The organism is Ructibacterium sp. SJQ-7 (genome assembly GCF_054696575.1).
This window is the reverse complement of the sequence record NZ_CP195193.1, coordinates 1,441,786-1,672,471: the sequence shown is the minus strand read 5'-3', so window position 1 is coordinate 1,672,471 and position 230,686 is coordinate 1,441,786. Positions and strand designations below refer to the sequence as shown.

Annotated in this window: 196 protein-coding genes, 9 tRNA genes, 3 rRNA genes and 3 pseudogenes (1 of these 211 cut by a window edge); 157 read left to right on the top strand and 54 right to left on the bottom strand. The window is 39.0% G+C overall.

Annotation, left to right across the window (positions count from 1 at the left end; all coding sequences use genetic code 11):
• Window positions 1-37: 37 nt before the first annotated feature.
• The 6 genes and pseudogenes from rlmD to ACSAMO_RS07665 all read left to right on the top strand — a co-directional run bounded on the left by rlmD (window position 38) and on the right by ACSAMO_RS07665 (window position 9,501).
• A complete protein-coding gene (gene rlmD / locus ACSAMO_RS07690; protein ID WP_499209047.1) occupies window positions 38-1,405 on the top strand; it encodes a 23S rRNA (uracil(1939)-C(5))-methyltransferase RlmD in 1,368 nt (455 codons plus the stop codon).
• A 180-nt stretch (window positions 1,406-1,585) separates the two neighbouring features.
• Window positions 1,586-2,545, top strand: a complete 960-nt coding sequence (locus ACSAMO_RS07685) for an RES family NAD+ phosphorylase (RefSeq protein WP_499209046.1) — start codon at window positions 1,586-1,588, stop codon at window positions 2,543-2,545.
• Window positions 2,546-2,918: 373 nt separating this feature from the next.
• Window positions 2,919-3,335, top strand: a pseudogene (locus tag ACSAMO_RS07680) (IS30 family transposase); the annotation flags it as partial.
• Window positions 3,336-4,115: 780 nt separating this feature from the next.
• Window positions 4,116-7,304 carry a type I restriction endonuclease subunit R gene (locus ACSAMO_RS07675; protein ID WP_499209045.1) on the top strand — a complete coding sequence of 1,063 codons (3,189 nt, stop codon included), beginning with the start codon at window positions 4,116-4,118 and terminating at the stop codon, window positions 7,302-7,304.
• Window positions 7,305-7,325: 21 nt separating this feature from the next.
• Window positions 7,326-8,954, top strand: a complete 1,629-nt coding sequence (locus ACSAMO_RS07670; RefSeq protein ID WP_482489381.1) for an HsdM family class I SAM-dependent methyltransferase — start codon at window positions 7,326-7,328, stop codon at window positions 8,952-8,954.
• Complete coding sequence (locus ACSAMO_RS07665; RefSeq protein WP_482489383.1) at window positions 8,947-9,501, top strand: restriction endonuclease subunit S; 555 nt, start codon at window positions 8,947-8,949, stop codon at window positions 9,499-9,501. The genes ACSAMO_RS07670 and ACSAMO_RS07665 overlap by 8 nt, the downstream gene beginning before the upstream one ends.
• Here ACSAMO_RS07665 and ACSAMO_RS07660 read toward each other — a convergent pair.
• The gene (locus ACSAMO_RS07660) at window positions 9,498-10,214 is read right to left on the bottom strand and encodes a restriction endonuclease subunit S (protein ID WP_499209044.1); all 717 of its coding nucleotides are present in this window, start codon (window positions 10,212-10,214) and stop codon (window positions 9,498-9,500) included. The genes ACSAMO_RS07665 and ACSAMO_RS07660 overlap by 4 nt on opposite strands.
• Window positions 10,215-10,300: 86 nt before the next feature.
• Here ACSAMO_RS07660 and xerA point away from each other — a divergent pair, with 86 nt between their 5' ends.
• The 8 genes and pseudogenes from xerA (at window position 10,301) to mutT (ending at window position 18,753) form a co-directional block, all read left to right on the top strand.
• Window positions 10,301-11,281, top strand: coding sequence for a site-specific tyrosine recombinase/integron integrase (gene xerA / locus ACSAMO_RS07655; protein ID WP_482489386.1), 981 nt, complete (start codon window positions 10,301-10,303; stop codon window positions 11,279-11,281).
• A gap of 12 nt (window positions 11,282-11,293) precedes the next feature.
• On the top strand, window positions 11,294-12,328 hold the full coding sequence (locus ACSAMO_RS07650) for a restriction endonuclease subunit S (RefSeq protein WP_482489388.1): 1,035 nt from the start codon (window positions 11,294-11,296) through the stop codon (window positions 12,326-12,328).
• A gap of 49 nt (window positions 12,329-12,377) precedes the next feature.
• Window positions 12,378-14,171: a DUF262 domain-containing protein gene (locus tag ACSAMO_RS07645; RefSeq protein ID WP_499209043.1), complete on the top strand. Its 1,794-nt coding sequence runs from the start codon at window positions 12,378-12,380 to the stop codon at window positions 14,169-14,171.
• A gap of 14 nt (window positions 14,172-14,185) precedes the next feature.
• A pseudogene (locus ACSAMO_RS07640) lies at window positions 14,186-14,665 on the top strand (virulence RhuM family protein); the annotation flags it as partial.
• A gap of 103 nt (window positions 14,666-14,768) precedes the next feature.
• Window positions 14,769-16,229: a hypothetical protein gene (locus ACSAMO_RS07635; RefSeq protein WP_022229660.1), complete on the top strand. Its 1,461-nt coding sequence runs from the start codon at window positions 14,769-14,771 to the stop codon at window positions 16,227-16,229.
• The gene (locus ACSAMO_RS07630) at window positions 16,219-17,337 is read left to right on the top strand and encodes a hypothetical protein (RefSeq protein WP_022229661.1); all 1,119 of its coding nucleotides are present in this window, start codon (window positions 16,219-16,221) and stop codon (window positions 17,335-17,337) included. Before ACSAMO_RS07635 ends, ACSAMO_RS07630 begins: the two co-directional genes overlap by 11 nt.
• A 173-nt stretch (window positions 17,338-17,510) precedes the next feature.
• Complete coding sequence (locus ACSAMO_RS07625; protein WP_022229662.1) at window positions 17,511-18,344, top strand: hypothetical protein; 834 nt, start codon at window positions 17,511-17,513, stop codon at window positions 18,342-18,344.
• Between the two features lie 4 nt (window positions 18,345-18,348).
• Window positions 18,349-18,753 (top strand): 8-oxo-dGTP diphosphatase MutT, encoded by a 405-nt coding sequence (mutT, locus tag ACSAMO_RS07620; RefSeq protein WP_022229663.1) that lies wholly within the window; start codon window positions 18,349-18,351, stop codon window positions 18,751-18,753.
• 43 nt (window positions 18,754-18,796) lie between these two features.
• On the opposite strand, the gene ACSAMO_RS07615 is transcribed toward mutT, so the two are convergent.
• Entirely contained in the window at window positions 18,797-20,170 is a 1,374-nt protein-coding gene (locus ACSAMO_RS07615; protein ID WP_022229664.1) for a citrate/2-methylcitrate synthase, read from the bottom strand.
• Between the two features lie 172 nt (window positions 20,171-20,342).
• Here ACSAMO_RS07615 and ACSAMO_RS07610 point away from each other — a divergent pair, with 172 nt between their 5' ends.
• From ACSAMO_RS07610 to ACSAMO_RS07600, 3 genes are read left to right on the top strand one after another with little or no spacing between them, the layout of a single operon-like run.
• Window positions 20,343-20,876 (top strand): DJ-1 family glyoxalase III, encoded by a 534-nt coding sequence (locus ACSAMO_RS07610; RefSeq protein WP_022229665.1) that lies wholly within the window; start codon window positions 20,343-20,345, stop codon window positions 20,874-20,876.
• On the top strand, window positions 20,873-21,430 hold the full coding sequence (locus tag ACSAMO_RS07605) for a 5-formyltetrahydrofolate cyclo-ligase (protein ID WP_022229666.1): 558 nt from the start codon (window positions 20,873-20,875) through the stop codon (window positions 21,428-21,430). The genes ACSAMO_RS07610 and ACSAMO_RS07605 overlap by 4 nt, the downstream gene beginning before the upstream one ends.
• Window positions 21,431-21,435: 5 nt before the next feature.
• Entirely contained in the window at window positions 21,436-22,203 is a 768-nt protein-coding gene (locus tag ACSAMO_RS07600; protein ID WP_499209042.1) for a TatD family hydrolase, read from the top strand.
• Window positions 22,204-22,242: 39 nt separating this feature from the next.
• On the opposite strand, the gene spoVG is transcribed toward ACSAMO_RS07600, so the two are convergent.
• A complete protein-coding gene (spoVG, locus tag ACSAMO_RS07595; protein ID WP_117968249.1) occupies window positions 22,243-22,524 on the bottom strand; it encodes a septation regulator SpoVG in 282 nt (93 codons plus the stop codon).
• Between the two features lie 210 nt (window positions 22,525-22,734).
• Here spoVG and murC point away from each other — a divergent pair, with 210 nt between their 5' ends.
• Window positions 22,735-24,126 carry a UDP-N-acetylmuramate--L-alanine ligase gene (gene murC / locus ACSAMO_RS07590; RefSeq protein WP_373367863.1) on the top strand — a complete coding sequence of 464 codons (1,392 nt, stop codon included), beginning with the start codon at window positions 22,735-22,737 and terminating at the stop codon, window positions 24,124-24,126.
• An 84-nt stretch (window positions 24,127-24,210) separates the two neighbouring features.
• On the opposite strand, the gene ACSAMO_RS07585 is transcribed toward murC, so the two are convergent.
• Together ACSAMO_RS07585 and ACSAMO_RS07580 are read right to left on the bottom strand one after the other, a co-directional pair.
• Complete coding sequence (locus ACSAMO_RS07585; protein ID WP_499209041.1) at window positions 24,211-25,539, bottom strand: sensor histidine kinase; 1,329 nt, start codon at window positions 25,537-25,539, stop codon at window positions 24,211-24,213.
• A gap of 12 nt (window positions 25,540-25,551) precedes the next feature.
• Complete coding sequence (locus ACSAMO_RS07580; RefSeq protein ID WP_412275486.1) at window positions 25,552-26,226, bottom strand: response regulator transcription factor; 675 nt, start codon at window positions 26,224-26,226, stop codon at window positions 25,552-25,554.
• A 207-nt stretch (window positions 26,227-26,433) separates the two neighbouring features.
• Here ACSAMO_RS07580 and ACSAMO_RS07575 point away from each other — a divergent pair, with 207 nt between their 5' ends.
• The 9 genes from ACSAMO_RS07575 to ACSAMO_RS07535 all read left to right on the top strand — a co-directional run bounded on the left by ACSAMO_RS07575 (window position 26,434) and on the right by ACSAMO_RS07535 (window position 35,864).
• The gene (locus ACSAMO_RS07575; protein ID WP_308455644.1) at window positions 26,434-27,201 is read left to right on the top strand and encodes a polyphosphate polymerase domain-containing protein; all 768 of its coding nucleotides are present in this window, start codon (window positions 26,434-26,436) and stop codon (window positions 27,199-27,201) included.
• Window positions 27,202-27,220: 19 nt separating this feature from the next.
• Complete coding sequence (locus ACSAMO_RS07570; RefSeq protein WP_412275485.1) at window positions 27,221-27,916, top strand: DUF4956 domain-containing protein; 696 nt, start codon at window positions 27,221-27,223, stop codon at window positions 27,914-27,916.
• Window positions 27,917-28,213: 297 nt separating this feature from the next.
• Window positions 28,214-28,645, top strand: coding sequence for a DMT family transporter (locus ACSAMO_RS07565; RefSeq protein WP_022229674.1), 432 nt, complete (start codon window positions 28,214-28,216; stop codon window positions 28,643-28,645).
• A gap of 138 nt (window positions 28,646-28,783) precedes the next feature.
• Window positions 28,784-29,827, top strand: a complete 1,044-nt coding sequence (potA, locus tag ACSAMO_RS07560; protein WP_117968254.1) for a spermidine/putrescine ABC transporter ATP-binding protein — start codon at window positions 28,784-28,786, stop codon at window positions 29,825-29,827.
• 10 nt (window positions 29,828-29,837) lie between these two features.
• Window positions 29,838-30,647 (top strand): ABC transporter permease, encoded by an 810-nt coding sequence (locus ACSAMO_RS07555; protein ID WP_022229676.1) that lies wholly within the window; start codon window positions 29,838-29,840, stop codon window positions 30,645-30,647.
• Window positions 30,648-30,698: 51 nt separating this feature from the next.
• Window positions 30,699-31,469 (top strand): ABC transporter permease, encoded by a 771-nt coding sequence (locus ACSAMO_RS07550; protein ID WP_499210097.1) that lies wholly within the window; start codon window positions 30,699-30,701, stop codon window positions 31,467-31,469.
• Window positions 31,469-32,737 carry an ABC transporter substrate-binding protein gene (locus ACSAMO_RS07545; protein WP_499209040.1) on the top strand — a complete coding sequence of 423 codons (1,269 nt, stop codon included), beginning with the start codon at window positions 31,469-31,471 and terminating at the stop codon, window positions 32,735-32,737. Before ACSAMO_RS07550 ends, ACSAMO_RS07545 begins: the two co-directional genes overlap by 1 nt.
• Before the next feature lie 119 nt (window positions 32,738-32,856).
• The gene (locus tag ACSAMO_RS07540; protein WP_022229679.1) at window positions 32,857-33,618 is read left to right on the top strand and encodes a type III pantothenate kinase; all 762 of its coding nucleotides are present in this window, start codon (window positions 32,857-32,859) and stop codon (window positions 33,616-33,618) included.
• Between the two features lie 131 nt (window positions 33,619-33,749).
• Window positions 33,750-35,864 carry a PTS sugar transporter subunit IIABC gene (locus ACSAMO_RS07535; protein ID WP_412275512.1) on the top strand — a complete coding sequence of 705 codons (2,115 nt, stop codon included), beginning with the start codon at window positions 33,750-33,752 and terminating at the stop codon, window positions 35,862-35,864.
• Between the two features lie 210 nt (window positions 35,865-36,074).
• On the opposite strand, the gene ACSAMO_RS07530 is transcribed toward ACSAMO_RS07535, so the two are convergent.
• The 7 genes and pseudogenes from ACSAMO_RS07530 to lysS form a co-directional block, all read right to left on the bottom strand.
• Complete coding sequence (locus ACSAMO_RS07530; protein ID WP_117968262.1) at window positions 36,075-37,142, bottom strand: branched-chain amino acid aminotransferase; 1,068 nt, start codon at window positions 37,140-37,142, stop codon at window positions 36,075-36,077.
• A 180-nt stretch (window positions 37,143-37,322) separates the two neighbouring features.
• Window positions 37,323-38,375, bottom strand: coding sequence for an S-layer homology domain-containing protein (locus tag ACSAMO_RS07525; RefSeq protein ID WP_412275482.1), 1,053 nt, complete (start codon window positions 38,373-38,375; stop codon window positions 37,323-37,325).
• A 6-nt stretch (window positions 38,376-38,381) separates the two neighbouring features.
• Window positions 38,382-39,044, bottom strand: a complete 663-nt coding sequence (gene pyrE / locus ACSAMO_RS07520) for an orotate phosphoribosyltransferase (protein WP_022229683.1) — start codon at window positions 39,042-39,044, stop codon at window positions 38,382-38,384.
• 17 nt (window positions 39,045-39,061) lie between these two features.
• A complete protein-coding gene (locus ACSAMO_RS07515) occupies window positions 39,062-39,799 on the bottom strand; it encodes a sigma-70 family RNA polymerase sigma factor (protein ID WP_022229684.1) in 738 nt (245 codons plus the stop codon).
• A 22-nt stretch (window positions 39,800-39,821) separates the two neighbouring features.
• Window positions 39,822-40,481, bottom strand: coding sequence for a hypothetical protein (locus ACSAMO_RS07510; protein ID WP_022229685.1), 660 nt, complete (start codon window positions 40,479-40,481; stop codon window positions 39,822-39,824).
• A 229-nt stretch (window positions 40,482-40,710) separates the two neighbouring features.
• Window positions 40,711-41,313 (bottom strand): Type 1 glutamine amidotransferase-like domain-containing protein, encoded by a 603-nt coding sequence (locus ACSAMO_RS07505; protein WP_499209039.1) that lies wholly within the window; start codon window positions 41,311-41,313, stop codon window positions 40,711-40,713.
• Between the two features lie 222 nt (window positions 41,314-41,535).
• Window positions 41,536-43,539 (bottom strand): annotated as a pseudogene (gene lysS / locus ACSAMO_RS07500) (lysine--tRNA ligase).
• A gap of 199 nt (window positions 43,540-43,738) precedes the next feature.
• Between lysS and ACSAMO_RS07495 the strand changes: the two are divergent.
• A complete protein-coding gene (locus tag ACSAMO_RS07495; RefSeq protein ID WP_499209038.1) occupies window positions 43,739-45,148 on the top strand; it encodes an N-acetylglucosaminidase in 1,410 nt (469 codons plus the stop codon).
• Window positions 45,149-45,202: 54 nt separating this feature from the next.
• Here ACSAMO_RS07495 and ACSAMO_RS07490 read toward each other — a convergent pair whose 3' ends face one another.
• From ACSAMO_RS07490 to ACSAMO_RS07480, 3 genes are all read right to left on the bottom strand, one after another.
• Window positions 45,203-46,105: an IS3 family transposase gene (locus ACSAMO_RS07490; RefSeq protein WP_176813171.1), complete on the bottom strand. Its 903-nt coding sequence runs from the start codon at window positions 46,103-46,105 to the stop codon at window positions 45,203-45,205.
• Entirely contained in the window at window positions 46,039-46,407 is a 369-nt protein-coding gene (locus tag ACSAMO_RS07485; protein WP_022229812.1) for a helix-turn-helix domain-containing protein, read from the bottom strand. Before ACSAMO_RS07485 ends, ACSAMO_RS07490 begins: the two co-directional genes overlap by 67 nt.
• A 79-nt stretch (window positions 46,408-46,486) precedes the next feature.
• Window positions 46,487-49,483 carry an S-layer homology domain-containing protein gene (locus ACSAMO_RS07480; protein WP_499209037.1) on the bottom strand — a complete coding sequence of 999 codons (2,997 nt, stop codon included), beginning with the start codon at window positions 49,481-49,483 and terminating at the stop codon, window positions 46,487-46,489.
• A gap of 240 nt (window positions 49,484-49,723) precedes the next feature.
• Here ACSAMO_RS07480 and ftsH point away from each other — a divergent pair, with 240 nt between their 5' ends.
• The 14 genes from ftsH to ACSAMO_RS07410 all read left to right on the top strand — a co-directional run bounded on the left by ftsH (window position 49,724) and on the right by ACSAMO_RS07410 (window position 62,228).
• The gene (gene ftsH, locus ACSAMO_RS07475) at window positions 49,724-51,718 is read left to right on the top strand and encodes an ATP-dependent zinc metalloprotease FtsH (protein ID WP_117968313.1); all 1,995 of its coding nucleotides are present in this window, start codon (window positions 49,724-49,726) and stop codon (window positions 51,716-51,718) included.
• A complete protein-coding gene (locus ACSAMO_RS07470) occupies window positions 51,693-52,058 on the top strand; it encodes a helix-turn-helix domain-containing protein (protein WP_022229695.1) in 366 nt (121 codons plus the stop codon). The genes ftsH and ACSAMO_RS07470 overlap by 26 nt, the downstream gene beginning before the upstream one ends.
• A gap of 120 nt (window positions 52,059-52,178) precedes the next feature.
• Window positions 52,179-52,481 carry a 30S ribosomal protein S6 gene (gene rpsF, locus ACSAMO_RS07465; protein ID WP_022229696.1) on the top strand — a complete coding sequence of 101 codons (303 nt, stop codon included), beginning with the start codon at window positions 52,179-52,181 and terminating at the stop codon, window positions 52,479-52,481.
• A 26-nt stretch (window positions 52,482-52,507) separates the two neighbouring features.
• Entirely contained in the window at window positions 52,508-52,996 is a 489-nt protein-coding gene (locus ACSAMO_RS07460; RefSeq protein WP_022229697.1) for a single-stranded DNA-binding protein, read from the top strand.
• Between the two features lie 36 nt (window positions 52,997-53,032).
• Complete coding sequence (gene rpsR, locus ACSAMO_RS07455; protein ID WP_022229698.1) at window positions 53,033-53,278, top strand: 30S ribosomal protein S18; 246 nt, start codon at window positions 53,033-53,035, stop codon at window positions 53,276-53,278.
• 66 nt (window positions 53,279-53,344) lie between these two features.
• Window positions 53,345-53,836, top strand: coding sequence for a GNAT family N-acetyltransferase (locus ACSAMO_RS07450; RefSeq protein ID WP_499209036.1), 492 nt, complete (start codon window positions 53,345-53,347; stop codon window positions 53,834-53,836).
• A gap of 69 nt (window positions 53,837-53,905) precedes the next feature.
• A complete protein-coding gene (locus ACSAMO_RS07445; protein WP_412578337.1) occupies window positions 53,906-54,397 on the top strand; it encodes a sigma-70 family RNA polymerase sigma factor in 492 nt (163 codons plus the stop codon).
• Window positions 54,390-55,400 carry a hypothetical protein gene (locus ACSAMO_RS07440; RefSeq protein WP_499209035.1) on the top strand — a complete coding sequence of 337 codons (1,011 nt, stop codon included), beginning with the start codon at window positions 54,390-54,392 and terminating at the stop codon, window positions 55,398-55,400. Before ACSAMO_RS07445 ends, ACSAMO_RS07440 begins: the two co-directional genes overlap by 8 nt.
• A gap of 66 nt (window positions 55,401-55,466) precedes the next feature.
• Window positions 55,467-56,387, top strand: coding sequence for a copper amine oxidase N-terminal domain-containing protein (locus ACSAMO_RS07435; RefSeq protein ID WP_499209034.1), 921 nt, complete (start codon window positions 55,467-55,469; stop codon window positions 56,385-56,387).
• A 123-nt stretch (window positions 56,388-56,510) separates the two neighbouring features.
• The gene (locus ACSAMO_RS07430; protein ID WP_022229703.1) at window positions 56,511-57,113 is read left to right on the top strand and encodes a TIGR04100 family radical SAM protein; all 603 of its coding nucleotides are present in this window, start codon (window positions 56,511-56,513) and stop codon (window positions 57,111-57,113) included.
• A 5-nt stretch (window positions 57,114-57,118) separates the two neighbouring features.
• Window positions 57,119-57,613 (top strand): HD domain-containing protein, encoded by a 495-nt coding sequence (locus ACSAMO_RS07425; protein WP_117968307.1) that lies wholly within the window; start codon window positions 57,119-57,121, stop codon window positions 57,611-57,613.
• Window positions 57,613-58,455 (top strand): DMT family transporter, encoded by an 843-nt coding sequence (locus ACSAMO_RS07420; protein WP_117968306.1) that lies wholly within the window; start codon window positions 57,613-57,615, stop codon window positions 58,453-58,455. Before ACSAMO_RS07425 ends, ACSAMO_RS07420 begins: the two co-directional genes overlap by 1 nt.
• A 97-nt stretch (window positions 58,456-58,552) precedes the next feature.
• Window positions 58,553-60,646, top strand: a complete 2,094-nt coding sequence (locus ACSAMO_RS07415; protein WP_499209033.1) for a sensor domain-containing diguanylate cyclase — start codon at window positions 58,553-58,555, stop codon at window positions 60,644-60,646.
• Between the two features lie 127 nt (window positions 60,647-60,773).
• Window positions 60,774-62,228: a leucine-rich repeat domain-containing protein gene (locus tag ACSAMO_RS07410; RefSeq protein WP_412295071.1), complete on the top strand. Its 1,455-nt coding sequence runs from the start codon at window positions 60,774-60,776 to the stop codon at window positions 62,226-62,228.
• A 50-nt stretch (window positions 62,229-62,278) separates the two neighbouring features.
• On the opposite strand, the gene ACSAMO_RS07405 is transcribed toward ACSAMO_RS07410, so the two are convergent.
• On the bottom strand, window positions 62,279-62,833 hold the full coding sequence (locus ACSAMO_RS07405; protein ID WP_117966122.1) for an NADH peroxidase: 555 nt from the start codon (window positions 62,831-62,833) through the stop codon (window positions 62,279-62,281).
• A 20-nt stretch (window positions 62,834-62,853) separates the two neighbouring features.
• Window positions 62,854-63,240, bottom strand: a complete 387-nt coding sequence (locus tag ACSAMO_RS07400; RefSeq protein WP_412332194.1) for a Fur family transcriptional regulator — start codon at window positions 63,238-63,240, stop codon at window positions 62,854-62,856.
• A 480-nt stretch (window positions 63,241-63,720) separates the two neighbouring features.
• Between ACSAMO_RS07400 and purC the strand changes: the two genes are divergently transcribed.
• From purC to ACSAMO_RS07345, 11 genes are all read left to right on the top strand, one after another.
• Complete coding sequence (gene purC, locus ACSAMO_RS07395; protein WP_022229713.1) at window positions 63,721-64,428, top strand: phosphoribosylaminoimidazolesuccinocarboxamide synthase; 708 nt, start codon at window positions 63,721-63,723, stop codon at window positions 64,426-64,428.
• Window positions 64,429-64,566: 138 nt separating this feature from the next.
• Complete coding sequence (gene purB / locus ACSAMO_RS07390; protein WP_022229714.1) at window positions 64,567-66,000, top strand: adenylosuccinate lyase; 1,434 nt, start codon at window positions 64,567-64,569, stop codon at window positions 65,998-66,000.
• 32 nt (window positions 66,001-66,032) lie between these two features.
• The gene (locus tag ACSAMO_RS07385) at window positions 66,033-66,848 is read left to right on the top strand and encodes a copper amine oxidase N-terminal domain-containing protein (RefSeq protein WP_499209032.1); all 816 of its coding nucleotides are present in this window, start codon (window positions 66,033-66,035) and stop codon (window positions 66,846-66,848) included.
• A 53-nt stretch (window positions 66,849-66,901) separates the two neighbouring features.
• Complete coding sequence (locus ACSAMO_RS07380; RefSeq protein WP_022229716.1) at window positions 66,902-68,176, top strand: adenylosuccinate synthase; 1,275 nt, start codon at window positions 66,902-66,904, stop codon at window positions 68,174-68,176.
• 28 nt (window positions 68,177-68,204) lie between these two features.
• Entirely contained in the window at window positions 68,205-70,028 is a 1,824-nt protein-coding gene (locus tag ACSAMO_RS07375; protein ID WP_499209031.1) for a hypothetical protein, read from the top strand.
• A 72-nt stretch (window positions 70,029-70,100) separates the two neighbouring features.
• Window positions 70,101-71,150: a CapA family protein gene (locus ACSAMO_RS07370; protein WP_147513948.1), complete on the top strand. Its 1,050-nt coding sequence runs from the start codon at window positions 70,101-70,103 to the stop codon at window positions 71,148-71,150.
• A 168-nt stretch (window positions 71,151-71,318) separates the two neighbouring features.
• Window positions 71,319-72,341, top strand: a complete 1,023-nt coding sequence (locus tag ACSAMO_RS07365; protein WP_499209030.1) for an ABC transporter substrate-binding protein — start codon at window positions 71,319-71,321, stop codon at window positions 72,339-72,341.
• Window positions 72,338-73,240, top strand: coding sequence for an ABC transporter permease (locus ACSAMO_RS07360; protein ID WP_412294973.1), 903 nt, complete (start codon window positions 72,338-72,340; stop codon window positions 73,238-73,240). Before ACSAMO_RS07365 ends, ACSAMO_RS07360 begins: the two co-directional genes overlap by 4 nt.
• Complete coding sequence (locus ACSAMO_RS07355) at window positions 73,233-74,006, top strand: ABC transporter ATP-binding protein (protein WP_147513946.1); 774 nt, start codon at window positions 73,233-73,235, stop codon at window positions 74,004-74,006. The genes ACSAMO_RS07360 and ACSAMO_RS07355 overlap by 8 nt, the downstream gene beginning before the upstream one ends.
• Window positions 74,007-74,166: 160 nt before the next feature.
• Window positions 74,167-74,946: a rhamnogalacturonan lyase family protein gene (locus tag ACSAMO_RS07350; protein WP_499209029.1), complete on the top strand. Its 780-nt coding sequence runs from the start codon at window positions 74,167-74,169 to the stop codon at window positions 74,944-74,946.
• 41 nt (window positions 74,947-74,987) lie between these two features.
• The gene (locus ACSAMO_RS07345; protein WP_482490169.1) at window positions 74,988-77,390 is read left to right on the top strand and encodes a rhamnogalacturonan lyase family protein; all 2,403 of its coding nucleotides are present in this window, start codon (window positions 74,988-74,990) and stop codon (window positions 77,388-77,390) included.
• 54 nt (window positions 77,391-77,444) lie between these two features.
• On the opposite strand, the gene ACSAMO_RS07340 is transcribed toward ACSAMO_RS07345, so the two are convergent.
• The 5 genes from ACSAMO_RS07340 to ACSAMO_RS07320 all read right to left on the bottom strand — a co-directional run bounded on the left by ACSAMO_RS07340 (window position 77,445) and on the right by ACSAMO_RS07320 (window position 83,803).
• Complete coding sequence (locus tag ACSAMO_RS07340) at window positions 77,445-79,202, bottom strand: 1-deoxy-D-xylulose-5-phosphate synthase (protein WP_147513945.1); 1,758 nt, start codon at window positions 79,200-79,202, stop codon at window positions 77,445-77,447.
• 71 nt (window positions 79,203-79,273) lie between these two features.
• Window positions 79,274-79,648: a MerR family transcriptional regulator gene (locus tag ACSAMO_RS07335; protein ID WP_147513944.1), complete on the bottom strand. Its 375-nt coding sequence runs from the start codon at window positions 79,646-79,648 to the stop codon at window positions 79,274-79,276.
• A gap of 179 nt (window positions 79,649-79,827) precedes the next feature.
• The gene (gene ppdK / locus ACSAMO_RS07330; RefSeq protein WP_412275395.1) at window positions 79,828-82,458 is read right to left on the bottom strand and encodes a pyruvate, phosphate dikinase; all 2,631 of its coding nucleotides are present in this window, start codon (window positions 82,456-82,458) and stop codon (window positions 79,828-79,830) included.
• Window positions 82,459-82,656: 198 nt separating this feature from the next.
• Window positions 82,657-83,253, bottom strand: coding sequence for an LOG family protein (locus ACSAMO_RS07325; RefSeq protein ID WP_117966155.1), 597 nt, complete (start codon window positions 83,251-83,253; stop codon window positions 82,657-82,659).
• Window positions 83,254-83,275: 22 nt separating this feature from the next.
• Window positions 83,276-83,803, bottom strand: a complete 528-nt coding sequence (locus ACSAMO_RS07320) for a nitroreductase family protein (RefSeq protein ID WP_499209028.1) — start codon at window positions 83,801-83,803, stop codon at window positions 83,276-83,278.
• Between the two features lie 149 nt (window positions 83,804-83,952).
• Between ACSAMO_RS07320 and ACSAMO_RS07315 the strand changes: the two genes are divergently transcribed.
• The 9 genes from ACSAMO_RS07315 (at window position 83,953) to ACSAMO_RS07275 (ending at window position 88,166) form a co-directional block, all read left to right on the top strand.
• Window positions 83,953-84,594, top strand: a complete 642-nt coding sequence (locus ACSAMO_RS07315) for a PHP domain-containing protein (protein ID WP_337599300.1) — start codon at window positions 83,953-83,955, stop codon at window positions 84,592-84,594.
• A 135-nt stretch (window positions 84,595-84,729) separates the two neighbouring features.
• On the top strand, window positions 84,730-85,860 hold the full coding sequence (gene rodA / locus ACSAMO_RS07310) for a rod shape-determining protein RodA (RefSeq protein WP_412615338.1): 1,131 nt from the start codon (window positions 84,730-84,732) through the stop codon (window positions 85,858-85,860).
• A gap of 351 nt (window positions 85,861-86,211) precedes the next feature.
• On the top strand, window positions 86,212-86,466 hold the full coding sequence (locus ACSAMO_RS07305; RefSeq protein WP_022229730.1) for a putative Se/S carrier-like protein: 255 nt from the start codon (window positions 86,212-86,214) through the stop codon (window positions 86,464-86,466).
• A complete protein-coding gene (locus ACSAMO_RS07300; protein ID WP_499209027.1) occupies window positions 86,450-87,574 on the top strand; it encodes an aminotransferase class V-fold PLP-dependent enzyme in 1,125 nt (374 codons plus the stop codon). The genes ACSAMO_RS07305 and ACSAMO_RS07300 overlap by 17 nt, the downstream gene beginning before the upstream one ends.
• Window positions 87,575-87,704: 130 nt before the next feature.
• A tRNA-Gly gene (locus tag ACSAMO_RS07295) sits at window positions 87,705-87,778 on the top strand.
• A 6-nt stretch (window positions 87,779-87,784) separates the two neighbouring features.
• Window positions 87,785-87,861, top strand: a tRNA-Arg gene (locus tag ACSAMO_RS07290).
• Window positions 87,862-87,920: 59 nt separating this feature from the next.
• A tRNA-His gene (locus tag ACSAMO_RS07285) sits at window positions 87,921-87,997 on the top strand.
• A 17-nt stretch (window positions 87,998-88,014) separates the two neighbouring features.
• Window positions 88,015-88,090 (top strand) — tRNA-Gln (locus tag ACSAMO_RS07280).
• Window positions 88,091-88,166: transfer RNA gene (locus tag ACSAMO_RS07275), tRNA-Lys, on the top strand. It abuts the tRNA gene before it with no gap.
• Window positions 88,167-88,459: 293 nt separating this feature from the next.
• Here the strand turns inward: ACSAMO_RS07275 and ACSAMO_RS07270 are convergent.
• Window positions 88,460-88,535, bottom strand: a tRNA-Trp gene (locus ACSAMO_RS07270).
• Between the two features lie 116 nt (window positions 88,536-88,651).
• Window positions 88,652-89,065, bottom strand: coding sequence for a peptide deformylase (locus tag ACSAMO_RS07265; protein WP_499209026.1), 414 nt, complete (start codon window positions 89,063-89,065; stop codon window positions 88,652-88,654).
• A 160-nt stretch (window positions 89,066-89,225) separates the two neighbouring features.
• On the opposite strand from ACSAMO_RS07265, the gene ACSAMO_RS07260 reads away from it, so the two are divergent.
• From ACSAMO_RS07260 to gdhA, 13 genes are all read left to right on the top strand, one after another.
• Window positions 89,226-89,945 (top strand): LytR/AlgR family response regulator transcription factor, encoded by a 720-nt coding sequence (locus tag ACSAMO_RS07260; protein WP_337869734.1) that lies wholly within the window; start codon window positions 89,226-89,228, stop codon window positions 89,943-89,945.
• A 275-nt stretch (window positions 89,946-90,220) separates the two neighbouring features.
• Entirely contained in the window at window positions 90,221-91,222 is a 1,002-nt protein-coding gene (locus ACSAMO_RS07255) for a sensor histidine kinase (RefSeq protein ID WP_499209025.1), read from the top strand.
• Window positions 91,223-91,309: 87 nt separating this feature from the next.
• Complete coding sequence (locus ACSAMO_RS07250; protein ID WP_337869738.1) at window positions 91,310-91,465, top strand: AgrD family cyclic lactone autoinducer peptide; 156 nt, start codon at window positions 91,310-91,312, stop codon at window positions 91,463-91,465.
• Window positions 91,466-91,467: 2 nt separating this feature from the next.
• Window positions 91,468-92,064, top strand: coding sequence for an accessory gene regulator B family protein (locus tag ACSAMO_RS07245; protein WP_499209024.1), 597 nt, complete (start codon window positions 91,468-91,470; stop codon window positions 92,062-92,064).
• A 312-nt stretch (window positions 92,065-92,376) separates the two neighbouring features.
• Window positions 92,377-92,931, top strand: coding sequence for a GNAT family N-acetyltransferase (locus tag ACSAMO_RS07240; RefSeq protein ID WP_499209023.1), 555 nt, complete (start codon window positions 92,377-92,379; stop codon window positions 92,929-92,931).
• A gap of 70 nt (window positions 92,932-93,001) precedes the next feature.
• Window positions 93,002-93,928 carry a serine O-acetyltransferase EpsC gene (gene epsC / locus ACSAMO_RS07235; RefSeq protein ID WP_147514984.1) on the top strand — a complete coding sequence of 309 codons (927 nt, stop codon included), beginning with the start codon at window positions 93,002-93,004 and terminating at the stop codon, window positions 93,926-93,928.
• A gap of 281 nt (window positions 93,929-94,209) precedes the next feature.
• On the top strand, window positions 94,210-95,499 hold the full coding sequence (locus ACSAMO_RS07230; RefSeq protein ID WP_022229739.1) for an O-acetylhomoserine aminocarboxypropyltransferase/cysteine synthase family protein: 1,290 nt from the start codon (window positions 94,210-94,212) through the stop codon (window positions 95,497-95,499).
• A 42-nt stretch (window positions 95,500-95,541) separates the two neighbouring features.
• The gene (cysK, locus tag ACSAMO_RS07225; RefSeq protein WP_022229740.1) at window positions 95,542-96,474 is read left to right on the top strand and encodes a cysteine synthase A; all 933 of its coding nucleotides are present in this window, start codon (window positions 95,542-95,544) and stop codon (window positions 96,472-96,474) included.
• Window positions 96,475-96,792: 318 nt separating this feature from the next.
• Entirely contained in the window at window positions 96,793-97,551 is a 759-nt protein-coding gene (locus tag ACSAMO_RS07220) for a threonine/serine exporter family protein (RefSeq protein WP_499209022.1), read from the top strand.
• Window positions 97,548-97,976: a threonine/serine exporter family protein gene (locus ACSAMO_RS07215; RefSeq protein ID WP_337869748.1), complete on the top strand. Its 429-nt coding sequence runs from the start codon at window positions 97,548-97,550 to the stop codon at window positions 97,974-97,976. The genes ACSAMO_RS07220 and ACSAMO_RS07215 overlap by 4 nt, the downstream gene beginning before the upstream one ends.
• Window positions 97,977-98,091: 115 nt before the next feature.
• Window positions 98,092-98,871 (top strand): polysaccharide deacetylase family protein, encoded by a 780-nt coding sequence (locus tag ACSAMO_RS07210; RefSeq protein ID WP_499209021.1) that lies wholly within the window; start codon window positions 98,092-98,094, stop codon window positions 98,869-98,871.
• Between the two features lie 56 nt (window positions 98,872-98,927).
• Window positions 98,928-100,730 carry an ASKHA domain-containing protein gene (locus ACSAMO_RS07205; RefSeq protein ID WP_499209020.1) on the top strand — a complete coding sequence of 601 codons (1,803 nt, stop codon included), beginning with the start codon at window positions 98,928-98,930 and terminating at the stop codon, window positions 100,728-100,730.
• Window positions 100,731-100,940: 210 nt separating this feature from the next.
• Window positions 100,941-102,287 carry an NADP-specific glutamate dehydrogenase gene (gene gdhA, locus ACSAMO_RS07200; protein ID WP_022229745.1) on the top strand — a complete coding sequence of 449 codons (1,347 nt, stop codon included), beginning with the start codon at window positions 100,941-100,943 and terminating at the stop codon, window positions 102,285-102,287.
• A gap of 405 nt (window positions 102,288-102,692) precedes the next feature.
• Here gdhA and ACSAMO_RS07195 read toward each other — a convergent pair whose 3' ends face one another.
• The 4 genes from ACSAMO_RS07195 to ACSAMO_RS07180 form a co-directional block, all read right to left on the bottom strand.
• Window positions 102,693-103,400 carry a DUF421 domain-containing protein gene (locus ACSAMO_RS07195; RefSeq protein ID WP_499209019.1) on the bottom strand — a complete coding sequence of 236 codons (708 nt, stop codon included), beginning with the start codon at window positions 103,398-103,400 and terminating at the stop codon, window positions 102,693-102,695.
• A gap of 60 nt (window positions 103,401-103,460) precedes the next feature.
• Window positions 103,461-104,297, bottom strand: a complete 837-nt coding sequence (locus ACSAMO_RS07190; protein ID WP_499209018.1) for a DUF6734 family protein — start codon at window positions 104,295-104,297, stop codon at window positions 103,461-103,463.
• A gap of 8 nt (window positions 104,298-104,305) precedes the next feature.
• Entirely contained in the window at window positions 104,306-104,713 is a 408-nt protein-coding gene (locus ACSAMO_RS07185) for a hypothetical protein (protein WP_499209017.1), read from the bottom strand.
• Window positions 104,714-104,776: 63 nt separating this feature from the next.
• A complete protein-coding gene (locus ACSAMO_RS07180) occupies window positions 104,777-105,610 on the bottom strand; it encodes a YihY/virulence factor BrkB family protein (RefSeq protein ID WP_117967841.1) in 834 nt (277 codons plus the stop codon).
• A 269-nt stretch (window positions 105,611-105,879) separates the two neighbouring features.
• Here ACSAMO_RS07180 and thiC point away from each other — a divergent pair, with 269 nt between their 5' ends.
• The 29 genes from thiC to ACSAMO_RS07035 all read left to right on the top strand — a co-directional run bounded on the left by thiC (window position 105,880) and on the right by ACSAMO_RS07035 (window position 138,666).
• A complete protein-coding gene (gene thiC / locus ACSAMO_RS07175) occupies window positions 105,880-107,184 on the top strand; it encodes a phosphomethylpyrimidine synthase ThiC (protein WP_308455699.1) in 1,305 nt (434 codons plus the stop codon).
• Between the two features lie 903 nt (window positions 107,185-108,087).
• On the top strand, window positions 108,088-109,416 hold the full coding sequence (locus ACSAMO_RS07170) for an NlpC/P60 family protein (protein WP_499209016.1): 1,329 nt from the start codon (window positions 108,088-108,090) through the stop codon (window positions 109,414-109,416).
• Window positions 109,417-109,588: 172 nt separating this feature from the next.
• Window positions 109,589-110,428, top strand: coding sequence for an amino acid ABC transporter substrate-binding protein (locus ACSAMO_RS07165; protein WP_484110714.1), 840 nt, complete (start codon window positions 109,589-109,591; stop codon window positions 110,426-110,428).
• A gap of 64 nt (window positions 110,429-110,492) precedes the next feature.
• On the top strand, window positions 110,493-111,218 hold the full coding sequence (locus tag ACSAMO_RS07160) for an amino acid ABC transporter permease (RefSeq protein WP_308455701.1): 726 nt from the start codon (window positions 110,493-110,495) through the stop codon (window positions 111,216-111,218).
• 165 nt (window positions 111,219-111,383) lie between these two features.
• Window positions 111,384-112,181 (top strand): hypothetical protein, encoded by a 798-nt coding sequence (locus ACSAMO_RS07155; RefSeq protein WP_412276297.1) that lies wholly within the window; start codon window positions 111,384-111,386, stop codon window positions 112,179-112,181.
• Between the two features lie 627 nt (window positions 112,182-112,808).
• Window positions 112,809-114,344: ribosomal RNA gene (locus ACSAMO_RS07150) — 16S ribosomal RNA — on the top strand.
• Between the two features lie 182 nt (window positions 114,345-114,526).
• Window positions 114,527-114,603, top strand: a tRNA-Ile gene (locus ACSAMO_RS07145).
• Between the two features lie 101 nt (window positions 114,604-114,704).
• Window positions 114,705-114,780: transfer RNA gene (locus ACSAMO_RS07140), tRNA-Ala, on the top strand.
• 326 nt (window positions 114,781-115,106) lie between these two features.
• Window positions 115,107-117,954 (top strand): 23S ribosomal RNA (locus ACSAMO_RS07135).
• Between the two features lie 271 nt (window positions 117,955-118,225).
• Window positions 118,226-118,342 (top strand): 5S ribosomal RNA (rrf, locus tag ACSAMO_RS07130).
• The 16S, 23S and 5S rRNA genes sit together here with 3 tRNA genes alongside, the layout of an rRNA operon.
• Window positions 118,343-118,421: 79 nt before the next feature.
• A tRNA-Asn gene (locus ACSAMO_RS07125) sits at window positions 118,422-118,497 on the top strand.
• A gap of 561 nt (window positions 118,498-119,058) precedes the next feature.
• The gene (locus ACSAMO_RS07120; protein WP_499209015.1) at window positions 119,059-120,741 is read left to right on the top strand and encodes a hypothetical protein; all 1,683 of its coding nucleotides are present in this window, start codon (window positions 119,059-119,061) and stop codon (window positions 120,739-120,741) included.
• Between the two features lie 62 nt (window positions 120,742-120,803).
• A complete protein-coding gene (locus ACSAMO_RS07115) occupies window positions 120,804-122,594 on the top strand; it encodes a leucine-rich repeat protein (RefSeq protein WP_499209014.1) in 1,791 nt (596 codons plus the stop codon).
• A gap of 19 nt (window positions 122,595-122,613) precedes the next feature.
• The gene (locus ACSAMO_RS07110) at window positions 122,614-124,383 is read left to right on the top strand and encodes a leucine-rich repeat protein (RefSeq protein WP_412615738.1); all 1,770 of its coding nucleotides are present in this window, start codon (window positions 122,614-122,616) and stop codon (window positions 124,381-124,383) included.
• Window positions 124,384-124,644: 261 nt separating this feature from the next.
• Window positions 124,645-125,877, top strand: a complete 1,233-nt coding sequence (locus tag ACSAMO_RS07105) for a helix-turn-helix transcriptional regulator (RefSeq protein WP_499209013.1) — start codon at window positions 124,645-124,647, stop codon at window positions 125,875-125,877.
• 163 nt (window positions 125,878-126,040) lie between these two features.
• A complete protein-coding gene (locus tag ACSAMO_RS07100; RefSeq protein ID WP_499209012.1) occupies window positions 126,041-129,100 on the top strand; it encodes an S-layer homology domain-containing protein in 3,060 nt (1,019 codons plus the stop codon).
• Window positions 129,101-129,482: 382 nt separating this feature from the next.
• Complete coding sequence (locus ACSAMO_RS07095) at window positions 129,483-130,364, top strand: class II aldolase/adducin family protein (RefSeq protein WP_117968452.1); 882 nt, start codon at window positions 129,483-129,485, stop codon at window positions 130,362-130,364.
• A gap of 16 nt (window positions 130,365-130,380) precedes the next feature.
• Entirely contained in the window at window positions 130,381-130,953 is a 573-nt protein-coding gene (locus tag ACSAMO_RS07090; RefSeq protein ID WP_117968451.1) for a heme-binding protein, read from the top strand.
• Window positions 130,954-130,970: 17 nt separating this feature from the next.
• Entirely contained in the window at window positions 130,971-132,398 is a 1,428-nt protein-coding gene (locus ACSAMO_RS07085; protein ID WP_022229858.1) for an aldehyde dehydrogenase family protein, read from the top strand.
• A gap of 69 nt (window positions 132,399-132,467) precedes the next feature.
• Window positions 132,468-133,637 carry a zinc-dependent alcohol dehydrogenase gene (locus tag ACSAMO_RS07080; protein WP_499210096.1) on the top strand — a complete coding sequence of 390 codons (1,170 nt, stop codon included), beginning with the start codon at window positions 132,468-132,470 and terminating at the stop codon, window positions 133,635-133,637.
• Between the two features lie 25 nt (window positions 133,638-133,662).
• Window positions 133,663-134,004 (top strand): BMC domain-containing protein, encoded by a 342-nt coding sequence (locus ACSAMO_RS07075; RefSeq protein ID WP_022229856.1) that lies wholly within the window; start codon window positions 133,663-133,665, stop codon window positions 134,002-134,004.
• A gap of 30 nt (window positions 134,005-134,034) precedes the next feature.
• A complete protein-coding gene (locus ACSAMO_RS07070; protein WP_022229855.1) occupies window positions 134,035-134,304 on the top strand; it encodes a BMC domain-containing protein in 270 nt (89 codons plus the stop codon).
• A 15-nt stretch (window positions 134,305-134,319) separates the two neighbouring features.
• Window positions 134,320-134,778, top strand: coding sequence for a BMC domain-containing protein (locus ACSAMO_RS07065; protein ID WP_117968448.1), 459 nt, complete (start codon window positions 134,320-134,322; stop codon window positions 134,776-134,778).
• Window positions 134,779-134,868: 90 nt separating this feature from the next.
• Window positions 134,869-135,144: an ethanolamine utilization microcompartment protein EutM gene (eutM, locus tag ACSAMO_RS07060; RefSeq protein ID WP_117968447.1), complete on the top strand. Its 276-nt coding sequence runs from the start codon at window positions 134,869-134,871 to the stop codon at window positions 135,142-135,144.
• Between the two features lie 143 nt (window positions 135,145-135,287).
• Window positions 135,288-135,926, top strand: a complete 639-nt coding sequence (gene pduL, locus ACSAMO_RS07055) for a phosphate propanoyltransferase (RefSeq protein WP_022229852.1) — start codon at window positions 135,288-135,290, stop codon at window positions 135,924-135,926.
• Between the two features lie 39 nt (window positions 135,927-135,965).
• Window positions 135,966-136,226, top strand: coding sequence for a EutN/CcmL family microcompartment protein (locus ACSAMO_RS07050; RefSeq protein ID WP_022229851.1), 261 nt, complete (start codon window positions 135,966-135,968; stop codon window positions 136,224-136,226).
• A gap of 53 nt (window positions 136,227-136,279) precedes the next feature.
• Window positions 136,280-137,614 (top strand): 4Fe-4S dicluster domain-containing protein, encoded by a 1,335-nt coding sequence (locus ACSAMO_RS07045; protein WP_022229850.1) that lies wholly within the window; start codon window positions 136,280-136,282, stop codon window positions 137,612-137,614.
• Window positions 137,615-137,624: 10 nt separating this feature from the next.
• On the top strand, window positions 137,625-138,173 hold the full coding sequence (locus ACSAMO_RS07040; protein WP_499209011.1) for a BMC domain-containing protein: 549 nt from the start codon (window positions 137,625-137,627) through the stop codon (window positions 138,171-138,173).
• A 271-nt stretch (window positions 138,174-138,444) separates the two neighbouring features.
• Window positions 138,445-138,666, top strand: coding sequence for a helix-turn-helix domain-containing protein (locus ACSAMO_RS07035; RefSeq protein ID WP_499209010.1), 222 nt, complete (start codon window positions 138,445-138,447; stop codon window positions 138,664-138,666).
• 52 nt (window positions 138,667-138,718) lie between these two features.
• Here ACSAMO_RS07035 and ACSAMO_RS07030 read toward each other — a convergent pair whose 3' ends face one another.
• From ACSAMO_RS07030 to ACSAMO_RS07010, 5 genes are all read right to left on the bottom strand, one after another.
• Window positions 138,719-138,862, bottom strand: a complete 144-nt coding sequence (locus tag ACSAMO_RS07030) for a hypothetical protein (protein ID WP_499209009.1) — start codon at window positions 138,860-138,862, stop codon at window positions 138,719-138,721.
• Between the two features lie 151 nt (window positions 138,863-139,013).
• On the bottom strand, window positions 139,014-139,319 hold the full coding sequence (locus ACSAMO_RS07025) for a hypothetical protein (protein WP_499209008.1): 306 nt from the start codon (window positions 139,317-139,319) through the stop codon (window positions 139,014-139,016).
• A 146-nt stretch (window positions 139,320-139,465) separates the two neighbouring features.
• Window positions 139,466-140,323 (bottom strand): AraC family transcriptional regulator, encoded by an 858-nt coding sequence (locus tag ACSAMO_RS07020; protein WP_412613550.1) that lies wholly within the window; start codon window positions 140,321-140,323, stop codon window positions 139,466-139,468.
• 114 nt (window positions 140,324-140,437) lie between these two features.
• Window positions 140,438-141,856: an arabinose isomerase gene (locus ACSAMO_RS07015; RefSeq protein ID WP_117968442.1), complete on the bottom strand. Its 1,419-nt coding sequence runs from the start codon at window positions 141,854-141,856 to the stop codon at window positions 140,438-140,440.
• A 179-nt stretch (window positions 141,857-142,035) separates the two neighbouring features.
• The gene (locus ACSAMO_RS07010; RefSeq protein WP_117968441.1) at window positions 142,036-143,310 is read right to left on the bottom strand and encodes a glycosyltransferase family 2 protein; all 1,275 of its coding nucleotides are present in this window, start codon (window positions 143,308-143,310) and stop codon (window positions 142,036-142,038) included.
• A gap of 505 nt (window positions 143,311-143,815) precedes the next feature.
• Between ACSAMO_RS07010 and ACSAMO_RS07005 the strand changes: the two genes are divergently transcribed.
• From ACSAMO_RS07005 to mnmL, 3 genes are all read left to right on the top strand, one after another.
• Window positions 143,816-146,152, top strand: a complete 2,337-nt coding sequence (locus ACSAMO_RS07005) for an ATP-dependent Clp protease ATP-binding subunit (protein ID WP_337601000.1) — start codon at window positions 143,816-143,818, stop codon at window positions 146,150-146,152.
• A 94-nt stretch (window positions 146,153-146,246) separates the two neighbouring features.
• Complete coding sequence (locus tag ACSAMO_RS07000) at window positions 146,247-146,423, top strand: DUF1540 domain-containing protein (RefSeq protein ID WP_022229840.1); 177 nt, start codon at window positions 146,247-146,249, stop codon at window positions 146,421-146,423.
• A 78-nt stretch (window positions 146,424-146,501) separates the two neighbouring features.
• A complete protein-coding gene (gene mnmL / locus ACSAMO_RS06995; RefSeq protein WP_117968439.1) occupies window positions 146,502-147,443 on the top strand; it encodes a tRNA modification radical SAM protein MnmL/YtqA in 942 nt (313 codons plus the stop codon).
• Between the two features lie 42 nt (window positions 147,444-147,485).
• On the opposite strand, the gene ACSAMO_RS06990 is transcribed toward mnmL, so the two are convergent.
• Window positions 147,486-148,253 carry a hypothetical protein gene (locus ACSAMO_RS06990; protein WP_147513808.1) on the bottom strand — a complete coding sequence of 256 codons (768 nt, stop codon included), beginning with the start codon at window positions 148,251-148,253 and terminating at the stop codon, window positions 147,486-147,488.
• Between the two features lie 120 nt (window positions 148,254-148,373).
• Between ACSAMO_RS06990 and ACSAMO_RS06985 the strand changes: the two genes are divergently transcribed.
• The 10 genes from ACSAMO_RS06985 to ACSAMO_RS06940 all read left to right on the top strand — a co-directional run bounded on the left by ACSAMO_RS06985 (window position 148,374) and on the right by ACSAMO_RS06940 (window position 161,214).
• On the top strand, window positions 148,374-148,601 hold the full coding sequence (locus ACSAMO_RS06985) for a helix-turn-helix domain-containing protein (RefSeq protein WP_147513809.1): 228 nt from the start codon (window positions 148,374-148,376) through the stop codon (window positions 148,599-148,601).
• Window positions 148,602-148,986: 385 nt separating this feature from the next.
• Window positions 148,987-149,757, top strand: a complete 771-nt coding sequence (locus ACSAMO_RS06980; RefSeq protein ID WP_022228749.1) for a DeoR/GlpR family DNA-binding transcription regulator — start codon at window positions 148,987-148,989, stop codon at window positions 149,755-149,757.
• A gap of 382 nt (window positions 149,758-150,139) precedes the next feature.
• Window positions 150,140-150,622 carry an Lrp/AsnC family transcriptional regulator gene (locus ACSAMO_RS06975; protein WP_022228748.1) on the top strand — a complete coding sequence of 161 codons (483 nt, stop codon included), beginning with the start codon at window positions 150,140-150,142 and terminating at the stop codon, window positions 150,620-150,622.
• Window positions 150,622-151,794, top strand: coding sequence for an aminotransferase class I/II-fold pyridoxal phosphate-dependent enzyme (locus ACSAMO_RS06970; RefSeq protein ID WP_483229894.1), 1,173 nt, complete (start codon window positions 150,622-150,624; stop codon window positions 151,792-151,794). The genes ACSAMO_RS06975 and ACSAMO_RS06970 overlap by 1 nt, the downstream gene beginning before the upstream one ends.
• Window positions 151,795-151,803: 9 nt before the next feature.
• Window positions 151,804-153,432 carry a CTP synthase gene (pyrG, locus tag ACSAMO_RS06965; protein ID WP_117968703.1) on the top strand — a complete coding sequence of 543 codons (1,629 nt, stop codon included), beginning with the start codon at window positions 151,804-151,806 and terminating at the stop codon, window positions 153,430-153,432.
• Window positions 153,433-153,467: 35 nt separating this feature from the next.
• The gene (locus tag ACSAMO_RS06960; RefSeq protein WP_499209007.1) at window positions 153,468-155,216 is read left to right on the top strand and encodes an ABC transporter ATP-binding protein; all 1,749 of its coding nucleotides are present in this window, start codon (window positions 153,468-153,470) and stop codon (window positions 155,214-155,216) included.
• Window positions 155,217-155,294: 78 nt separating this feature from the next.
• The gene (locus ACSAMO_RS06955; protein WP_499209006.1) at window positions 155,295-157,112 is read left to right on the top strand and encodes an ABC transporter ATP-binding protein; all 1,818 of its coding nucleotides are present in this window, start codon (window positions 155,295-155,297) and stop codon (window positions 157,110-157,112) included.
• 38 nt (window positions 157,113-157,150) lie between these two features.
• A complete protein-coding gene (locus ACSAMO_RS06950) occupies window positions 157,151-159,292 on the top strand; it encodes a GAP1-N2 domain-containing protein (protein WP_499209005.1) in 2,142 nt (713 codons plus the stop codon).
• Between the two features lie 8 nt (window positions 159,293-159,300).
• Entirely contained in the window at window positions 159,301-160,143 is an 843-nt protein-coding gene (locus ACSAMO_RS06945; RefSeq protein ID WP_499209004.1) for a hypothetical protein, read from the top strand.
• 81 nt (window positions 160,144-160,224) lie between these two features.
• A complete protein-coding gene (locus ACSAMO_RS06940) occupies window positions 160,225-161,214 on the top strand; it encodes a polysaccharide biosynthesis protein (RefSeq protein ID WP_499209003.1) in 990 nt (329 codons plus the stop codon).
• A 147-nt stretch (window positions 161,215-161,361) separates the two neighbouring features.
• Here the strand turns inward: ACSAMO_RS06940 and ACSAMO_RS06935 are convergent, their stop codons facing one another.
• Window positions 161,362-162,588 (bottom strand): IS110 family RNA-guided transposase, encoded by a 1,227-nt coding sequence (locus ACSAMO_RS06935; RefSeq protein ID WP_412275465.1) that lies wholly within the window; start codon window positions 162,586-162,588, stop codon window positions 161,362-161,364.
• Between the two features lie 350 nt (window positions 162,589-162,938).
• On the opposite strand from ACSAMO_RS06935, the gene ACSAMO_RS06930 reads away from it, so the two are divergent.
• The 5 genes from ACSAMO_RS06930 (at window position 162,939) to asnB (ending at window position 167,432) form a co-directional block, all read left to right on the top strand.
• The gene (locus ACSAMO_RS06930; RefSeq protein WP_499209002.1) at window positions 162,939-164,051 is read left to right on the top strand and encodes an S-layer homology domain-containing protein; all 1,113 of its coding nucleotides are present in this window, start codon (window positions 162,939-162,941) and stop codon (window positions 164,049-164,051) included.
• A 72-nt stretch (window positions 164,052-164,123) separates the two neighbouring features.
• Window positions 164,124-164,579: a DUF1294 domain-containing protein gene (locus ACSAMO_RS06925; protein ID WP_022230913.1), complete on the top strand. Its 456-nt coding sequence runs from the start codon at window positions 164,124-164,126 to the stop codon at window positions 164,577-164,579.
• A gap of 69 nt (window positions 164,580-164,648) precedes the next feature.
• Window positions 164,649-165,026: a BMC domain-containing protein gene (locus tag ACSAMO_RS06920; RefSeq protein WP_022230914.1), complete on the top strand. Its 378-nt coding sequence runs from the start codon at window positions 164,649-164,651 to the stop codon at window positions 165,024-165,026.
• Window positions 165,023-165,493: a EutP/PduV family microcompartment system protein gene (locus ACSAMO_RS06915; protein WP_117968603.1), complete on the top strand. Its 471-nt coding sequence runs from the start codon at window positions 165,023-165,025 to the stop codon at window positions 165,491-165,493. Before ACSAMO_RS06920 ends, ACSAMO_RS06915 begins: the two co-directional genes overlap by 4 nt.
• Before the next feature lie 85 nt (window positions 165,494-165,578).
• The gene (gene asnB, locus ACSAMO_RS06910; RefSeq protein WP_499209001.1) at window positions 165,579-167,432 is read left to right on the top strand and encodes an asparagine synthase (glutamine-hydrolyzing); all 1,854 of its coding nucleotides are present in this window, start codon (window positions 165,579-165,581) and stop codon (window positions 167,430-167,432) included.
• Window positions 167,433-167,468: 36 nt separating this feature from the next.
• Here the strand turns inward: asnB and ACSAMO_RS06905 are convergent, their stop codons facing one another.
• Complete coding sequence (locus ACSAMO_RS06905; RefSeq protein WP_022230917.1) at window positions 167,469-168,107, bottom strand: single-stranded DNA-binding protein; 639 nt, start codon at window positions 168,105-168,107, stop codon at window positions 167,469-167,471.
• Between the two features lie 211 nt (window positions 168,108-168,318).
• Here ACSAMO_RS06905 and ACSAMO_RS06900 point away from each other — a divergent pair, with 211 nt between their 5' ends.
• The 3 genes from ACSAMO_RS06900 (at window position 168,319) to ACSAMO_RS06890 (ending at window position 172,739) form a co-directional block, all read left to right on the top strand.
• A complete protein-coding gene (locus ACSAMO_RS06900) occupies window positions 168,319-168,504 on the top strand; it encodes a hypothetical protein (protein WP_117968601.1) in 186 nt (61 codons plus the stop codon).
• A 21-nt stretch (window positions 168,505-168,525) separates the two neighbouring features.
• Window positions 168,526-171,168, top strand: coding sequence for a valine--tRNA ligase (locus tag ACSAMO_RS06895; RefSeq protein ID WP_499209000.1), 2,643 nt, complete (start codon window positions 168,526-168,528; stop codon window positions 171,166-171,168).
• A 150-nt stretch (window positions 171,169-171,318) separates the two neighbouring features.
• Window positions 171,319-172,739, top strand: a protein-coding gene (locus tag ACSAMO_RS06890) for an IS3 family transposase (RefSeq protein ID WP_303693311.1) whose coding sequence is annotated in 2 segments (ribosomal slippage) — window positions 171,319-171,841 and window positions 171,841-172,739 — 1,422 coding nt in all. Because the reading frame shifts where the segments join, the coding sequence is not laid out codon by codon here.
• A gap of 118 nt (window positions 172,740-172,857) precedes the next feature.
• Here the strand turns inward: ACSAMO_RS06890 and ACSAMO_RS06885 are convergent.
• On the bottom strand, window positions 172,858-174,081 hold the full coding sequence (locus tag ACSAMO_RS06885) for a 6-phosphofructokinase (RefSeq protein WP_337599154.1): 1,224 nt from the start codon (window positions 174,079-174,081) through the stop codon (window positions 172,858-172,860).
• 236 nt (window positions 174,082-174,317) lie between these two features.
• Here ACSAMO_RS06885 and ACSAMO_RS06880 point away from each other — a divergent pair, with 236 nt between their 5' ends.
• Together ACSAMO_RS06880 and ACSAMO_RS06875 are read left to right on the top strand one after the other, a co-directional pair.
• A complete protein-coding gene (locus ACSAMO_RS06880; RefSeq protein WP_022230920.1) occupies window positions 174,318-175,010 on the top strand; it encodes an iron-sulfur cluster assembly scaffold protein in 693 nt (230 codons plus the stop codon).
• A 24-nt stretch (window positions 175,011-175,034) separates the two neighbouring features.
• Complete coding sequence (locus ACSAMO_RS06875) at window positions 175,035-176,045, top strand: GGGtGRT protein (protein ID WP_022230921.1); 1,011 nt, start codon at window positions 175,035-175,037, stop codon at window positions 176,043-176,045.
• A gap of 61 nt (window positions 176,046-176,106) precedes the next feature.
• Here the strand turns inward: ACSAMO_RS06875 and ACSAMO_RS06870 are convergent, their stop codons facing one another.
• Together ACSAMO_RS06870 and ACSAMO_RS06865 are read right to left on the bottom strand one after the other, a co-directional pair.
• Entirely contained in the window at window positions 176,107-177,777 is a 1,671-nt protein-coding gene (locus ACSAMO_RS06870) for a rhamnogalacturonan lyase B N-terminal domain-containing protein (RefSeq protein WP_499208999.1), read from the bottom strand.
• A 281-nt stretch (window positions 177,778-178,058) separates the two neighbouring features.
• Complete coding sequence (locus tag ACSAMO_RS06865; protein ID WP_412332166.1) at window positions 178,059-178,880, bottom strand: ion transporter; 822 nt, start codon at window positions 178,878-178,880, stop codon at window positions 178,059-178,061.
• Between the two features lie 198 nt (window positions 178,881-179,078).
• On the opposite strand from ACSAMO_RS06865, the gene purE reads away from it, so the two are divergent.
• The 23 genes from purE to metG all read left to right on the top strand — a co-directional run bounded on the left by purE (window position 179,079) and on the right by metG (window position 202,876).
• The gene (purE, locus tag ACSAMO_RS06860) at window positions 179,079-179,576 is read left to right on the top strand and encodes a 5-(carboxyamino)imidazole ribonucleotide mutase (protein ID WP_022230924.1); all 498 of its coding nucleotides are present in this window, start codon (window positions 179,079-179,081) and stop codon (window positions 179,574-179,576) included.
• A gap of 41 nt (window positions 179,577-179,617) precedes the next feature.
• Complete coding sequence (gene purM / locus ACSAMO_RS06855; RefSeq protein ID WP_337871009.1) at window positions 179,618-180,676, top strand: phosphoribosylformylglycinamidine cyclo-ligase; 1,059 nt, start codon at window positions 179,618-179,620, stop codon at window positions 180,674-180,676.
• A gap of 110 nt (window positions 180,677-180,786) precedes the next feature.
• Window positions 180,787-181,383, top strand: a complete 597-nt coding sequence (purN, locus tag ACSAMO_RS06850; RefSeq protein ID WP_022230926.1) for a phosphoribosylglycinamide formyltransferase — start codon at window positions 180,787-180,789, stop codon at window positions 181,381-181,383.
• A 132-nt stretch (window positions 181,384-181,515) separates the two neighbouring features.
• Complete coding sequence (locus tag ACSAMO_RS06845) at window positions 181,516-182,229, top strand: IMP cyclohydrolase (protein ID WP_499208998.1); 714 nt, start codon at window positions 181,516-181,518, stop codon at window positions 182,227-182,229.
• Window positions 182,230-182,266: 37 nt separating this feature from the next.
• On the top strand, window positions 182,267-183,439 hold the full coding sequence (locus tag ACSAMO_RS06840) for a phosphoribosylaminoimidazolecarboxamide formyltransferase (protein WP_022230929.1): 1,173 nt from the start codon (window positions 182,267-182,269) through the stop codon (window positions 183,437-183,439).
• A 240-nt stretch (window positions 183,440-183,679) separates the two neighbouring features.
• Entirely contained in the window at window positions 183,680-184,939 is a 1,260-nt protein-coding gene (gene purD / locus ACSAMO_RS06835) for a phosphoribosylamine--glycine ligase (RefSeq protein WP_499208997.1), read from the top strand.
• 108 nt (window positions 184,940-185,047) lie between these two features.
• Window positions 185,048-185,530 (top strand): deoxycytidylate deaminase, encoded by a 483-nt coding sequence (locus ACSAMO_RS06830; protein ID WP_022230931.1) that lies wholly within the window; start codon window positions 185,048-185,050, stop codon window positions 185,528-185,530.
• Window positions 185,531-185,667: 137 nt separating this feature from the next.
• Entirely contained in the window at window positions 185,668-186,159 is a 492-nt protein-coding gene (locus ACSAMO_RS06825; protein ID WP_147513888.1) for a cell division protein ZapA, read from the top strand.
• A gap of 2 nt (window positions 186,160-186,161) precedes the next feature.
• A complete protein-coding gene (locus ACSAMO_RS06820) occupies window positions 186,162-188,219 on the top strand; it encodes a U32 family peptidase (RefSeq protein WP_499208996.1) in 2,058 nt (685 codons plus the stop codon).
• Between the two features lie 19 nt (window positions 188,220-188,238).
• Window positions 188,239-188,826: a Maf family protein gene (locus tag ACSAMO_RS06815; protein WP_484111151.1), complete on the top strand. Its 588-nt coding sequence runs from the start codon at window positions 188,239-188,241 to the stop codon at window positions 188,824-188,826.
• 16 nt (window positions 188,827-188,842) lie between these two features.
• Window positions 188,843-189,844, top strand: coding sequence for a rod shape-determining protein (locus ACSAMO_RS06810; protein WP_118446562.1), 1,002 nt, complete (start codon window positions 188,843-188,845; stop codon window positions 189,842-189,844).
• A 31-nt stretch (window positions 189,845-189,875) separates the two neighbouring features.
• The gene (gene mreC / locus ACSAMO_RS06805) at window positions 189,876-190,700 is read left to right on the top strand and encodes a rod shape-determining protein MreC (RefSeq protein WP_022230936.1); all 825 of its coding nucleotides are present in this window, start codon (window positions 189,876-189,878) and stop codon (window positions 190,698-190,700) included.
• Between the two features lie 13 nt (window positions 190,701-190,713).
• Window positions 190,714-191,214 carry a hypothetical protein gene (locus tag ACSAMO_RS06800; protein WP_022230937.1) on the top strand — a complete coding sequence of 167 codons (501 nt, stop codon included), beginning with the start codon at window positions 190,714-190,716 and terminating at the stop codon, window positions 191,212-191,214.
• Window positions 191,215-191,229: 15 nt separating this feature from the next.
• On the top strand, window positions 191,230-193,335 hold the full coding sequence (locus tag ACSAMO_RS06795; RefSeq protein WP_022230938.1) for a penicillin-binding transpeptidase domain-containing protein: 2,106 nt from the start codon (window positions 191,230-191,232) through the stop codon (window positions 193,333-193,335).
• 18 nt (window positions 193,336-193,353) lie between these two features.
• Window positions 193,354-194,118 (top strand): septum site-determining protein MinC, encoded by a 765-nt coding sequence (locus ACSAMO_RS06790; RefSeq protein WP_412294001.1) that lies wholly within the window; start codon window positions 193,354-193,356, stop codon window positions 194,116-194,118.
• Window positions 194,119-194,207: 89 nt separating this feature from the next.
• Complete coding sequence (minD, locus tag ACSAMO_RS06785) at window positions 194,208-194,999, top strand: septum site-determining protein MinD (RefSeq protein ID WP_308455870.1); 792 nt, start codon at window positions 194,208-194,210, stop codon at window positions 194,997-194,999.
• A gap of 21 nt (window positions 195,000-195,020) precedes the next feature.
• Entirely contained in the window at window positions 195,021-195,425 is a 405-nt protein-coding gene (locus ACSAMO_RS06780; protein WP_022230941.1) for a methylglyoxal synthase, read from the top strand.
• 352 nt (window positions 195,426-195,777) lie between these two features.
• A complete protein-coding gene (locus ACSAMO_RS06775) occupies window positions 195,778-196,929 on the top strand; it encodes a DUF362 domain-containing protein (RefSeq protein ID WP_308455871.1) in 1,152 nt (383 codons plus the stop codon).
• Between the two features lie 13 nt (window positions 196,930-196,942).
• Window positions 196,943-197,434: a tRNA (cytidine(34)-2'-O)-methyltransferase gene (locus tag ACSAMO_RS06770; RefSeq protein ID WP_022230943.1), complete on the top strand. Its 492-nt coding sequence runs from the start codon at window positions 196,943-196,945 to the stop codon at window positions 197,432-197,434.
• 177 nt (window positions 197,435-197,611) lie between these two features.
• Window positions 197,612-198,478 (top strand): DegV family protein, encoded by an 867-nt coding sequence (locus tag ACSAMO_RS06765; protein WP_308455872.1) that lies wholly within the window; start codon window positions 197,612-197,614, stop codon window positions 198,476-198,478.
• A gap of 38 nt (window positions 198,479-198,516) precedes the next feature.
• On the top strand, window positions 198,517-199,731 hold the full coding sequence (locus ACSAMO_RS06760) for a cofactor-independent phosphoglycerate mutase (protein ID WP_412613527.1): 1,215 nt from the start codon (window positions 198,517-198,519) through the stop codon (window positions 199,729-199,731).
• A gap of 36 nt (window positions 199,732-199,767) precedes the next feature.
• Window positions 199,768-200,955, top strand: coding sequence for a sporulation integral membrane protein YtvI (ytvI, locus tag ACSAMO_RS06755; protein WP_499208995.1), 1,188 nt, complete (start codon window positions 199,768-199,770; stop codon window positions 200,953-200,955).
• A complete protein-coding gene (gene metG, locus ACSAMO_RS06750; protein ID WP_022230947.1) occupies window positions 200,948-202,876 on the top strand; it encodes a methionine--tRNA ligase in 1,929 nt (642 codons plus the stop codon). The genes ytvI and metG overlap by 8 nt, the downstream gene beginning before the upstream one ends.
• A gap of 383 nt (window positions 202,877-203,259) precedes the next feature.
• On the opposite strand, the gene ilvC is transcribed toward metG, so the two are convergent.
• The 4 genes from ilvC to ACSAMO_RS06730 form a co-directional block, all read right to left on the bottom strand.
• Window positions 203,260-204,300, bottom strand: a complete 1,041-nt coding sequence (gene ilvC / locus ACSAMO_RS06745; protein WP_022230948.1) for a ketol-acid reductoisomerase — start codon at window positions 204,298-204,300, stop codon at window positions 203,260-203,262.
• 40 nt (window positions 204,301-204,340) lie between these two features.
• Entirely contained in the window at window positions 204,341-204,841 is a 501-nt protein-coding gene (ilvN, locus tag ACSAMO_RS06740) for an acetolactate synthase small subunit (protein ID WP_499208994.1), read from the bottom strand.
• A 1-nt stretch (window position 204,842) separates the two neighbouring features.
• Window positions 204,843-206,513, bottom strand: coding sequence for a biosynthetic-type acetolactate synthase large subunit (gene ilvB / locus ACSAMO_RS06735; protein ID WP_337870561.1), 1,671 nt, complete (start codon window positions 206,511-206,513; stop codon window positions 204,843-204,845).
• 385 nt (window positions 206,514-206,898) lie between these two features.
• Complete coding sequence (locus ACSAMO_RS06730) at window positions 206,899-209,037, bottom strand: glycoside hydrolase family 3 N-terminal domain-containing protein (protein WP_499208993.1); 2,139 nt, start codon at window positions 209,035-209,037, stop codon at window positions 206,899-206,901.
• 122 nt (window positions 209,038-209,159) lie between these two features.
• On the opposite strand from ACSAMO_RS06730, the gene ACSAMO_RS06725 reads away from it, so the two are divergent.
• On the top strand, window positions 209,160-210,170 hold the full coding sequence (locus tag ACSAMO_RS06725; protein WP_499208992.1) for a nucleoid-associated protein: 1,011 nt from the start codon (window positions 209,160-209,162) through the stop codon (window positions 210,168-210,170).
• A gap of 304 nt (window positions 210,171-210,474) precedes the next feature.
• Here the strand turns inward: ACSAMO_RS06725 and ACSAMO_RS06720 are convergent, their stop codons facing one another.
• The 8 genes from ACSAMO_RS06720 to metF all read right to left on the bottom strand — a co-directional run bounded on the left by ACSAMO_RS06720 (window position 210,475) and on the right by metF (window position 219,464).
• The gene (locus ACSAMO_RS06720; protein ID WP_484110812.1) at window positions 210,475-210,912 is read right to left on the bottom strand and encodes an RrF2 family transcriptional regulator; all 438 of its coding nucleotides are present in this window, start codon (window positions 210,910-210,912) and stop codon (window positions 210,475-210,477) included.
• 2 nt (window positions 210,913-210,914) lie between these two features.
• Window positions 210,915-211,616 carry a tRNA threonylcarbamoyladenosine dehydratase gene (locus tag ACSAMO_RS06715; protein WP_484110813.1) on the bottom strand — a complete coding sequence of 234 codons (702 nt, stop codon included), beginning with the start codon at window positions 211,614-211,616 and terminating at the stop codon, window positions 210,915-210,917.
• A gap of 169 nt (window positions 211,617-211,785) precedes the next feature.
• A complete protein-coding gene (locus ACSAMO_RS06710; RefSeq protein WP_499210077.1) occupies window positions 211,786-214,194 on the bottom strand; it encodes a homocysteine S-methyltransferase family protein in 2,409 nt (802 codons plus the stop codon).
• Window positions 214,195-214,288: 94 nt separating this feature from the next.
• On the bottom strand, window positions 214,289-217,012 hold the full coding sequence (gene secA, locus ACSAMO_RS06705) for a preprotein translocase subunit SecA (RefSeq protein WP_022230956.1): 2,724 nt from the start codon (window positions 217,010-217,012) through the stop codon (window positions 214,289-214,291).
• 183 nt (window positions 217,013-217,195) lie between these two features.
• Window positions 217,196-217,378 (bottom strand): hypothetical protein, encoded by a 183-nt coding sequence (locus tag ACSAMO_RS06700; RefSeq protein WP_499210076.1) that lies wholly within the window; start codon window positions 217,376-217,378, stop codon window positions 217,196-217,198.
• Between the two features lie 58 nt (window positions 217,379-217,436).
• Window positions 217,437-217,727, bottom strand: coding sequence for a hypothetical protein (locus ACSAMO_RS06695; RefSeq protein WP_022230958.1), 291 nt, complete (start codon window positions 217,725-217,727; stop codon window positions 217,437-217,439).
• 1 nt (window position 217,728) lies between these two features.
• The gene (gene rsmI, locus ACSAMO_RS06690; RefSeq protein WP_022230959.1) at window positions 217,729-218,571 is read right to left on the bottom strand and encodes a 16S rRNA (cytidine(1402)-2'-O)-methyltransferase; all 843 of its coding nucleotides are present in this window, start codon (window positions 218,569-218,571) and stop codon (window positions 217,729-217,731) included.
• Window positions 218,572-218,594: 23 nt separating this feature from the next.
• Window positions 218,595-219,464 (bottom strand): methylenetetrahydrofolate reductase [NAD(P)H], encoded by an 870-nt coding sequence (gene metF / locus ACSAMO_RS06685; RefSeq protein ID WP_022230960.1) that lies wholly within the window; start codon window positions 219,462-219,464, stop codon window positions 218,595-218,597.
• A gap of 173 nt (window positions 219,465-219,637) precedes the next feature.
• Here metF and galU point away from each other — a divergent pair, with 173 nt between their 5' ends.
• Window positions 219,638-220,507 (top strand): UTP--glucose-1-phosphate uridylyltransferase GalU, encoded by an 870-nt coding sequence (galU, locus tag ACSAMO_RS06680; RefSeq protein ID WP_117965355.1) that lies wholly within the window; start codon window positions 219,638-219,640, stop codon window positions 220,505-220,507.
• A 575-nt stretch (window positions 220,508-221,082) separates the two neighbouring features.
• Here the strand turns inward: galU and ACSAMO_RS06675 are convergent.
• A complete protein-coding gene (locus ACSAMO_RS06675; protein WP_117965353.1) occupies window positions 221,083-221,553 on the bottom strand; it encodes a metallophosphoesterase in 471 nt (156 codons plus the stop codon).
• A gap of 169 nt (window positions 221,554-221,722) precedes the next feature.
• Here ACSAMO_RS06675 and ACSAMO_RS06670 point away from each other — a divergent pair, with 169 nt between their 5' ends.
• Both ACSAMO_RS06670 and ACSAMO_RS06665 read left to right on the top strand, forming a co-directional pair.
• Window positions 221,723-224,023, top strand: coding sequence for a SpoIIE family protein phosphatase (locus tag ACSAMO_RS06670; RefSeq protein ID WP_499210075.1), 2,301 nt, complete (start codon window positions 221,723-221,725; stop codon window positions 224,021-224,023).
• A 91-nt stretch (window positions 224,024-224,114) separates the two neighbouring features.
• Complete coding sequence (locus ACSAMO_RS06665; RefSeq protein ID WP_499210074.1) at window positions 224,115-226,124, top strand: leucine-rich repeat domain-containing protein; 2,010 nt, start codon at window positions 224,115-224,117, stop codon at window positions 226,122-226,124.
• A 32-nt stretch (window positions 226,125-226,156) separates the two neighbouring features.
• Here the strand turns inward: ACSAMO_RS06665 and ACSAMO_RS06660 are convergent, their stop codons facing one another.
• Window positions 226,157-227,494 (bottom strand): MATE family efflux transporter, encoded by a 1,338-nt coding sequence (locus tag ACSAMO_RS06660; RefSeq protein ID WP_499210073.1) that lies wholly within the window; start codon window positions 227,492-227,494, stop codon window positions 226,157-226,159.
• Window positions 227,495-227,631: 137 nt separating this feature from the next.
• On the opposite strand from ACSAMO_RS06660, the gene ACSAMO_RS06655 reads away from it, so the two are divergent.
• Complete coding sequence (locus tag ACSAMO_RS06655; RefSeq protein WP_499210095.1) at window positions 227,632-228,750, top strand: MGDG synthase family glycosyltransferase; 1,119 nt, start codon at window positions 227,632-227,634, stop codon at window positions 228,748-228,750.
• Here the strand turns inward: ACSAMO_RS06655 and ACSAMO_RS06650 are convergent.
• Entirely contained in the window at window positions 228,702-229,628 is a 927-nt protein-coding gene (locus tag ACSAMO_RS06650) for an RluA family pseudouridine synthase (RefSeq protein WP_308455884.1), read from the bottom strand. The genes ACSAMO_RS06655 and ACSAMO_RS06650 overlap by 49 nt on opposite strands.
• Window positions 229,629-229,766: 138 nt before the next feature.
• On the opposite strand from ACSAMO_RS06650, the gene ACSAMO_RS06645 reads away from it, so the two are divergent.
• Together ACSAMO_RS06645 and mnmG are read left to right on the top strand one after the other, a co-directional pair.
• Window positions 229,767-230,672 (top strand): DUF624 domain-containing protein, encoded by a 906-nt coding sequence (locus tag ACSAMO_RS06645; protein WP_412599305.1) that lies wholly within the window; start codon window positions 229,767-229,769, stop codon window positions 230,670-230,672.
• A protein-coding gene (gene mnmG / locus ACSAMO_RS06640; RefSeq protein ID WP_499210072.1) for a tRNA uridine-5-carboxymethylaminomethyl(34) synthesis enzyme MnmG crosses the window boundary here: on the top strand, window positions 230,672-230,686 show its 5' end (the start). Its footprint extends 1,851 nt past the window's final position; only the first 15 of its 1,866 coding nucleotides appear in the window; it begins with the start codon at window positions 230,672-230,674; its stop codon lies off the right edge, out of view. Before ACSAMO_RS06645 ends, mnmG begins: the two co-directional genes overlap by 1 nt.

Below are 230,686 nucleotides of genomic sequence, written 5' to 3'. Positions count from 1 at the left end.
TAATAAAACTATTATATAAAACAATAAGAGGTAAATTATGATTCCTGTTGAAAAAAATAAAGAGTACGTTGCTTGTATAGATTCTGTTTCTTCGGACGGTAACGGAGTTGCGCATATAGACGGATTTGCGGTTTTTGTACCGCAAACGGTGGACGGCGATAAAATTAAAATGCTTGTTGTCAAAGTGCAGAAAAATTTTGCATACGGTAAGGCGTTGGAAATTATAGAACCGTCGGATAAACGTTGTGAGCCTATGTGCCAACATTATAAAAGGTGCGGCGGTTGCCAAATTCGTCATATAAAGTATGATGCACAGCTCGATATAAAACGTGATATTGTTGAGAATGCGATGCAGAGAATAGGCAAGTTTGAGAATTTTAAGATTGACGGAATTGTCGGTATGGATGTGCCGGAACGGTATAGAAATAAAATGGTTTTTCCTGTCGGAAACGTGTATGGTAAAAATGTTTGCGGTTTCTACGCAATGCGAAGTCATGACATTATTCCGCTTGATGATTGCAGCCTTGGTGATGAAATTAATAAGGAAATAAATGATGCGGTAATTGATTATATGAATGAAAATAATGTCAGTGCATATGATGAAAGGTCGCATAAAGGCATTGTCAGGCGTGTTTTTACACGTAAATCATTTTCTGCAAATGAGATTATGGTTGTCGTTTCCGTTAATGCAAAAAGTTTGCCGAAACGTGAAAAATTGATTTCAAAATTGAGAAAGGTTTCGGATAGAATTGTAAGCATCGTGCTTAATATTAACACTAAGAGAAATAATCTTGTGCTTACGGAGGAAAATGTAATTCTTTGGGGTAAGGATAGGATTTCAGATACACTTTGTGGAGTGAAATTTGATATTTCGCCTCAAAGCTTTTTTCAAATCAATCCGGTACAGACCGAAAAACTGTATAGTAAAGCTTTGGAGTATGCGGATATTGATGAAAATACAAGCGTGATGGATATTTATTGCGGTATCGGTACAATTTCGCTGTGTGCCGCTAAAAACGCAAAAAGCGTTGTAGGTGTAGAAATTGTTGAACGTGCAATCGAAGACGCAAAAGAAAATGCAGTGAAAAACGGTATTGAGAACGCAATTTTTTACGCAGACAGCGCAGAAAATATCGTGCCGAAATTGATAGAAAAAGGCGAACGGCCGGACGTGGTTATTCTCGATCCGCCGCGTAAGGGCAGTGATGAATCAACACTCACAGCAATAATTAAAGCACAACCCAAACGTGTAGTGTACGTTTCCTGTAACCCCGCCACCCTCGCCAGAGATGCACGTTTTCTTAACGATAACGGCTATACCATAACCGCCACCACCGCCTTCGACCTGTTCCCGCATACAAGTCATGTGGAAACGGTAGTTTTGATGTCAAGAAAAGATAAATAAAGACTGAAAAGTGGCGTATTTCCGGGCTTTTTTCGGGGAGTAGCAATTTCCCATGAAAGTTCGATTTATTATTATGGAAATATATCTACTGCAAAAATAGTCATAGGGTTTAGGCTGTGAATTAGATGTCATAGGTTGTGGCACTGGGATAGATGTTATTAGGGTGCAAACTCAATTTGAGTGAGTGATTTAGATGTTGTCCAATCCGACAACTCGACTGTTGGCTGTATGGTAGGCAGTGGATTAGATGTTATGGAAGGAGTAGTTAGCGTGGGTCAAATATTTGATTTTAGTGGAATTGAGAAAAGCGAAAAGACAATAAGAAAAACCTGGTCAGAATTTCGAGACGCTTTAGCAAAAGGTATATTTACTTATAATGAAGTTGAAAAAGCAAAACGTTGTACTTTTTTGAAGGTCTATGATGATTTGTTCCATCAACATTCAGGGATTGAGCATAAAACGATAAAAATAAAAGACTTGGAAGGACTGTTAGTTGGTAGGGGTACTATCCTAGATGAAAAAGAAGAACCAGATTATGAGCGTTTTATCCCTAAAAAGGAGTTCATCAAAAAAGATAATAGATTCAGTCCTCCGAAAGTTGAATGGCTTTATTTAGCTCTTGGAAATGAATCTGATATCCACAAATGTTCTCAGGCTGAATGTAGAGCAGAAAAAGGAAATAGATTTGGATTTTGTCATTTTTCTTTTAATGACAGTTCTTTAGAATTAAATCTGGTGGATTTGACAATAGCAGATGATATTTCATGCGAAGAACTGAATTCTAAATTAGAGGAATATGGTCAAAAGCAACTAAAAAATGGAATAAAAGCTGCTATGGCTCTTGGCTATATTCCCAAATATAACGTTAACGTAGATGAGTTCAAAAAGCTTTTTACAAAATGGGGAGTTTATACACATACCAAGTTGCTTTCAGAGCAGATATTTGAACCTTTAAATGATACAGATGATAAAACTCTAATGTATGCTCCTTTTCAGTCAATGGCTCAGTATTATATTTCGCTTGGTTACTCCGGAATCATATATGGAAGTACTGTATCGAGTGTAGGAAGAAATATTGTGTTGTTTGATAAAAATGTGGCACATCCGATTGGTACGATAGAAGATTATACAGTATTATAATTGCAAGAATTAGAACAGACTCCGTATCACCGGATTGAGTTCCAGTGGGGAGGAGACTTTGTTATTTATGCTTATCTTTCAATATCGATCTTAAGTCCGGATTTCAACTCAATGGTGCAATGGTCGTCCCAGATGGTGATTTGTTTTAGTGCCAAATTGTCAAAGTGAAGTTGGGGTTTTGATGGTAACGAGAAATACCCTAAGCTCACTTTGACAAAAAGAGTGTGATATATAGATATTTCTGAATTTTTGTTGCCTTTGGTGAAAAATAGAGCATTTTCATCAGTGATTGGTCAAGTTTGGGGACAGATATGATACAATATGAACGGTTACTGTCTGCGGAAAGCAGGAAAATAAGAATCGTTTAACATTAGCTGAAAGGATAGTTATTGAATGTGGAATTTACCAAAAGTTAAAACTAAGCCAAATCGCAAAGAAAATCGGAAAAACGCCGGGGAGTGTTTCGAGAGAAATACGTCTCAACAGGACGGTTGCTTTGGGAGAACATCCGTGCGGAAAAGACTGCTGCTTTGCGGGAGAATGCAAAATAAAAAGTTTGTGTGGGATAAAGGAATGTTCCAAACGTTGTGTAGCTTGTTGTGAATACGATTGCAGAGAGCTTTGTTCAAGATACAACAATACCCAATGCTCAATTCTCTCAAAAACTCCATATGTTTGTAATACCTGTGTTCGCCGAAGAAAGTGCAAAGCAGATCGAGCATACTATATCGCACAGCAAGCCAATGCAATGGCAAAACGCAGATATTCAGATTCCAGAAGCAAAATATAAACAAGAGGTAAAAAACTCGAAAAACTTGATAAATTGGTTTCACCACTGATTTTGAAAGGACAACCGCTGACACATATATGCTCAGAGCATGGTGAAGAACTTGGTATTTCACAGAGACCTCTTTATCATTACATTGCTCAAGGTGTTTTAAATGTGAAAAACATTGACCTCAGGCGAAGGGTTGCCTACAAGCCGAGACGAAAGAAAAAAAGAAGTATCCGAAGGCTTTTTGAATCATGAATTTATTCGCTATGTGCTACCGAAAGGCAAGACATTAAATCTATATACGCAAGAGGATATTACCGTATTGATGAATAACATAAACAGTATTCGCCAGGAATCGTTATGCAATAAATCGCCCTATGAAGTAACTGCCGACAAAAGCATACTTCGGTTAATGGAATTGATGAGGCTGCACCTTATACCGGCAGATGAGATCCGCTTAACATCGGATCTACTAAAAAGATAACGTAAAACAATAGCAGATGGTGACCGTAACAAATTCTTTACCAAGGCAGGTTGCGTTCACTTTGACAAAATGAGATTTCAATCTGTCTGTTTTGCTATGCAAGAACAGCAGTGAAATATATTAAAATCCGGTTTTCGGAGAGATATATACTCTGTAAAGCCGTTATTTTACTCTTATTTGGTTTTGTGAAGAATACAGTATATATTTACCCTTATTTCACTTTGTCATTTAAGCAAGTAGGGTTAGTGTAAATAGCCCGTGTCAATGAATGTGATATTTTACATCGAGTCAAAGAACGGAGGCGATTGGTTATGACTGCCAGTAGCAGAAGAAAAAATATGTTTAATGAGGCTACTCGTGTGCAAATGCCAGCCCTCGTACATCTAACTAAGCTAGGATACACATACTTTGGAAAGATTTCAGAGGAAATGGCTGAAACGGTGTATGAGCCTGATACAAACATCTTAATCGAGGTGTTTAAAAAGCAATTTGAAAAACTCAATCCTGAGCGTGCTGGGGAGGCACTGCAGGTATTAAGAGAAATTAGACAAGAACTGGATAACGATGACCTTGGAAGAAGTTTTTATTCACGTCTTACAAGTGTTTCTCCTGTACGACTGATAGACTATGATAATCCATCTAACAATGTTTATCACTGTACAGCCGAATTCACATGTAAAAATGGGCAAGACGAATTTAGACCAGACATTACACTTTTTGTGAATGGATTACCGCTTGTTTTTGTTGAAGTGAAAAAGCCGAATAATCATGGTGGAATGGTTGCTGAAAGTAGACGAATGAACAAGCAGCGTTTTCCAAACAAGAAATTTAGAAGATTTATTAATATTACACAGTTAATGTTGTTTTCTAATAATATGGAATACGATGCAATGGGAGGCATTGTACCTATTCAAGGTGCATTCTATTGTACTGCAGCCAAGACAGATGCTCCATTTAACTGTTTTAGAGAAGAAAACCCATCAGGAGCTTCAATTGCTCCATATAATAAGGATTATCCATATAAAGAAGTTTCACCAGACGAAGAAAGACAGATATTATCTGACTTTAACTGTCAGGTTATTCATCATGCGCCGGAGTATCAAACAAACCTAAATGTAAATTCTCCGACTAACCGCGTATTAACATCGATGTGCAGCCCCGAAAGGCTTTTGTTTATTCTTAAGTATGGAATTGCATATGTAAAGATTGAAAAAGAAGTTGATGGGAAAATCGAGTTTACTGACCAGAAGCACATTATGCGATATCAGCAGATGTTTGCTGCTATAGCAGTAAGAAAGAAGCTTGACGAAGGTAAGAAATCCGGTGTGATTTGGCATACACAAGGAAGTGGAAAAACAGCACTTTCTTATTATATGACATATGTATTGACGGATTATTTTGCAAAAAAGAACAAGGTTGCAAAATTTTATTTTATTGTTGACCGCTTGGACTTATTAGAACAAGCTTCACAGGAATTTGAAGCTCGTGGATTAGAAGTTAAAACTGCTAACTCAAGAAGCGAGCTTATGGAACAGTTCCGCAATAATCAGGCGATGGAAGGAAACAGCGGCAAGCCAGAGATTACAGTGGTAAATATTCAGAGATTTGAAGAAGATAAACAGAAGGTTCGTTTAGAGGCATATGCAACAAACCTTCAAAGAATATTTATTATTGATGAGGCACACCGCGGTTACAATCCGACTGGTAGCTTCTTGGCAAATCTATTCGACGCAGATGAAAATTCAATAAAGATTGCATTGACTGGTACGCCATTATTGAAGGAAGAGAGAGCTTCGTGGAAAATTTTCGGTGAATATTTTCATACGTACTATTATGATAAGTCTATTCAGGATGGCTATACTTTGAAAATTATCCGTGAAGACATCGAGACTTCATATAAAGAGAAGTTATCCCAGATTTATGAAAAGCTTGAAACACTTGTTGAGAAAAAAGATATAAAAAAGAGTCAGATTATTGAACATGATAGTTATGTAAAAGAGCTCTTGAGATACATAATTACTGACCTAAAACAGTTCAGAATTGTTAAAGGAGATAATACACTTGGTGGCATGGTCATCTGTGAAACGAGTGAACAAGCAAGAAAACTATATGCTTATTTTGATGAAATCCAGAATGAGTTAAATAAGAATTCTTCCAATACATATTATCTCAAGGCAGGTCTTATTCTTCATGATAGTGACGACAAAGAAACTAGAAAACAGATAATAAAAGACTTCAAGAAAAACATGACTGTAGATATCTTGATTGTGTTTAATATGTTGCTTACAGGTTTTGACGCTCCAAGATTAAAGAGATTATATTTTGGAAGAAAGCTAAGAGACCATAATTTGTTGCAGGCTATTACAAGAGTTAATAGACCATATAAAGAAAACAGATATGGATATATTATAGATTTTGCGGATATTAAATCTAATTTTGAACAGACAAATGAAGCCTATATGCGAGAGTTGAATCGATTTAATGACCCAGATGAAACCGGTGTAGGAAATGAAACAGATACTTTCCAACAAGTAATCGAAGACCCCGAAGTACTTGTTCAACAGATGAGAGAGGTTCGCCAAGTTCTGTTCAATTATACAACTGACAACTTAGAGGAATTTAGTTCTGAAATATCAACGATTGAAGATAAGTCAGAGTTGCTGAAACTGAGAAAGATTTTAATTGAAGCAAGAGACTGTTGTAATGTTGTACGAACCTTTGGTGATGATGAATTAAAGGATACATTTGCTCATCTTGAAATCAGTAAACTTCCAGAGATGATTTCGGAAATCCAGCATCACATTGATAACATCAATCAAAAAGAAGCATTCGCTGAGGATGATGCAACAAAGCAGCTGGTTAATGAAGCGATGGAGGATATTACTTTCAATTTCAGTAAAATCGGTGAAGAAGAAATGAAGTTAATTGCCGGTGGTGTCGAGTTACAGGAAAAATGGCAGAAAACAATTCACGCATTTACAAGGAACATCGACCAAGATGACCCTGAATTCATTACGCTTAGAGAAGCATTTATGCAGCGATTCAAAGAACATGGTTTTGTAATTAGCAGTATTGATGAATTTACGGAGCATTCAAAAGCGCTCGATGAAGTATTGAAAAAGTTGGAAGAACTTCAAAAGAAAAATACTGTTCTTATGAAGAAATATCGTGGTGATGCTAAGTTCGCACGTGTACATAAACGTATTCGTGAGGAGAACCAGCAGAGAGTCGATAGTGGAAAGAAGCCACTTGTATCAACCTATGACGAAACAATTATGAGTGTGTTAATGTCGATAAAGAATGATATTGACCAAAAAGTTTACGACAGAAACGACATCTTGAAAAAAGATGCTTATTTTGAACAGACTGTAATGTCACAGATAAAACTTGGTATGGATAAAGTTGGAGTATCTGGTGCAAGAGAGGACAGGGTTTTTATTCAGAGCAGAATTGCTCGTCAATACCTTGACCAATACAATGCAACATATCCAGCAGCATAAATAAAAAATGGAGAAAGACCAATGAATATAAAAATAAAAGAAAAAACGGTGGCATTGATTGATGCCTTAAAAGCGACATGCCAAACTTATGGTATGGGCAATGATGGAAATGAGTACAAAATTATCACTCAAGTTTTCTTGTACAAGTTTCTGAATGACAAATTTGGATATGAAGTTAAGAAGATTGATCCAAAGCTTGCAGCGGCAAAAAAATGGGATGTTGAGTATATGAATTTGTCTGAAGATGACAGACTTGATATGTTTGATGAAATGTCCCCGGATATACCTCGTTTAAAACCAGAACATTTAATCTCGTTTCTTTGGAATCAACAGGCAAAAGGCGATTTTGATATTATCTTTGATAATACAATGATTGATATTGCTGACTTGAACAGTGCAATTTTCTCTACACAGACTACACAGAATACAAAGATTCCTCTTTTCGAGAAACTGACTCAGTATGTTACTGATGAGGCTCAGAGAGCTCCATTTGCAAGGGCACTTGTAGACAAGTTAGTTAACTTCTCTTTCGAAGAAGCTTTTTGCGAGCACTATGATTTTTTTGCAGCTATATTTGAGTATCTGATTAAGGACTACAATACTGCGGGTGGTGGTAAATATGCTGAGTATTACACACCACATGCAATTGCGACTATTATGGCAAGATTACTTGTTGGCGACAACGCAGACCTTCACAGCATTGAGTGTTACGACCCATCAGCTGGTACTGGTACTTTGCTAATGGCTCTCGGTCATCAGATTGGAGAAGATAGATGCACAATATTTTCTCAGGATATTTCACAGCGAAGCAATAAAATGCTTAAGCTAAATCTTATCTTGAACGGCTTGGTATCATCTCTTGACCATGCAGTTCAGGGAGATACATTGACGTCTCCTTATCATAAATCAGACGATGGGCAGCAGCTTAGACAGTTTGATTTTGTAGTATCAAATCCACCATTCAAAATGGATTTTTCTGATACAAGAGAAAAAATTGCAGCCATGCCAGCACGCTTCTGGGCTGGAGTTCCTTCAATTCCTAAGAAAAAGAAAGAGAAGATGGCTATCTATACTTGCTTCATTCAGCACGTTGTGAATTCATTGAAAAAGAATGGTAAGGGTGCAATTGTTGTTCCTACAGGATTTTTGACAGCTAAGAGTAGTGTTGAAGGAAAGGTTTTGAAAAAATTAGTAGATGACCATATCGTTTATGGAGCAATTAGTATGCCATCAAACGTATTCGCTAACACCGGCACGAACGTATCTGTCCTTTTCTTTGATAACTCTAGAACTGCAGAAAAGGTTGTACTTATAGACGCTTCCAAAATGGGTGAAGAGTACAAGGACGGAAATAACCAGAAATGGCGTCTTCGTGATTTTGAGATTGACCAGATTGTTGAAACTTTCTTAAACAAGGAATCAATAGAAGATTTTTCTGTTGCGGTAACTTATGATGAAATTATTGCAAAGAAGTATTCTCTTTCTGCCGGACAGTATTTCGATGTGAAAATAGAATATGTTGAGCTTTCACAGGAAGAATTTATAGAAAAAATGCAGGGTTATCAGACAAAGCTTCAGGAGTATTTTGATGAGGGTAGCAAACTTCAGGAAGAAATTATGGAACAGTTAAAGAAGGTGAAGTATGAATAAGATCAAACTTGGGGATGTACTTGAAGTAAAACGTGGAATGTCTCTTCCAGGAGAATACTATGCTACAGAGGGTGATTATATAAGATTAACCCTTGGAAATTTTAATTATCCGTCTTGTGGATGGAAAAAGAATGTATTAAAGGATAATTTATTTTTTACTGGCAATGTTAGAGATGAATATATTCTAAAAAAAGGAGATATTATTACTCCTTTAACAGAACAGGTCAGAGGGTTACTAGGAAATACAGCAACTATACCTGAAGATGCTTTGTATATTCAAAGTGGAGATATAGGATTAATTATACCTGATGAAACTAAATTAGATAAGAGATTTTCTTATTATTTAGTTTCATCCAGTGTTGTAAAAAAACAGCTTGATGCAAGGTCCCAGCAAACAAAAATACGTCACACATCTCCAGAAGCAATTAAAGATTGTGTAGCATTTATACCAATAATTAAAGAGCAAAAGAAAATTTCTTATTTATTGGATTGCATAAATAAGAAAATCGAAAATAACAATGCGATAAATGATAATTTAACGGCTTAGTCTTGTATTACTGCTTGCCCATTCATAAGCATAGGTAAAAGCCAATTGCGTAAATTCTCTAGCTGAAGATTCTCGTCATTTGTTAACAAAATCGATTCTCTAATTTTCCTTATTTGTAGTTGGAAAGCGGATAAAGTATCTTCATCTGGAATTACTACGTTAAGCATGCTTAAGTTACTTTCATTCAATGAGGCACGGGTTGAAGCCATACACGAATTATGCAAATAGGAGTATACTCCGTCACTTTCTAAGAATGAGCGAATGTATTCTTGAAAATTAGGACGGTTTACATTAATTTTTCCTAAAGCAACATTGAATGCTCCCTCAATACCGTAACGCACAGCGCCAGCATCACCGTATTTATCCATTAAAATATCAAATCTATCTACGGTGCTTAGATTCTTGGTATATGGAATATAGGTCTGATGGTTATCTGAATCATAATCTCTATTTTGAATAAAGCGAATATAGCCATCTTTAGGTTCATAAATAAATTCACTTTTAGGAGGTTGACTATTGCTTTCCCAAGATACAATGTCCAGCAATTTAGTCACTTTCCAATACACAGGAATGTCTCGATGTATAATCGGACTCCAAACCATTGTCCCTCCTGATGACTTATAGGGATTGCTATTTTTATCAGGGAAGTCAAATTGAGTAAACCAATAATTATAGAGCAATCTAATTTGTTGCTGTAAATTATCATTTAGCATATAGCTCTTAGCAGTGGCAAGAGCTTAAAACAAAAGAACTGCCGCTGGTAGTCGTTCTCTTGAAATAAATCAAAGGAGAAAAGACTATGAAACAAAGATTAATCAGTGATATTGAATCACAAATGCAGAAAGTGTTGGATAACAGCCAACTAGAAGAATTACATCGTGTGCTTATGTATTGTATGCACGATGTTACTATTGCAAATGAAGTTTCGATTGACGAAATTGAAATTGACTATGTAGAGATGTTTCTGGCAGCTAAGAAGATTGAGGGCCGTTCAGAAAAGTCTCTGAAGTATTATCAATCTACCATTGAAAAGATGATAGAAAAAATCGGAAAGACAGTAAAGCACATCACAACGGATGATTTGCGTGGGTATCTATCAGAGTACCAGAGAGAGAATGATTCTAGTAAAGTGACGATAGATAATATTAGACGTATCTTGTCAAGTTTTTATGGTTGGCTTGAAGATGAGGATTATATACTTAAAAGCCCAGTTAGACGAATTCATAAGGTCAAAACCGGAAAGTCAATCAAAGAAACGTATACTGACGAACAGCTGGAATTAATGAGAGATAGCTGTGAAGAATCAAGAGATTTAGCGATGATTGATTTATTAGCATCTACAGGAATGCGTGTTGGAGAAATGGTACTATTAAACAGAGAGGATATCAATTTTGAGGAAAGAGAATGTGTTGTTTTTGGTAAGGGCGATAAAGAACGTATAGTGTACTTTGATGCAAGAACAAAAATGCATTTGCAGAATTATCTCAAAACACGAACTGATGATAATAAAGCACTCTTTGTATCCCTATCTGTTCCACATAAGCGGCTTAAAATTGGTGGTGTCGAGGTTCGATTGCGAAAAATAGGTAAAGCTTTAGGCATAGAGAAAGTGCATCCACATAAGTTTCGACGTACTTTGGCAACAATGGCTATAGATAAAGGGATGCCTATAGAGCAGCTGCAGCAATTATTGGGGCATCAAAGAATAGATACGACCTTGCAATATGCAATGGTTAAGCAGAGCAATGTTAAGATTGCTCATAGGAGATATATAGGATAGTGAGGTGCTAAGATGTATTCAAAAACAAAACTTGAAAGAGTTCTTGAATTGCATAGAGGGTATGATCTGCCAGAGCGTGAACGAAAAGAAGGAAATGTTCCTATCATCAGTTCATCTGGTTATTCAGGGCTACATAACGATTGCAAATGCGATGGAGAGAATGTTATTACTGGTCGATACGGAACTATAGGCGAAGTTTTTTATCATGAGGGAAAATGCTGGCCGTTGAACACGGCTTTGTATGTAAGTGATTTCAAAGAAAATAATCCAAAATATGTTTATTATCTATTGAAATACATTTTGAAGATGTCAATTGACGGAAAGGATAAAAGTACTGTTCCCGGAGTAGATAGAAACGTTCTTCATCAGATGGAAATTCCTTTCTGTCAAGACATAAAGGAACAAAAAGAACTAATAAGAATACTTGAAAAACTTGATGAAAGGATAGACTTAAACAGAAAGATAAATGATAATTTACAGCAACAGTTATGCCTTATTTATGAGAATATGATGTGCAAGGCTCAATACGGGAATATTGAGGGCACTTTCACAGTAGCATCAAAACTTACTGATGTTGTTACAGGTAAAGAAGATGCAAACTTCGCATCACCAAACGGAAAATACAAATTCTTTACTTGCTCCAATGACACATTGAACTGTGATGAATATGTCTTTGATAGTTCTGCAATATTGATAGCTGGTAACGGAGATTTTAATGTCAAGCATTATTCCGGTAAATTTAATGCATATCAAAGAACTTATGTGTTAATCCCTGACCATCAATATTATGGACTACTGTATTTTGCAAGCTTGTATCAAATTAACTCGTTTAAGTCTGCATCCTCTGGTTCTATTGTAAAATTCATCACCAAAGGAGATATAGAAAATATTCCTGTTTTTATTCCTAATGATGAACATATTTTAAATGAACTAAATCGATTGCTTGCACTGCAAGAAAAAAACCAGGCCGAAAATGAGGAACTATCATCTTTAAGAGATTGGTTGTTGCCAATGCTAATGAACGGACAGGCTTCAATCTCTGACTAAGCTACTAAATTATCATTTAGCATTGTAAAAAAAGGAGGCAATGAACTATATGCCAACAACAATAGAAGTTAACAAACAAAGCGTAGAGGCGCTTTTAGGAAGTGGTAAATCGAAGCCGTTTGTTATTCCAGAATACCAGCGCCCTTATGCGTGGACAGATGAACAGGTGGAAACACTCTTTGAAGATTTATGGGAATTTACAGCTACGAGTGGCGGGACAGAGCGAGAAGGTTCATATTTTCTTGGAAGTATTGTTTCTTATGAGAACGAAGATGGTGAACAGGAAATAATTGATGGTCAGCAACGTATTACATCATTGTTTTTGCTATTGCGTGCTATTTATACAAAGTTGGTTGCAACATCAGCATCAGAGAGAACGGCAGAGGCTAATAACTTTATCGGAAAAATTGAGCCAGCCATTTGGAGAACGAATAAACTAACAGGTACTGTGGATTACAAAAATATTCTCTTGACATCATGTGTTGTAAATAATGATGGGAACGAAATACTTCGCTCAATTCTTGAAACAGGATGTGCTGATGAGAAAGCAAAAGACAACTACTCAAAGAACTATCGTTACTTCCAAGAGTTGTTCGATAAGCATTCTACAGAGAACCCTTTGATGGTATATCAGTTTATTTATGCATTACTGAATCAGGCTATTTTGCTTCCGATTACAGCAGATACACAAGATACGGCTTTAACAATCTTCTCAACATTGAATGATAGAGGTCTGCCTTTGTCGGATGCAGATATTTTTAAAGCAAAGATTTATAACCAGCTTGAGCAGGAAGATAAAAAAGCTTTTATCGAGAGATGGAAGGATTTAGACGAGCAGGCTACAGACGCAAACGAAAGTATTCAGCAGCTGTTCTACTACAATATGTTTTATTATCGTGCTTTGGAGCAGGATACTAAGACGACTACTCCCGGCGTAAGAAAGTATTATGCTGCCAATAAATTTGAGCGGTTATATAAGCCGGAACTGATAGATACACTATTTGTGATTTTGAACTTATGGAAAGTTGTTAATAAGGGTGAGGAAATAGAGAATGAGGCTTGGTCGAAGAATGCGAAAATCAAGCAAACACTCGATATTTTGAGTTCATATCCAAATGAGTTCTGGAAATATCCGGTAGTAATTTATTATATATGTTATCGAAATAAAGAAAATTTCGAAGTGCGATTTGCGTTATTCTTGAATAAGCTTCTTGTTGAATTGATGACAAAGTATCTTATGATTCCAACCATCAATGCTGTAAAGCCAGATATCTTGAAATTGAATTCAGCAATCGTTGCTTCAGATGTACCAACATTTGAATTTAAGAATATTGATTTAGCTCAGTTGGAAGCTTATATTCAGAATCCTAACCGTAATGCGGTGCGTATGCTTTTGAAGACATTGGCGTATGAACAGCAAGATGAGCTCCTGCCTGGAAAATGGGAAATTGAGCATATTTTCCCTCAGAAGTGGCAGACAAACTATTTTCCAGATGAGTCAGACGCAACTGTAAAGGAAAAGATTGAGCATATAGGCAATAAGCTACCGTTTGAAAAGAAGCTTAATATCGTGGCTGGCAACGGGTATTTCGGTAAGAAGAAAAAGGAATATGAAGCATCAAAAATTACAATTACCAAAGCAATGGGTACTTCTGATGTTGCCGATTGGAATATGGATTCTATAATGAAACGCGATATCCGTATTTCTGATGAAATCATAAAAACATTGAATAGATGGAACAATGAGTATTTGAACATACCAGTTAAAGAAAGCGAAGCTGAGGCACCTTCTGAGGAAGATTTAGCTCGAATTGAAGAATTCAAGAAAAAAGGCTGGATATAAGGAGGAAATCCTATTTGAAAAAGAAAAAAGACGAAATAAACATCCGTTCCAGCGCAGCAGAATACTTAACCTATGTTGCCTCTATGGGGAATCAGCGGGACAGCATTGAGATGCGCTATGAGGATGAGAATATACGGTTGACATAGAAGATGATGGCCACATTATATGACGTAGATGTTCGTACAATCAATGAGCATATTAAGAAGATTTATTCTGACTCAGAGCTTGAGGAAGATTCAACTATCCGGAATTTCCGGATAGTTCAAACCGAAGGTTTACATCAGGTGACTCGTGAAATAAAGCATTATAATCTTCAAATGATTATTGCGGTTGGATTCAAAGTAAATAATGAGCGAGCAGTGCAGTTTCGTAAGTGGGCCAATGGTATTGTTAAGGACTACACCATCAAAGGCTGGGTCATGGATGATGAACGCTTGAAGAATGGCGGGTCTGTGATTACAGTAGAATATTTCGACCGTTTGCTTGAACAGATAGAATAAACGTTGATGTTAAGGGGTTATTCAGGTGCTGTCGTTGAACGGTAGATATAACCTGAAATAAGCTTATTTATTATAAAATAAATTGGAGGAAAGCAAATTGAATACTGAAAATGAAAAGTTAATGATATTGGAACTTGGCATTACAGAAGATGGATATGAATTTGCTTCTGATATAAAAACAGCATTGAATATTGCTGAAGCTGATTTGGATGATATTACAATACGGCTTGAAGAGAGTGTTGAGTCCTTAAAAAAGCTTACTCCGGAATGTGATAAGACAGATTATGTATTAGCAGCCTGTAGCGGAGCGATATGCGGATTGTTTGACATTTTTCTGGTTGGTAAACCCGGAGAGTCACCGGTAGGTAATATTACAGATAAGTGGTTTGAAAACAGAACAATGGATTTTGCAAAGATGTGTGGCTGGAATGATAAAAAGAATAACACTCTTGCATCTGCGATAAAGCATTTAGAAAAAAAGAAGTTTAAGATTCCTTATGACCAAAGGGGTGCAGGTGATGCAGCCGGTTGTATATTTGACCTTAATCCTAAGAATCATCATTTTAAATCGCTTGGGCATAATCCTACCTTATTAGGTCTATTTTTCTCAGTGTTAGATCAATTTTGTAATACTTCTCATTTTGTTTCAAACGGTGAGTTAATTTCTTTGCAAGAAGCAGACGGAACATTTGAATTGAAGGGAAATGATATACCGAGTAAGTTGTTTTGCGGATTTACTAATTGGTTTGGCCATCTTATTTCAGATGTATCAGGGGCTTCGGGAAGTAAAGGGAGAGGCATGGGTATACCGTCTCCGATATGGAGCTGGACAAATGACATAATTGCCATTAAGAGAAAATTGAATATCCCTGTTGGAGAATTAGATAAATCAATTAATGAGTTGGCTCTTGAGATATATAAACAAGGGTATGATGCAAGATTTCAAACTGCTCAAGCAATTCCGGTATTTATAAACGAACTTTTGGTTAGAATTATTTATTCTGTAAGACGTTTGTTAAAATACTTTACTTCAACAAAAAGTGAGGATAGATCCTTTTCAACTTTATGGAAGGTATGCGAGCCATTTTCAAACGCAACAGTAAAAAGAATGCTTACTGTAGCCCATGGAACTTTCTGCCTGATTGATACCGGAGATGCAGTAGTACGTGGATTTATTTCCGGCGGAAGTTCGTTTAATGTTGCTGAATTTGCAATGAGATTTAATATTGTCGGAGTTGGAAGATTCGCAATTTCATTATATGGCGAAGCGAACAGAGGAATAAAACGTCACTCTCTTGAAACAAATATAGTAGTAATACGTCGGCAAAAGGTGATAGTTGAGGATTATATTGATGGCTTGAATTATCTGGCGGAAATATATGATGATAAAGAACTATTATTATTTACACAAGAATTTAAAGAGAGCGATATGTATGTACAAGCTTTTGAAAAGTCTGTTTTATTAGCTCAAAAGAGAAATGTTTCAAGTGATGTCTTATTAAAGGACAAATCAGATATTGATTCTTATTTTATGGGGGAACGAATAAATGAAAGGTAAAAAGAAATCCAAATTAGAGTTGGTTCAAGAAAAAGCGCAAGCTGCAATAAACAAAACAAATGATTCTATAGAAGAACTTGGTAAACACACAAGCTGCTTGTATGATTCATTAACTTCTATTCAAGATTTATTTGATAAAATCAGAAATGTACCAACTGATAAAAAATCGCAGTATGAAGAATTAAAGAAGATAAGGTTGAATTGGAAACAGCAGGCTGAGAAAATTGAAAAAGATTATCAAGCCGCTGCAGTGAAAAATGCGGGAGCAGGAGCAGCAGGAGCGGGTCTGGGAGTTGCTGTGGTTACTATGGGACCGACTGTTGCAATGGGTGTAGCCACAACTTTTGGAGTGGCGTCTACAGGAACTGCAATCTCAGCATTAAGCGGAGCGGCTGCTACAAATGCAGCATTAGCCTGGCTTGGCGGAGGAGCTCTTGCTGTTGGCGGAGGCGGAATGGCTGCGGGAGAAGCTTTTCTTGCACTTGCCGGTCCGGTCGGTTGGGCTATTGCAGGAGTATCTCTTGTTGTTAGCGGATTATTTTTCTGGAAAAGCTCCAGTGACAAAAAGCGTCTTGAAAGCATTTTTACAGCTATAAGTGAGCGAGATATAAAATCCTATGAATTAGCTATTGTTGAATTGAAGGAACGTATATCTCGTATTATTGACGAAAATGCTAAGTTAAGTGCGGCAATAACAAATATAGCTACATTCGGTTTGGATTACAGAAAAATGACAGAAGCACAACAATATGAGCTTGGGGCTTATGTCAATTTGATGAATGCTTCAACACAGCTGTTAATAAATCCGATAATAGGTCTTACACCAAAATTCTCTACGGAGGATTTTAAGGGATTTGTTGCATGGAAGGATAGAAAAACAAATGACAGTATCTGCAGAGAGAACAAGGACTTTATAATTTCACTGGCCAATCTTTTATACAAGATTGAACTGAATGATAGAGATAAAAAACTCTTGTGGAAATCTCTGCGAAAGAACAAGAAGATGCTAAAATCTATGGATATATCCAAGAAAGAGTTTGATATGGATTTGATGAACGGCATTCTTGACGCACTGAGATATAGATATACAAAAACACTACGAGTTTGAGTGTTATACATAGTTAGACGGGTAAAATGTATGATTTCCTTATCGTTAAAAGGTTAGTGGACAAGTTTCACCGTACATACAGGAGTATATGACGTACTTTATATCGTGTTGTGCCATGTGGAAACGGTTTGTTTAATGAAAAATAAATATTAAACCAAAGGAGAAAAAAACAAATGAAAAGCACGGAATTGTTAAATACAAAAGTAATTCATAAGATGTTAGGCGAGGGGATTATAACAGAAGCAGGAGATAATTATGTGACTGTAAAATTTGCCTCCAAAGTATCAAGATTTATTTTTCCTATAGCTTTTGAAAAGTTTATTACGGCAGAAAACTCAGATATACAAGAGATGATTATTGAAGAAATTAACAGAGCCAGAAATGAAGAACATAAAAAACAGGCAGAAAAGGAAATGGTTCGTCAGCAAGAAAGAACGCGCATTAATGCCGAAAAGAAAGCAAGTGCTAATAAAAAATCAGTTGCCAGACCAAAACGTATAAGCGGAAAACGTATGATTTTCTTTGTTTTTCAAGGAAATACATTTGATAAGGAGTTCAATGGTGGGTACATATGGGCACCAATTTCAAATAAAGCGGGAAATAAATTTCATCACTGGAAAAAACTACTTGATGTAAGAGCGGGTGACATCATTTTGCACGGATGTGACGGATATATAAAAGCAATAAGTGTTGCAAAAACATCGTGCTTCGATTGTGTCCAGCCAGAAGAACTGGTAGTTGAAGATTTATGGGATAGAGAAGGGCGTAAGGTAGAATGTGATTATGTAAAAATTGAAAATCCTATAAAAACATCAGACTTTAAAGATGATATTATTAGGTTTTGTCAGGTTAAATATTCACCGTTTGATAAAGACGGGAATGGAAATATGGGATATTTGTTTGATATAAACCGAGAACTTGCAAAAATATTTATCAGAGCAACTGTCAATAAAAATAATTATCTTAACTCAATAGATTATATAAATGATTTTCTGAATGAGGAATAGTATTATGAAAACAATAGAAGTAGCAGCGGCAGTTATTGTTGATTCTTTTGAAAATACAACTGAGGTGTTTGCAACAGAAAGAGGATATGGTGAGTTCAAAGGACAATGGGAATTCCCCGGGGGAAAAATTGAAGTCGGTGAAACGCCACAGCAGGCATTAATAAGAGAAATTCAAGAAGAACTTACAGTAAAAATTAAAGTGGGTAAGTTGATTGATACCATTGAGTATGATTATCCTAAATTTCATTTGAATATGAAATGCTTTTTATGCGTAATAGTAGATGGAGATATTATTTTGAAAGAGGCGGAAGACTCTAAATGGTTGAATAAAGATGAATTATATGGTGTAAATTGGCTACCGGCTGACATAACATTGATTGATAAAATTGCAGATTTTATGAATAATTGATATTAATACAAAACTCCCAATGCAATGCATTGGGAGTTTATTTTTAATCTCTGTTGTCAAGAGGGACATATTCTTTATGAGCTGCGATACTTTTATATGCGGGACGAATGATTTTACCCGGATTGACAAGTTCTTCAATTCTGTGAGCCGACCAACCGGCGATTCTTGCGATTGCGAACATAGGTGTATACAATTCCATCGGCAAGTCAAGCATACTGTAAACGAAGCCCGAATAAAAGTCCACGTTTGCACTGACGCCTTTATACATTTTGCGTTCGCTTGCGATAACCTGCGGAGCAAGTCGTTCAACCCTTGAATACAAATTAAATTCGTCTTCTCTGCCTTTTTCTTTTGAAAGGCTCTCAACGAATGATTTAAAAACATTCGCTCTCGGATCGGAAAGTGAATAAACCGCGTGACCCATACCGTAAATAAGTCCGGATTTATCGAACGCTTTTTTATTAAGCAAATCAGAAAGATATTGCTCAATCTCTTTATCGTCATTCCAGTTTTTAATATTCTTTTTCATATCCTCAAACATTTGCGTAACCTTAATATTAGCACCGCCGTGCTTAGGACCTTTCAGCGCACCCAAAGACGCGGCAACAGTTGAATAGGTATCCGTACCGCTTGAAGTGACTACGTGAGTAGTGAATGTTGAGTTGTTACCGCCACCGTGTTCGGCGTGAAGTATCAACGCAATATCAAGAATTCTCGCCTCAAGCTCCGTATATTGACTGTCGTTACGCAACATATGAAGTATATTTTCCGCAGTCGAAAGCTCCGGTTTAGGTGCATGAACGATAAAACTGTCGTTTTCATGATAATACTTAAATGCCTGATAGCCGTAAACCGACAACAACGGAAATTGTGCGATTAACTGCAAACACTGTCTTAAAACGTTCGGAAGTGACACATCGTCGGCTTTATCATCATAAGCATACAACGTAAGCACACCTCTTGAAAGTGCGTTCATCATATCCTTACTCGGTGCTTGCATGATAATATCACGCACAAATGAAGGGGGAATAGTTCGCATATGTGAAAGTGTCTTTGTGAAAATATCAAGCTCATTTTTATTTGGAAGTTCGCCGAAAAGAAGTAAATATGTAACTTCTTCAAAGCCAAACCTTTTGTCGCGGATAAAACCTTTAATAAGGTCCTCGACATCATAGCCGTGATAATAAAGTTTACCGTCACAAGGTTTTGATGATCCGTCAGAGAGTGTATCATAGGCATGAATTTCGCCTATTTCGGTAAGTCCGGCAAGAACACCTTTACCGTTAATGTCTCTCAACCCCCTTTTAACGTCATATTTGGTATATAACTCAGGATTAATGCTTTTATTCTTTTTACAAATTTCAAGCATTTTCATCATTTCGGGAGTAACTTCGATAGGTACAATTTTCTCTCGCATATATATTCCTCCGTTTATTTTAAATTTAGTATATGAAAAAAATTCGCTCCATATAACTTTATTAATATTATACCAGATATTTGAATATAAAACAACAAAAATTATGTAAACTTATTGTGAATTGTTGATAGGCGTGATATAATAGTAAAAAAAGATGAAAGGATAGATTTTTATGGTATATGTAATGCTTGCGGACGGTTTCGAGGAAGTTGAGGCAATCGAACCTATAGATATTTTGAAAAGAGGCGGTGTTGATGTTACAACAGTAGGTGTAAAGAGCAAGACGGTAACCGGCGCACACGGTATTGAGGTGACAGCCGATATTGAGATTAACGGGGTTGAGCCTGAAAAGATGGAACTTTTAATGTTGCCGGGCGGTATCGGTCACGAAATTCTTGACGCGTCAAACGACGTACACGGACTTTTGAATTATGCGGTTGCAAACCGTATTTATGTATCGGCAATTTGTGCCGCACCGTCAATTTTGGGTAAGAAAATGTTACTTGAGGATAAAAAAGCGACTTGTTTCCCGGGTTACGAAAAGTATCTTTACGGTGCAGACGTAAAGTCGGATAAAGTTGTTGTTGACGGTAAGTTTATAACCGGCAAGGGCGCAGGCGCGGCGGCTGATTTCGGGTTTGCCATGCTGGCTATTCTAAAGGACAAGGAAACTGCCGACAGAGTAAAGGAGACAATGCAGTATTGATTAAGGACGAGATAAGGGAAGATATGCGTGCCAAACGTCGTGCATTATCTAAGGACGAGGTTAAAATTAGAAGTGATGAAATTCGTCAAAGGCTGTTTGGGGTTGAGCGTGTGAAACAAGCCAAAACAATATGTACGTTCATATCTGCGTTTAAAGAACCTGATACCGTTGAAATAATCAAAGAACTTTGGGAACAGGGCAAAAAAGTTGTTGTGCCGATAACCGATATTGAGAGCGGTACGTTGTCACTTTCGTATATAAACAGTATGGATGATATGGAAAAGGGTGCATATGGCATTTTAGAGCCGAAAACGGTACGAACGGCTGACGAAAATAATATTGACGTTATTCTTGTACCGGGACTTGCATTTGACCGTAACGGCGGAAGAATGGGATTTGGAAAAGGGTATTACGACAGACTGCTTGAAAGCAGCAATGCAGTGAAAATAGGGCTTTGCTATGATTTTCAGATACTTGAAAAAATACCTACGGAAAGTCACGATGTACCGATGAATTTTGTGATAACGGAAAAAGAAATTTTAGAAATCAGGTGAAAGTTATGTTGTTTGATTCTCACGCACATTATAATGATGAGAGGTTTAAAGATGATGTCGATGAAGTGCTGTCGGCGATGAATGAAAATAATGTCGGACTTATTTTAAATTCGTGTTCGTCACTTGACGAAGTGTCGGATATATTTGCGATATGTGAAAAATATCCGTTCGTCTATGCGTCGATCGGAATACATCCGCACGAGGTTTCCGAACTTACCGAGGCGGATATGGATAAGCTGAAGGAATATGCAAAAAATCCGAAAGTTAAAGCGATAGGTGAAATAGGACTTGACTATTTTTATGATTTTTCACCGCGTGATATTCAGCAAAAGTGGTTTGCAAGACAAGTGGACGTTGCACGAGAGCTTAAAATGCCGGTTGTTATACACGACAGAGAAGCGCATAAGGATTGTATGGATATTTTGCGTGAACATAAGGTGAGCGAAGTCGGAGGAGTATTCCATTGCTATGCGGGAAGTGTTGAAATGGCAAAGGAAATACTTGATTGGGGAATGTATATCGCGTTCGGCGGTTCACTTACGTTTAAAAAGTCGGTAAGACCTGTTGAAGTGGCGAAGTATGTACCGCTTGACAGAATTGTTATTGAAACCGATTCGCCGTACCTTACACCGGAACCGCACAGAGGAAAGCGAAACAGTTCGCTTTATATCCACTATGTTGCCGAAAAACTTGCGGCGGTAAAGGGTATTTCTGTTGAAGAAATCGAAAACGCAACATATGAAAATGCAAAAAAATGCTTTGGAATAAAATAATATAAAAGACAGATTACAAAAAGTAATCTGTCTTTTATATTATTCAGCTGTTTCCGGAGCAGGCTCGTCTTCAATCGCATCATATGCGGCAAGAACCTTGCTTTCGAGCATATTTCTCATATCACTGTTTATCGGATGAGCAATATCTCTGTACTCACCGTCAGGAGTTCTTCTGCTTGGCATAGCAACAAACAGCTTTTCCGGACCTTCAATAACCTTTACGTCATGGACAGCAAACGCATTGTCAAATGTAACAGATGCGACAGCTTTCATTTTTCCTTCGCTGGCTACTTTTTTAATTCTGATGTCTGTAATTTCCATGTTTTTCATCACCTTCCGACAAATTTTACTAATTTAATAATATAGCAATTCGCTCAATTTGTCAAGTGCTTTGCACAGATTTTATGGTGAAAATGGCGAAAAAATTACAAGATACGATTTTTAATTGGGCAAATTTATAAAAAAGGGTTTTCAATTTGTTGATAAAGGTATATAATTAATATATTAATATGAGATACGAGGGGATATATGATGAATAGATTTCAAATGTCTGATATAGATAAGACGGCAAATATACATTTTATCGGTATAGGCGGAATAAGTATGAGCGGTTTGGCACAAATTGTGCTTAAAGACGGCTACGGCGTTTCCGGCTCGGACTGGAATAAGAGTGCTATAACCGAAAAGCTTGAAAATATGGGTGCGGATATTGTGTACGGTCACGGTGCCGTTAACGAGGACGGCATAAATAAGGCATCGCTTGTTGTATATACGGCGGCGGCAAAAGCCGATAATCCCGAAATTGTGCTTGCAAAGGAAAAGGGCATTCGCCTTATAGACAGAGCCGAGTTTTTGGGTGCGATAATGAAAAATTACAAGCACGCTGTCGGCGTAAGCGGAACGCACGGTAAAACCACGACAACATCAATGCTTGCACACGCGCTTATCGGTGCAAATCTTGACCCTACAATCAGCGTAGGCGGTGAGCTTGATTTAATCGGCGGAAATATCAGAACGGGTAAATCGGATTATTTTGTTACAGAGGCTTGTGAATACACAAACAGCTTTTTGAAATTTTATCCTACAATCGCCCTTATAACAAATGTTGAGGAAGATCATCTTGACTTCTTTTCGGGAATTGACGAGATAATCGCAAGTTTCAGACAGTTTGCGTACTTGACAAAGGATATAGGTTATGTCGTTGCAATGGGCGGAGATAAGAATGTTCAAAAAGTGCTTGAAAACGCAGATGACCTTAACATAATCACTTACGGAATGGAAAGCAAGTTTGATTATTACCCTGAAAACATTGTGTATCACGCAGGTTTTCCGAGCTTTGACGTTATGAAAAACGGTGAAAAGGTTTGTCATATAAAACTTAATGTCCCGGGCGAACACAATATTTTAAATTCGCTTGCCACGGTTGCGGTATGTAATCTTATGGGCGTTGACGCGGAAACTGCCGCAAAGGGGATTGAAACATTTAAAGGTACGCACAGACGTTTTGAGAAAAAAGGATTTTTAAACGGTGCGGTTGTGATTGACGACTATGCACACCACCCAACAGAAATAAAAGCGACACTTCACGCGGCACAAAAATTCCCGCACAATAAAGTTTGGTGCGTGTTCCAGCCACACACTTTCTCACGAACAAGAACATTGTGGGACGAATTTGTCGGTGCATTTGATGATGCGGACGAATTGATTTTGACACATATATATGCTGCACGTGAAAAGTTTGACGGTGTTACAAAACCTGAAAATCTTGCGGAGGATATTAAGAAACGCGGAGTAAATGCACAGTATATCGATAAATTCGAGGATATTGCCGAGTTTTTGAAAAAGAACGTCAAAGAGGGCGATATTGTATTTACAATGGGTGCAGGTGACGTTGTTAATATAAATAAGTTAATCGTTGAGTAACAAAAAAAGACGACTGAGAAGTCGTCTTTTTTGTTGCCTCCCCTTGAGGGGAAGTGTCACGAGGTACGAGTGACGGAGGGGACTTTACTTCGCCACAGGTATTTTAACGGTAAATTCCGTATATTCATTCTTTTTTGAGTAAACCTTAATACTGCCTTTGCAAGCGGTTGTGATAGCTTTTGCTATTGCAAGACCAAGCCCGTAACCGCCGCTTTCTCTTGCTCTTGACTTGTCCTCACGATAGAAACGTTCAAATATTTGTTTTTGTGCGTCTTCAGAAATTCCGACACCTGTATTTCTGACTGTCAATACCGCATCAGCTGATTCGTGAGTAAGAGTTATATTAATGTCACCGGATTTCGGTGTGTATTTGACTGCGTTGTCAAGAAGTATCATAACAAGCTGTTTAAGCTGTTCGGTCGAGCCGTTTACGAATAAATCTGGAGTGATGTCGTAAGTAAGGTTTACGTTGTTTTCAAAAATGACTGCCTCCATAAGAAGTATAACGCTTTCGGCTGCCTCCGAAAATGAAACCTTGCTGAAAATCACGTTTCCGTCGTCGTGGTCAATTCTTGCGAGATAAAGTAGGTCATTTGTGAGTTTTGTCATTCTTTCAGTCTCTGTTTTAATGTAATCAAGCCATTTTTTTTCTTCGCCTATAGTGTTTTCTTGATGTGACAGAAGTACGTCAACATTTGTGTTAATTGTTGTAAGCGGTGTTTTCAGTTCATGTGACGCGTCTGCGACAAACTGTTTTTGCTTGTTGTACGATTCTTCAACCGGCTTGATTGAACGGTTTGCGGACGACAGACTGATTAAAAATGCTACCGTAAGTGCAACTACGCCGACTAAAAGAAGTATCAAAAATAAATTTCTAAGCATTGCGTGTTCGGCTTGACATTCCGTAAATGCAATTATAAAACCTGTATCAAGCGGTACAACTTTGTATGACCAGTAACCGTTTGACGAACGGATTTGTCCTTTGTCCTCCGAACCGTAAATAATGTCGTTTATTTTGTCTGTATAGAAATCTTCGGTTAAATCAAACGGTGCGTTGACTTTTTCAACATTGCCGTCCGTATCGGTTGTGACAGTGAATGTAAGCGAAAATTCCTGCTTTTGTTTGTCGCTTTTGTTTATATTGTCCGCATTTGGGTCGACTGTATTTGGATTGGGCGGTACATTGCCGTTTTGGTCGGGCGGTACATCGTCAATCGGCTTTTGCATATTGTCTTTCTGCCGCGGATTGTGGTCGGGACGAATAAATTCAATCGCTCTGTCAAGTTTTTGCGATATGCTTTTGTTTACGTTTTGAGCCGTCATAATATAAATAACGGAAAAACTCGATAAAACAAGTGCCGCAATTATGAGCGTGTTTATTATAAGAAGTTTATTTCTAAGTTTTTTAAACATACCCAAGTCCCCCTATTCGCTTAAAGTGTAGCCGACACCTCTTACGGTGTTAATGGACACCTTTGAATGTACGAACGCAAGTTTTTTGCGGAGAAATGATATATATACTTCAACGTGATTGGATTCAGCCTCAGAATCAAAACCCCATAATTTTTCTATAATCTGTTCCTTTGAACAAACCATTTCTTTGTGTAACATTAAATGTTCAAGCAGTTCGCTTTCTTTTAATGTAAGAGTTATTTCCGACGCACCTGCCGTCAGCTTTAATGAAGAAGTGTTAAGAGTTATATCGCCGTATGAGATAGTATTTGTGTTTGAAACTATTTCACCGCGTCTGCGGCCTAATGCCCTTATTCTTGCAAGCAGTTCTTCGGTGTTAAACGGCTTTGCGAGGTAATCGTCTGCACCGCTGTCAAGTCCGAGAACTTTGTCGGAAATTTCATTTTTTGCGGTAAGAAGTATAACAGGTGTGTCAAACCCCTCCGAACGCAAGGTTTTTAAAACGGTTATACCGTCCGTTTTAGGTAACATTATATCAAGGACAATGACGTCATATATACCGCTTAATGCGTCGTCAAGTCCTGTTTCACCGTCGTTTGCAACGTCAACGGTGTAATTGTTTTTCTTTAATATATGTGATAAAGCTTCTGATAAATGAAGCTCGTCCTCCACAACAAGTATTCGCATTCGCTCACCCTCTTTTATTATTTTATGTCTATATTATAGCATAGTTTTCTTAAATGTACCTTAATTTTAAAAGTTTTTTTACGTATTATATAGTAGAAATTTCACCGGAGAAAAGTTTCCTGAAATTAATTTTACATTTTAAGGTTTATTTAAGGATTATACCGTACAATGAAATCAAAGAAAGGATAAAAGAGGAGATGAGGACTTATGGCAATAGAGATTTTTAATCGTTACGAGCATAAATATAAGCTCGACACGAAAACTTTTAATAAGGTTTTGGAGATTATGGATGAGCATATGGAACTTGATTCGCATTGCGGCGAACATTCGCTTTATACCATAGCAAATATTTATTACGACACGAAAGACAATTCTCTTATAAGAGAGTCGCTTTCAAAACCGGCATATAAGGAAAAGTTAAGACTTCGTTCTTACGGTGTACCGGATATGGATTCAAAGGTGTTTCTTGAAATAAAGAAGAAATACAGAGGGCTTGTGAATAAACGCCGTACAACATTGGAACTTGGAGAGGCATATGATTTTATTGAAACAGGAGTGAAACCGGAATTACAGGATTATATGAATGGTCAGGTTTTGAATGAACTTGAATATTGCCTTAATTTGTACGACCTTGAGCCGAAAGTCTATATCGCATATGACAGGTTGGCTTACTTTGAAAAAGGCAATGACGATTTGAGAATATCGTTTGATACAAACATTCGTACAAGAAGAAGTGATTTATTGCTGGAGTCGGGTGACCACGGAAAAAGACTTTTAGACAGTGACGTGTGGCTTATGGAAATAAAAACAAGCTTGGCAAAACCGCTGTGGCTTTGCGAAATGCTTTCGGAATTTGAAATTCGTTCATCAAGTTTTTCAAAATACGGTACGGAGTACAAAAATATGATGGCAAGACAAAAGGAAATGCCGAAACAAAAAATATTTGTATTCGGAAATCAAAAACAAGCGGTATAATATAGGAGGATAAAAGAGAATGGATAATTTAATAAATTCAATAACATCAACATCGTATTCAGGCATAACGCTAACCTTGTCTATGGCAATAGTCGCAATGGCGGCGGCACTTATATTCGGACTTGTTATAAGTCTTACATATATGGGTACACATAAAAATAAATATCAGCAGAGTTTTGCGATTACGCTTACAATGTTGCCGATAATTTTGACGGTTATAATTTTGTTTGTGGGAAGTAACGTGGCGAGAGCATTTTCTCTTGCGGGAACATTGTCAATTATTCGTTTCCGTTCGGCACCCGGCGATCCGGAGGATATAGGATATATTTTTTTTGATATTGCGGCAGGTCTTGCGTGCGGTGTAGGTCTTTACGGATACGGAGCATTATTTGTTTTGTTGCTTTGCCTGTTTATGATTGTGATTTCAAAAATCAAATTCGGTAAGCCTAATACAACGGCTAAAAATTTGAAAATTACCATTCCCGAAAATCTTGATTACGAGGGTATATTTGATGAAATAATCAAGAAATACTCAAAAGATTATACATTACAAAAGGTCAGAACAACAGATTTGGGCTCACTTTATGAGCTTACATATTCGGTTAATATGAATAAGGATGCCGATGAAAAGAAGTTTATTGACGAATTAAGATGCAGAAACGGTAATTTGAACATTGTATTGTCACTTGCCGCAACAGCGCTTTACGGAAAATAAAGGTTTAATAATATCCGACTGTTTTAACAAGAAAATTAATCTCCCCCCTATACAGTTAAGACAGGGGATATATTAAAACGGATAATAGGGTTGGAAAAAAGTTTAAATTTTTCTAAAAAAGACTTGCAAAGTGTTTTGCGGTATGCTATAATATATTTGTAGAAAGAAATTACATTCTACCCTTTTATCCTATACATAGCAAAATGAAAAGAGCACTTATTTAGGTGCTTTTTTCATTTTTTTTTTGATAAATTTTTCTTTATAGGGTAAGCTAAAATAAAGGAGAGTGGCTTAACTATGGCAGGAATAATTTTCAGTATAATAGCGGGTGCGTCAATGAGTATACAGGGTGTTATGAATACGCGTCTTTCGGATAAAATAGGAATATACGAATCAAACGCATTCGTTCAGGGGACGGCATTTTTATTGTCGCTTATTGCGGTGTGGATAATGGGCAAAGGCAGTTTTAAAGGTATAGCGGACGTGAATAAATTCTATCTTTTGGGCGGTGTACTGGGGATAATTATAACTGTAACGGTTATGCTCGGTATAGGCAAATTAAGTCCTACGGTGGCAATTTCAATTATATTGATTTCACAGCTTTTCGTTGCGGCGTTGATTGACGCGTTCGGTCTTATGGGCAGCGAAAAGGTTGCGTTTACTTGGAATAAATACATCGGAATGGCACTTATGATAGGCGGTGTGCTGTTGTTTAAATGGAAATCATAAAATATCACAACTAATTCTACGTTAATATTATGTAAAAAAAAACTGTTTTTTATTGCAAACGTAATACAAAATATGATATAATTTTTTTTGCATTTATGCGAAATAAAATTTATTTAAAATTTATCGGGAGGTAGAGAATTGAACAAAAATATTATTAGTCTTGAAAACATTGCCGTTTCCTTTGACGGTGAGAAGATTTTAAACGACATCAATCTTGACATTAAGGACAAAGAGTTTGTAACGTTTCTCGGCCCATCGGGCTGCGGAAAGACAACCACACTTAGAATTATAGGTGGGTTTTTAAAGCCTGACAGCGGTATTGTCAGGTTCGACGGTAAGGAGATTAATAATATACCTCCTTATAAACGTAATGTTAATACGGTGTTTCAGAGATACGCGCTTTTTCCTCATTTGAATGTGTATGATAATATTGCATTCGGATTGAAGATAAAGAAATTTTCTGATAAGGAAATTCAAAAGCGTGTCGGAGCAATGCTGGAGCTTGTAAACCTTAAAGGTTTTGAAAAACGCTCAATCGACAGACTTTCCGGCGGTCAGCAGCAGAGAGTTGCCATTGCAAGGGCACTTGTCAATGAGCCGAAGGTGCTTCTTCTTGACGAGCCTTTGGGCGCGCTTGATTTGAAGCTTAGAAAAGATATGCAGATTGAATTAAAGCGTATTCAGCAAAGCCTTGAAATTACGTTTATATATGTAACACACGACCAGGAGGAGGCTCTTACAATGAGTGATACGGTCGTGGTAATGAATAACGGTGATATTCAGCAAATCGGTTCTCCGGTTGATATATATAATGAGCCTAAAAACGCATTCGTTGCCGACTTTATCGGTGAAAGCAATATCCTAAACGGTATGATGGTTAAGGATTTGCTTGTTGAGATAAACGGTCACAGATTTGAATGTGTTGATACGGGATTCGGTGAAAATAAACCTGTTGACGTTGTTATACGTCCTGAGGATATTCAGCTTGTTAAGCCTGACGATTCACATATTTCGGGTGTTGTGCAGTCTGTCACGTTTAAGGGTGTGCATTATGAAATGCTTATCGAGGCATATGACCACGATTGGCTTGTACATTCGACAAAGGCGGCAGAAGTGGGAAGTACGGTCGGTATAAAGTTCGATCCGTATGACATACATATTATGCACAAGATGAACGATTAAGGAGGTAGATATGATGAAAAAACTTGTTTCCGCTCCTTATCTTTTGTGGATGGCGATATTTATTATTGTTCCGCTTATAATGGTGGCATACTTTGCTTTAACCGATACAAACGGAGCATTTACGCTTGACAATCTTGCGGCGGTGTCGCAGTATTCAAATATATTTATTCGTTCAATATGGCTTGCGGCGGTCGCGACGGTGATATGTCTTATCATAGCGTATCCGCTTGCACTGATACTTGCCAATACGGATAAAAGCTATCAAAGTACGGTGCTTATGATAGTAATGCTCCCAATGTGGATGAACTTTCTTTTGAGAACGTACGCATGGATGACACTTTTGGGCAATAACGGACTTATTAACAGCTTTTTTGGGCTTTTCGGACTTGGCCCGTTTAAAATGCTGAATACATCGGGTGCGGTTGTGCTTGGTATGGTTTATAACTATTTGCCGTATATGATACTTCCGCTTTATACTGTAATGGAAAAGATAGATAAAAGCGTTATCGAGGCGGCTCACGATTTGGGCTGTAACAATGTAAAGACTATGTTCAAGGTTATTGTACCGCTGAGTATGCCCGGAATAATGTCGGGTATCACAATGGTGTTTGTGCCGGCAATCAGTACATTTATCATTTCAAGAATGCTCGGCGGCGGTTCTAACCTGCTTATCGGTGACCTTATAGAAATGCAGTTTCTCGGAAATTCGTATAATCCGAACTTAGGTGCGGCAATTTCGCTTGTGCTTATGGTTATCATTCTGCTGATTATGACAATACTTAATCAGTTTGATGATGATGAAGATAAGGTGCTTATGTAAGTTTATAAGAAAGGACGTGGGATTTAATTGAAAAAATTATCAAAGGTCTATATGGCTCTTGTTTTATTGTTCCTGTATATACCGATTTTTGTGCTTATTGTGTTTTCGTTTAACGTAACAAAAAGCCGTTCGGTGTTTTCGGGATTTACATTTGATTGGTACATAAAGCTGTTTCATAACGGACTTATAATGAAATCGCTTTTAAATACAGTAATAGTTGCGACAGTTGCGTCAATCGCCGCGACAATTCTCGGTACTGCGGCGGCAATCGGTATAAACAATATGAAAAAACTGCCGCGAACGATTGTTATGCAGGGTACGAACATTCCTATTATCAACCCCGAAATCGTTACGGGTGTTTCGCTTATGCTTTTGTTCGTGTTCTTTGCGGCAAGAATGAATTTTGAATTTGGCTTTGTGACGCTTATCATAGCACATATCACGTTTGACGTGCCGTATGTAATTCTGAACATAATGCCGAAATTCAGACAGATGAATCCGCATCTTTACGAAGCGGCACAGGATTTGGGGTGCAGTCCCATTTCGGCATTTTTCAAGGTTGTTTTGCCTGAAATATTGCCGGGTGTAATTTCGGGATTTTTGATGTCGTTCACATTTTCGCTTGATGATTTTGTTATCAGTTACTTTACAAGCGGTGCAACGTCACAAACATTGCCGATTACGATTTATTCAATGACAAGACGTAAGGTAAGCCCTGAAATAAACGCACTTTCAACAATAATTTTTGTAATCGTGGTTATAGTGCTTGTTGTTAAGAATGTAATTGAGCGTAGAAATGCGGTAAAGCGAGGTGTTAAATGATGAAAAAATTTATACTTGCTTTAATTTCAATGTCGCTTTTGCTTGCAAGCGGTTGTGCGCATATTGAGGAATACGATACGGAGGAAACGGCAGATACGGAAGAAACAACGGAAGTACAGACTGTAACGGTTGACAATCCCGAATACTATACGCGGTTTAAGAATGACGGCATATCAATAAACGTGTATAACTGGGGTGAATATATTCCTGACGGAAGTGAGGAAGGCGTACTTAACTTAAATGCCGAATTTACAAAGCTTACGGGCATAACGGTAAATTACAGTACATATGCCACGAACGAAGAGCTTTACGCAAAGTTGAAGGGCGGCGGCTCGACTTATGATATTATCATTCCTTCGGATTATATGATTTCAAGAATGATAAAAGAAAATATGCTTGAACCGCTTGATAAGTCGAATATTCCGAATTTTGCGAATATAATGGATAAGTTTAAGAGCTCGGAATATGATCCCGGCTCAAAGTATTCCGTGCCGTATACATGGGGAACGGTCGGAATTATCTATGATACGACTGTTGTAGATGAGGAGGATATTGGCTGGGATATTCTTTGGGACGAAGATTATTCGGGCAGAATATTGATGTTCGATAATCCGCGTGACGCATTTGCGATTGCGGAAAATATGCTTGGATATTCGCTTAATACTGAAAACAGCGAAGAACTTGAAAAAGCGGCGGAAAAGCTGAAAGAACAGAAAAAAGTTGTTCAGGCGTATGTAATGGACGAAATATTTGATAAGATGGGTGCAGGTGAGGCAATAATAGCACCGTATTACGCAGGTGACGCTGTAACGCTTATGGACGAATATGAGGATCTTGGTTTTGTAATTCCCGACAGCGGTACAAACTTGTTTATAGATGCGGTTTGTATTCCTAAGGGCTGCAGAAATAAAGAGGCGGCGGAAATGTATATTAATTTCTTGAATGAGCCTGACGTTGCATATGCGATTGCAGATTTTATCGGATATTCAACTCCAAACCAAAAAGCATATGAAATGCTTGATGATGAAGTGAAAAATGACGGTATATCTTATCTTGATGATGATTATATCGAGGAAAAAACGACTGTTTTCTGTAATCTTTCAGATGAGGCAAATCAGAAAATGCAGACGCTTTGGACTGATATGAAGTCGTCAGAAGAACAAACACCGAATAAAGTGATAGTTCCGGCATTTATGTCAGTGTGCGTCATTGCGTCATTGATTATATTAATAAGAAGATATATTAAAAAGAAGAAAGATATGTTTTAATAAACGGCGACCGTTGGTCGCCGCTACGAGGTAGTAGTGGCGGTCATCGGCCGCCCTTTTGACTTATATATATTAATATGCTATAATTATATATAAGTTTAAATTAAGGGGATAAAAAAATGATACTTGCAATAGACATTGGAAATACAAACATAGTGGTAGGATGTTGTAAGGACAACAAAGTTTCGTTTGTGGAACGAATTTCTACAAATCACACTGCAACGGAGCTTGAATATGCTGTTTCGATAAAAACGATTTTGGAGCTTTACAACATTGATTTTTCTGAAATTGACGGTGCGATAATATCATCGGTTGTTCCTACTGTCACAATCACTATGAAAAGAGCGATAAAGAAAATTACAGGCTGTGAGGCAATGATTATCGGACCGGGTATAAAGACGGGTTTAAGCATTGTTATAGACAATCCCGCACAACTCGGCAGTGACTTGGTTGTTGACGCAGTTGCGGGAATACATGAATACGGTGCACCGATTATAATATTTGACCTCGGCACCGCAACGACTATTTCGGTAGTCGATAAGAATAACAACTACATCGGCGGTGTTATAATGCCGGGAATGGGTATTTCGCTTAACGCAATGGTAAGCGGTACGTCGCAACTTCCGAGAATCAGCCTTGAAGAACCGAAAAAGATTATCGGCTCAAATACCGTTGACTGTATGAAAAGCGGTATATTGTACGGTACTGCGTCAAGTATGGACGGAATGATTGAGCGTATCAAGGAAGAAATCGGTGAGGCGAAAGTTGTCGCAACAGGCGGACTTGCAAGTACGGTTGTTCCGCATTGTAAAAATGACATAATTCTTGATGACGAACTTTTGCTTAAAGGACTTATGATAATATATAATAAAAACATTTAATTTCAATAAATTCCCACTTGTAGAATAGCAGAATATGCACAAAATATTAACATAATTTAATGGAAAGCGGGGAAGAGAATTTGAAGAATAATAAAGTTTTTGAAGTTCTGCAACGCGTCGGCAGGTCGTTTATGCTGCCGATTGCAATTTTGCCTGTTGCAGGACTTTTTCTGGGTATAGGAAGTTCTTTCACAAATGAAACAATGCTTAAAGCATACGGTCTTTACGGCATAATGGGACCGGGAACGATAATTCACGGCATTTTAACGGTTATGAGTGCCGCCGGAAGTATCGTTTTTGATAATTTGCCGTTGCTTTTTGCAATCGGTGTTGCAATCGGTATGGCGAAACGTGAAAAAGAAGTCGCCGCACTTGCGAGTGTTATTGCGTTTTTTATTATGCACACTGCCATAAGTGCGTTGATTTCCGTAAATTATGCCGGCGGCGATATGAGTATGGACGCAATGGAACAGGCTGTTGTGAATTTGGAGCAAAATCTCGGTCTGAGCGGTGCAACGTCAATGGTACTTGGTATATATACGCTTAATATGGGCGTGTTTGGCGGTATTATAGTCGGACTTGGTACGGCGGCACTGCACAACAGATTTTACAAAATACAACTTCCGCAAGTGCTGTCATTTTTCGGCGGTACAAGATTTGTGCCGATAATATCGGCGGTGGTGTTTTTGCTTGTCGGAATACTTATGTATTTTATTTGGCCGTATATTCAAAAAGTTATTTCAATGCTTGGAAATCTCGTACAGAATACGGGCTATATCGGTACACTGATTTACGGAATAATCGAACGTGCGTTAATACCGTTCGGACTTCATCATGTATTCTATATGCCGTTTTGGCAGACGAATGTCGGAGGCTCAATGGAGATTGCGGGTCAGACAATAAACGGTGCACAAAATATATTCTTTGCACAGCTTGCCGACCCTAACACAACGAAATTTTCCGTTGACGCAACGCGTTTTATGGCAGGTAAATTCCCGTTTATGATGTTCGGTTTGCCGGGTGCGGCACTTGCAATGTACAGATGTGCCAGAAACGAAAAGAAAAAAGTTGTCGGAGGACTTTTGCTTTCGGCGGCATTGACGGCATTTTTGACAGGTATAACAGAGCCGCTTGAATTTACATTCTTGTTCGTTGCACCGATTTTGTATGTTGTGCATTGTGTGCTTGCAGGTATCTCGTTTATGCTTATGCATATATTCGGTGTCGGAGTCGGTATGACGTTCTCGGGCGGACTTATAGATATGACTCTTTTCGGTATAATGCAAGGTAATGCAAAAACTCATTGGCTTTATATCGTGCTTGTCGGTATTGTGTATTTCTTCGTTTATTGGGGTGTATTCACGTTCCTTATAAAGAAATTTAACTTTAAAACTCCGGGTCGTGAGGCGGATAATGAGGAAACAAAGCTTTATACGCGTTCAGATGTGAATGCGAAAAAAAGCGGAAAGACAGATATGACGTCTGTTTTGATTTTAAAAGGACTTGGAGGTAAAGAAAATATCGCCGATATTGACTGTTGTGCAACAAGACTTCGTATTACGGTGCATAACAGTGACGCGGTCAGCGAGGATATTTTAAAACAAAGCGGTGCGGCAGGTGTAATTAAAAAGGGTAACGGTATACAGGTTATTTACGGCCCGCGAGTAACGGTTATAAAGTCGCATTTGGAGGACTTTATGGAAAGTAAGGAAAGCGTCGATTTAAGCGGTTATGGTGTGGCGGATAATGAAATACAAACTGAAAAAGAAACTGCACCGAAAGCAGACGGAACGGAAATATTCCTTTCATCTCCGATAAGAGGAAAAGCAGTACCGCTTGAAAAGGTTGATGATGAGGTATTCTCTGCCGGAATACTCGGACAAGGTATTGCGATTGAGCCGAGCGAGGGTAAGGTTTTTGCACCGGTTGACGGTGTGGTTGAAAACATTCCGAAAAGTAAGCACGCTATCGCAATAACTGCGGATAATGATGCAAATATTTTAATTCATGTCGGTCTTGATACAGTTGAACTTGACGGTAACGGATTTGACGTAAAAGTCGCAAACGGTGCAAAAATCAAAAAAGGCGACTTGCTTATGACGTTTAATTTAAACGGAATAAAAAAACAGGGCTATAAAATGATAACGCCTATTGTAGTTTGTAACGCAGATGAATTTGCGGAATTTAAAACCGTTGCCGACGGTGATGTTAATGTCGGTGATGATGTGATAAGAATAGTCAGATAACAAAAAGGACGGTTTTAAAACCGTCCTTTTTTATGTTGTCAGAGTTCGAGAAATTAGTTCGGATTTTGCGAAAATGAACTCGTCGGCGTACGTTGGTACGTTAGAGTTTATTTTCGCAAAAAGTGCAAAGGCAAGCCATAGGCTTGCCTTTAATTATCAAATGTTAAATAATATTTTGCACGTTCCGGACAATTTATCAAACTCTGAGGATTAGTCTATCTTAACTGTCCAACCGAACTCATCTTTAATTTTACCCCATTGAATACCTGTAAGAGTATCATAAAGCATATGAGTAACTTCGCCGATTTCGCCGTTGTTTACAGGCATTACAAGGTCGCCGTACTTAAGTTCGCCGATAGGTGAAATAACAGCGGCAGTACCTGTACCCCAAGCTTCTTCAAGCTTACCTGCTTTGAATGCCTCAACAAGTTCATCGATTGAAAGACGACGTTCTGAAACTTTGTAACCCTTTGACTGAAGAAGTTCAATAATTGACATTCTTGTAATACCGCCAAGAATTGAGCCTACAAGAGCAGGAGTAACAACTTCGCCGTCAATCTTGAAGAATACGTTCATTGAACCAACTTCTTCAACGTACTTTCTTTCAACACCGTCAAGCCATAGAGTTTGAACATAACCTTGTTCAGCAGCCTCTTCCTGACCTTTTAGAGAAATGGCATAGTTAGCGCCGGCTTTTGTGAAACCTGTACCGCCGATTACGGCACGAACATACTTCTGTTCAACGAAGATTTTAACAGGTGCGATACCTTGAGGATAATATGCTCCGACCGGTGAAAGAATAATTGCAAATGTAAGGTGCTTTGCAGGGTGAACACCAACGTGTGCGTCAGTAGCGAATATGTAAGGTCTGATGTAAAGTGAAGTACCGTCAAGTGAAGGTACCCAGTCCTTATCTACTTCTACAAGTGTTTTGATTGCCTTTATAGCAAATTCTTCATCTATCTTAGGAATGCAAAGACGATCACACGAAACGTTCATTCTTGCCATATTCTTATCAGGACGGAAAAGTTGAATTGAACCGTCAGCTGTACGATAAGCCTTCATACCTTCAAAGATTTCCTGTGCATAGTGAAGTACCATAGCGGCAGGATCAAGTTCAAACGGGCCGTAAGGGACGATTCTTGGGTTGTGCCAACCCTCTCCCTCGTCATAGTTCATAATGAACATATGGTCGGTATAATATTGACCAAAACCAAGCTTTGATTCATCAGCAGGCTTTTGTTTTGGAGTAGTTGTTTTTGTGATTGAGATTTCCATTGTAAACGCTCCTTTTATTTTTCATACATAAACAAAATTTGTTTATCACATTATATTATACCGCTTTTTTTTAGCGTTGTAAAGTAGTATAGTGTATTTTTGCGACATTTTTTATAAATAAAATTACAATATTGTACCAATATAAAAGGACAAAGTTAAAACAGCTTTGTCCTTAGAATCTTATGATAACAAATTATAAAGTCTGACGATTGTTGCAACGGCTTGTTCAACAGTATACTGACCTTGCGGATTAAATTCTTCCTCCGTAATACCTGTCATTATACCGTATTCGTTCGCCCAAGTTACAAAGAATTTTGCCCAAGGGGAGATTAAATCTGTGTCGCTGTATGTAAGGCTTGTTTCTGTTCCGATCCACATATACATTTCCGCAACTTTACATAGCAGTGTTGCCGCCTCTTCACGTGTTATTGTGCCGTCAGGGTCGAAATGTGATTCGTCTTTACCGTTTACAATGCCGAGTGCGTAAAGTATGTTGACGGAATCGTCAGCGTTGTTACAATCGACAAAGTAATTTTTTAGATACGGCTTGTTTTGGTCTTGCATATACTTGTCAAGTGACGAGTAATTTTCTTTCACGCAAATTAGATTTGCAAGCAATATACAAAATTGTTCACGTGTAATATTTTCAGAATAGTTGCCTGTAAATTCATACGGCAAAATATTTTTGCTTGCCGCCTCTCTTGCAAAAGGCTGTGCCCAAGGTGATGACGGAAGTTTCAAAAAGTCGTTTGACGTAACGCGGTGTATTTCCTCACCGTTCACCTTTTCTTCCGCATCGCGGTACATACTGTCAAGATAAAGCAATTTTTCTGTATTTGCCTTATTTAATTTGTAGCAAACGTAATTGTTGCTTCCGTACATACCAATCTGCAAACCCGAATTAAGCATATAGCTCTTTACGCCGTCATTTGTGTAGATGTTTACGGAAATACCGCGGAATGGGGTAGGGTTTATCTTTCTGTAAACAGTCATATCTTGAATTGTTGAGTAAAATTCGTTTATTTCGTCTTTTGTGAGGTCGGTATATTTGCCCTCGGCAATATCCGAAACCGTTATACGCGTTATTTCATCGGCGTTAAAAACTCCGAGTGCGTCAGAAAAAGTCATATTTTCCGGCAAATCAACCACATTATATGCGTGTGCGGTAAGTGCAAGCATAAGAAGCAGTACAGTCGGAACAATAATTTTAAATAATCGTTTAATTTTAATCACCTCCGTTTAGAAAACGCAGTAAGTGTCCATATATTCCTTCATTTTTGTAAGAATATCGCCGTATGAACCGTCTTGCTTCAGATATTCGTAAATATCCTGAACAGTAATAATAGCGTGTACGTTAATTCCGAAATCCTCCATAACTTCCATAATGGTTGTCTTTTCAGGGTTTTGACCTACTTCACATCGGTTTACGGAAATGAACATATCTTTAACTTCTACATTTGCGGCATTTTTTAGTATCGGCATAGTTTCTCTTACGGCTGTACCGGCTGTTATGACGTCCTCAATAATGATAACTTTGTCGCCGTCCTGTGGCTTGTAGCCTACAAGTGAACCGCCTTCACCGTGGTCTTTTTCTTCTTTTCTGTTGAAGAAATAAGGCTTGTCGATTTTGTATTCGTTGTAAAGTGCACCTGCGGCGGCAGTTGCAAGAGGGATACCCTTGTAAGCCGGACCGAACATACAGTCAAAATTATCACCGCAGTTTTCCTTTATAAGTGCGGCATAGAACTTGCCGAGTGTGGCAATTTGCTTGCCTGTACGGAAGTTACCTGTGTTTACGAAATAAGGTGTGTTTCTTCCGCTCTTTGTTACGAAATCGCCGAAACGAAGAACATCAGATTCCATCATAAATTCAATAAATTCTTTTTTCTTTTCTGTAAGCATAATTTTTCCTCCTAAAATTAATCTCTAAAATAAAGATTTCTCAATTTTTTCAAAGTGCGTTTTTCCATTCGCGACACCTGCATTTGAGAAATACCCATTATTTCTGAAATTTCCTTTTGACTTTTTTCGTCATAGTAACGATATTCAATAAATTTGCGTTCATCGGCGGAAAGCCGACTCATACAATATTTAATAAAATCCTTGTCTTCTATCATAAGAAAATTGCTGTCCTCAATGCCGATAAGGTTTGAGAAATTCAATTCACCGTCTGCATATGCCTCGTATTCAAGTGACTTTATAAATGATGTATCACCTACTTCGTAGACATTCTCAAGCAGTTTTTCGGGAATGTTGAGTATTCTTGCAATTTCCTCTTGCGAAATTTCGCTTGAAACACGCTTGATTTTTTCCGCTTTGTAGAATATTTCATAAAGACGTCTTGGAATACGGATAAAGTTGCCTTTATCTCTGAAATACTTGCGTATTTCGCCCATCACCGTAGGGGTTGCATATGTGGCGAATTTAACGCCTTTGTCAGGGTCAAAACGCTCAACCGCATATAAAATTCCCATACATGCGACTTGAAATATATCGTCATATTCAACACCGCGATTGATAAATTTGCGTGAAAGAATTTCGGCTATATATATGTAAGAAGAAACGATTTCGTCACGAAGGGCGATGTCGCCTGTTTCTCTGTATCGAGAAAACATTTCATATTCTGTTGTTTTAATTTCGGGTTTGACGACTGCCAATAAAAACCCTCCTTCGTGTGATTTATTTTACAAGTGCCTCGGCAACGGCGATTGAGTCATCGTGTGCCTGAGTATTTTTTTCGTCATCTTTGTAGTTGCGGCGAATAAGAATGTATAGGTCGTCACAGTAAATGCCGTTGTCTTTTAAAAGTCGACTGTCTTTTAGATTTACCGCATAACCTTTGCCGTCAGCGGCTTTAACAACTTTGTCGGAAGACGAGTCTATAAAACTGTCAGTGCAGTCATAAATTTGGTCTACAACTTCTTTTTGCATTTGAGCGTCTACATTGGCCTTGTCCATAAGATAAATAAATGAACAGTCGTCCGTAAACGTTAAGTCAAGCTTTGTTTGAATAGCATAGTCGTATTCTTCGCTGCCTGCATTGTCCGCAAAAACGAGTGTGCTTAGAAGTACTGAATTTTCGCCGTTTCCGTCAATGTCGCTTATACGTTCGGAAATTATTTCTTTAAGCTTGTTAATTTCTTCTTCGGAATAATTCATATGTCCCGCGTAAACAACATTCATATCGTATTTCGGACGTGTCGCACATTGTACAATGGTTACGGACGCAATAAGAACAGCTACAACCGTAATTATAACGTGCCATTTGTAGTAATCCCAAAAATATTCCCACCATTTTTTTGTGAACTTCGGTGGTACTTCACCGTATTTTTCTGCCATTCGGATTCCTCCTTTATGGTTGGTTTATAATTTGTGTGCTTTGACGCATACAATAACTGCGTCTAAAAAGCTATTAGTCCTATTATATCATAACTGCACTATTAAATTCAAGGCTTTTTCTTGGAAATAGAGTTTACTTTACAAAATTGAGGAAAATAATCAAAAAAGCCCTTTGAGAAAAGGGTTTCTCCTCTCTCAAAGGGCAAGTTGGCAAACTTGAATTTTCAAATTAGTCTTTGCAAATAACCTTTGAACCTTCACCATCAATTACAATTCCCTGACGGTTGTTAATTGGGCATAGATTCAAATCCGAAAACTCAGTCATTATTTTCTCGGTAACTTTCTTAAATGGTGCTGTAAGATAATGCGGAAGAACATAGAAATCAATCAAATCAAGACCTGCATCATCTTCTTGTGAGTAGTCCTCTAGCTTTTCATCCATTTGCTCGATATATTGGATGCTTGGAGCGCATATAATTGCGCCTGCCGACTCGCCGATCATCAATTTTCCATTTGCCAATTCCTTTTTCAGTAGCCCATCAGCTCCCGTTTTACGGAGCTGGTCCATAAGAAAGAAAGAATTTCCGCCGGTAAAATATATCACATCTGCTTCTTCAAAAACAGACTGTATCGTTGAATAAGCCTTCGTTGAAATATCAATTTCAGTTACGATTGCTCCCAACTTTTTGAATAATTTTCGAGCCGAGCCGACATAACCGGTGTAGCCTTCACGCAGTGAAGCTGTTGGAATAAATGCGACTTTCTTATTTTCAATTTCTTCCTTTATCAGACTTCCCACACTTGAAAAGTGCGAACATAAAAATAGTTTCATCAATATTCTCCTTTATAAATTTATATTTCTGTTTGTTTTAAAAATGGGCAACTCCGATTGGAATTGCCCACTCATTGCACTAATTATGCGATTTTTTCTTGCTTGCACCGATTTCTGCATCAATTATTGATGTAAGTTTGATGTAAATCGCTGTTTTTTTAGTTTTTTATCAAATGAAGTACGTCCCGTCTATTCGGTAAAACGGTACATCTTTACATCATCTTAATAGAGCTTTGCACCTGCCGGAATATGGTCATCTACCATAAGGAGATGAAGCTTTTCTTCGCCTTCTTCTTCGTGTACTGCACTGAGAAGCATACCACAAGAGTCAATGCCCATCATTGCTCTTGGAGGAAGATTTGTGATAGCAATAAGAGTCTTTCCAACCAGTTCTTCCGGCTCATAAAAGCTATGAATACCGCTTAAAATGGTTCTGTCTGTGCCTGTTCCATCATCAAGAGTGAACTGTAACAGTTTCTTTGACTTCGGTACTGCAACACACTCTTTAACTTTTACTGCACGGAAATCTGACTTGCTGAATGTATCAAAGTCTACCATTTTCTCAAACAAAGGCTCAATCTTTACCTTAGAAAAATCAATTTTTTCAGACTCAGTTTTTACATTTTTTTCAGGTGCTTCAGAAGCTGTATTTTTTACATCATTTTACTTGTTTACATCATTCAACGGTTTCATCGTTGGGAACAGAAGAACGTCGCGGATGGCTGGGGAATCGGTAAGGAGCATACACATACGGTCGATACCGAAACCGATACCGCCTGTCGGTGGCATACCGATTTCAAGTGCACGCATAAAGTCTTCATCTGTTGTATTAGCCTCTTCATCGCCCTGTGCAAGAAGTTCTTCCTGTGCTTTAAAACGTTCTCTTTGGTCGATTGGGTCATTAAGTTCAGAATAAGCGTTTGCCATTTCCCAACCGTTCATAAAGAACTCAAAACGTTCAACGTAATCAGGGTTTTCAGGCTTTTTCTTTGTAAGCGGTGAAATTTCAACCGGGTGATCCATAACGAAAGTCGGTTGAATAAGGTGTTCCTCTGCATATTCTTCAAAGAACAAGTTAAGAATATCGCCCTTCTTATGCCTGTCCTCATATTCAACGTGATGTTCATCGGCAACCTTACGAGCCTCTTCAAGTGTATTAATTTCGTTAAAGTCAACGCCTGCGTACTTTTTAACCGCGTCAACCATTGTTATACGTTCAAACGGCTTACCCAAATCCATTTCTATACCGTTATACACGATTGTAGTTGTACCAAGCACTTCCTTGGCAACGTGGCGGTAAAGATTTTCTGTAAGATCCATCATACCGTGATAATCTGTGTATGCCTGATACAATTCCATAAGAGTAAATTCAGGGTTATGGCGAGTGTCAAGACCTTCGTTTCTGAAAACTCGTCCTATTTCATAAACCTTATCAAAACCACCCACGATAAGACGCTTTAAGTAAAGCTCAAGTGAGATACGAAGCTTGAAATCTTCGTCCAATGCGTTAAAGTGCGTTTCAAAAGGTCTTGCGGCAGCACCGCCTGCGTTTGCGACAAGCATAGGTGTTTCAACTTCAAGGAAGTTTTGACCGTTTAGGTAGCTGCGAATTGACGCAATAATCTTTGAACGGTTGATAAATGTCTTTTTAACATCGGCGTTCATAATAAGGTCGATATATCTTTGACGATACCTAAGGTCTGTATCTGTCATACCGTGGAACTTTTCCGGAAGCGGAAGAAGTGATTTTGAAAGCAGAGTGATTTTTTCGGCTCTTACCGAAATTTCACCTGTCTGAGTTGTGAAAACTTCACCCTCTGCACCGATAATATCGCCTATATCAAGCTTTTTGAAACGAGCGTATTCGTCCTCGCCCAAAATATCCTTTTTAACAAAAAGCTGAATTTGTCCGTCTATATCAGAAACGTGAACAAAACCGACTTTACCCATACCTCTCTTTGACATAATACGTCCTGCGATTGAAACAGTCTGACCGTCAAATTGAGATACTTGTGCCTTTATGATTTGCACTTCGTCACTGACGCGTTTCTTTAATTCGCGGTCTTCCTCTGTATAGTTTTCTTTAAGTTGAGCAGATGTGTGTGTTCTCTCAAATTTTGTGATTTTAAATGGGTCACGTCCGTCATTTTGAAGTTCTGTAAGCTTATCTCTGCGGACTTGCAAAAGTGCCGATAATTGCTCTTGTGTTTGCTCTGTGTTTTCCATCTATTGAAAATCCTCCTTAAATCTAATTCTGAATATACTATATAATTATATACTATTTTTATTGAATTTACAATGACTTTTTGAGAAAAAAGTCATATTTTAAGCAGAAAACTGCGTATAAAATTATATTTTCCATTGACATAAGGGTGAGAATTATATAAAATACAGTTTAGAATATTACGGAACGGAGATTTTTAAAGTGAAAAATCCTACAGTAAAAAAGATATTTGCGTGCGTGGCTGTGCTTACCGTGTTGACAGGTTCGGCACAAGGTGCGTACAAAGTTGAAATAGATGACGATACATATGTATCGGACGAAGTATATTTTGCGCCTGTGTCAACTTGGGACGAAGTCAAGGCACAACGCATAAATTTAAAGCAAGGCAAGGTTTTGTTTTACGCGGGCAAAGAAAATGAGCCGTATAAAATTGCGGCGGAGGTTATGCCGCTGAATACGACAAACAAGAAAATTATATATAAATCCGAAGATATAACGATTGCGACAGTTGACGAAAACGGTGTTGTTACACCGACTGACAAAATAGGTGATACATTCATTGATATAAGGTGCGGAAATGCATTGTCAAAGTTGAAAGTAAGCGTTGTTAAGGGAGTAGAAGGCGTTGCAATGTCGCAAAGTGAAATGACATTGTATGCAGATAAGCCTATTACCGCAAAACTTACGGCTATGGTTTCGCCGACAGACGCGACTATACAAAAGGTCAGATGGTACAGTGACGACGAGTCGATTGCAACTGTGGACAGTGAGGGACTTGTATCGCCTTGCGGTGTCGGAACAACCGACATTTACGCAAAAACGGAGGACGGCGACTATACGGCAAAATGCACGGTTACCGTTACAACATGGGAAAAACGTAAAGAGGATATACCTGTTGTGTACACCGACTATGATATGACGGTTGATGAAATGGTTGAAGAACAAATGACCGCAGAACCGACTGTATTTACAAACGGTGTGTTCCCGGCGAGTGAGGAAAATGTTGAACAGTATGTAAATCCGGAAAATCTTGTATCTGGATATGAAAAATATCAGTTTATGGATTTGAGTGTGTCAAACAATGTCGATTCCGCTACACTTGACACTTATTTAAAGGGTAAAGGAGTTTTGGACGGTCACGGCAGTGAATTTAAGAAAGCGGCTGATGATAACAACGTAAGTGAAGTATATCTTGTAATTCATTCGTGCCTTGAAACAGGTAACGGTTCATCGGAACTTGCAAACGGTGTTGAATATAACGGCACAACGGTGTATAACTTGTTCGGTATCGGTGCGGTGGACGAATCACCGATTGACGCCGGTGCGGAATATGCGTATAAGCAAGGCTGGACGAGTGTAGAAAAGGCAATCGAGGGCGGTGCAAAGTGGATAAGTGAGAATTATATCAATAATTCCAAATACGGGCAGAACACTTTGTATAAAATGAGATGGAACCCCGAAAAACCAGCCGAACACCAATACGCAACCGATATTGCGTGGGCGTCAAAACAGGCAAAGAGTATGAGCAGTATGTTCGAGGCATTCCCAACGGCAAAGTATAAATTTGAAATTCCGAGATACAGCGGACAGGAAAAATTAGAAGTTAAATAAATAAAAAAACAAGTCACTTTGAAGCGAACCCCAAAATTTAGACAAAATTAAATATTAACTTGCTTGTGAATGAGTTCGGTATTGTACCGGACTCATTCCTTTTAGCTTTAAAGAAATTCTTTCATTGTTGTAATAATCAATATATCTTTTTAATTCATCTATGAAAGCTTTGACACTTTCAAATTTTTCACCATAAAACATTTCAACTTTCAATCTTCCGAAGAAGTTTTCCATCGCACCGTTGTCCATACAATTTCCTTTTCTAGACATACTTTGTACAATATTGTGTTCTGACAGTAAACGTTGATATTCCGAATGTTGGTATTGCCAACCTTGGTCAGAATGGAATAATGGTTTCGCATTAGCGGGCAGCTTTTTGAATAAACCATCAAGCATTTCTCTAATTTGCTGCAAATTTGGACTTAATGAAATTGAGTATGACACAATTTCTCGATTATACAAATCCATTACAGGTGACAAATATACTTTATCATTACACACTTTAAATTCAGTTACATCAGTTGCTAGTTTTTCAAAAGGTTTTGTAGCTGTAAATTCTCTTTTAAGTAAGTTGTCGGCTATTTTGCCGATTTCTCCTTTGTATGAACGATATTTACTGTTTTTGCGTTGTTTTCCTTTGAGATTAAGTTCTTTCATCAGTTTCAACACAGTTTTATGGTTAATTGTATATCCTTTTTGTCTTAATACAATTAAGATTCTGCGGTAGCCGTATCTGCCTTTATTAGCTAAAAATATATATAGTATTTCTTGTTTCTCTTTCTTGTATTTATCTTTGATTGGATGTTGTATATAGTAATAAAAGGTACTACGGGCTAAACCTGATAATTGCAGCAAGTCTTTTAACGGATATTTTTGCCTTAATTCATTGACTATTGCTGCTTTTTCTCTTCTTTTAACATTCTTTTCCGAACTAAGGCACTGAGTTTTTTTAAGTATTCATTCTCCATTCTTAATCGCTGATTTTCGGCAATTAAATCTTCTTCAATTTTCTTATCAAGTTTGGGTGGACGACCTTTTGCTATTCCATCTACTTTACTGGCTCTACCTCGTCTTTCTTTCATCAGACCTTCGGCTCCTTCTTCCAAGAATATGCGTTCCCATTTCGATATTACATTATGTTTAACATCGTATTTTCTCTCTGTTTCCATTATACCCAAATGGTTTTCTCGCATATCCATTATAACAGATAGTTTGAATTCTGGCGAGTGTTTTCTATATTTTTGTCCTTTCTTTGCCATAAAAATATGCACCTCCAAAAGTGTCTAACTTTTGGGGTGCATATCACTTTTGAAGTGACTTGTTTTTTGTTGTTTATGATTAATTGTAGATTACGATAAGTTTTGCAGTACCCTTTGATGAGCATACAAGAACTTTTGAACAATCTTCGCCGTAGTTTTTAGCGTCTTTCAAATCGTTGATTGAAAGGTCTGTTGTTGTGTTATCGACATATCTGCTGATTTCATCTCTGTCTTCGTCCATACGAACAATCTTTGTTGACGCGTTGACTGTGATTTCTTCGTAATCGCTGTCATCAAGAGTATATGTACCGTCAACGTTTTCAAAACCTGTCTTTGTTACATAAATCTTCTTTTCGTCAGTAAGGACTTGGCTGATGTTGTACATACAAGCTCTTGAGTAAGGAACTGTACCTGTTGATGTGCTGTTGTAAACTTCGTCTTCGTCAGTACCGTTCTTTTTAAATCTGTAATCGAATTTGTATTTTTGATAATTATTATCTTCTGTAGGGTCTTGTTCTTCTTCCCAGTTGAACTTTTTACCGTCATATGTCTTGCCGTCAAGAACTTCTGCGATGTCTGCGAACTTAATGTTGTTTATACGTCCTTGTGCAAGCTGATCGCTGTCATAAGCGAATTGGATAACGTCACCGATTTGCGCGTCTGCAAATTCTGTACGGTCATAAGTTGTCCAGGCTTTTTCTGTGTTTGAACCTGCGAATACGTTGAATTGAAGAACTGAATCGTCTTTTACTTCATTATATACGCTTTCAGGTAAAGTAGAAACGATTGAGAAGTTTGTATCTTTCTTAACTGATGTAAGTGTACCGTCATTTCCGTAAAGTACCAAAAGCCCGGCAACCTTTGATGAACTGATGTCATATGCTTCTACATAGTATGTATCACCTGTTGTAAATGCTGATGACGCGGTTTTTTTAGCATATTTTTCTCTCTGTGTTCTGTCTGCCGGAACATAAAGAACAACTGTTGAAGAGTTTATTGAAAATGCTGTTTTGCCGTTAAGCGAGAAACTGTTTGATGAATAAGTATACTTATCGGCAGCTTTGCACTTTGCGATTTGTTCTTTGTCGTCATTTTGAGTTTGAAGTTCATCAGATGTAAGAGCAACGATTTGTGTAACTTCACCGTTTGTTATTGTAACTCTTGCCGGTTGTGAGAAACCTGTAAGTGTAGGAGTTTTTCCTGCACCGTAAATATGATCTGCCAATTCTGTATCATCGTTTGTATAATCGGCCGATGCTTTTAGTTTGTCAATTATAAGTTCACTCTTGATTGATGCACCGTTGAACTTAACTTTATCCTTTACAGGATATGACGACGCACTGCTTGCCGAAACAGTCGGTGCATATGCAGTAATGTAAATCTTACCGCCTTCGTCACGGTCGATAAATGCGTTTGTGATGTAAGCGTAAGGAATTACGGCAGTCTGTTCAAGTGTTCCGAAAACGGCTGTGTTAAATGCGTCAAGATAGAATGTACCCGAAACGCCTGTTTTAAGAGTTTTGCCGTCTTTGTCATTTATGTATGCCTCACACTTGCTGCCGATTTTATATGATTTACCGCCGATTGTCATTTTATCGCCGTTTGAACCGATTGAAGTGATTGAACCCTTAACAGGATTATTTGTAACAAGAAGTGTGTAGTACGAACCGTCAAGGCTCTTTGTATAAAGAATTACATCGTTTGCGGAAATTGATGTAACAGGAATTTCCGAACCGTTCTTTGTGATTGTGTATGTATAATCAGACGCTTGAGGGTCAAGGATTAAGTAGTTACCTGTTACGAGCTTGTCTGTTATACGGTAATCTGTTGTTGTAGGAGTGGCATAAGCAACTATTGTGTCATAGTTGTTTATTTGAATCATATCTATTGTGCCGTCGTCACCGTTGTCTGTAAGTTTAACGTCACCGTAGATTGTGTAGTCTGTGTCAGGAGTAAGCCATTGTTCAAGTGCCTCTTCGCGTGAGAATGTTTCTTCCTGCTTTGTTGTCGGATTTGTAAGAGTTACGGTTTCGTTCTTTGCAACAAGTTTGCCGTTGTATCTTACTGTAAGTTCATCTTCTTTTAGTTTTACAGTCTTTAGCTTTGATGATGAATCATAGTATTTAAGTGAGTTGCCGGAAAAACTGTTTAAATCTTCATAATCTAATTTGATTTCAGAATTTTTTGTTGTTTCGTCGTCAATGATGATAAGCTTTCTGTCGTCCTTGTCTGTCAACTGTTCATAGTAAACGGTGATAGTATTGCCAAGATATTTGCTTATATCTGTAACGTTTGAAGTGAATTCCGAGAAGTCGATTTTTACAAGATCACTGCTGTCGTTCGGCAAGATAGCCATTTCACTTTCGTTAAGATCTTGCTTGCAGTCCTCTGTCAGGTAATCTTCAACACCTACAAGAGTACCTTTTAGCTTTTTAACTTTTAGGTAGTCCTGCATAAGAGTTTTCTCTGTTGCAACCCAGTTGTAACCGTTGTTTTCGTATATAGGTATTTCAAGTGCGTTGTAAAGTACCTGTGCAATCATACCTCTTGTTGCACCTTCACTGTAACCTGTTGAATTAACTTTCTTTGTAAGGTCAAGAGTGTTTGCCTGCTTAATGAAACCTTCCGGCCATTCGCCGAGATTTTCGGCAAACTGAACATAACCTAATGTACAAACTACCATTTTAAGAGCTTGTTCATAAGTTACAGGAGCGTCCGGAGCAAAAGTACCGTCGCCCATACCTGCGATTATGCCAAGATTGTAGGCAGTTTGAATATAGTTCTTTGCCCAGTGTGAAGCGTCAACATCAGTAAAGTCTGATGAGTCGTATGCAAGGTCTTTGTAACCAAGTATAAATACGATAAGCTTTGTGAATTCGGCTCTTGTGATTTGACCGTCAGGCTTGAAAGTACCGCCTTCGTATCCGTCAATAACTTTAAGCTTTGTTAAAGTTGTAATAGCGTCTTTGTAAGTATTATCGTCACCTACGTCGCTGAATGCAGCAAAAACCGATGTTTGACATATGACGGAAAGTGTCATAATAAGTGATGTCAGAATTGCTGTTATTTTTTTCATGAGTTATTCATCCTTTCGTTTTGAATTTAGTGTAGTAATATTCAGATACTGATATTTTATCATTCTTTTATATATAAGTCAATTAAAATAATATATTTCACAATTGTGAATTTTAATAAAATTGTGTAAAAAAATTTATTTAACATTGCAATAATAAGAGGAAAGTGCTACAATATCTATTGACTGACATTTTTAATATTAGTTATATATAAATATGAAGAAAAACGTGGAGGAACATTTATGGATAATAAAAAGAAAAACCGTTCGCCGCTGAAAAATCCGTTGTTGATATTTTTGGTGATTTCGGTTATTGCGACAGTTATTTTAAATATGGTAATGCTGTCGTTGCAGACACCGAAGAAACAGGAAATATCGTACAGTGAATTTTTGACTATGCTTGATGAAAATAAAGTTGACGAGGTTATTTTGCAGTCGGAGCAGATAGTCATATATGAAAAGTATGACGAATCACAGCCGATAACAACGCCTAAAACAACCGAGTTTATGAAGATGATGGGCATAGATACAGACGCGGTTATAGAACAGGCAAAGGAAAACAGCAGAAATGTGTATTATACGGGATATATCCCTGACGACAGACTTCTTGCGGATTTGGACAGTCACGGTGTGAAGTATTCCACACCGATACAGCATAACAGTCCTGTGCTTGATTTCTTCCTTACATGGATATTGCCGTTGGTAGTTATTTATTTACTGTTCTTTATTTTGACACGTTCAATGTCGAAGAAAATCGGCGGTGGCGGCGGAATTATGGGAATAGGTCAGTCCAACGCAAAGATGTATAACGTAGAAAATGCGACAGGCGTAACGTTTGCGGACGTTGCCGGTCAGGAAGAGGCTAAAGAATCGCTTGACGAAATAGTCGATTATCTTCATAATCCGTCAAAATATCTTGCAATCGGTGCAAAACAGCCTAAGGGTGCACTTTTGGTCGGACCGCCGGGAACAGGTAAAACACTTCTTGCAAAGGCGGTTGCCGGTGAGGCGAAAGTGCCGTTTTTCTCGCTTTCCGGTTCGGAATTTGTGGAAATGTTTGTCGGCGTCGGTGCGTCAAGAGTTCGTGACTTGTTTAAGCAAGCATCGGCAAAAGCACCTTGTATTATATTTATAGACGAAATTGACGCAATCGGTAAATCGAGAGATAATCAGATTAGTTCAAATGATGAACGTGAACAAACTTTAAATCAGCTGTTAAGCGAGATGGACGGATTTGATTCGTCAAAGGGACTTGTAATTTTAGCGGCAACCAACCGTCCGGAAGTGCTTGATAAGGCACTTTTAAGACCGGGTAGATTTGACAGAAGAATTATTGTTGAAAAGCCTGATTTAAAAGGCAGAGAAGATATTTTGCGTGTGCATATAAAGCACGTTAAAACAGAGCCTGATATTAATCTTCACGAAATGGCACTTGCAACAAGCGGTGCGGCAGGTGCAGACCTTGCGAATATGGTAAATGAGGCGGCTTTAAGAGCGGTAAGATGTAACAGAAAGACCGTAAGCCAAGAGGATCTTATGGAGGCTGTTGAAGTCATAATCGCGGGTAAAGAAAAGAAAGACAGAATTTTGTCCGAAAAGGAAAAGAGAATTGTTTCGTTCCACGAAGTCGGTCACGCACTTGCAACAGCGGTACAGAAACATACTCAGCCTGTTCACAAAATCACAATCGTTCCGAGAACTATGGGTTCGCTTGGTTATACAATGCAAATGCCCGAAGAGGAAGAACGTTATTTGATGTCGAAAGACGAAATAGTTGACCAGATTACAGTGTTCCTTGCAGGCCGTGCGGCGGAAGAACTTGTATTCAACGTGCAGACAACAGGTGCGTCAAATGATATTGAACGTGCAACGTCACTTGCGAGAAATATGATTACGCAATATGGTATGTCGGAAAAATTCGGTATGGCCGGACTTGAAAGCATACAGAATAAATATCTTGACGGCAGAAATGTTTCAAACTGTTCGGAGGAAACAAAGACAGATATTGATAAGGAAGTTGTACGCGTATTGAAAGAGTGTCACGAAAAGGCATTTAATATATTGAAAGAAAATCGTGACGCACTTGATGAAATCGCAGAATTTCTTATCAATAAGGAAACTATTACGGGCGATCAGTTTATGGAGATATTCAACCGTGTAAAAAGCGGCAGAGAAAATTCTGACAGTGATGCAGAAGAAAGTGCCGCAGTTAATGAAGAAAATGATAAAGAAGAATAACGGTACGTTCAAAAAGTGCTTTGCTCAAAGGCTTAGGGAACTGAGAAAAGAAAACGGCATAACGCAGGCGGGACTTGCGGAGAGAATGAATGTTTCAAGAACGTGTATCGCGAATTGGGAAAGCGGCAAGCGTATCCCCGAAGTGGCGGCGATAACGTATCTTGCCAAGCTTTTTAAAGTTCCTGTTGACTACCTTTGCGGCAGGACGGACGAACGGTACAGAGTGAAATTGCTTGATAATATCGACTTCGACTTAACAAAACTAAACGGCAAAGGCATCGAAATGCTTTGCGAATATTACGATTATCTTGTCAGCAGTAAAAAATATAGAGCAAAATAGTAAAAAATGCTTGACATTTGCTGAAAAAAGATATATAATTACAAAGCTTGCGGTAAACGTAAGCAATCCTTGCCCACACGGGATATGTGTGGGACAAAAGTCCATAAGGAGGTGCAGAAAATGGCTGAAAAAATACTAAACAGCTATGAAACAATTTTTATCATTGACGCAACACTTGATGAGGAAACGGTTACTGCTCTAAAGGATAAGTTTACAACACTTATCGAACAGAACGGTGAACTTGAATCTGTTGACGAATGGGGCAAGAGAAGACTTGCTTACGAAATTAATGATAGAACAGAAGGTTTCTACTATCTCGTAAACTTCAAGGCTGACAGCGAGTTCCCTAAAGAACTTGAAAGACAGTACAAGATTACAGAAGGTATCCTAAGAACTATTGTTATCAGAAAAGACGAAGAATAGTCTTTTGTGAAGAAAGCGGTGTAAGTATGAACAAAGTTATATTAATGGGACGTCTTACACGCGACGTCGAAATGCGTCAGACTCCGAACGGTGTTTCACTTGCGAGATTTTCAATCGCGGTAAACAGACGTTTCGCCGGTAAAGATGCTCAGCAGCAGGCTGATTTCATCAACTGCGTTGCATGGCGTCAGACAGGTGAATTTATCGCAAGATATTTCCAAAAGGGCAGTATGATTGCGGTAGTCGGAAGTATTCAATCGAGAAGTTGGGACGGTAATGACGGTAAAAAGCAGTATGCGACGGAAGTTGTTGTAGACGAGGCTTACTTTACCGGTTCAAGAGCCGAATCAGGTACTCAAGGCGGAGGAAATTATCAGAACCAAGGCTTTAATCAGGGCGGATTTAACGCTCCTCAATCGCAGCCTGCACAAGGCAGTGAACCAAACTTTGGTGATGATTTTGATATGGGCGATTTTTCGGACCTTGACGGTTCGGAAGACGATTTGCCATTCTAACATCCGCGTGATAAAAATTGATAGGAGGAAAATAACATGGCTGAAAGAAATGACAGACCACAGAGAGCAAGAAGACCTAAGAAAAAGGTTTGTATGTTCTGCGTAGATAAGGTTGAGCATATCGATTATAAGGATACAGCAAAGCTTAGAAGATACGTTACTGAAAGAGGCAAGATCGTGCCAAGACGTATCAGCGGTAACTGTGCAAAGCACCAAAGACAGCTTACAACAGCTATCAAGCGTGCAAGAATTATAGCACTATTGCCATTCGTTGCTGAATAATTGATTTTTTAAACGGAATGCACTGCATTCCGTTTTTTTATATATAATTTAACGGAAGGTGTTATAATGAACATAAAAGTAAGAGAATTTAATGAAAGCGATATACAAGCCGCAAATGAAATTTGGAACGAAGTCGTAGAGGACGGAGTGGCTTTTCCACAGGAAGAATGTCTTACGGAAAAGAGCGGATTGGAATTTTTTAAGAGTCAGTCATATACAGGTATTGCGTATGATGAAGAAACGGGTGATATTGTCGGACTTTACATACTTCATCCGAACAATGTCGGCAGATGCGGTCATATCTGCAATGCAAGCTATGCGGTGAAATCAACACAAAGAGGTAAGCATATAGGTGAAATTCTTGTGACGGATTGCTTGAAAAAAGCAAAGGAAATCGGTTACGGTGTACTTCAATTTAATGCTGTTGTCGCAACTAATCAATATGCACTTAAATTATATAAAAAACTCGGCTTTGTACAACTCGGTGTAATACCTAACGGTTTCCGTATGAAAGACGGAACATACGAAGATATAATTCCGCATTATCACACTTTATAAAAATTTTTTTGAAAAAAGTGCAACCTTTTGGTGTGCTGAATTGTATTATAAGTGAAGGGAGGGGGATTAATGACAGACGAAAGGTCAAAAACAGACGTTTCATCTGACGAAGTTATACGCAAGTATTTTGATACGGTGTATAAACTTGCTTTGTCACAAACGAAAAATCAAACTTTTGCCGAAGATGTGACGCAAGACGTGTTTGTTCGATTTATACAGAATAAAGATAAATTTGAGTCGGAGGAACATATAAAGGCTTGGCTCATTCGTGTGACGATAAATTGCTCAAAGAGTGTTTTTATGTCATCGTGGTTCAAGAAAATCGTTCCGCTTGAAGAAGATTTAACCTTTGACAATCCCGAAAAAAGTGACGTGTATTTCGCTGTACAAGACCTTCCCTTAAAATATCGTACGGTGATACATCTTTTCTATTATGAGGATATGAGCGTGAGGGAAATCGCCGAAAGCATTGACATAAAAGAATCGACTGTTAAATCGCATTTACACAGAGGCAGAATGTTGCTTAAAAATAAACTGAAAGGAGATTATGACTTTGTTTAGGAAAATTTATAAACAAGCCAATGACGATATAAAACCGAGTGAAGATATGATAAACAGAGTTATCTTGAATGCGCATAAAGGTGCAGAGAAAAGACAATCTCCCCTGCCGTATAGGCGATACGCAAAATATGCGGTATCGGCTGCGGCGGCAGTTGTTGTTGTGTCTGCGGCGGTTATATCTATGCCGTATTGGCAGAAAACAAGAGATGACGGCGTGATTATTGAGGAGCAAGTTTCAACACCGACACCGTCCGATATGTCGGAAAGTGTAGTTTCAAATACTGCGGATACTTCATATCCGTATCCTACCGATAGTCCACAAACTATTCAAAATCCCTATACTCCCCCTCCCAATAACTATTCGGATAGTCAAACTAAAACGGAGAAAAAGAACTGTGACTATAAGAGTAGTGACAATGAAAAAGTTGCGGTAAATAATCGGATAGCAAACGAGAACAAATCGCTTAAAATCGAGGATAAAACCAAAATCCCCAATATCGAGAGTGAACAAAACAGTGAAAATCAAGAAATAACGGAAGATGTCACTGTCGAAGAAAGTGCAATCGAGGAAAACACAATCGAATTGTCAACAATATTTTCTGCTTTTATGTCAAGTGACAGAACAGCAGAAATCAGTACAAAAAAAGAAGTGCCGACCGAAATTACAAGCGATGAAGGCAATGCCGATACGGTTATCGGCACCGGAATGGCAATGAGTTCGGCTATGGCTACATCAGTGCCGACACCTCAAATAGAAATAAACGCTCCGAGCGGTTTTGAAACGACCGATACATATAACGGCGGTGCGGCTTTTGAATCAGAAAACGGCGGAAGAATAGACGTAAATTATTATTACAGCGGAAATGACGATACAGAGCCGGTGTATAACGAATATGAAAATGATGTATCGGCATATTTTACCGAAGATAAAATCGATTATAATATTTACGGAACCGATACGGGCAGAGAGCCTGTGGAAGAAGTAGTCAATTCAATCAAATAAAGTATTGAATTGATTTGCAATTTGTGATATAATATAAACAATATAATGATTTTGGAGGTAATGATTGTGAATAAGAAGATAATAGCATCTGTATTGGCTGTCGCATCTGTTTTGACTGTATCGGCAGGCGCTTTGGCTGATGATAACATTACGGTTACGGTAAACGGAAATAATGTTTCTTTTGTGGAAATAACACCTTTTATTGAAAATGACCATACACTTGTTCCTATGCGTGAAATATTCGAGGCACTTGGCGCAGACGTACAGTGGGACAACGAAACAAGAACTGTTATATCATATGATTCGGTAAGTGACGTAAGTATTACAATGCAGATTGATTCTGATGTAATGTATGTAAACGGCAACGCGGTTACACTTGAAACACCCGCAAAAATCGTGGGTTCATCAACGGTTGTGCCTGTAAGAGCAATCGCTGAGGGTATGCACAGCGTTGTCGGTTGGGACGAGGCAACAAAGACAGTTACTGTTGAAAAGGAAATCAAAACAGAGCCGTCTTCACAAATTCCAAACCCATGGACAGATTATAACAGTCTTGACGAGCTTAATGCGGCATTGAATAATGCAAAGAGCGTAAAATATCAAGTGGCAGATTTGAACGCAAGCAGTTTTGATGAAGGTAGCAAGTGCGAGGCACAAAGCTACAGATACCTTGCCGACAGTAATTTGGCAGAAATCAAATACACTTACAATACAAATGTATTAGACATTACAGTTCGTACACAACCGGGTGACGCAGACATTTCGGGTATATCGGGCGGTACTAAGGTTGAGGACTACAAAGTAGCCGATTCGGCAGTTGAAATTTACACATACAATAAAACAACATACGCAATATGGTCATGCGAGGACGCGGGTACAGTAATGAGTCACAGCGTTGCCGTAACGGAAAATGAAACTGTTACAGACGTGAATGCTCTTGTAAAAACACTTGTAGACGACGTTGAAACAAATCACCCAAGAGGTTAATTTGACTGAAATAAAATATAAAAAACCGCTTTAATGAGCGGTTTTTTTGGTGTGAAAATACAGTTGAGAAAAATGCAGTGATATGGTATAATTTAAGATATGAAAAATGAAAGAGGTATTAAAATGGTTATTTTATATGAAGTACACGATAATTTATACGTAAATATGACGAACAAATGTCCGTGCGCGTGCACATTCTGTCTAAGACAGACGAGGGACGAAATGAATCATTCGGGCAGTCTTTGGCTTGAAAGAGAACCGAGTGTTGAAGAAGTTAAAAACGAATTTTCAAAATTTGATATGAATAAGTATAAAGAGGTTGTTTTCTGCGGTTTCGGTGAGCCGACCGAAAGACTTGACGATGTGCTTGAAGTCTGTCGGTTTATAAAGGATAAGTATAACAAGACTATCCGTATAAACACAAACGGTCTTGCCGACCTTATTCACAAAAAGAACACTGCGCCTATGTTTGACGGACTTATCGATATTGTTTCGATCAGCCTTAATACACCGAACAAGGAACGTTATCTTGAACTTACACGCAGTAAATTCGGCATCGAATCGTTTGACGCAATGATTAAGTTTGCCGAAAATGTAAAGCACTATGTAAAGGAAGTGGTGCTTTCGACTGTTTCGACAACGCTTACAGAGGAAGAAGAAAAGGAATGTGCCGATATTTGTAAAAAAATCGGCGTGACATACAGAATAAGACCGTTCGAGGATTGATAATTATGAATACTGTTGCAACAGAAATGATAAAGTATTATGCAGGTGACAAGAAACGCATAAACCATTTTATAAAAGTACACGGTTATGCCAAAGCGATAGGCGAAGCGGAGGAGCTTGATGAAAGGACTATGCTTATTCTTGAAACTGCCGCATATGTGCATGATATAGGAATAAAGATAAGCGAAGAAAAATATAATTCTTCTGCGGGCAAATATCAGGAAATCGAGGGTCCGCCGATTGCGGAGGAAATGCTCACGAAATTGGGATATGACAAAAACGTTATCGAACGTGTGTCATACCTTGTCGGTCATCATCACACATATTCAAATATCGACGGTATCGACTATCAAATACTTGTTGAGGCGGACTTCCTTGTCAATATAGATGAGGACGAAATGACAAAAGAAACGGCTGAAAACGTTCGTGAGAAGATATTTAAGACAAAATCCGGTACACAAATGCTGGATAATTTATTTTTAACGGAGCTGATAAAATAATGTGGATAGGACTCGTATGCCTTTACGGAGTTTTAAAGGGTGTAAGAGATATAATAAAGAAAAAGGCAATGGAGAAAAACAGTGCTATGGAGGTGCTGTTTTTCTACACGTTTATAAGCTTTTTATTCGTGACGCCGAGCGTGAAAAACGCATTGTCGATAGATTTTCATTATATCGGATTTGTAATGATAAAATCGGCTATAATTTTTATAGCTTGGATATGCAGTTTTAAGGCGATAAAGAAACTGCCGATTGGATTTTACGGAATTATGGATATGTCGCGCGTAATATTTGCGACAGTGCTGGGAGTAACGGTGCTGGGAGAAGTTATGACGGGACATAAGATTGCCGGTATGGCACTTGTGCTTGTCGGATTGCTTTTCGTAAATGCCAAAGGCAAGGGATTGGGCGAAGAAAAAGCAAAGCCGATATACATTGTACTTGTGCTTATATCGTGTCTTTGCAACGCTGTTTCGGAACTGCTTGATAAAATGCTTATGCAGAGTATGAACAGCGGTCAACTTCAATTTTGGTATATGTTCTTTATGGTAATATTGTATTTGGGCTATATGATTGTAACCAAAACAAAAATAGATTTCAGAACGATATACAAAAATTATTGGATACTTATTTTGAGCGTGCTGTTTGTAATCGGCGATAAGGCACTGTTTATCGCGTGCAGCAAGCAGGAAAGCACGGTTGTCGCAATGACTCTTATAAAACAATGTTCGGTTATGATTACGATTATAGGCGGACGAATTGTGTTCAAAGAAAAACGCACGCTTTATAAAATGGTGTGTGCGGCGGTTATAATCGCCGGAATAGTTTTTGCCGTTATGTAAAAAATTAAATTTATTATTGCAAAAAAATGGTTGATATGATAGAATGATTTATATATAATCTATAATGGCATTAAGGGTATATGAAGGGAGTCGGATTATGCTGGATATATATAATGTATTAGATGCAATATCGGAAATTGTATATGTATCTGACGCAGAAACTCATGAGATTTTGTACATAAATGAGACGGGAAAGAAAATTCTCGGCGATTGTTTGGGTGAAACGTGTTATAAACTTTTTCACGGCAAAAGTGCGGAATGTGCAAATTGTCCTTGCTTGAACGGTGAGGGACTTTCTGAGTATATTCATGAAAATGTAATGACGGAAAAAGCATATATTATTAAGCATAAGGATACTGTGTGGGACGGTAAAAAGGCATATTTGGATATTGCATTTAACATTACCAACACTGAAGAAATTCAGAAAAGACTTGAACAGCGTCTTGATATGGAGCATATTTTGGTAAGCTGTATGGTTGAAATGCACAAGAATAAACCGTTTGAAGAAAGCTTTACAAATTTGCTTGGAATAATAGGCAAATATTTTGAGGCGGATAAAGTTTTTGTGTTCAGTTATGATGAAAATAAACTGAGCAATGTATTTGAATGGAATAACAATGGCGTCAATCCGAGAGCGGAAGAACTTAAAAGCTTGGATTCAAACGTTGTTGATAAATGGCTGCCGACCTATGACAGCAATGAAAATGTTATTTTAAATAATGTCGAAGATTTGAAAGAAATTTCTGTTGAGGCATATCATCAAGCGGTAAAAAGCGGTGTGCAAAGGCTTGTTGCGTCACCGATTGCCGATAACGGTAAGATAATCGGTTTTATCGGCGCAAGTAATTTGCCGGAAGAAAAATTTTCTCAAATTGTGACATTCTTTGACGCACTTGATTATTTTGTTGCGTCAATGATTATTCGCGAAAAGAGTTCGCGAAAACTCAGAGAGCTGAGTTACGTTGATTCGCTTACGGGCTTATATAACAGAAATAAGTTTACAGAAGATACCGAAAGAATTATGAGAGGTCGTAATTGCGGCTTGGGCGTGCTTTATATGGACCTTAACGGTTTGAAAGAGATTAACGATAAAAGCGGTCATTGCGGCGGTGATTGTGCACTGAAAGATATAGCGAGCGTGATTGTTGAGTCGTTTGGCAAGGAGTGTTCATACAGAGTCGGCGGAGATGAATTTGTCGTGCTTTGCTATGATACGAATGATAAGGAGTTTACAGCTAAGGTTACTGCGTTCAGAAATTTAATTTCTGAAATGAAGTATAAAGTGTCGATTGGTTTTCATTATTCTAAAGATTCGTCAGATATTGATGAAGTAATAAAGATTGCCGATGAAAAAATGTATCAGGATAAGAAATATTATTACAGAAATAACGGTCAGTCGGCAAGATACAGATTTTATAATGATACATTTGTGTCATTCTCAACACAGGAAAAGTTGAAAAAGCTTATACAAGAAGAAAGATTTGTTATATGGTTCCAACCGAGATTTTCCGCAATCGACGGAGAATTTTGTGGCAGTGAGGCGCTTATCAGATATTTTGATGAGGACGATACGATTGTTTCGCCTATGGATTTCATTCCTGCAATGGAATATAACGAAACGGTGCATATGATAGACCTTTATGTGTTCAGACACGTCTGTGAATATATTTCCGGCTGGATTGAGGCGGGTAAAAATATTAAGCCTGTGTCGGTTAATATATCGCATTGCACGATTGTCAGACCTAATTTTATGGAAAATCTTATGAATATTTGGTTTGATTATAATATCCCGAAAGATTCGATTGTGATTGAAGTGTCGGAAGATAAGGTTAAGGGCGGTCTTAGCGATGTGCTTGACAAAATTGTGGAACTTAAAAATAACGGTTTCCATATTGCAATTGATAATTACGGTGCGAAATATGCGGACTTGTTCTTGTTCTCGGAAGTTAAATTTGATACATTGAAACTTGACCGTGAACTTGTTCATAAGCTTGAAACAGATGAAAAGACTTGTATGATTTCAAAGTCGGTTATAGATATTTGTAAAAATTATAATATTTCCGTTGTCGCCGAGGGCGTCGAAAATGAAAAGGAATATGATATTTTGAAAGAAATGGGCTGCGATGAGGCACAGGGATATTTGTTCGATAAACCGATGTCGTGGAATAGATTTGAAGAAAAATATTTGTAATTTAAAAGGCGGTACATATGTACCGCCTTTTTACGTGGTTGGAAAATGTTGACTTTATAATTTTTTCGTACTATAATATTATTTAGAAAATTTTATGTTTTAATAAAACAAAAAGGGGAACAAGCAAATGAAAAAGAAAATTTTAAGTTTTGTACTCGTATTGTCAATGCTGTGCGCATTTATGCCGGTTATTGCCGTAGCAGAAACAAGCGGTACTTGCGGTGACAATGTGACTTGGACGCTTGACCAAAATGGTACGCTAACAATTAGCGGTGCAGGTGATATGGAGAATTCTGCATTTTATAATAATAACAATATAAAATCAGTTATAATAGAAAATGGTGTAACGAGTTTAGGTGATTCTGACTTTATGGGTTGTCAGGAGTTGACAAGTATAATAATGCCTGATAGCATAATAAGAATACCAGATAATATATTTTATGGATGCGTTAAACTGGTGAATGTGATAATTCCTAATAGTGTATCAGAGATTGGTGATTGCGCATTTTACTATTGTAGTAGTTTAACAAATATAATTATTCCTAACAATGTAACAAGTATTGGCTATTGCGCATTTTGCTATTGCGGCAAACTAACAGATATAACAATAGGAAGTAAAGTGAAACAGGTGGGAAATTCTGCATTTGGTAATTGCAAGAAGTTATCAAGCGTATATATAACAGACCTTTCGGCATATTTAAATATAAATTTTGATAATAATTATTCGAATCCGATATATTATGCTAATAAATTGTATTTGAATAAGAAAAGAGTTGTTGGCGAGGTAACAATACCAGTTGGTGTAAAACAAATACCTATATATGCTTTTGCCGGTTTGGACAGTATAACAAGCATTATAATACCAGATTGCGTAACAAGTATAGGCTATGCTGCATTTAATGGCTGTGATAGACTAGCAAACGTAACAATAGGGAGCGGAATAACAAGAATAGAAGATAATGTTTTTAAAGACTGTAATAACTTAGAAATTATAAATTATAATGCCAGTAAAGTGTTTCCTGATTTATTTAGTGGCTGTACTGTATCGTCAGTATTTTTGGGAAACTATGTAGCAAGTATAGAAGAAAATGCGTTTAATAATTGTAGCAATTTAAACAAGATATATATACCGAAAAATGTAACAGAAATAGAAAAAGGTGCATTTGCTGGTTGTGCAAATTTAACTACTGTTGAATATAGCGGTAATCAATCTGATTGGAACGAAATATATATTGGTACGGATAATGAAAATTTAACAAACGCAACTATAAATTATAATAATGCACTGACCCCGAAACCAACCCCGATACCTATTACAAAAGCAACGATTACAAAAACAGAAACAGATATTACATATGATTTTGATGTTGCGACGGAAAATACATATGAAGATTGTTATGTTTATGTGGCGGTGTATGATGAAAACGGAATATTGTGTGCGATAAATCGTGTACCACTTGAAACAACGGGTAATACAAGTGTTTCGGTTGATAAAAATGATAATGCAAAAAAAGCAAAAGTCTTTGTTTTTTCGAGTACATTGCAACCGATTATCACATCTGAGGAATTTCCTTTGATATGACGAAAAAAGAGCTTGCATATGCAAGCTCTTTTAAAATTCTCTGTTTTTGATTAACCAAAATATCTCTTTAACATACCTTCAAAGCCTTTGCCGTGTCTTGCCTCGTCTTTTGCCATTTCGTGAACTGTGTCGTGAATAGCGTCATAGCCAAGTTCTTTTGCTCTCTTTGCAAGTTCAAGTTTACCTGCTGTTGCACCACATTCAGCCTCTGCTCTAAGTTCAAGATTCTTCTTTGTTGACGGAGTTACAACTTCGCCAAGAAGTTCGGCAAATTTTGCTGCGTGTTCAGCTTCTTCCAAAGCGGCTCTCATATAAAATTCGCCGATTTCAGGGTAACCCTCACGGATTGCCTGTCTGCTCATTGCGATATACATACCAACTTCTGTACATTCACCTTCAAAATTAGCCTTTAGACCTTCGTAAACATCAGCTTCAACCTGATCTTTTGCACCTACTCCGATAACGTGTTCACATACAAAGTTTAGTGCAGTACCCTCTTCCATAACAGTGAACTTTGAACCAGGAACACCGCACTGTGGACATTTTTCAGGTGGTTCGTTACCCTCGTGAACATAACCGCATACCGGACATACATACTTTTTCATAATAAATTTCCTCCTTAGAATTAATTATTTTTTTTACTACTACAATTTTCGCAGATACCGTAAAATATAAGCGAATAGTCTTCTATATCTGCATTTAATTTTTCCGCCGCTTGATTTTTTATCTCGTCCATACCGTCTAAATCAATATCGTATATTTTGTCACACTTATTACATACGAAATGAAAATGTCGGTGGACAAAACCGTCGAAATGTTCTTTGTTTGCGGAAGTGCTGATTTTTAAAATATCTCCGTTTTCCGCAAGCTGTGCAAGGTTTCTGTATACAGTTCCAAGACTGATGTTTGGAAATTCCTTACGCAGATTTTCGTACAGCCAATCAGCCGACGGGTGGGAGCGTGTACTTCTAAGCAGCGTTAGAAGTGCCTCACGCTGTTTTGAATACTTCATACATTTCACTCCTTCAAAATCAATAATGATAATCATTACTGATTTATGAGTTCATTATAACAGACATTTTTCGGTTTGTCAATAGTTTTTTGAAATAAATTTAGATTAATTTTGTGTAAATTTGATTTTGGGTATTGCCACCACTCCTCAGGGAGAAAAAAAAGGCTCCCATAGAGGGGAGCTGTCGGCACAGCTGACTGAGGGGTGGTTGCGTGTGGCAAACGATGATTGCCCCTACGGAGTGTGGTTGATGAATAGCCACCACTCCGTCACTGCGTGCCACCTCTCCTCAAGGAGAGGCAAGAAAGGCTCCCATAGAGGGGAGCTGTCGGCACAGCCGACTGAGGGGTGGTTTCGCACATTGCAAAATACTTTTTTATTCTAAAATTTACGATATTTTTTGATTAGTCTTGATTTTATCGGCGGTTTATAATATAATATAGAAGTAAAATTATGTTTACAGGAAAGGAACTGATAAATATGAAGAAAATGGAACAGCTTTACGAAGGAAAAGCAAAGAAGGTTTTTAAAACTGATGACGAAAATCTTTACATCGTTGATTACAAAGATGACGCAACTGCATTTAACGGTCTTAAAAAAGGTCAAATTGCAGGTAAGGGTGTTGTGAACAACAAAATGTCAAACTTCCTTATGCAAATTATGGAGAAGAACGGTATCCCTACTCACTTTGTTGAAGAAATTTCAGACAGAGAAACTGTTGTTAAGAGAGTAGAAATCGTACCTTTGGAAGTAATCATCAGAAATATTGCGGCAGGTAGTTTTTCAAAGCGTTTTGGCGTTGAAGAAGGCAAGAAATTAAACTGCACAACTTTGGAATACTGTCTAAAGAACGACGACCTTGGCGATCCTATGATTAACGATTATCAGATTATCGCTATCGGTGCTGCTACTAAAGAGGATCTTGATACTATTGCTGACCTTACTTTTAAAGTAAATGATGTTCTAAAAGCATATTTTGAAAGTATTAATATAGAACTTGTTGATTTCAAGATTGAGTTCGGTAAAACCCCTGACGGTCAGATTATTCTTGCTGATGAAATCTCACCTGATACTTGCCGTCTATGGGACGCTACAACTCACGAAAAACTTGATAAAGACCGTTTCAGACGTGATATGGGCAATGTTGAAGAGGCATATGCAGAGGTATTTAAACGTCTTGGACTATAATTAAGTGTAGACCGAATTAAATTGCCCGGCTCACCGCTTTTTGCCGAGGACAGTGCATATGTACGGCACCGTCGACTGCAAAGTGGCAATCAAAGCGATTTTCTTCGGTCTTATAAAAAATTTAGAGGAGTAAATGAAATGGCAACAAATACTTACGAAAGTCCGTTAAACTCACGTTACGCGTCAAAGGAAATGCAGTACATTTTTTCTCCGGACAAGAAATTCTCGACTTGGAGAAAACTTTGGATTGCGCTTGCAGAAAGTGAAAAAGAACTTGGACTTGATATAACAGACAAACAGATTGCTCAAATGAAAGAGCATATTTACGATATTAATTATGATGTTGCAAAGGCTCGCGAAAAGGAAGTTCGTCACGATGTAATGTCGCACGTTTACGCATACGGCGTACAGTGCCCGGACGCAAAACCTATTATTCACTTGGGTGCAACAAGTTGTTACGTAGGTGACAACACTGATATTATCATAATGACAGAGGCTATGCAGCTTGTTAAGAAAAAGCTTGTATGTCTTATCGGAGAGCTGGCAAAGTTCGCAAAGGAATATAAGGATTTGCCGACATTGGCATTTACTCATTTTCAGCCGGCACAGCCTACAACAGTAGGTAAGCGTGCGTCATTGTGGCTTGAAGATTTGCTTATGGATCTTGAGGATGTTGATTATCAGCTTTCAAAGGCAAAGCTTTTGGGTTGTAAGGGTACAACGGGTACACAGGCAAGTTTCCTTGAACTTTTTGAGGGTGACCATGAAAAATGTAAAATGCTTGACAAGAAGATTGCCGAAAAAATGGGTTATGAAGAATCATTCCCTGTAAGCGGTCAGACATATCCGAGAAAACTTGACTCTCAAATGCTTAATACATTGAGCCTTATCGCACAGAGTGCGTACAAGTTCTCAAACGACATCAGACTTCTTCAACATTTAAAGCAGATTGAAGAACCGTTTGAAAAGTCGCAAATCGGTTCATCGGCAATGGCTTATAAGAGAAACCCTATGAGAAGTGAAAGAATCGGCTCTCTTGCAAGATATGTAATAGTAGACGCACTTAATCCGGCAATCACTGCATCAACACAATGGTTTGAAAGAACACTTGATGACAGTGCAAATAAGCGAATTTCAGTTCCTGAGGCTTTTCTTGCAGTAGACGCTATTCTCAGCTTGTACATCAACGTTGTTGACGGACTTGTGGTATATGATAAAGTAATTAATCAGCAGTTCATGCGTGAAATTCCGTTTATGGCTACTGAAAATATTATGATGGACGCCGTTAAAAAAGGCGGTGACAGACAGGATTTACACGAAAAAATCAGAGTATATTCTATGGAGGCGGGAAAGACTGTTAAAATGGAGGGTAAGGAAAACAACCTTGCCGAACTTATCGCCGGTGATCCTGCATTCGGTTTGACTTTGGAAGAAATTAATGCCGTTATGAAACCTGAAAATTTTGTCGGACGTGCTCCGCAGCAAGTTGAAGATTTCTTAAAGGATTACGTTGAGCCTGTTCTTGAAAAGAACAAGGATTTACTTGGTATTGAAGTTGAAATTAACGTCTGATTTATTTGAAATATAAATTTAGAGGTAATTATATGAAGAAAATTATATTTTGCCTTGTTGCGGTTTGTATGGTTGCGATGTCGTTTGTGACCGTACACTGCGAGGATAATATTAAAGTGATACTTGACGGCAAAACACTTGAATTTGACGTTCAGCCACAAATTATAGACGAACGTACACTTGTGCCTATGCGTGTGATATTCGAGGCATTGGGTGCAGATGTTGAGTGGAAAGAGGAAACTCAGACTATCAACGCAAGACGTTCGGATACTGATTTGTTTTATATCAGTATGCGTGTGGGTGACAAGATAATTCATAAGGAGACGGTTAAGGAGAACTTGCCGACATCAAACGATATTGAACTTGATGTACCGCCGATGATTATAGACGAGCGTACGCTTGTTCCTGTTCGTGCGGTTTCGGAGTGCTTTGGCTGTAAGGTAGAGTGGAACGGCGAAAGTCGAACTGTTATTATTGAAAGCAATTCTGACAATAATACAGATACTGACGTGCCGACACCGTCACCGACAGAAACGCCTGTCAATTCAGTTAATACAATCGAATATAACGCCGATAATGAGCAGTATGCAAGTTATATGAAAGAATTTAAAATTCTTGACGCGGTAAAAAATTCGGACGGCAACTATGATATAACATACACACTTCAAACATATCTTGAAGGTCGTGGTTTGGTTGTGGTTGAATTTAGGTGCCTTGATGAAAACGGCAGTGAAGTTGACAGATTTGGCGGAACATTCCAAGGCACAGATTATACATGGAGCGCTCAAGAGGCGAAAACAACAATTTCCGGTAAAACAACACGCATTGAGCTTGTAATTGAAAAATAAGTTATGAAATTTAAAATCAGGCAAACGCTTGGTTAGCATAGGAGGACAAATACATGGTAAAAGCAATAGTTGGTGCAAACTGGGGCGATGAAGGTAAGGGCAAGATTACAGATATGCTTGCTGCTGACAGTGACATCGTAATCAGATTTCAGGGCGGTGCAAACGCAGGTCACACTATTATAAACGAATACGGAAAATTTGCATTGCATCTTCTTCCGTCAGGTTCATTCAATCAGAATGTAACAAATATGATCGGAAACGGTGTTGCACTTGATATTCCTGAACTTATAAAGGAAATTGACGAGGTCGTAAAACGTGGTGTTCCGAAGCCGAACATTGTTGTGTCAGAAAGAACACAGGTTCTTATGCCTTATCACAAGTTGTTTGATCAATACGAAGAAGAAAGACTTTCAGACCGTCAGTTCGGTTCTACAAAGTCAGGTATAGCACCGTTCTTCTCAGATAAATTTTCAAAAATCGGTTTTCAGGTTTGGGAACTTTTCGAGCCTGAAAGACTAAAGGAAAAGATTAAGAACGTAATCGAAGTAAAAAATCTTATGCTTGAACATATCTATCATAAACCGCTATTGGACGCAGACGAGCTTTTCAATACACTTATGGAATATGCCGATATGATTAAGCCGTATGTGATTGATTCGGTTGCATTTATGCACAACGCAATCAAAGAGGGTAAGAAAATTCTTTTGGAAGGTCAGCTTGGCTCACTGAAAGACCCTGATTTCGGTATTTATCCGATGACAACTTCTTCATCTACTCTTGCCGGTTACGGTGCGGTTGGTGCAGGTATTCCTCCGTATGAAATTACAGACATAATTACAGTTGTAAAAGCATATTCATCAGCAGTTGGTGCAGGTGCATTTGTTTCGGAAATATTTGGCGAAGAGGCAGATGAACTTAGAAGACGCGGCGGTGACGGCGGTGAATTCGGTGCTACAACAGGCAGACCGAGACGTATGGGTTGGTTCGACTGTGTTGCGTCACGTTACGGCTGTCGTGTACAGGGTACAACTCAAGTTGCATTTACTGTACTTGACGTACTTGGTTATCTTGATGAAATTCCTGTATGTGTGGGATATGAAGTTGACGGTGAAGTTATCAGAGATTTCCCTACAACAAACAAGCTTGAAAGAGCAAAGCCTGTTTTGAAAGTTCTTCCTGGTTGGAAAACTGACATCAGAGGTATCAAGAAATATGAGGACTTACCGGAAAATTGCCGTAAGTACATCGAATTTGTTGAAAAAGAACTTGAAGTGCCTATTAAGATTGTTTCTAACGGTCCTTCAAGAGAAGATATTATATTGAAATAATTAAAATGAACCCAAGGGGGAATTTGTTATGGACGCATCTAAAATCAAATTGATTATATGGGACCTTGACGAAACCTTTTGGAACGGTACTATTTCAGAACAAAAGGTCGCACCTGTTAAGCAGGCTTGCGACCTTGTTTTGTTATCCTCAAAAAAGGGAATTGTCAATTCGATTTGTTCCAAAAATGATGAAAAGCCGTGTATCGATAAGCTGAAAGAATGGGATTTGGATAAGTATTTTGTGTTCAATTCGATTAACTGGGAGCCGAAAGGTCAGAGGATTAAAGATACTGTCGAAAGTATGAATTTAAGACCTTGCAATGTACTTTTTATTGATGATAATAAGCTGAATTTGGAGGAGGCAAAGTTTTTCTGCCCCGATATTATGACAATGATGCCCGATAAAATCGGTGAACTTTATGCGGCGGTTTCAATGCTTGATAAGAATGACGAAAAATTATCACGTCTTGAAAGTTACAAGGTGCTTGAAAAGAAAAATAAGATTAAAAAGAGTATCGGTTCAAATGAAGAATTTTTGCGACAGAGCAATATCCACGTTGATTTTCATTCGGATTGTGCGGAACACATTGACAGATTGCATGAGCTTATATTCCGTGCAAATCAGCTTAATTTTACGAAAGTGCGTTCAACGAAAGACGAACTTAAAGCGTTGTTTGAAGATAAAAATGCGAAATGTGAATATATAACGGCGTATGACAAGTACGGTGAATACGGAATTGTCGGCTTTTATGCCGTAAAGGATAATACGCTTGTGCATTTTCTGTTTTCGTGCCGTACGCTCGGTATGGGGATTGAGCAATATACATATGAAAAAATCGGTTGTCCGAAACTTGATATTGTAGGTGACGTGTCGGTTAAAATCGGTAAAAACGAGCCGACTGTAACGTGGATAAATCAAGATAACGTAAAGACGGATAATGAATTTGAGGACATAAAAAATACCGGTTTTAAGGTGCTTATAAAAGGGCCTTGCGACTTAAATCAAATATTTTCGTTCATAAAAAATGAGGATATATTCGATTGTGAGTTCACGTATGTGAGCCGCGAAAAACAGTCGCTCGGTGTTGCGATTGAGGGTATGAACCATACTTCGCAAATTGTAAATGCCTATTCGATTACAGACGAAGAAAAAGCCGAAATTTGTAAACTTCCGATATGCGACAGTCAAATGTATTCGGACAGCATTTATAAAAATAAGTATGGAATGATTTTTATAAGTATTTTGACTGACGCTAATCTCGGCGTGTATCGAAATAAAAACAACGGTGCTGTTTTTGCGTTCGGTGAGTATATTTATCCGCTTACCGACAAGGCTATGTGGAAAAAGTATATTAATAAAGAAGTTTATACCGCAAATTGTGATTTTAAAGAAAAGGATTTGCAGAAGATTGCGGAAGAATATGAATTTTTGGGCAGACTTACACCAAAGCAGACGGCGGAAAATCTGCGGTTTATCTATGAGCATATCAAACCCGATACGGAACTTGTTATTTTGCTTGGCTGCGAACGTGAGTACAAGGATAATAAGCTGGAGGCTTGGGTGAACAGGCACAATGACCACAAGGAATATAATGCGGCGGTACGGAAAGAATTTGACGGCTGCAAAAATGTGACGTTGTTTGACGTGAATGAATATATAACGTCGGACGATGATTTCAACGACAGTGTAAACCATTATAAAAAACGTGTGTATTACTTGATGGCACAAAAATTTACCGAAATGATAAATGCTCATGCAAACGCAGATGTAGCAAAGCAAACGTCAAAAGCAAAACTTGCGTATTTAACATTAAAACAAAAAATTAAAAAGATTGTTAAACCAAACGGTTAAATTTTATATTGACAAAACAGTTGCATTAGAATAAAATTAAACTATTGATTAAAATAATTTGGGAGATTATAAATGAGTATACGAAAGGTAACTATATGCTTGGCGGTGATTCTTTTCATATCTGCCACCGTACTTGCATTTACATCTAATAAACGTGCAGAAAAAAAGGCTGAAAAAGAATATACGCCTACCGTACAGACGGTCACAATGACGGCTGTCGGCGACTGTACGTTGGCAACTGACATAAACGCAGACCCAAACGGCAGCTTTAAATCGGTTGCCGAGTCTTTAAACGGCGATTATTCATATTTCTTTAAAAATGTTTCACCGATATTTTCGGAGGACGATTTAACTATCGTAAATTTTGAGGGTACTTTGTCAAATCAAGGAACAAGACAGGATAAGCAGTTTGCTTTCAGAGGTAAGCCTGAATATGTGCAGATACTTACATCGTCAAGCGTTGAGGCGGCAAACCTTGCCAATAACCACAGTGCCGATTACGGTGACGTAAGTCTTTCGGACACGATAAAATATTTGAATGAGGCCGGTATCTCCAATTTTATAGGTACGAATACCGCGATAAGAGATGTAAACGGAATATCGGTCGGACTTGTCGGAATTGACGCACTTGACGAAACAGAGGCGGCAAAACTTGAAAATGTTATCGGTTCGGTTAAAAGTCTTGGTGCACAGCTTGTTATAGTAAGTATTCATTGGGGTGAAGAAAAGGCTACCGCTCCGAACGATACACAAATCGAGCTTGCACACAAGGCGATTGACGCAGGTGCGGACCTTGTTTTGGGAACACATCCTCACGTTTTACAGGGTATTGAAAAATACAACGGTAAATATATAGCGTACAGTTTGGGCAACTTCTGTTTCGGCGGTAACAATAATCCGGCGGATAAAGATACCGTTATATACAGACAGACATTTACGTTTGTTGACGGAGTTATGCAAGAGGACGATAATATGACGCTTATTCCGGCAACAATTTCGGGTCATGATGAGTATAACGACTATCAGCCGGCAATAGCTGAGGGTGACAGAAAGACTCAAATAGAGAATAAGTTGATTGAATATTCGACACCGCTCGGACTTTCTGCGCTTAATTTCAGATAATTTGTTTTTACTATTGACAAATGGCAGTAAAGTTTAGTATAATATAACACAGATTAGATGAGATTAGAACAGACAGAGCATATTTTAATATGATTTTTATGCCTCTCGGACTTATCTGTCTGAGAGGTTTTTCTGTTTTTTCTTGCAAAAAAGAAAGGAAGATGTAAAATGAAAAATTTAAAGAAGATTATTGCAATGGGACTAACAGCCGCACTATGTGCCGTTTCTTTGGTAGGTTGCGGAGGCACGCAAAACGGTGGAACTGACGGAGCAACAGACACAAATGCTAAAGATACATACAAAATCGGCGTACTTCAATACGCAGACCACCCGTCGCTTGATAACTGCCGTGAGGGCTTTAAGCAGGGACTTGATTCAGAGGGTATCAAGTATGATATTACAGAATCATCTGCAAAAGGAGACGACTCAACAAATACACAAATCGCACAGCAATTTGTTTCACAAGGTATGGACCTTGTATGCGGTATCGCAACACCGTCTGCACAGGCTTGCTACAATGCGGCTTATGAGGCAAAAATTCCTGTAATTTTTAACGCAGTTTCAGACCCTGTTGCCGCAAAGCTTGCAGAAAGCGATACACAGGCAATGGACGGAATTACAGGTGTAAGCGATATGTTGCCTGTTGACGAACAGTTAAAGCTTATCCGTGAAATGTTGCCTGACGCAAAGAAAATCGGTATACTTTATACAACAAGTGAAGCAAATTCTGTTTCTACAATAGAAACATATAAGGAAAAAGTAGGCGAATACGGTTTTGAACTTGTTGAAAAGGGTATTACAAATGCCGCAGAAATTCCACAGGCAGTAGACCTTTTGGTAAGCGAAGTTGACTGTATCTCAAATATGACAGACAACACAGTTGTTGAAAACTTGCCTATACTTCTTGAAAAGGCAACTGCTAAAAACATTCCTGTATTCGGCAGTGAAGAAGAACAAGTAGGAAACGGCTGTATCGCGTCAGCCGGTATCGACTACATTGAACTTGGTAAAAAAGCAGGCGTTATGGCTGCAAGAGTGCTAAAGGGTGAGGAAATTAAGAATATCCCTTACGAAACTCTTACAGAAAGTAAAATTACTATCAACACTGACGCCGCAGAAAAAATCGGAGTAACAATACCGCAGTCAATCACAGACAGAGCTGCGGTCAAAAACGCTCCGTCTGAATCATGATTGAAGGACTGATAGTCGGAATACTTGAGCAGGGACTGATATATGGAATAATGGCTATGGGTGTGTATATCACCTATACCATTCTTGATTTCCCCGATTTGTCTGTAGACGGTACGTTCCCTCTCGGAATAGCTATATGCTTTGTGATGATTAATAACGGTCTTAATCCGTGGCTTGCATTGCTTGCGGCATTTGCCGCAGGGGGCATAGCCGGTATGTTTACGGGAATTTTCAACGTAAAACTCAGAATACGCAATCTTCTTTGCGGTATTCTTACTATGACGGCTCTTTATTCGATAAATTACGGAATAGTCGGAAAAGCGTCGGATTTCCTAAGTATGGATACAACGACTATTTTCTCACAGACAGCTTTTCTTTTCGGAAACGGTCACTTTGCATTGTACTCTAAACTTGTTGTTATTCTTGTGATTACGCTTATCGCAAAGTTTGCACTTGATTGGTATATGCGTACCAAGTCGGGATTTCTTTTAAGAAGTGTCGGAGATAATGAGGGGCTTGTAATCACGCTTGCACAAAATCCGGGAACGATTAAAATTATCGGTCTTGCGATTGCAAACGGACTTGTTTCGCTTGCCGGTGCGGTGTACTGCCAATACGGCAAAGCGTTTAACGTTGCGTCTGGTACGGGTACTGTTGTTATGGGTCTTGCCGCCGTTATTATCGGCTCGACTATATTTAAGAAAATTAAATTCCTTAGAATTACAACAGGCGTGCTTTTCGGTATGATTATTTATAAGGCTTGTATTTCAATCGCACTTGCCGCAGGCTTGCGTTCACAGGATACAAACCTTATGATTACGATTTTGTTTATCGCAACACTTTGCGTAGACGAATTTTTGCTTAAAAAGAAGAAAGTTGGGGTGAAGAAAAATGCTTGAACTTTCTCACATTTATAAAACTTTTAATCAAGGAACTATTGATGAAAAGGTGCTTTTTTCGGATTTTAACATAACAGTAAACGACGGTGATTTTGTCGGAGTTATCGGTTCAAACGGTTCGGGAAAAACGACTATGTTAAATGTCATTTCGGGCGATATGCCGATTGACAGCGGAAGTGTTTTGCTTGACGGTAAGGAGCTTAATAAGCTGAAAAACTTTAAACGTGCACAGAGAATAGGCAGAGTTTTTCAAAATCCCGCAATGGGAACCTGTCCGTCAATGACTATATGGGAAAACCTGTCTATCGCAGATAATAAGGGTAAGAATTTCGGTCTTTCGTTTGGACTTAACCGTCAGAGAAAAGACTTTTACCGTTCACAGCTTGAACTTTTGGGTATGGGACTTGAAAACAGACTTTCAACTCTTGCAGGCTCACTTTCGGGCGGTCAAAGACAGGCACTTGCACTTATTATGGCGACTATGATCAGACCTGATTTGTTGCTTTTGGACGAACATACAGCCGCGCTTGACCCTAAATCTTCTGATACGGTTATGATGCTTACGGATAAGATTGTTCATGAAAAGAACATAACAACCATTATGGTAACGCATAATCTTCGTCACGCGGTTGAGCATGGCACAAGAACTGTTATGATGCATAACGGCGAGGCTATTATGGATGTTTCAGGTGCGGAAAAAGATAATAAGACAATAAATGACTATTTGACAGTGTTTAACGAAATAAGTATTGAATGCGGAAATTAGCATAAAAGCTGAATTTGGATATATTCAAATTCAGCTTTTTTCTTTATAAAAATCGGCAAATATTTCATTCTCTTCTTGAATTTTTATTCATTAAAGTTTATAATAAAAAAAGAGGCTCAAGAGAGATATTGGAGCCATTTGGAGTAAGGGAGAAAAAACTATGTTAAAAAAATTAACCGCATTTTTGACGGCAGCTGTAATGGTTACATCAGTTGCGTCAATACCGGTGTTGACGTCATATGCCGACACAAATTCAACTACTGAAAAACGAGTAATGGAAAAACTTGATCGAGGCACTGTTGCCGTTAAAACAAATGGCGGTGTGTATTTGTCGTGGCGACTTTTGGGCACGGAAAGTCTTACAAATCAAGCATTTGATATATACCGTGACAGTGAAAAAATATACACAACAGGCGAACACGATGCAACTTGCTATACCGATTCAAAAGGCACGGCGGATAACAAGTATACAGTTGTGCCGAAAGGTGAGGCAATAGACAAAACAGAGGCGGTTGATGTTTGGACAACAAACACAACATATAAAGGTCGTTCTGTGGCATATAAAGACATTGCGTTTAAAGTTCCTGACGGAGGAAAGACGCCGACAGATGAAGAATATACATATACCGCAAACGATATGAGTGTGGGCGACCTTGACGGTGACGGAGAATATGAATACATCGTAAAATGGGACCCGTCTAATTCAAAGGATAATTCCGTTAAGGGTTATACGGGCAATGTGTACTTGGACGCATATGAGCTTGACGGCACTCTTCTTTGGAGAATAGATTTGGGAGTTAATATCCGCGCGGGTGCGCACTATACTCAATATATGGTGTATGATTTTGATGGTGACGGTAAGTCGGAAGTCATATTAAAAACAGCACCGGCTCAAAAGACGGTGAGGGTAATTATGTCTCAAAAGCAGGAAAGAATATAACCAAGGGTGACGATAAAAAAGATTACAGAAATTCATCTGGTTTGCTTATGGGCGAGGACGGCGGACCGGAGTATTTAACTGTATTTAACGGTGAAACAGGCGCGGCAATGCAGACTGTTGATTTTGACCCGCCGAGAAGTATTTTGACATCTTCCGAATGGGGCGACAGCTATGCAAACAGAAGTGAAAGATACCTTGCCGCGGTGGCATATCTTGACGGTGTACATCCAAGCGTTGTTATGACGAGGGGATATTATACATATGTGTATGCGGCGGCATATACTTGGGACGGCACAGACCTTAAAGAACAATGGCTTTCAACTAATACACCGACAGAAGCAAATGGCGGTACAGGTTGTACCGTAAAATATGCAGACGGTACAAGTAAAAATAATACAAACAAAACGCTTTATGCACAAGGTGCACACAGTGTATCGGTAGCTGACGTGGATAATGACGGATATGACGAGATTATTTTCGGCAGTGCGGTTCTTGACCATGACGGAACTGTTTTGACGTATGACGGCCGAGGACACGGTGACGCAGAACACGTTTCGGACTTTGATAACGACGGAAAACAAGAAATATTTATGGCACACGAGGCAGGTAAGCACAATGATAAAATAATTCCATATGCGGTAGATATAAAGAGATATAATGGTGATATTATGCTACAAGCCGCACAGGGAGATATAGGCAGAGGTATTATGGATAATGTCGATGATGAATATGCACTGTCAAGCGGTAATCTTTCGTTGTTCTGGTCGGTAGCGGCTGACGGTATATATAATCAAGCAGGTGAAAAAGTAGGGAATATACCTAATACCAATGGAAGCAATATGGAGAATTTTGCAGTTTATTGGGACGGTGATTTGGGACGAGAATTGCTTGACGGAAATAAACTTGTAAAATACAGCATAAAAAGCGGTACGGAAAGAATTTATTATAACAGTAAAAATTCAACATTGCCGGGTTCAATAAATAACAGTACAAAGTCAAATGCGTGTCTTACAGCCGACCTTTTCGGTGATTGGCGTGAAGAAATCGTGCTTAGATACGGTGACGGTGTGAGAATTTATTTTTCGACTATTCCGACTAATTACAGACTTACAACGCTTATGCACGACAGTCAATATCGTTGCGCAATAGCATGGCAGAATGTCGGATACAACCAGTCGCCTCATACAAGCTATTATATAGGTTCGGCGGCTTTGGCGAAAGATTCGGGTGGCAACACGTTAAACTACCTTGCACCGAATACGTCATTTACGGAGGTGACTTATCCTGACACATCGTCAATTACACCGCGTCCGACAATTAAGACAACGCCTGAACCTGTTTCGGTTTCTGTCACTCCGGACGCAGACACATATCTTGTTGACGGTACAACAGCACATGGATCTGATGAAGAATTAAAAATTAATCAGGCGACAGATTATTACTCGTCAACATCTCCGGGATTAAAGGATATTAAAGGTTTGGGGTTGATACGTTTTGACCTTTCTAAATATGCCGGTAAAAAATTGACTTCGGCAACATTGAAATTGTACGATAAATTTACTAATACAGATAAGAGAAATTCGGTTTTGCACCTCGATTATTGTTCAAAAAATGATTGGGATGAGGCAACCGTTACTATAAATGATATAAAGACAAGAGGCGAGGGTACACCGTTGTCGTCATTGGGTTTACAAGTGACACCTGCATACAATGTCGATTATAAGGAAATATCGTTTGATGTGACGGACGTGATAAAAGAGAAGTGTACAGATAATTTGATTACGTTTACGTTGTGGACAGGTACAGGACGTGAACAGGTTATCGCGTCAAAGGAATACAGCGGTACAGATGCGCAAGGACCGACACTTATGTTGGAATTTGAGGGAGAAGAACCGACAGCAACACCAACGGTAGTACCAACGGCAACACCGACATTACAGCCGACAGCGACACCAACGGTAGTACCAACGGCAACACCAACATTAAAGTCGACAGCGACACCAACGGTAGTACCAACGGCAACACCGACATTAAAGCCGACAGCAATACCAACGGTAGTACCAACGGCAACACCGACATTAAAACCGACAGCAACACCGACGGTTACTTCAACATTAAAGCCGACAGCAATTCCGACAGCAATCCCAACGGTGATCCCGACAGCGACACCGAATTTGGCAAACAACAAAATCACAGCTATGATAAATAGCAACAACAAACTTGATGTCACACTTGATTTTGAAAATGTGGATATGAATGATGTTAATGTGTATGTTGCCTTTAAGAATAACGGTAAGCTTGTGGGTATGAAAATGCCACAGACAAGCGAATTAAAGGGAATAGATTTGATTGATAAAGAGTATACTGATATAGAGGTTTATGCTTGGGATAATAAGCAGGAACCGTATGCGAATATAGTACGTATTGTTAATAATGTACAATAAACAAAAAACTGATGTGGAAACACATAAGTTTTTTTTATAATATTTCATCTCTTATTAACCGATTATACCGCAAACGTCCTCTGCAATTTGCTCCGGAGTAAGACGGTTTGCTTTGACGATTTCTTCAGGGTTATATCTGTCAAGAAATTCTTTCTTTAAACCGTAATTCAATACCTTGACGTCAGAATTACCGTAAAATCTTGCAATCTTTTCGCCGAAACCGCCGTCTAAAACACCGTCCTCGACTGTTATAACAATGTCATGGTTTTCTTTAAGCTGTTCCAAAAGCTTATCGTCAGTGCCTGTGATATAAATAGGGTTTATAAGTGTAGGTTTTACACCTGTTTTGTTTTCGATAATTTCAGCCGTTTTTGCACCTACCGAATAGAATGAGCCAAGTGCAACGATTGCAATTTTACTGCCGTTTTGAGTAACTTCGTATTCATTTAGCTTGCTGAAGTCCTTTGTAACCTTTTTGCCGTCTGATACAACACTGATAGGTACACGGATTGCAACAGGGTGGTCGTTTTGCTCAATACTCCAATCAAGCATTGCAAGGTATTCTTCCTTTGTTGTCGGTGCAAGGTAGACAAGATTAGGAATGTTAGACATCATCGGAATATCATATATACCAAGGTGAGTAACGTCATTCATACCGTAAACAGACGCCCAATATACAAGGATTGTTGCGGGACTGTTGTTGATACATAAATCCTGTGAAAGCTGGTCGTAGGTACGTTGAATAAATGTGCTGTAAACACCGTAAACAGGCTTGCCGCCGTTCTTTGCGATACCTGACGCAAGTGCAACGGCTGTTTCTTCGGCGATACCAACGTCAACAAACTGTGAGCCAGCCTCTTTTCTCTTGTCCTCTGTGAAACCGAAAACAGTAGGTGTGGCAGATGTAATTCCGACAACGGTCTTGTCCTCTTTCATTTTCTTTAAAAGAATATCGGCTGTCATTGACGAATAATCTTCTCCGCCGTCTTGCGACATATCGGATTTACCTGTTTCAAGGTTGAATGGACCGCAGTAGTGCCAATTTTCCTTGTTTTCTTCTGCTATTTTGTAGCCCTTACCTTTTTGGGTACAAATGTGAACAACTACCGGATAAGTGCTGTCTTTAACCTGTTCGAATGCGGTGATAAGCGAATCAATGTCGTTTCCGTCTTTTACAAATACATAGTCAAGTCCCATTGATTTGAAAAGATTACATTCCGATTTGCCGTCTGTATCGCGAAGTTGTTTTAGGTTTTTATACAAACCGCCGTGATTTTCTGCGATAGACATATCGTTATCGTTTACAACGATTATAAGATTGCTGTTAAGCTCACTTGCAAAGTCAAGTCCTTCAAGAGCCTCACCGCCCGAAAGTGAACCGTCACCGATTACGGCAATTATATTTTCACTGTCACCCTTTAAATCACGACCTTTTGCAAGACCGCAGGCAAGTGAAACGGAAGTTGAAGTGTGACCGATTGTAAAGAAATCGTGGTCGCTTTCGTCGGGATTGCTGTAACCCGATACGTCATCATACTTGTCCTCGTACAAAAATGCGTCTTTTCTGCCTGTAAGCATTTTATGCGGATAGCTTTGGTGAGAAACGTCATACACAATTTTGTCTGTCGGTGAGTTAAAGACATAGTGAAGTGCGATTGTCGCCTCTACCATACCGAGATTAGGACCGAAGTGTCCGCCGTGTTTGCTTAGTTTTTGCAAAAGTGCTTGACGCATTTCGTCTGCAAGAACGTGAAGCTGTTCACTGTTTAAATTTTTTACGTCTGTCGGTTGATTGATTTTTTCAATATACATTTAAAATTCCTCCATAAGTTTATTTAATGTTATTTACCTATTTTGTTTTGGATACAATGACTTTAGCAACGTCAATCCCATGATAATTCGCCTGTTTTCACAGCTGTTTCGTAACGGTCGATTTTGTAGTTCAGTCGCTTTAATGTGACATTCATTTGTTCCATTTGGTCGAGTAGATTTTTTCTTTGCTCAACCAAAAGCTGAAGTCTTGACGGAATGGTTTCGTCACCCTCTTGAAAAAGTTTAACGTATTCGATAATTGATTCAACAGGCAGACCGGCACTTCGCATACAAATAACGTGCTCAACCCAACCTAAGTCGCTTTCCTGATAATCACGAATACCGCTTGATGTTCGTGTAACAGGCGGTATCATTCCGATACGTTCATAATATCGCAAAGTGTCCTGCGAAATATCGTATTTTTCGCTTACTTCTTTTATAGTCATTAAAATCACCTCGCATATATTTTTTATTTACAAGTATATTATAATACTTGGAGTTTACTCTAAGTCAATAGTTTTTTGAAAATTTTTTGAAATAAATTAAGTGGAGGAGAAAATTTTAAACAAAAAAACAGGCAAAACCGAAAGGTTTTGCCTGTCTGATTATCATATTTGATAATGAATTAGTTTTCTTCGTTAATCTTAGCTTGAGCAGCTGCAAGTCTTGCGATTGGCACACGGAATGGTGAGCATGAAACATAGTCAAGACCAATCTTGTGGCAGAACTCAACTGATGATGGGTCGCCGCCGTGTTCACCGCAGATACCGATGTGAAGTTTTGGATTAACCGGTTTACCAAGCTTAATAGCTGTTTCCATAAGCTTACCGACACCCTTTTGGTCAATCTTAGCGAACGGATCGTTTTCAAAGATTTTAGCATCATAGTAAGCGTCAAGGAACTTACCTGCGTCGTCACGAGAGAAACCGAATGTAAGTTGAGTAAGGTCGTTTGTACCGAAACAGAAGAAGTCAGCTTCGTTAGCGATTTCGTCAGCTGTTAGAGCCGCACGAGGGATTTCGATCATTGTACCAACTTCGTACTTAAGTTCGATACCTGCTGCAGCGATTTCAGCGTCAGCTGTTTCTACAACGACTTTCTTAACGTACTTCAATTCCTTGATGTCGCCGATAAGCGGAATCATAATTTCAGGAACGATTGTCCAATCAGCGTGAGCCTTTTGAACGTTGATAGCTGCACGAATAACAGCCTTTGTCTGCATTTTTGCAATTTCAGGATATGTTACTGCAAGACGGCAACCTCTGTGACCCATCATAGGGTTAGCTTCGTGTAAACCGTTGATAATATCCTTAATAGCCTCAACGCTCTTGCCTTGAGCCTTTGCAAGCAATTCAATATCTTCTTCTTCTGTAGGAACGAACTCGTGTAGAGGTGGGTCCAAGAATCTGATTGTTACAGGGTTACCTTCAAGAGCCTCGTAAAGTTGCTCGAAGTCACCTTGTTGCATAGGAAGAATCTTATTAAGAGCTGCTTCTCTTTCTTCAACTGTATCGGCACAAATCATTTCTCTGAATGCGTCAATTCTGTTGCCTTCAAAGAACATATGCTCTGTACGGCAAAGACCGATACCTTCTGCACCAAGCTCCTTAGCTTTCTTAGCGTCAGCAGGAGTATCTGCGTTTGTACGAACTTTTAGTGTTCTGTACTTATCAGCCCATGACATAATTCTGCCGAATTCACCTGCGATTGATGCGTCAACTGTTGGGATAATACCGTCATAGATATTACCTGTTGAACCGTCAAGTGAAATTGTATCACCTTCGTGATATTCTTTACCGTTAAGTGTAAACTTCTTGTTTTCTTCGTCCATTGCGATGTCGCCGCAACCTGATACACAGCATGTACCCATACCACGGGCAACAACGGCTGCGTGAGATGTCATACCGCCGCGAACTGTAAGGATACCTTGAGCGGCTTTCATACCTTCGATATCTTCAGGAGAAGTTTCAAGTCTTACAAGAACAACCTTTTCGCCTCTTGCAGCCCATTCCTTAGCGTCGTCAGCTGAGAATACAATCTTACCTGCTGCGGCACCCGGAGATGCACCAAGAGCTTTACCCATCGGTGTAGCAGCCTTTAGAGCGGCAACGTCGAATTGTGGGTGAAGTAGTGTGTCAAGGTTTCTTGGGTCGATCATTGCAACAGCTTCTTTTTCTGTTCTCATACCTTCGTCAACAAGGTCACAAGCAATCTTCAAAGCAGCTTGAGCAGTTCTCTTACCGTTTCTTGTTTGTAGCATATAAAGCTTTTTATTTTCAACAGTGAATTCCATATCCTGCATATCTCTGTAGTGATCTTCAAGAAGTTTGCAAACATCCTTGAACTGAGCAAATGCCTCAGGGAATTCTTCTTCCATCTTTGCGATTGGCATTGGTGTACGAACGCCGGCAACAACGTCTTCACCTTGAGCATTTATAAGGAATTCACCCATAAGCTTCTTTTCACCTGTAGCAGGGTCACGAGTAAATGCAACACCTGTACCGCAGTCATCACCCATGTTACCGAATGCCATTGACTGTACGTTTACGGCTGTACCCCATGAATAAGGAATGTCGTTATCACGACGGTATACGTTAGCTCTTGGGTTATCCCATGAACGGAATACGGCTTTAACAGCACCCATAAGCTGTTCTTTAGGATCTGATGGGAAGTCTTCGCCAATCTTTTCCTTATATTCAGCCTTAAATTGTGATGCAAGTTCCTTTAGGTCGTCAGCTGTAAGCTCAACGTCAAAAGTAACTCCCTTTTCTTCTTTCATCTTGTCGATAAGTTCTTCAAAATACTTTTTACCGACTTCCATAACTACGTCTGAATACATCTGAATAAATCTTCTGTAACAGTCCCAAGCCCATCTTGCGTTACCTGACTTCTTAGCGATAACTTCAACAACGTCTTCGTTAAGACCAAGGTTCAAGATTGTATCCATCATACCCGGCATTGATGCTCTTGCACCACTACGAACAGAAACAAGAAGTGGATTTTCCTTATCGCCGAACTTCTTACCTGTGATTTCTTCCATCTTGCCGATGTACTCGTTGATTTCAGCCATAATATCAGGATTGATTGTACGACCGTCTTCGTAATATTGAGTACAAGCCTCAGTTGTAATTGTGAAACCCTGCGGTACCGGAAGACCGATATTTGTCATTTCAGCAAGGTTAGCACCTTTACCGCCAAGCAACTCTCTCATAGTTGCATTACCTTCTGTAAAAAGGTAACAATACTTTTTTGCCATTGGATTCTCCTCCTAAAGTTATAAAAATAGTAGCGACGGCGTCTGCCGCCATATGTCTGTATATTAATTATACCATAAATAAAAGAAATGTCTATATTATTTATTCAATTTTTTTATAATTTGTGAAAAATATATCATTGTTGAGATGTTTTTTTTATAAATCGACAAAAAAACACCGATGTGTCGGTGTTTTTTGGATTATTTTTTTACGTCTTTCATTTCAAATACGTTAATTTTCGGTGCTTTGTATGACTCAATGTAGTCAAGTGTTTCGTCCACGTCATCGAAAACCTTGTAAAGAAGTTTACAGCCGGCTCTCAAAAACTTTTCCTTGACCGCAACTTCAAGCATATCAATCATTGCGTTGTAATATCCGTTTACGTTAAGTATGGCGATAGCTTTGTTATGTCTTTCAAGCTGTTTTAGAGTAAACACTTCAAAAAATTCCTCAAAAGTGCCTATTCCGCCGGGAACAATAACAAAAGCGTCCGCTCTTTCTTCCATTATACGCTTTCTTTCACGCATTGTGTCCGTTCTGATAAGTTCCGTACAGTCTTGGAAAATACGGCCGTCAACACCCATATCTTCATCATCAAAGAAATTCGGTACAACACCGACAATTTCGCCTTTCTTTTCATAAACACCGCGTGCAACCGCACCCATAAGCCCGGATGCACCTGCGCCGTAAACAAGTCCGTGACCTCTGTCAGCAATTTTACGTCCGAGTTCTTCGACTTGGCTGACATAAGATTTATCTATTGTGCTGCTTGACGCTCCAAATACACAAATTTTCATAATACATACCCCTTTCTGCCTATTATTTTTGAGAAAAACTGTTGTAGAAAACAGTTTCGTTTAAATCTTTTCTGCTTGAATGAGCCGCCGCAGGCTCTGCGTCGTCTGACGGATAACCTGTCGGTAAAAATGCAACGGGAACATAATTTTCAGGCAAATTGAATTGCTCTTTTACGTCCTTCGGATTAAATGAGCCTACCCAAGTCGTTCCGAGCCCTACGCTTTTTGCTGCCAACATCATATGCGTTGCAACGATAGCCGCGTCGATTTCACCCTCATCGTGTCCGTCATTTCCACGCGTCCAAGATGTTTCTTTGTCATAACATACAAGGAAATTAAGCGGCGGATTAAATGCAAATTTCGTGCATTTGCTCACCTTTTCAAGTTCTTTTTCGTCGGTAAGTACAAGTATTCTCTGTGGCTGAAAATTTACGGCGGTAGGCGCTGCCTGCATTGCCGCAAGAATATAATCTATCTTTTCTTTCTCTACTTTTTTATCAGAAAATTTTCTGAGCGAAAATCTGTTTTTTACCAATTCTAAAAAATCCATTTTTAATCACTCCTCGTCGTATTCTTTCCTTATTATTGTTATTTTATCATAAATATTATTGTTTGTAAATAAATTAAATTTTAATAATAATTGAATTTTTTATAAGTGTGTGTTATAATATATGCAAATGAGAAAAAGGAGGTTTTCCGATGTATACCGTTGATTTACACAATCACACAAAATTCAGCTATGACGGCTCGAACACACCCGAAGAAATAATCGAAAATGCAATCAGACACGGTGTTGACGTTATCGGTATAACCGACCATCAATTCTCAATCGGTGAAAATCTTCCTATATATTATGAATATATTCAGCATTGTAAAATAAAATATGCCGATCAAATAAAAGTTCTTTGCGGTCTTGAAATCGGTACACGTCCGACACCGCCGGAATCGCTTCCGCGTGCAACGGAAATTTTTGATTATGTACTTTTTGAATGCCTTGACGATACAAGGGCAATAGATTTTTATGAATTTTTGGAATGGCGAAAGCTGTTTAAATGCAAAGCAGGTCTTGCACATACCGATATTTTCAAACTCGGTGAAAGATACGGACTTGATATAATAAAAATTTTACGTGACAACGATATTTTTTGGGAACTGAATACTTCGGGAAATTACATATATTATTATGATTTTCTTACCAACGAAAAGAAACAGCAGATAATCAAAGAAAGCGGAATTCCCGTAAGCGTCGGTTCTGATACGCATTACATTGCGGAATATCGTAAAAAACAAATTCGCCGTGCGAATGAATTATTGCAAAAATTAAATATTCCTTTACCGTGAAAATGACGATTAAATAACGATTTTTAATCGCCGTTTTTTATTGTTAAAAATAAAATCGAAAAAGTTTTAAAAATATTGCTTAAAATCGAATATTGTTATATAATATAAATAATTGGGATAATAGGAGTGATATTTTTGAAAATAAAAAGTGTTTCAAAAAAATCCGTCATACTTATGGAGTTTGACTGGGTTTTGTTTATAGCGACAATCTGTTTGTCGGTGTTTGGAATAGTGATGATTTATTCGGCTACGCGAACATTGCAGTCGAATACGAATGTAATAGTGCAGTCGGGTGCAATGGTTATAGGTTGTGCGGCAATGCTTGTAACGTGTTTTTTCGATTACGAACAGCTTAAAAATCTCGTCAAACCGATTTATATATTCGCCGTCGCGATACTGCTTTTGGTATTGGTGTTTGGTGTCAGCGGCGATTGGGGTGCGAGGAGCTGGATTAGATTCGGTGCAATCGGTATTCAGCCTTCGGAAATCGCAAAGATTTGCTTTATAGTAACTTTTTCGTGTCACTTATCAAAAGTGCATGACGATATAAATAAACCGCTTACGATTTTGGGATTGTTACTTCATATCGGCGTGCTTGTAGGTTTGATTTTGTTACAGCCTGATATGGGTAGTGTGTTGGTATTTTTGTTTATGTTTATATGTCTTATGTTTGTTGCAAAACTTTCATATAAATATATATTGCCGATTGGTGTGGCAGGTGTTGCGTCATTGCCTTTTATATATAAGTATGTACTTTCGGAATATCAGCAGAAACGTATTCAGGTGTTTTTAAATCCAAACCTTGACCCAAGGGGCAGAGGCTATAACGTAATTCAATCTAAAATTGCGGTCGGTTCGGGTCAGCTTTGGGGTAAAGGATATTTGCAGGGAACGCAAAACCAAATGGGTTATTTGCCTACTAAATATACTGACTTTATATTCAGTGTAATAAGTGAGGAATTTGGTTTTATCGGTGCATTGCTTGTTACGGCGGTGCTGTTCTTCATAATTTATAAATGCTTTAAAACCGCTCAAAAAGCCGATAATGCTTTCGGAAGATATATTTGTGTCGGTGTCGGTGCAATGATGTTGTTCCACGCATTTGAAAATATCGGTATGTGTATCGGACTTATGCCTGTTACGGGTATTCCGTTGCCGTTTGTAAGCTACGGCGGTACGTCGCTTGTTGTGAATATGATTGCAATAGGACTGGTGCTTAGTGTGTCGTATCACAATAAGCCGCGAAGTGTGTTTGACGTATACTAATAAAGTGAGCCTGGTGACAAAATGTCACCAGCTCCAAAAATCACATCTGCGATGTAATTTTTGAGTATTTTTTTGAAAAAATCATAAAGTTCCTCCAAAGTCGAAACTTTAGATTTTAAGCCATTTCTGCCGCACAGGTCGTCAGAAATGATTTTTAATGAGGTTGCACCTCAAACTCCCAAAAATAAAGTAGACAAAACCATTATGGTTTTGTCTAAAGTCCGAGGCTGTCGACAAATTGTCGGCAGTCTTTTTTGTTTACTCACAAACTATCGTCGATTGAATATTATATAGTAAGGAGGCAAGAATTTCTCGCTTGCCTTTTTAAAATATTTGAGGGGAGTGAAATTTATGTATATATTGATTGGATCGGTCACTACTGCGACAAGACTTAAAAAAGCTGCAGAAAAAATTATCGGTTTTCCGGCATATGTTGTGCATACGCCGTCCGCTTTAAATCAAGGTGGCTGTTCCTATTCCGTGCGTGTTGATGACCGTGCACTTAATGAAATCAGAAAGATAGCCGGCGATAATGAAATTCCGATTAGACGGATTTATATAGAAAGAACAGTAAACGGGGAGCGTGTTTATGATGTTGTATCTTGATAACGCGGCAACGACTTTGAAAAAGCCTTTGTCGGTGTATGCGACGCTTTTTAAGAGTACCTTGTTTTCGGGCGGAAACGCAGGACGGGGAGGACATAAGATGAGTATGGACGCAGTGCGTGCTATTGTGGATACACAAGATTTGATTGCACAGCTTTTTAATATAAAAAAAGCCGAAAATATTGTTTTTACGCAAAATGCGACGTATGCTCTGAACACTGCCATTCTCGGCACAATGTCAAACGGAGGACATATTGTCGTAACGGAGATGGATCATAACAGCGTTTTAAGACCTGCTTGTTTGCCCGGTAATTACACCGTTGTAAAAGCGGATAAGAGCGGATATGTACACGCGGAAGATGTTGAAAAGGCTGTGAGGAAAGATACAAAACTGATTGTCTGTACCCACGCGTCAAACGTGTGCGGAACAATTCAGCCGGTGTATGCGATAGGAAGAATAGCGAAAAAGCATAAAATACTGTTTTTGCTGGACATTGCACAAACGGCAGGGAGTATAAATATTGATGCGGAAAAAATGAATGCGGATATGATAGCTTTTCCGGGACATAAAGGTCTTATGGGACCGCTTGGAACAGGCGGATTGTATGTGAAAAGTCCGGAAGAACTTGCACCGCTTGTGACGGGCGGAACGGGAAGTAATTCGGAGAGCGTTTCCCAGCCGGAATTTATGCCCGATAAGTTCCATAGCGGTACGATGAATACACCTGCAATTAAGGCTTTGGGGGCAGGGGTTAAGTATGTTATGAAATACGGCGTTGATGTAATAGGTAAGTATGAAAAAATGCTTTCCGAAAAATTTAAAGAAAATTTGATGAATATGGATAATGTTACGGTATACGGGAATGATAACAGTGTTGCGACTGTCGCGTTTAACGTGGCAAAGCTCGGCAGTGAAGAAGTTTTTGAAATGCTTAAGGGCAAAGCGGCGGTAAGAGCGGGTTATCATTGTGCACCGCTCGCACACAGAGCGATAGGTACATCGGATAGGGGAGCGGTCAGAGCGTCGTTCGGAGTTTTTAATTCAAAAAATGATGTGGCGAAAATGACTGATTATGTGTATAAAATCAGTAAAAATGTGTCGGGATAGAGAAATCTGTCCCGGTACATAAAAATGACAAATTTTTTTGAAAAAAGTATTGACAAATGCTTTTTGGTCTGTTATAATTAATCAAGTCAGTTGGTGAGTAGAGAACTCACTGAAAGACAGATTGAATTATGCGGGTGTAGTTCAATGGTAGAATTCCAGCCTTCCAAGCTGGTCGCGTGGGTTCGATTCCCATCACCCGCTCCAATATATGTGTCTGTAGCTCAGTTGGATAGAGCAATTGCCTTCTAAGCAATGGGCCGGGGGTTCGAATCCCTCCAGACACGCCAATTTCTTTTTGGAATTCAAAAAGAGTTTAGTGTGCGTAGATAACTACCGCCATCATATGGTGGGTATAGTTCAGCTGGTTAGAGCGTCAGTTTGTGGCACTGAATGTCGTGGGTTCGAATCCCACTACCCACCCCATTTTAATTTTAATATACAGGGATATAGCCAAGTCGGTAAGGCACCAGATTTTGATTCTGGCATGCGTAGGTTCGAGTCCTGCTATCCCTGCCAGGGCCATTAGCTCAGTCGGCAGAGCACTTGACTTTTAATCAAGTTGTCCGGGGTTCGAATCTCCGATGGCTCACCAAGTGAAACCGCTTAAACGTATGTTTAAGCGGTTTTTTACTGCTTATTATATTTTGAGGCTGTATATTACATGTATATTACCGCTATATTTTGTTTATGGCTCGAATGGATTCGCTTGTGAAAATGTTGTAATTTGTGTTGGAGTGATGATGTTGATGCGATATGATTGAAATAGTTTGTGTAACAGTGAATCACTCTTATCAAACCTTGAATGTTTTTCGGAAAAAGTGTTGGAAAACAAAAAATATAAATAAAAAAGTGTTGAAAACCTTAGGTTTTCAACACTTTTTTATTTGGCAGGGGTACAAGGACTCGAACCTTGGGCACGCGGTTTTGGAGACCGCTGCTCTACCAACTGAGCTACACCCCTATCAGTAAACTGCCTTATTATTCTACTACACAATCGACTATATGTCAATAGTTTTTTATGAATTTACTTTAAATATTTCAAAAATAATCACATTATGTCGATTTGCAATTCTGAAATTATATCAAAACACCGTTACAGTGGTCGATTTCGTGTTGGACGATTTGAGCTGTCCAGCATTCAAAAGTTTTTGTTCTTATTTTAAAATCAAGTGTCTGATACTGCACGCGTATTTTCTTATACCTTTTTATTTTACGAGGGCCGCCGAGCAGGGAAAGACAACTTTCTTCCGTTTCGTATGGGTCAGACCTTTTAATTATTTCGGGATTTAGCATTATCATATATTTTCCGTCATTATCAAAGCATATAATACTTTTATTTACGCCTATCATATTTGCCGCCATACCTACGCATACTTCTTTATGTGCGGTTAAGGTTTCAAGCAAGTCTTGGGCGGTTTGTAAATCGGCGGCTGTTGCCGGTTCTGATTTTAATGCCAAAAATATTGGGTCATGTACAAGTTCTTTAATCATTTTAAAACCTCACAATAATATTGATTACATTTGAATTATAACACAATAGTAACATAAGTCAAGTGTAGGGTAATTTTATTTTTACAGTGAAATATATTGACAAAATAATACAATATAGGATAAAATATTTATGAAATAAATAAAATTGGTGATGAAGAAAATGATGAAATTAAATATAGCGATTTGTGATGACAATAAATTAGTATTGGACAATGAGAAAACACTGATTGAAGAAACGTTGAAAGAGATGAGAATACCATACAAAATGGACAAATACCAAAATCCCGAAAATCTTATTAAAAATGCTTGGCAATACGATTTAGTATTTTTAGATGTGGAAATGGATGAAGTCAACGGAATTGTGGCGGCGGAAAGCATTCACAATGTCAACAAAGAATGTCTGTTATTTTTCGTAACCAATCACGAGGTTTATATGGACTATGCTATGAACGAGTATGCGTTCAGATTTTGGGTAAAGCCTATGTCGAAAGAAAAACTGAAATTTGGGTTAGAATCGGCATTGAAACGGTTGGAGAGCAATAACAAATGTATAGAATTCAACACCGACAGAAATGTTGTGAATATACCGATAAATAAAATTATTTTTATATGTGCCGAGAACAAAAAGACTACTATTGTTACGGTAGACGAAGAATTTGTAATAGACCGACCGTATAAAGCGGTCAAAGATATGATAAATTCATATTTCTTCTACGAGTCGCACGCAAGTTACTATGTGAACTTAAATTATGTGAAAGCATATTCGCCGTCGCACGTAAAATGCGGAATAGGAAATCATGAATATGAAATTCATATGTCGCGAAGAAAATATACGGAATTTAATAAATATTTTATAGATTGGATGGGTGAACAAAAATGAGAATAGATGCAGGATTGATAATTGGAATAGCACTTGAATTTGTAATAATGTTATATTTTGCAAATTCGACGTTACAACCGAAAAAGAATTATTATATAAGCTCTGCGATGTGCTTTGTGGGGTATTTAATTATATTTGCTTTTTCACTGCTTAATCGATTATTTGTTAATGTGGGCGTTTTTATAGTAATCAATTTTTTGATTTTTAATTTGGGTTATAGAATAAATTTTAAAACCTCGATATTTCAAACGATGATGTTGTTGGTGTTTATGTTTTTGGGCGAAATTATAGTAACGTTTACTATGAAAATGGGATTAGACAAGAAAAGCTTTTTAGAAGTCACGCCTCAACAGTCAATGATTATAACGGTGGCGGGAAAATTGATATACTTTTTATTGGTATTTTTTATGAAAATAGTAGACAGGAAAAAGGTAATTTCATCAGAAAAATCTTCTCTGTTGTTAGCTGCAGTTCCTATAATGACTTTTGTGTGTTTAATTATGGTTTATCCGCTGAATATTGACAAGCGTATATTTACTTCGGTTTGTATTATCGCAATAACCTTAAATGTTGTTACTTTTTCGGTAAACGAATTTATGCTTGCGAAAAACAGAAGAATAAGAATACTTGAAGATGAAAATTATAAAAACTGTATTGAATTAGAAGAATACAAGACATTAAACGAAAAATATGAACACAGCAGAATAATGAATCATGATTTCAGAGAACATCTAAATGTTTTGAAAACTTTAATTTCGGAAGATATCCAAAAAGCACAAGAATATGTAGGGAAGATTGAAAAAGAGTGTGAGGATTCAAAAATAGAAAAATACAGTGACAATAATATTCTTAATATATTACTTATTCGCAAGAAAAAAGAATGTGAAGAAAACGGGATTAAGCTAAACATAACTTCAACCAATCCGAAACTTGATTTTATCGACGGAATGGACACTGTTGCTATATTTTCTAATTTGATTAACAATGCAATAGAGGCTTGCTCAAGCTCGGCAAGAAAAGATATATTTATTGATTTATACACAGTTAATAACGCATTTAGTGTTATTAAAGTTGAAAATTATGCCGATAAAGAGCCGATAGTTGTAGAAGGTATGCTTAGAAGCGGAAAAGATGACGGTAATTCTCACGGAATCGGTATTAAGAGTATAAATAATTCATTAAGCAAATATGATGGGAAAATGAGTTGGTCGTATGACAAAGCTAAAGGGATGTTTAGAACCGTTATTTCTATAAATAATTCACAAATTAACATTTGAAAATTATATTGACATTGTTGACATTTAATGTTATAATGTGATTGTAGGAATATAGGTAAACGTAAAGATAAGAAAGGATGTTTTATTATGAAAAAGTTCCTAAACAAAGTAGTTCCAACATTAATCAAGTTTGTACCTGTTTGTGCAGCGTTGATGCTTGTGATTAACAGTAATTCAACATCAACCATTGTAAACGGTCAACCTGAAGCACCAAAAGGACTTAAGAAGTATCGTAAGTTCTGATTATGTTTCGTAAATTTTCGGAATGGGCTGTGGTATATGCCATAAGATTAGGTTACATAAAAGAAGAGGAGCAGGAAGAATATACTTACGGACTTGACCTTGTAATGAGCGTTATTGCAAGTGATTTGACAATGCTTATAATAGGTATAATAATGAAAATGATACCGCAGGTGATTGTTTTTGTATTTATGTACAAGTTCATTCGAAAGTATACGGGCGGATTTCATTGCGAAACAGCCTTGACGTGCTATCTGTCGTCAAGCACGATGTGTATATGCGTTCTGCTTGCGATTAAATATCTTCCGTATAATCTTGGCATATACACAGTCGCAACCGTTTTATCTATTGGGGTACTCTTTGCAATTTCGCCAATCGAGGCTATAAACAAACCTTTGGAAGAAATTGAAGTTAAAGTTTTCGGAAAAAGGGCGAGAATTGTACTTTGTATTACACTTGTAATATTTGGTGTAATTTGTGCGTTTGGTTTGACGGAAATGGTAAAAACAATGGCAATAAGCGTCGTTGATATTTTGCTTTTTGCGGTTATGGGTAAGATAAAATTGTTGAACTACAAAAGGAAAAAAATTGAACAGAATTAACTCGAAAAATGTGACATTTTTACAAATGTCACATTTTTTGCTACCAAGTTTCCGGATTAAGCTACCACTTAGTCGTAAACTGTTTACTTTTTTTTATTTTTGAGATAATATTACTACATCAGATTCATTAAAATTTTATATATTTCAATCGAAAAAACATCGGTTTTTGCATTTCTCCAAAGCAAACGATGTTTTTTTATTTTTACAGGGATATGTTGGAATAACTCGATTAATTTATTTTAGAATGGATTGACGGTAAAATGACTGTGTGATATAATTTTAGTAGTTTATGAGATTAGAGGAGAAATGAAAATGAGTTATATAAGAAATGTTGAATTATCCGACGCGGAAGTGTTGGTTGAAATATACCGTCCGTATGTCGAAAATACAACAATATCGTTTGAATATGAAACTCCGTCTGTAGACGAGTTTAGAAGTCGTATTGAAAATATTTCAAAAAAGTATCCTTACATTGTTATGGTTGAGGACGATGAAATTGTCGGTTATGCATATGCGGGAACGTTCAAAGGACGTAAGGCGTATGATTGGTGCGTTGAAACGACTATATATGTAAGAGAGGACAAAAAAGGTGGCGGATACGGCAAGAAGTTGTATCTTGAACTTGAAGAAAGATTGAAAAAACAAAACATTCTTAATATGTATGCTTGTATTGCGTATACGGACAATGAAGATGGGCATTTGACAAACAACAGTATGCAGTTCCACGAGCATATGGGTTTCAGACTTATCGGCACATTCAAAAAGTGCGGTTACAAGTTCGACAAGTGGTACGATATGATTTGGATGGAGAAATTTATCGGCGAACATAAGGTTAATCCCGACGCGGTGACAAAACCTGAAATTTAGTTTACAATTTTCGATATGTGTGATAGACTATAGGAACAGTGCATAAAATAGTACATAAGGAGGTTTACATATGGCGAATAAAGTAGAAGATTTAGTCAATGTGATTTTAGACAGCTACAATGAATGTGACATTACAGCGAGAATTGACGAAGAGAATATGCTTAACAAGGATATTCTTATAGAAATTATAGATGAAATAAGAAAAGTGCTTTTTCCGGGCTTTTTTGACAACAACAAGGTCAGAAGTGAATACTTAAAGTTTCTTGTCGGTGAAAGACTGGAATTTATACAGTATCATTTGAAGAAACAGGTATCAAACGCGTTTGCAAATCAAGATGTATGCAGAGAGTGCAGTAAGGCACAGGCAGAGGAAAAAGCGGAAGAAGTTGTTTTTGAATTTTTAAAGAAAATACCGAAAATAAGAGAATACTTAAATACAGACATTCAAGCTGCGTATGACGGTGACCCTGCGGCATACAGCACAGATGAAATAATTTTCTGTTATCCGGGAGTGTTTGCAATCACTGTTTACAGAATTGCTCACGAATTGTGGCTTTTGGGCGTGCCTATGATTCCGAGAATAATGACGGAATATGCTCACAGCACAACAGGCATAGATATTCACCCGGGTGCGACTGTCGGCAAATATTTCTTTATAGACCACGGTACAGGTATTGTTATAGGTGAAACTACCGAAATCGGCGATAATGTAAAAATATATCAAGGCGTTACTTTAGGCGCACTTTCGACAAGAAAAGGTCAGCAGTTAAAGGGCGTTAAACGTCATCCGACTATCAGTGACAACGTTACGATATATTCGGGTACGACTATTCTCGGCGGTGAAACGGTTGTCGGTAAGGGTACGACTATCGGCGGTAATGCGTTTATCGTTAATTCCGTTTCGGAGGGTATGAAAGTCAGCGTGAAAAATCCCGAACTTGAGTACAGTGTCGGAAATGCGTCTATGAAGGACGGTTATTGGGATTGGTGTATATAATATTTCAGAGGTAAATATCCGCATAAAATCGAAGAATTTTAGCGGATATTTATTTTTTATAAAAAATTTTTCAAAAAGGTATTGACAAATCGGAAAAATGTGCTATAATACAAATCATAGTAATTCCATAGGAAAAGAGAAGAAAGGAAAATGCGATATGATAACACAAAATCTAAAGTATGTACAGAACGGACGAATGTGTTGCTGTTGCTGTAACTGATTTAATAAGAAAGAACAATACACATAAATATAAAAATTGAGAAAGAAAGAGGTACAAAATTATGTCAAATAAGAATTGGAGATTTGAAACAAAGCAATTACACGTTGGTCAGGAACAAGCAGATCCTGTTACAGATTCAAGAGCTGTTCCGATTTATGCATCAACATCATTCGTATTCCACAACTCACAGCACGCAGCTGACCGTTTCGGTTTGAGAGATGCAGGTAACATCTACGGCAGACTTACAAACCCTACAGAAGATATTTTTGAACAGAGAATAGCAGCCCTTGAAGGCGGTGTTGCTGCATTGGCAGTTGCATCGGGTGCGGCAGCTCTTGCTTATACATTCCAAACACTTGCCAAGCAAGGCGATCACATCGTAGCCGCAAAGACAATTTACGGCGGAACATACAACTATCTTGAACATACATTCCCTGAATTCGGTGTTACAACAACATTCGTTGACCCTGAAGTTGACGGTGCATTTGAAGCAGCTATTCAGGATAATACAAAGGCAATCTTCATTGAAACACTTGGTAACCCAAATTCAAACCTAATTGATATTGAAGAAATTGCAAAGATTGCTCACGCACATAACATTCCGCTTGTAGTTGACTCAACATTCGCTACACCTTATCTTGTAAGACCAATCGAATACGGTGCAGACATCGTTGTTCACAGTGCAACTAAGTTTATCGGCGGTCACGGTACTGCAATCGGTGGTGTAATCGTTGACAGCGGTAACTTTGACTGGGCTAAGTCGGGTAAGTTCCCTCACCTTGTAGAGCCTAACGCATCATATCACGGTATCAGCTTTGCAAATGATGTAGGAGCTGCCGCATTCGTAACATATATCAGAGCTATCCTACTTCGTGACACAGGTGCTACACTTTCACCGTTCCACGCATTCATCTTCTTACAGGGTCTTGAAACTCTATCACTAAGAGTTGAACGTCACGTTGAAAACGCTCTAAAGATTGTTGATTACCTAAACAAGCATCCAAAGGTAGAGGCTGTTCATCATCCGTCACTACCTACAGAGCCAAGCCACGAACTATACAAGAAGTATCTTCCAAACGGCGGCGGAAGTATCTTTACATTTGAAATCAAGGGCGGAGTTGAAGAGGCTCACAAGTTTATCGATAACCTTGAAATCTTCTCGCTTCTTGCAAATGTTGCGGACTCTAAGTCACTTGTAATTCACCCGGCTACAACTACTCATTCACAGTGCAATGAACAGGAACTTGCAGAACAGGGTATTAAGCCAAATACAATAAGACTATCAATCGGTACAGAAAATATTGATGACCTTATTGCAGCTCTTGACGACGCATTCAACGCCGTTGACTAATTTTAAGTAAATTGTGTTAAAAGTCAGAAAGAAGGAATTAAAATGTCAAAGATATATCAGAAAATTACAGATCTTATCGGTGGTACACCGCTATTGGAACTTGCAAACTATGAAAAGAAGAATAACCTTGAAGCAACCGTTCTCGGTAAGCTTGAATATTTTAACCCTGCCGGTTCGGTAAAAGACAGAATCGCAAAGGCAATGGTTGATGAGGCTGAACAAGAGGGTAAGTTAAAGGAAGGTTCTGTTATCATCGAGCCAACATCAGGTAATACAGGTATCGGTCTTGCGTCGGTTGCAGCCGCAAGAGGTTATAAAATTATAATCACAATGCCTGAAACAATGAGTATTGAAAGACGTAATCTATTAAAAGCATACGGCGCCGAACTTGTTTTGACAGACGGTGCAAAGGGTATGAAAGGCGCTATCGAAAAGGCTAAGGAACTTGCTGAAACAACAGAAAACAGCTTTATCCCAAGCCAGTTCACAAACCCTGCAAACCCTGCTTATCACAGAGCAACAACAGGTCCTGAAATCTGGGCAGATACAGACGGTAAAGTTGATATATTTGTTGCCGGCGTAGGTACAGGCGGTACAGTTACCGGTGTAGGTCAGTATCTAAAGTCACAAAACCCTGACGTTAAGGTTGTTGCAGTTGAGCCTGCAGGCTCACCGGTATTGTCACAAGGCAAAGCAGGTGCGCACAAAATTCAAGGTATCGGTGCAGGTTTCGTTCCTGAAACTCTTGATACAAAGGTTTATGACGAAATCATAACTGTTGAAAACGAGGACGCATTCAAGACAGGCAGAGATATTGCCCGCAGTGAAGGTGTACTTGTAGGTATTTCATCAGGTGCAGCTGTTTGGGCGGCTACAGAGCTTGCCAAACGCCCTGAAAACAAGGGTAAAACAATCGTAGCTCTTTTGCCTGATACAGGTGAAAGATATTTGTCAACTCCTATGTTTGCTGAATAATTCAGTATTTAAAATTTGTTCACTATACCAAAGATGGCATTTATATGCCATCTTTTTGTGTACGGTTTTTCGGACATTGTAGTTGTTATAATATAATCATAATAAAGCTAAATTGTCAAAGTGAAGTTGGGGTTTTGAGGGTAAAAAACGAGAAATTTTCTAAGATCACCTTGACAAAAACGGAGGTAAATATTATGGTTATAGTGGGAACAATACTTATAAGTGTAGGAGCGTCAATACTTTTTGTATTAAAGGTTAATTCGGTAAAGGATATATAAGTTTTGGCGTTGTCTGCATATTGTGTGAGGAGATGAGAATATGCAGATAAATGAACTTGTGACATTTGCGGCGGATGTCGGCAGAGGTCTGCTTGAAAGCGGTGCGGAAACGAGTCGTGTCGAAGATACGGTTGAGAGGATAATACGGCATTTTTATGACGGTAAAAGTGAGGGTTTGGTCGTAATGACAGGACTGTTTGTCACTGTCGGCGATGTTACAAAAACGGTCAGAGTTCGCAGACGGACTATAAACCTTGATAAAGTATCAAAAATTAATATGATGTCACGAGATATTGCTGATGATAAAATCGACTTTGAAGAAGCTTTAAAACGCTTTGAATATATAATGGAACAGAAACCTTATTCGTTATGGGTGAAAACTGTTGCGGTAGCGTTTTGCTGTGGATTTTTTACGTTGTTGTTTGGCGGTAATGCGTTTGACGGACTTAATTCGTTTGTGGTCGGTGCGGTTATCAATGTTTTTATATGGTTTTTGAGAAAACATCACACGGCGGAGTTTATTATAACATTTTCGGGCGGAGTTGTTATTGCGTTGCTGATATTACTCTTTTATGCAATAGGTTTGGGAAAAAATATTAATCCTATGATAACGGGAGCTATTATGCCGCTTGTACCCGGTTTGGCAATAACTAATGCAATTCGTGATATTATTGCCGGAGATTACCTTTCGGGCGGTGCGAGATTGTTTGATGCGGTAGTTGTGGCGATTGCACTTGCCACAGGTGCGGGCAGTGTTATGTACATTTTCGGTCATATGACGGGAGGTATTATGGGATGATTTTTCTTGAAATGTTTGTCGCTTTTGCGGCGACAATGGCTTTTGCAGTGATATTTAACGTGAGCCGAAGTGAATTGATATTTTGCGGAATTGCAGGTTTAGTCGCAGAGGGGGTGTATTTGTTTACACTTAGAATAAGCGACGAAACGGCACTTGCTATATTTGTTGCGTCGATTGCCGTGACGGTGTTGTCGCGGATTTTGGCGAACATAAGACGTATGCCCGTTACGGTTTATTTGATTTCGGGAATAATATCGCTTGTACCCGGTGCGGGTATGTATAACACTGTTTATAACATCATAGCGTCGGACTATATGAAAGCAATGTACACAGGCATTGATACAATAAAAGTTGCTGTAGCGATTGCGGTGGGGATTGTACTTGTGTTTGCATTGCCGAATAAAATGTTTTTCAAGAGAAAATAGTTCCAATGGGCTTTGGCTTGACATAACTGATATTGTATAGTACAATAGGCAAGATAGAAGTAAAAATTATACACCGAATTTTTACGGTGCAGGCGGAAAGGATTTTACGATAGTAATGAAAAAGATAATTGCCGTTATGGCGGTACTTATAACGCTTTTTTCAATGGGAAATGTGTCGGCAAGTGCGGCGGCAAAGGTTGCGGCACTGATGTATCACAGTGTGACAACTGATTCGTCACGTTGGAATGACTATACAATATCACCCGAACAGCTTGACGCGGATATACAATACTTTAAAAGCTGCGGATATATACCGATGACCGCGACAGAACTCGCAACGGCGAATATGGCTGATATTGACAACAGAAAAATATTGCTTTTGACATTTGATGACGGATACTCAAACTTCTATACGGAGGTATTTCCGATATTAAAGAAAAATGACGCAAAGGCTACAATGTTTTTGATTGGTTCATACATAGACCGTTACGGTTATTTGACTGCTGACGAAACATATGAAATGGCGAACAGCGGACTTGTCGAAATAGGCAATCACACAAACGGTATTCACAGTATGCCTAAGGAACAGTTAAAGGCGATTTACAACAATACAAACGCTTACGGCGATATACTCGATGATATTCAGAGTAACGGAGAAATTTTGAAAGAAGTTACCGGAAAAGATGTGACAAGTATTTCGTGGCCGTACGGATATTATACGACAACACTCGATAATGCGGTTAAAAGTCAGCTTGGTTATAAGATTTCATTCAGTACGGTGTACGGTGTGAATTTCTTTACTGGCAATACATACAGTCCGTTAAAACGTATGAACAGAGAATACTCTGCCGGAACTCAACAGGTGTTTGACAGGGCAAACGGTAAATTTTATTAATCATCAGCGGTACGGTGAAAAGTACCGCTGTTTTTATAAATGAGGGGTAGTATGATATGAATAGAATAGAGATTAAAGATTTTTCGATAAAAATAGATAAAGATAAAGTATTAAAAACTTTGGGGTGTTTTGAGGGGAGCAGTGTGTATGAAACTGTTTCTTCTTATTTTGACGAGCTTGAAGAAACGGTGATGAATTTACTGTCCCCACGTGCAGTTGCCGTAACGGAGGATATGAAAGCATATTGCATACTTACGGTCGGTGAAAAAATTAGCGGAATATCAAAAAGCTTTTTTGATAACGGTGAGGGTATGAAAGGTATACTTGTTGACGCAATGGCGGACGAGTATCTTTTTATGATGGATGATGTGCTTGCCGAAAATATAAAGCTTTTGTGTGCAAAAAAGTCTTGGGGCGTTAAAAAACGTCTTGATGCACCGAAAGATTTTCCGCTTTCTCAACAATCCGTTATTGTCGTGAAAACAGGCGTTGACGGAATAAAAATGACAAGCGGTTTTATGTTTGAACCCGTAAAAACTTTTGGCTACATACTTGAATTTACGACTGATGAAAAGGTATTTAATGCACAGCATGACTGTTCAAAGTGTTCTAATTTTGACTGCCCGAGAAGAAGTAATATAAAAAACGGCAGATTTGAAGTGCTGTCGAGTTATGAGTATAAACCGAATTTTAAAGAGGGTGACAGTGCGGTCTGTATTGATATAGGTACAACTACTGTTGCTTTTGAACTTGTGACGGATAAGGGGACACTAAAAACATACAGAACAATTAATCCTCAAAGACGTTTCGGACTGGATGTTCTTTCAAGAATAGAGTCGGCAAACAGAGGAAGGTTGGACGAGCTTTCGGCTGTTATGCGTTATACGATTATAAGCGGATATAAAAAAGTGACCGAAGAATTTGGGGACACTAAAAAAGTTGTTATCGCGGGCAATACAACAATGGTACATCTGCTTATGGGATATTCTTGCGGTACACTCGGTGAATATCCTTTTAAATCAAAACACTTGGGGACACTAAAAACTACGCTTGATAAAGTTACAAAAAGTAAGGTTTCGCCGATTGAAACCGTTATATACGGCGGTATATCTGCGTTTGTGGGCGGCGATATAGTGAGCGGACTTTATATGAGTGATTTTGATAAATCGGATAAGGTTAATATGTTTATTGACTTGGGTACAAACGGTGAAATGGCGTTGGGCAATAAGGATAAAATGATTGTTACGTCTACTGCCGCAGGACCTGCTTTTGAGGGCGGAAGAATTTCGTGCGGAATAGGTTCGGTTGACGGTGCGGTATGCGGTGTTGATTTAAAAATGGGGACACTAAAAACTATTGCGGATAAACCGCCTGTCGGTCTTTGCGGAACGGGTATAATTGAGTTGGTTTCGGAATTGCTTGACGAAAAAATAATTGATAAAACGGGTCTTTTAAATGACGACTATTTTATAAACGGTTATAAGGTCGCGGAGGACGTTGTGTTTACGCAAAATGATATTCGTCAGGTGCAAATGGCAAAATCGGCGGTGAGAGCCGGTATTGATGTGCTTGCGAAGTCGTGGGGAACAGAGCTTTCACAAATTGATACGGTGTATCTTGCCGGCGGTTTCGGTTACGGTCTTTCGATTGAAAAGGCTTGCAATATCGGAATATTGCCGCGTGAGTTTTTGGGTAAGACGAAAGTTATCGGCAACAGCTCGCTCGGCGGTTGCGTCAAGTATGCCGAAAGGCAGGACGGCGATGAAAGAATCGGTCGTATAAAGGAAATCAGTTCCGAAATTTCACTCGGAAACAGTGAAGATTTTGAAAAATTGTATATCGAATATATGAATTTTTGAAAGAAATAAAAAGTTACGCAAAACTAACAACGGCATAGTTAAGCCATATTCGAAAAACATCAATATTTTTTTGAAAAAAATTCAAATTTTTTGTTGCATAATCATAAAAATAATGCTAAAATATATGTTAGATTGGCACAACAGAGTGAACCATAGCAAACATTGTACACTCTGATGAGAAAAAAATTAATTTTTAGAGGAGGTTTAACTATGTCATACGCACAAGACGTACTAGCAAAGTTAAAAGAGAAAAACGCAAGCGAGCCTGAATTTATACAGGCGGCAACAGAGGTTCTAACATCACTTGAACCTGTATTTGAGAAGCATCCTGAATTCGAGAAGGCTTCATTGCTTGAGAGAATAGTAGAGCCTGAGAGACAGATTATGTTCCGTGTTCCTTGGGTTGACGACAACGGTAAGGTACAGGTAAACAGAGGTTTCAGAGTACAGTTCAACAGTGCTATTGGTCCATACAAGGGCGGTCTAAGACTTCACCCATCAGTAAACCTTGGTATTATCAAGTTCCTTGGTTTTGAACAGATTTTCAAGAACTCACTTACAACACTTCCAATCGGCGGTGGTAAAGGCGGTAGTGACTTCGATCCTAAGGGTAAGTCAGACAGAGAAGTTATGGCATTCTGCCAGAGCTTTATGACAGAGCTTTTCAGACATATTGGTGCTGATACAGACGTTCCTGCCGGTGATATCGGTACAGGTGCAAGAGAAATCGGATTTATGTTCGGTCAATATAAGAGATTAAAGGACGTATATGAAGGCGTTCTTACAGGTAAAGGTTTAACTTGGGGCGGTTCACTTGCAAGAACTCAGGCTACAGGCTACGGTCTTGTATACTACGCTCAGGAAATGCTTAAGGATTTGGGTACTGACTTTAACGGTAAGACAGTTGCTATTTCAGGTGCAGGTAACGTTGCTATTTACGCTTGTGAAAAGGCACAGCAGCTTGGTGCAAAGGTTATCACTGTTTCTGACTCAAACGGTTACGTTGTTGATGAAGAAGGTATCGACCTTGCAGCAGTTAAGGAAATCAAGGAAGTTAAGAGAGGCAGAATTAAGGATTATCTTAACTACAGACCAAATGCTAAGTATGTTGAAGGTGCAGGTCTATGGCAAGCAGTTAAGGTTGATGTTGCTCTTCCATGTGCTACACAAAACGAATTGCTTATTGACGACGCTAAGGCTCTTGTTGCAAACGGTACAATGATCGTTGCAGAAGGTGCTAATATGCCTACAACTCTTGAGGCTACACAATATCTACAAGAAAACGGTGTTTACTTTGCTCCTGGTAAAGCATCAAATGCCGGTGGTGTTGCTACTTCAGCTCTTGAAATGAGCCAGAACTCACAAAGACTTTCATGGACATTTGAAGAAGTTGATGAAAAACTACATAACATTATGATTACAATTTACAAGAATTCTGTTGCTGCAGCTAAGGAATATAACTGCGAAATCGGCGGAAAGACTAACCTTGTTGCCGGTGCTAATATTGCCGGATTTATGAAGGTTGCTGACGCTATGATGGCTCAGGGCGTTTGCTAATTATAATATTTTGAATTTTAAAAGGTGTTTCCAATCGGAAACACCTTTTTTGTATTGGTTGATGTATTTTATTGTATTATGCCACCCCTCAGTCAACTGCGTTGACAGCTCCCCTCAAGTGGAGCCTTTATGAAGTTTATCGGCAATTTTATTCGTAGGATACGGTATCTCGACGTTCCGTATCCCTTACCACCACTCCACCGCAAGCGGTCCCCCTCTCCTCAAGGAGAGGCTTTTGAATAACAGCTAATCCAAAGGCTCCCATTGAGGGGAGCTGTCGGCTATGCCGACTGAGGGGTGGTTTTCTTGTTTATTCTCTATTTTAAAATGGGCGACCGATGATCGCCTCTACGTTGTTAATGTGCGACCAATGATCGCCCCTACATCGTTCGTAACAACTCCTCATTACTGGAACGGGTCATTATTTGGTGAATCGTCTGTTTTTTTATAAACCGACAATGTGTTATTACCGTCGCAAAGTGCGATGAACACATCTTTCACATTGCCGATTTTTTGCTTTTGCAATTCGTTTTCAAGCCACTTTTTATTATTGCCGCTGAGTTTTAAATTTTCCTCCATAATATGTCCGTCAAGAACAACTGTAAAGGACAGCTTTTCTTGTTTTGCTGCGATGTTCATATCCTGCACATTAACAGGGCGTGCCTGCACTTTGGGCAAAAACGATATTTTACCGTTTTGTTCAAGTATTGCGGTATCGACATCATCTAATGTGAAAAAACCGTTTATTCTGCATTGTACAAGAAAATCGTTTATATCTATTTTTGAAGTCTTAAAATTTTTCTGATATATTTTACCGCTTTGCATTAAAACTATTGACCGTCCCGTAAAGAAACGTCTTAGTTTAATATTTTTTTCGGTAAGATATGATATAAACCACATAATGACGGTATAAATTACTATCGCAGTAAGGGGATAGTAAAACTTGCCGTCAAGCGAAGTCGCCATTTCGGCGGCGATAGAGCCGATAGTTATACCGTTTATATAGTCAAACATACTCAATTCCGACATTTGCTTGTTGCCGATTATTTTTGCTGAGAAAAACAATGCGATGATTGAGCCGACTGATGTAAGTATAATTTTTATAAATTCCATAATAATCTCCGTTCTTTTGGATGGTAAATATATTAATAGTATGCACAAAAAAACAGTATTTTAAAAATACTGTTTCAGATTTTCTATATTCATAATAATATTTTTCATTTCGGGATAATCTTTAATAATTCGTTTAATACATCGTCTGCAAAAATCGGCTCTTAAAAAAGCATTGTCGCGCATTTGCTGTTTCATACCCCATGTATGCGTAAACATATTGTCGCCGCTTTTAAAAAGCCTGTTCAAGTCCGAAAATGACATAATGCTCATATTGAGCTTTTTTGCACACATAGGCAACATACGCTGTTCCGCAAACACCATATATGCAAGTCTGTCGTTTTGTTCGCTTGTATGACGCATAAATTCGATTGATTTATCCGTATAATAACGGAGCAGTTTTTCGTTTTTTATTACACAAAATGCGGTGTTACACGCTTTTATGTTCCAATCAAAATCATTGTCAAATTCATAGTTATCCATATGAAAGAAGTCTTTTGGGGGATAAACGTCCGGATAGAGATTTTCAAAGTGGATAACCGACACATCGGCGAGTTTTTCTTCGTCGATTTTCTCCCACACGATAAAATCCGTGTCAATCATTGCAACAGGTGCGTTTTGCTCCTTTAGGGCAAATATTTTGCCTGCCGCCCAAAAAACATTGCTGTTGACATCGACATTGTCAAGAATATTTTCAACGCTGTTCCAAATAACGTCAAGACCTGTTTTTTTATAATATTGTGCACCTATGGAATCGGTAACCATTTTTATATTACCGTTTTTTTCACGCCATTTCAATGCGGAAAGAATTGTTGTGAGTATTTCAAAATCTTCGACTTCATAAGGTGCGTTAAATCTGTTTCTGAAAGGCTTTGTCCAATTTATATGTATTGCGTCCATATTGCCACCTATATGAGATTAATTCCGTAACCGTTTATATATACACACCCACTGCCTGTTACAAAGCTTGTGGCAAATGATGATTGTGCCGAGGTGGTGTATGATGATGAATAGCTTGTTATGTATTCGTACTCATATTCATATTGATATGATGTTATATAGGAAGAAACCGAAGTAAAATGTTCGCATATCTGTGGTGCAAATTGCGGTACAAATCCGATACAATTTATGTTGTGCTTTTTCATATCGTCTTTTTTGAATTTTGCTTTTGCGGATATTTCGCCTATTGATATGTATGTTACACCGGCTATTTGCGGTAATATAAAGTCATTATCGCAAAGCCCGATTGACGTACAGCATAAGTTTAACGCATTGTCAAGCTCGTCCTGCGTAAATGCGATTGTGTCAAATGTCATACGTTAACCCCCCTATATAAAGTATATTATAATTATATCATAAAGATGATAAAACGGATAGAGTTATTTTTGAAAAAAACCGTCCTCAATCATTTTATTTATCTGTGCACCGAACAGGAATATGTTCATACAAAAATAAAGCCAAAGCATTAAAAATACGATTGCGGCAAGTGAACCGTAAACGAATGAATAATTTGAAAAGTGTTCTATATATATTGAATAGAAGAATGAGAACACCATCCAGCCGACCGCCGAAAATGCCGCACCGGGAAGCTGTGCCTTAAAGCGATTGTCCTTTTTAGGCAGAAACTTGTAGAACAGTGCGAATACAAAGGTAAGATAAATCATAAATATAAGTATCTTGCCCCTTAAAAAGAAGTCGAGCAATGTCGAGAAAAACGGCGAATGTGAATTGATAAAGTATTCGAGCTTGCTTCCGAAACCGAAAAACACAATCGTCAAGATAAGTGCCGCAATAAATGCAAGCGTATATAATATAGAAATAAGTCTGCCGATAAAGTAATTTTTGCTGCGTGAACGGTAGACTTTGTTAAGTCCCGTATACAGTGCCATAACGCCCCTTGACGCAAGCCAGAGTGTTGATACGGCGGTTACGGAAATGACTTGCACCGAGCCGCTTTTGGTAAATAAATCGGTTATTGTTTCCGTAAGAAACGTGCTGATTGCCGCAGGGGCAAATGAATTTATTGTGTGCAATATTGAGTTTATGTCTATATTAATGAACAGTTTGATTATTGAAAGTACAAGCATACTGAATGGTATAACCGAAATTATAATAAAAAAAGATGCCTGGGCGGCGTATATGCTCAAATCATCACCGGTAATTTTCAATATAAATTTTATGATTTTTGAAAATATGTCTTTTATCGTTTTCATAAAACTTTCTCCTATCAGTTACTATATTATAATATAACACATATTGAATTTTTAGTCTACTAAATTTAATTAACATTTGCGTTATATTACCTTGACAGTGAGTGAGTATTAGTATATAATATCCACATAAAAGGGGAGCTTTTCGGCTGAGAGGAAGTTTGACTTCGACCCATTGACCGTATGCGGGTAATGCCGTAACGGGATTTTGGAAACGGCTCTCTTTTTGAGAGCATTTTTTTATGCTCAATAAAAAGAAAGAGGAGATATATATGAATTATACAACACAAATGGATGCCGCTAAAAAGGGTATTATAACACCTGAGATGGAAATAGTGGCTAAAAAAGAAAATATAACCGCAGAGGAACTTCGTGAAAGAGTTGCAAGAGGCAGTGTTGCAATTCCTGCAAACAAAATGCACAAGGCTATAAGTCCGGAAGGTGTCGGCGAAGGTCTTAAAACAAAGATAAACGTAAATCTCGGAATTTCAAAGGACTGTACGGATTACAGTATTGAATGGGAAAAGGTTAAGATGGCTGTTGATATGAAAGCTGAGGCTATTATGGACCTTAGCTGTTACGGCAAAACTCATGAATTCCGTCAGAAACTTATTGACGAATGCCCTGCTATGATCGGTACAGTGCCGATGTATGATGCGGTTGGTTATCTTGATAAAGAGCTTGCGGATATTACGGCTGACGAATTTTTGGAGGTTATAGAGGCTCACGCTAAAGAGGGTGTTGACTTTATGACAATTCATGCAGGCATAAATCGCAGAACTGCTCAAATATTTAAAGAATCGGGCGGTCGTCTTACAAATATCGTTTCAAGAGGCGGTTCGTTGATTTTTGCTTGGATGGAAATGACAGGCAATGAAAATCCGTTTTATGAGTATTATGACAAGGTGCTTGACATACTTGCAAAATATGATGTAACAATCAGTCTTGGTGACGCTTGCCGTCCGGGTTCTACACATGATTCGACAGACGCGTCACAGATTACAGAGCTTATCGAGCTTGGTATTTTGACAAAACGTGCTTGGGAAAAGAATGTGCAAGTTATGGTTGAAGGTCCGGGACATATGACGATAGATGAGATTGCGGCAAATATGAAACTTGAAAAACGTCTTTGCCATAATGCACCGTTCTACGTATTAGGTCCTCTTGTAACCGATATTGCACCGGGATACGACCACATCACTTCTGCAATAGGCGGTGCTATTGCAGCGGCAAACGGTGCTGATTTCCTATGCTATGTAACACCTGCGGAACATTTAAGACTTCCTAATGCCGATGACGTTAAAGAGGGTATTGTGGCTGCTAAAATCGCCGCTCATGCCGCTGATATGGCTAAGGGTGTGCCGGGTGCAAGAGATATTGACAACAAGATGAGTGACGCAAGAAGACGTGTGTGCTGGGACGAAATGTTCCAATATGCTATTGAACCTGAAAAACCACAGAGATATTATAACGAATTGCCGCCGGAAGAAAAACATACTTGCTCAATGTGCGGTAAGATGTGCGCCGCAAGAACTATGAATAAAATTCTTGCCGGTGAAAAGGTTGATGTTAAATAATTGAATGTGTACATATTTAAAGCGGATAACTAAGGTTGTCCGCTTTTTACGTGGGAAAATAGGCATTGCGGAGATGTTGTGAGCAATGTAGGGGCGATCATTGGTCGCCCCATACGGAGGGATGGGAGATAAAAGATATGAGAGAGCCACCCCTCAGTCAACTGCGTTGACAGCTCCCCTCAATGGGAGCCTTTGGGTTAGCGGCTATTCAAAAGCCTCTCCTTGAGGAGAGGGGGACCGCTTGCGGTGGAGTGGTGGCATGGAGTTATGTAACAAATTCGACGCTGTATTTATTAAAAACGGTGTTTTTGAGGATGTTTTTATGAATGAAAATTTATTCAATAAAAAATGCATTATAATAAGAAGAAACTCGAACGAAAATGAGTAAAATATGGTGTGATTTAAAAAATATTTTAAAGAATTTCTCAGAAATTTTAACAGGAAAAACCGCATAGTGGTGCGGATTGTAGCAATTTCTTCACAACTTCTTAAAATTTTGTAACAAAGTTGTAATATTATGTGCAAGTTTTAACATAAATCGTTCAATATCTTGCGTGGGATAAAAAAATATGTCAATATATTGTAGTTGTAAAGTTTTTTATGTTAATCATAAATGTAATATACTGTAAAAACAATGAACAAATTTTTGTAATATTTCAGCTTAATTACGTGAATATTTCAGCTGTTTTACTGTAATTTTACAAGAACAATACAAAAATTTTAAGAAATTTAACATTTTTACTTGCCAAAGGCTTGACACAGCTATTTTTTAGTGTTACAATACAGTCAACGTTCAAAAAGCAAAGACTATGAACGTAAGACAAAATATTAACGCGGATAATACAAACATAGAAAAAACTCATAGGGTAAAGGTCTTTAAAGTAAAAAAGGAGAGATTATATCTTGAATAAGTTAGCAAAGAAGATTATCTTATCTGTTATATCGATGTCAGCGGTTTTAGGAACTTCTGCTTTGGCGGCAGACCTAAGCGGCTGGGCTGTATCCGACTACCAACAGGCTAATGAAGCCGGCCTTGTTTCGTACTCGGTGGTTTCAAACAACCTAAAGGATAACATAACTCGTGAAGAGTTCTGTGAGCTTGCGGTAAACTTATACGAAAAGCTTACAGGTGAAGATATGATAGAACCGGAAGTGTCACCTTTTGAAGATACAGATAGCATGGCGGTAGCCCAAGCTTACTGTTATGGAATGGTTTCCGGTACAGGTGATAATACATTTACACCTGACAGACTTGTGACACGTGAAGAAATGGCAAAAATGCTTGTAAGTACACTTACTGCAAGTGAAGTCAATTTTAACCTTTCAGACGGTTATGACGACGCTGATGTTGTCAATGTATTTGAAGATTCCGACGAAGTTAGCTCTTGGGCTAAATCATCGGTAATTACAATGCTTAACTACTCATTAATGAGCGGTGTTGACGATGAAAACTTCTCACCGTTGGGTTCAACAACAAGAGAACAAGCCATTTCAAGTATCAATCGTTCATACAACACATTTAAGAGCGATGATTATTCAATCGAACTTCCTGAAATTACACTTCCGGAAGACGGTGCAGAAATTGAAGAAGGCAACTTTACAGTGTCTTGGACACCTGTAAGTAATGCACAAGCATATCACGTTATTATAAAGGACGCAAACGCAAGTTCGGTTCTTTTGTCAGACGTATATGACGGCGAAAGCATTGAAGTCAGCGAAGGTTCGCTTAGAGCCGGTAATGATTACTCAATAACAATCGGTGCTGTTATTGCAGACGGTTCAGAAGTTTACAGCCTGCCTGTTGACTTTAAATATGTGGCAAAGCCGATAATACCAAACAGTGAATATATTCAGGAAAATCCTGCCGCACAAGGCTTGCTTACAGAAGCGGCTAAATATCTTGGCGTACCGTATCTATGGGGCGGTACAACACCGTCAGGTTTTGACTGTTCGGGATTTGTACAGTATGTATGCCGTGCAAACGGTATTTCAATACCTCGTATAGCTGATGACCAACTTCACGGTCCGGGTACATATGAAACAAGAGGTGAACTTCAACCGGGTGACCTTGTATTCTTCGGAAGTGACGGTTATGCATCTCACGTTGGTATGTATGTAGGCGACGGAATGATGATTCATGCTCCGTCAACAGGTAAGGTGATTCAATATACTTCTATTGACTCAAGTTACTATTCATCAAGATTTTTAGGCGGTAAAAGGGTAATTGATTAATATGTATAGTAAAACGGACTGTAATGTTATTTGCAGTTCGTTTTTTTGTGGCTAATTATTTGAACAAATATGATTATATATTTTGTGCAATATTTTTTTAAAAAACACTTTACTAAATTAAATTGATACAGTATAATAATATAGTAATTATAATTTAAAGGGGGAATTTAATATGAATATCAAAAAAGTATTTACATTTGCACTTGCAGGTGCGTTGAGCATATCAATGCTTGCAGGCTGTGGCAGTTCATCAAACGAAAGCACAACAAGCGAGTCTAAGGAAGATACATCATTGACAGATGTACAGGCGGCAGGTCACTTTACTTTGGGACTTGACGCAGACTTTGCGCCTATGGGCTTTACAGATGATAACGGCGAAATCGTTGGATTTGATATAGACCTTGCAAAAGCAGTCGGTGAAAAGATGGGTGTGGACGTAGAAGTTAAACCGATAGATTGGGATTCAAAGGATATGGAACTTTCATCAGGTAAGATTGACGTTATCTGGAACGGTTTCTCAATCACAGATGAAAGACGTCAAGAAGTTCTTTTCTCTAATCCTTATCTTTCAACAAAGCAATCAATCATTGTTAAAAAAGGTTCTGATATAACAAAGAAAGCCGACCTTGCAGGCAAGAAGATTGCACTTCAAGACGGTTCAACATCAGAAGACGCTTTGAAAGCTGATACAGCTACATACGAATCAGTCGGCGATGACAACATTTCTCGTTTCAAGGAAAATTCACAGGTTCTTATGGAAGTTGATTCCGGTAGAGCAGATGCGGCTGTAATTGATGAAGTATTCGTAAGATACTATTTGCAAAAAGAAAACTTGCTTGATAAGTACACAGTTCTTGAAGAAGGTTTTGATGAAGAAGATTACGGTGTCGGCGGAAGAAAAGGCGACTATGCACTTATGGAGGCTATAAACAAGGCACTTGACGAGTGTAAAGCAGACGGCACAACTTCAGAAATTTCACAAAAATGGTTTGGAGAAGACCTAATTAAATAATTAAAAATAAGCAAACCGTTGGAATAACGTATTTCAGCGGTTTGTGCATTTATGGAGAATACATATGCAAGATTCTATTAAGTATATTTTACAAATACTGCCTCAAATGCTTGAGGGTTTAAAGATTACAATTAAATTATTCGTGGTGACACTCGTGCTGTCACTGCCTCTCGGACTTTTAATATCACTTTTCAAAGAGGCGGTAAGCAAAAGACCGACTGATAATTTTGTTATCCGATGGATTGTGAAAATGCCGATCCGATTTATTATAAATGTGTATCTGTGGGTATTCAGAGGAACACCGCTTTTGCTGCAGTTGTTTTTCTTCTACTTCGGACTTACATATGTAACATTGCCAAACGGTGAGTCGATAACGCTTTCGATGTTTACGGCGGCAGTGATTTCATTCGTGCTTAATTACGCGGCGTATTTTGCGGAAATATTCCGCGGCGGTATAATAGGCGTGAGCAAAGGACAGTATGAGGCGTCAAAGGCACTGGGGCTTACAGGAATACAGACTATGCGATATGTAATAGTTCCGCAAATGATAAGAACAGTCATTCCGCCGATTGCGAACGAAACAATCGTGCTTGTAAAAGATACGGCATTGGCATCGTCAATCGCACTTATCGACTTGTTAAAGGCGGCTCAACGTGCCGTAAACAGAGATATGCGTGTGTCTCCGTATCTTGTAGCGGCGCTTTTTTACCTTGTTATAACGCTTATTCTGACATTTGGATTTAACTATGTGGAAAAACGATTGTCTATATCGGAACAGGGTGTAAAATAGAATATAATTGAGGGATATTGCATAAATTGCGGTATCCCTTTTGTGTTGATTGAAGTATTACTTTTTTTTGAACAATTATATCTGCTTTTTGTATTTATTTTTTGTATAAAAGAAGGTAAAATACAATTAAAATGATAGCGTAAAGTAAGAAAGGGAGAGAATTAAATGAAAAAGAAACTATTATCTATAGCTGCTGCATGTGTACTTGGTGTGCAGGCTATAGCAATGCCTATGATTGCAAATGCCGAACAAGGTACACAATATGTAACAAATTCTGATTTTAATGACGTTTCTATCGGAGGAGCTAAGGGTACAGGCTATTATGGTCTTGGAATCATTATGGACGGTTCTCCATGGCTTTCAAAGGGTAGTGCGAGCGTTCATTATCAGACATTCTATCATGATGATCAAAGAAACGTAAATTATTGTAACTTCTGGTCAAACAGTGATAAGACTGGTTCGGGCGACGGTGCAGGTTCAATGTATTTCTACAACAGAAACCTTGCTAAAACAATGGGACCTTACGGTATTGCCGAATATGACGTTCGTCTAAAAGCTGATACACAGGATTTCAACTTTATGATGGGTTGGTTTGAAGACCCTACAAGCAGTGGATTTAATGCGGCAACTCAAGTTGCTTTGAATCTAAGATTCAGCCTTAACGGTGTAACAGCCAATAACGGTGTAAGAACAGAAAACTTGGCAACACTTCAAGCTGATAAGTGGTACAAAGTAAGAGTTACTCTTGATAACAACTTTGAAGAATACAGTGCTGTTGTTACTGATGTAGAAACGGGTAAGGTAGTCGGCTCACTTCTTGATGCAGCTTACCAAGCATCAATTCCATCAGGTGTCACAGGTATTAAGACAACATGTTGGGGTTATATAAGAGGTAACACTTATGACTTCGATTTGACTAATGTAACAATCGGTAAGTCAGATACAAAGTATTCAGCTCAATAATGTAAATTAAAATTACCGCTCTTGGAGCGGTAATTTTTTTGTGATTTTATAGGATTAGTGGTTGCAGAAAGTGAAAACTACAATATATAGTGTAGCAAAAAGAAAAATAAAAAAAGATGAAAAAAGTTGAAAAAAAGTGTTGACAAAAGGGGTAATAGAGTGTATAATAATCAAGTCGTCAGTTGAGAGGGCTAAAGAACACGGGGAAGAGAAGTGTTCGGGTTGAGAAGAAGTTAAAAACTTTTTCAAAAAACTTTTAAAAAAGTCTTGACAAACTGAAAACGATGTGATAGAATAAACAAGCTGTCGCAAGAGAGCATGTACATTGAAAGATAAATAGTGCAGGTTTTATGTCAAGCGTTTGTGAAACAAACGCGAATCATATACCGGAGTTAGTATGCAGAAGCAACTTGTAAAAGTTGCGAGGAGCATACGGTTGTGCGTAAGCGCAAAACGCAGGTATATCAGGCGGTAGCCTGAGGATATTCGTGGTTCACAAATGCCAAATAACTATTGAGTTTTTTATGACAGAAATTCGGATAAAAAATTACGAAGAGAAGTCAGTTAGTAATTAAGAGCTAACAAACAATCGAGTATATAAGAGCAGAAATGCTTTGATATAACCATTTAAACGAGAGTTTGATCCTGGCTCAGGACGAACGCTGGCGGCGTGCCTAACACATGCAAGTCGAACGAGAATCTTTGGAATGATTCTTTCGGGATGAATTCCAAAGAGGAAAGTGGCGGACGGGCGAGTAACGCGTGAGTAACCTGCCCATAAGAGGGGGATAATCCATGGAAACGTGGACTAATACCGCATATTGTAATAAAATCGCATGATTTAATTATGAAAGATTTATCGCTTATGGATGGACTCGCGTCAGATTAGATAGTTGGTGAGGTAACGGCTCACCAAGTCAACGATCTGTAGCCGAACTGAGAGGTTGATCGGCCGCATTGGGACTGAGACACGGCCCAGACTCCTACGGGAGGCAGCAGTGGGGAATATTGCGCAATGGGGGCAACCCTGACGCAGCAACGCCGCGTGCAGGAAGAAGGTCTTCGGATTGTAAACTGTTGTCGCAAGGGAAGAAGACAGTGACGGTACCTTGTGAGAAAGTCACGGCTAACTACGTGCCAGCAGCCGCGGTAATACGTAGGTGACAAGCGTTGTCCGGATTTACTGGGTGTAAAGGGCGCGTAGGCGGACTGTCAAGTCAGTCGTGAAATACCGGGGCTTAACCCCGGGGCTGCGATTGAAACTGACAGCCTTGAGTATCGGAGAGGAAAGCGGAATTCCTAGTGTAGCGGTGAAATGCGTAGATATTAGGAGGAACACCAGTGGCGAAGGCGGCTTTCTGGACGACAACTGACGCTGAGGCGCGAAAGTGTGGGGAGCAAACAGGATTAGATACCCTGGTAGTCCACACCGTAAACGATGGATACTAGGTGTAGGAGGTATCGACCCCTTCTGTGCCGCAGTTAACACAATAAGTATCCCACCTGGGGAGTACGACCGCAAGGTTGAAACTCAAAGGAATTGACGGGGGCCCGCACAAGCAGTGGAGTATGTGGTTTAATTCGAAGCAACGCGAAGAACCTTACCTGGGCTTGACATCCCTGGAATCGAGTAGAGATACTTGAGTGCCTTCGGGAATCAGGTGACAGGTGGTGCATGGTTGTCGTCAGCTCGTGTCGTGAGATGTTGGGTTAAGTCCCGCAACGAGCGCAACCCCTATTGTCAGTTGCCATCATTAAGTTGGGCACTCTGGCGAGACTGCCGGTGACAAATCGGAGGAAGGTGGGGACGACGTCAAATCATCATGCCCCTTATGCCCAGGGCTACACACGTACTACAATGGCCGATAACAAAGTGCAGCGAAACCGTGAGGTGGAGCGAATCACAAAACTCGGTCTCAGTTCAGATTGCAGGCTGCAACTCGCCTGCATGAAGTTGGAATTGCTAGTAATCGCGGATCAGAATGCCGCGGTGAATACGTTCCCGGGCCTTGTACACACCGCCCGTCACACCATGAGAGTCGATAACACCCGAAGCCTGTGAGCTAACCTATTAGGAGGCAGCAGTCGAAGGTGGGGTTGATGATTGGGGTGAAGTCGTAACAAGGTAGCCGTATCGGAAGGTGCGGCTGGATCACCTCCTTTCTAAGGAGAACCGATTAAGCGAATAGCTTAGTCAAAATTCCTAAGGTCGAACGATAGAAATATCGTCAGAGACAGAAACTGTGCTATTTATCTTTGAGTGTATATGCATTCAGCATGAACATTCATAACGAAATATTGATATAAGTGGGAAAAGGAAACTGAACCCAATAGAAACCCTGCATGGGCCTATAGCTCAGCCGGTTAGAGCGCACGCCTGATAAGCGTGAGGTCGGTGGTTCGAGTCCACTTAGGCCCACCAATTTTGCGAATTTCGAATTTTTTCTCGGTCTTGCGTACAATGAGTACGCGACGACGTCGAAGAAAATCCGAACTTCATCAAAATTAACCAAAGTAAAATTTGGGGGTGTAGCTCAGCTGGGAGAGCACCTGCCTTGCAAGCAGGGGGTCAGGAGTTCGATTCTCCTCATCTCCACCAATTCAAACAATTTCACGCACATTTCGCATTTTTTCTCAGTCTTGCGTACCGATGTACGCGACGACGTCGAAGAAAAAGCGAACTGCACGCAAACTTGTTTGAATTTAAAATCAATATAAAAGATTGTACCTTGAAAACTAAACAATGTAACAAACGATGATAGAGAGAAACGAGGAAATGACATAGTAATGTCAAACCCCGATAACTAAATTAGTTATCAAACTAATGTGGAAAGGTTTTTTCGATATACGAGAGTATATGGGTAAAAACTTCAATTTCAAAAACAAATCTCTAATTCTTATGTAATTCAAGAACCAAACCAAGTTGGTCAAGCTATAAAGAGCGTAGGGAGAATGACTTGGCATCAGGAGCCGAAGAAGGACGTGACAAGCTGCGAAAAGCTGCGGTTAGGAGCAAATATCCATAGACCCGCAGATATCCGAATGGGGAAACCCGGTACGGCAATACCGTATCACTGCATGGTAAATACATAGCCATGTGGAGGAAACCCTCTGAACTGAAACATCTAAGTAGGAGGAGGAAGAGAAAGAAACATCGATTTCCTAAGTAGCGGCGAGCGAAAGGGAAAGAGGCCAAACCAGAGATAGCAATATCTTTGGGGTTGCGGACTGCATAATTGATTTAACATCTTTAGCAGAAGTGTATGGGAAGACACACCATAGTAGGTAATAGTCCTGTAAGCGAAAGGGATGTTAACATGGCAGTATCCAGAGTACCACCGGACACGAGGAACCCGGTGGGAAGCCGGGGGGACCACCCCCCAAGCCTAAATACTACCTGATGACCGATAGTGAAAAGTACAGTGATGGAAAGTTGAAAAGAACCCCGGAAGGGGAGTGAAAAAGAATCTGAAACCCTATGTTTACAAGCTGCTAAAGCACTATATATGTGCGATAGCGTACTTTTTGTAGAACGGTCCGGCGAGTGTATGTTGCAAGCGAGGTTAAGGTGTTAAGCACTGAAGCCGAAGGGAGACCGAGTGTGAATAGCGCGTACAGTTTGCAGTATACGACCCGAAACCGGGTGACCTAACCATGGACAGGTTGAAGTGGAAGTAAAATTCCATGGAGGACCGAACCCACGTCTGTTGAAAAAGGCGGGGATGAGCTGTGGTTAGCGGTGAAATTCCAATCGAACTCGGATATAGCTGGTTCTCATCGAAATAGCTTTAGGGCTAGCCTCAGGATAGTTTAGCGGAGGTAAAGCACTGAATGGGCTAGGGGGCTTCACGGCTTACCGAACCCTATCAAACTCTGAATGCCGCATAAATGTTTCCTGGGAGTCAGACTGCGTGAGATAAGTTTCGTAGTCAAAAGGGAAAGAGCCCAGACCTACAGCTAAGGTCCCTAAATGAATTTAAGTGGAAAAGGATGTGCAGTTGCGTAGACAACTAGGACGTTGGCTTAGAAGCAGCCACTCATTTAAAGAGTGCGTAATAGCTCACTAGTCGAGTGATTGTGCGCCGAAAATGTAACGGGGCTAAAATTCATACCGAAGCTTAGGAATGATAGTAATATTGTTGGTAGATGAGCGTTGTGTAAGCCTGAGAAGCTACACCGAAAGGAGTAGTGGAGGTATCACAAGTGAGAATGCCGGAATGAGTAGCGAGAATTATGTGAGAATCATAATGGTCGAAAATCTAAGGTTTCTTGAGGAAGGTTCGTCCGCTCAAGGTAAGCCGGGAGCTAAGGCGAGGCCGAGAGGCGTAGTCGATGCACATACGGTAAAGATTCCGTAGCCACCGAAGTCGTTAAATACAGGGACACAGGAACATAGCCTAACCCCACCGTTGGTTGAGTGGGGCGTAAGGGAGCGAAAATTAGTAGCGAAGTGGGTGATTGTACACTGGCGAGAAAAGCTGTATGAATTGACAAGGTGCCCGTACCGCAAACCGACACAGGTAGATGAGGAGAGAATCCTAAGACCAGCGGGAGAAGTGTTGTTAAGGAACTCGGCAAAATGACCCCGTAACTTCGGGATAAGGGGAGCCTACGCGAGTAGGCCGCAGAGAATAGTCTCAAGCGACTGTTTAGCAAAAACACAGGTCTATGCTAAATCGAAAGATGATGTATATGGGCTGACGCCTGCCCGGTGCTGGAAGGTTAAGGGGAAGTGTTAGAGCAATCGAAGCACTGAACTTAAGCCCCAGTAAACGGCGGCCGTAACTATAACGGTCCTAAGGTAGCGAAATTCCTTGTCAGGTAAGTTCTGACCCGCACGAATGGCGTAACGACTTGAGAGCTGTCTCAACAACATACCCGGCGAAATTGAAGTACTGGTAAAGATGCCAGTTACCCGTGATAAGACGGAAAGACCCCATGGAGCTTTACTGTAACTTGATATTGAATTTTTGTATTACATGTACAGGATAGGTGGGAGACAGAGAACTAATGCCGCCAGGTGTTAGGGAGTCGATGTTGGGATACCACTCTTGTAATATGAAGGTTCTAACCTGCACCCGTGAATCCGGGTGGGGGACACTGTCAGGTGGACAGTTTGACTGGGGCGGTCGCCTCCTAAAAGGTAACGGAGGCGTTCAAAGGTTGGTTCAGCACGGACGGAAATCGTGCAACGAGTGCAAACGCATAAACCAGCCTAACTGCGAGACCGACAAGTCGAGCAGTAACGAAAGTTGGAGTTAGTGATCCGGCGGTATGAGAGTGGAATTGCCGTCGCTCAACGGATAAAAGCTACCCTGGGGATAACAGGCTGATCTCCCCCAAGAGTCCACATCGACGGGGAGGTTTGGCACCTCGATGTCGGCTCATCGCATCCTGGAGCTGTAGTCGGTTCCAAGGGTTGGGCTGTTCGCCCATTAAAGCGGTACGCGAGCTGGGTTCAGAACGTCGCGAGACAGTTCGGTCCCTATCTATCACGGGCGTAGGAAATTTGAGGAGAGCTGACCTTAGTACGAGAGGACCGGGTTGGACGTACCGCTGGTGCACCTGTTGTTCTGCCAAGGGCATAGCAGGGTAGCTAAGTACGGACGGGATAAACGCTGAAGGCATCTAAGCGTGAAGCCCCCTTCGAGATAAGATTTCCCATAGCGTAGGCTAGTAAGGACCCATGAAGACTACATGGTTGATAGGCCGGAGGTGGAAGTGCAGTAATGTATGCAGCTGACCGGTACTAATAGTCCGAGGGCTTGACCAAGCATTTTAATCTGCGAAGCAGATAAAAATGCGAATATGTACGTAAGCAAAGGAGCAGAAGCAACTTGAAAAGTTGCGAGGAGCGACTGGTTGCCGTAAGGCAATGCGGAGTACATACAAGCGTTAGCTTGAGCATAAAGAAAGCAAAAGCAGATTAAAATACAGATGTATCGCTACATCAAAGGTTAGGAACGAGAAAGATAAGAAATTAGAGAAAACGCATTGTGAAGTTATGTTGTTTAGTTTTGAGGGTATGACCTCAAAAGAGAAGATCCGGTGACGATAGCAAGGAGGAACCACCTGTTCCCATGCCGAACACAGAAGTTAAGCTCCTTAACGTCGATGATACTTGGTGGGTGACTGCCTGGGAAAGTAGAAAGTTGCCGGAACGAAGAATGCTGAAGATAACGACAAAAGTCGTTATCTTTGGTGTTTAAAGAAAAAGTTAGCGAAAGCTAAAGAAGATATTCCTCTATAGCTCAGTTGGCAGAGCGCATGACTGTTAATCATGATGTCGCTGGTTCGAGCCCAGCTGGAGGAGCCATAATCGGAACAAGTTATCTTGTTCCGATTTTTTTGTGTTCTCAAATATTTTGTAATTCGATATTTTAATTAATTCAATTCACTTTTTGTTGAAATACTTACATTATTTGCTACCAAGTTTCCGGAATAAGCTACCACTTAGTCGGAAAATGTTGACAAACATAATATTACTGGGTAGAATTTAATTGTAATCATTTGTTACTGGGGGGTTACAAATTAAGAAAATGTTGTTGATGTTTAAATATATTATAACTATTTATATCATCAGTTCAATGAGCTTATCATTAATAAATATTATAAATTTTATATGATATGAAAATAGCTTGAAATATAAAAGAACATTGCCAACACAAAAAACAAAATATAATACTGACTTTATTTTAAAATAAAATAAAGAGATACCAATGCTCTTAATCTTTGCGGGTCAGCATACATTAAGTTATATTGTGTACCTCTTATGTGTGTTATTATATAACAAATCGTCATAGTTTGTCAAACACATTATAAGAACTTTGTTTTGTTGAAATGAATACAGTATTATAAAAAGAAAGGCGGTTTTGTTATGAAACTAAAAAAATTTATCACGTTAGGATTGGCTGCGGTTATGGCAACTTCAGCAATCGGAATCAATGCTTTTGCTGCTGATAGTGATAACGAAATTGTTTATTCTTATGCTGATGAGAATAACAATATTATCAATATCACTCAAAGTGATTTAGATGCAGAACATTGGAATAAGGAGGCATTAGGCGACACTGCACCGGCAATATACGAGAATTTTCCTATGAAAATGACTGGTTATACAAATGATTTTTCGGAATTATCACTTGATATTGTATATATGAAGAAACTTGAGGATATGGATAAAGTTTCTTTAACCATAACCGATTTAAACGACGGAAATATAGTGTATAATAGTTTATTAACTGAAGAAAGTTTTTATTCTCCTGTTCTTGATGAAAAAGGTCAATATGATGTTGAATTAACAGAAGTTATTGATGGTCAAACCACTAATTATAAACGAATCGTTTGTGTAAAAAAAGAAGATGCTGAAATGCCTTCATATGTAACAAATCCTAGCGAAAACAATAACGATATTGTACTTATTGCCAATACAAATGATTTACGATGTGGTGAAACTACCGATGATGATGGGAAAATCATTGTAAATCCACAAATAGCTAAATACACCCCAATACATGCAAATGAATTTAAGGATTATTGTAATTCTCTACCTGACGGAAATATCTATAGAGTATTTACAATTAGCGATAACCGACAATATGCCGGATTCTTTTCTAAAGATTATGGCGATAACATCTATAATTTAACAATAGAAACATATACAGAAAGTGATTTCTACGCTCCATCTGAAATGTCATTACCTTCTGTTAGCATATCGGATATTCAAAACAAAGCCTCTGAACTAAGAATATCAGATAGTAGCTTTAGATTAAAAGAGTCATCTTCTTCTGGGAAATATGCTGTTTATGAAGTTTATTTACCAGATTCCTATGTAGGATCAACAGATAAGAATGGTCAATTTAGAATAACTGTTACGGGCACATCTAAAATTGCTATGAAATTATGGAGTCATACCAAGAAAAATACTACTCCAACTGCACTAAGAACATATACATCTTCTAACAACGAAAATAGCACCTACGTCGATATCCGAACAAGTGATTATCAAAAAACAGCTGATTTTATTTCTTTTTATGTAATGGTCTATTTTACATCTGCTGTAGATGGATATGGTATGATTAATGTTGAACCTATTAATGGATACGAAGATGATGTTAATGGTTCAATAAACGATGCGTATAACGGGATACAAGGAGACCAATACACGCAAGGCAATAATTATCGTGAATTAAATAATACAGAATTTTATTTAACCGATGCATGGGATGTAGATGCTTTTTGTATGGATTATTGGGGTACTGATTCAAAAATATATAAAATAGAAATTAGAAATCGCAGTTTATCTGACCAAGCAAAGCTTGAAAGAGGCGAAAAAGCAAATGGCGGAAAAGCAAAATATTTAACATTATGGTCTGCTGATGTTAAAGATACAGTTGTGAATTGGAACTCTACAACAGTATACACAATACCAAAAAATACAGATATGGTAATATATTGCGACCCTACATATCAAGGCGAAAAAATCATATCGGTTAATAGTGTTTCGACAGGAAGCACTTCTGCTGATTATTATCAGTTATCGTATAAAATTATGCAATAATATAATAGTACAATAAAGAATATTCAATGTAAAATTAAATGCAGTTTTAAAGAGGTAGAATTATGAAAAAAATTGTTTCAATAATAAGTATATTTGCAATAATATTATCAGCAACACAGTTTGTGCTTGCTGATTATTCAGATGATACAACAATTACAGACGGTCAATTTGCTTACAAAAAAGGCACAAATAATATTCTTGCATATGTAGGAACAACAGGCATATGTGAGATACCCGAGAATACAACTCTAAAAGGTTTAACTCCGTCATGGGCAAAAGATGCGGCACCTATAACTAAACTAATCATTAATGATAATGTAGATATCAATATGATTATCTCCGGAGAACTTGTAAATTTAAATAAGCTAAAAGAAGTTGAAATAAAAGAAGGAGTAACCGAAATTCCTTATCAATTTTTAAAAGGCTGCAATAATCTTGAAAAAATTACATTACCGTCAACGATAGAAATTATAGATGATGAGGCTTTTAGTGAATGTAGCAAATTATCAACATTAGATTTAAATGATGGTCTTCAATCAATCGGCAGATATGCTTTTTCTGAAACAACTCTTTCGGGTAATTTAAATATTCCTGACACTGTAACGCATATGGACGTTACGGCTTTCACTGATTGTGGCAATCTTGACAAGGTTCATATGTCAAACAACATCGAATGCGAAAAAGACAAAAAATATTGTTATTGGTTTCCGCAGACAGATATAAAAGAAATAAACATTCCCGATACTATGCTTAATTGTACTAACTGTTATTTTCACGGAGATGAAATAACATTCAATTCAGATATGACGGTTAATATATACAATAAAGTTCAAGATTCTAATTGGTGTGATTTAAAATATTTAAAAGGCAAAACAGATAAAAGTATGGGTAACTATAAAGGATTTGCAACAGCCGAAAATACCATACTTAGATATATCGGAACAGACAAAAATCCAATAGTTCCCGATGGAATAACCGCAATAGGTAAACGTGCATTTACATATTGTGATATTGATACGGTCGAATTACCAAATTCCTTAACCCAAATAGGAGAGGCAGCATTTTATTTGTCGACATTAAAAGATATTACAATTCCTAAAAACGTCAAAAAAATAGAAGATGATGCTTTTGATTGGTGTCCGTTTTTAGAAAAAGTAACAATCAACGGAAATACGCAAATAGGTTCAAACGCAATTTTAGTTTCTGATAGACTTAGTGAAAATAAGATTGAAGTCAATAATTCAGATATTAAAAATCGTATTCTTTCTTTCGGAATTTCAGAATATGAATTGCCTGCATTTTATGAATTGATAAATTCAAACAGAGAGTTAATCGGTTGGAACAAAGTTGAAGAAGTTGAGCCAACCGAAACAACGGAAAGTACAACAAAACCTACTGTTACCGTTCCAACTGCAACAGCACTACCAACAACAGTGCCAACCAAAGAGCCGACTGCTACGGTTGAGCCGAACGAAACAACAGCACCAACTGCAAAACCGAAAAAGCTTACGGTTGAAACAGGCAATGCAGTTACGGTAAAAGTAGACAGCACAGACGTAGTATTCCCAGACGCACAGCCGTTTGTTGATGAAAATGGACGAACACAAGTGCCGATTCGTGCAGTATCTGAAATGCTTGACTGCAAGGTTGATTGGGACGATACATCAAAAACGGCAACCATTACAAAAGAAAATGGCGATGTTGTAAAAGTGACACTCGGAAGTGATGTTTTGACAGTAAACAACAAATCATCACAAATGGATACAACCGCAATAATAAAAGACGACCGAACATTTATCCCTGTGCGTTTCGTCGCAGAGGCACTGGGCTTGGAAGTTGAATGGTTGGAATGATTAGGAAAGAGGTAGAATTATGAAAAAGATTGTTTCAATAATAAGCATATTTGCAATAATGATGTCATTATGTGTAACATCATTTGCAAATGATTTAGCTGAAGACGAGGAAATACGAGGAGATTTCATTTACGAAAAGGGTACAAATAATATTCTTGCGTATGTGGGTACATCAGATATTTGTGAAATACCTGAAAATTCAAATTTGCTTGGTTTAAATCATATCAAGCAAACACATACGGCAATAAAAAAACTAATTATAAATAAAAATGTAAACTTTTCGATTCTTAATTCATCAAGCAGTTTGGAAGAAATTGATTTTAAAGATGGAATCACAGAAATACCTGACGGTATAATGCAGGAATGCGATTCTCTCAATAAAATAGTATTTCCGTCAACACTAAAGAAAATAGGAAATAATTCTTTTTCTAAATGCCCTAAAATAGAGAATATTGACTTACCGAACAATCTTGAGTATATAGGCGAATATGTATTCAGCGGTTTAAATTCATTGACGGGTGATATTTTAATTCCTAATACTGTTACACATATGGGATATAAAGCATTTTCAGATTGCGGTGATTTAGATAAAGTTCATTTATCAAATAATTTAACTTATACACATGAAAATAAAAATCAAGAAACAGCTTGTTGGTTTGACGGTACAAATATAAAAGAAATAAATATACCTGATAAAATGCTTGATAAAGTAAGTTGTTATTTTGATGGGGATAATATCACGTTTAATTCGGATATGACAGTCAATATATACAATATGGTTCGTGGTTCAGCTTGGTGTGAAGATAAGTATCTAAAAGGCAAAACAAATAAAACAATCGGTAATGATAAAGATTTTGTAATTGTCGAAAATACCTTGTTGAGATATACCGGAAATGACAAAAATCCAAAAGTGCCAGAAGGTGTTAAAAGTATTACTCAAGATGGTTTTTCGTTTTGCGATATAGACACGGTTACTTTACCGCAAAGCCTTGAAAAAATAGAAAAACGTGCTTTTACCTGTACAACATTAAAAGAAATTACTATTCCTAAAAATGTTGATACAATCGAAAGTTGGGCATTTTATATGTGTCCGTATATGGAAAAAGTGACTTTTGAGGGAGCACCGAAAAATATTGAAGAATATCCGTTAGATGGTTATTATATAAATTATGACCACAAAGAAAATGTAATATTTAAAGACCCAAATATAAAGCTGCCGGAGAATTTTTACAGTAATTCTGATGAATATGTTTTAGATGGATTTTATGTGTTATTTAAGGAACATACAGGTATAGATTTACCTAAAGTCAATAAAAAAGATGAATCTGTATCCACCGCAAAAGAAACATTAAAACCAACATCATCTGTAACTCCGACACAAGAGCCGACTGCTACGGTTAAACCGAGCGAAACAACAGCACCGGCTGCAAAACCGAAAAAGCTTACGGTTGAAACAGGCAATGCCGTTACGGTAAAAGTAGACAGCACAGACGTAGTATTCCCAGACGCACAGCCGTTTGTTGATGAAAACGGACGGACACAAGTGCCGATTCGTGCAGTATCTGAAATGCTTGACTGCAAGGTTGATTGGGACGATACATCAAAAACGGCAACCATTACAAAAGAAAATGGCGATGTTGTAAAAGTGACACTCGGAAGTGATGTTTTGACAGTAAACAACAAATCATCACAAATGGATACAACCGCAATAATAAAAGACGACCGAACATTTATCCCTGTGCGTTTCGTCGCAGAGGCACTTGGTTTGGAAGTTGAATGGTTGGAATGATTACTTATTAAAAAACGGAAATATATTGAACCGACACCCAAAAGTCAGACCAAAATCTAACAGTTGGGATGTCGGTTTTTTTATAAAAATTTTTTCAAACAAAGACAAGATATAGTGCTTGAAATTGGTAAAAATACAAAATAATCTATTATGAACAATCAAAGAACTTTCTGTTAAAATTTTTTACTTGAAATTATAAGAAAAACAGTATATAATATAAAATGTATAGTGCGAGAGAGTGCCTATAAGGGAGAGGTGTCTATGTATAAGTTGAATGATATACATAATTATGATGTCGGAAACAAAGGCAATTTTGAAAAAATGGTTATTTCCGAGGCGGACAGAGTTAAGCCTATTATCAAAGAACAATTTCTTAGAGAATACATTCTTGGTACGGGCGATACATATGAAATATTCAATATATATTGTAAGACGTTTGGCGTAGACCGTATGCTTGAAACAAGAATGATAATCATTAAACCGGCACAGCAAAGTGAAGATGAAGATATATTCTTCTTAAAAAACACTTCTGAGCAGTACATCGGTGAAGATAGATTATTATTAAGCACAACAATAAAAAATCATTTGTTTCTTATAACAACATTATTGGAACAGCAAGAGATTACATCGGTACTTGAGAAAATTCATAATACTATGAAAACGTGCTATGGATATGATGTTATGGCGGTATACAGCAAGATTGCGTCAATAGCTGATGCACCTGCATCATACGAACGTCTGAAAAGATGTATGGGATATTCGTTTTATTCTGACAGCTGCGAGATTTTGTATGAAAACGATATTAAAATCAACGAAAATGCTGTTAGTGTACAAGCTGAATACGGCGCTATTGAACACGCCGTAAAAACCGGTGATATGGAAAAGCTGAAAATGCTTTTGAGCGGATTTTTTAAAACACTTGAAAAGGCAATGCCGACTCCGGCGGTTGCAAAAACGTATTGTTTAGAGCTTTATGTCTGCATAATTCGTTGTTGCAGTGTTGAAAAAATCGAAAAGTATATGAAAGGAATTGTTTCTGTTCAAGCGGCTAAAAAGCTTAGTGAGATTAAATCTTTCATTGAACAGAACGGTTTTGAAATCGCAAAAGCCAATGCACCGGAATCTAACAAAATATACAGTTCGCTAATTCGTGATACGATTAACATAATTGATGAGAATATCGAAAATGAAAATCTTTCGCTGCGATGGCTTGCCGGAACGATATTATATACGAATGTCGATTATCTTGGAAAGCTGTTTAAGAAAGAAACAGGCAAGAATTTTTCTCATTATGTTATGGAAAAACGTATGGAAATGGCGAAAGACCTCATAATTGAGGGTAAAAAGGACAGAATTTACGAAGTTGCCGAAAAAGTCGGTTACGGCTCAAATTCACAATATTTCAGTCAGGTATTTAAAAAATATACCGGAGTTTCTCCGCTGGAGTACAGGGAATTTGCAAGGTTGGCAAGAGAAAAAAATGAAGCAGGTTGAATTTATAAAAACAACCGAAAATAGTCTTTAAATTAGACAATTATAACTGATTTTTAACTGTTAATTGTATTGACAATGCTATATAATTGTCTGTGAGTTTCGTTAATAGAAATTGGAAAAATCCAATTTGTATTATATTTTTAAATTTTATGGAGGTATTCAAATGGGTAACAAGATGAAAAAACTAATCTGTGCGCTTTTGGCATCAGCAATGCTTGTAGGCTCAGTCGGCGTTGTCGGCTTTGCAGATGAAGATACAAACGCTGAAACAGTTGTAACAACTTCTGCAGAAGCAACAGAAAAACCTGCCGATGCAGAGGCAACAGAGGCTCCTGCCGGTGCAGAGGCAACAGAGGCTCCTGCTGTAACAGAGGCTCCTGTAGCTACAGTTGCTCCTACTACATCTGGTAGCAGCTATGATAACGACAGTTATTATGACAAGGCACTTTCACTATGTAGTGCACTTGGTATTATCACAGGTTATGAAGATGGTAGTGTAAAGCCTGATTCAAAGGTAACAAGAGCGGAAATGGCATCAATCGTTCTAAGAATGCTTGATTTAACATCAACATCTACATATCAGAACGGTTTTACAGATGTAACATCATCACACTGGGCTGCTGATCAAATTCAAACAGCTTTAGAGGCTAATATCATCAGCGGTATGGGCGACGGAACATTTGTTCCTGACGGCGAAGTTACATATGCTCAAGTATGTGTAATGCTTGTAAATGCTATGAATTATCAGGATGACGCTGAATATTACGGCGGATATCCTAACGGTTATATCAAGGTTGCAGGTATGTCAGACCTTGAAATCACAAAGAACGCACCGGGTGCGGCAGACGTTGCCTCAGACCGTGGCGTAGTTATCAAGATGGTGTATAATGCACTTCTTGGTCAATACAAGGAAATCAACGGCTATGAGAACGGTGCTCCTACTTACAAAGCTAACGGCACATTGGCAAAGGCTAAGTTTGACGTTATCGATAAGAAGGGTGTTCTTACAGCTACATCAAAGACAAGCGTATCTTCAACAGACGTTCAAGACGGTCAAATCGAAATCGTTTCAGATGAAGACGATGAAGCTAAGCTATTTGACTGTGACCTAACAGGTCTTGAAGATTACCTTGCTCAAAAGATTACATATTACTACAAGGAAAACAGCGGTCTTACACCAAAAGTTCTTGCAGTAACATATGACGCATCAAAGACAACAACATTCAAGGCTGATGCTGATGATATTCAAACAGTTGAAGGCTTTGATACAGATGAAGGTAAATTCAAAATCGAAGGCGTAAGCAAGAAAAAGAACTGTGCCGGTGCATCAATCGTATATAACGGTAAGATTATATCAAAGAGCCAACTTGCAGAGTTAGGTGAATCAATCAGTGACCTACTTCTTCCTGAAAAAGGTAACATCAGACTTGTAGACAGTGACAAGGACGATGTATTTGATGTTGTATTTGTAGATTCATATGAAACAATGGTAGTTTCAAGTGCAACAGACGAAAGAATCGTAGGTAAAGTAGCAGATGACGATAACTTCGGCGATACAAAGGCGCTAACAATCAAACTTGACGATTCAGAAGACAGAACAATCTCTGTTACAAAAGCAGGTAACGAGATCAGACTTAGAAACTTAAAGAAGAACGATGTAGCAACAATCAGAAGAAGTCTTGACGATACAGTTGTTGACGTTGTTGTAACAGGCGAAAGCTTTACAGGTTCGGCGTCAGGTATTTCAAAGAAGGTTGACAAGAGCTATGCTACAATCAACGGTACAAAGTACGATGTTGCAAACGTTGCAGTTGGCGATCTTGTAAGCGGTACACAATCAACATTCTATACAGATATGTTCGGTCGTATAGCTTATATTGAATCAGCAGGCGGAAGTGTTCTTCAGTCAGGCGAAAAGTATGGTTGGATTATGAACGGCTATGATTTAGAAGACGGTAGCGGTTACATTATTGAAATGATGACTCAAGACGGTAAGTCAGCTGAATATAAGCTTGGCTCAAGTATTGATTACTGGGCTCCTACAGCAACAACTGCTACAACACTTTCTTCAAAAGAAGAGGCTAAGTCAACAATTTCAGCTCTTGTAAGTGCAAATTCATTTATGAAACTTTCATCTGATGCAAATGTTGCAATTAGACTTGTAAAGTATAAAGTTAATTCAAGTGGCAATATTACAAGATTATATTGTGCAGTTAATGCTAAAACAGTTTCTGATGACAAGGCTCTTAGAATTAATCCAACAAACTTAAAGAGTACTGCGGTTGTATCTGGTCTTGTTGGCGGATATAAGATTGGTGACGGTATTGTTGAAATGTCAGTTCCAAAGACTGCAGCAGATATGAAAAATGCAGACAACTATAAGGTTGGTACAGTAAATTCAGGTTCTTATGTGGTAAGAGAAAACGGTTCAAGTCGTGATTTCGTTGTTGGTCAATTTGAAAATACAAATGTTCCTACAATTCTTATCAACTTTACTTCAAGTGCGGATGCTCTTGCAGCAGTAAAGGATATTGATACGGCTGCTAACAATCCGACAATGGTCGTTAATGAAATTGAAACTGGTGTTGATGATGATGACAACACAGTTTACACAATCAATGGTTACTTTAATGGTGCAGAAGTATCTCTTACAACAACAAAGAATGCTGTTTTAGGTAAGTTGAATAACAAGGGTAAGAATAACGGCATTATTGCAGACCAGGGTGGTAGCAAGTTCTATTCAACAACAGATATTTGGAATGCACAATCTGGTGCTAAATTGACTGATTACTTATCAGAGGGCGATTATATTCTTTATGATGGTGGAGATAGAATTGTCTTGGTACTTGACGCAGATGATGTGTATAAACAAGTATATGAAGGTAAGACTGTAGCCGATGCTCTACCGTTTGGTGCATATAACCAATTTATTGCTCGTAATATGATGGTATATGGTGCAGTGCTTTCATCAGATCTTGATGATGAGGCTAAGGTTGAAATTGATGCAAGTGCATTGAATACTCTTCAATTCGACTCATCAAAGCTTATGGATACTATTGAAATCAATATAAAGACCGGTAAGGCTTCTATTGATACAGACGGTAGTGAGATTTCAGATCTTGAGCCATATGATTCTGAAACAAAAACAGGTGATTATGCAATAGCAAGATTCTGTGATAAGGGTGCTCTACAAGAAATCGTTATTTACAGATTTGTAAACTAATTTCTGAACATAATAATACAATAACGGACGCGAATGCGTCCGTTATTTTTATGGCGAAATAAAATACAAGATTGCAATTATAATACAACAATATTACATTTTGGTTACATTTCACAAAATTCACTTATTACGATTGTATATTATTGATAAAGCGGAAAAAATAATAAGTTTTATTGTGCAAAATGTTACGCAAAAGACTTGCAAAGTATAGGTGTTTTGTGATAAAATAATAATGTACAGTTAAAGATATTAATTTACAATTTGTCTGTGCGGTAAACAGCACAAAAACACAGAAAAAAGTCTTTACAACAAGACTTATATGGTGTATAATAAAGACAAAACAAAATAAAACCAAAAAAAACAAAGAAAAGAGGGAAAACAAATGTATAAGTCTGACTTTGAAATTAAGAAAGAATTATGCGAAATCGGAAGGAGAATTTATAATGACGGTTTTGTTGCCGCAAATGACGGTAACTTCTCAGTCAAAATTGATGACAACACTTACTATGTTACACCGACAGGCGTAAGTAAGGGTTTCATGACTCCTGAAATGATTTGTAAAGTTGATGGACAAGGTAATCTAAAAGAGGCTAACGGCCCTTGGAAACCTTCATCAGAATTCAAAATGCACTTGAAGGTTTATCAGCAAAGACCGGACGTAAATGCCGTTGTTCATGCTCATCCTCCGATTGCAACTTCATTTGCTATCGCAGGTATTCCGCTTGACAAGCTAATTATGCCGGAAGCTATCATCTTCCTTGGTGCAGTGCCAATCGCACAATACGGTACACCGTCAACAATGGAAATTCCTGAATCACTTGAACCATATCTTCAAGATTATGATGCAATTCTACTTGCAAACCACGGTGCACTTTCATTCGGTTGTGACCTAAACACAGCATTCTTCAGAATGGAATCAACAGAATTTTACGCAAAGCTACTTTTCTATGCAAGAATGCTTGGCGGTGAAAAGGAAATCCCTTGCGGTGAAGTTAAGAAACTTGTTGAACTTAGAAAACAATTCGGCGTTCCGGGTAAGCACCCTATGGAAAAGCTTTGTCCGGGTTGTTATGAAGGTGACGATACTTGCTCAATGTCACCGACAGAGGCTAATAAAAAGTACGGCGTAGAATCATCAGCCGCTTATCATGGTTTCCAACCGCTTCCTTCACAGGTTTGCCCGACTCCTTCATCATCAAATAAGGATATGGAAAGCCTTGTTGCAGAAGTAACAAAGAAAGTTATGGAACAACTTAATAAATAAGTAACGGAGAAACATCATGAAAACTATTGATGAACTTGTCGATGAGTTGGCAGTACGCCTTAACTCTGGACAAACCGTTAAACAAAAAAAAGTCGCAAAACCTGTTTCTGCTCCTAAACCGGAAGTGAAAAAAGAGTGTAAAAAACAATGTAAGTGCGGCGGAAATTGCAAACATGAAAGTCCCGAAAAGATGACTATTGCTATGGCGAAAGAACTTGCCGAGGCAGTTGAAAAAGCGGCGACGATTTTAGGTGTTAAAGTGGTTGTTGCAATTCGTGACGAGGGTGCAAATCTTGTACTTCTTCACGCAATGGATGATAGTTACATAGCAAGCGTTCAGGCGTCACAGGATAAGGCTTATACAGCCGTAGCACTGAAAATGCCTACACATATCGCACTTGATGAATCAAGAGGCGGCTCGCTTGACGGACTTACAAACGGAAACGGAATATTACTGTTGGGCGGAGGTTATCCGCTTAGAACAGACAAAAAAATATACGGCGGAATCGGAGTTTCGGGTGGCACAAAAGAGCAAGATACAACTCTTGCAATGGTTGCCGACGCGTATTTTAAAACACGATTCGCTTGAGGAGGTTGGAAAAGTTAATGGTAGATGAAAAGCAAGTAAGCGAAATCGTTAAAAACGTTATTGCCGGAATGGATATTTCATCATTCGATAACAAGCCTGCAAGAAAGCAGCTTGGTGTATTCGATACAATGGAAGAGGCCATTGCAGCTTGTAACAAAGCTTACACGACCTTTAGACATTATAATAAAGAACAAAGGGAAAATATTATAAAGGAAATCAGACGTCTTACTCATGAAGAGGCTGAACCAATGGCTAAGTTGGCTGTTGAGGATACTAAAATGGGTAATGTTTATCACAAGATTTTAAAGCATCACCTTGTTGCCGATAAAACTCTTGGTACATCTGACCTTGAAACCCGTGCACTATCCGGTGACAGAGGTCTTACACTTGTTGAGATGGCTCCGTTCGGAATTATCGGTGCAATCACACCGTCAACAAATCCAAGCTGTACAGTTATTTGTAACAGTATCTGTATGCTTGCAGGCGGTAACGGTGTTATATTCAATCCGCACCCGCACGCAAAGAGAATTTCAGCATATGCTGTTGACCTTGTCAACAGAGCTATTCTTGCGGCAGGCGGTCCGGAAAATATCGTATGTACAGTAAAAGAACCGACAAGAGAAACTTCTGCTAAGATGGTTAATGACCCATCAGTAAGAATGCTTGTTGCAACAGGCGGTCCGGGCGTTGTTAAAATGCTGCTTTCAAGCGGAAAGAAAGCTATCGGCGCAGGCGCAGGTAACCCTCCTGTTGTTGTTGATGATACTGCCGACATTCCAAAGGCGGCTAAAGATATTATCGACGGATGTACATTTGATAACAATCTTCCTTGTATCGCTGAAAAAGAATGCTTCGTAATGAAAAATGTTGCGGACGAGCTTATTCAGAATATGTTGAAGAACGGTGCTTACCTAATCAATGCGGCACAAGTTAAACAACTTGAGGATGTTGTCCTTGTTTGGTCAAAGCCTAAAAAAGAGGGCGAACAGCCAAAACGTGTTATCAATAAGGATTGGGTCGGACGTGACGCAAAGAAGATTCTTGCTCAAATCGGTATCAATGTCGGTGACGATATTAGATGTATCATTTGTGAAACAGAGTTTTCACAGGCATTTGTTCAGACAGAACTTATGATGCCGATACTTCCTATCGTCAGAGTAGATACATTCGACGAGGCTGTTGAAATGGCTGTTAAGGCTGAACACGGCAATCGTCACAGCGCTCATCTTCATTCAAAGAATGTTGACCATATGACACAATATGCAAAAGCAATCTGTACAACAATATTTGTTAAGAATGCTCCGTCATATGCAGGTATCGGCTTTAACGCTGAAGGTTGGACAACCTTTACTATTGCCGGTCCGACAGGTGAGGGTATCACTTCTCCGAGAAGTTTTACACGTCAGAGAAGATGCGTACTTTCAGACGCACTTAATATCATATAAAAAGGAGTGAAAACCTTGAATATAAACGAAAATGATGTAGCAAAGCTTGTACAACAGGTTTTGCAAGAAATGACAAGTGGTGCTCCTGCATCAGCTCCAAAAGCACAAGCAGCTCCGAGCGGTGACATTCCAAAGACTGCAAAAGTTGCTATGATGACAGAATTAAAGCACTTTGAAATTCAGGAATACCCAATCCCTGAGTTGGGTGATGACGATATTCTTGTAAGAGTTGAAGGCTGCGGTGTTTGCGGTACAGATGCTCACGAATATAAGAATGACCCATTCTCACTTATCCCTGTTGTTCTTGGACACGAGGGTACGGGTGAAATTGTAAAGATGGGTAAAAACGTTAAGAAAGACAGCGCAGGTAAACCTTTAAATATCGGTGATAAGGTTGTTACTTGTATGATTTTCAAAGACGATCCTGATATTACAATGTTTGACCTTAATAAGCAAAATGTAGGCGGTGCAGACGTTTACGGACTTCTTCCTGATGATAACGTTCACCTAAACGGCTGGTACAGTGACTACATTCTTATCAGAGGTGGTTCAACAGTATTTAACGTAAGCGACCTTGATCTTGATTCAAGAATTCTTATCGAGCCATGTGCGGTTTTGGTACACGCTGTTGAAAGAGCAAAGACAACTAACATTTTGAGATTTAACTCAAGAGTTGTTGTTCAGGGCTGCGGACCTATCGGTCTTATCTGTATAGCAGTTCTACGCACAATGGGTATTGAAAATATCGTTGCAGTTGACGGTAATGAACAAAGACTTGCATTCGCTAAGAGAATGGGTGCCGGTGAAACAGTTAACTTTATGAACTACAAGGGTATCGATAACCTTGCAAATGCTGTAAAGGACGCTTTCGGCGGACATCTTGCAGATTTTGCATTCCAGTGTACAGGTTCGCCTGTTGCTCACAGCAATATCTATAAGTTCATCAGAAACGGCGGCGGACTTTGTGAACTTGGTTTCTTTATCAACGGCGGTGACGCTACAATCAATCCTCACTTTGACCTTTGCTCAAAGGAAATTACGCTTGTAGGCTCATGGGTATATACTCTTAGAGATTATGCTACAACATTTGATTTCTTAAAGAGAGCAATCGCAATCGGATTGCCTATTAAGGAACTTATTACACACAGATTCCCACTTGAAGAAATGAACGAGGCACTTGAAACAAACCTTGCTCAGAAGGGATTGAAAATAGCTTACGTCAGAAAAGACTTAATCTAAACCTCGGAAGAAAGGCTGAATAAGTATGAATGACGCAATAGGAATTATAGAAATGTTCGGATTTGTTACTGCGATAACAGCGGCAGACGCGGCTGCAAAAGCTGCAGACGTTAAAGTTATTGCAATCGACTCAAATAAGCCGGCAAACGCCGATTCGGTAGAAGTACCGCTTATTATGGCTGTCAAAGTTCAAGGCAGTGTCAGTGCCGTTACTGCGGCGGTTGACGCGGCTGCAAGAACAGCGGAGAGCATATCCGGACTTATAAATAAGCACATAATTGCAAGACCAACCGACGATTCGCAAAAAATGGCGAACCGAACAAGTGTCGGCAGAGATAAGGTAGGTCATATACCAAATAACGCGTAGCGTAAATTTAAGGAAAGGAATGATATAGGAGTGCAGGCATTAGGATTTATCGAAACAAGAAGTCTTACCGCTTCTATTGAAGCTTCCGACGTTATGACCAAAACCGCTGACGTATGGGTAGTCGGAACTGAGAAAATCGGCTCAGGTCTTGTGAATGTAGTGATTCAAGGCGATGTTGACGCTGTTACGGCGGCTGTTAAAGCCGGTGAGGCAGTGGCAAAAGAAATAGGTGAGGTTTATGCAGTTAATGTAATTCCTCGTCCGCATGATGACATTGCCAAAATCCTGCCTTCGATTTAAGTAGGAGGTTAGCAGATGGAATATTCATTAGGTTTGGTTGAGGTTTCAGCGTTGGGAAATGCTATTATAATGCTTGACGATATGCTGAAAGCGGCTGATGTTGAGTTTGTTGCGACAGAGCGTAAGCTTGGAGGCAGACTTGTAACAATAGTCGTAAGAGGCAAACTTACTTCCGTAAAAGCGTCAGTTGACGCCGGTGTGGCAAGAGCTACAAAGGACGGATGTTTGAAAGCGTCACAGGTTATAGCAAGACCTCATCATGAGATATTTAAGTTCTTGCATCTTGACGAGGAGGAGAAAAAGCCTAACTCGGAAATTGCGGGAACACACGTCGGAGCGATAAAAGAAACTCCGGTTAAGGCTGAAAAACCAAAAACAGTTGAGAAATCAACAGAAACGGAAAAGACTGCGAAAACAACTGCCGAAAAGAAACCGGCAACAAGAAGACGCGGTCGTCCGAAGAAAACACAATAATTAAGTTCTAATTTGCACATTGGTGCTTTTAGATAAATAAATTAAGTAAAAAAGGGCATTCGCCCAAGAAAAAATAGGAGGAAATTTAAAATGGCAGTAGAAGCATTAGGTATGGTAGAAACAAGAGGTCTTGTAGCAGCAATCGAGGCAGCAGATGCTATGGTTAAGGCTGCAAACGTTACACTAATCGGTACAGAAAGAATCGGTTCAGGTCTTGTAACAGTTATGGTAAGAGGCGACGTTGGTGCAGTTCAGGCTGCAACAGACGCAGGTGCTGCAGCAGGTTCAAGACTTGGTGAACTTGTATCTGTTCACGTAATTCCTCGTCCACACAGTGACGTTGAAAAGATTTTACCTGCTGTTTGATTTAGTAAGTAAAAATTCTTATGTAGAAATACATAAGGCGAAGTATGGACGTTAAGTCCGATTCCGACATGGCTGACGGGGAATTTTAATTTTCCCGTCACAGCTATGGGGAATGAAACCTCAATTTTTAGGAGGAAAAAGGAATGGACAACAATTTGCAAGATATGATTGCTAAGGCAGTTGTAGATATTATTAAGCAAAAAGAAGATAATAAAGGAATAAAAGTCGGCGTGTCGGCAAGACATGTTCATTTATCACAGGAACATTTGGAAATTCTTTTCGGTAAGGGACACGAACTTACTGTAAAGAAAATGCTTATGGGTGATCAGTTTGCGGCAGAAGAATGTGTAACATTGGTAAGTCCGTCACTTCGTACAATCGAGGGTGTTCGTGTACTTGGTCCTGTCAGAAAACAATCACAAGTTGAAATTTCAAGAACAGATACCTTTAAATTAAAGGTTAGTCCGCCTGTACGTCCTTCAGGCGAGTTAAAGGGCAGTGCGCCGATGGCGTTGGTTGGTCCAAAGGGCAGTATATTTTTAAATGAAGGCTGTATCATAGCCAACAGACACATACATATGACTCCTGCAGAGGCAGAAAAGTATGGAATTAAGGATAATGACATCGTTGATGTTGAAATCCAAAACTCAAAACCGACACGTTTCTATAACGTTCAGGTCAGAGTTAGAGAAGACTTTAATACGGAAATGCACATCGATACTGATGACGCAAATGCCTGTGCAATAAAGACAGGCGACAGAGTTGTGATTTTAGAAAAATAACCATATTAGGCTTTTTGTCTAATAAGAGGATTGATAATAATGATTATTGGCAGAGTATATGGAAGCGTTGTATCAACTCATAAACTTGAAGGTTTGGTGGGATATAAGTTTATGCTTGTACAATGTATTGAAAATAAAAATCTTGTCGATAAGTTCCTTGTAGCAGTTGACGGAGTCGGCGCCGGTATCGGTGAGGACGTTATAATTACTACGGGTAGCAGTGCGAGAGTTGCAATCGGTGATGCAAATTCACCTGTTGACGCAACGATTGTCGGTATACTTGACGAGAAACAATGCTGATTAAATTCAGTAAATAAACCCACATAATAACTCTTTGGGGAGGAAGAAGCAAAATGACATTTGAAGAGCTTCAGAAAATTGTATATGATGCAGGTATAGTCGGTGCCGGTGGTGCCGGATTCCCTACTCACAGAAAATTTTCAGACAAAGTAAAACAGATTATAGTGAATGCGGCAGAATGTGAACCATTGATGATGGTTGATCATCACATTTTGGAACATCACCTTCAGGCACTTGTTGATACACTTAATGTACTTATTGATACAATGGGTGCAGATGAGGCAATTATCGGTATCAAGGGTAAGAATATGCACCTTTTGGATACAAAAATTGTTGCATCACTTGAGGGTACAAAGGTAAGAATTAAGGAAATTCCCGACATTTATCCTGCCGGTGACGAAGTTGTACTTACATATGAAACAACAGGCAAGATTATTCCGGAGGGAGCAATCCCTGTAATGGTCGGCGTAATGGTTATTAACGTTGAAACTGTTTATAACATTCACTGTGCAATTACAAACGGTCAGCCTGTTACTCAAAAGTATGTAACAATCGGCGGTGACGTTGATGAGGATATTACAGTTAAAGTTCCTGTCGGAATGAAGATTAAGGCGTTGCTTGAGGCAACAGGACACGGTGACCTTGACGGTAAGGCCGTTATTAACGGCGGTCCTATGATGGGTAGACTTGTTGATTTGGAAAACGATTCTGTTACTAAGACAACTAAGGGACTTCTTATATTCCCTGAAACTCATTCTATCATTCAACGTAAGAGAATGCCAATTTCAATGACATTAAAGCGTGCGTCTGCAGCTTGTTGTAACTGTACAATGTGTAGTGATATGTGTCCGAGAAACTTGCTTGGATATAATATTAATGTGCATAAGACAGTTCGTGCGGCATCGCACAGCGAAGTTACAGATTCAGAAAGCTTTTTGCAGTCGGCTCTATGCTGCGGTTGCGGTGTCTGTACCGTTATCGGTTGTCAGCAAATGCTTGACCCGCAGAAGATTTCAATGGACGTAAAAGGTGCTCTTGGAAGAAAGGGTCTAAGACGTCAGAATAATCAAGCGCCACAACAGGTAAGACCTGAAAGAGCGTCAAGACTTGTATCTTCGTCTGTTCTGATTGACAGACTGGGAATAAGAAAGTATGTTAAAGCACACGTTGAAAGAAAGTATATAGACTTTGCTCCAAACGAAGTTTATATCGAACTTAAACAACACGTTGGTAAGCCGGCAAGTGCTACTGTAAAGGTCGGCGATACAGTTAAAGTTGGTGACGTTGTTGCTCAAACAGCATACGAGGATCTTGGTACAACAATGCACGCAAGCATTGACGGCAAGGTTAAGGCAGTCACAGACAGATTTGTTATTATTGAAAGATAGTGGGTGAGAGATGATGAATTCAATAGGATTAGTTGAAGTAAAAAACGTATCTAAGGGTATTGTTGTAACTGATGAAATGCTAAAGAGTGCGGGTATCGTGCTTATAAGTTCAGGTTCGGTTTGTCCGGGTAAATTTGTCACAATCGTAGGCGGAGAACTTTCTGCTATTCATGCGGCTGTTGACAGAGCGGAACTTATCGCGGAAGATGCACTTATTGATAAATTTGTAATAGGTAATCTTGGTGATAACGTATTTGAGGCAATTTGCGGAACAGCCGATGTTGAGGAAAAGAAGGCATTCGGTATTGTTGAAACATTTACTGCCGCAAGTGCAATTCAAGCAGCCGATGCTGCTGTTAAAGCCGGTGACATCGAACTTATCGAAGTTCGTGTGGCTCGTGGTTTGGGCGGTAAGTGCTTTGTTTCAATGACAGGTGATGTTGCAGACGTTAAAGCAGGCGTTGAGGCAGGAGCAAGAATTGCGACTGAACAAGGCGTGCTTATCAATACAGAAGTTATTGCTAATCCACATCCTGAATTGTGGGAAGCTGTACTTTAATTTGATTTTACGGCTTAAAAAGGTACTGCGTATGCAGTACCTTTTTTACGTCTAAATCGGACAAATTCGATTGTGTAGCGTAATATTTATATAATCATATTTATATGCAAATGTATAGTAATATTAAATTACTAAGTAGATTTGCCGAAAATGTGATACCATCACACTTCCCGCGGAGCGTGTGAGTTGAAATTTTAGATTTTTGTTGATATTTTAAATTATTAAGTGTATAATGTTAATATGAGATGATACAATAGAAAGGATGATTTATATGCTTACAACAGCAGAAAAAATAAAAGTAATTATGAAACGCAATAATTTTACAATGACCGAATTAGCCAATCAATTAAATTGCTCAAGACAGAATTTGTCAAATAAAATGTCGCGTAATAATTTTGACGAAAGGGAATTGACCGCCATTGCCAATGCTCTTGGCTATGAACTTGAAATCAATTTTATAAATCGTGAAACAGGTGAAAAGATTGAATTATAACAAAAATTCTGATTTTACTTGCATACAAAAAAGCACGTCTAAAAACGTGCTTTTAATCTTCGTCAAGGTATGCGTATTTATCTGACATTGCTTCCGCTATTTCTTCTTCTGTTAAGCTATCAATTATTCTTTGAATTGCTCGTTTATTTTCTTCAAGTGTTCCGTCTAATTGGGGTGATGGTTTAAGTTCTTTCATTCTAAATCACTCCTAACTGTCTGTATTCTCTTTTATTATACCATATTTTTTGACATTTGCAACAGATTTTAATGCATTTTTAACTCGTATGTCATATTTAGAATCGCACTTAAACATATGACATTATAACTACTTTGGGTGAAATCATATTTTAATATGATTTTAATATATGATTTACAAATTCGTTAGGCAACTTTGCATTGTATTTTTCTACGTAATATATTAGTTCATCACTCCATACGTATTCGTTATCGCCTAAAACATGATTTTCATATGATATGGTATCGCCCGTAAATATATCACGCAAAATATCTAAACGTACAAAGATAAATGTTCCTTTTTTTAGATAATTCAATATTTGTTCCTTGTTTTCATATTCGACATCAGATAGATTACTATACAAACTTTCTAAACAACTATTACAACCGTTTAATTCTTTAAATCCTATAAGTTTCATATTTTAATCATTCCTTATATCATAATTTTAATGTTTTTTGATTTTAACATAATACACTTCACTACCTATTTCATTAAATTATATTTACTGTACGTCAGACTGTTTTCGTTCCGCAGGAGTGTATGAGTAAAAGTGGGGAAGAAAAACTAAGTAAAATCGCGTCTATAATCGGTTGGTTTTTGATTGGTATTCTTTTTAAACTGTGATATAAAGTTACTTGTATCAAGGAACCCGCATTCTTCGGATATTTCGGCGATTGATTTATTTGTTGTACGCAAAAGCAATTTTGACTTATTTATTCTATAATTCGTCAAATAATTATACGGAGTTGTACCCATAATCCTACGAAAAAGGCGGATAAAATGATATTTTGAAATATGGATATTCTGTATCATATCATCAATGGATATTGAATCGGAGTAATTATTTTGAATAAAATCAATTACCACATTAATATCATCCGAATGTTGACGTTTTTGACTTTTTTGTTCATTTTCGATTGTGTAAATAACAAGTGTATTCAGAACATCATGTATTTGCGAAGAAGTGGAAATGCTGCTGAGAACATCATTTTTTGTCACGTTACATATAAGCTCCGACAGCTGTTGTTCAAAACTCAAAAAGTCTTTTACGGAAATAATATTTACCGCGTTAGGGTAGAGAACATCAAACATTGCCGACACTGCACTGCCTTTTAAATGAATCCATATAAATTCCCATTCTTCGTTATTTGAAAAGTATTTATGATAATTATGACAATTTATCATAACGGCATTGTGAGGAAGAGCAGTCAAAGAAACTTTGTCACTCACAACCGTACCGCTGCCTTTTATTGTGTACAACAAAAGATAACTGTCGTGTTCGTCACGTTCCACTTTATAATCAGCCTCTGCACGAAAATGACCTGCCTCGGTTATGTAAAAAGGCAATGTCAGTGTAAGCGGAGTTGGTGTGGCGGTGTACCAAAGTGAATTATCTGTTATTTTTTCTTCGTATTTTGACATATGGCTCTACCTCCTTTTTTTATTCTAACACATATTAAACTTTAAAGCAATAATTTCATATTAAATGTACAAAAAAAGCAAGCCACGTGAATAGCTTGCTTTTATATGTTTTATTTATCTTGTTACGATGTCAACAGGAACATTAAAGATTTTAGCAACCTTTAAGATTGTATCGATATGTCTGCCTGTAGCGGCTGCAAAGTGGTGAGTAGGACCGCATTCGCTCCAACGGTTTACAAATTCTCTTGCTCCGCAAGTGAAACGTGTTCTCATATTTGTATCACCGAATGAAAGAATCTTACCTTCTTCATTTACGCCCTCTGCAACGATAAACTTAAAGTGACCGTCACCGTCTTGTGTAATTGCAAGATAAGTAACAGGACCTGTGTACGGATAGAATTGAGTAAGGTAACCGCCGCCTGTTTTACCGTGGAATACCTTAACAATCTTCATTGTAGGTTTTTTATCTGAAATATCAGCATCACCCGAACCGCTGTGACCGATGATTGCAATATCGTCGTTAAAGTCGATTGAATACATTTCAGCAAGCTGACCTGTACCTGAGATAGTCTTTAGGATACTCATAGCCATAGCAACCTTCATATCACCCTCAACGGCACAAGCTGTACCTTGCTTAATAAGCATTGAGAATGCAGGGATAAGCATACTGTCAAGTACGCCGGCTTTACCTTGAGCGTAACCGTCATAGTGAGATGCGATTAAGCCAAGATGTTCGTCCTTAACCCATTGCTCAAAAGCAACAACGTATTTAGCCATATCCCAAACTTCTTCGATACTTCCGCCGCCTTCGATGTCGAATGTATCAAGAATATCTTGAGCCTTTGCACGAATTGCATCTTCGTCTGTGATGTTGTCAGCGATTGCCCACATCTTTTCCCAGTCGAACTGCTTTGTATATAGGTGCATTCTTCTGTATAGGTTTGATTCGTCAATGTAAAGGTCCATCATACCCGGATAAGGTCTGCCGATTTGAGCGATATTTGTATCTCTGAATCTTCTTCTAACCTGAGCTGCACGGCACCAATCGTCGATTTCAGCCTGTACACCAGGGTCACCGCCTTCAACAACACCTGTGATTACAGCGTGTCTTTTGCCGTATCTTTCAAGGTCTGCAACCATTTCGCCGACTGCACCGCAGGCATAACCTTCGCCAAGCCATGACGCTATATCAGTGTGGTCATAATCCAAAGCCTTTAGCTTTTGGATATTTACAAGAACAACCGGTACATCAAGGTCTTTTACTGCCGGTAGCATATTGTATGATGTTGCATATGTAAGTAACTGAAGAAATACCAAGTCAACGTCTGCGGCACGGAATAAATCTCCTGCTGCTTGTGACTGCTCCTTTGTTGTTACCATTCCGCCGTCGATTATTTCGACAGTGTCAGGAAGTGTTTTCTTGAACGCATCGTATTGAGCTTCAAATTCAGGTACCAATGATGGGAACTGAGGTAGATAAGCTCCTAATGCAATAGAAAATACGCCTACTTTAGCCTTTGTTTCAACTAACATTACTCTCTTCCTCCATTAATTAAATATTTAATTATTTTTCCGAAAAACAATAGCAAATCATACAATTTGACTGCCACGCACTGCTTTTCTCTCTATAAGATTTATTATACAATAAATGAAATAATACGTCAAGCGTTTGGGGCAATAAAAAAACCGCATAAAGCGGTTTTTAAAATATACTATTTACTGTTTAAACGATTTAACTCTTCCATAGAAATTGTGCGAGTATGTTTTGTATGTGACCATTCGGTTTTGTTTTTACCGATCATACCTTGAATTGCGATAGGCACCCAAGTGAAGTTATACAAAATATATGTGAAGTAGTAAAATACCATTTTTGGCTTAAATTCGCGGCGTTCATACCATATAACGAACGGTGTATAGCAGAACTGCAAAATAACGATTACGTTCCACAGCCACGAATTACCGAATATGTATGAAAGCTGAATGAATCCTAAGTCACCGTCGGGGTGAAATGTTTGTGCATATGCGAAGAATGTAATGATACCTGTTGCGATAATTCTTATCGGCTGAACAAGATATACAGCACAGTCAATACACGAAAGTTTTCTCTCTTTAATGCCTTTTTTGATAAGTTTGAAGAAATATCTTGATGCAACGTCACAATGTCCTTGCATCCAACGAACTCTCTGACGCCACGACTGTTTTAAGGTCAAAGGTTTTTCGTCGTAAACAACGGCGTCGTAAGCGAATGCCACACGTGTGTCGTTAAGAGAAAGTTTCATTGTAAATTCCATATCTTCCGTAAGACAGGTTGCACCCCAACCGAGTTTCTTTAAAGTGTCAAGTGCGATTATAAAGCCGGTACCCGAAAGTTCACAGCAAAGACCGAGTTTGTATCTTGAAAGCTGAAATATACGGTTTACACTCCAAAAACAGAATGAATAAGCTGCCGTAATCCAAGAATCGTATGGGTTTTTGCTGTCAAGAAAACCTTGAACAACCTTAAAGCCTTGATTTGCACGTTCATTCATAGCTTTTAGATAATTTTTATCAACAAGGTTGTCCGCGTCAAATACCGATATATAGTCGTATTGTTCGTCCATTTTATAAAGCTTGTCGAACATCCATTCAAGCGCGTGTCCCTTACCTCTAAGCTCCGGAACGTTTCTTACATATACAAGTGCACCGGCATCTTCAGCCGCTTTTGCGGTATTGTCGTCGCAATTATCGGCAATTACAAAAATATCATATGCGTCATCGGGATAATCAAGCTGTTTCAAAGATTCAACCATATTACCGATAACGACTTCCTCATTATGTGCAGATATTATAAGTGCAAATTTATGTGTTTTGTCGGAAATTTTCTTATTCTTGTCTTTTATCGGCAAAAAACCCGTAATCCCGACTATAAGATAGTAAATACCGATTGACAAAGAAAATACCTGTAAAATTATGCTAAACACAGTCAAAAACATACTGCCGTCTGACATTAAATTACCCCCTATAAAATATTCATAGTCTATTTTACTATCTTTGGCTGAAAAAAGCAATATATTTATGATATTTTTTGCAAATTCTATAATTATTTCTAAATAAATAAATTATATATGGGTAATTTTTTAGTATGGCAGAGATGAAATTATAATATAAAGGCAGGTGCATATAATAGATAATACTGAAAAGAATGCTATAAGCTCGCCTTTCAGACGTGAAGATTTTTGACGGCGGGTATAGTTTGAAACCGCTATACATTTACTGTTTTTTAACTGTTGTGTATTCATAATAAAACTTGTCCTTTTTGTGAAATTTATTCTATATATAAAGTATATGAAATAAATTTACAATATATTCCAATTATTTTTGCGAAAAGTGAAATATTTGTAAACATACTTAAAAAGGGGTTTAAAATTTTAGATTGATATGGTATAATAACTTCAAAAATTGTGTATTTTCGGCGGTAAAACCGTTTTAAGATATATAGAAAGGAAAAAAGTGATGACATTATGTGCAAAATGTAAGAAAAACCCTGCGGTTTTCTTCATTACAAAAATGGAAAACGGAAAGACCACAAGCGAAGGACTTTGTCTGTCATGTGCAAAAGAGTTGGGGATTGCTCCGATTAATCAAATGATAGATAATTTCGGTGTGTCTGACGAAGAACTTGAAAATATAAATAATCAGATGTCCGAATTTATGGAGAGTATGGAAGGTATGCCTGGTATGGACGGCGATTTGTCGGAAATGCTCGGACAGATTTCGGGCGGTGAGGACGACGAAGGCGGTGCGGCTACCGCTCCTCTTGATGCGTTTAAAGATTTCTTTAATAATCTTGGCTCTAACTCAAACAGTGACGAAAGTACCGAGGAGAATAAAAAGTCGAAAGACAAAAAGCAGTCGAAGAAAAAACAGAAAAAGACCATGCTTGATACTTACGGCACAAATCTTACCGAAAAAGCCGCAAGAGGCGAGGTTGACAGAGTTGTAAACAGAGATGCGGAGATTGAACGTGTAATTCAGATTTTGAACAGACGTTCAAAGAATAATCCAGTTCTTTTGGGTGAGCCGGGTGTAGGTAAAACTGCCGTTGCAGAGGGTTTGGCTTGCAGAATATATGAAAAGAATGTTCCGCCTAAACTTTTTGACTATCAGCTTTATTTGCTTGACTTTACGGCACTTGTGGCAGGTACACAGTTCAGAGGACAGTTTGAGGCAAGACTGAAAAGTCTTTTAAACGAGGCTGCCGAAAGAGGTAACGTTGTACTTGTAATTGATGAGATTCATAATATCGTTGCGGCAGGTGACGCAGAAGGGGCAATGAGTGCGGCGAATATTCTGAAGCCGGCACTTGCAAGAGGTGAAATTCAGATAATCGGTGCGACAACTCTTACAGAGTACAGAAAACATATAGAAAAGGATTCCGCACTTGAAAGACGTTTCCAACCTGTCCTTATCGACGAGCCTTCTATTGACGAAAGTATCGAGATTTTGAAAGGTATTAAGGATTATTACGAAAATTACCATTCTGTAAAAATTTCTGACGATATAATCGAACAGGCGGTAAGGTTGTCGGAAAGATATATAACAGACAGATTTTTGCCTGACAAGGCTATTGACGTAATAGACGAGGCAGGTTCAAGAGTAAATCTTAAAAATAAGGCACTTTATGACGTTAAATTGTTGGAGGACAGACTTGATGTCATAGAGGAAGATATTGAAACGGCTACCGATGATGGCGATTTTGAAAAAATAGCCAACTTAAAAACAGAAAAACTTAAAGTTGAAAAAGACATTGAAACGGCTGAAAACGAGGCTAAAAAAGCAGAGATTACGTTTGACGATATTGCGGCTGTTATCGAGGGGTGGACTAAAATTCCCGTACATCGCTTGACGGAGGACGAATCTACAAAACTTCTTAATCTTGAATCGCGTATTCATGAGCGGGTTATCGGTCAGAATGAGGCTGTTGAGGCTGTTTCGCGTGCGATAAGACGCGGCAGAGCCGATATTACTACAAGAAAACGTCCTGTATCGTTTATATTTGCAGGCCCAACAGGTGTCGGAAAAACAGAACTTGTTAAGACGATTGCGGAAGTTATGTTTGATAACGAAGAATCACTTATCAGAATTGATATGTCGGAATATATGGAGAAACATTCGGTTTCAAAATTAATCGGCTCACCTCCGGGATATGTCGGATATGATGATGCCGGTCAGCTTACGGAAAAGGTTAGAAGAAAGCCGTATTCCGTAATATTGCTTGACGAAATCGAAAAAGCACACCCTGAAGTGTTTAATTTGTTCTTGCAAATTCTTGATGACGGACGTGTTGCGGACAGTCACGGTAAAATAGTTAATTTTGAAAATACCATTATTATAATGACAACAAATGCAGGTTCTGAATTTAAGTCGGCGGCGGCAGGTTTTAACTCGAATGATGAAGTTAAACTTGACGATAACGTGGATAAGAGTTTAAAACAGTTCTTTAAGCCTGAATTCCTTAACAGAATTGACGAAATCGTAACATTCAAACCGCTTACAAAGGAAAATCTAAGACAGATTATTGACCTATTACTAAAGGATATTCACGCAAAACTTGCGGAAAAAGACGCAAAACTTGTTGTTACCGATGAAGCGAAAGAGCTTATCTTGGAAAAAGGTTACGATAAGCGATACGGTGCAAGACCGCTTAAGAGAGCAATCCAAAAGCTTTTGGAGGATAAACTTTCAATCTTGTCGCTTACAGGTCAGATTACATCGGGCTGCGTAATTACCGCCGACAGAAAAGACAACGAAATCACACTTACGGCAGTTTCAAACTTGCTTGAAAATTAGTATGATTTTCCTGTGATATTTTAAACCTAACTGCAAATAATATTTATGTGCCGCAGGAGCGGTATTGAATATTATTTTATGGAGGTAAAATATCATGGCATGTTGTAACGGTGAAAAGAACGAAAGTATTAAATGTACTGTAACACAGTGTGCAAACCACTGTGATTCAGCAGATTATTGTTCACTTTCAAGTATTCAAGTGGGTACGCACGAGGCTAATCCTACAATGGTTGAATGTACAGACTGTAACTCATTTGAATTGAAGAAGTAATAAAAAATTTCAGAACCCTAAAAGGAACTGTAGAAAAATTATGTTTTTTCTACAGTCCCTTTGTTTATGGAGAAAATTATGGAGAATAAATTTAAGTATTCAAACGACAATAAAAGATACCATACATGGAACTATCATCTTCAGCAGAAATTCGGCGGTAAGGTGTTTAAGGTGGCGTTAAACGGCGGTTTTACGTGCCCGAATATCGACGGTAAAAAGGGCGTCGGAGGGTGTATATATTGTTCGTCAAGCGGCAGCGGTGATTTTGCGGGTGATCCGTCACATAATATTCTTACGCAGTTTGAGGAAGTCAAGGAGCGTATGCATAAGAAGTGGCACGAGGCTAAGTATATTCCGTATTTTCAGGCACATACAAATACATATGCACCTGCAAGCGTGTTGCGTGAAAGGTTTGAGCCTGTGCTGAAACAGGATAACGTGGTTGGGATAAGTATTGCGACGCGTGCAGATTGCCTTGAAGATGATGTGCTTGATTATTTGTCGGAATTGAATGAAAGAACATATCTTGTGACCGAACTCGGCTTGCAGACTGTTTTTGACGAAACGGGTGAAAAGATTAATCGCTGCCATACATATGCGGAGTTTTTGGACGGTTATAAAAAATTGCAGGATAGAAATATAAATGTGTGCGTACATCTTATTGACGGCTTGCCCGGTGAAACGACAGATATGATGCTTGAAAGTGCAAAGGCGGTGGCGAAACTAAATCCGCATTGCGTGAAATTGCATTTGCTGCACGTTTTGAAAAATACTCGCCTTGCAGATATGTACGCAAGAGGTGAGTTTGAACTTATGACTCTTGAAGATTACGTTGAAACGATAGTAAATCAGCTTGAAGTTTTTTCGGAAGAAACGGTAATACAAAGACTTACCGGTGACGGCGGTCGTGATTCACTTGTAGGTCCGCTGTGGAGTTTGAAGAAATTTGTAGTGCTTAATGAAATTGATAAACTTATGGTTAAACGCGATACATATCAAGGGGTTAAGTATGGTGAATAGTAAAAAAGAGAAGTCAATGGCTTCTCTTTTTTGATAAAAGTTTTATTGTTGTAATTCTATTCTATCAAGATACAATGCAGGAACTGTGATTTTTCCGCCCATAGTCGATTGATAAGAATAAAGTCCTAAAGAAGTTCCGTAAACCGTTACATAATCATCATCAAGAATTCTTGATGTTACTATATTTTTCGGATAAGCAACATATATAACGTTGTCATAATCTCCGTTCACAGCAATTCTGTGTTGAGTTTCAGTATCACCTTCTATAACTTGAATGACTTTACCGCTATATGTAAGGCTTTTTCCTTTATATGGGTCAGGATTCCTTGCAAGTTCTTTGTAGTCAACATAGCCATAATTTTCTCTTATAAATTCCTTTGCAACGGGAGCAGGTGTCGGTGTTGGCAGAGGTTCCGGAGTGGGAGTAGCAATAGGTACGGGTGTTGCCGACTGTTGTTCGGTGACAGGTGCTGTTGTGACAACAGTTGAATCTTTTTGGGTTGGTTCGTCAGATGAAGAACATTTTGTAAATAAAAGAATAATAATGATAATAGCCGCAATTATAATTGTGATAATGTATTTTTTATTTGGATTATTATTCCCTTGAGGAACTTGTTGTATAGGTGATGTGTCTGTTGTTTGTGTGTTTTGTTGCGGTGTTTGAGTCGATTGAGTATAGGCGGTTTCTGATTGAGTGTTTTTTGTGTCGGTATTTGTTGTTTGCTCAACTTTCTCTAACGGTGTATTGCAAGCAGTGCAGTAAACAATATCATCAGTAAATTCTTTTGAGCATTTAGGACATTTTTTCATAAGTGTTCCCTCCATATATGTATATTTTGCACCTATATAGGTGCAAAATTATTATAACACAATGCTACAATGAAGTCAATAGTTTTGTACTTATATTAGTGCATTTTGACGGGGTGAAATATGGACGCATTATATGAGAAAAAAATAGGAAATAAAATCCGAAGTATTCGTGAAAAAAGAAAGATTACACAAGAGGAATTATCTGCAAAACTGCAAGTTAGAGGGTGTGACATAACACGTAGTGCACTTGCAAAAATAGAAGTTGGTCAGCGTCATATATATCCTGATGAGATTAGGCATTTTAAAGAGATACTAAATGTTGAATATGATGATTTATTTAATGTGTGAGATAATTATTAGGATAGATTAAAAAGAGAAGTCAATGGCTTCTCTTTTTGTGTGAGTAGGGGCGAACATTGGTCGCCTGTGTAGCAAGGTAATTTGCGGTGGCGATAAAAAGGGGACGTCGAGGGCGCCGTTCCGCACGAAACCACCACTCCGCCCTACGGGCACCTCTCCTCAAGGAGAGGCATATAAGGCTCCCATATAGGGGAGCAGTCGACAAAGTCGACTGAGGGGTGGAGAGGGGAAACGGAGAGTAGTGGCGGAATACAGTCGTAGGGGCGACCATTGGTCGCCCATGTGGATAGTATTCTTTTTATTTTTGCACCGTATTGAAAAGATAGGGAAAATATGATAAAATACATACAACAAATAAGAATGGAGATTAGATATGCTTGCAGTTGAACGCAGAAACAGAATAGAGCAGATAATAAATAAAAACAAGAGTGTACTTGTGGTGGAACTTGCAAAACAGTTTGAGGTTACAACCGAAACAATTCGCGGTGACCTTGAAAAACTTGAAAAACAAGGTGTGCTTGTTCGTACATACGGCGGTGCAACGCTTGTCGATAACAGCGAAATCGAACTTGCAATAACGGAACGTGATACGGTGAATTATGAGGGCAAACAACGTATAGGAAAATATGCGGCTGACCTTATAAAAGACGGTGAAACTATATTTCTTGACGCAAGTACATCGGCATGGCACTTGGCGAGATACATAAAAGGTAAACGCGGTATAACTGTTATTACAAATGCTGAAAAAATCGTGAATGAACTTTCAATGTGTGACCATATTCACGTTGTGTGCGTCGGCGGTGAACTGACGCCGAGAAATATGTCGTATATCGGACGTGTTGCGGAAAAAACAATAAAAGAAAATTATTATGCGAATAAGTGCTTTTTCTCATGCAGAGGTGTAACGCTTGGTCGTGGGCTTGTTGATTCGAGCGAGGGCGAGGCTGAAATAAAAAAAGCAATGCTTTCGTGTAGTGAATCGGCAATTTTCCTTTGCGATAAAAATAAAATCGGTAAAATAGGTGTTCCGAGAATTTCGGGCCTTGACGGTATAGATTGCTTTATTACAGACGCACAACTGACAGATGAATGGCAAGTGGCACTTGCCGAACAGGACGTTAAACTTGTGGAAGTGGAAAAGTAAAAAGTGTGTAGCAATTCGTAGGGGTGATCATCGGTCGCCCGAGTGGACAAAAATACGTTAGTAGGGGGCGGCACCTTCGGCGTCCCAAGTATAGCGAAAAGCCACCCCTCAGTCAACCGGCATTGACAGCTCCCCTCAATGGGAGCCGATTAAAAGTCTCTCCTTGAGGAGAGGTGTCACGAAGTGACGGAGTGGTGGCAAAAATACAACCAAAATCGGTGTAAAAACACCGATTTTTTAATTTTTTTTAAATTTGTGAAACTTTTTTGAAAAAAGGTATAGCATTTTTAGCGTAAATACGATATAATTATAAGATAAAATGACTATTCATATGTAAAAATGTGAAAACGGTTACAGAACAAAGTATTGAAGGCTGACTTTTATGGAAGAAATTTTAAACATTCTTGACAAGGAAAAAGGTAATGTATCACGAGCGAAAATCGCGCAGATGCTTGGTATGGAGGAAAAGGAAGTCGCCGACAAGATTGAAAAAATGGAAAAGGAAAACGTTATTGTCGGTTACAAAACCATTGTAAACTGGGATAAGACCGACAAAGACGTTGTTGTTGCACTTATCGAACTTCGCATAACTCCGCAAAGAGGTGAAGGATTTGATAAGGTGGCAGAGAGAATTTACAAATACCCACAGGTAAAATCACTTTACCTAATGTCCGGAGCATATGACTTGGCCGTTACAATCGAGGGCAAGAGTATGAAAGAAGTGGCATTGTTCGTTGCGCAGAAGCTTGCACCGATGGATTCGATAATTTCAACGGCAACTCATTTTGTGCTAAAAAAATACAAAGAGGAAGGAATTGTATTCGAGGACGATGAAAAGGATACAAGACAGGTAATTACGCTATGATAGATTACGAAAAAATTATTTCACCGGTAGTTTCGGCTTTACCGCCGTCAGGCATAAGAAAGTTTTTTGATATAGTTGCAGAAATGGACGATGCTATTTCGCTTGGCGTCGGTGAGCCTGATTTTACAACACCTTGGGCAATTCGTGAAGCCGGCATATATTCGCTTGAAAAAGGACAGACGCACTACACCGCAAATGCCGGACTTATGGAATTGCGTGAAGAAATCTGCAATTACTATGACAGAAAATTCGATATAAAATATAATCCGAAAAAAGAAGTTCTTGTAACGGTAGGAGGCAGTGAGGCGATTGACCTTATGGTAAGAACGCTTATTAATCCCGGTGACGAGGTACTTATTCCGGAGCCGTGTTTCGTTTGTTATCGCCCTTGTACGGTTATGGCAGGCGGTGTTCCTGTTCCGATTGAAACAAAAGAAGAGGACAATTTCAGACTTTTGCCGGAACAGCTGAAAGAAAAGATTACCGACAAGACAAAACTTTTAATTCTGCCGTATCCGAATAATCCGACAGGCGGAATTATGTCAAAGGAAGATTTGGAGGCTATTGCAGAGGTGCTTCGCGGTACAAATATAATGGTACTGTCAGACGAGATTTATGCTGAACTTCGTTATGACGGCGAAAAGCATATTCCGTTTTCAAATTTTGAGGGTATGAAAGAAAGAACTGTTGTTGTAAGCGGTTTTTCAAAGACATTTGCTATGACCGGTTGGCGTCTTGGTTATGCGTTAGGTCCTGAAAGAATTATAAAGCTTATGACAAAAATTCATCAGTACGGCATAATGTCAGCACCGACAACCGCACAATTCGCTGCGATTGAGGCACTAAAGAGCTGCGACGATGATATTGAAGAAATGCGTCGTGAGTATAATTACAGAAGACGCTACATAGTGGACGGTTTCAGAGCAATGGGACTTAGTTGTTTTGAACCGCTCGGAGCATTTTATGTATTCCCTTGCATAAAATCTACGGGTATGACAAGTGAAGAATTTTGTCAAAATCTGCTTATGGAAGAAAAGGTCGCTGTCGTACCGGGCAATGCGTTCGGCGAGAGCGGAGAGGGATTTATACGCTGTTCATATGCGTATTCGATTGAGAACATTCAAGAAGCACTTAAAAGAATAGAGAAGTTTGTTAAAAGACACAGTAAATAGGAGGAAAAAATGGATACAAAGTATATATTCGTAACAGGCGGAGTTGTTTCAGGACTGGGTAAGGGCATTACAGCCGCATCATTGGGAAGATTGTTAAAGGCAAGAGGATATAAGGTTACAATGCAGAAGTTTGACCCTTATATCAATATGGACCCGGGTACAATGAGTCCGTATCAGCACGGTGAAGTTTTCGTTACAGATGACGGTGCGGAAACAGACCTTGACCTTGGACACTATGAAAGATTTATCGACGAAAACCTAAGCGTAAATTCAAACGTAACAACAGGTAAAATTTATTGGTCGGTTATTTCAAAGGAAAGACGCGGTGACTATGAGGGAAGAACTGTACAGGTAATTCCGCATATCACAAACGAAATCAAGTCAAGAGTTTACCGTGTTGCAAATACGCAGGACACAGATATTGTTATTACGGAAATCGGTGGAACAGTCGGTGATATTGAATCTACACCGTTCCTTGAATCAATCAGACAGGTTGTAAAGGAAGTCGGTAAGGAAAATTGTATGTATATCCACCTTACACTTGTACCGTATCTTTCAACATCGGGTGAACAAAAGACAAAGCCGACACAGCACAGTGTTAAGGAACTTCTAAGCCTTGGTATTCAGCCTGACGTACTTGTTTTAAGAACTGAAAAGCCTCTTGAAGAAGGACTTGCAGAAAAGATTGCGCTATTCTGTAATGTATCACCTGAATGTGTTATCGAAAACCTTGACCTTGATACACTTTACGAAGTTCCTCTTGCACTTGAAGAAGAAGGACTTGCAAAGGTTGTATGTAACCGTCTTGGACTTGAGGACAGAAAACCACAGCTTGATGATTGGACAAAGATGGTTGACGTCGTTAAAGACCTTATGAACGGCGGCAAGGAAGAAGTTACAATTTCACTTGTAGGTAAATATGTATCATTGCACGACGCATATATCAGTATCGTTGAATCGCTAAAGCACGGCGGAATACAGAATTACTCAAATGTTAATATCAAGTGGATAAACAGTGAAGAAGTTACTGCAAAGACTGCGGATAAACTTCTTAAAGATTCTGACGGTATTCTTGTACCTGGCGGTTTTGGTGACAGAGGTATTGAGGGTAAGATTATTGCCGCTCAATATGCAAGAGAACACAAAATTCCGTATCTTGGAATTTGTCTTGGTATGCAGATTGCGGTTATAGAATACGCAAGAAACGTACTTGGCTACAAGGACGCAAATTCATCGGAACTTAACCCTGACACAACTCACCCTGTAATCGACCTTATGCCTGAACAACGTGACGTTGAAGATTTGGGCGGTACAATGCGTCTTGGATTGTATCCGTGTAAGGTTACACCGAACACACTTGCACAAAAGGTTTATAACAGTGACCTTATTTATGAAAGACATCGTCACAGATATGAATTTAATAACTTCTACAGAAATGAAATAACAGACAAGGGAATGGTTATTTCAGGTCAGTCACCTGACGATAAACTTGTTGAAATGGTAGAAATTCCTGATCACCCATGGTATATCGGTGTTCAGTTCCACCCTGAATTCAAGTCAAGACCTAACCGTCCGCACCCATTGTTTGCCTCATTTATCAAGGCGGCATTGGACAAGAAGAATAAGGCGGCTGAATAATTGGATTGCCTGCTTGACAGAAAGGTAAGATTAACTTGAAATATTATTGGAAGTATATAAAACCGTATATGTTGTTTTTCATATTAGGTCCTTTGCTTATGCTTACGGAAGTTGCAGGGGAAATCGTGTTGCCTAAAATTATGGCATCAATGATTGACAGCGGTATCGGTGCGGAAGTCGCAGGACTTGGAACGGGATATATTTTGTCGCGGGCGTTGCTTATGATTGCGTGTATCTGTATTATGATAATCGGCGGTATCGGCGGTCATTTCTTTGCGATTAGGGCGTCGGTTTATTTCAGTGCGGATTTAAGACAGGGAGTGTTTGAAAAGGTACAGAACTTCTCATTTAAGAATATAGACAACTTTTCGACAGGCTCACTTGTTACGCGTCTGACAAACGACATTACGCAAGTGCAGAATATGGTTAGAATGCTTCTGATTATGGCAATGCGTTCACCGGGTATGCTGATAGGCGGTATTATAATGGCTTGTTCAATTAATAAAGAACTTGCGCTTATATTGGCATTCGTTATTCCGATACTGGCGGTATTGATAGGATTGCTGTTAAAAACCGCGTTTCCGCGATTTGGTGCAATGCAGAAAAAACTTGATAATCTTAATTCGGGTATACAAGAGAATATAACGAATGTTCGAGTTATAAAATCTTTTGTACGACAGGATTTTGAAACAGAAAAATTTGAAAATGCCAACTCAGACCTTATGAATACTACAATGAGAGCCTTGAAAATCGTTATAACGACAATGCCGATTATGACGTTGGCAATGAATATAACAACATTGCTTGTGGTATGGTTCGGCGGTAATTTTGTTGTAGGCGGAAGTATGGGTGTTGGTGACCTTACTGCGTTTACAACATATATTACGCAAATTCTTATGTCACTTATGATGGTTTCAATGCTTTTCTTACAGCTTTCGCGTGCGCTTGCGTCATCGACAAGAATTACGGAAGTGCTTAAAACAGATGTAGACCTTACAGATGAAAATGCAGGTCAAAAGGATAAGAAAGTTGAAAACGGCAGAGTTGAATTTAAAAATGTTTCTTTCAAGTATTACGAAAAACGTAAAGAAAACGTACTTGAAAATATTTCATTTACCGCAGAGCCGGGAGAAATTGTCGGTATAATCGGCACAACAGGCTCGGGTAAATCGTCGCTTGTACAGCTTATACCGCGTCTTTATGATGTTACAGACGGTGAAGTGCTTGTTGACGGCGTGAATGTTAAGGATTACGGTCTTAAAAATTTGCGTGACGGCGTCGGCATGGTACTTCAGAAAAATGTATTGTTCAGCGGAAGTATCGAAGAAAATCTTCGTTGGGGTGACGAAAATGCCACAATGGAAGAAATTCGTGCCGCTGCGGACGCCGCACAGGCTGACGGATTTGTAAACGCATTTACGGACGGCTATAATATGGAGCTCGGACAGGGCGGTGTCAATGTTTCAGGCGGACAAAAGCAGAGATTGTGTATCGCAAGAGCACTTTTGAAAAAGCCGAAAATTCTTATACTTGACGACAGTACAAGTGCCGTTGACACAGCCACAGAGGCTAAAATCAGACAAGCGTTTACAACGAGTTTGAAACACTCGACTAAAATAATAATAGCACAGAGAATTACATCCGTAATAGACGCGGATAAAATAATTGTGCTTGAGGACGGAAAGATTATCGGTATGGGAAATCACAATGAGCTTATGAAGAATTGTGAAGAATATCGCGATATTTACTATTCTCAAACAGATAAAGAAAAAGAAGTTTCTTAATTTGTACATCTTATCAGCCCACGATAAGAAATGTATTGACTATGTGGGCAGAAAGGCTATGGAAGTAAAATGCCTCCAATGGGACCACCGAACAGGAACAGAAATCAGAAAAAACAGAAACCTAAAAATACAAAGGCGACTGCAAAAAGACTGTTTTCGTATTTGGAACAGGAAAAGCATAAAATTGCGGCGGCATTTGTGTGTGTTTTGGTAAGTTCTGCGTCAACATTGTGCGGCTCGTATCTTTTAAGACCGATTATTAACGGACTTATAGATTCGACCAAAACATCTCAGCAGAAAATCACTTCGCTTATGGCAGGACTTGCACTTATGGCAGTGGTTTATGTACTCGGTGTCGGTGCAACATATTTGCAGGGACGTATTATGATCAGCGTTTCACAGGGTACTCTGAAACGTATCAGAGAGCATTTGTTCCGTAAGGTGCAGAAACTTCCTGTCAGATATTTTGACACAAACCCTACGGGTGACATAATGAGCCGTTTTACTAATGACGTTGATATTATCGGCGAAATGCTTAATTCGACTCTTGTACAGATTTTCTCGGGTACGATAACTTTAATCGGTACACTTGCACTTATGCTTTACACAAACTGGGTGCTTGCGGTTGTGACGATTGTAGTATCACCGATTATTGCAAAAATCGGAACTGCCATAGCCGGTAAATCGCGAAAATATTTTATGAAACAACAAACCGACTTGGGTAAAGTAAACGGTTATATCGAAGAAACCGTTACAGGTCAAAAGGTTGTTAAGGTATTTAATTATGAAAAAAATGTCGTAAATGAATTTTCCGAGCTTAATCAAAGTCTTAGAAATTCACAGGTTAAGGCACAGTTTATAAGCGGAATTATGGGGCCTTGTATGAACGCAATGAGCCAGGTCAACTACACATTGACGGCTTGTGTCGGCTCGATAATCGCTTTCGCGTCACGTTGGGGCGGAGGTGTTCCGTTTTCCGCACTTGACATAGGCGGTCTTACTGTTTTCGTAAACTATTCAAGACAGTTTTCAAGACCTATAAACGAACTTGCACAGCAGGTTACAAATATTATGTCGGCACTTGCCGGTGCGGAACGTGTATTTAACGTAATGGACGAGACGGAAGAAATAGATGACGGTAAAAAACTTGTACTTGATAAAGTACACGGTGACGTCTTGGTTGAAGGTGTGACATTCGGATATAATCCCGATAAAACAATTTTGAAAGATGTTTCTGTTTTCGCCCACCCGGGACAGAAAATAGCACTTGTCGGATCAACAGGTGCGGGTAAAACGACAATAACCAACTTGATTACACGTTTTTATAATATCAATAAAGGAAAAATCACTATTGACGGTGTTGACATTAAGGATATAAGCCTTGAATGTTTAAGAGAAAACATCGCGATGGTTTTACAAGATACACATTTGTTTACAGGCACAATTATGGAAAATATCCGTTACGGCAGACTTTCGGCTACCGATGAAGAAGTTCGACAGGCGGCGAAAACTTCTTGTGCGGATATGTTCATAAAAAATATGCCTGAAGGCTATGATACAATGCTAAAGGGGGACGGTTCAAACCTTTCACAAGGTCAGCGTCAGCTTTTGAATATTGCGCGAGCCGCTTTGTCAAAAGCACCGATACTTGTGCTTGACGAGGCGACAAGCTCCGTCGATACAAGAACGGAAAAACATATCAATGAGGGTATGGACGCTCTTATGGAGGACAGAACCACGTTTGTTATAGCACACAGACTGTCTACAATTCGTAATGCGGACGCGATTATGGTACTTGAAAACGGTGAGATTATCGAAAGAGGTACTCACGAAGAACTGCTTGAAAAGAAAGGCAGATATTTTGAATTGTATACGGGACTCAAAGAACTTGATTAATTTATGCTATATGGCATAGAAAGGAATGGTCAGATAAAATGAAGGTATATCAGTTAATCTATACCTCTGTACAGCATAGCCTGTCCGATCCCGAACTTGGACTTGTCAATCAGTCGGGGCTGAGAGTGTTTTCATGCACACAGGGACTTACAAAGCAAAATATTGATGAAACAATAAGATTTGCTACTTACAGACTTCCGAAAAACAATGAAATTAAATATACACAGACACCTTGCGATCCGACAGTGCCTGAACTGTTTCCGAAAATTTTCAGAACGTTCAGACTTTCGGACGGAAGATATGTTGCAATGCAGATTTCTTATGCCGGTTATGATTTTGACGGTCAACCGGGCAATGTGTTTGCTCATGCATTTATATTTGATGATGTTGACGAAAACTTTTTGCCGGAAAGATATATCGGACATAAGCGTTACAGAACGCATCTTACCGAAAAGGATTTGAACGGTCAGATTGTTCATTATTTGAAACCGCTTGATAATATCGCACCGTCTGAAGGTGTCGAAAATAAGGTTATCAACTTTATCGGCGAACATAAGTATGAATTGACTTATATTTTAGACAGAGCGACAAGACTTCTGACTTCAGATGATATTAAAAATATATGTATCGCGGCAAATGACGCGGAAACAGTGCAAATGTATTTGCTTGCATTAAAGTGGATTTTACCAATCAGTCTTTCCGAAAACACAGGTATTTCAACGTATAATGTGTACTTACCGTCGGATAAACAAAAACAGATTGTGTTCCACGGAACTATAAAACAGCATAATAACATAACAGGTCAAGCCATTGAGGCGAGAAAAAATTGTATCTATATTGATATAGAAAATACAAAATTTCCGCATAGTGCAAAGTCAATGCTGTTGGGATTTGACATTGATAAACTTCGTGAAATATACAGAAAGTATCATTTCACGTCAATGACACAACTGCTTGACTGGCAGGCAACTTGGGAAAATACAACCAAAACAGGTATAGGCGGAAAACTTATTAAGCTAAAAAAATCGGCAGGCGACAATGCTTTCAAAACACGTGTGCTTGAACTTTATCCGGCTATAAACGACCTTAATATGAAAAACGTAAAATTTGAACTTTCAAAGATTATGTTTGACAATATTGAATTGTTCCCAAACGAAAAAGAACGCGTGACGGAAATTTATATGGGTCAATGTATCGAAAAACTTTGCAAAGGCGAGAATGTTGAATTTGTAAATCCTTTGGGCAATGGCGAAAACGCAAAAGAACAGGCAAATGCGATAAGAGCAAAGCTTTCGATTTATATGAATTTTGTTCGTGAAAATATAGACGATATTTCAGATAAGAATAAAACCGAACTGCTTGGACTGTTCGGAAGTATAAAGCATATGGCAGAGGTTGATACCTGGAAATCGTTGTTTACAAATAAAGAAGATTTAAAATTATTCGTGCTTTTGGCATCGCAGATTGTCATAACAGGTACGGGACTTAACGCCTTTACGCAGGTAAATGGTTGGGAAAAGTCCGATTTGGCAGAATTGGTTGCATATTTTGAATCTTCGACAAAAGATCCGTTCTTGAAGAAAAGCTGTATAAAGTATATCTACAACAGTAACTTGGATTGGTCTAAGTACGGTATTTCAAAAACACTTCATGCGAAAACAAAAGGCGAAAGAGAACAGGATTTGCAGAAAATCAGACGTATGCTTTCAAAGGTCGGATATATACCGTATCAGCGTGCGACATATACGAGCTTGAAACCTGAAGTTACGGACGATATAAGAAATAATAATTCACCGCTTTTGATTTCAAGACTGCTTTATGCGGTTTATCGTTGGCAGGGAACTTACGGCAATCAGATGAAAGCCGAAAAGTGTGCAAACAGAGTCAGAAAACTGCTTTTGGAAATGAGAAAAACGCAGACTTCGTGCTTTAATTTTATGATTCCTAAATTGGCACTTGAAATAATCGAGTCACCGGGACATTATCACGAAGTTATGATTAATACGGAAACAATGCCTCCGAGCTTTTGGAATTGGTTCTTAATCGGCTATAACAAGAGCAAGGAAGATGAGGATAAAATGCTTGCGTATACGAGAGTATACAGTGCAAGTAAAGCGAAAATGTCGAGAATTCCGGCAAAGAAAAAAATGCGTGAAACTTTTAAAGACGTAGTTGAATAGGAGAGATTATGATGAATATAAAAAAGAAAATTATGGTAATATTTGCAACCGGTATTATGGCATTTTCAGCATCACCATTCGTATTGGCGGCAACTCCGGCACCTGCAAACAACACTCAACAGGCAGAACAAGTTGACACAACCCAGCAAGATACGGCTAATCAAAATAACACAGCCAATCAAAATACACAGGCACAAATTCCGGCAGCCGGAAATGCACAGACTCAAACGGACACTTCAACACAAGTTTCAAATAAGAAATACTTGTCAAAGGGATGGGCTGTATTTTGGTTTATATTCACTATTATAATCAATGCAATTATCAGCTTTTGGATTGGAAACAGATTTTACAAAATTTCAAAGAAAGATAATCACCTTTCATTTGAAATCAGAGCATTGAGAAAAGATATTGAAGAAAAATTTGTAAACAACGTAGGCGGTTTTTCAGAACAAGAAGTTGATATTAAGAATTTAAACGAAAGTCTTGCGCTTGATGATGAAGGATTAAAGCCGACTGCAAAACAGCCTGTACTTAATGAAGTCAGTGCGGAAGAAGAAGCACGTTTCAGAAGATGGGAAGAGGCACAGTCTAAACCGAGAAATGAAAGAGTAAAGCCTAAATCAGTATTAAAAGAAGAATTTGACGAAGAACTTGATGACGTTAAGAAAATAAAGAGAAAGAATTATCAGCCTAAACGTAATCCGAGCGAAGATTTCGAGGACGAGAAAGAAAACGAAAAGTCTGAAAAAGTCGATATGGACGCTACAAGGGAAATCAAGCTAAAGGGCGAGGGTGTAAAATCAAAAGCCAAAGAACTTTTAGGTGATATATTCCCGTTTAAAGAGGACTAAAATAAAGTAGGCAAGCCGTGGCTTGTTTATTGTCAAAAAGACTGTCGTAGGACAGTCTTTTTTGAAAAGAAAGGTACTGTTATGGATTTAAAAGATGTTCAGCCATATATCGAGGACAAAGTCTGTATGGTTACTGGCGGCGGAGGTTCAATCGGCAGTGAAATAGTGCGTTCACTGTCAAAACTCAATGCGGAAAAAATCGTAATTGTCGATATATACGAAAACGGTGCGTACAGTGTAAAATGTGAAGTCGGCGACAAGGTGGCGGTTGAAATTGCGTCTGTTCGCGATTATGAGAAAATGGACTGCATTATGAATAAATATCGTCCCGATATTGTATTTCACGCGGCGGCACATAAGCACGTTCCTTTTATGGAGCTTAGTCCCGAGGAGGCTGTTAAAAACAATGTAAAGGGTACAGAAACGGTTGCCAATTTAGCCGAAAAATATAACGCGGACAATTTTGTACTCATTTCGACTGATAAAGCGGTTGAGCCGATAAGCGTGATGGGTGCAAGTAAGCGTTGTTGTGAAATGTATGTGTATGAAAAGTCGCTGAAATCAAAACACACTAAGTTTTCGGCGGTGCGTTTCGGAAATGTTTTAAATTCCAACGGTTCTGTTATTCCGTTGTTTAAAAAACAAATCGAAAATGGAGTTGTGACGGTGACGGATAAAGACGTTACGCGATTTTTTATGACTATACCGCAGGCGGTTGAGCTTGTTCTTATGTCAATGACGATTGCGAATGGCGGCGAAATTTTTGTACTTGATATGGGCGGAGCGGTGAGAATACTTGACGTTGCGGAAAAAGTTATAAAAGACGGTGGAAAAGTGCCGTACAAAGATGTAAAAATTGAGTTTACAGATCTGAGAAAAGGGGATAAACTTCACGAAAAACTGTTTTTTGACTTTGAACAACCGCAAAAAACACGCTATAAAAAAATATTGCGTGTAAACGGCAGCAGTATAGAAAATTTTGCGGAAATGCTTGATAAGCTGTACGAAAAAGCCTATAAAAACGACAGTGACGGAGTTCATGAAATTATAATGAAAATGACAAACAGTTAAGTCCAGCGGTGAAATGTCAAGAGGAAAATAAGTGAAAAAGCAAATATTTTTCACCAAATTCCGAAAGGTACAAAACACCTGCCTAAGCCCTGTCTATCAAATTTTTAAAAATGAGCAGGGCGACCTGATTTCAGCAGAAAAGCTTTGCTATTCTGCCGAGGTATATAAACGATTGTCTTTCAGCAGTCGAAAGACTAACCGCACAAATTTACGAGCAGTTAATGCGAGTGCACGTTTGTGTTGATATCTGTTTACCTCTTTGTATTTGAGATGATAGAAGTCGCTGTATTCCTTGTCGCATCTTACAAGAGAAAATGCGGCTTCACACAGATAATACTTTAAAAATCGATTACCGGAGTTAATAAGCCTTGTTGTTTGAGCTTCGAAATCTCCGGATTGATGTTGTTTCCATGCAAGACCTGCGTATTTTGCAAGCTGAGCTTGATTGTGGAAACGGTTGATATCTCCGATTTCTGCCATGATTCCGGCAGAAAAAACCGGTCCGATACCCGGAATAGATATCAATACATTAGGAAGGAGTTCCATTTGAGTAGCGATAGCTTTATCAAACTCCTTAATTTGAGCTTCCAATGCCTTTATGGAGGTTATGGATATAGAAAGCACCTGATTAACAGAATCATTTACCGTCTTTGGTAAACGGTAAGAACTTCGGGCTGCTTTCTGAATGGCTTTGGCTACTGCATTGGGATTTGGAAAACGGTTTTTCCCCTTTTCCATAATAAAAGCAGTAAGCTCATGTAAGTCCATATCTGCCAATGCTTCTGCGGATTCAAACTCATCGTAGACTGCAAGAGCGGTAGTGCTGAAGGTATCGCTAAATACCTTCTCCTGTGTCATAGTAGAATACTTCTTAAAGAGTATGTTCATAAAACGTTGCTTTTCTTTGATGAGGTTGGAAACAGCGAAATAACGTGCTCGTGTAAGGTTCTGAAGTGCTTTGTAACGATAGTCACCGATGTATACCTCTTTGTTGATTCTACCGAAACGCAGGCAATCAGCAATAACAAAAGAATCAATGAGATCATTCTTAGGCAAGTCATTGTAAGCCTCTTTGAATTTACTGACTTGCTTAGGATTGAGGACATGAATCTTTGAATTAAAACGAGCTAATGCAGCATCTTCCCTTAGAAAATAAACAAGGTTATCACCATACACAGAGGTTGCTTCAAGACCTATTAAAACAGTATCTAAGGAGCAAGATGTCATAGCAGAAAGAATTCTTTTTACCAACTGTGAAGAACCGGTATGTGAGTTGGCAACAGAAAAGTTACAATGTTTACTTCCGTCAGGAAGCATGAAATAAACGACATTGGATTTGCTGCTTACATCAATACCGACGTAAAGTGGGTTCATAAAAATCACCTTCTTTCGTTAAAATTTTAAGTGTTCAATCGGTTTGGTAAAACCCATGATTATGGAGCATCAACACCCTCGCATATAAGAATCTAACTTAAGAAGGACAGATGCGAAACCACACTGCTAAATGGTTGTCCCGAAGCTTAAGAAAACAGCCAGCCGGTTTGAAGTTAACTTCCATATCAGGGGAACAGACTTATTATGAAGCAACCGCAATGGTTCAACAGGGGGACAAAGAACTATTACCTGATTGACACCAAGTCAATTATATCATAGGTTTACCAAACCGATTGATATTTTGAATATAAAAATATATCTATAAAGATATTATACGAGGGGGAAGAGTTATGAAAAAATTGCTTTGTATTATAGGTATCATATTTGCGACAATGATGTCAACAACGGCATTTGCCGAAATGTTTTCTTTTCAGAGCGTTTTGGGAGTGAATGATATATCCGATATTCAAAGCGCGGTTATAGTGGGAGATAACGGAAAATGTGCGGATATTGAACAGGAAGATTTACAACAGTGGCTTAATGTGTATTGGAATTTTCAGGGCTATGAGCCTGTGATTTTACCGCAGTCGAATAACGGCTATTATTATATTAAGCTATGGAACAAGGATAAAACAAAATCTTATGTTGTGAATGCAAATTCGGGTATATTAGTAGGAAGATACGGTGAACCGAGCAAATCTCACGGAGAGGTTAAGGAAAATTATTTGTGGTATTTTCCGTATATAGGAAATGCAAGAAATGCGTTATATACGGAAAATTCAATATTGCAAACCAAATATTTATATGAAGGATATAACTTGCGTGATGTTACATCTGATGATGTGGCGGTTGTGCCTGAAGACAATATATTTTCATCAGACGGTGCGAGCGATTGGGCGAAAGAAGAAATGCAAAAGGCAGCGGCTTGTAATTTACTGCCGATAGATTTTACAAATGAATATACAAGAAGTATAACAAGAAAAGAATTTTGTGATTTGATTTATCGTCTTACCGCAACGGAATTTAATCCGATTGCCGACTCAAGAAAAGGTCAACAGGACGCAATAAAGCAGGTTATTGCAGAAAGACAGCTTGAAGATAAAATCAGCGAAGTTTCATATTCCGATTGTGATGATGAAAAAATTAAATTTTTGTCGGGTGCAGGGATAATTTACGGTATGGACGACGGAACTTTTGCACCCGATGATAATATTACCCGTGAACAGGCGGCGGCTATTCTTTACAGAACGGCTGGATTTTTGGGAAACAAGACGATTGTCGAGCCGAATGGTACGACATTTGATGATGTAAAATTAATTTCTGATTGGGCGAGAGAATCTGTTTCGACTATGAATTCAATGAAGATTATGGAAGGAGTTTCTGATACTGAATTTGCTCCGAAAGGCAACTACACCGTTGAACAGGCTATTGCAACAATGGTAAGACTTTATAATTGTTATTAAAAACGGTGTTGCAAAAATGAAAGAATTGTTGTAAAATACATTAATAACTATGTAATTTGGGAGAGGGTTTAATTGGATATACATGAGGCATTGCAAACCGCCGGACAGTATATTTATATAGGTTTTCGTGCATTGCTTGAGGGGCTGCAAAAGCTGTTCGGAATGTTGGCAGATTGGTTTCAAAGTCTGCCATGGCCGAATGCGATAAAGCTTTTCAGCAATGATACGGCTAATAAATATTTGTTTTTTGGTATTGCAATATACTTGCTTTTGATGAATATATGGGCATTCGCACTGTTCGGTGCGGATAAATCAAATGCAAAGAGAAAACAGAGAAGAATAAAAGAAAGTAAATTGATGAAAGTATGCTTTTTCGGCGGTGCGACAGGCGGTATTATCGGTATGAATGTGTTCCGTCACAAGACGCTGAAAAAGAAATTTTCGGTCGGTATACCGATTTTGTTCGTATTACAGCTTATTTTAAACAGTTTCATACTCGGATTTTTGGGATTTTGGACGTTTTTCTAAAAGGACTGGAATTTTCAAAGAAAGTGTGATATAATAAAATAAGAATTTGTCGGAAAGGAAGATACGGCAGTGGAATTGAAAGATATTTTATCGACAGACGATAAATTGAGAATTATACAGGAACTTGTACCGGGTAAACAAATTACCCTTGCACACGTTATTGCAAGTCCTGACCCTATTTTATATACGAAGCTTGGACTTAATCCCGAAATTGACTTCGGAAGAAGTGCAATCGGAATACTTACAATGAGTCCTGCGGAGACAGCGATTATAGCGGCGGACTTGGCGACAAAAACATCAAATGTTGATTTAAGCTTTGTTGACCGTTTCAGCGGTACGCTTATAATTACGGGTATGGTTGCGGACGTTGAAACGTCACTTCGTGCAATTATGGACTATGCCGAAAGAACTCTTAAATTTACTGTTTGCGAGATAACAAAAACATGAAGAAGATAATACTTATCGGTAGAAGTGAGTGCGGTAAAACCACGCTTACACAGGCACTTAAAGGTGAAAAAATACATTATCATAAGACGCAGTATGTCAACAGATTTGATGTTATAATCGATACGCCTGGTGAGTACATACAAACCAAAAACTTGGGAAATGCGATTGCAATGTATACTTTTGAAGCGGACGTTGTGGGACTTTTGATGAGTTCAAGAGAGCCGTACTCATTGTATCCGCCATGCGTAACACCGCTTTGTAACAGACCTGTTATCGGAATAGTTACACAGATAAACAGTGACGGTGCTGATCCCGACAGAGCGGAAAGCTGGTTAAGACTTGCCGGTTGTGAAACGATTTTCAGAGTTGATTCAAAAACGGGCGAGGGCGTTTGGAAAATAATTGATTATTTGCGTGAGGACGGCGATGTATTGCCGTGGGACGAAGAAGAAAAAACAAGCAGATAGACGAAAATGTCTATCTGTTTTTTCTTGCACAAAATTTTGCAATTTGCATATGATATAGCATAATATCGAATGGGAGGCAGAGGATATGTGCGGAATATGCGGATTTATAAATTTTAAGACAAACCTTGTCAAGAACGAACGAGAAAATCTTGCTGTTGCTCACCGTATGGCAGAAAAACTGCGTCACAGAGGTCCGGACTCTTGGGGAGAATGGGTTGGCGAACACGCAGTGTTTGCTCATAGCCGTTTGGCGGTTATAGACGTTGAAAACGGACTTCAGCCGATGAAACGTACAGTCGAGGGACACGAATTTGTGATTACATATAACGGTGAACTTTATAACACGAACGACATAAGAAACGATTTGAAATCTCACGGATACGAATTTACCACTGCATCGGATACGGAGGTGCTATTGTATGCCTACATACATTACGGCGAAAAATGTGCCGAAATGCTGAACGGCATATATGCGTTTGTTATCTGGGATTCTATGCGACAAAGAATTTTTGCTTGTCGTGACAGATTCGGCGTAAAACCGTTTTTCTATACACAGAAAAATGATGTGACGGTGTTTGCGTCCGAACTGAAATCACTGTTTGAATATCCGGACGTATCGGCAGTGCTTGATAAAACGGGACTTTGTGAACTGTTTGCGCTAAGTCCCGCAAGAACACAGGGTGTCGGTGTGTTCAAAGATGTAAGAGAACTTCGACCGGCAAGATATATGATAATCAACCGTCACGGAATGACAATAAAGAAATATTGGTCGCTTGTGAGCGGTGAGCATAAAGACAGTTACGAGGAAACGATAGAAAAGGTGCGTTCGCTTGTGTATGATTCGGTGAAAAGACAGCTTATTTCAGATGTGCCTATTGCAACATTTCTGTCGGGCGGACTTGATTCGAGTATTATAACCGCAATCGGTGCTATGGAAATGAAGAAAAAAGGCGAAAGACTTTCAACGTATTCGTTTGATTACGAGGATAATAATAAGTATTTCAAAGCGTCGCATTTTCAGCCGGACAGTGATACGAAGTGGGTGCTGAGAATGGTGGAGGCATTTAATACAAACCATACATATCTTGTTTGCCCGAATAACGTGCTTACGGAGCTTTTGGAGGAGGCACTTTTGGCGAAGGATTTGCCGGGTATGGCAGACGTAGACGCGTCACTGCTGTATTTCTGTCGTGAGGTGAAGAAAAATCATACAGTTGTGCTTTCCGGCGAATGTTCGGACGAAATATTCGGCGGTTATCCATGGTTTAGGGAGAAGAAAGCGTTTGAAACACACGGTTTCCCATGGTGCTATGATTTGTCGATAAGAAATAATATTTTGCTTGACAGTGTTCGTAAAACTTTGGATATAGACAATTATTCGCGTATGCGATATGAAGAAAGTATTGCGGAAGTGCCGACTTTTGACGGAGATAATGATGAGGAAAAACGCAGACGTGAAATTTCGTATCTGAATATAAATTGGTTTATGACGAATTTGCTTGACAGAAAGGACAGAATGAGTATGGCAAGCGGACTGGAAGTGCGTGTGCCGTTCTGCGACCACAGACTTGTCGAGTACGTTTGGAATATACCTTGGGAAATGAAAAATCGTGACAATGTTTCTAAAAATGTATTGCGTGAAGCGGCAAAGGGAATCTTGCCTGAAGATGTACGTCTAAGACGTAAAAGTCCGTATCCGAAAACGCATAATCCGCATTATGAGGAGGCGGTTAAGACGTTGCTTGACGGTATTATATCCGATCCGAACGCACCTATTTTGGCGCTTTGCGATAAAACAAAATTAACGTCACTTTTGGACGGCGGTTCGTCGGATTACGGTAAGCCGTTTTTCGGTCAGCTTATGGCAGGACCGCAGTTTATAGGATATATTGTGCAGATGAATTATTTGCTTAGAGATTATAAAGTGAGAATACTGTAAAAACAAAGAGCAGACTGTTTTGTCTGCTCTTTGTTTTTATTCCTCTTTTTCTTCTTTTTCAACAAGCTCCATACGATTGATAGATACCTCGTATGCGGTTTTGGTGATTGTTTCTTCTTCGCTGATACGTTTTTGATATGTTCGTGACTGAATACGTCCCCATATTTTTACATTATCGCCGACGTGAAGATTTTTTGCAAAGCGAGCATTGCGTCCCCATGCAATAATCGGTATGTAGTCGGATTTGTTGTAACTTCTGTTTACCGCAAGCAGAATATCCGTAATTTCACGACCGAACGGAGTTGTGCGGTAAACGGGTTCTTTACAGATAAATCCGTTTAGGAAAAGTGTGTTTGGATTTTTGCTTTCTTCTTCGTCAAAGTGGCAGATGTCTTTTGCAAACACCGTAAGAACAAGACGATTGTCACCGTTTTCGTAACTGTTATAGGAACGGAATTGACCTGTCACCTCAATCATATCGCCGATACAGTATTCACCGTCCATTATAAGTCTTTCAGATACCATAACTCTGACATTATCAGATGCACCGCTTAAACGAGGTACTTTAACGGTAAATGTATAGAATTTTTCGGCGTAAATTTCGTGGTTGAATACAAATTCGTCCTCAATAGTTCCTATGATTATTGCCTGATTGTTTGATAAGTTGTTATCCATGTGTAGAAAACCTCCTCTGCTGTAATTAAATGCTCTTTATCATCAAGTTATATTTATTCGGATATGTCCGCTTTTATGCTTATTAATTTATTATGCTACATATTTTCTTATATTATACAAGTTTGACCTTGACAAAAATACATTAAAATGCGATAATAATTAAATGGAGTATTTTTTCTTCTGAGTATAAATTGAAAGGGTGTGAGTATTTTTGATTATTAAAATAACGGCTTTTATTATCGGTCTTATAGCGATAGTTCTTACTTTCAAAGCTGAACTGATACTTGAAAAAGTTTTCAAAAAAGAGCCGACCCAAGGGTTGGTCCTGCGAGTCAAATACATTGCACTTGCTTTAGCGGTAATTGCCTTTATGGCGGTATTTATATTAGGAAGATAAAATTAAAAGGAGTTAGTATAAATGGAAGATGCAAAGAATATAGCAAAAAATTATAATCCGGCTGAATTTGAGGATAAGCTGTATAATGAGTGGGTAGAAAAGGGATATTTCCACGCAGAAGTGGATAAAAACAAGAAACCTTTTACAATCGTTATCCCACCTCCAAATGTAACAGGTCAACTTCATATGGGACACGCACTTGACGAAACACTTCAGGATATTCTTATCAGATACAAGAGAATGCAAGGTTACAGTGCGTTATGGATTCCGGGTACAGACCACGCCGGTATAGCAACACAAATTAAGGTTGAAGAAAATCTTCGCGTAAACGAAGGACTTACCCGTTACGATTTGGGACGTGAAAAGTTCCTTGAAAGAGTATGGGATTGGAAAAAGCAGTACGGCGGAAGAATTATAAATCAGTTGAAGAAAATCGGTTCTTCATGTGACTGGGACAGAGAACGTTTTACTATGGACGAGGGCTGCAGTAAGGCGGTTAAAGAAGTATTCGTAAATCTATATAATAAGGGACTTATTTATCAAGGTTCAAGAATTATAAACTGGTGTCCGCATTGTATAACGGCTCTTTCTGATGCGGAAGTTGAACACGCCGAGCAGGCAGGTCACTTCTGGCACATCAAGTATCCAATAAAGGATAGTGACGATTACGTTATAATCGCAACAACACGTCCGGAAACATTGTTTGGCGATACAGCCGTTGCAGTTAATCCTGAGGATGAAAGATATAAGGATTTAGTAGGTAAAATGCTTGTTCTTCCGCTTGTCGGACGTGAAATTCCTGTTATTGCGGACGAATATGTTGATAAAGAATTTGGTACAGGTTGTGTTAAAATCACTCCTGCACACGACCCTAACGACTTTGAAGTCGGTCAACGTCACAACCTTGCACAAATTAAGGTTATGAATGATGACGCAACGATGAATTCATATGCCGGCAAGTATGAGGGTATGGACAGATATGAGTGTCGTAAGGCAATGATTAAGGACCTTGAGGACGAAGGACTTCTTGTAAAGGTTGAGGATCACAGCCATAACGTAGGTCAGTGTTACCGTTGCGGTACAACTGTTGAGCCTATCGTTTCAAAGCAGTGGTTTGTAAAAATGAAGCCTCTTGCACAGCCTGCTATTGACGCAGTTAAGAACGGCGATACACAGTTTGTTCCCGAACATTTTGAAAAGGTGTATTTCCACTGGCTTGAAAATATTCGTGATTGGTGTATTTCACGTCAGCTTTGGTGGGGACACAGAATACCTGCTTTCTATTGTGACGATTGCGGCGAAATTGTTGTTACAAAAGAGGACAGTGCAGTTTGCCCTAAGTGCGGCCAGAAAATGCGTCAAGACCCCGATACTCTTGATACTTGGTTCTCATCGGCATTGTGGCCGTTCTCGACACTTGGCTGGCCTGATAAGACAGAAGAACTTGATTACTTCTATCCGACAAGCGTGCTTGTAACGGGTTACGATATAATTCCGTTCTGGGTAATGAGAATGATGTTCTCGGCACTTGAACACACAGGTGAAGTACCGTTTAAGCATGTGTTCATTCACGGTCTTGTTCGTGACAGCCAGGGCAGAAAAATGAGTAAGTCGCTTGGTAACGGTATCGATCCGCTTGAAATTGTTGACCAATACGGTGCGGACGCATTGCGTTTCACTCTTGCAACAGGTAATGCACCGGGTAACGATATGCGTTTCTATATTGAACGTGTCGAGGCGAGCCGTAACTTTGCAAATAAGATTTGGAATGCGTCAAGATTTACTCTTATGAACCTTGATGTAACTGAAAATAAATTACCTGATTTGAACGATTTACAGCTTGAGGATAAATGGATACTTTCAAAGTATAATGACGTTGTTAAGTCGGTTACTGAAAATCTTGATAAGTTTGAACTTGGTATCGCACTTTCAAACTTGTACGATTTCATTTGGGAGAACTTCTGTGACTGGTATATCGAGCTTGTAAAGCCGAGATTGTTCGATAAGGAAAATCCGACAGGTAAGACGGCGCAGTATGTATTGACATACGTACTTTCAAATACAATGAAGTTACTTCACCCGTTTATGCCGTTTATTACTGAAGAAATTTGGCAGCATCTACCTCATGAGGGCGAAAGCATTATGATAAGTGAGTGGCCTGAATATGACGAAAAACTTAACTTCCCTAAGGACGTTGAGAGCATGGAACTTATTATGCAGTCAATCAGTGCTATCAGAAACAGAAGAGCTGAAATGAATGTTCCGCCGTCAAAGAAAGCAAAGGTTATTATCGTAACTGATAAAACTGACGTGTTCAAACAGGGTACAGCATTCTTTGAAAAACTTGCGTCTGCAAGCGAGGCTGTTGTTCAGACGGATAAGAGCGGTATCAGCGATAACGCCGTAAACGTGGTTGTTCCGTCAGCGGAAGTATTTTTGCCGCTTGATGAACTTGTTGATAAGACAAAGGAACTTGAAAGACTTAATGCGGAAAAGAAAAAGCTTGAGGGCGAAATTAAACGTGTAGAAGGTAAACTTAATAATGCCGGTTTCGTTTCAAAAGCACCTCAAAAGGTCGTTGACGAAGAAAAAGCTAAGGGCGAAAAGTATAAAGAAATGCTTGAAAAAGTCCTTGAAAATATTAAGTCAATGGAAAATATGTAATTCTAAAAGCAAGCCGATTTTTCGGCTTGCTTTTTGTATGTTTGTGAAATAGCGGGTAAATTGGAGAAAGTGTGAAAAAAGAGCTTATTCATTTGAACCGACCCCCAAAAGTTAGACCAAAAATCTAACTATTGGGAGGTCGGTTTTTTCATGGCAAAATATAGTTTTGAATTTAAAATGGAGGTTGTGCAGGCATATCTAAATGCTGAAGGTGGGTATAGATATTTAGCAAGTAAATATAACATTCCTGCAAAGAGGAGAATTGAAGAATGGGTACACGCATACAGAGAATTTGGTGAAGAAGGGTTAATGCGTTCGAGACAAAATAAGAAATATACTTTTCAATTTAAGCTTTCTATGGTAGAATTGTATCTATCAAGTGAGGTCTCATATCAGGAATTAGCACTATCACAAGGAATTAGTAATCCATCATTGATTGTAAAATGGGTCAATGATTTCAGAATTGCCGGACCTGATGCTTTGAGACCTAAAAAGAAAGGTCGTAAGAAAACATTGGATATAAGAGAATGTAAAAAGCCTTCTAAATATGACGGAGAAAAACCCGTGGATACAAGTGCCGAGCATGTCAAAGAACTTGAAGACGAACTACTTAAACTTAGAATAGAAAATGCATATTTAAAAGAATTGAGGAGACTGCGTTTAGAGGAGGAAACTCTTCTGAAAAAACAGCGAGAATTGTCCACAGTCTCCGAGGACAGTTCAAATTAAAAGACATTCTCGCAGTAGTCGGTTTTCCAAAGGCAACATATATGTATTGGCAAAAACGATTTGACAGAGAAAATCCTGATAAACAGTTGGAGGATGAAATCACTAAAATCCATATAGAAAACAAGGATTACGGTTACAGACGGGTATATAGAGAATTACGAAACAGAAAGATTTTTGTGAATAAAAAGAAAGTTCAAAGAATCATGCAAAAATTATGTTTCCAGGTCACATCATTTACTCGAAAAAGTCGCAGATATAATTCGTACAAAGGCAATGTTGGTAAAATAGCACCAAACAGAATTAACAGGCGATTTAATACATCTGTACCGCATCAAAAGATAACTACTGACACGACCGAATTTAAGTATTATGAGATTGACAACAAAGGCCGAATGGTAATTAAGAAATTGTATTTAGACCCATTTCTTGATATGTTTAATGGTGAAGTGTTAAGCTATGGTATAAGCAAAACTCCATCAGCGGCAAGTGTTTTATCGGCACAGAAACAAGCAATAGAAATAACATCTGATTGCCCATACAGAAGAACATTCCATTCAGACAGAGGTTGGGCATATCAAATGGGTGCATATTCCTCTGTTCTTAAAGAAAACAAAATATTTCAAAGTATGTCTCGGAAAGGAAATTGTTATGATAACTCTGTGATGGAAAATTTCTTTGGAATATTAAAGCAGGAAATGTATTATGGAACTACATATTACAGCTTTGAAGAGCTTAAAGATGCTATTGAAAGATATATAAAATATTACAACGAGAAAAGAATAAAAGAAAAACTTGGGTGGATGAGTCCGGTTGAGTATCGGCTCAACACCTTGGCTGCATAAAAATAGCGTAGCAGTCGTTAAAACTACTACGCTATAAAAAGTCTAACTTTTGGGGGTCACATCAATTTTTGAATAAGCTCTTTAAAATTACATTGTATTTGGCAGTCAACAAGACTTTTTAGTCTATTGTCAAATGACGTGGCAGACCGTCAACCATAAACGGTGTAAGTTCACCGATAATAAGCGGACGTGCGTAGTCTATAAATTCTTGTGAAACATAGGTGCCGTTTTGGGTAATCCATTCCTTAGGCACAGTCTTTTCTACATTTGCAATATCGCCGATGTCGTGAGTTTCGGTAAACACTTTATACGGCTCGTTTGATATACGTTTAAATATAACCATTTTACCTGTTTCGCCTGCAAGCGCTGCCGCAACGGCTGTTGCACCTGCGTCGTATGCCTCTGTTATATCGCGTCTTGAAACGATATGTGACGCACATCTTTGAAGTGTTGAGAACACGATACCTCTTGACTTCATACCGGTATCTTTACCAACCATATCAGAAAGGAAAAGTGCGGTTTCGCCAAGCATTTTGTGACCGAATACGTCAAGTTTCATATCGTCCTTTTGTGTTTCGCATATATATTGACCGTCGGCGTTTCGTATACCTTCCGACAATGCGATAATAGCAGACGACTTATGCTTTTTAACCTCTAAAATATCGCTTACAAATTTATCGTAGCTGAAAGGTGTTTCGGGAAGATAAATAAGGTCGGGACCTGTACAGTCCTCCGTTCTTGCAAGTGCAGACGAGGCTGTAAGCCAACCGGCGTTTCTGCCCATGATTTCAACTATTGTGATTGAGTCGGTCGTGTAAGTGTCGGTGTCAAGGATGATTTCTTTCATTGCGGACGCAACGTATTTTGCCGCACTTCCGTAACCCGGTGTATGGTCGGTTTTGTCAAGGTCGTTGTCGATTGTTTTCGGCACGCCCATAAATGTAATATCGCTGTTTATCTTGTTTGCGTATTCGGCAAGCTTTTTTATCGTATCCATAGAATCGTTGCCGCCGATATAGAAGAAGTGCTTAATATCAAGCTTTTTAAGTATCGCAAAAAGTTTTTCGTATACGGCACTGTCTTTTTCATAATGTGGCAACTTGTAACGGCAAGTGCCGAGAAATGATGAAGGAGTGCGTTTTAAAATTTCAATATCAAGGTCGTTTTTGATACAGTCGTTAAGCTCGACATATCTCTCCTGCAAAAGTCCCTCAAGACCGTTTCGCATACCGTAAATCTTACCGCAGCCGGCACGCTTAGCGCCTTGAAAAACTCCGACAAGACTTGAATTGATTACAGATGTCGGTCCGCCCGATTGTCCTACAATTACATTACCGTTCATAATTATTTAGCCTTTCTGTGAGAAAATATATTTTAAAAATTACGCTAACATTATAACATTTTATCCGAATTTGGGCAATAGTAAAACGATAATATTTGAGATATGATGTTTTTATGTAAAAAGAAAGTTACAATAAACGATAATTTTGTATATTTTTTTATTGATACAATGAAATTAATATGTTATAATGAAGATAATGAGCGGATTTTGCCGCATAAATCGAAAGGAGTAATAGTATGAAATATTCAGCAGAAGTAGAACATATGTGTCCTTTGACAAAAGGAGCATATCACGGTCCTGCTCCAATCCCTCAAGAGGGTAAATGGACACAGGCAAAGGAAATTAAAGATATTTCCGGTCTTACACACGGTGTTGGTTGGTGTGCACCTCAACAGGGTACTTGTAAACTTACACTAAACGTAAAAGAAGGTATTATCCAAGAGGCATTGGTAGAAACAGTCGGATGTTCGGGTATGACACACTCAGCTGCTATGGCATCAGAAATTCTTGTAGGCAAGACAATTCTTGAGGCTCTTAATACAGACCTTGTCTGTGATGCTATCAATACAGCTATGAGAGAGCTTTTCTTGCAGATTGTTTACGGTCGTACACAAACAGCTTTTTCAGAGGACGGTCTTCCAATCGGTGCAGGCCTTGAGGACCTTGGTAAGGGACTTAGATCACAGGTTGGTACAACTTATGCAACACTTGAAAAGGGCCCAAGATACCTTGAACTTGCAGAAGGTTACATAACAAAGATTGCAGTTGATGATAACAACGAAATTATCGGTTATAAGTTTGTTCATCTTGGTAAGATGATGGAAATGATAGCTAAGGGTATGGACGCTAACGAAGCTTTGGAAAAGGCAAGCGGACAATACGGAAGAGTTGACGATGCTGCAAAACTTCTTGACCCAAGACACGAATAATCTGAAAAGGGAGGTAAATATATAATGGCTTTATTTGAGAGTTATGAAAGAAGAATAGATCAAATCAATGCTGAGCTTAAAAAGCATGGCATTTCATCAATAGAAGAAGCAAAGAAAGTCTGTGATGACGCTGGTGTTGACGCATACAACATCACAAAGAGTATTCAGCCAATCTGCTTTGAAAACGCTTGTTGGGCTTACACAGTAGGTGCGGCTATCGCAATTAAAGACGGTGTTAAGACAGCTGCAGAGGCTGCCGAGAAAATCGGTCTTGGCTTGCAGTCATTCTGTATTCCTGGTTCTGTTGCCGACGACAGAAAGGTTGGTATCGGACACGGTAATCTTGGCGCAATGCTACTAAGAGAAGAAACAAAATGTTTCGCATTCCTTGCAGGTCACGAATCATTCGCAGCTGCTGAGGGTGCTATCGGTCTTGCAAGAAGTGCAAACAAGGCTCGTAAGGAAGACCTAAGAGTTATCCTTAACGGTCTTGGTAAGGACGCCGCTCAAATCATCTCAAGAATTAACGGCTTTACTTATGTACAGACTAAGTTTGATTACTATACGGGTAAGCTTGAAATCGTTAAGGAAACAGCTTACTCAAAGGGCGAAAGAGCAAACGTTCGTTGCTACGGCGCAGACGATGTTCGTGAAGGTGTTGCTATAATGCACCACGAGGGCGTTGACGTTTCTATCACAGGTAACTCAACTAACCCAACAAGATTCCAACACCCTGTTGCAGGTACATATAAGAAAGAATGTATCGAACAAGGTAAGAAGTATTTCTCAGTTGCATCAGGCGGCGGTACAGGTCGTACACTTCACCCTGATAATATGGCTGCAGGTCCTGCTTCATACGGTATGACAGATACAATGGGTCGTATGCACTCAGACGCTCAATTCGCAGGTTCATCTTCAGTTCCTGCTCACGTTGAAATGATGGGTCTTATCGGTATGGGTAACAACCCTATGGTTGGCGCAACAGTTGCTGTTGCCGTTGCCGTAGAGGAAGCTGCAAAGGCCGGTAAGTTCTAATTTAAAGAGCGGTATTATAAAAGACACCATTTAGCAAATGCTAAATGGTGTCTTTTTTGTACTATTCAAGTTCGATACAGTCGATTGATACAGCCGGACTAAGATAATCCGAGCCACTGCTACCGCTTATAACGTTAAGTTTAAGCCGGTTCCAATCTCTTGTGTTTTTATTAAATGCCGATGCAGGTACTGTAAATGAATAAGTATAATTGTTACCTCTGTAAGTACCGATTGTCATTAAACGAGTACCCGGTTGATTCGATGCTGACGGTAATTTAGACGCCCACGAATTTACCGATGGCTGAATACGTCCGCCGATATAACTTCCTGTAATACCGATTTTCAAAGTGTGGTCTTTGGCGGCTTGTTCGGAATTGAGTCTGAAATATACTATAAGTCCGTTATTGACATCTTTAAAGATGTAACAAGGGAATGATGATGCGTCTGATGTGCCGACAATGTAGTTGCCTTTCCAAGATTCAACGCGACTGTCTGCCGGGTGCATTTTAGTCATAAGTGAACCGTTCTTAAATTCAAGCGGTGTACCGTCCCAATCGCCGATTCTCCATGTTACGTCATTGTCTGACGGGTCATCGGTAATTGTTATTGAATTTAAAATTTTTGTACCGCCTGCAGTTACCGTTACATCAGTTGTGTAAACAGCAAGCTCATTTTTGTAAATTGTCATTGTATATGTTCCCGGCAGCATATTTGTGCAGGAGAAGTATCCGTTTGAATCAGATGCTTTTGTCCAATATTGAGCCTCGTCATTTGAGAAACCTACAACGTACTCATAATCTGATTTCATATTTTTGATACCTACTCCGGCAACTCTGCCTCTGCCGCTTGAACCGACCCAACCGTGAATGCCAAGCGAATCAATCCAATCTGTCTTTAAATTGCCGGCATATAATTTTGATGAAGGTTCGCCGCCGTCAGTGAATGCAAGTACATAAGGACCTTGTAAGCCGTAACGCTTAACATCGGTCTGTGCCATACCGTAGTAAAGTATTTCGTAAAGATTTACGGCAACATTTGTATTATCTCTGATAAGAGAACGATAGAACGGACCGCCGGATGCTTTTTCGTGATTACTGCGTACAATGTATGCACCGACGTTGCCGTTTGATATACCTGTGTAATTATAATCCATTACTCTTGTATCTGAATAATGTTTTGAATATGTGTAACCGGTTGAGGTATCGGTGAATATATCCTTTGCCTCAAGGGTTGAATACGAACTATACCAACTGTTAGAAGTATTCAAAACAGGGAATAGTGACGGTTTAAGTCTGACAATGTAGCGTGTTACGGTTACACTGTCATCGGCGATATATGTAAACATATAGATGTTGTTTTCACCTTTGCGTGCAACGTAGTATTGCTCTAATGTTCCGTAAACTACTTTGACCATTATTACTGAACTGCTTGGCTGTGAAATTGTTACGTCCGACTGACCAAGACCGATTTCAACGTGTGAATTTTTGTTTGTGTAGCCGTTGTAGTCAGTTCCGTTGTAAATAAGCGATGAAATATCACCGTTTGAACGTTTTACTTTAAACACAAGGTTTGCACCCGTGTCTATGGTGTAATTTGTACTGTCCTCGGTGTAACCGAAATCAGCCAAAGCCGAACTTGGTATGATGAATGCGGAAATCATCAAAGCCATAAATATGGCAAGTCTTAACAGTACGCCCCTCTTTGAACTCTTTAGTTGTGATTCGTTTTTCATAAAACTCTCCTTTCGTTTCATGCTCTCCCATTTCCTTAAACTCCACATGAGCTAAGAATAACACGGCTTTGTGCAATGCGTCAATATATTTTTTGCAAGCGAAGAAAAATTGTAGAAGTAGCACAAAAACGAAAAAAGGATTGGTATAAAATAGACAAGAATATTTTGTGATTTGGTGTAATATTAGTATAATGTTACAGAGTAAATTTGGTAATTGCAAATACTTTTTAAAAGCTCAAAAGGTTGCATTAATTTCAAAAATGCAAAATCTATAATTTGCTTTAGAGGTTTTTACTGTCGTATTTTTCGAGGATTTCTCTGATTTTTGCTATATTGTCTTCGGTTAATTGCTTATTGTTGTCCTCTATATTTTCCATAAACCCTGCCGATATAATTCCTGTAGGAACAGCCACAAGCCCTATTCCCAATAAAGCAATTATTGCACTGAATATTTTTCCTGCTACGGTAAGAGGATAAATATCCCCATATCCCACAGTGGTAAACGTAGATATTGCCCACCATAAACCCGAAAAAGCATTTGAAAAAACATCGGGTTGAACAGGGTTTTCAAAGTAATACATAATAACCGAAGAAATAATCATCAATAAAAATACAACAAATATTGACGAAACTAATTGATCGGATTTTTTCTTTAGTACATTACCTATTGAAGATAATCCCGATGTATATCGGTTCATTTTGAAAAGTCTGAAAAGGCGAAGTAATCTTATTAACCGCAAAATTCTTAAATCAATGGGTAATAGAAACGGTATGTAAAATGGCAGTATTGCTAATAAATCGACAATAGCCATCGGAGAAAAGAACAATTTTATGCGTGCAATGAACGGTTTCTTTTCCGGATATAATAAATCGGCAGTCCAAAGCCTTAATATGTATTCAACAGAGAAAATTATAACGGAAACAATCTCTATAATTAAGAATATACGGATTTTTAATGCGGATAAGGAAAAGGTTGCTGCGATAATAGTTACGGTATTAATTAAAATTAATGTGACGATAACTAAGTCGAACATTTTACTTAGAATGCTTGAATTATCGGCAGGTTGAATAATTTTAAAAATTTTATTTTTTATTGATTTCATCTTATACACCTACTACTTTAAATTTGATTATTTAATTTTATCATATTGGTTAGTTAATTGCAATAAATGTTTACAGATGAATTTTTAGTTAATATAAGTTAAATGAATATGCAAGAAATATTGACAACAGGGTCGATTTTTGATACTATTATTATGTATTACTATAAGTAAATTTTAGGGAAGGACAGGTGAGTTTTTATGACTCCTAAAGTAGCATTAATAATGGGAAGTGACTCTGATTTTGAAAAATTAAAGAGTTGCGTTGCAAAGCTTAAAGAATTTAAAATTGAGGTAGATGTGAATGTAATTTCTGCACACAGAACACCTGACAAAGCGGCAGAATTTGCCAAGAATGCCGAGAAAAACGGTATTGAGGTTATAATTTGTGCGGCAGGTATGGCGGCACATCTCGGTGGAGTTATAGCGGCTCACACAACAGTACCTGTTATAGGTATTCCGATTAAGTCAACACTTGAGGGTATGGACGCACTTTTGGCAACAGTCCAAATGCCTCCTGGTATCCCTGTTGCGACGGTCGGTATAGATAACGGCACGAATGCGGCGATTTTGGCTGCACAAATGCTTGCTATTAAATATGATTATTTGAAAGACGCTCTAAAAGACGCAAAGGTTAAAATGGTTGAGGGCGTCGAGAAAAAGGACGAAAAAATTAAAAAAGCAGTTGCAGAAATGTAATTTGATATTTAAGTGAAAACAATTTTAAAGGAGATAAAAATATGAGTGAAAATGCGTACAAACAAGCAGGTGTAGACGTTGAGGCGGGCTACGAATCAGTAAGACTAATCAAGGACGACGTTAAAAAGACAGCGATTGAGGGCGTACTTGGCGGAATCGGCGGCTTCGGCGGACTTTTTGAAATGCCGAAAAACTACGAAAATCCTGTACTTGTTTCGGGTACTGACGGTGTAGGTACAAAAATTAGAGTTGCTTTCCTTATGGACAAGCACGATACTATCGGTCAAGACTGCGTTGCAATGTGTGTAAACGACATTGCTTGTTCGGGTGCAAAGCCGTTGTTCTTCCTTGACTATATCGCAATCGGTAAGAATGTTCCGGAAAAGGTTGCACAAATCGTTAAAGGCGTTGCGGACGGCTGTGTTTTGTCGGGTTGCGCGCTTGTAGGCGGTGAAACTGCAGAACATCCGGGAATGATGCCGGAAGATGAATATGACGTTGCAGGATTTAGCGTTGGTGTTGTTGAAAAGAGCAAAATCACTGACGGTAAAAATGCAAAAGCAGGTAACGTGCTTATCGGTATCGCGTCAAGCGGTGTTCACTCAAACGGCTATTCACTTGTAAGAAAAGTTTTCGGTCTTAATGACGATAACGCAAAGGAAACTCTTAATACATATTCAGACGAACTTGGCAAGACAATCGGTGAGGAACTTTTGACACCGACAAGAATTTACGTTAAACCGCTTCTAAAGCTTATTGACGAAGTCGGTATTAATACCGTTTCTCATATCACAGGCGGCGGATTTATCGAAAATGTTCCGAGAATGTTGCCTGACGGTTTGAAAGCCGTTATCAAAAAGGGTTCATGGGAAGTTCTTCCTATATTTAATCTTATGCAGAAAAAGGCTGATATTCCTGAAAGAGATATGTACAACACATTCAATATGGGTATCGGTATGATAGTAGCTGTTGATGCGGATAAGGCTGAAAAGGCTGTTAAGTGCCTTGAGGACGCAGGCGAAAAAGCTTATATTATCGGTGAACTTGTTGACGGCGAAAAAGGTGTGGAGATAGTCGGTAATAATGAGGTTATCTCGTAAAAAATATGAGGCATCTCTCGGGTTTAAAAGGAACTTGAAGTATAAACATACATCAGCGTTCCTTTTGCTCCTGATATATACCACATCTTTTTCACGAGGAGGTTTAATTTATGAAAAAAATAGGTGTTCTTATTTCGGGCGGCGGCACGAATTTACAGGCTTTGATTGATAAACAAGGTACTGTTTTGAAAAGCGGTAAGATTGTGTGTGTATGCTCAAATAACAGTAAGGCGTACGGTCTTGAACGTGCAAAAAATGCAGGTATTGCGACTAAAGTAATCCGCAAAAATGCCGATTGCGGCGGTGATAACGACGAATTTAACCGACAAATTTGTGCGTATATGAAAGAAATGGACGTTGATGTGATTGTACTTGCAGGATTTTTGGCGATTTTGGGCGGTGACTTGCTTAAAGAATACGCAAATAAAATTGTCAATATCCACCCGTCACTTATACCGTCATTTTGCGGTGACGGCTTTTACGGATTGAAAGTACATCAGGCGGCACTTGATTACGGTGTTAAAGTGACCGGAGCAACGGCACATCTCGTAAATGAAATCACAGACGGCGGTAGAATTTTATTACAAAAAGCGGTTTATATTGAGGACGGCGATACGCCTGAAATTTTGCAAAAACGTGTTATGGAACAGGCAGAATGGATTATTTTGCCTCAAGCCGTTGAATTGGTTTGTGCCGATATGGTGTGATGACCACCACTCCGTCACTTCGTGACACCTCTCCTTAAGGAGAGGCATTATATGGCTCTCCCTTGAGGGGAGCTGTCGACTTTGTCGACTGAGGGGTGGCTTTATGGATACAAAGTTAAAAGGAGAAGTATAATGAAAAAAATTGATATATATGAAGAACTAAAAAGCAAAGACTATCCGGGTCGTGGTATTGTAATCGGAAAAAGTGCTGACGGTAAAAGTGCCGTTACGGCATATTTTATAATGGGCAGAAGTGTAAACAGCCGTAACCGTGTATTTATTGAGGACGGCGACGGTATTCGTACACAAGCGTTTGACCCGTCAAAGCTTGAAGACCCGCATCTTATCATATATGCACCTGTTCGCGTGCTTGGTGACAAGACTATTGTTACAAACGGTGACCAAACAGATACGATTTACGAACATATGGAAAACGGTCAGACATTTGAACAGTCATTAAGAACACGTGAATTTGAGGACGATGACCCTAACTTTACACCGAGAATATCGGGTATTATTGAACCTAACAAGGGCGGATTTGATTATTCAATGTCAATCCTAAAGAGTGCTGACGGCAATCCGCAGTCTTGTCAAAGATATACTTTTTCGTATAACAATCCGCTTGACGGCGAGGGTCACTTTATCCATACATATATGGGTGACGGCAGTCCGCTTCCGTCATTTGAGGGCGAGCCTAAAAAGGTTGCAATTCCAAACGATATTAATGAATTCACAGACGGTCTTTGGAATTCACTTAATGCGGATAATAAAGTTTCGTTGTTCGTAAGATTTATCGACCTTGCAACAGGCGAAACAAAAACAAAGATTGTAAACAAAAACAAATAATATTTACATAAATAAAAAACGAAAGGACGATAAAATAATGAATGAAATGCAATTAAAGTACGGCTGTAACCCTAATCAAAAGCCGTCAAGAGTGTTTATGGAGAATGGAGATTTACCGTTTGAAGTAATTTGCGGAAGACCTGGTTATATTAACCTTTTGGACGCGCTTAACGGCTGGCAGCTTGTAAAGGAATTGAAGAAAGCAACAGGACTTCCTGCCGCAACTTCTTTTAAACACGTTTCTCCTGCCGGTGCGGCTGTTGGACTTCCGTTGTCTGACACATTGAAGAAGATTTATTTCGTTGATGACGTTGAACTTACTCCGCTTGCCAACGCATATGCACGCGCAAGAGGTGCTGACAGAATGTCGTCATTCGGTGATTTTATCGCTCTTTCGGACGTGTGTGATAAGGCTACCGCACTTCTTATAAAGAAAGAAGTTTCAGACGGTGTTATTGCTCCGGGTTATACAGACGAGGCACTTGAAATTTTAAAAGCAAAGAAAAAAGGCAATTACAACATCATAAAGATTGATGAAAATTATAAGCCTGCCGAAATTGAAAGAAAGCAAGTTTTCGGTGTCACATTTGAGCAAGGCAGAAATGAACTGGATATTAATGACGAATTGCTTGGAAATATAGTAACGAATAACAAGGAACTTTCAGACGAGGCAAAGAGAGATCTAAAGATTGCGCTTATAACATTGAAATACACACAGTCAAACAGTGTTTGCTATGTTAAGGACGGTCAGGCAATCGGTATCGGTGCAGGTCAGCAGTCGAGAATACATTGTACACGTCTTGCAGGCAATAAGGCTGATATATGGTGGCTGAGACAAGCACCGAAAGTGCTTGGTTTGCAGTTTGTTGACGGAATTAAGAGAGCCGACAGAGATAATGCGATTGATGTGTATATTTCAGATGAATATATGGATGTACTTGCAGACGGCGTATGGGAAAAGACATTTAAAGTAAAGCCGGAAGTGTTCACAAAGGAAGAACAAAGAGCATGGCTTGATAAGAATACAGATGTTGCACTTGGTTCAGACGCATTCTTCCCGTTCGGTGACAATATTGAAAGAGCCAAAAAGAGCGGTGTTACAGTAATTGCACAACCCGGCGGTTCAATTCGTGACGATAATGTTATTGAAACGTGCAACAAGTACAATATGTGTATGAGTTTCACAGGTATAAGATTGTTCCATCATTAATCCCAAAGACGCATAATCAGTTCCATATGCACTTCAAAGCAATGGGGCGGTACACGCGTACAGCACCCATTGCATTTCGGCACATCTGAAACTGATTCTGCGACTTTTACTGGTTGGTATATTTCGTATTAAACGGCTCGGGGCGGTACCTATGTACAGCACCGCTCGCCGTTTCAAACGAACTGCACACAATTCTGCGATTTTAATTGGTGAGTATTTTAATTAAAGGGAGAACGAATTATGAAAATATTAGTAGTAGGCGGCGGCGGACGTGAGCATGCTATTGTTTGGAAAATAGCGCAGTCGCCAAAGGTAGATAAAATTTATTGTGCACCGGGTAACGGCGGTATTGCGGAACTTGCGGAGTGTGTTGACATCGCCGCAACGGATATTGAAAATATGGTTAAGTTTGCAAAGGACAATGCGATTGATCTTGTTATGGTTGCACCTGACGATCCGCTTGTACTTGGTATGGTTGACGCAATGGAAAAAGAGGGTATTCGTGCATTCGGACCTCGTGCAAATGCCGCTATAATAGAGGGAAGTAAGGCTTTTTCAAAGGAACTTATGAAGAAGTACAATATTCCTACCGCAAATTATGAAGTGTTTACAGACAGTACGTCTGCGATTGATTATATCAAAGCGCAAAACACGTTTCCGACAGTTATAAAAGCCGACGGACTTGCACTTGGCAAGGGTGTTATCATAGCACAAAACCTTGAGGAGGCTGAGCAAGCCGTTCGCGAAATGATTGACGACGGAAAGTTCGGAAAGAGCGGAAGTCGTGTAGTAATCGAAGAATTTTTGACAGGTCCCGAAGTCAGTGTACTTGCATTTACCGACGGTAAGACTGTTAAACCTATGGTATCGGCACAAGACCATAAGAGAGCATATGATAATGATGAAGGTCTTAACACAGGCGGTATGGGTACATTCTCACCGAGCCGTTTGTATGATGATGCAAAAGCGGAAGAATGTATGAAAAATATTTTTGTTCCGACTATTAAGGCTATGAGCAGTGAAGGCAGACCTTTCAAGGGCGTACTTTATTTCGGTCTTATGATGACTGCGAACGGTGTTAAGGTTATTGAATATAACTGCCGTTTCGGTGACCCTGAAACACAAGTTGTTTTGCCGAGATTAAAAACTGACCTTGTTGAAATTATGGAGGCTATTATTGATGAACGCCTTGATGAAATCAACATTGAATGGGAAGATAATGCGGCGGTATGCGTTGTTATGGCGTCGGGCGGTTACCCTGTAAGCTATAAAAAAGGCTATGAAATCAGCGGTCTTGATAACGTAGGCGATTTGACTGTGTTCCATGCAGGAACAGCGGTAAAGGACGGTAAAATCGTTACTAACGGAGGACGTGTTCTTGGTGTTACGGCTGTCGGCAAAGACCTTGACGAGGCTATTAAGAATGCTTATGCAGGTGTTGCAAAAATTTCTTGGACAGATGAATTCCATAGAAGTGATATAGGTATAAAGAAATATTAATTTAAAAGTTGTTCGACATTTAGTCGAACAACTTTTTTTCTTGACTAATGATTTTAGGAATGTTAAAATTGTTATATGACGAAAGATTTCTTTGCTGGAGGATTGAAGATGAAAAGACAAGATTATATATCATGGGACGAATATTTTATGGGGATTGCGTTACTGTCGGCACAGAGGAGCAAGGACTCGCATACACAGGTTGGTGCGTGTATTGTAAATCATGAAAATAAAATATTGTCGCTTGGGTATAACGGTATGCCGACAGGGTGTTGCGATGACGATATGCCTTGGGAAAGAAACGGTGAAAATCCTGTAAATACGAAATATATGTACGTTTGCCATGCCGAACTTAATGCGATTTTAAACAGAAGTTCAGGCTCGCTTGAGGGCGCTAAGCTGTATGTAACGCTGTTCCCTTGCAACGAATGTGCGAAGGCGATTATTCAAAGCGGTATCAAGGAAGTTGTGTATATGTCCGACAAATATGCCGATGAGGCTAACACTATTGCGTCAAAGAAAATGTTTGACATGGTAGGTATTAAATACAGAATATATGAAAAAACGGGCAGAAAATTAACGATAGAATTATAAGAACGGCGTGACCGTTCTTTTTTTATAAAATATTTTGAAAAAAGTCAAAAAAACTCTGTTTTTTTAATTGGTTTTATTGTATAATAAGAGTATATTAGGTATTTTATGCGAAAAAATTAAGAAACGGAGATGAAGTCATGGCGGTGAACAGAGTTTCAATAACCATTAATTCACGTCAATATACAGTTGTTGCTGAGGAAAGCAGAGAGTATATCGAAAGATTGGGCGAACATATAAATGAAAAGGTTAAAAACGTTTTGAATGGCGGTCAAAATGTTCTTGGGGAACGTCCTATTGTTTTGGCGGCACTTAATATTTGTGACGAATATTTCAAAGCACTTGAATCGGACGATTCGGTAAAGGTTGAAATAGAAAAATTAAATTCAAAAATCGATAATTTAAAAAAAGAGAACGACTCGCTAAAAAGAGAACTTGATGACGCAAAAAGCGGACAGGTTACGATTGATGAAACAGAATTGAATGCCGAATTAACATCAACAAAAAAAGACCTTGAAACAGCAAATAAAAACAATAAAACTCTTGAAGAAACTATTAAAAGTTTAAAAGAAAAACTAAAAGCATACGAAGAAAATACAGTTGTATCAGACGGCAAGAAGAAGGTTAAATGAGTATGGAACTTTTAGCACCTGCCGGCAGCAGACAGGCACTTACGGCGGCGGTACAATCGGGAGCGGATGCGGTATATCTCGGCGGTCCGCAGTTCGGTGCACGTTACAGTGCCGAAAACTTTACAATCGAAGAAATGAAAACGTGGGTGGATTACTGCCATTTATACGGTGTTGACGTTCACGTTACGGTAAATACGCTTGTTAAGGAAAAGGAAATTGAAAGCCTTAAAGAATATTTGAAGCAACTTAATAAAATCGGCGTTGACGCACTTATTGTTCAGGATATGGGCGCTGTGGAGATTATCAAAAAGACTGTTCCGGATATGACTTTACACGCAAGCACGCAGATGACCGTTACAAGTCTTGAGGGTGTAAAATATCTTGAGGATATGGGATTTTCAAGAGTAGTTTTGGCGCGTGAATTGTCGGAAAAAGAGATAGAGCATATTTGCAAAAATGCAAAAGCGGAAATTGAAGTTTTTGTTCACGGTGCAATTTGTATGTGTTACTCCGGACAGTGCCTTATGTCGAGTATTTTAGGCGGCAGGAGCGGTAACAGAGGTCGTTGCGCTCAACCGTGTCGATTGCCGTATGATTTGCTTGAAAACGGCAAAACGGTTAAAAGCGGATATGTTTTAAGTCCTAAAGATATGGCACTTGTGAATGACTTGGGGACACTAAAACGTATAGGCGTAACATCACTGAAAATTGAGGGACGCTTAAAAAGAGCGGAATATGTATCCGCTGTTGTGGGCGTGTACCGAAATTATCTTGACAAGGGCGGAAACGTGTCAAAAAAAGATATGCAGGAACTGCTTGACGCATTTTCAAGAACAGGTTTTACAGACGGATATTTTAAAGGCAATCTCGGTAAAAATATGATGAGCCACGATACTCCGAGTAACAGTGCGGAAAATAAATTTACCGATGAGGCGAAAAAACGTGCCGCAGAGGACGCAAATATCCGTAAAATCAACACAGGTATTATGGGGACACTAAATATTGATGCCCCGCTTGAACTTACAATGTACGATAATGACGGACATTATGCGTATGCACAAGGGACACTAAAATCCGAAAAAGCATTCCATAAACCTATGGACGAAAAAAGACTTCGCGACCAGCTTTTAAAACTTGGAAGTACACCGTTTGAATGTGACGATATAAATATTACGATAGACGACGGAATTACAATTCCGATTAAGGAAATAAACAGCGTAAGACGTGAATGTTGCGAAAGCCTTATAAATCAAAGACAAATGCGTGAAAAAGGCAGAGAACTTGACTTTGAAATTGAGCATAGCAACCGTAAAAACACGAATATAATACTCACTTGTGAAGTTAGTGATGAAGAACAGTTCAAAGCCGCAGTTAAAAATAACATAAAAAGAATATATGCCCCCAATGATTTGGTGGGGACACTAAAAGATGTGCCTGACGATGTTGAAATAATATCAAAATCGGCGGATATATTTTGTGAAGAGAATATAAAGACGGACGGCGTACTTGTTTCGTCACCGGCGGCAATTTACAAGTATAAAGATAAAGAGATATACGGCGATTTCAGATTGAATGTTTTTAATTCGCAAACGGCACAGCATTACGGCGATTTGAAAACGGTTACATTATCTCCTGAACTTAATTTACATGAAATTGCCGATTTATGTGAAAATACAAACGCTAATCTTGAAGTTATAGGCTACGGACATATTCCGCTTATGTTGATGAAAAACTGCCCGATAAAGGCTATGGGAAAATGCCAAAAGGGCAAAATGATATACAAGCTGAAAGACAGAAAAAGAGAGGAATTTCCGATTGTCTGTTCAAAAGGCTGTATAGCAAAAATTTTAAATTCAAAGCCTATATTTATGGCGGATAAAATCGCGGATTTAAAAAAACTTAAAATAAACAGTATCAGATTGATATTTACTGTTGAAAAATTCGCTCAATGTGATAAAATAATAGATATGTATAAGAGAGCTTTAAACGGCGAAAAAAATGTGCAGAGTATGACGGAAAACACATACACAAGAGGACATTTTTATCGCGGTGTGCTTTAAGAAAGGTTATAATGCAATGATAGATTTTATACTTGCGTCGGGTTCACCGAGAAGAAAAGAACTTTTGGAGCTTATGGGACTTGAATTTAAGGTGATTGTTTCGCAAGCGGACGAAGATTCCGTTTCAAAAGATTTGAAACCCGAGCTTTACGTGCAGGAGCTTGCACTTTTAAAGGCGAGTGCAACCGCGAAAGAGGTTTTACGCAATAAAAATGCGGTTATAATTTCAGCAGACACAATCGTAACGCTTGACGGACAAATACTCGGTAAGCCGAAAGACGAAGATGACGCATTTAATATGCTTTCAAAACTTTCGGGACGTGAACATGAAGTATATACGGGATATTGCGTTATGCGAATAAGTGACGGAAAAGCCGTTTGCGGAAAAGTTAGGACAAAAGTAAAGTTTAAAGATTTGAGCGATGACAAAATTCGCGGATATATAAATTCGGGCGAGCCTATGGATAAGGCAGGTGCATACGGAATACAGGGACTCGGTTCACTTTTGATTGAAAAGATTGACGGCGATTATTTTAATGTTGTCGGTCTGCCGATAAGTGCACTTGCGGACACGCTTGAGGACGAAATGGATATAAAGATATTATAAAAGGAGAACAACGAAAATGGGGATATTTTCAAAAGATATAGGAATTGACCTTGGTACAGCAAACACACTTGTGTATGTAAAGGGCAAGGGAATAGTAGTAAGAGAGCCGTCTGTTGTGGCGATTGACAAGTACGAAGGTAAGGTGCTTGCGGTCGGTAATGCGGCAAATGAGATGATAGGCAGAACGCCTGAAAACATTGTTGCGGTACGTCCGATGAAAGACGGTGTTATTGCGGATTTTGACATAACTCAAGCTATGATAAGAGCGTTTATAAAAGAGGCTGACGTGAGCAACGTATTTAAGCCGAGAGTTGTTGTTTGCATACCGTCGGGCATAACGGAAGTTGAAAGACGTGCAGTTGAAGAGGCGGTTATTCAAGCAGGCGCAAAGGCAGTTGCACTTATCGAAGAACCTATGGCGGCTGCTATGGGTGCCGGACTTCCTGTGAATGATGCAACAGGTAATATGGTTGTCGACATCGGCGGCGGTACAACCGAAGTTGCGGTTATTTCGCTGGGCGGTATCGTTTCGTCAAGATCAATCAGAATTGCGGGAAATGCTTTGGATAGTGCTATTATCAATTATTTGAAGAAAGAAAATCAAATCAATATAGGTGACAAAATGGCTGAAGATATAAAGGTAGCCATTGCGTCTGCATATGAAGATGACGAAGAAGGCGTTTACGAAGTAAGAGGTCGTGACGTTGCGACAGGCTTGCCGAAAACGGCACAAATCAAGGAAAGCGAAATCAGAGCCGCTATAAGCGAGAATGTGGACGAAATGATTGAAGCTATAAAGCTGACATTGGAAAACACGCCTCCGGAACTTGCGGCAGACGTTATGGAACGCGGAATAGTGCTTACAGGCGGCGGTGCGTTGATTAAAGGTCTTGACAAACTTATCACCGAAACCACAAAAATTCCTACACATGTTGCCGAATATCCGCTTGACTGTGTTGCAATAGGAACAGGCAAGGCTCTTGATAATATAAAAGAACTTATCGAATCATCAAAATAATTTTGGATTGTATAACGGAAGGTTAGAAAATATGTCATCATTTTTTAAAAGAAAAGGCGTGATTGCGGCGGCGATTATAACCGCCGTAGTGCTTGTATGTGCCGCTATTGCTCATTTCGGCGGTACAAATCCCGTATCCAAAGTGCTTAGAACTGTATTTTCACCGTTTCAGAACGGTTTTTCGTATATAGTGAACAAGGTTACGGATACGACTGATTTTATTCGTGAAATGAACGGCTACAAGGAAGAAAACGCAAGACTTGTGGGCGAAATTAATGAGCTGAAAAAACAAAATAAAGATGTTGCAAATTACAGAGAAGAAAACGAACGTTTAAAAGAAACGCTTGAACTTCAAAACAGTCTTGAAAATTATTCAACCGTTGCCGCGTCTGTTATTGCGTATTCGTCAAATAACTGGTACGACACAATACAGATAAGCAAAGGCTCGCTTGCAGGTGTGGCTGTCGGAAACGCGGTTATAACGCCTGACGGAGTAGTAGGAAAAGTTGTTGAAACAGGTCCTACATGGTCGATTGTTTCGACAATATTGAATCCCGATAACGCAATGGGCGTAAAGGTTTCAAGAACAAGCGATGTTGCGGTTGTAGAAGGCGACAGTGAATTGTACAGCCAAAACTACTGTAAAATGACGTTTATTGACAAAGGCTCAAACCTTATAATAGGCGATATTCTTGAAACGTCAGGTTCAGGCGGAATTTATCCGGCAGGACTTTCTGTCGGCGTAATTCGTGAGATAAATTCGGACGCTATGGGTAATTTGAATTATGCAACAGTAGAACCGCTTGTTGATTTCAACAAGCTTTATGAAGTGCTTGTTATAAACGGAACATATTGATTGGAGAGAAAAAGTGAGAAATTTTAAGATTTTTCTGTGGATTTTTGTGATTTTTCTTGTTCAGACGGTAGTGCTTTCACCTATCCATATATTCGGTGCGGTACCGTCTGCGGTATTGGCGTTTGTGATGTGTGTGGCAATTCTTGAAAATGAATTTCGCACTGCTGTTATAATAAGCGGAATATGTGCCGTTGTTATGGGCGCAATCGGAGGAAGAAATTTTACGGAGATTACGTTGTTTTATGCGTACAGTTCGATAATCGTATTTGCGGCAAGAAAACGTCCGAGATATGTCGGTAATTTTCCGAAAACGATTGTATGGACCTTTATTATGTCGGCAATACTTGAAATATTGTTGTTCGTCATAAGAGAAATGACGCTTGATGTGTCGGTAATTTTCAGTGATGCATTGCCGACGGCGGTATTTAATACGGTTATTGCAGTTATATTGTATCCGATACTAAAAAAGACATTGTATAAAGAAGAAAAGAAGAAAAAGCTTTTGATAGCTTAAGGAGAATGTATATAAATGCCAAACAGTAAAGCGAGATTTATTATATTAAAAATAGTCATAGCTGTTATGTTTGCGGCGGTGATATGGAAGCTTTTTGATTTACAGGTATTAAAGGGCGAACAGTATTATGAAATCGCTAATGACAGAATGACTACCAATATAGTCGAAAAAGCACCGCGAGGTGAAATTCTTGACAGATACGGAACAACTCTTGTATCCAACAAAGTCGGTTATTCTGTTGTTATGCAGAAAACCGATGTTAAAGACGAAGAATTTAACGATATTATAAAAAAACTTGTGGATATATTTTATTCGACTCAATGTGAATATTATGACGATTTACCAATTTCATTCGCACCGTATCAGTTTAAGTTTGAGGACGAAAACGAGGACGGCTCCGTGGAGGACGAACGTGAAGCGTGGTTTAAGAATAATTCACATCTTGGCAAGGGTATAGAAGAAAATATGTCTGCCGACCAAATAATGCAGGCATACAAGGAAATATATAAAGTCAGCGATGTTTACAGCGAGGACGAGCAAAGACGTATCGTGGGTATCCGATACGCTGCGGAGGCGAGCGGTTTGTCGCAGACAACATTGTTTACAGTTGCGGACGATATATCCGTCGATGCGGTAACACAGATAAAGGAACGTCAGGACGAATTTAAAGGCATAGCCGTTATAAACGACTATATCCGTCAATATGACGCTCCCGGACTTGCAACGCATATTTTAGGTCGTACAGGTAAAATCAATGCCGAAGAATACGAGGCAAACAAAGATTTGGGTTACGGCTATAATGACATTATCGGTAAACAGGGCATTGAAAAGTGGGGCGAACAGTATTTAAGAGGTATTGACGGCACTACAGGTACAACTAAGGAAGTAAACGGTAAAGAGATTACCGTTATGAACGATGCAGAGCCTGTTCCGGGCGATTATATCGTGCTTACATTGGATTCGGATTTGCAGAAAGTGGCGGAAAAATCGCTTGCAGATACAATACAAAATATTCGTGCGTCAAGCGGTGTGAAAGCAAAGGACGGTGCAGACTGTGACGCAGGTTCTGTTGCTGTCATTGATGTAAAGACAGGCGATTTGCTTGCAGGTGCATCGTATCCGACATACGATATGTCGAAGTTTAACGAGGATTATGAAACTTTGATTAATAATGACGCAAAGCCTATGTGGAACAGGCTTGTAAGCGGACTTTACAGCCCGGGTTCGACATTTAAACCTTTGACGGCGATTGCGGCACTTGAAACGGGTAATTTGAATGTAAACGAAATTATCGAGGACGAGGGTATTTATAAATTCTATGCCGACTATCAGCCGACTTGCTGGATTTGGGGCGAATATAAATTGACTCACGGTAAGCAAAACGTCAGTGCGGCACTTGAAAATTCGTGTAACTATTTCTTCTATGAAGTCGGTAGACGTATGGGAATAAATAAACTTGATGAGTATGCAAAGAAGTTCGGTCTTGGTGAAAAGACGGGTATCGAGCTTGACGAAGAAGTGGCAGGTCATATGGCAAGCCCCGAATATAAAAAAGAGGTAGTTGCAAGTGCTACCGATCGGGAATGGTTTGGCGGTGACACTCTTCAAGCGGCAATCGGTCAGTCATACAGTTTGTTTACACCTATTCAGCTTGCAAACTATGCTGCAACAATCGCAAACGGCGGTACAAGATATAAAGTAAATCTTATAAAAAGCGTTCGTTCATCGGTTGACGGTGGTGTTGTAAAAGAATTTAATCCGGAAGTTGTCGAAAAAGTCGATATGGACGATGAAGTTATCAATGCCGTAAAACAAGGTATGAAACGAGTTGTTGACGAAGGTAGTGCGAGTGAAATTTTCGCGAATTACGGTATAGCGGTCGGCGGTAAAACAGGTACGGCACAGGTCGGAAACGGTTCAAATAACGCTGTGTTTATTGCTTTTGCACCGTTTGACGATCCGCAAATCGCGGTATCGGTTGTGCTTGAACACGGTGTTCGTGGTACAAATGCCGCGCAGGTAGCAAAAGATATTTTTGATAAATATTTCAATCTTGACAGTGCAGACACAACCGCAGAGCCTACAACCGCAACAGATGTGCAAGGCGGATTATTGAGATAGTTTATAATATGGGGAGGTTTGATTAAATTGGAAAAAGAGCTTATAAAGCTGAAAGGTACGGCTGACGGGGTAAAGATATATCTTGACAGTGAATGTGAATTTTCTAAGTTGATGAACTCCCTGTATGAAAAAATAAGACAGTTCAGAAAGTTTTTCGGCGGCGGACGTTGTAATATATACGTTGTCGGCAGGGACCTTTCAACGAGTGATAAAATGCGTCTTGACGCGGTTATTACGGCTATGTTGCCGGAATGTGAGATAAATTACGGTGAAAGAAAAGTGATAAAAGCCGAAGATTCGTTTGAAGAAACTCTTGAATTGCCTAAGGAACTTCTTCAGGAAAATACTGAAGAAATACATAATGAGAGTGAAGAAGTCCGCGAAATTGCTGAGGAAGAAACGGAGCTTGAGGAGATAAAGGAAGTCGTAACGACTAATTTTAAAAGCAGTCGTGCGAGGTTTTACGAAGGCGTTGTAAAGAAAGGCAAAACAGTTTTTGCGGATGGACACCTTACCCTTTTCGGTGACGTTGAGGAGGGCGGAATGATAACGGCGGTCGGTAATGTTATCGTTATCGGAAGTATAAAAGGCAGCGTTGAGGCAGGGTGTATGGGTAATGACAATGCCTATATATTTGCGCTTGACTTTAAGCCGACAGACGTAAGAATTTCAAAAACTCACTGCAATTTTGATGAATTTGATACGCCGAATACCGAAAATCCTAAAAAGGCATATTTAATAAATAATCAAATTTGTGTAGATGATTTTTTGGTAAAAATATAGACAAAGAGAAAAAAATGTGATATAATTACGCAGAAAAGAGTTTTGGGTAATTTTACTACGCATAAATTCATATTGAAAGGATAAGGAAAATGGGAAAAATCATCATAGTTGCATCCGGAAAAGGCGGTACGGGAAAGACAACTGTAACTGCAAATATAGGTGCGGCATTGGCTATGAGGGGTAATCTTGTTGCACTTGTCGATATGGATATGGGTTGTCGAAATCTGGATATTACACTCGGGCTTGAAAGCAGTATCGTTTACGATATATTTGACGTAATCGAAGAAAATTGTGACTTGGACGAGGCTTTGATTAAGGATACAAGATATGAAAACTTGTATTTTATACCCGCTCCGCAAACGCGTGACACTTCATCTGTCGAAGATGAGGCGGTAAAGGGGATATGGGAAAAACTTTCTTCAAGGTTTGATTATTGCCTTGTAGACGCTCCGGCAGGAATTGACGGCGGTTTTTTATATGCGGCTATGGGTGCGGACAGTGCCATATTGGTCACAATGCCAGAAGTTACGGCACTTCGTGACGGTGACAGAGCAATATCCGTACTTGAAGATATGGGTGTGGAAGATGTCAAGGTTGTCATTAATCGCGTAAGATCGGATATGATTGATAAGGGAATAATGATGAATATGGACGATTGCGTAGATATGTTGGGCGTACCTGTGCTTGGAATTGTTCCCGATGACGAGGAACTTATGGTTGCCGCTCTTAAAGGCACTTTGGCGGTTTCGGCTGAAAATTCAAGGGCAGGACAAGCATTTTTAAATATTGCCGCAAGACTTATGGGCGAAGAAGTGCCTATTATGGAATTTGATGAAAAGGAAAGCTTTTTTGATAAGGTTAAAAAGCTTTTCGGAAAATAGAGTGAATGAGGAGGTATTTTCGTGAACATCGCTTTAATAGCACATGATAAGAAAAAAGAATTAATGGTACAGTTTTGTATTGCTTACTCGGGTATTCTGTCAAAACATTCTCTGTATGCAACCGGCACAACAGGTAAGATGATTATTGAAAATACCGGTCTTAATGTATATAGATTTTTGTCAGGACCGCAGGGCGGCGATCAGCAAATCGGTGCGAGAATTGCATATAATGAAATTGACTTGGTGCTTTTCTTCCGTGATCCGCTTAACGCCGAAGGGTATGAGCCTGACGTATTTTCGCTTCTGAGACTTTGCGATATGCACAATATCCCGATTGCAACGAACTGTGCAACGGCAGAAGTGCTTATTCACGGTCTTGAACGCGGTGACCTTGATTGGCGTGATATTGTCAATCCAAAAAACTAAAAAAGCTGATATTGAAAAAAGGTGATTTTTGCAAATCACCTTTTTTTATACCAAAAATACACCGTTTAAAAGTTACATCAAAGTAACGTATTTTCGATATGTGAAAATAATACTCTGCTTTTGACTTTATGTCAAGTCTTTTTTTACTTTAAAGGGAGCAAACTGTCTATAAAACGAAAAAAGATATAATTTAATGGAGTGTGCCGTATTTTAGCAAAATATATATGCAATAAAATGGCACTATGCCTATAAAAATTACTGTTTTACGGTTGAAATATTACTCGGAATATTGTATAATGATAGAATAGGCAGAGGTTTACAACATTTAGAAACCTAAGAGAGGAATTAAAGAATGAATAATAAAGTTTCCGTCGTAAAATGTGACAGATATTCCGAAGTGCAAAATGCCGTAGAAAATGCGGTGTCTTTAATCGGTGGAATTGGGAAGTTTGTGAAAAAGGGTGATAATGTTGTTATAAAGCCCAACCTTGTTTCCAAGAAAAAGCCTGAGGAGGCGGTTACGACAAATCCCGAATTTCTTCACGCGGTTATAGTGATGGTCGAAAAAGCCGGCGGAAACGTGACGATTGCCGAAAGTCCCGGCGGTCCGTATAACACTACGGCTTTAAAGGGCGTTTATTCAGTCTGCGGTGTGGATAAGGCTGTCGAGGGAACAAACGCAAAATTGAATTTTGATACAAGTTTTACGGAAGTGCATTTCCCTGAGGGAAAGACCGTAAAGAAAATTCCGATAATAAATCCGATTTTGAATGCAGATGTTATAATTTCACTGCCGAAACTGAAAACTCACGCAATGACGAGTTATACAGGTGCCGTTAAAAATCTTTTCGGCACAATTCCCGGAACATATAAAGCGGAACTGCATTTCAGATTGAATGAGAGAAAGTCATTCTGTTCAATGCTTGTGGATTTGCACGAATGTGTAAAACCGACATTGTCCATTATGGACGCTGTTTGGGGTATGGAGGGCAACGGTCCGACGGCAGGTCAGAACAGACATATAGGACTTGTTATGGCATCAGAAAATGCACACGCGCTTGACTTGGCGTCATGTTATTTGATTGATTATGCACCGAATGAAGTTGATACGGTGCGTGAGGCGATTGAACGCGGACTTGTGTGTGACAGTGCGGAAAAAATTGATATAGCGGGCGAAGATATTAAACCGCTTGTTATGAAGGATTATTTAAAGCCTGAAAGCCATTTTAATTTGATTAAATTGATTTCACTTCCGGACGCACTTAATGCACGACTTATAAATGCACTTGCGTCAAAGCCGGCAATGGATTACGATATATGCGTAGGTTGCGGAGAATGTGCAAGATGTTGTCCGCCGAAAGCGATTGATATGTCAACGGGTAAACCTGTTATTGACACGAAAAGGTGTATAAAATGTTTTTGCTGTCAAGAACTTTGCCCCAAAAAAGCGGTAAAGATAAAACGACCGCTGTTAAATAGATTTATGATTAAATTTCTAAAGTAAAGGATATGATTTTTTGTTTAATGTAGTTCTTGTTGAACCGAGAATACCGCAGAATACAGGCAACATTGCCCGTACTTGTGCGGCGACAGGGTGTAGACTTCATATTGTACGTCCGACGGCTTTTCAGATTACCGATAAAAATTTGAAAAGAGCGGGTTTGGATTATTGGCATTTGCTGAATGTATGCTATTACGATAATTTGGCGGACTTTTTTGAAAAAACAGAGGGTGCAAGATATTTTTATGCAACAACAAAAGCACCTCATACATATGTTGAGGCTGAATTTAAGGATAACGATTATATATTGTTCGGTCGTGAGGATGCAGGACTTCCCGAAGAACTTTTGTACGAACACGAAGAACGTTGTATAAGAATACCTATGATAGAAGAGGCGAGAAGTCTTAATCTTTCAAATTCCGTTGCGATTGTTGTATACGAGGCACTTCGTCAGCAAGGGTTTGATAATTTAAAGGATTTAGGACAGCTGACTCAATTCCATTGGTAATTAGACTTGATTAAATTGCCAACAGCACCATTTTTTGCTTAGGGCGGTAACCGTACAGCACCGTGAGCTGCAAAACGGCACTGTGAACAATTTTCTCTGCGTCTAAAGCTTTTAATCAAGAGAATAAAAAACAATTTTAAATTTTATTTATACCGAATTTATATGAGAGGAGCAAATATGGCAGATATAAAAATAATAGTGGATTCCGGTTCGGACATTCCGCAGGATATAGCCGACAAATATAATATAGGCGTTATATCATTTTTAAGTATTTTCGGCACTGAACAATATGTTCAGAGAACTGAAATAACAAATGAGCAATTTTTTGATAAACTCGAGGAGTACGACGGTATTCCGACTACTTCACAGACACCGTTCGGTGATATGCTTGACTACTTTAAACAGCAGTGTGAGGAGCATGAGAGCGTAATATATTTTGCACTTTCATCAGCCGCAAGCGGTCAGTACCAAACAGCAAATCTTGTTAAGAGTGAGATTGAAGAAGAAAATCCGAATGCGGATTTTCACATTGTCGATACGCAGAAGTTTTCTCTGTACATTGCACAAACCGCCGTTCATGCGGCGCAAATGGCTAAGGACGGCAAAAGCGTTGACGAGATTATAACGGAATGTGAAAAGTACATAAAAACATGGAGATGTTACCTTTTGGTTGATACGTTAAAATATCTTGAAAAAGGCGGCAGACTTTCAAAAGCAGCCGCATTTGTCGGCACAATGCTTGACATCAAGCCAATACTTACAATAGAACACGGACTTGTTGAAAGTTTAGACAAGCTGAGAGGTAAGAAAAAGCTGCTTGATAAATTGATTGCAAAAATTCAAGATGATTCTGATTTTGACGCGGAAAATCCTAAGTTCTTAATCGTTCAGTCGGACGAGGATAAGGGACAGGAGGTTTGTGAAAAACTTCGCGATGAATACGGCGAAGATTGTATAGAAATGTATGGTGAATTCGGTCCGCTTATCGGTACTCACGTCGGACGTGGGGCAATAGCAATATTGGTGAAAATCGTGACTGAATAAACTTTAAACATAAAGATAAAATGAAAGGAAGATAAAAAATGAAGTATGTAGTAATACTTGGCGACGGTATGGCAGATTATCCCGTTGACGCATTTGACGGTAAAACAATTTTAGAGGTGGCTGATAAGCCTACAATCGACTATATGGCACAGCATGGCGAGATGGGTATGGTTAAGACTGTTCAAGACGGTATGAAACCGGGCAGTGACGTAGCCAATCTATCTGTTATGGGTTATGATACAAAGAAATGTTACAGCGGTCGTTCACCGCTTGAGGCGGCGTCAATCGGCGTTCCGCTAAAGGATAATGACGTTACATTCAGATGTAACCTTGTAACTCTTTCTGACGAAGAAAATTACGAGGATAAGACAATGCTTGATTATAGTGCAGGCGAAATCACAACAGAAGAGGCTGCTGAGCTTATCAAGGCTGTCGCAAAAGAGCTTGATACTGATATGATTAAGTTCTATCCGGGTATCAGCTACCGTCATCTTACAGTTTGGGAGGGCGGTTCGACTAATGTTGAATTAACACCTCCTCACGACATTTCAGACAAGAAGATAACAGACCATCTTCCAAAGGGTGACGGTGCGGATACACTTCTTGAAATGATGAAAAAAAGTGAAAAGATTTTAAGAGAACATCCTGTAAACAAAAAGCGTGTTGCAGAGGGCAAAAATCCTGCAACATCAATATGGGTATGGGGCGAGGGTACAAAACCTCAGCTTGATAATTTTGAAGAAAAGTTCGGTCTAAAGGGCAGTGTTATTTCCGCTGTTGACCTTATCAAAGGTATTGCAAAATGTGCCGGAATGAATTCGATTGACGTTGAAGGTGCGACAGGTAACTGTGACACAAACTGGGAAGGTAAGGCACAAGCCGCACTTGACGCAATTTTAAACGGCAGTGACTTCGTTTATGTTCACATGGAAGCTCCTGACGAAATGGGACACCAAGGTGCACCTGAAAAGAAGAAATTTGCGGTTGAAACGATAGATAAAAAGGTTGTCAAGTTCCTAAAGGACGAGCTTGAAAAGAGAGGCATTGATTACAGAATGATGATTCTTCCCGACCATCCGACTCCGATTAAGCTAAAGACGCACGTTTCGGACCCTGTTCCGTACATCATCTATGACAGCACCAACGAAACGGATAAAAATGCTAATCTTACATATACTGAAGAAAACGGTAAAAAGACAGGTATTTATATCGAAGAAGGATATACTTTGATGAATAGATTTCTTGGAAAATAATGATACATTCTCGTGATTTGCGAAGGGAATGATTTTATGAAACTGAAAAAAAATTGGGTAAAAATTGTACTGTTTGTATTGGGTGTTGTGATATTGGCTGTGGCGGCATATATATGTCTGCCTAAAATATTGCAGCTGTTAGGTTTTCTTGTTAAGTTGTTTTTGCCGTTTTTGCTCGGCTATCTGTTCTCAATGGCGGTAAATCCGCTTGCGGATACATTACAGAAACGGCTGAAAATACCTCGAGGACTGTCTGCGGTGCTTGTAATAGTACTGATAGTCGGAATTTTTGGTGGTGTTCTCACATTTGCAATATGGAAAATTGTTGATGAAGGACGAATGTTATATACGCAGTTTCCGACTATTTACGAAAATATTCAAAACAGTACAAAGGCACTAGGCGAAAAATGGTCTGTTGTGTATATGAATTTGCCGAGCAACATTCAACAGGCGATTACTTCGGCAGGTGAGACGGTTTCAAGCAAAGCCGCTGAATTTATCAATATAAAGTCAACGCCTATGGTTGATTATGCGGGCAATTTTGCAAAGGCTTTGCCGAGCGTGTTTATAGGTATAGTCGTTTTTATCTTGTCATCGTATTTTATGGTTTCGGAAAACAAAACCGTTATGTCGACTGTGCAAGGTGTGTTCAGTCCTAAATTTGTGGATAGGCTGAATCTTATAAAGACGGAATTGAAAAAGTATCTCGGCGGTTATATTAAAGCGCAGGGAATACTTATGTGTATTGCGTTTGCGATTATGTTTATCGGACTGAGTATACTTGATATTGAGTATGCACTTCTTATTGCGTTAGGTATTGCGTTCTTGGACGCATTGCCATTCTTCGGCAGCGGTCTTGTTTTGTGGCCGTGGTCGCTTATTTCGTTTTTGAACGGCAATATTAAACTCGGAGTTGGTCTGATTGTTATATATGCCGCAGTTGCGCTTATGCGACATTTTACCGAACCGAAACTTGTAAGCTCAAGAATAGGTATGAATCCGATATTGACGCTTATGTCTATGTATATCGGTTACAGAACGCTTAGTATCGGCGGTATGATTTTAGGCCCGATAATACTTATGCTGATAATCAGTTTTTATAAAGCGGGTGTGTTTGACGCACCGATAAGACTTTTAAAGAGAATAGGCAGATTTATAAAAGAACAGTGCCTATTGTTCAAAGATTTTGTTATTAATTTAATGGGGAGTGACTGGAATGAGTAAAGAAAAGTTTTATATTACTACTGCCATTGCGTACACTTCAAAGAAACCTCATATAGGTAATACATATGAGATAGTTCTTACGGACGCAATAGCACGTTTTAACAGATTTATAGGTAAGGATGTATTTTTCCTTACAGGTACTGACGAACACGGTCAGAAGATACAGGAAATCGCTGAAAATGAGGGTATAACACCGAAACAGCACGTTGATAAGATTGCGGGACAAATTAAGGATATTGCCGATATGCTTAATATCAGCTATGATAAATTTATCCGTACAACCGACGATTATCACGTTAAGGCTGTTCAGCAGATTTTTAAAAAGCTTTATGATCAAGGTGATATTTATAAGAGTGAATATGAAGGTTGGTACTGTACACCTTGTGAATCATTCTGGACTGAAACACAGCTTGTAGACGGTAAGTGTCCTGATTGCGGCAGAGAAGTTAAAAAGGCTAAGGAAGAGGCCTATTTCTTCAAGATGAGCAAGTATCAGAACAAGCTTATGGAATACATCGAGTCACACCCTGAATTTATTCAACCTGAATCACGTAAGAATGAGATGGTTAATAACTTCCTAAAGCCGGGATTGCAGGATTTGTGCGTGTCAAGAACGAGCTTTACATGGGGTATTCCTGTTGAGTTTGACCCTGGACATATCGTGTACGTGTGGATTGACGCACTTTCAAACTATATTACGGCCCTTGGCTATACACCGGAAGAAAAGGGCGAATTGTATAATAAGTATTGGCCTGCAGATGTGCATATTATCGGTAAGGACATTCTTCGTTTCCATACAATTTATTGGCCGATTATGCTTATGGCATTGGGCGAACCGCTTCCGAAACAGGTGTTCGGACATCCTTGGATGCTCGTCGGTGATGAAAAGATGAGTAAGTCAAGAGGTAACGTAATTTATGCGGAGGACCTTGTAAAGCATTTCGGCGTTGACGCGGTAAGATATTATTCACTTCACGAAATGCCTTTCGCACAAGACGGTACAATCACTTATGAAGTGTTTATCAGCCGATTTAACAGTGACCTTGCAAATACACTTGGCAATCTTGTAAACAGAACTGTTGCAATGATTAATAAGTATTTTGACGGTGAAATTCAGAGCGGTGACGTACACGGTGATTTTGATGATGATTTGAAAGCTGTTGCAACAGGTGCGATTGATAAGATTATTAAGAAGATGAATACACTTCACGTTGCGGATAGTATGGACGAAATTTGGAAAGTTGTTGACAGAGCGAATAAGTATATTGACGAAACAACTCCATGGGTGCTTGCAAAGAATGAAGACGATAAGCCGAGATTGGGTACAGTGCTTTATAATCTTGTTGAAACAATCAGAATTATTGCGGCATTGTTAAGTTCGTATATGCCTGAAACATCAAAGAAAATCGCCGAACAAATCGGTGCAGATGATTTGAGCTTTGAAAGTACAAAGACATTCGGTGAAACAAAGGCGGGTACAAAAGTAGGCGAGGCTGTTCCGCTGTTCCAAAGAATTGACGCAGAAAAGAAACTTGCCGAACTTGAAGAAGAATTCGGTCAGCCGGAAGAAGAAAAGATTGAAATTGCACCGTATAAAGATTATATCGAGTTTGAAGAATTTGAAAAACTTGATATTCGTGTCGGTAAGGTACTTGAATGCGAAAAAGTGCCAAAGTCATCAAAGCTTCTTAGATTTACTTTGCAAGTCGGAAGTGAAACAAGACAAATTCTTTCAGGTATTGCAAAGTTCCATAAGCCTGAAGAATTAATCGGTAAAAATGTGTTGTTTGTTGCAAACTTGAAACCGAGAAAGATGATGGGACTTGAATCTTGCGGTATGATTTTGTCAGCCGAATTTGAAGATAAGCTTACTGTTTTGACTACTCTTAATGATATTCAAAGCGGTGCTGAAATCGTATAATTGAATAATGTAAAAGACGTCAAAGTATTACTTTGACGGCTTTTTGTGTTGCGTTTGATGTTTCGTAGTGGCGACCATTAGTCGCCATTAAATGTGCCACCCATCAGTCGACTGCGTCGCTAGCTCCCCTCTATGGTGCCAAACAAGCCTCTCCTTGAGGAGAGGTGTCACGAAGTGACGGAGTGGTGGCAAGAAAAGCATAAAAAATATCGGTGTTGTAGTGGCGACCAGTGGTTGTTCTTAAAATAAACAGATAGTACCACCCCTCAGTCGACTGCGTCGCCAGCTCCCCTCGATGGGAGCCTTATGAGCCGTGACGGAGTGGTGGCAAAAATGCAACAAAAAAGACTTCACTTTCGTGAAGTCTTTTTAAATACGTCAAATTAGTTATTGATAAGCTTATCGTCTTCGCTGTTCCAGCTATAAAGCTTACGGATTTCTTCACCGACTTGTTCAAGTTGGTGTTCTCCTGCAATCTTTCTCATAGCCTTGAAGTGAACTTGACGACCTGCAGGTGACATATCAAGTAGGAATTCCTTAGCGAATGAACCGTCTTGAATATCAGAAAGAACTTTCTTCATAGCCTTCTTTGTTTCAGCAGTAACAATCTTAGGACCTGTTACATAGTCACCGTATTCAGCAGTATTAGAAATTGAGTATCTCATACCCTTGAAACCGCTTTGGTAAATAAGGTCAACGATAAGTTTCATTTCGTGGATACACTCAAAGTAAGCGTTTCTTGGGTCATAACCTGCTTCAACAAGTGTTTCAAAACCTGCTTGCATAAGAGCTGTAACACCGCCGCAAAGAACTGCCTGTTCACCGAATAGGTCTGTTTCTGTTTCTGTTCTGAATGTTGTTTCAAGAACACCGGCTCTTGCACCACCGATACCCAAAGCGTAAGCAAGTGCTAAATCCTGTGCCTTACCTGTTGCGTCTTGTTCAACAGCGATTAGACAAGGAACACCCTTACCTTCAAGATATTCTGAACGTACTGTGTGACCAGGACCCTTAGGAGCGATCATTGTAACGTCAACGTCTGCAGGAGGAACGATTGTTCCGAAGTGAATGTTGAAACCGTGAGCAAACATAAGCATATTGCCCGGTTCAAGATTTGGTTCGATTTCGTTCTTGTACAAGTCAGCTTGCTTTTCATCGTTGATAAGAATCATGATGATGTCAGCCTTCTTTGCAGCCTCTGCTGATGTATATACTTTCAAGCCTTGCTTTTCAGCCTTGCTCCATGACTTACTACCTTCATAAAGACCGATGATTACATCGCAGCCAGAGTCCTTTAGGTTTAGTGCGTGAGCGTGACCTTGTGAACCGTAGCCGATAATTGCGATAGTCTTGCCCTTTAGTAGTCCAAGATTACAATCGCTTTCATAAAATACTTTTGCTTCATGGTCTAATGTTTTTGCCATTTTGATTACCTCTTTCTTAAATATGTATTATAAATAATAATTATTTATCTAGTTTTAATGTGTTTGCCCCGCGTTCAAGAGCAGTCATACCGGTACGGGCGATTTCTTCAATTCCGTACGGCTCTACAAGGTCGATAAATGCGTTAAGCTTTGTATTATGACCTGTCAATTCGATAGTCAAAGTGTTAGGTGAAATATCAACTATCTTTGCTCTGAATACGTTTGTAATTTCGATAACTTCACTTCTTGTCTTAGGTGTAACCTTAACTTTTACAAGTGAAAATCCTCTCTTTACGATTTCGCTGTCACGAAGTGTCTTAATTTTGATAACTTCCATAATCTTTGAAAGCTGTTTTGACACTTGTTCGACAATTTGTGCATCGCCGTTCACTTCAATAGTGATACGAGATACTTGCGGGTCTTGGGTAGTACCCACTGAAAGTGAATGAATGTTAAATCCACGTCTTGAAAACAAGCCTACAACTCTTGAAAGTACACCCGGATTGTTTTCGACAAGGACTGATAATGTATATCTTTCCATATTACTTATCCTCCTTTTTCGGAAGAGTAGCCTCATTAAGAGCATCACCGGTAGGTTCAAAAGGATTTACGTTTACGATAAGAAGATATGAACCGTCATGTGCCATCATCTTATCTATCGCCTCTGAAACCTCACTGTTTTCGTTAGCTACGCCGCTCTCAAAGCCGTATGCCTTTGCAAGCATTGCAAAATCAGGTTTTCCTTCTATTTCAACAGCCTGATAATTTGATTTATAAAGAAGATACTGATGTTCGTGTACCATACCAAGACGGTGGTTTTGGAACAATACCATTTTAACAGGAATATCCCATTGAGCCATAGTACCCATTTCCGGTAAATCCATTTGGAAACTGCCGTCACCCATTACCGCGATAACAGGCTTTGAGCCGTTTGCGGCAACAGACGCACCGATTGCGGCAGGAAGTCCGTAACCCATTGTACCAAATCCGCCTGAAGTCAAAAGTGAACGTGGTGTTTTAAAGTTGAAGTTATTGGCACACCAAATCTGGTTTTGACCGACTTCGGTTGAAAGGTATACATCTGAATTTGTCTTTTCCGAAAGTACGTTTAAGAAATACTTCGGATTTACAAATCCGTTATCCTCACATACCGGTTTATGTGTAAATCTTTGACGTAGTTCGTCAGCTTCGTCAATCCACTCTTTGCTTGTCTTGTAACCTGAAATTTGCGATGTAAGCTGTTCAAGAACATCTTTAATATCACCGACAACAGGAATATAAGGCTGAGTGTTTTTGCCGATTTCGGCAGGGTCAAGATCAATATGTATAAGCTTGTTGCCTTCCTCAAGTCCCTTGACATTTGCAACAGTTCTGTCACCAAGTCTTGAACCCATTACGATTACAAGGTCTGCACGATTGAAAAGAAGATTAGCTCTCTTAACACCGTGTGAACCGATCATACCGTAGTATCTCGGATTGTCCGACGGAAGAATACCTATACCCATCATTGTTGAAACAACAGGAATATCTGTTTCTTTTACAAATTTTCTGAATTCATTTGTAGCATCGGATATAACGACACCGCCACCGGCAAGTATAACCGGCTTTTTAGCACCTTTGATTGCCTCGGCAACCTTCTTAACCTGTGATTCGTTAGCTTTGCCCATTAACTTGTAGCCACGGATATTAACGTCCTCATCTTCGTCCGGATAATCAAATTCCTTTTTTAGAAGATCCATAGGGAAGTCGATAAGTACAGGACCCGGACGGCCTGTGTTTGCAATATGAAATGCCTCATTTACAACACGCGGAATGTCAAGTCCGTCTTTTATAAGGTAGCTGTGCTTTGTAAAAGGCAACGTAGCACCTGTAATGTCAACTTCTTGGAAAGCGTCTTTACCGATTAGCTTTGTAGCAACCTGACCTGTAAGTGCAACCATCGGAATAGAATCCATATATGCGGTTGCGATACCTGTTATAAGGTTTGTAGCACCCGGACCTGAAGTTGCGGTACAGACACCTGCCTGTTTCGTAACTCTTGCGTAGCCGGAAGCCATATGAGCCGCACCCTGCTCATTACGAGTAAGGATATGCTTTATGGAAGAAAAGGACAGCTTATCTATAATAGGACAGTTAGCCGCACCCGGATAACCGAATACAACCTTAACGCCGTTCTTTTCAAGTGTTTTAACAACCATTTCAGCACCGGTCATTCTCAAAAAAATTCCCCCTTTGAAATTTAATGTAATAAATATTGGCACACCGATTTTCTGTGCCGAAAAAAACCACCATATTTGATTTGTCTTGTGGAAAATCGAATTTTCTAAAAGCTAATGCTTTTTTGAAAAGATGGTGCTGTTTTGTCCGTCATTTTATGACGGAATATGTACAAATATATTATCGTACTATTTTTATTTTATCAGCGAATAAGCTAATTGTCAACTGTTTTTATACAGAATTGTTACTGTTAGATACTTATATTTATGTTAAAACAAATTTTTTGTATATTATTGAATTTTGAGATTAAAATATTCATTATCAGGCGAATTTTATCAAAAAAAATCACTCATAATTTTTATATTATGAGTGATAAAAATTTTAAAATTTTATGTTTTCTTCGACCGATAAAATATCTTTTAAATATTCTTTTGTGTTTCTGCCGACCATAATTTCAAACTTGCCTTTTTCAACGATATATTCCAAATCTCTCGTCACGATTGCAAGGTCTTTTATGTTTAATTTTAGGTTTACCGTTGCTGTTTCGCCTGATTTTATAAATACCTTTTCAAAACCTTTTAATTGTTTTGTCGGTGTGAGGACGGAGCTTATGACGTCGTTGACAAACATAAGTACGGTTTCTTTGCCGTCCATATTGCCTTTGTTTGTAACATCAACCGATACGGTTATTTCTTCCTCATTTTTTATTGTGTTTTGGGATAAGCGTAGGTTTGAATATTCAAATTCGGAGTAGGAAAGACCGTCACCGAATTCGTATACATAGCCTTTTTCCAAATCAACATACTGACCGCCGTGCCAACCCTCGTATTGATTGTAGTAGCAAGGTGTTTGGGAACTGTGACGCGGGAAAGAAATTGTCAATTTACCGCTCGGATTAAATTTACCGCCAATCATTTCCGCAACCGCCAAACCGGCAAAGTCACCGCCGTTAAAGTCCTCGATAATTGCATTGCAGTTTTCTTTTAGGTACGATATGCAAAGCGGTTTGCAGTTTACAAGTACGGCTATTACGGGTTTTTTCGTGTCAATCAGACTTTTGACAAGTTCTGTTTGATAACCCGATAATTCAAGGTCGGCTCTGTCGCGATACTCGCCGTTTTGAGCAAGACAGTCGCCGATTACGCATACAACCACATCAGCCATTTCGGCAATTTTTACCGCGTCATCAATATAATTTTCTTCACCTAAAATGTCACAGCCTTTGCTGTATAAAATATTCTCTTTTCCGAATACTTCCTCCATACCGCAACGTATCGTGTAATAGTCGCCCATAGGTGTAACGTTTTCTTTCGGAACAGGGTGTGAAAAATATGTCCAGTCGCCGTAAATCGCTCTTATGTCGTCCGCATTAGGACCTATAACGGCGATGGTTTTGTTTCCTTTCAGCGGCAGTGTACCGTCATTTTTAAGTAAAACCGCACTTTCCTGTGCAAGTTTGTGGTTAAGTTTTTTGTGTTCATTGCAGTTTATGACGCTTCTGTCAACTGTCTTTTTACCGTCAAAAAGACCTATTCTGAATTTTGCTCTAAGTATTCTTCTTACCGCATCATCAATATATTTTATGTCAATTTCATTGTTCTCTATAAGTTCTGACACGCAATCGTAAAATTCGTGCGTATTCATACTCATATCGTTGCCTGCCTCAATCGACAGTTTGGACGCGTCTTTTAAATTTTCGGCTATGAATTGCTTGGTGACAAGATTTAAGACATTTTCGTAATCGCTCACAACAAATCCGTCAAAACCGATTTCGTCTTTAAGAATTTCTCTTACCATACGCGGATTGGCGTTAAGCGGAACGGAGTCAACGGTGCCGTAAGCGGTCATAACCGAGCCGCAACCGATTTTTGCGGCTTTTTCAAACGGCGGTAGGAATACTTCTCTGATTTTTCTTTCACTGACTTCACTGTCGTATGCGTCACGTCCGCCTGTTGCCTCACCGTATGCAATGTAATGCTTTGCACACGCAATAATCAAATTATCTTCTTCGTATCCCTCAATTATGGCTTTGCCGAGTTCGCCTATAACATAACTGTCCTCACCGAATGTTTCGTTTACGCGTCCCCATCTTAAATCTCTTGCGATACATAAAACGGGGGAGAATGTCCAGTCAAGACCGTCTGCCGCAACTTCTTTGGCAGTAGCTTTGCCCATATCGTGTATTAACTTGCGATTGAAACTTGACGACATTGCAAGCTGTGACGGAAACACTGTCGCACCGTTTAAAAGACAGTGACCGTGAATTGCGTCAATGCCGAATATCGGCGGTATGCCGAGCCGTGTCTTTTCTGCACGTTCTTTTATATCGTCTGCCTCATCACCCAAAACGTGCAGGAATGAGCCGATACCGAGATTTTTGTACTTTTCGTAATCTTCTTTGCTCAACGTGTTGTAGCTGACTTGCAACATTTGACCGACCTTTTCTTCGTTTGTCATTTTAGAGAGTAAATCGTCAATTCTTTCTTCAATATTCAAAGATTTGTCCTTATATTTTTGCATAATTTCACCGCCGTTTCTGTTAGATATTTTTAGTATAAACACTAAAGTTATGTTTGTCAATGTTTACTTTTTTTGAGTGATGTGGTATAATGAATTTTACTTGATTTGAAAGGATTGATAAAATGATAGCATTATTAAAAAGAGCGATTGTACATATACTTGACGCAAATTCGGGTGTGAGTGTGTACTCGGAAGAAGAACTTGATGTTACAGACGCAAGTATAAACAGTTTTATTACAAAGCATATAGAAAAAGTTTTTGAGGACGCAAGTATGCGAAATGCCGAATTTTCGGAAAACAGCGGTTTTAAATATCATTTGGCAGAGTATATAAAGGACGAAAATTATTTTATTACAATGTCGAAATTTATTGCACAACGCGTTTATGAGGGAGTTACTCAATCGGATAAGCCCGATTCGTCCGACCTTATAGTTTGCGACTGTATGATAAATGAACGTCCGTTGCTTGCGGTTTTAAAGTGTGAAAATAAAATAGGGTATACACACCAAGTTTTGCAGGACGACGGTAAAGTGAAAAATCAGATTATAAACCATTATGCGATTTTGCCGACTACTTCACAAAAAATTGCGGAATGTGCGTTTGTTTTTGAAGATGATTTTTCAATTAAATATCTCGGTAAAAAGCGTAAAATAGACGGTGAAACAACCGACCTTATCGCAGATGTTTTGCTTGAATGTATTTATGATATTTCTTCAAGAGAATCCGTAAATGCAGTATGTAAAATTGCGAAAAAGGTTACGGAAGAAAACGGCGGCGATACAATCGAAACACTTTCAAAAATGAAAGAATACATCACCGAAAATATTGAGGAGGGCGAAACGGAATTTATTGATACCGAACAGGTTGCCGATAAAATTTTTGACGGTAAACCGGGTATGAAAAGTGAGTTTATCGACAAAATTGAGAAAGCAAACGTACCTCAAAAGGTTGAAGTGAACAGCTATGTTACAAAGAAATTGGCGTCAAACGTGAAAATTGTAACGGATATCGGTGTTGAAGTTATTTTCCCGGCTGAATATTATCAAAATAATGAGTATATCGAATTTATAAATAACGATGACGGAACTATTTCAATTCAGATTAATAATATCGGGGAAGTAATTAATAAGTAAATACCTTACTTCGTATGGGATAGCCCCCACGACGTCCCAAATGCGAACATTCGTAGGGGTGATCATTGGTCGCCCGAGTGGTTTGTTAGTAGGTGACGGCGTCCCACGACATCCCGCAAAAGCCATCACTCCGACACTTCGTGTCACCTCTCCTCAAGGAGAGGCAAAAAAAGGCTCCCCTTGAGGGGAGCTGTCAACGAAGTTGACTGAGGGGTGTCACAATACTGAAAATTAAAAAAGGGCGACCAATGATCGCCCCTACACACTGTATTCGCAGCGGACGAACCATAGCCGTCCGTTATTTTTATATACAAAAATCAGGTGAATTGATTGCAACACTTTCGTTTACCAAATCTTCAAGAGTAATGCTGTCAACATATTTATTGATAACATCATAAAGCCCTTTCCAAAGCTTTATTGTCGGACACACAGAAACTCGCGGACAAGTATTTTCTTCATCTTCAAGACACGATACAGGTGAAAGTGTTCCCTCCGTTGTACGCAAAATATCTCCGATTGTGTATTCTGACGGTGCTTTTGTGAGTCGGTAACCGCCTTGGGCACCACGCACACTCTTTAAGTATCCCACACGGGTAAGGATACTCACAATTTGTTCAAGATATTTTATTGATATATTTTGACGTTCTGCAACATCACGCATAGAAACGTTTTTATCCATACCGTGAATTGCAACGTCAAGCATAAGCCTTACGGCGTATCTGCCTTTAGTTGAAATTTTCAATGTTATTCCTCCTTAACCAAATCTTTAATTATTTCTCCGGCTATAATCAATCCCGCAACTGACGGTACAAACGCAATACTTCCCGGAACAGGTCTTTCGCCGTCCGATGCCGGAATTTTGATAGCCTCTTCTTTTGAATAAACTACCTTTAATTTTTTTATACCTCTTGCCTTAAGCTCGCGGCGCATAACGCGCGCCAAAGGGCATACGGACGTTTTGTAAATGTCCGAAACTTCAAAAAGTGTCGGATCAAGCTTGTTTCCCGCACCCATAGAGCTGATAATTTTTACTCCGGCTTTTTCGGCACGAAGTATTATTTCAATTTTACCTTTTACGGTGTCTATTGCGTCAACAACGTAATCATATTTTGAAAAATCAAACATATCTGCCGTATCGGGCAAGAAGAATGTTTCAAACGCGTTTATTTTTACATTTGGATTTATATCCAATGCACGATTTTTTATAACTTCGACTTTAGGTTGTCCGACAGTACTGTGAAGTGCGATTATCTGTCGGTTTATGTTTGAAAGCGAAACGGTGTCTTTGTCTATAACGTCTATTTCGCCTACACCGCTCCTAACGAGTGCCTCGACAACAAAACCGCCTACACCGCCTACACCGAAAACCGCAACGTGTGCATTTTTCAGTTTCTGTATGGCATCTTTTCCTAAAAGCAGTTCCGTTCGTTCAAATTGATTTTCCATACCGTAATTTTATACTCCTATTTTCCTATTTGTTCACTATGAATTGATTATAACATTCTTTTTGCTTTTTGTCAATTCAAATCTGTCATTATTACAAAAAAATAAAGCAGATAAATCGACTTTTGATTTATCTGCTTAGATTAATTTGTCTCCGTACTCTCAATTTTTATTAATTTCCGAAAAATTCGTTTGCGTAAGTTACCGAAGAAAGTGCGTCTTTGCAGTATTTGTCCGCACCTATCATATCGGCATATTCCTGTGTAAGCACCGCACCGCCAACCCATACTTTTGTATCAAGTCCTGCCGCACGAATTGCTTTGATTGTATCTTCCATACTTACTACTGTTGTAGTCATAAGTGCGGAAAGTCCGCATATGTGAATATCGTTTTCTTTTAATGTTTCGACAATAAGTTCGGGCGGTACGTCCTTGCCTAAATCATAAACATCATAACCGTAGTTCTCCAAAAGCACCTTTACGATGTTTTTGCCGATGTCGTGAATATCGCCTTTAACCGTTGCAACCAAGATTTTACCTTTGCTTTCCTGTGCTTCACCGCTTTGGTCAATGTGAGCCTTGATTGCGTCAAATGAATTTTTGACGGTTTCTGCACTCATCATAAGCTGAGGTAGGAACATTGTACCTTTTTCAAACTCACGACCGACAACGTTAAGCGCTTCAACAAGTACGTTGTTGATAATGTCCATCGGATCGGTAGTTTCAAGCTGGCGAACTGTTTCGTCAAACGACTGGTCTTTAAGACCTTTTATGATTATATCGAAAAGCGGATTGACATTTTCAGCTTTTTCTTCCGTCTGATTTTCTTTTGTTACGGTTGTCTGTGACTTTGTACCCGCATATTTGCTTACATATTCCTGACAATCCGCGTCATAGCACGAAAGTGCCATAAATGCACGATAGGTGTTAATCATTGAATCGGCACACGGGTTGATAATACAGGCGTCAAGACCGTTGTTAAGTGCCAATGCGAAGAATGTTCCGTTGACTATTTCTCGGCGCGGAAGTCCGAATGATATGTTAGATACGCCAAGCGTTGTACAAATACCAAGTCGGTCCTTTATCATTTTCAATGCTTTGATTGTTTCGGCAGACTCTTTTTGCTGTGCCGAAATTGTAAGAGTAAGTGCGTCCATTACAAGGTTTTTCGGCTTTATGCCGTATTCTGACGCTCTGTCACGGATTTTTTTTGCAATTTCAAATCTTTGTTCGGCAGTAGGAGGGATACCTTCCTCGTCAAGACAAAGTCCGACAAGTACACCGCCGTATTTTTGAACTATCGGCATAATTGCTTTTATGCTTTCTTCCTTGCCGTTTACGGAGTTTACCATAGGTTTACCGTTGTAAATACGCAATGCACGTTCGGTTGTTACAGGGTCGGAGCTGTCTATCTGTAAAGGAAGATTTACAGCGGCACTGATTGCCTTAACCGCTTTTTCCATTGTCGAACATTCGTCAATTTCAGGCAGTCCGACGTTTACGTCAAGTATGTGTGCACCTGCGTCACGTTGTGCAAATGCCTCGTTTAGAATATAGTCTATGTCGCCGTTTCTAAGTGCTTCTTTAAACTTTTTCTTACCTGTCGGATTGATACGTTCGCCGACAATTACAGGACCTTTTCCGAGTACAACCGTTTTTGAATATGACGCAACGACAGTGATGTTTTTTTCTTCGACTATCGGTTTGTAGTTTTTGCATTTTTCAACAAGACTTCTTATATGGTCAGGTGTTGTACCGCAACAACCGCCGAGAACAGACGCACCAAGCTTTGCCATATGTTCACATTCGTCTGCAAATTGTTTCGGTAATACATTGTAAACTGTTTTGCCGTTTTCGATTTGCGGCAAACCTGCGTTTGGCTGTGCCATTATAGGAATTGAAGAAATTTCGGCAAGGTCAGTCATCATTTCACCGATTTGAGCAGGACCAAGACCACAGTTTATACCGACACAATCAACCCCAAGTCCTTCCATAATCGCCGACATAACCTTGACGTCACCGCCCGTAAGTGTTTTATAGCTTTCGTCAAACGTCATTGTACAGAAAATAGGGAGTGAAGTGTTTTCCTTTACTGCAAGTACGGCGGCTTTTGCCTCAAGAGTGTCAGACATTGTTTCTATTATAACAAGGTCGGCACCGCATTTTTCGGCAGTTTTTGCGATTTTCGCAAATGCGTCATAGCAATCATCAAAAGAAAGGTCGCCCAAAGGCTCTAACAATTTACCGCAAGGACCGATGTCGAATGCAACAAATCGCGGATTTTCCTCTGATTGAAAACTGTTTACCGCCTTTCTTGCAATGCCTATTGCGGCGGCGATAATCATATCAAGGCTTTCGCCGATTTCTTCTGATTTTAACGGGTTTGCACCGAAGGTATTTGTGGTTATGATATTTGCGCCCGCTTCAAGATATTCGATATGTATTTTTTCTATTAAAGCGGCATTTGTAAGGTTTAAAAGTTCGGGAATTTCACCCGCACCCATACCGTTTTTTTGCAGCATTGAACCCATACCGCCGTCAAAAAACAGCATTCTCTTGCCGAGTAATTCTCTTACGTTCATTATTTATATCCTTTCGTAAAAATTTCGTATAAAAAGGGTATTGCAAAATGCAATACCCTTTAGATTGTAAACAAAACCGTAGGGTTTGTTTAGATTATTTGTTCTTACCGCAGCAGTTCTTGTATTTCTTACCGCTGCCGCATGGGCAAGGGTCGTTTCTGCCGGGTTCTTTCTTTGCACGTTTAGGTGTGTTTCCGAGAGAACCGTCACCGCCTGTATCAAGCGGTTTAGCGACTTGCTCACGTTCAATCTTAACTCTCGGCATAGCTGAAAGTACGTATCTTACAGTATCTTTCTTTATGCTGTCAAGCATATTTTCGTAAAGCTCACTGCCGACATTTCTGTATTCAAGAACAGGGTCGTGCTGACCGTATGCTCTAAGACCGATTTCACGTTTAACGTGTTCCATTTCGTCAAGATGATCCATCCAAAGAGTATCGACAACTCTAAGCATAAGCACTCTTTCAAGCTCACGCATATTCTCGCCGAATACTTCTTCTTGTGATTCGTAACGCTTGTTGCCAAGCTCCATAAGCATATCCTTAACGTCTGCTTTTGTGATAGTTTCCATATCTTCCTCAGGAATTTTAAATTCACCTTGAGCATTTAGATATTGATTTGCAAATTCTGTGATTGCACGAATGTTCCAATCTTCAGGAATTTCTGAAATTCCGATATAATCGTCAAGTGCACTGTCGATTGCAGATTCCATCATATTCTTGATAGTACCGCTTATATCCTCACCGTCAAGTACCATTTGACGCTGTGCATATATAATCTTACGCTGTTCGTTCATAACTTCGTCGTATTGAAGAACGTGCTTACGAGAATCAAAGTTTCTGCTTTCAAGATTTTTTTGTGCATTTTCGATTGCATTTGTAAGCATTTTTGCTTGAATAGGCTCGTCCTCTTCAAGGCCGAGTGCGTCAACCATAGACTTAACCTTGTCACTGCCGAAAATTCTCATAAGATCATCATCAAGTGAAAGGAAGAATTGAGATACACCGGGGTCACCCTGACGACCTGCACGACCTCTAAGCTGATTGTCGATACGTCTTGATTCGTGACGTTCAGTACCTATAATATACAAACCGCCAAGCTCGCGAACTTCGTCTTGTTCCGGCTTGATTTGTGCTTTGAATTTGTCGTTAAGTTCGGTAAATACTTTTCTTGCATTGATAATATCTTCATCATCTGTATCACCGAAACCTGTTGCCTCTGCGATAAGCTCATCTGTAAATCCTTGACGTGCCATTTCATGCTTAGCCATATATTCTGCATTACCGCCAAGGTTAATGTCAGTACCACGACCCGCCATGTTTGTTGCGATTGTTACAGCACCTTTTTTACCTGCCTGTGCAACGATTTCAGCCTCTTTTGCGTGATACTTCGCATTTAGGACTTCGTGTTTAATTCCTGCACGCTTTAGAAGTGCCGAAAGTATTTCCGACTTGTCTACGTTTACGGTACCTACAAGTACAGGCTGTCCCTTTGCGTTACATTCTTGGATTTGCTTGATAACCGCCATAAACTTGCCTTTTTCTGTTTTGAATACAACGTCATGTAAATCCTTACGGATTACCGGCTTATTTGTAGGAACGGCAACAACGTCAAGCTTATATATATGTTGGAATTCTTCTTCTTCAGTAAGTGCCGTACCTGTCATACCCGAAAGCTTGTTGTAAAGACGGAAGAAGTTTTGGAATGTGATTGTTGCAAGAGTCTTTGACTCGTTTTCGATTTTAACGCCTTCCTTTGCTTCGATAGCTTGGTGCAAACCGTCACTGTAACGTCTGCCCGGCATTATACGTCCTGTAAATTCATCAACAATCATAACCTCGCCGTCTTGAACAACGTACTGTTGGTCACGGTGCATAACACCGTTAGCCTGCAAGGCTTGGTTGATGTGGTGTTGAAGTTTCATATTTTCAGGGTCGGAAAGGTTTTCGATACCGAAACCTTGTTCAGCTTTTTTAATACCCTGTTCGGTAAGCATAGCTGTTTTTGCTTTTTCGTCAACGATATAATCTGCATCTACATCTTCGTCAAGCTGTTTGTCGTCGTGTTCTGTAACGACAACCTTTTTAAGACGTTTAACGAACATATCGGCAACTCTGTAAAGGTCATTTGCGTCCTCGCCCATACCGGAAATGATAAGCGGAGTTCTCGCCTCATCTATAAGAATTGAGTCAACTTCATCGACTACTGCATAATTATGACCGCGCTGTACCATTTCTTCTTTATGAACAACCATGTTATCACGAAGATAGTCGAAACCAAGTTCGTTATTTGTACCGTAAGTAATGTCAGCGGCATATGCCTCACGTCTTTCACCGTTGTCAAGCTCGTGAATAATAAGTCCGACACTCATACCAAGATAACGGTAAACTTTTCCCATCCACTCACTGTCACGCTTAGCAAGATAATCGTTTACGGTGACAATATGTACACCGTCACCGGTTAAAGCGTTCAAATATGCAGGAAGTGTAGAAACAAGAGTTTTACCTTCACCTGTTTTCATTTCTGCGATACGTCCCTGATGAAGAATAATACCACCGATAACCTGTACATAGAAGTGTTTCATTCCAAGTACACGCCAGCTTGCCTCACGCATTACCGCAAATGCCTCAGGAAGAAGATCATCAAGTGTTTCGCCGTTTTTAAGTCTTTCCTTAAACTCAGGTGTCTTGGCTTTTAATTCTGCATCTGAAAGTTTTGCCATATCGTCCTCAAGTGCCATAACTTTGTCTGCGATAGGACGTATTCTCTTTAGTTCTCTGTCAGAATATGTGCCGAATATTTTGTCGAATATACTCATTTATTTTTCTCCTCATAAATAATATCGGTCTGTGTAATCCCAAAGAATGGAATTATCGCATTATTAACGTATATTATATCACAAAAACGTAAGGATTACTACTGTTTTTTATTAATTTTTTGTAAAATTTATTTTGCACTAAAAAAGGTGCCGATATGCCGGCACCTTTAAGTACAGTAGATTTTAGCAGCAATCGTTTTTGTGATTGTCACAGCAAGGGTCGCAGCATGGATCACAACAGCAACAGCAGTTGTTATTGCTTCCGCCGAAAACATTACCGTCACAGCAAAGTATAACAAGTGCCACTATTACCACAATCCATATCCAACTGTCTGAATTGTTATTACATCCTCCGCCGAAAAACATAGTAAAAACCTCCTTTAATTTGTTTATGGTTTATACTATGCCAAAGCGTTGTTTTTGGTTACGCATTTCGGACTTCCGATTCGGTAAAGACATAATTGCCGTTTCCGTCACGGGTGATGTAAAGGATTATGTTCGGTCTTGCAATACGTCTTATGACCGTTACCCAACCGTTTGCGGTCATTTCGATAGGAGTGTAAACCGCGTTCGGATAGTGAGTTTCAACGTAGTTTGCAACGCGTTCGTGCTGTTCTTTAAAGCGTGGTTTGTTGAATAAACCTTTGCCTGTTATTGCACTGTATATGCCTGCCGCGGCGGCAGTGCCTATTAAAAATAATGTTCTCTTTTTCACGTTATTCACCTCTGTGATATTCGTTGTATACGTCACGTTTCGGAAGATTTCTGTCTGCGGCGGCCTTTTTTATTGCGTCTTTTGAAGTCATACCTTCCGCAATGTATTTGTCAACGTGTTCTTTAATTGAAATGTTTTCCCATTCGTTTTCTTCCGTTTCTTCGACTTCTTTTGCACCCTCGACTACAAGTACATATTCACCGCGCGGATTGTTTTCGGAATAATATGCGATTGCCTCGTCGATTGTGCATCTTTTCACTTCTTCGTGAATTTTTGTAAGCTCACGCACAAGAGCGATTTTTCTGTCACCGCCGAATGTCTTTTGCATATCGGAAAGTGTGTTTTTTAATTTGTGCGGTGCCTCGTAAAAAATGAGTGTGTGAGTGTCGTTTTTCACAAGTTCAAGATGTTCTTTTCTGTGACGCTTGTTCACCGAAAGAAATCCCTCAAATGCAAATCGTCTTGTCGGAAGTCCCGACAGTATCAGTGCGTTTATACCTGCAACAGGTCCGGGGATTGAGGTAACGTCAATATCGTTTTCGATACATAGCTTAACTAAGTCCTCACCGGGATCTGAAATGGCGGGAGTACCTGCGTCCGATACAAGTACAATGTTTTTACCGTTTTTTAAAAGTGATATAATATATTCGCCTTTTTCGTGCTTGTTGTGTTCGTGGTAGCTCGTCAGCGGCTTTGATATTTCAAAGTGATTTAAAAGCTGAAGAGTACGTCTTGTATCTTCCGCGGCAATTAAATCGGCATTGTTAAATGCTTCAAGACAACGCGCGGACACATCACCGAGATTGCCTATCGGTGTGGCACATAAATATAGTTTTCCGTTCATAAGTTCTCCTTGCAAAATGCGAATTATACAAATAGGTTGTTTATAACATTTACGATTTTCTGTGCGGTTTCGGGCTTGTTCATTGTGTAAAGATGAATACCGTCAATGTCGTTTGAAAGCAGGTCGATAATTTGATCAACCGCATACGCAATACCTGCTTGTTTTAAAGCCTCCGGATTGTCTTGGTATTTTGAAATCATACGCAAGAATTTTGACGGCATAGACGCACCGCCTGAAAGAATTGCCATACGCTGTATTTGACCTGCGTTTGTAAGAGGCATTATTCCGGCTGTGATAGGTTTGTTTATACCTTTCTTTGCAAGTTTATCGCGGAATTTGTAAAATTCGTCGTTGTCAAAAAACATTTGAGTAACAAGAAAATCAACACCTGCGTCAACTTTTACTTTTAAATTTTCAATATCGGCATCAAGGCTCGGAGAATCGGGGTGACACTCAGGGTAACAAGCACCGCCGACACAAAAATCGCCGAAATCTTTGATTGCCTCTACAAGTTCGTTTGCATAGTGATAACCCGGGAATATTTCACCGTCATAATCTTTCGGCTTGTCACCGCGAAGTGCAAGGATATTTTCAATTCCAAGGTCTTTATATTCCTGTAATTTTACCTTAATATCGTCCTTTGAGTTTGCAACGCAAGTAAGATGTGCAAGTGACGGAATAGAAAGATTATTCTTTAAATGTGAGGCGATGTATGCGGTATTTTTTGAATTGCTGCCGCCTGCACCGTATGTAACACTCATATAGTCAATAGGCATTTTTGAAAGCTCGTCAACTGCTGAAATTACATTGTCAAGTCCGCTGTCCTTTTTCGGCGGAAATACTTCAAATGAAAGCACCGGCTTTTTTTGAGCAAATATATCTCTTATAAACATTCTGTTTTTCTCCTTAATCTGTAATTATATATAAAAATATTATACCGCAGATTTGAAACAATATCAAGTGTTGAAATTTGAAATAAATTAACTGATTTTTATATCGCAATTATGGAAGTTATGTGGTATAATAATAGATAGTTATAAAATTAGAAATTGAGGGAGGAGAAAATATGAAAGTAACAAAAGCGGTAATACCTGCGGCAGGGTTCGGAACAAGATTTCTTCCGGCGACTAAGGCAGTGCCGAAAGAAATGCTGCCGATAGTCGATAAGCCGACAATTCAGTATATTGTTGAGGAGGCAATCGCATCGGGCATTGAGGATTTGCTTATAATTACATCACGCGGTAAGGACGCACTTGTAAATCATTTTGATAAGGCATATGAGCTTGAAACGATACTTGAACGTGACGGCAAGCAGGAAATGCTTAATGCTGTTCGTGAAGTGTCGGATAAAATAAACGTTCAGTTTGTACGTCAAAAGGAACAGAAAGGTCTTGGACACGCTGTACTTTGTGCGAAAAGCTTTGTCGGAAACGAGCCTTTTGCGGTAATGCTCGGCGATGATGTGGTTGTGGCGGAAAAGCCGTGTTTGAGTCAGCTTATCGAACAGTTTGACAAATATAATGCGACAGTGCTTGGAGTGCAAAAGGTCGGAATGGATCAAGTTTCAAAGTACGGTATTGTTGACTGTGATAATGTTGAAGGCAGAATGTATAAGCTGAAAGGAATGGTTGAAAAGCCGAAAAAAGAGGACGCACCGTCAGACGTTGCGGTACTCGGCAGATATGTAATCACACCTGCAATATTCGATTGCCTTGAAAAAACACCTAAGGGTGCAGGCGGCGAAATACAGCTTACCGACGCACTTGTAATGCTTGCAAAGAATGAAGATATGTACGCATATGACTTTGAGGGCAGAAGATATGATATAGGAAGTAAACAGGGATTTTTACAGGCAACAGTCGATTTTGCACTTTCAAGAGATGATTTAAAAGATGAATTTGCGGAATATTTAAAAGAAGTAACAAAAAATTTATAAGAAAAAGTGTACAGGCAAGCCGTACAAAGATAGGCTTGCCTGTTTTTTGTCGGGTTATAAATTAAAGTAAAAACATAAAATAAATGCTTTGCACGTTCCGGACAATTTATCATACCGTTCAGAATCCGAGAAATTAGTTCGGATTTTGCGAAAATAAACTCGTCGCGTACGTTGGTACGCAAGAGTTTTATTTTCACAAAAAGTGCACAGGCAAGCCGTATAAAGATAGGCTTGCCTGTTTTTTGGTTGGGTTATAAATTAAAGTAAAAAACAAAAAATAAATTGCTTTGCACGTTCCGGACAATTTATCGGATTCTGAGAAAAAAAGACGGTGCACATTGGGGAATGCACCGTCTTTTTTCGTTTAATGAACTCAATTAAGTTCACTAATAGTATAAATTATTACTGTAAAAATTGCAATATAAAGGATAAATCTTCTATATTTAAAAGGTATAAATCGTTTAAAATTGTCATATTGCGTGACAAGACGTGACATTTTTACAAATAATTCATTTATAATGTCACGCATAACGGGGATATATAAAATAACGTGACATTTTTGTATAATTTGTACATCAAACCTCTATGATTTTTGTTTTTAGTTTACCGTTTTCGATTTCAGCCTCTGCATATGTGCCTGTATAACGTATACTTCCCGGGTTTAAAAGTGTGGCTTTGCCTTTGTAATCGGTATAAGGAATGTGCGTGTGACCGAATATTATTAAATCGGGATCATATTTTTCGGCAGCCTTGCGGAGAGTCATAAATTCATATTCGTATTTTACATTCTGTTCGTGACCGTGCGTAATAAATATCTTAACACCGTCTATTGTAACAAGCATATGTGACGGCGCTTTTGAAAAGTAGTCGTTGTTGCCTTTTACATAATATATAGGTATGTTTGGGTATATCGACTCCAAATCTTCCGCGTCACCTGTGTAATCGCCTGCGTGGAAAATCGCACTTACACTGTCGGCTTTTTCAATTATATCTAAACAGCGGTTAATATCGCCGTGAGTATCGGAAAAAATCAAAATTTTTTTCATAATCTAATCCTCTCAATATAAAAAGTATGTATGTAGTATATCATATGCAAACGCAATTTGTCAAAAAATGATGTCGAAATATTTTTATATATCGACAACAGGATTTTACATATTTATCCATAAACAAGTGGTATAATAACCTATATTGCACTTGTAGGAGGAATTAAAAATGAGTCAGCCAGCGGTAAAAAGACAACGGAATACAGAAATGCTCCGAGCACCGTCTGTGAGAGATGCGGGAATGAGTATGCTATTGCTTTTGGCAGGACGAGCGTCTGTTTTGGGACTTTTTCCGTTCGGAGTGGCTTTTTTTGCTTCTTGCTTTGATAAAAGTATTGCGTATCTTGGTATAACTGTGCTTTCGATTGCACTTATGACGTCGGCAGGCAGTGCGGTGCTTACAAAATATCTTGTTGCGGCACTGTTGTTTTGGATATATACACGTTTCAGAAATAAGGAAAATCTTGTGCTTGACGCGGCGTGCGTTGGCGGTGCGGTTATGGTCGGCGGATTTGTTTTTCTTATATATACATATGTCGGAGCATACGATATACTTATGCTTTTTGTTGAGGCGATAGTCACTTCACTCATGTATATAATATTCAAAAAAGCACACGGATTGATTGCAAACCGCAAAAAACGCACGCAGACCGCACAGGACGAGCTTATCAGTATTTCTGTAAGCGTGGGTGTTTTTATAACTGGACTTTCGGGAATTGTGTTTCCGTATAATATCAGTCTTGCCAATATAGTTTCCGTATATGCGGTACTTTGTATTGCACTTCACGGCGGTATTGCGGCGGCGGGCAGCGGGGGACTTTGTATAGGGTTTATGTCGGCAATGTCGTCACCGTCGGCGGTTGTGACTATGGGTATTTTCGGTATAAGTGCATTGTTCGGAAATTTGCTGAAATCGTTCGGACGTTTCGGAGTTGCGTTGGGATTCTTGGGCGGCAGTGCGGTGGCACTTTTGTATGCGGGAAGTGCATCGTCTTTGCCTGTGACGATTATCGAAACAGCGATAGGGGCGGTGCTTTTTGTACTGACACCGAATAAAGTTCAAGGGTATATAAAATCTTTTTTTGCAAGGTCGTTAAAGCTTGAAACGGTGAGTGCGGACGTAAGAGTTAAAGAGTATTTGTCTATGCAGCTTGAAAAATCGGCAAAGGCATTTAAGAGTTTGGAGGAGTGTTTTTCAAATGCTTCGGAGAAAAGACTGAAATCATATAATAAAGATGTCGCTACGCTTTTTGATGAGGTTGCGGACAGAGTGTGTGAGGGGTGTCCGAATGCGGTTAAATGCTGGCAGTCCGACTTTACACGCACATACCGCAGTATAATGCTGTTGCTTGATACGATTGAAACAAGGGGGATATTGGAGTTTACATCAGTACCGAACAGCTTTAAGGATAAATGCTTACGACCTGATTTGTTCGTTGTGGAGTTTAATCACGTCTATGAACTGTATAAGAAAAACCTTGTACGGACGGGTGAGGCGGTTACAAGCCGTGACTTGGTTGCAAGACAGTATAAAGAAATGTCAAGCCTTATGGACACAATGGCGGAAAATATATGTTCCGGCTTTACGTTCAGAGAGGATTTGGAGGAAACACTTATTGCCGAGCTTGACAAAGTCGGAATTATGGCATTTGAAATAAGCGTTATTGAAAGCAGTCACGGAAAAATGGAGGTGTATCTCGGAACGTCTAAGGGTACGGAAGTCGGGAAGATTGAAAACGTGCTTGAAAGCGTTGTCGAAACACCTATGGGCTATGAATGTGACAGTGCGAACGGACTTATGAAATTTGTGTCACGCGCAAAATTTACCGCAGATATTGCGATAAGACAGATAAGCCGAGATTTCAGCGAAGTGTCGGGCGACAGTATAGATACGTTTGTGACGGAGGATTATAAACAGTATGTGATTTTGTCGGACGGTATGGGCAGCGGTAAAAGGGCAATGTTTGAGAGCCATATAACACTGAAATTGTTGAGAGAATTTTTGCAGTCGGGGTTTGGCGTGAAAACGTCTATTGATATGATAAATTCGGCACTCTGTTTAAAACTTGACTATGAGTGTTTTTCTACCGTGGACCTGCTATGTATAGACCTTATGACAGGTATATGTGAGTTTTTCAAAATCGGCGGTTCGGAGAGTATTGTACTTCACGGTCCGAATGTTGAAACGGTGTTTTCTGTATCGTTGCCTGTCGGTATGCTGCCTGATATAAAGGTACAGGGACAAGCCAAACGCCTTGATGACGGTGATATAATAATAATGATGTCGGACGGAATAAGCGAAGCGGGATTTGGTACTGTCCGTACAGATTGGCTGAAAAAAGAAATAAAAATGCCGTTTGACACTATGGACGAAATGTCACAATCCGTAATTGAAAACGCAGTCAAAAAAAGCCGTGACGCAGTAATCGACGATATGACCGTTGCGACAATAAGGTTGATAAGAAACTAAAAAAGACAATATTTGAAAAATATATTGCAATTCCTACCAAGATATGATAAGCTATATATGTAAAAATTTATATGTGGGAGGCAATTATTTTATGAGAGAGAAAATTTTAAGTATGATTTTGGCACTGTCAATGCTGTGTGCATTTGTGCCGATGACGGCAAGTGCGGAAACGTATGAGAACTATTTGGAATATTGGGTAAATGAAGATAATACGGTTACGATTTCAAAATGTGCCAAGGAAGTGGCGGAAGTAAATATACCAAGTGAAATTGAGGGAGCAACGGTAACTGAGATTGATGGCGATGCGTTTTTTAAATGTGTGGATTTGAAGAAAGTAACAATCCCGTCAACCGTAACTTCAATAGGGTACGATACATTTTTGGGCTGTACAAGCCTTGAAAATATAGTTGTCGATTCTGAAAACAAAAATTATATTTCAGAGGACGGAATACTTTTTAACAAGAGTAAAACAGAACTTATTCAATATCCTGCTGCAAAAAGTGGTGTAAGCTATACAATTCCGTCAAGTGTTTCGAAAATTGACGGTTGCGCTTTTAAGTATACACAAAATGTTAAGACTATAAATGTTCCGCAACAAACAACATCAATAGCAGCGGGTGCATTCAGTAACAGCGTTAATTTGGAAGCGATAAACGTTGATGAAAACAACAGTGATTACAGTTCAGAGGACGGAGTGTTGTTTAATAAAGGTAAAACACAGATTTTTGCATATCCGTCGGGCAAGAGCGATACAAGTTATGCTGTTTCGGAAAACGTGACGGCTATAAAGGCGCAGGCATTTTCGGGCTGCAAAAATTTGATCTCTGTTTCTCTTTCGGATAATGTCAATACTATGGGAACTTCTGTATTTTCCGGCTGTACAAATTTGACAGAAGTGGTATTGTCTGAGAATCTAAGTTGGATTCAGGGTTCGACATTTTCAAATTGTACAAGCCTAAAGAGTGTAAAAATTCCAAGTGATGTAGATACAATATATTCTTCTGCTTTCAGCGGTTGTGCAAGTCTGGAAAGTATAACAATACCTAAAAGTGTTGATTTGATTGAACAGTATGCGTTTTATGATTGTAACAGCTTAAAAGATATATACTATTTTGGTACCGAAACACAATGGAATAAAATTGATATAGAAGAAAACAGCGCAGGTGACGGCAACGGCGCGTTGAAAAACGCAACAATTCATTATAATAAAACAATCGAGCCGTTTACTTACAATTTTAGTACCGACGGAAAATCTGTGGTTATTGTTAAGTGTGACAAATCTGTCAGCGAAGCTACTATACCGAGTGAAATTGAAGGCTTGCCGGTTACGGTGATAGATGACAATGCATTTAATTCTTGCAGCAATTTAGCAAATATAAACATACCTGAAAGTGTTGAACGTATAGGCGTCGGTGCTTTTTATTCGAGCGGAGTAGTCAATGTTACAATGACGGATAATGTTAAAAGCATAGGAGAGGAAGCTTTTAGCTGGTGCAACAAGTTGGAAAGCATAAAGCTGTCTGAAAATATCGACAAAATAGAAGAAAATATGTTTTACGAATGTGAAAGTTTGACAAGTATTGACATACCGAATAAGGTTAAGTCGATAGGGATGAGTGCATTTGCCTTCTGTACAAACTTAACCACTGTAACGATGGGTAAAAATATAAATAAAATTGCAAAAAATGCTTTTAGTGATTGTTATAGTATTACCAATGTGTATTACGCAGGTACGGAGGAAGAGTGGAGTAAGATTGTGTTGGTCGGAAATACATATCTTACAAACGCAACAATCCATTATAACGGAATACCTACGGATATGACTATGACAACGGTAGAAGTTACAAAAACAGAAAACGACACATCATATGATTTTGATATATCCGCACAAATGAAGTACGGCGACTGCTATGTATATGCGGCAATGTATGATGAAAACGGCGTTATGATTGGAATTGACAGAGTACCGCTTTCGATGAAAGACGATACAAAAATTTCTCTTGACAAAAAGGATAATGCCAAGAACGTGAATATATTTGTATTGTCATCACAATTACAACCTATTTCGGAAAAGAAAACAGTAAAATTAGTAGAAGAATAAGTATAAAAAAATGGCACGAAAGTGCCATTTTTTTATACCAACTTTTTATTAATCCACTTACCCGAATAGTATCGGATAACGGGTACTGACGCACCCATTGCCCAGGCGAGCGGAGTAGCAATCCAAATACCTGTTGAGCCGAGCGGGCGAACAAGTATATACGCGAAAATAATTCTTCCGATAAGTTCAAGTATACCTGCGACTGCGGAGGTATTAACATCACCCGCACCGCGAAGAACGTTCAAATATGTTCTCATAACCGCCGCAACTATATACGCAACACACACGATAGTAAGGTACTTGCTGCCTATTACGATAGCCTCTGCGGCTTGTGTTTTGTCAAGGAACAAGCCAAGCAGTTGATTACGGAACAATACAATTCCGGCAGCAATCACTATACATATACCGATAAGTGATGCAAGCGTCTGATACATACCTTTTTTTATTCTGTCCATCTGGTTTGCACCGATGTTTTGACCTGAGAAAACCGACAATGCCGAGCCGACCGATACAATCGGTGCGATTGCGATTGAGTCGATTTTTACGGCGGCGGTATAGCCTGCCATAGTCATTGCACCGAATGAGTTTACAAGACGTTGCACGCTCATTGTGCCGAGTGAAATCAGACAGCTTTCAAGTGCCGACGGTATTCCTGTTTGGAAAATCCGTTTGATTGCGCGTTTTGTTGTTTGGAAGTTTATGCCCTCAAGATTAAGCTGTCTGCGGTGTCTTACCATATGTATAATACAATAAATCGCACTGATAATCTGTGCGATAACGGTTGCAACCGCCGCACCGACAACACCTGTTTTAAACACAACAACGAACAACAAGTCGAAAACTACATTTAATACAGAAGAAAGTATAAGTGCGTAAAGCGGTGTACGGCTGTCGCCAAGACTTCTGAGTATTGCGCTTGACGCGTTATACATAGCCGTACCGATTGTGAATGCGAATATTACGTTTATGTATGCGACTGCCTCGTCGATTACATTGTCGGGCGTGTTCAGAAACGATAAAATCGGCCGTGAAAACATAACTCCGGCAACTGACGTAACCACCGCCAAAATTCCAACTATGTAAATAAGTCCCGTAACTGTTTTTCTCAGTTCGTCAAAATTCCTTGAACCGAAACACTGCGCTATAATAATTCCAGCACCGCTCGTAAGTCCCATCATAAGACAAATCATAACTCCGACAATCGTACCTGTCGAACCTACCGCCGCAAGAGATTCAGCCCCCACAAACTTACCGACAATCGCCGCGTCAACAAAGTTATACACCTGTTGAAAGATATTTCCGATCAGCATCGGAACTGAAAAAGAAATTATCAATTTTAACGGATTTCCTTTAGTCATATCGCTTATCATTTCACAATACACCGCCCCTCGTTTTAATAACTTATGACATTATAGTCTATTAAATTCATAAAGTCAATAAGGTTGAAAAATTTATTTTTATTTGTTATAATATTGTTAAAAAAGACAAGGGGGTCTTAAAATTGAAAGTGTTGTTGTTATCCGTAAAAGCCGGTTACGGACATCATTCTACGGCTAAGGCTATTATGGAATATTTCGAGGAGAACGGACATCAATGTCATATGCTTGATATATTCGACTATGTAAATCATCGTTTGGGAAATTCAATACAGGACGGATACTTGCTTTCGACAAAGTACCTTGCAAAGACGTATGCGAAGGCTTACGGCAAACTTACGCAAAAGGACGAGCCGTATGACCGTAATTCGCTTGTATCGATATTTTCGCGGTTTGTTTCAAAGAAACTTGAAAAGTTCGTTGTTGAATATAATCCCGATTTGATAATCGGTACGCATAGCTATGCCGGAGTGTGTATAAGCATACTTGCCGACCGTGCGGCTTTTGACTGTCCGTCTGTCGGAATAGTAACCGATTTCACCGTACATCCGTTTTGGGAAAGTACGTTCCTTGACTATTACGTAATTCCGGATGAACTTTTGGAACACGAAATGCAGAAAAAAGGTATAGCGAAAAAGAAACTTTTGCCTTTCGGTATACCCATAAGAGAACAGTTTGTAAAGAAAAACGACCCTATTGAGGCACGGAAAAAACTCGGGATTGAAAATATTCCCACTATACTTATAATGATGGGTTCAATGGGGTACGGAAATATAAAAAAGATTTTGGCACAAATTGATACATATCCGAAAGATTTTCAAGTGCTGTGCGTTTGCGGTACAAATAAGAAAATAAAAAGCGTAGTTGATGAATGTGATTGGAATAAAAAAATATATTCATACGGATTTGTAGATAATGTTGACGTAATGATGGACGCCGCCGACTTTATAATAACAAAGCCGGGCGGACTTACAACATCAGAATCGCTTGCAAAAGGATTGCCGATGATAACAATGAATCCGCTTCCCGGACAAGAGGACAGAAACCTTAATTTCCTTGTGAATAATGGTGCGGCAATTATGGTAAATGACACTTATCCGATTTCTGAAGCGATAAATCAAATGTTTGCTTGTCCTTGGCGTGTTGCAATGATGGAGGAAAGCGTAAGACATCTCGGTAAACCGAATGCAACGGCTGACCTTTATAATTTCTGCTGTGCAAAGGTTTTGGCAAAATCAACGCTTATTTGAAATTCTTTGTGATTTAGGTAATTTAATATGCCTGCGTCAGTTTTAAAATCAAATACCAACTTGTAACTTGCAAGCTTCATACCTCCGCTGTGTTGTGAGCCGTATTTCGTATCTCCGTACAGCGGATTTCCTATGTGCGAAAACTGTGCTCTGATTTGGTGGGTGCGTCCTGTTTCAAGCTCGACTTCCACAAGTGAAGTGTCTTTTTTTTCGGCAATAACATTATATTTTGTGCCGATTTTCTTTGAATTTTCTTCATTATAATCTGAAACCGTAACTTTTTTGTCACCGCGTGTAAGATATGCGGTAAGATGACCACTTTTTTTTAGATGACCTTCGACAATGCAAAGGTATATCTTTTTAATTTCGCGACTGCGAATTTTTTCATTTATTATACGAAGTGCGGCGGCATTTTTCGCACCGATTATTATACCTGATGTATTTCGGTCAAGGCGGTTGCAGAATGACGGCGAAAAACTGTGTTCGTTTTCGGGATTGTATTCGCCTTTTTTGTACAGATAACTCTGCATTCTTTCAAGAAGCGTATCCTTTGTGCCTTTATCGTCCGAATGGACTACAACACCGCTTTCTTTATTAATAAGTATAATATTTTCGTCCTCATATACAACGTCAATATCGGAATTGCCTGCTTTAAAGCTTGATTTGCTTTCGTAAAATTCGTCTTTAAAAAATAACTTCAACACATCGCCGTTTTGGAGCATATATTTGCCGTCTTTAATGTGTTTGCCGTTTACTCTGACGCAATTTTTTCTAAGACTTTTATATAACATACTCTGTGGCATATTGACAAGATATTTTGTAAGAAACTTGTCAAGCCGTTGCCCTGCGTCGTTTTGATTTATCGTGATTTCCCTCATTTGTTACCTCGATTGATATTTTATTTGTAAACATTTATTTTTGATATTGTATCATAAAAAAAATTGTGTTACAATATAGTTTGCATAAATATTTTATATGAATAAAAATTGTATTCAAATTTCGGAAGGAGAAAAAATATGGGAATTTTCGGCGGCGGTTATGATAAACCGGGTAAGGGAGTAGATAAGAATGAACCTAAAAAGAAAGGCTTTTTCTTGTTTTTTGATATTGTGATACGTAAGTTCACTAAATTTTTGGGTGCGAACTGTCTTTATGCGATAACGAGTATTATATGGATTGCGATTTTATATATTTTCGGCGGTATAGTTTTGAGCAGTACGCATATCGTTCAGAATGTTTCAGACACTATTATTTCACTTGGTACGGAATCAAGTGCGGAAAATGTGCAGGGAAGTATTATGATACTTATTCAGCTTGCTTTTTCAATCGGTGTGTTCACGTTTTGGGGTTCAGGTCCTGCAACGGCGGCTTATTCGTATATAACAAGATGTTTCACACGCGGTGAACATACTTGGGTTTTGAGTGACGGTGCGGACAAGTTTAAGGAAAACTTTAAACAGGGTATGGTAGTTGTGCTGATTGACGCGGTTTTGCTTGTGTTCGGACTTAATGCAATTCTTTTCTATCATTCGCTTTACGTTTCAACGGGCAGTATGCTTTGGATGATGTTGCTGTATGTTATGATACTCGTACTTGTTGTTTATACAATGATGCACCCGTATTTGTATCAAATTATGGTTACATTTAAATGTGGAATCGGCTCGCTTTATAAAAATGCGTTGCTTATAACACTTGCAAAATTACCGGGTAACTTTTTTACAACGCTTATAGGAGTACTTATATACGGTGCGTTGTTTACATTCGTTAATCCGCTTGCAGCGGCAATTATAGTAGTAGTTATCGGACTTTGCGTTACTTGCTATCCGCCGCAATTTTATGCTGCAAGAGTAATTGAACGCTCAATATTAAAGGATATGAAAGAAAAACAGCCTAAGGTTGAATATATCGGGGAGGAAGAATAATGGTTTTAGGTGAA

Coding starts and splice junctions, on each gene's coding strand:
- rlmD (WP_499209047.1), top strand. CDS start 38: ATGATTCCTGTTGAAAAAAATAAAGAGTACGTTGCTTGTATAGATTCT.
- ACSAMO_RS07675 (WP_499209045.1), top strand. CDS start 4,116: ATGACTGCCAGTAGCAGAAGAAAAAATATGTTTAATGAGGCTACTCGT.
- ACSAMO_RS07670 (WP_482489381.1), top strand. CDS start 7,326: ATGAATATAAAAATAAAAGAAAAAACGGTGGCATTGATTGATGCCTTA.
- ACSAMO_RS07665 (WP_482489383.1), top strand. CDS start 8,947: ATGAATAAGATCAAACTTGGGGATGTACTTGAAGTAAAACGTGGAATG.
- ACSAMO_RS07660 (WP_499209044.1), bottom strand. CDS start 10,214: ATGCTAAATGATAATTTACAGCAACAAATTAGATTGCTCTATAATTAT.
- xerA (WP_482489386.1), top strand. CDS start 10,301: ATGAAACAAAGATTAATCAGTGATATTGAATCACAAATGCAGAAAGTG.
- ACSAMO_RS07650 (WP_482489388.1), top strand. CDS start 11,294: ATGTATTCAAAAACAAAACTTGAAAGAGTTCTTGAATTGCATAGAGGG.
- ACSAMO_RS07645 (WP_499209043.1), top strand. CDS start 12,378: ATGCCAACAACAATAGAAGTTAACAAACAAAGCGTAGAGGCGCTTTTA.
- ACSAMO_RS07630 (WP_022229661.1), top strand. CDS start 16,219: ATGAAAGGTAAAAAGAAATCCAAATTAGAGTTGGTTCAAGAAAAAGCG.
- ACSAMO_RS07625 (WP_022229662.1), top strand. CDS start 17,511: ATGAAAAGCACGGAATTGTTAAATACAAAAGTAATTCATAAGATGTTA.
- mutT (WP_022229663.1), top strand. CDS start 18,349: ATGAAAACAATAGAAGTAGCAGCGGCAGTTATTGTTGATTCTTTTGAA.
- ACSAMO_RS07615 (WP_022229664.1), bottom strand. CDS start 20,170: ATGCGAGAGAAAATTGTACCTATCGAAGTTACTCCCGAAATGATGAAA.
- ACSAMO_RS07610 (WP_022229665.1), top strand. CDS start 20,343: ATGGTATATGTAATGCTTGCGGACGGTTTCGAGGAAGTTGAGGCAATC.
- ACSAMO_RS07600 (WP_499209042.1), top strand. CDS start 21,436: ATGTTGTTTGATTCTCACGCACATTATAATGATGAGAGGTTTAAAGAT.
- spoVG (WP_117968249.1), bottom strand. CDS start 22,524: ATGGAAATTACAGACATCAGAATTAAAAAAGTAGCCAGCGAAGGAAAA.
- murC (WP_373367863.1), top strand. CDS start 22,735: ATGAATAGATTTCAAATGTCTGATATAGATAAGACGGCAAATATACAT.
- ACSAMO_RS07585 (WP_499209041.1), bottom strand. CDS start 25,539: ATGTTTAAAAAACTTAGAAATAAACTTCTTATAATAAACACGCTCATA.
- ACSAMO_RS07580 (WP_412275486.1), bottom strand. CDS start 26,226: ATGCGAATACTTGTTGTGGAGGACGAGCTTCATTTATCAGAAGCTTTA.
- ACSAMO_RS07575 (WP_308455644.1), top strand. CDS start 26,434: ATGGCAATAGAGATTTTTAATCGTTACGAGCATAAATATAAGCTCGAC.
- ACSAMO_RS07570 (WP_412275485.1), top strand. CDS start 27,221: ATGGATAATTTAATAAATTCAATAACATCAACATCGTATTCAGGCATA.
- ACSAMO_RS07565 (WP_022229674.1), top strand. CDS start 28,214: ATGGCAGGAATAATTTTCAGTATAATAGCGGGTGCGTCAATGAGTATA.
- ACSAMO_RS07555 (WP_022229676.1), top strand. CDS start 29,838: ATGATGAAAAAACTTGTTTCCGCTCCTTATCTTTTGTGGATGGCGATA.
- ACSAMO_RS07550 (WP_499210097.1), top strand. CDS start 30,699: ATGGCTCTTGTTTTATTGTTCCTGTATATACCGATTTTTGTGCTTATT.
- ACSAMO_RS07545 (WP_499209040.1), top strand. CDS start 31,469: ATGAAAAAATTTATACTTGCTTTAATTTCAATGTCGCTTTTGCTTGCA.
- ACSAMO_RS07540 (WP_022229679.1), top strand. CDS start 32,857: ATGATACTTGCAATAGACATTGGAAATACAAACATAGTGGTAGGATGT.
- ACSAMO_RS07535 (WP_412275512.1), top strand. CDS start 33,750: ATGCTGCCGATTGCAATTTTGCCTGTTGCAGGACTTTTTCTGGGTATA.
- ACSAMO_RS07530 (WP_117968262.1), bottom strand. CDS start 37,142: ATGGAAATCTCAATCACAAAAACAACTACTCCAAAACAAAAGCCTGCT.
- pyrE (WP_022229683.1), bottom strand. CDS start 39,044: ATGCTTACAGAAAAGAAAAAAGAATTTATTGAATTTATGATGGAATCT.
- ACSAMO_RS07510 (WP_022229685.1), bottom strand. CDS start 40,481: ATGGCAGAAAAATACGGTGAAGTACCACCGAAGTTCACAAAAAAATGG.
- ACSAMO_RS07505 (WP_499209039.1), bottom strand. CDS start 41,313: ATGAAACTATTTTTATGTTCGCACTTTTCAAGTGTGGGAAGTCTGATA.
- ACSAMO_RS07485 (WP_022229812.1), bottom strand. CDS start 46,407: ATGGCAAAGAAAGGACAAAAATATAGAAAACACTCGCCAGAATTCAAA.
- ACSAMO_RS07480 (WP_499209037.1), bottom strand. CDS start 49,483: ATGAAAAAAATAACAGCAATTCTGACATCACTTATTATGACACTTTCC.
- ftsH (WP_117968313.1), top strand. CDS start 49,724: ATGGATAATAAAAAGAAAAACCGTTCGCCGCTGAAAAATCCGTTGTTG.
- ACSAMO_RS07470 (WP_022229695.1), top strand. CDS start 51,693: ATGAAGAAAATGATAAAGAAGAATAACGGTACGTTCAAAAAGTGCTTT.
- rpsF (WP_022229696.1), top strand. CDS start 52,179: ATGGCTGAAAAAATACTAAACAGCTATGAAACAATTTTTATCATTGAC.
- ACSAMO_RS07460 (WP_022229697.1), top strand. CDS start 52,508: ATGAACAAAGTTATATTAATGGGACGTCTTACACGCGACGTCGAAATG.
- rpsR (WP_022229698.1), top strand. CDS start 53,033: ATGGCTGAAAGAAATGACAGACCACAGAGAGCAAGAAGACCTAAGAAA.
- ACSAMO_RS07450 (WP_499209036.1), top strand. CDS start 53,345: ATGAACATAAAAGTAAGAGAATTTAATGAAAGCGATATACAAGCCGCA.
- ACSAMO_RS07445 (WP_412578337.1), top strand. CDS start 53,906: ATGACAGACGAAAGGTCAAAAACAGACGTTTCATCTGACGAAGTTATA.
- ACSAMO_RS07430 (WP_022229703.1), top strand. CDS start 56,511: ATGGTTATTTTATATGAAGTACACGATAATTTATACGTAAATATGACG.
- ACSAMO_RS07425 (WP_117968307.1), top strand. CDS start 57,119: ATGAATACTGTTGCAACAGAAATGATAAAGTATTATGCAGGTGACAAG.
- ACSAMO_RS07420 (WP_117968306.1), top strand. CDS start 57,613: ATGTGGATAGGACTCGTATGCCTTTACGGAGTTTTAAAGGGTGTAAGA.
- ACSAMO_RS07415 (WP_499209033.1), top strand. CDS start 58,553: ATGCTGGATATATATAATGTATTAGATGCAATATCGGAAATTGTATAT.
- ACSAMO_RS07410 (WP_412295071.1), top strand. CDS start 60,774: ATGAAAAAGAAAATTTTAAGTTTTGTACTCGTATTGTCAATGCTGTGC.
- ACSAMO_RS07405 (WP_117966122.1), bottom strand. CDS start 62,833: ATGAAAAAGTATGTATGTCCGGTATGCGGTTATGTTCACGAGGGTAAC.
- ACSAMO_RS07400 (WP_412332194.1), bottom strand. CDS start 63,240: ATGAAGTATTCAAAACAGCGTGAGGCACTTCTAACGCTGCTTAGAAGT.
- purC (WP_022229713.1), top strand. CDS start 63,721: ATGAAGAAAATGGAACAGCTTTACGAAGGAAAAGCAAAGAAGGTTTTT.
- purB (WP_022229714.1), top strand. CDS start 64,567: ATGGCAACAAATACTTACGAAAGTCCGTTAAACTCACGTTACGCGTCA.
- ACSAMO_RS07385 (WP_499209032.1), top strand. CDS start 66,033: ATGAAGAAAATTATATTTTGCCTTGTTGCGGTTTGTATGGTTGCGATG.
- ACSAMO_RS07380 (WP_022229716.1), top strand. CDS start 66,902: ATGGTAAAAGCAATAGTTGGTGCAAACTGGGGCGATGAAGGTAAGGGC.
- ACSAMO_RS07375 (WP_499209031.1), top strand. CDS start 68,205: ATGGACGCATCTAAAATCAAATTGATTATATGGGACCTTGACGAAACC.
- ACSAMO_RS07370 (WP_147513948.1), top strand. CDS start 70,101: ATGAGTATACGAAAGGTAACTATATGCTTGGCGGTGATTCTTTTCATA.
- ACSAMO_RS07365 (WP_499209030.1), top strand. CDS start 71,319: ATGAAAAATTTAAAGAAGATTATTGCAATGGGACTAACAGCCGCACTA.
- ACSAMO_RS07360 (WP_412294973.1), top strand. CDS start 72,338: ATGATTGAAGGACTGATAGTCGGAATACTTGAGCAGGGACTGATATAT.
- ACSAMO_RS07355 (WP_147513946.1), top strand. CDS start 73,233: ATGCTTGAACTTTCTCACATTTATAAAACTTTTAATCAAGGAACTATT.
- ACSAMO_RS07350 (WP_499209029.1), top strand. CDS start 74,167: ATGTTAAAAAAATTAACCGCATTTTTGACGGCAGCTGTAATGGTTACA.
- ACSAMO_RS07340 (WP_147513945.1), bottom strand. CDS start 79,202: ATGTATATTGAAAAAATCAATCAACCGACAGACGTAAAAAATTTAAAC.
- ACSAMO_RS07335 (WP_147513944.1), bottom strand. CDS start 79,648: ATGACTATAAAAGAAGTAAGCGAAAAATACGATATTTCGCAGGACACT.
- ppdK (WP_412275395.1), bottom strand. CDS start 82,458: ATGGCAAAAAAGTATTGTTACCTTTTTACAGAAGGTAATGCAACTATG.
- ACSAMO_RS07325 (WP_117966155.1), bottom strand. CDS start 83,253: ATGAAAATTTGTGTATTTGGAGCGTCAAGCAGCACAATAGATAAATCT.
- ACSAMO_RS07320 (WP_499209028.1), bottom strand. CDS start 83,803: ATGGATTTTTTAGAATTGGTAAAAAACAGATTTTCGCTCAGAAAATTT.
- ACSAMO_RS07315 (WP_337599300.1), top strand. CDS start 83,953: ATGTATACCGTTGATTTACACAATCACACAAAATTCAGCTATGACGGC.
- ACSAMO_RS07305 (WP_022229730.1), top strand. CDS start 86,212: ATGTATATATTGATTGGATCGGTCACTACTGCGACAAGACTTAAAAAA.
- ACSAMO_RS07300 (WP_499209027.1), top strand. CDS start 86,450: ATGATGTTGTATCTTGATAACGCGGCAACGACTTTGAAAAAGCCTTTG.
- ACSAMO_RS07265 (WP_499209026.1), bottom strand. CDS start 89,065: ATGATTAAAGAACTTGTACATGACCCAATATTTTTGGCATTAAAATCA.
- ACSAMO_RS07260 (WP_337869734.1), top strand. CDS start 89,226: ATGATGAAATTAAATATAGCGATTTGTGATGACAATAAATTAGTATTG.
- ACSAMO_RS07250 (WP_337869738.1), top strand. CDS start 91,310: ATGAAAAAGTTCCTAAACAAAGTAGTTCCAACATTAATCAAGTTTGTA.
- ACSAMO_RS07245 (WP_499209024.1), top strand. CDS start 91,468: ATGTTTCGTAAATTTTCGGAATGGGCTGTGGTATATGCCATAAGATTA.
- ACSAMO_RS07240 (WP_499209023.1), top strand. CDS start 92,377: ATGAGTTATATAAGAAATGTTGAATTATCCGACGCGGAAGTGTTGGTT.
- epsC (WP_147514984.1), top strand. CDS start 93,002: ATGGCGAATAAAGTAGAAGATTTAGTCAATGTGATTTTAGACAGCTAC.
- ACSAMO_RS07230 (WP_022229739.1), top strand. CDS start 94,210: ATGTCAAATAAGAATTGGAGATTTGAAACAAAGCAATTACACGTTGGT.
- cysK (WP_022229740.1), top strand. CDS start 95,542: ATGTCAAAGATATATCAGAAAATTACAGATCTTATCGGTGGTACACCG.
- ACSAMO_RS07220 (WP_499209022.1), top strand. CDS start 96,793: ATGCAGATAAATGAACTTGTGACATTTGCGGCGGATGTCGGCAGAGGT.
- ACSAMO_RS07215 (WP_337869748.1), top strand. CDS start 97,548: ATGATTTTTCTTGAAATGTTTGTCGCTTTTGCGGCGACAATGGCTTTT.
- ACSAMO_RS07210 (WP_499209021.1), top strand. CDS start 98,092: ATGAAAAAGATAATTGCCGTTATGGCGGTACTTATAACGCTTTTTTCA.
- ACSAMO_RS07205 (WP_499209020.1), top strand. CDS start 98,928: ATGAATAGAATAGAGATTAAAGATTTTTCGATAAAAATAGATAAAGAT.
- gdhA (WP_022229745.1), top strand. CDS start 100,941: ATGTCATACGCACAAGACGTACTAGCAAAGTTAAAAGAGAAAAACGCA.
- ACSAMO_RS07195 (WP_499209019.1), bottom strand. CDS start 103,400: ATGGAATTTATAAAAATTATACTTACATCAGTCGGCTCAATCATCGCA.
- ACSAMO_RS07190 (WP_499209018.1), bottom strand. CDS start 104,297: ATGGACGCAATACATATAAATTGGACAAAGCCTTTCAGAAACAGATTT.
- ACSAMO_RS07185 (WP_499209017.1), bottom strand. CDS start 104,713: ATGACATTTGACACAATCGCATTTACGCAGGACGAGCTTGACAATGCG.
- ACSAMO_RS07180 (WP_117967841.1), bottom strand. CDS start 105,610: ATGAAAACGATAAAAGACATATTTTCAAAAATCATAAAATTTATATTG.
- thiC (WP_308455699.1), top strand. CDS start 105,880: ATGAATTATACAACACAAATGGATGCCGCTAAAAAGGGTATTATAACA.
- ACSAMO_RS07165 (WP_484110714.1), top strand. CDS start 109,589: ATGAATATCAAAAAAGTATTTACATTTGCACTTGCAGGTGCGTTGAGC.
- ACSAMO_RS07160 (WP_308455701.1), top strand. CDS start 110,493: ATGCAAGATTCTATTAAGTATATTTTACAAATACTGCCTCAAATGCTT.
- ACSAMO_RS07155 (WP_412276297.1), top strand. CDS start 111,384: ATGAAAAAGAAACTATTATCTATAGCTGCTGCATGTGTACTTGGTGTG.
- ACSAMO_RS07120 (WP_499209015.1), top strand. CDS start 119,059: ATGAAACTAAAAAAATTTATCACGTTAGGATTGGCTGCGGTTATGGCA.
- ACSAMO_RS07115 (WP_499209014.1), top strand. CDS start 120,804: ATGAAAAAAATTGTTTCAATAATAAGTATATTTGCAATAATATTATCA.
- ACSAMO_RS07110 (WP_412615738.1), top strand. CDS start 122,614: ATGAAAAAGATTGTTTCAATAATAAGCATATTTGCAATAATGATGTCA.
- ACSAMO_RS07105 (WP_499209013.1), top strand. CDS start 124,645: ATGTATAAGTTGAATGATATACATAATTATGATGTCGGAAACAAAGGC.
- ACSAMO_RS07100 (WP_499209012.1), top strand. CDS start 126,041: ATGGGTAACAAGATGAAAAAACTAATCTGTGCGCTTTTGGCATCAGCA.
- ACSAMO_RS07095 (WP_117968452.1), top strand. CDS start 129,483: ATGTATAAGTCTGACTTTGAAATTAAGAAAGAATTATGCGAAATCGGA.
- ACSAMO_RS07090 (WP_117968451.1), top strand. CDS start 130,381: ATGAAAACTATTGATGAACTTGTCGATGAGTTGGCAGTACGCCTTAAC.
- ACSAMO_RS07085 (WP_022229858.1), top strand. CDS start 130,971: ATGGTAGATGAAAAGCAAGTAAGCGAAATCGTTAAAAACGTTATTGCC.
- ACSAMO_RS07080 (WP_499210096.1), top strand. CDS start 132,468: ATGACAAGTGGTGCTCCTGCATCAGCTCCAAAAGCACAAGCAGCTCCG.
- ACSAMO_RS07075 (WP_022229856.1), top strand. CDS start 133,663: ATGAATGACGCAATAGGAATTATAGAAATGTTCGGATTTGTTACTGCG.
- ACSAMO_RS07065 (WP_117968448.1), top strand. CDS start 134,320: ATGGAATATTCATTAGGTTTGGTTGAGGTTTCAGCGTTGGGAAATGCT.
- eutM (WP_117968447.1), top strand. CDS start 134,869: ATGGCAGTAGAAGCATTAGGTATGGTAGAAACAAGAGGTCTTGTAGCA.
- pduL (WP_022229852.1), top strand. CDS start 135,288: ATGGACAACAATTTGCAAGATATGATTGCTAAGGCAGTTGTAGATATT.
- ACSAMO_RS07050 (WP_022229851.1), top strand. CDS start 135,966: ATGATTATTGGCAGAGTATATGGAAGCGTTGTATCAACTCATAAACTT.
- ACSAMO_RS07045 (WP_022229850.1), top strand. CDS start 136,280: ATGACATTTGAAGAGCTTCAGAAAATTGTATATGATGCAGGTATAGTC.
- ACSAMO_RS07040 (WP_499209011.1), top strand. CDS start 137,625: ATGATGAATTCAATAGGATTAGTTGAAGTAAAAAACGTATCTAAGGGT.
- ACSAMO_RS07035 (WP_499209010.1), top strand. CDS start 138,445: ATGCTTACAACAGCAGAAAAAATAAAAGTAATTATGAAACGCAATAAT.
- ACSAMO_RS07030 (WP_499209009.1), bottom strand. CDS start 138,862: ATGAAAGAACTTAAACCATCACCCCAATTAGACGGAACACTTGAAGAA.
- ACSAMO_RS07025 (WP_499209008.1), bottom strand. CDS start 139,319: ATGAAACTTATAGGATTTAAAGAATTAAACGGTTGTAATAGTTGTTTA.
- ACSAMO_RS07020 (WP_412613550.1), bottom strand. CDS start 140,323: ATGTCAAAATACGAAGAAAAAATAACAGATAATTCACTTTGGTACACC.
- ACSAMO_RS07015 (WP_117968442.1), bottom strand. CDS start 141,856: ATGTTAGTTGAAACAAAGGCTAAAGTAGGCGTATTTTCTATTGCATTA.
- ACSAMO_RS07010 (WP_117968441.1), bottom strand. CDS start 143,310: ATGTCAGACGGCAGTATGTTTTTGACTGTGTTTAGCATAATTTTACAG.
- ACSAMO_RS07005 (WP_337601000.1), top strand. CDS start 143,816: ATGACATTATGTGCAAAATGTAAGAAAAACCCTGCGGTTTTCTTCATT.
- ACSAMO_RS07000 (WP_022229840.1), top strand. CDS start 146,247: ATGGCATGTTGTAACGGTGAAAAGAACGAAAGTATTAAATGTACTGTA.
- mnmL (WP_117968439.1), top strand. CDS start 146,502: ATGGAGAATAAATTTAAGTATTCAAACGACAATAAAAGATACCATACA.
- ACSAMO_RS06990 (WP_147513808.1), bottom strand. CDS start 148,253: ATGAAAAAATGTCCTAAATGCTCAAAAGAATTTACTGATGATATTGTT.
- ACSAMO_RS06985 (WP_147513809.1), top strand. CDS start 148,374: ATGGACGCATTATATGAGAAAAAAATAGGAAATAAAATCCGAAGTATT.
- ACSAMO_RS06980 (WP_022228749.1), top strand. CDS start 148,987: ATGCTTGCAGTTGAACGCAGAAACAGAATAGAGCAGATAATAAATAAA.
- ACSAMO_RS06975 (WP_022228748.1), top strand. CDS start 150,140: ATGGAAGAAATTTTAAACATTCTTGACAAGGAAAAAGGTAATGTATCA.
- pyrG (WP_117968703.1), top strand. CDS start 151,804: ATGGATACAAAGTATATATTCGTAACAGGCGGAGTTGTTTCAGGACTG.
- ACSAMO_RS06955 (WP_499209006.1), top strand. CDS start 155,295: ATGGGACCACCGAACAGGAACAGAAATCAGAAAAAACAGAAACCTAAA.
- ACSAMO_RS06950 (WP_499209005.1), top strand. CDS start 157,151: ATGAAGGTATATCAGTTAATCTATACCTCTGTACAGCATAGCCTGTCC.
- ACSAMO_RS06945 (WP_499209004.1), top strand. CDS start 159,301: ATGATGAATATAAAAAAGAAAATTATGGTAATATTTGCAACCGGTATT.
- ACSAMO_RS06940 (WP_499209003.1), top strand. CDS start 160,225: ATGGATTTAAAAGATGTTCAGCCATATATCGAGGACAAAGTCTGTATG.
- ACSAMO_RS06935 (WP_412275465.1), bottom strand. CDS start 162,588: ATGAACCCACTTTACGTCGGTATTGATGTAAGCAGCAAATCCAATGTC.
- ACSAMO_RS06930 (WP_499209002.1), top strand. CDS start 162,939: ATGAAAAAATTGCTTTGTATTATAGGTATCATATTTGCGACAATGATG.
- ACSAMO_RS06915 (WP_117968603.1), top strand. CDS start 165,023: ATGAAGAAGATAATACTTATCGGTAGAAGTGAGTGCGGTAAAACCACG.
- asnB (WP_499209001.1), top strand. CDS start 165,579: ATGTGCGGAATATGCGGATTTATAAATTTTAAGACAAACCTTGTCAAG.
- ACSAMO_RS06905 (WP_022230917.1), bottom strand. CDS start 168,107: ATGGATAACAACTTATCAAACAATCAGGCAATAATCATAGGAACTATT.
- ACSAMO_RS06895 (WP_499209000.1), top strand. CDS start 168,526: ATGGAAGATGCAAAGAATATAGCAAAAAATTATAATCCGGCTGAATTT.
- ACSAMO_RS06885 (WP_337599154.1), bottom strand. CDS start 174,081: ATGAACGGTAATGTAATTGTAGGACAATCGGGCGGACCGACATCTGTA.
- ACSAMO_RS06880 (WP_022230920.1), top strand. CDS start 174,318: ATGAAATATTCAGCAGAAGTAGAACATATGTGTCCTTTGACAAAAGGA.
- ACSAMO_RS06875 (WP_022230921.1), top strand. CDS start 175,035: ATGGCTTTATTTGAGAGTTATGAAAGAAGAATAGATCAAATCAATGCT.
- ACSAMO_RS06870 (WP_499208999.1), bottom strand. CDS start 177,777: ATGAAAAACGAATCACAACTAAAGAGTTCAAAGAGGGGCGTACTGTTA.
- ACSAMO_RS06865 (WP_412332166.1), bottom strand. CDS start 178,880: ATGAAATCAATAAAAAATAAAATTTTTAAAATTATTCAACCTGCCGAT.
- purE (WP_022230924.1), top strand. CDS start 179,079: ATGACTCCTAAAGTAGCATTAATAATGGGAAGTGACTCTGATTTTGAA.
- purM (WP_337871009.1), top strand. CDS start 179,618: ATGAGTGAAAATGCGTACAAACAAGCAGGTGTAGACGTTGAGGCGGGC.
- purN (WP_022230926.1), top strand. CDS start 180,787: ATGAAAAAAATAGGTGTTCTTATTTCGGGCGGCGGCACGAATTTACAG.
- ACSAMO_RS06845 (WP_499208998.1), top strand. CDS start 181,516: ATGAAAAAAATTGATATATATGAAGAACTAAAAAGCAAAGACTATCCG.
- ACSAMO_RS06840 (WP_022230929.1), top strand. CDS start 182,267: ATGAATGAAATGCAATTAAAGTACGGCTGTAACCCTAATCAAAAGCCG.
- purD (WP_499208997.1), top strand. CDS start 183,680: ATGAAAATATTAGTAGTAGGCGGCGGCGGACGTGAGCATGCTATTGTT.
- ACSAMO_RS06830 (WP_022230931.1), top strand. CDS start 185,048: ATGAAAAGACAAGATTATATATCATGGGACGAATATTTTATGGGGATT.
- ACSAMO_RS06825 (WP_147513888.1), top strand. CDS start 185,668: ATGGCGGTGAACAGAGTTTCAATAACCATTAATTCACGTCAATATACA.
- ACSAMO_RS06820 (WP_499208996.1), top strand. CDS start 186,162: ATGGAACTTTTAGCACCTGCCGGCAGCAGACAGGCACTTACGGCGGCG.
- ACSAMO_RS06810 (WP_118446562.1), top strand. CDS start 188,843: ATGGGGATATTTTCAAAAGATATAGGAATTGACCTTGGTACAGCAAAC.
- mreC (WP_022230936.1), top strand. CDS start 189,876: ATGTCATCATTTTTTAAAAGAAAAGGCGTGATTGCGGCGGCGATTATA.
- ACSAMO_RS06795 (WP_022230938.1), top strand. CDS start 191,230: ATGCCAAACAGTAAAGCGAGATTTATTATATTAAAAATAGTCATAGCT.
- minD (WP_308455870.1), top strand. CDS start 194,208: ATGGGAAAAATCATCATAGTTGCATCCGGAAAAGGCGGTACGGGAAAG.
- ACSAMO_RS06775 (WP_308455871.1), top strand. CDS start 195,778: ATGAATAATAAAGTTTCCGTCGTAAAATGTGACAGATATTCCGAAGTG.
- ACSAMO_RS06765 (WP_308455872.1), top strand. CDS start 197,612: ATGGCAGATATAAAAATAATAGTGGATTCCGGTTCGGACATTCCGCAG.
- ACSAMO_RS06760 (WP_412613527.1), top strand. CDS start 198,517: ATGAAGTATGTAGTAATACTTGGCGACGGTATGGCAGATTATCCCGTT.
- ytvI (WP_499208995.1), top strand. CDS start 199,768: ATGAAACTGAAAAAAAATTGGGTAAAAATTGTACTGTTTGTATTGGGT.
- metG (WP_022230947.1), top strand. CDS start 200,948: ATGAGTAAAGAAAAGTTTTATATTACTACTGCCATTGCGTACACTTCA.
- ilvC (WP_022230948.1), bottom strand. CDS start 204,300: ATGGCAAAAACATTAGACCATGAAGCAAAAGTATTTTATGAAAGCGAT.
- ilvN (WP_499208994.1), bottom strand. CDS start 204,841: ATGGAAAGATATACATTATCAGTCCTTGTCGAAAACAATCCGGGTGTA.
- ilvB (WP_337870561.1), bottom strand. CDS start 206,513: ATGACCGGTGCTGAAATGGTTGTTAAAACACTTGAAAAGAACGGCGTT.
- ACSAMO_RS06730 (WP_499208993.1), bottom strand. CDS start 209,037: ATGCAAAAATATAAGGACAAATCTTTGAATATTGAAGAAAGAATTGAC.
- ACSAMO_RS06725 (WP_499208992.1), top strand. CDS start 209,160: ATGATAGCATTATTAAAAAGAGCGATTGTACATATACTTGACGCAAAT.
- ACSAMO_RS06715 (WP_484110813.1), bottom strand. CDS start 211,616: ATGGAAAATCAATTTGAACGAACGGAACTGCTTTTAGGAAAAGATGCC.
- ACSAMO_RS06710 (WP_499210077.1), bottom strand. CDS start 214,194: ATGAACGTAAGAGAATTACTCGGCAAGAGAATGCTGTTTTTTGACGGC.
- secA (WP_022230956.1), bottom strand. CDS start 217,012: ATGAGTATATTCGACAAAATATTCGGCACATATTCTGACAGAGAACTA.
- ACSAMO_RS06700 (WP_499210076.1), bottom strand. CDS start 217,378: ATGTTTTTCGGCGGAGGATGTAATAACAATTCAGACAGTTGGATATGG.
- rsmI (WP_022230959.1), bottom strand. CDS start 218,571: ATGAACGGAAAACTATATTTATGTGCCACACCGATAGGCAATCTCGGT.
- metF (WP_022230960.1), bottom strand. CDS start 219,464: ATGTTTATAAGAGATATATTTGCTCAAAAAAAGCCGGTGCTTTCATTT.
- galU (WP_117965355.1), top strand. CDS start 219,638: ATGAAAGTAACAAAAGCGGTAATACCTGCGGCAGGGTTCGGAACAAGA.
- ACSAMO_RS06675 (WP_117965353.1), bottom strand. CDS start 221,553: ATGAAAAAAATTTTGATTTTTTCCGATACTCACGGCGATATTAACCGC.
- ACSAMO_RS06670 (WP_499210075.1), top strand. CDS start 221,723: ATGAGTCAGCCAGCGGTAAAAAGACAACGGAATACAGAAATGCTCCGA.
- ACSAMO_RS06665 (WP_499210074.1), top strand. CDS start 224,115: ATGAGAGAGAAAATTTTAAGTATGATTTTGGCACTGTCAATGCTGTGT.
- ACSAMO_RS06660 (WP_499210073.1), bottom strand. CDS start 227,494: ATGATAAGCGATATGACTAAAGGAAATCCGTTAAAATTGATAATTTCT.
- ACSAMO_RS06650 (WP_308455884.1), bottom strand. CDS start 229,628: ATGAGGGAAATCACGATAAATCAAAACGACGCAGGGCAACGGCTTGAC.
- ACSAMO_RS06645 (WP_412599305.1), top strand. CDS start 229,767: ATGGGAATTTTCGGCGGCGGTTATGATAAACCGGGTAAGGGAGTAGAT.